The organism is Salinifilum aidingensis, assembly GCF_054782015.1.
The window spans coordinates 1-226,199 of record NZ_BAAGTH010000009.1; the positions used below are offsets into that span (position 1 = coordinate 1).

General features: G+C 72.5%; 206 protein-coding genes, 7 pseudogenes and 2 riboswitches. Of the genes and pseudogenes, 98 read left to right on the forward strand and 115 right to left on the reverse strand.

Translation table 11 applies throughout. The features are described from left to right. Positions 1 to 141: 141 nt before the first annotated feature. Entirely contained in the window at positions 142 to 1,275 is a 1,134-nt protein-coding gene (locus ACYVJE_RS13205) for an FAD-dependent oxidoreductase (RefSeq protein WP_461144668.1), read from the reverse strand. Positions 1,276 to 1,281: 6 nt separating this feature from the next. On the opposite strand from ACYVJE_RS13205, the gene ACYVJE_RS13210 reads away from it, so the two are divergent. Together ACYVJE_RS13210 and ACYVJE_RS13215 are read left to right on the forward strand one after the other, a co-directional pair. Then, a complete protein-coding gene (locus tag ACYVJE_RS13210) occupies positions 1,282 to 1,416 on the forward strand; it encodes a helix-turn-helix domain-containing protein (RefSeq protein ID WP_461144669.1) in 135 nt (44 codons plus the stop codon). Positions 1,417 to 2,024: 608 nt separating this feature from the next. Next, positions 2,025 to 3,449 carry an NCS1 family nucleobase:cation symporter-1 gene (locus tag ACYVJE_RS13215; RefSeq protein WP_461144670.1) on the forward strand — a complete coding sequence of 475 codons (1,425 nt, stop codon included), beginning with the start codon at positions 2,025 to 2,027 and terminating at the stop codon, positions 3,447 to 3,449. A 146-nt stretch (positions 3,450 to 3,595) separates the two neighbouring features. On the opposite strand, the gene ACYVJE_RS13220 is transcribed toward ACYVJE_RS13215, so the two are convergent. The 6 genes from ACYVJE_RS13220 to ACYVJE_RS13245 all read right to left on the reverse strand — a co-directional run bounded on the left by ACYVJE_RS13220 (position 3,596) and on the right by ACYVJE_RS13245 (position 10,094). Next, a complete protein-coding gene (locus tag ACYVJE_RS13220) occupies positions 3,596 to 4,291 on the reverse strand; it encodes a GntR family transcriptional regulator (protein WP_461144671.1) in 696 nt (231 codons plus the stop codon). 202 nt (positions 4,292 to 4,493) lie between these two features. Further along, positions 4,494 to 5,423, reverse strand: coding sequence for a hypothetical protein (locus ACYVJE_RS13225; RefSeq protein ID WP_461144672.1), 930 nt, complete (start codon positions 5,421 to 5,423; stop codon positions 4,494 to 4,496). A 97-nt stretch (positions 5,424 to 5,520) separates the two neighbouring features. After that, the gene (locus ACYVJE_RS13230) at positions 5,521 to 6,687 is read right to left on the reverse strand and encodes an NAD(P)/FAD-dependent oxidoreductase (RefSeq protein WP_461144673.1); all 1,167 of its coding nucleotides are present in this window, start codon (positions 6,685 to 6,687) and stop codon (positions 5,521 to 5,523) included. Beyond that, entirely contained in the window at positions 6,684 to 8,123 is a 1,440-nt protein-coding gene (locus tag ACYVJE_RS13235; RefSeq protein WP_461144674.1) for a sodium:solute symporter family protein, read from the reverse strand. Before ACYVJE_RS13235 ends, ACYVJE_RS13230 begins: the two co-directional genes overlap by 4 nt. A gap of 15 nt (positions 8,124 to 8,138) precedes the next feature. Further along, a complete protein-coding gene (solA, locus tag ACYVJE_RS13240) occupies positions 8,139 to 9,272 on the reverse strand; it encodes an N-methyl-L-tryptophan oxidase (protein ID WP_461144675.1) in 1,134 nt (377 codons plus the stop codon). Between the two features lie 99 nt (positions 9,273 to 9,371). Beyond that, on the reverse strand, positions 9,372 to 10,094 hold the full coding sequence (locus tag ACYVJE_RS13245) for a GntR family transcriptional regulator (RefSeq protein ID WP_461144676.1): 723 nt from the start codon (positions 10,092 to 10,094) through the stop codon (positions 9,372 to 9,374). A gap of 235 nt (positions 10,095 to 10,329) precedes the next feature. Here ACYVJE_RS13245 and ACYVJE_RS13250 point away from each other — a divergent pair, with 235 nt between their 5' ends. Both ACYVJE_RS13250 and lacZ read left to right on the forward strand, forming a co-directional pair. Then, positions 10,330 to 11,781 (forward strand): Nramp family divalent metal transporter, encoded by a 1,452-nt coding sequence (locus tag ACYVJE_RS13250; RefSeq protein WP_461144677.1) that lies wholly within the window; start codon positions 10,330 to 10,332, stop codon positions 11,779 to 11,781. A gap of 227 nt (positions 11,782 to 12,008) precedes the next feature. Continuing rightward, a complete protein-coding gene (lacZ, locus tag ACYVJE_RS13255) occupies positions 12,009 to 15,134 on the forward strand; it encodes a beta-galactosidase, LacZ type (RefSeq protein ID WP_461144678.1) in 3,126 nt (1,041 codons plus the stop codon). 164 nt (positions 15,135 to 15,298) lie between these two features. Here the strand turns inward: lacZ and ACYVJE_RS13260 are convergent, their stop codons facing one another. Together ACYVJE_RS13260 and lysX are read right to left on the reverse strand one after the other, a co-directional pair. Beyond that, positions 15,299 to 15,481 carry a hypothetical protein gene (locus ACYVJE_RS13260; protein ID WP_461144679.1) on the reverse strand — a complete coding sequence of 61 codons (183 nt, stop codon included), beginning with the start codon at positions 15,479 to 15,481 and terminating at the stop codon, positions 15,299 to 15,301. A gap of 298 nt (positions 15,482 to 15,779) precedes the next feature. Then, a complete protein-coding gene (gene lysX, locus ACYVJE_RS13265; protein WP_461144680.1) occupies positions 15,780 to 19,103 on the reverse strand; it encodes a bifunctional lysylphosphatidylglycerol synthetase/lysine--tRNA ligase LysX in 3,324 nt (1,107 codons plus the stop codon). An 89-nt stretch (positions 19,104 to 19,192) separates the two neighbouring features. Here lysX and ACYVJE_RS13270 point away from each other — a divergent pair, with 89 nt between their 5' ends. From ACYVJE_RS13270 to ACYVJE_RS13280, 3 genes are read left to right on the forward strand one after another with little or no spacing between them, the layout of a single operon-like run. After that, positions 19,193 to 19,903: a DUF998 domain-containing protein gene (locus ACYVJE_RS13270; RefSeq protein WP_461144681.1), complete on the forward strand. Its 711-nt coding sequence runs from the start codon at positions 19,193 to 19,195 to the stop codon at positions 19,901 to 19,903. Continuing rightward, positions 19,888 to 20,718 (forward strand): alpha/beta fold hydrolase, encoded by an 831-nt coding sequence (locus ACYVJE_RS13275; protein WP_461144682.1) that lies wholly within the window; start codon positions 19,888 to 19,890, stop codon positions 20,716 to 20,718. Before ACYVJE_RS13270 ends, ACYVJE_RS13275 begins: the two co-directional genes overlap by 16 nt. Then, positions 20,715 to 21,080, forward strand: coding sequence for a hypothetical protein (locus ACYVJE_RS13280; protein ID WP_461144683.1), 366 nt, complete (start codon positions 20,715 to 20,717; stop codon positions 21,078 to 21,080). The genes ACYVJE_RS13275 and ACYVJE_RS13280 overlap by 4 nt, the downstream gene beginning before the upstream one ends. 433 nt (positions 21,081 to 21,513) lie before the next feature. Here ACYVJE_RS13280 and ACYVJE_RS13285 read toward each other — a convergent pair whose 3' ends face one another. The 3 genes and pseudogenes from ACYVJE_RS13285 to ACYVJE_RS13295 form a co-directional block, all read right to left on the reverse strand. After that, a complete protein-coding gene (locus ACYVJE_RS13285; RefSeq protein WP_461144829.1) occupies positions 21,514 to 22,014 on the reverse strand; it encodes a recombinase family protein in 501 nt (166 codons plus the stop codon). Beyond that, positions 22,011 to 22,133, reverse strand: a complete 123-nt coding sequence (locus ACYVJE_RS13290) for a recombinase family protein (protein ID WP_461144838.1) — start codon at positions 22,131 to 22,133, stop codon at positions 22,011 to 22,013. The genes ACYVJE_RS13285 and ACYVJE_RS13290 overlap by 4 nt, the downstream gene beginning before the upstream one ends. 242 nt (positions 22,134 to 22,375) lie before the next feature. Beyond that, positions 22,376 to 22,569 (reverse strand): annotated as a pseudogene (locus ACYVJE_RS13295) (helix-turn-helix domain-containing protein); the annotation flags it as partial. A 187-nt stretch (positions 22,570 to 22,756) separates the two neighbouring features. Here ACYVJE_RS13295 and ACYVJE_RS13300 point away from each other — a divergent pair. From ACYVJE_RS13300 to ACYVJE_RS13325, 6 genes are all read left to right on the forward strand, one after another. Beyond that, on the forward strand, positions 22,757 to 23,602 hold the full coding sequence (locus tag ACYVJE_RS13300; RefSeq protein ID WP_461144684.1) for an alpha/beta fold hydrolase: 846 nt from the start codon (positions 22,757 to 22,759) through the stop codon (positions 23,600 to 23,602). Positions 23,603 to 23,671: 69 nt separating this feature from the next. Next, positions 23,672 to 24,274 carry a class I SAM-dependent methyltransferase gene (locus tag ACYVJE_RS13305; protein WP_461144685.1) on the forward strand — a complete coding sequence of 201 codons (603 nt, stop codon included), beginning with the start codon at positions 23,672 to 23,674 and terminating at the stop codon, positions 24,272 to 24,274. 419 nt (positions 24,275 to 24,693) lie between these two features. Beyond that, the gene (rox, locus tag ACYVJE_RS13310) at positions 24,694 to 26,121 is read left to right on the forward strand and encodes a rifampin monooxygenase (protein ID WP_461144686.1); all 1,428 of its coding nucleotides are present in this window, start codon (positions 24,694 to 24,696) and stop codon (positions 26,119 to 26,121) included. A 71-nt stretch (positions 26,122 to 26,192) separates the two neighbouring features. After that, on the forward strand, positions 26,193 to 26,546 hold the full coding sequence (cmtR, locus tag ACYVJE_RS13315) for a Cd(II)/Pb(II)-sensing metalloregulatory transcriptional regulator CmtR (protein WP_459155683.1): 354 nt from the start codon (positions 26,193 to 26,195) through the stop codon (positions 26,544 to 26,546). Then, positions 26,543 to 27,307 carry a cation transporter gene (locus ACYVJE_RS13320; RefSeq protein ID WP_461144687.1) on the forward strand — a complete coding sequence of 255 codons (765 nt, stop codon included), beginning with the start codon at positions 26,543 to 26,545 and terminating at the stop codon, positions 27,305 to 27,307. The genes cmtR and ACYVJE_RS13320 overlap by 4 nt, the downstream gene beginning before the upstream one ends. 252 nt (positions 27,308 to 27,559) lie before the next feature. Then, the gene (locus ACYVJE_RS13325; protein WP_459155685.1) at positions 27,560 to 27,844 is read left to right on the forward strand and encodes a hypothetical protein; all 285 of its coding nucleotides are present in this window, start codon (positions 27,560 to 27,562) and stop codon (positions 27,842 to 27,844) included. 91 nt (positions 27,845 to 27,935) lie between these two features. Here the strand turns inward: ACYVJE_RS13325 and ACYVJE_RS13330 are convergent, their stop codons facing one another. The 6 genes and pseudogenes from ACYVJE_RS13330 to ACYVJE_RS13355 all read right to left on the reverse strand — a co-directional run bounded on the left by ACYVJE_RS13330 (position 27,936) and on the right by ACYVJE_RS13355 (position 33,673). Then, entirely contained in the window at positions 27,936 to 28,448 is a 513-nt protein-coding gene (locus tag ACYVJE_RS13330; RefSeq protein WP_459155686.1) for a GNAT family N-acetyltransferase, read from the reverse strand. A 103-nt stretch (positions 28,449 to 28,551) separates the two neighbouring features. After that, positions 28,552 to 28,812 (reverse strand): annotated as a pseudogene (locus tag ACYVJE_RS13335) (isochorismatase family protein); the annotation flags it as partial. Positions 28,813 to 28,938: 126 nt separating this feature from the next. Further along, complete coding sequence (locus ACYVJE_RS13340) at positions 28,939 to 29,793, reverse strand: sugar phosphate isomerase/epimerase family protein (protein ID WP_461144688.1); 855 nt, start codon at positions 29,791 to 29,793, stop codon at positions 28,939 to 28,941. Next, the gene (locus ACYVJE_RS13345; protein ID WP_461144689.1) at positions 29,790 to 30,965 is read right to left on the reverse strand and encodes a dihydrodipicolinate synthase family protein; all 1,176 of its coding nucleotides are present in this window, start codon (positions 30,963 to 30,965) and stop codon (positions 29,790 to 29,792) included. Before ACYVJE_RS13345 ends, ACYVJE_RS13340 begins: the two co-directional genes overlap by 4 nt. Continuing rightward, positions 30,962 to 32,110: a Gfo/Idh/MocA family protein gene (locus ACYVJE_RS13350; protein ID WP_461144690.1), complete on the reverse strand. Its 1,149-nt coding sequence runs from the start codon at positions 32,108 to 32,110 to the stop codon at positions 30,962 to 30,964. The genes ACYVJE_RS13345 and ACYVJE_RS13350 overlap by 4 nt, the downstream gene beginning before the upstream one ends. A gap of 171 nt (positions 32,111 to 32,281) precedes the next feature. Beyond that, on the reverse strand, positions 32,282 to 33,673 hold the full coding sequence (locus ACYVJE_RS13355) for an MFS transporter (protein WP_461144691.1): 1,392 nt from the start codon (positions 33,671 to 33,673) through the stop codon (positions 32,282 to 32,284). Positions 33,674 to 33,968: 295 nt separating this feature from the next. Between ACYVJE_RS13355 and ACYVJE_RS13360 the strand changes: the two genes are divergently transcribed. After that, positions 33,969 to 35,096: a Gfo/Idh/MocA family protein gene (locus tag ACYVJE_RS13360; RefSeq protein ID WP_461144692.1), complete on the forward strand. Its 1,128-nt coding sequence runs from the start codon at positions 33,969 to 33,971 to the stop codon at positions 35,094 to 35,096. Between the two features lie 60 nt (positions 35,097 to 35,156). Here ACYVJE_RS13360 and ACYVJE_RS13365 read toward each other — a convergent pair whose 3' ends face one another. Then, positions 35,157 to 36,425, reverse strand: a complete 1,269-nt coding sequence (locus ACYVJE_RS13365) for an MFS transporter (RefSeq protein WP_461144693.1) — start codon at positions 36,423 to 36,425, stop codon at positions 35,157 to 35,159. Then, the gene (locus tag ACYVJE_RS13370; protein ID WP_461144694.1) at positions 36,422 to 37,783 is read right to left on the reverse strand and encodes an MBL fold metallo-hydrolase; all 1,362 of its coding nucleotides are present in this window, start codon (positions 37,781 to 37,783) and stop codon (positions 36,422 to 36,424) included. The genes ACYVJE_RS13365 and ACYVJE_RS13370 overlap by 4 nt, the downstream gene beginning before the upstream one ends. 74 nt (positions 37,784 to 37,857) lie before the next feature. Here ACYVJE_RS13370 and ACYVJE_RS13375 point away from each other — a divergent pair, with 74 nt between their 5' ends. The 3 genes from ACYVJE_RS13375 (at position 37,858) to ACYVJE_RS13385 (ending at position 41,394) form a co-directional block, all read left to right on the forward strand. After that, the gene (locus ACYVJE_RS13375; RefSeq protein WP_461144695.1) at positions 37,858 to 38,517 is read left to right on the forward strand and encodes an ArsR/SmtB family transcription factor; all 660 of its coding nucleotides are present in this window, start codon (positions 37,858 to 37,860) and stop codon (positions 38,515 to 38,517) included. A gap of 162 nt (positions 38,518 to 38,679) precedes the next feature. Beyond that, positions 38,680 to 39,960: an MFS transporter gene (locus ACYVJE_RS13380; protein ID WP_461144696.1), complete on the forward strand. Its 1,281-nt coding sequence runs from the start codon at positions 38,680 to 38,682 to the stop codon at positions 39,958 to 39,960. 219 nt (positions 39,961 to 40,179) lie between these two features. Next, entirely contained in the window at positions 40,180 to 41,394 is a 1,215-nt protein-coding gene (locus ACYVJE_RS13385) for an erythromycin esterase family protein (RefSeq protein WP_461144697.1), read from the forward strand. Positions 41,395 to 41,561: 167 nt separating this feature from the next. Here the strand turns inward: ACYVJE_RS13385 and ACYVJE_RS13390 are convergent, their stop codons facing one another. The 6 genes from ACYVJE_RS13390 to ACYVJE_RS13415 all read right to left on the reverse strand — a co-directional run bounded on the left by ACYVJE_RS13390 (position 41,562) and on the right by ACYVJE_RS13415 (position 46,499). Next, the gene (locus ACYVJE_RS13390) at positions 41,562 to 42,572 is read right to left on the reverse strand and encodes an EamA family transporter (RefSeq protein WP_461144698.1); all 1,011 of its coding nucleotides are present in this window, start codon (positions 42,570 to 42,572) and stop codon (positions 41,562 to 41,564) included. Next, complete coding sequence (locus tag ACYVJE_RS13395) at positions 42,569 to 43,159, reverse strand: TetR/AcrR family transcriptional regulator (RefSeq protein ID WP_461144699.1); 591 nt, start codon at positions 43,157 to 43,159, stop codon at positions 42,569 to 42,571. The genes ACYVJE_RS13390 and ACYVJE_RS13395 overlap by 4 nt, the downstream gene beginning before the upstream one ends. Before the next feature lie 262 nt (positions 43,160 to 43,421). Beyond that, a complete protein-coding gene (locus tag ACYVJE_RS13400; RefSeq protein ID WP_461144700.1) occupies positions 43,422 to 44,135 on the reverse strand; it encodes a VOC family protein in 714 nt (237 codons plus the stop codon). An 89-nt stretch (positions 44,136 to 44,224) separates the two neighbouring features. Further along, entirely contained in the window at positions 44,225 to 45,466 is a 1,242-nt protein-coding gene (locus ACYVJE_RS13405) for a hypothetical protein (RefSeq protein ID WP_461144701.1), read from the reverse strand. Positions 45,467 to 45,613: 147 nt separating this feature from the next. Then, a complete protein-coding gene (locus tag ACYVJE_RS13410) occupies positions 45,614 to 45,802 on the reverse strand; it encodes a VOC family protein (protein WP_461144702.1) in 189 nt (62 codons plus the stop codon). 196 nt (positions 45,803 to 45,998) lie between these two features. Further along, positions 45,999 to 46,499 carry an RICIN domain-containing protein gene (locus ACYVJE_RS13415; RefSeq protein WP_461144703.1) on the reverse strand — a complete coding sequence of 167 codons (501 nt, stop codon included), beginning with the start codon at positions 46,497 to 46,499 and terminating at the stop codon, positions 45,999 to 46,001. Positions 46,500 to 46,939: 440 nt separating this feature from the next. On the opposite strand from ACYVJE_RS13415, the gene ACYVJE_RS13420 reads away from it, so the two are divergent. The 4 genes from ACYVJE_RS13420 (at position 46,940) to ACYVJE_RS13435 (ending at position 50,618) form a co-directional block, all read left to right on the forward strand. After that, positions 46,940 to 47,239, forward strand: a complete 300-nt coding sequence (locus ACYVJE_RS13420; RefSeq protein ID WP_459155702.1) for a hypothetical protein — start codon at positions 46,940 to 46,942, stop codon at positions 47,237 to 47,239. Positions 47,240 to 47,475: 236 nt separating this feature from the next. After that, positions 47,476 to 47,922, forward strand: coding sequence for a PPOX class F420-dependent oxidoreductase (locus ACYVJE_RS13425; RefSeq protein ID WP_461144704.1), 447 nt, complete (start codon positions 47,476 to 47,478; stop codon positions 47,920 to 47,922). 280 nt (positions 47,923 to 48,202) lie between these two features. After that, entirely contained in the window at positions 48,203 to 48,511 is a 309-nt protein-coding gene (locus ACYVJE_RS13430) for an alpha/beta fold hydrolase (protein WP_461144830.1), read from the forward strand. Positions 48,512 to 48,635: 124 nt separating this feature from the next. Beyond that, on the forward strand, positions 48,636 to 50,618 hold the full coding sequence (locus ACYVJE_RS13435; RefSeq protein ID WP_461144705.1) for a primary-amine oxidase: 1,983 nt from the start codon (positions 48,636 to 48,638) through the stop codon (positions 50,616 to 50,618). A gap of 279 nt (positions 50,619 to 50,897) precedes the next feature. On the opposite strand, the pseudogene ACYVJE_RS13440 reads toward ACYVJE_RS13435, so the two are convergent. Continuing rightward, positions 50,898 to 51,116, reverse strand: a pseudogene (locus ACYVJE_RS13440) (Tn3 family transposase); the annotation flags it as partial. A gap of 560 nt (positions 51,117 to 51,676) precedes the next feature. Between ACYVJE_RS13440 and ACYVJE_RS13445 the strand changes: the two are divergent. From ACYVJE_RS13445 to ACYVJE_RS13480, 8 genes and pseudogenes are all read left to right on the forward strand, one after another. Next, entirely contained in the window at positions 51,677 to 52,753 is a 1,077-nt protein-coding gene (locus tag ACYVJE_RS13445) for a tyrosine-type recombinase/integrase (protein WP_461144706.1), read from the forward strand. Between the two features lie 155 nt (positions 52,754 to 52,908). Next, entirely contained in the window at positions 52,909 to 53,430 is a 522-nt protein-coding gene (locus ACYVJE_RS13450) for a MarR family winged helix-turn-helix transcriptional regulator (RefSeq protein WP_461144707.1), read from the forward strand. Continuing rightward, positions 53,427 to 53,576 carry a hypothetical protein gene (locus ACYVJE_RS13455; RefSeq protein ID WP_461144708.1) on the forward strand — a complete coding sequence of 50 codons (150 nt, stop codon included), beginning with the start codon at positions 53,427 to 53,429 and terminating at the stop codon, positions 53,574 to 53,576. The genes ACYVJE_RS13450 and ACYVJE_RS13455 overlap by 4 nt, the downstream gene beginning before the upstream one ends. 107 nt (positions 53,577 to 53,683) lie before the next feature. After that, on the forward strand, positions 53,684 to 54,775 hold the full coding sequence (locus ACYVJE_RS13460) for an LLM class flavin-dependent oxidoreductase (RefSeq protein ID WP_461144709.1): 1,092 nt from the start codon (positions 53,684 to 53,686) through the stop codon (positions 54,773 to 54,775). After that, positions 54,772 to 55,371: an FMN reductase gene (locus tag ACYVJE_RS13465; protein WP_461144710.1), complete on the forward strand. Its 600-nt coding sequence runs from the start codon at positions 54,772 to 54,774 to the stop codon at positions 55,369 to 55,371. The genes ACYVJE_RS13460 and ACYVJE_RS13465 overlap by 4 nt, the downstream gene beginning before the upstream one ends. 9 nt (positions 55,372 to 55,380) lie before the next feature. Next, positions 55,381 to 55,719: a GNAT family N-acetyltransferase gene (locus ACYVJE_RS13470; protein WP_461144711.1), complete on the forward strand. Its 339-nt coding sequence runs from the start codon at positions 55,381 to 55,383 to the stop codon at positions 55,717 to 55,719. Between the two features lie 4 nt (positions 55,720 to 55,723). Continuing rightward, a pseudogene (locus ACYVJE_RS13475) lies at positions 55,724 to 55,897 on the forward strand (carboxymuconolactone decarboxylase family protein); the annotation flags it as partial. Positions 55,898 to 55,913: 16 nt separating this feature from the next. Beyond that, complete coding sequence (locus tag ACYVJE_RS13480) at positions 55,914 to 56,276, forward strand: isochorismatase family protein (RefSeq protein ID WP_461144831.1); 363 nt, start codon at positions 55,914 to 55,916, stop codon at positions 56,274 to 56,276. Positions 56,277 to 56,298: 22 nt separating this feature from the next. Here ACYVJE_RS13480 and ACYVJE_RS13485 read toward each other — a convergent pair whose 3' ends face one another. After that, complete coding sequence (locus ACYVJE_RS13485; protein ID WP_461144712.1) at positions 56,299 to 56,697, reverse strand: cupin domain-containing protein; 399 nt, start codon at positions 56,695 to 56,697, stop codon at positions 56,299 to 56,301. 89 nt (positions 56,698 to 56,786) lie between these two features. Here ACYVJE_RS13485 and ACYVJE_RS13490 point away from each other — a divergent pair, with 89 nt between their 5' ends. Next, on the forward strand, positions 56,787 to 57,212 hold the full coding sequence (locus tag ACYVJE_RS13490) for a pyridoxamine 5'-phosphate oxidase family protein (RefSeq protein ID WP_459155720.1): 426 nt from the start codon (positions 56,787 to 56,789) through the stop codon (positions 57,210 to 57,212). Between the two features lie 14 nt (positions 57,213 to 57,226). On the opposite strand, the gene ACYVJE_RS13495 is transcribed toward ACYVJE_RS13490, so the two are convergent. The 3 genes from ACYVJE_RS13495 to ACYVJE_RS13505 all read right to left on the reverse strand — a co-directional run bounded on the left by ACYVJE_RS13495 (position 57,227) and on the right by ACYVJE_RS13505 (position 61,632). Beyond that, positions 57,227 to 58,552 (reverse strand): MFS transporter, encoded by a 1,326-nt coding sequence (locus ACYVJE_RS13495; RefSeq protein WP_461144713.1) that lies wholly within the window; start codon positions 58,550 to 58,552, stop codon positions 57,227 to 57,229. A gap of 341 nt (positions 58,553 to 58,893) precedes the next feature. Next, positions 58,894 to 60,321: an NAD-dependent succinate-semialdehyde dehydrogenase gene (locus tag ACYVJE_RS13500; protein ID WP_461144714.1), complete on the reverse strand. Its 1,428-nt coding sequence runs from the start codon at positions 60,319 to 60,321 to the stop codon at positions 58,894 to 58,896. A 375-nt stretch (positions 60,322 to 60,696) separates the two neighbouring features. Beyond that, positions 60,697 to 61,632, reverse strand: a complete 936-nt coding sequence (locus tag ACYVJE_RS13505; protein WP_461144715.1) for a LysR family transcriptional regulator — start codon at positions 61,630 to 61,632, stop codon at positions 60,697 to 60,699. A 72-nt stretch (positions 61,633 to 61,704) separates the two neighbouring features. On the opposite strand from ACYVJE_RS13505, the gene ACYVJE_RS13510 reads away from it, so the two are divergent. From ACYVJE_RS13510 to ACYVJE_RS13535, 6 genes are all read left to right on the forward strand, one after another. Next, complete coding sequence (locus ACYVJE_RS13510; RefSeq protein ID WP_461144716.1) at positions 61,705 to 62,853, forward strand: M24 family metallopeptidase; 1,149 nt, start codon at positions 61,705 to 61,707, stop codon at positions 62,851 to 62,853. A gap of 90 nt (positions 62,854 to 62,943) precedes the next feature. Beyond that, complete coding sequence (locus ACYVJE_RS13515; protein WP_461144717.1) at positions 62,944 to 64,125, forward strand: mandelate racemase/muconate lactonizing enzyme family protein; 1,182 nt, start codon at positions 62,944 to 62,946, stop codon at positions 64,123 to 64,125. 96 nt (positions 64,126 to 64,221) lie between these two features. Next, positions 64,222 to 67,116, forward strand: coding sequence for an FAD-binding and (Fe-S)-binding domain-containing protein (locus ACYVJE_RS13520; protein ID WP_461144718.1), 2,895 nt, complete (start codon positions 64,222 to 64,224; stop codon positions 67,114 to 67,116). A 180-nt stretch (positions 67,117 to 67,296) separates the two neighbouring features. Continuing rightward, the gene (locus ACYVJE_RS13525; protein ID WP_461144719.1) at positions 67,297 to 67,683 is read left to right on the forward strand and encodes a VOC family protein; all 387 of its coding nucleotides are present in this window, start codon (positions 67,297 to 67,299) and stop codon (positions 67,681 to 67,683) included. A 290-nt stretch (positions 67,684 to 67,973) separates the two neighbouring features. Further along, positions 67,974 to 68,456 carry a cation:proton antiporter regulatory subunit gene (locus ACYVJE_RS13530; protein WP_461144720.1) on the forward strand — a complete coding sequence of 161 codons (483 nt, stop codon included), beginning with the start codon at positions 67,974 to 67,976 and terminating at the stop codon, positions 68,454 to 68,456. Between the two features lie 81 nt (positions 68,457 to 68,537). Beyond that, positions 68,538 to 69,782 carry a cation:proton antiporter gene (locus tag ACYVJE_RS13535; RefSeq protein ID WP_461144721.1) on the forward strand — a complete coding sequence of 415 codons (1,245 nt, stop codon included), beginning with the start codon at positions 68,538 to 68,540 and terminating at the stop codon, positions 69,780 to 69,782. Between the two features lie 82 nt (positions 69,783 to 69,864). Here the strand turns inward: ACYVJE_RS13535 and ACYVJE_RS13540 are convergent, their stop codons facing one another. Then, positions 69,865 to 71,475: a Vgb family protein gene (locus tag ACYVJE_RS13540; protein ID WP_461144722.1), complete on the reverse strand. Its 1,611-nt coding sequence runs from the start codon at positions 71,473 to 71,475 to the stop codon at positions 69,865 to 69,867. Then, positions 71,465 to 73,285 (reverse strand): flavin-containing monooxygenase, encoded by a 1,821-nt coding sequence (locus ACYVJE_RS13545; RefSeq protein WP_461144723.1) that lies wholly within the window; start codon positions 73,283 to 73,285, stop codon positions 71,465 to 71,467. Before ACYVJE_RS13545 ends, ACYVJE_RS13540 begins: the two co-directional genes overlap by 11 nt. Positions 73,286 to 73,504: 219 nt before the next feature. Here ACYVJE_RS13545 and ACYVJE_RS13550 point away from each other — a divergent pair, with 219 nt between their 5' ends. The 3 genes from ACYVJE_RS13550 (at position 73,505) to ACYVJE_RS13560 (ending at position 75,724) form a co-directional block, all read left to right on the forward strand. Further along, positions 73,505 to 73,990, forward strand: coding sequence for a GNAT family N-acetyltransferase (locus ACYVJE_RS13550; RefSeq protein WP_461144724.1), 486 nt, complete (start codon positions 73,505 to 73,507; stop codon positions 73,988 to 73,990). Between the two features lie 149 nt (positions 73,991 to 74,139). Beyond that, complete coding sequence (locus ACYVJE_RS13555) at positions 74,140 to 74,703, forward strand: dihydrofolate reductase family protein (RefSeq protein ID WP_461144725.1); 564 nt, start codon at positions 74,140 to 74,142, stop codon at positions 74,701 to 74,703. A 295-nt stretch (positions 74,704 to 74,998) separates the two neighbouring features. Then, positions 74,999 to 75,724, forward strand: coding sequence for a class I SAM-dependent methyltransferase (locus tag ACYVJE_RS13560; protein ID WP_461144726.1), 726 nt, complete (start codon positions 74,999 to 75,001; stop codon positions 75,722 to 75,724). A gap of 122 nt (positions 75,725 to 75,846) precedes the next feature. Here ACYVJE_RS13560 and ACYVJE_RS13565 read toward each other — a convergent pair whose 3' ends face one another. Further along, a complete protein-coding gene (locus ACYVJE_RS13565; protein ID WP_461144727.1) occupies positions 75,847 to 77,097 on the reverse strand; it encodes an IucA/IucC family C-terminal-domain containing protein in 1,251 nt (416 codons plus the stop codon). 238 nt (positions 77,098 to 77,335) lie between these two features. On the opposite strand from ACYVJE_RS13565, the gene ACYVJE_RS13570 reads away from it, so the two are divergent. Beyond that, complete coding sequence (locus ACYVJE_RS13570) at positions 77,336 to 77,746, forward strand: nitroreductase/quinone reductase family protein (RefSeq protein WP_461144728.1); 411 nt, start codon at positions 77,336 to 77,338, stop codon at positions 77,744 to 77,746. A gap of 73 nt (positions 77,747 to 77,819) precedes the next feature. Here ACYVJE_RS13570 and ACYVJE_RS13575 read toward each other — a convergent pair whose 3' ends face one another. The 5 genes from ACYVJE_RS13575 to ACYVJE_RS13595 form a co-directional block, all read right to left on the reverse strand. Then, positions 77,820 to 78,638: an SAM-dependent methyltransferase gene (locus ACYVJE_RS13575; RefSeq protein WP_461144729.1), complete on the reverse strand. Its 819-nt coding sequence runs from the start codon at positions 78,636 to 78,638 to the stop codon at positions 77,820 to 77,822. 189 nt (positions 78,639 to 78,827) lie between these two features. Continuing rightward, entirely contained in the window at positions 78,828 to 79,433 is a 606-nt protein-coding gene (locus ACYVJE_RS13580) for a DedA family protein (protein WP_461144730.1), read from the reverse strand. Between the two features lie 237 nt (positions 79,434 to 79,670). After that, positions 79,671 to 80,354: an HAD family hydrolase gene (locus tag ACYVJE_RS13585; RefSeq protein WP_461144731.1), complete on the reverse strand. Its 684-nt coding sequence runs from the start codon at positions 80,352 to 80,354 to the stop codon at positions 79,671 to 79,673. A 58-nt stretch (positions 80,355 to 80,412) separates the two neighbouring features. Then, the gene (locus ACYVJE_RS13590) at positions 80,413 to 81,045 is read right to left on the reverse strand and encodes an adenosine deaminase family protein (protein ID WP_461144732.1); all 633 of its coding nucleotides are present in this window, start codon (positions 81,043 to 81,045) and stop codon (positions 80,413 to 80,415) included. A 23-nt stretch (positions 81,046 to 81,068) separates the two neighbouring features. Beyond that, on the reverse strand, positions 81,069 to 82,022 hold the full coding sequence (locus tag ACYVJE_RS13595) for a nucleoside hydrolase (protein ID WP_461144733.1): 954 nt from the start codon (positions 82,020 to 82,022) through the stop codon (positions 81,069 to 81,071). A 114-nt stretch (positions 82,023 to 82,136) separates the two neighbouring features. Between ACYVJE_RS13595 and ACYVJE_RS13600 the strand changes: the two genes are divergently transcribed. Next, entirely contained in the window at positions 82,137 to 83,117 is a 981-nt protein-coding gene (locus tag ACYVJE_RS13600) for a LacI family DNA-binding transcriptional regulator (RefSeq protein WP_461144734.1), read from the forward strand. A gap of 437 nt (positions 83,118 to 83,554) precedes the next feature. Here the strand turns inward: ACYVJE_RS13600 and ACYVJE_RS13605 are convergent, their stop codons facing one another. From ACYVJE_RS13605 to ACYVJE_RS13620, 4 genes are read right to left on the reverse strand one after another with little or no spacing between them, the layout of a single operon-like run. Further along, positions 83,555 to 84,178, reverse strand: a complete 624-nt coding sequence (locus ACYVJE_RS13605) for an alpha/beta hydrolase (protein ID WP_461144735.1) — start codon at positions 84,176 to 84,178, stop codon at positions 83,555 to 83,557. Beyond that, positions 84,175 to 85,158 carry a ring-cleaving dioxygenase gene (locus ACYVJE_RS13610; protein ID WP_461144736.1) on the reverse strand — a complete coding sequence of 328 codons (984 nt, stop codon included), beginning with the start codon at positions 85,156 to 85,158 and terminating at the stop codon, positions 84,175 to 84,177. The genes ACYVJE_RS13605 and ACYVJE_RS13610 overlap by 4 nt, the downstream gene beginning before the upstream one ends. Positions 85,159 to 85,194: 36 nt before the next feature. After that, a complete protein-coding gene (locus ACYVJE_RS13615) occupies positions 85,195 to 86,043 on the reverse strand; it encodes an NmrA/HSCARG family protein (RefSeq protein WP_461144737.1) in 849 nt (282 codons plus the stop codon). 42 nt (positions 86,044 to 86,085) lie between these two features. Beyond that, entirely contained in the window at positions 86,086 to 86,592 is a 507-nt protein-coding gene (locus ACYVJE_RS13620; RefSeq protein WP_461144738.1) for a hotdog fold domain-containing protein, read from the reverse strand. 1,031 nt (positions 86,593 to 87,623) lie between these two features. Here ACYVJE_RS13620 and ACYVJE_RS13625 point away from each other — a divergent pair. The 3 genes from ACYVJE_RS13625 (at position 87,624) to ACYVJE_RS13635 (ending at position 89,346) form a co-directional block, all read left to right on the forward strand. After that, positions 87,624 to 88,064, forward strand: coding sequence for a VOC family protein (locus ACYVJE_RS13625; protein WP_461144739.1), 441 nt, complete (start codon positions 87,624 to 87,626; stop codon positions 88,062 to 88,064). Positions 88,065 to 88,272: 208 nt separating this feature from the next. Further along, the gene (locus ACYVJE_RS13630; RefSeq protein ID WP_461144740.1) at positions 88,273 to 88,422 is read left to right on the forward strand and encodes a hypothetical protein; all 150 of its coding nucleotides are present in this window, start codon (positions 88,273 to 88,275) and stop codon (positions 88,420 to 88,422) included. Positions 88,423 to 88,623: 201 nt separating this feature from the next. Next, positions 88,624 to 89,346, forward strand: a complete 723-nt coding sequence (locus ACYVJE_RS13635; RefSeq protein WP_461144741.1) for an alpha/beta fold hydrolase — start codon at positions 88,624 to 88,626, stop codon at positions 89,344 to 89,346. Between the two features lie 11 nt (positions 89,347 to 89,357). Here ACYVJE_RS13635 and ACYVJE_RS13640 read toward each other — a convergent pair whose 3' ends face one another. Beyond that, positions 89,358 to 90,080 carry a 3-keto-5-aminohexanoate cleavage protein gene (locus ACYVJE_RS13640; RefSeq protein WP_461144742.1) on the reverse strand — a complete coding sequence of 241 codons (723 nt, stop codon included), beginning with the start codon at positions 90,078 to 90,080 and terminating at the stop codon, positions 89,358 to 89,360. A 117-nt stretch (positions 90,081 to 90,197) separates the two neighbouring features. On the opposite strand from ACYVJE_RS13640, the gene ACYVJE_RS13645 reads away from it, so the two are divergent. The 7 genes from ACYVJE_RS13645 (at position 90,198) to ACYVJE_RS13675 (ending at position 95,517) form a co-directional block, all read left to right on the forward strand. Further along, positions 90,198 to 90,500 carry a helix-turn-helix domain-containing protein gene (locus ACYVJE_RS13645; protein WP_459155747.1) on the forward strand — a complete coding sequence of 101 codons (303 nt, stop codon included), beginning with the start codon at positions 90,198 to 90,200 and terminating at the stop codon, positions 90,498 to 90,500. Positions 90,501 to 90,603: 103 nt separating this feature from the next. Further along, on the forward strand, positions 90,604 to 91,254 hold the full coding sequence (locus tag ACYVJE_RS13650) for an acetoacetate decarboxylase family protein (RefSeq protein WP_461144743.1): 651 nt from the start codon (positions 90,604 to 90,606) through the stop codon (positions 91,252 to 91,254). A 161-nt stretch (positions 91,255 to 91,415) separates the two neighbouring features. Continuing rightward, complete coding sequence (locus ACYVJE_RS13655; protein ID WP_459155749.1) at positions 91,416 to 92,402, forward strand: malate dehydrogenase; 987 nt, start codon at positions 91,416 to 91,418, stop codon at positions 92,400 to 92,402. A gap of 201 nt (positions 92,403 to 92,603) precedes the next feature. Beyond that, the gene (locus tag ACYVJE_RS13660) at positions 92,604 to 93,035 is read left to right on the forward strand and encodes a peroxidase-related enzyme (RefSeq protein WP_461144832.1); all 432 of its coding nucleotides are present in this window, start codon (positions 92,604 to 92,606) and stop codon (positions 93,033 to 93,035) included. A 464-nt stretch (positions 93,036 to 93,499) separates the two neighbouring features. Further along, positions 93,500 to 93,685 (forward strand): hypothetical protein, encoded by a 186-nt coding sequence (locus tag ACYVJE_RS13665; RefSeq protein ID WP_461144744.1) that lies wholly within the window; start codon positions 93,500 to 93,502, stop codon positions 93,683 to 93,685. A 226-nt stretch (positions 93,686 to 93,911) separates the two neighbouring features. Beyond that, the gene (locus ACYVJE_RS13670) at positions 93,912 to 94,325 is read left to right on the forward strand and encodes an MmcQ/YjbR family DNA-binding protein (protein WP_461144745.1); all 414 of its coding nucleotides are present in this window, start codon (positions 93,912 to 93,914) and stop codon (positions 94,323 to 94,325) included. Between the two features lie 115 nt (positions 94,326 to 94,440). Further along, positions 94,441 to 95,517, forward strand: a complete 1,077-nt coding sequence (locus tag ACYVJE_RS13675; protein WP_461144746.1) for a cation diffusion facilitator family transporter — start codon at positions 94,441 to 94,443, stop codon at positions 95,515 to 95,517. Positions 95,518 to 95,607: 90 nt separating this feature from the next. Here the strand turns inward: ACYVJE_RS13675 and ACYVJE_RS13680 are convergent, their stop codons facing one another. Together ACYVJE_RS13680 and ACYVJE_RS13685 are read right to left on the reverse strand one after the other, a co-directional pair. Continuing rightward, entirely contained in the window at positions 95,608 to 96,045 is a 438-nt protein-coding gene (locus ACYVJE_RS13680; protein WP_461144747.1) for a PepSY domain-containing protein, read from the reverse strand. A 250-nt stretch (positions 96,046 to 96,295) separates the two neighbouring features. Further along, a complete protein-coding gene (locus tag ACYVJE_RS13685) occupies positions 96,296 to 97,444 on the reverse strand; it encodes a hypothetical protein (protein ID WP_461144748.1) in 1,149 nt (382 codons plus the stop codon). A gap of 69 nt (positions 97,445 to 97,513) precedes the next feature. Between ACYVJE_RS13685 and ACYVJE_RS13690 the strand changes: the two genes are divergently transcribed. From ACYVJE_RS13690 to ACYVJE_RS13705, 4 genes are all read left to right on the forward strand, one after another. Next, complete coding sequence (locus ACYVJE_RS13690; protein ID WP_461144749.1) at positions 97,514 to 100,726, forward strand: UvrD-helicase domain-containing protein; 3,213 nt, start codon at positions 97,514 to 97,516, stop codon at positions 100,724 to 100,726. 156 nt (positions 100,727 to 100,882) lie between these two features. After that, positions 100,883 to 101,092, forward strand: a riboswitch (cobalamin riboswitch). A gap of 63 nt (positions 101,093 to 101,155) precedes the next feature. Then, positions 101,156 to 102,193 (forward strand): ABC transporter substrate-binding protein, encoded by a 1,038-nt coding sequence (locus ACYVJE_RS13695; RefSeq protein ID WP_461144750.1) that lies wholly within the window; start codon positions 101,156 to 101,158, stop codon positions 102,191 to 102,193. Beyond that, positions 102,190 to 103,233 carry a FecCD family ABC transporter permease gene (locus ACYVJE_RS13700; RefSeq protein ID WP_459155757.1) on the forward strand — a complete coding sequence of 348 codons (1,044 nt, stop codon included), beginning with the start codon at positions 102,190 to 102,192 and terminating at the stop codon, positions 103,231 to 103,233. Before ACYVJE_RS13695 ends, ACYVJE_RS13700 begins: the two co-directional genes overlap by 4 nt. Next, positions 103,230 to 104,033: an ABC transporter ATP-binding protein gene (locus ACYVJE_RS13705; RefSeq protein ID WP_461144751.1), complete on the forward strand. Its 804-nt coding sequence runs from the start codon at positions 103,230 to 103,232 to the stop codon at positions 104,031 to 104,033. Before ACYVJE_RS13700 ends, ACYVJE_RS13705 begins: the two co-directional genes overlap by 4 nt. A 123-nt stretch (positions 104,034 to 104,156) precedes the next feature. Here ACYVJE_RS13705 and ACYVJE_RS13710 read toward each other — a convergent pair whose 3' ends face one another. The 5 genes and pseudogenes from ACYVJE_RS13710 to ACYVJE_RS13730 form a co-directional block, all read right to left on the reverse strand. Next, entirely contained in the window at positions 104,157 to 104,471 is a 315-nt protein-coding gene (locus ACYVJE_RS13710; RefSeq protein WP_461144833.1) for a recombinase family protein, read from the reverse strand. A gap of 89 nt (positions 104,472 to 104,560) precedes the next feature. Next, a pseudogene (locus tag ACYVJE_RS13715) lies at positions 104,561 to 104,746 on the reverse strand (recombinase family protein); the annotation flags it as partial. A 173-nt stretch (positions 104,747 to 104,919) separates the two neighbouring features. Then, a complete protein-coding gene (locus ACYVJE_RS13720; RefSeq protein WP_461144752.1) occupies positions 104,920 to 105,432 on the reverse strand; it encodes a GNAT family N-acetyltransferase in 513 nt (170 codons plus the stop codon). 89 nt (positions 105,433 to 105,521) lie between these two features. Next, positions 105,522 to 105,965 (reverse strand): ACT domain-containing protein, encoded by a 444-nt coding sequence (locus ACYVJE_RS13725; protein WP_461144753.1) that lies wholly within the window; start codon positions 105,963 to 105,965, stop codon positions 105,522 to 105,524. Positions 105,966 to 106,038: 73 nt separating this feature from the next. Next, positions 106,039 to 106,698 (reverse strand): TetR/AcrR family transcriptional regulator, encoded by a 660-nt coding sequence (locus ACYVJE_RS13730; protein WP_461144754.1) that lies wholly within the window; start codon positions 106,696 to 106,698, stop codon positions 106,039 to 106,041. Positions 106,699 to 106,752: 54 nt separating this feature from the next. Between ACYVJE_RS13730 and ACYVJE_RS13735 the strand changes: the two genes are divergently transcribed. Continuing rightward, positions 106,753 to 107,286, forward strand: a complete 534-nt coding sequence (locus ACYVJE_RS13735; RefSeq protein WP_461144755.1) for a GNAT family N-acetyltransferase — start codon at positions 106,753 to 106,755, stop codon at positions 107,284 to 107,286. Positions 107,287 to 107,348: 62 nt separating this feature from the next. On the opposite strand, the pseudogene ACYVJE_RS13740 reads toward ACYVJE_RS13735, so the two are convergent. The 4 genes and pseudogenes from ACYVJE_RS13740 to ACYVJE_RS13755 all read right to left on the reverse strand — a co-directional run. Beyond that, positions 107,349 to 108,385 (reverse strand): annotated as a pseudogene (locus tag ACYVJE_RS13740) (transposase); the annotation flags it as partial. 730 nt (positions 108,386 to 109,115) lie between these two features. After that, positions 109,116 to 110,726, reverse strand: coding sequence for a PEP-utilizing enzyme (locus ACYVJE_RS13745; protein ID WP_461144756.1), 1,611 nt, complete (start codon positions 110,724 to 110,726; stop codon positions 109,116 to 109,118). Next, positions 110,726 to 110,938 (reverse strand): PEP/pyruvate-binding domain-containing protein, encoded by a 213-nt coding sequence (locus tag ACYVJE_RS13750; RefSeq protein ID WP_461144757.1) that lies wholly within the window; start codon positions 110,936 to 110,938, stop codon positions 110,726 to 110,728. The genes ACYVJE_RS13745 and ACYVJE_RS13750 overlap by 1 nt, the downstream gene beginning before the upstream one ends. Before the next feature lie 107 nt (positions 110,939 to 111,045). Further along, positions 111,046 to 111,744: pseudogene (locus ACYVJE_RS13755) on the reverse strand (PEP/pyruvate-binding domain-containing protein); the annotation flags it as partial. Between ACYVJE_RS13755 and ACYVJE_RS13760 the strand changes: the two are divergent. Then, complete coding sequence (locus ACYVJE_RS13760; protein WP_459155761.1) at positions 111,743 to 112,900, forward strand: alpha-hydroxy-acid oxidizing protein; 1,158 nt, start codon at positions 111,743 to 111,745, stop codon at positions 112,898 to 112,900. The pseudogene ACYVJE_RS13755 and the gene ACYVJE_RS13760 overlap by 2 nt on opposite strands. A 34-nt stretch (positions 112,901 to 112,934) precedes the next feature. Here ACYVJE_RS13760 and ACYVJE_RS13765 read toward each other — a convergent pair whose 3' ends face one another. Next, complete coding sequence (locus tag ACYVJE_RS13765; protein WP_461144758.1) at positions 112,935 to 113,480, reverse strand: AAA family ATPase; 546 nt, start codon at positions 113,478 to 113,480, stop codon at positions 112,935 to 112,937. Between the two features lie 72 nt (positions 113,481 to 113,552). Continuing rightward, positions 113,553 to 114,368 (reverse strand): YoaK family protein, encoded by an 816-nt coding sequence (locus tag ACYVJE_RS13770; RefSeq protein ID WP_461144759.1) that lies wholly within the window; start codon positions 114,366 to 114,368, stop codon positions 113,553 to 113,555. A gap of 444 nt (positions 114,369 to 114,812) precedes the next feature. Here ACYVJE_RS13770 and ACYVJE_RS13775 point away from each other — a divergent pair, with 444 nt between their 5' ends. From ACYVJE_RS13775 to ACYVJE_RS13785, 3 genes are all read left to right on the forward strand, one after another. Beyond that, entirely contained in the window at positions 114,813 to 115,085 is a 273-nt protein-coding gene (locus tag ACYVJE_RS13775; protein ID WP_459155764.1) for a DUF3040 domain-containing protein, read from the forward strand. Between the two features lie 12 nt (positions 115,086 to 115,097). Next, complete coding sequence (locus ACYVJE_RS13780) at positions 115,098 to 115,358, forward strand: Prokaryotic metallothionein (RefSeq protein ID WP_459155765.1); 261 nt, start codon at positions 115,098 to 115,100, stop codon at positions 115,356 to 115,358. Positions 115,359 to 115,840: 482 nt separating this feature from the next. Beyond that, the gene (locus ACYVJE_RS13785; RefSeq protein ID WP_459155766.1) at positions 115,841 to 116,251 is read left to right on the forward strand and encodes a PPOX class F420-dependent oxidoreductase; all 411 of its coding nucleotides are present in this window, start codon (positions 115,841 to 115,843) and stop codon (positions 116,249 to 116,251) included. Positions 116,252 to 116,328: 77 nt separating this feature from the next. Here the strand turns inward: ACYVJE_RS13785 and ACYVJE_RS13790 are convergent, their stop codons facing one another. The 6 genes from ACYVJE_RS13790 to ACYVJE_RS13815 all read right to left on the reverse strand — a co-directional run bounded on the left by ACYVJE_RS13790 (position 116,329) and on the right by ACYVJE_RS13815 (position 123,381). After that, positions 116,329 to 116,844: a gamma carbonic anhydrase family protein gene (locus tag ACYVJE_RS13790; protein ID WP_459155767.1), complete on the reverse strand. Its 516-nt coding sequence runs from the start codon at positions 116,842 to 116,844 to the stop codon at positions 116,329 to 116,331. A gap of 140 nt (positions 116,845 to 116,984) precedes the next feature. Continuing rightward, positions 116,985 to 117,449 (reverse strand): STAS domain-containing protein, encoded by a 465-nt coding sequence (locus ACYVJE_RS13795; protein WP_459155768.1) that lies wholly within the window; start codon positions 117,447 to 117,449, stop codon positions 116,985 to 116,987. Between the two features lie 181 nt (positions 117,450 to 117,630). Continuing rightward, the gene (locus ACYVJE_RS13800) at positions 117,631 to 119,988 is read right to left on the reverse strand and encodes an ATP-dependent Clp protease ATP-binding subunit (RefSeq protein ID WP_461144760.1); all 2,358 of its coding nucleotides are present in this window, start codon (positions 119,986 to 119,988) and stop codon (positions 117,631 to 117,633) included. A 193-nt stretch (positions 119,989 to 120,181) separates the two neighbouring features. Further along, positions 120,182 to 120,592, reverse strand: coding sequence for a hypothetical protein (locus ACYVJE_RS13805; RefSeq protein WP_461144761.1), 411 nt, complete (start codon positions 120,590 to 120,592; stop codon positions 120,182 to 120,184). A gap of 258 nt (positions 120,593 to 120,850) precedes the next feature. Next, entirely contained in the window at positions 120,851 to 121,513 is a 663-nt protein-coding gene (locus ACYVJE_RS13810) for a phosphoribosyltransferase (protein WP_461144762.1), read from the reverse strand. Between the two features lie 80 nt (positions 121,514 to 121,593). After that, entirely contained in the window at positions 121,594 to 123,381 is a 1,788-nt protein-coding gene (locus ACYVJE_RS13815; RefSeq protein WP_459155772.1) for an ABC-ATPase domain-containing protein, read from the reverse strand. A gap of 184 nt (positions 123,382 to 123,565) precedes the next feature. On the opposite strand from ACYVJE_RS13815, the gene ACYVJE_RS13820 reads away from it, so the two are divergent. After that, complete coding sequence (locus ACYVJE_RS13820) at positions 123,566 to 124,375, forward strand: lysozyme (protein WP_461144763.1); 810 nt, start codon at positions 123,566 to 123,568, stop codon at positions 124,373 to 124,375. 54 nt (positions 124,376 to 124,429) lie between these two features. Here ACYVJE_RS13820 and ACYVJE_RS13825 read toward each other — a convergent pair whose 3' ends face one another. Beyond that, complete coding sequence (locus ACYVJE_RS13825; RefSeq protein ID WP_461144764.1) at positions 124,430 to 125,542, reverse strand: LCP family protein; 1,113 nt, start codon at positions 125,540 to 125,542, stop codon at positions 124,430 to 124,432. A 289-nt stretch (positions 125,543 to 125,831) separates the two neighbouring features. Between ACYVJE_RS13825 and ACYVJE_RS13830 the strand changes: the two genes are divergently transcribed. Next, a complete protein-coding gene (locus tag ACYVJE_RS13830) occupies positions 125,832 to 127,316 on the forward strand; it encodes an NAD-dependent succinate-semialdehyde dehydrogenase (RefSeq protein WP_461144765.1) in 1,485 nt (494 codons plus the stop codon). A gap of 51 nt (positions 127,317 to 127,367) precedes the next feature. Here the strand turns inward: ACYVJE_RS13830 and ACYVJE_RS13835 are convergent, their stop codons facing one another. The 3 genes from ACYVJE_RS13835 to ACYVJE_RS13845 form a co-directional block, all read right to left on the reverse strand. Next, positions 127,368 to 128,087, reverse strand: coding sequence for a GntR family transcriptional regulator (locus ACYVJE_RS13835; RefSeq protein WP_461144766.1), 720 nt, complete (start codon positions 128,085 to 128,087; stop codon positions 127,368 to 127,370). A 607-nt stretch (positions 128,088 to 128,694) separates the two neighbouring features. Then, positions 128,695 to 129,000 carry a hypothetical protein gene (locus ACYVJE_RS13840; protein ID WP_461144767.1) on the reverse strand — a complete coding sequence of 102 codons (306 nt, stop codon included), beginning with the start codon at positions 128,998 to 129,000 and terminating at the stop codon, positions 128,695 to 128,697. Between the two features lie 33 nt (positions 129,001 to 129,033). Next, entirely contained in the window at positions 129,034 to 130,326 is a 1,293-nt protein-coding gene (locus tag ACYVJE_RS13845; RefSeq protein ID WP_461144768.1) for an MFS transporter, read from the reverse strand. Between the two features lie 63 nt (positions 130,327 to 130,389). Here ACYVJE_RS13845 and ACYVJE_RS13850 point away from each other — a divergent pair, with 63 nt between their 5' ends. After that, entirely contained in the window at positions 130,390 to 131,127 is a 738-nt protein-coding gene (locus ACYVJE_RS13850) for a GntR family transcriptional regulator (RefSeq protein ID WP_461144769.1), read from the forward strand. A gap of 188 nt (positions 131,128 to 131,315) precedes the next feature. On the opposite strand, the gene ACYVJE_RS13855 is transcribed toward ACYVJE_RS13850, so the two are convergent. After that, a complete protein-coding gene (locus tag ACYVJE_RS13855; RefSeq protein ID WP_461144770.1) occupies positions 131,316 to 132,563 on the reverse strand; it encodes an SPFH domain-containing protein in 1,248 nt (415 codons plus the stop codon). A 10-nt stretch (positions 132,564 to 132,573) separates the two neighbouring features. Then, positions 132,574 to 133,005 carry an NfeD family protein gene (locus ACYVJE_RS13860; protein WP_459155780.1) on the reverse strand — a complete coding sequence of 144 codons (432 nt, stop codon included), beginning with the start codon at positions 133,003 to 133,005 and terminating at the stop codon, positions 132,574 to 132,576. Positions 133,006 to 133,158: 153 nt separating this feature from the next. Between ACYVJE_RS13860 and ACYVJE_RS13865 the strand changes: the two genes are divergently transcribed. After that, the gene (locus ACYVJE_RS13865) at positions 133,159 to 133,314 is read left to right on the forward strand and encodes a peptidase dimerization domain-containing protein (RefSeq protein WP_461144771.1); all 156 of its coding nucleotides are present in this window, start codon (positions 133,159 to 133,161) and stop codon (positions 133,312 to 133,314) included. An 18-nt stretch (positions 133,315 to 133,332) separates the two neighbouring features. Here the strand turns inward: ACYVJE_RS13865 and ACYVJE_RS13870 are convergent, their stop codons facing one another. Both ACYVJE_RS13870 and ACYVJE_RS13875 read right to left on the reverse strand, forming a co-directional pair. Further along, a complete protein-coding gene (locus tag ACYVJE_RS13870; protein WP_461144772.1) occupies positions 133,333 to 134,010 on the reverse strand; it encodes a trimeric intracellular cation channel family protein in 678 nt (225 codons plus the stop codon). 152 nt (positions 134,011 to 134,162) lie between these two features. Next, the gene (locus ACYVJE_RS13875; protein WP_461144773.1) at positions 134,163 to 134,978 is read right to left on the reverse strand and encodes a DUF3097 domain-containing protein; all 816 of its coding nucleotides are present in this window, start codon (positions 134,976 to 134,978) and stop codon (positions 134,163 to 134,165) included. A gap of 84 nt (positions 134,979 to 135,062) precedes the next feature. Between ACYVJE_RS13875 and ACYVJE_RS13880 the strand changes: the two genes are divergently transcribed. After that, positions 135,063 to 135,857 carry a hypothetical protein gene (locus tag ACYVJE_RS13880; RefSeq protein ID WP_461144774.1) on the forward strand — a complete coding sequence of 265 codons (795 nt, stop codon included), beginning with the start codon at positions 135,063 to 135,065 and terminating at the stop codon, positions 135,855 to 135,857. Positions 135,858 to 135,986: 129 nt separating this feature from the next. Beyond that, positions 135,987 to 137,159 carry a macrolide family glycosyltransferase gene (locus ACYVJE_RS13885; RefSeq protein ID WP_461144775.1) on the forward strand — a complete coding sequence of 391 codons (1,173 nt, stop codon included), beginning with the start codon at positions 135,987 to 135,989 and terminating at the stop codon, positions 137,157 to 137,159. Positions 137,160 to 137,273: 114 nt separating this feature from the next. On the opposite strand, the gene ACYVJE_RS13890 is transcribed toward ACYVJE_RS13885, so the two are convergent. The 8 genes from ACYVJE_RS13890 to mobA form a co-directional block, all read right to left on the reverse strand. Further along, positions 137,274 to 138,296 (reverse strand): ferrochelatase, encoded by a 1,023-nt coding sequence (locus tag ACYVJE_RS13890; RefSeq protein ID WP_461144776.1) that lies wholly within the window; start codon positions 138,294 to 138,296, stop codon positions 137,274 to 137,276. A 118-nt stretch (positions 138,297 to 138,414) separates the two neighbouring features. Next, positions 138,415 to 139,182 (reverse strand): enoyl-ACP reductase FabI, encoded by a 768-nt coding sequence (fabI, locus tag ACYVJE_RS13895; RefSeq protein WP_459155786.1) that lies wholly within the window; start codon positions 139,180 to 139,182, stop codon positions 138,415 to 138,417. A gap of 67 nt (positions 139,183 to 139,249) precedes the next feature. Next, the gene (gene fabG, locus ACYVJE_RS13900) at positions 139,250 to 139,954 is read right to left on the reverse strand and encodes a 3-oxoacyl-ACP reductase FabG (RefSeq protein WP_459155787.1); all 705 of its coding nucleotides are present in this window, start codon (positions 139,952 to 139,954) and stop codon (positions 139,250 to 139,252) included. A gap of 423 nt (positions 139,955 to 140,377) precedes the next feature. Continuing rightward, a complete protein-coding gene (locus tag ACYVJE_RS13905) occupies positions 140,378 to 141,100 on the reverse strand; it encodes an MgtC/SapB family protein (protein ID WP_461144777.1) in 723 nt (240 codons plus the stop codon). A 130-nt stretch (positions 141,101 to 141,230) separates the two neighbouring features. Continuing rightward, complete coding sequence (locus ACYVJE_RS13910) at positions 141,231 to 142,211, reverse strand: VWA domain-containing protein (RefSeq protein ID WP_461144778.1); 981 nt, start codon at positions 142,209 to 142,211, stop codon at positions 141,231 to 141,233. Further along, on the reverse strand, positions 142,208 to 143,155 hold the full coding sequence (locus ACYVJE_RS13915; protein ID WP_459155790.1) for a DUF58 domain-containing protein: 948 nt from the start codon (positions 143,153 to 143,155) through the stop codon (positions 142,208 to 142,210). The genes ACYVJE_RS13910 and ACYVJE_RS13915 overlap by 4 nt, the downstream gene beginning before the upstream one ends. A 21-nt stretch (positions 143,156 to 143,176) precedes the next feature. Next, on the reverse strand, positions 143,177 to 144,241 hold the full coding sequence (locus ACYVJE_RS13920; RefSeq protein ID WP_461144834.1) for an AAA family ATPase: 1,065 nt from the start codon (positions 144,239 to 144,241) through the stop codon (positions 143,177 to 143,179). 269 nt (positions 144,242 to 144,510) lie between these two features. Then, on the reverse strand, positions 144,511 to 145,083 hold the full coding sequence (gene mobA, locus ACYVJE_RS13925; protein WP_461144779.1) for a molybdenum cofactor guanylyltransferase: 573 nt from the start codon (positions 145,081 to 145,083) through the stop codon (positions 144,511 to 144,513). A 183-nt stretch (positions 145,084 to 145,266) separates the two neighbouring features. On the opposite strand from mobA, the gene fmdA reads away from it, so the two are divergent. Continuing rightward, on the forward strand, positions 145,267 to 146,517 hold the full coding sequence (gene fmdA / locus ACYVJE_RS13930; RefSeq protein WP_461144780.1) for a formamidase: 1,251 nt from the start codon (positions 145,267 to 145,269) through the stop codon (positions 146,515 to 146,517). A 50-nt stretch (positions 146,518 to 146,567) separates the two neighbouring features. Here the strand turns inward: fmdA and ACYVJE_RS13935 are convergent, their stop codons facing one another. Further along, positions 146,568 to 147,374 carry an SIR2 family NAD-dependent protein deacylase gene (locus ACYVJE_RS13935; RefSeq protein WP_461144781.1) on the reverse strand — a complete coding sequence of 269 codons (807 nt, stop codon included), beginning with the start codon at positions 147,372 to 147,374 and terminating at the stop codon, positions 146,568 to 146,570. A 249-nt stretch (positions 147,375 to 147,623) separates the two neighbouring features. On the opposite strand from ACYVJE_RS13935, the gene ACYVJE_RS13940 reads away from it, so the two are divergent. Together ACYVJE_RS13940 and ACYVJE_RS13945 are read left to right on the forward strand one after the other, a co-directional pair. Then, a complete protein-coding gene (locus tag ACYVJE_RS13940; RefSeq protein WP_461144782.1) occupies positions 147,624 to 148,022 on the forward strand; it encodes a hypothetical protein in 399 nt (132 codons plus the stop codon). A 131-nt stretch (positions 148,023 to 148,153) separates the two neighbouring features. Next, positions 148,154 to 152,602, forward strand: coding sequence for a cation-translocating P-type ATPase (locus ACYVJE_RS13945; protein ID WP_461144783.1), 4,449 nt, complete (start codon positions 148,154 to 148,156; stop codon positions 152,600 to 152,602). Between the two features lie 365 nt (positions 152,603 to 152,967). On the opposite strand, the gene ACYVJE_RS13950 is transcribed toward ACYVJE_RS13945, so the two are convergent. Both ACYVJE_RS13950 and ACYVJE_RS13955 read right to left on the reverse strand, forming a co-directional pair. Continuing rightward, positions 152,968 to 155,466, reverse strand: a complete 2,499-nt coding sequence (locus ACYVJE_RS13950; RefSeq protein WP_461144784.1) for a PEP/pyruvate-binding domain-containing protein — start codon at positions 155,464 to 155,466, stop codon at positions 152,968 to 152,970. A 96-nt stretch (positions 155,467 to 155,562) separates the two neighbouring features. Further along, positions 155,563 to 156,273 (reverse strand): TetR/AcrR family transcriptional regulator, encoded by a 711-nt coding sequence (locus ACYVJE_RS13955; RefSeq protein ID WP_461144785.1) that lies wholly within the window; start codon positions 156,271 to 156,273, stop codon positions 155,563 to 155,565. Positions 156,274 to 156,596: 323 nt separating this feature from the next. Here ACYVJE_RS13955 and acnA point away from each other — a divergent pair, with 323 nt between their 5' ends. Next, a complete protein-coding gene (gene acnA / locus ACYVJE_RS13960) occupies positions 156,597 to 159,410 on the forward strand; it encodes an aconitate hydratase AcnA (protein ID WP_461144786.1) in 2,814 nt (937 codons plus the stop codon). An 88-nt stretch (positions 159,411 to 159,498) separates the two neighbouring features. Here the strand turns inward: acnA and ACYVJE_RS13965 are convergent, their stop codons facing one another. The 5 genes from ACYVJE_RS13965 to ACYVJE_RS13985 all read right to left on the reverse strand — a co-directional run bounded on the left by ACYVJE_RS13965 (position 159,499) and on the right by ACYVJE_RS13985 (position 165,055). Then, positions 159,499 to 160,071, reverse strand: a complete 573-nt coding sequence (locus tag ACYVJE_RS13965) for a class I SAM-dependent methyltransferase (protein ID WP_459159997.1) — start codon at positions 160,069 to 160,071, stop codon at positions 159,499 to 159,501. A 398-nt stretch (positions 160,072 to 160,469) separates the two neighbouring features. Beyond that, the gene (locus ACYVJE_RS13970; RefSeq protein WP_461144787.1) at positions 160,470 to 161,480 is read right to left on the reverse strand and encodes a TIGR03842 family LLM class F420-dependent oxidoreductase; all 1,011 of its coding nucleotides are present in this window, start codon (positions 161,478 to 161,480) and stop codon (positions 160,470 to 160,472) included. A gap of 109 nt (positions 161,481 to 161,589) precedes the next feature. Further along, complete coding sequence (hydA, locus tag ACYVJE_RS13975) at positions 161,590 to 162,996, reverse strand: dihydropyrimidinase (protein WP_461144788.1); 1,407 nt, start codon at positions 162,994 to 162,996, stop codon at positions 161,590 to 161,592. A gap of 67 nt (positions 162,997 to 163,063) precedes the next feature. Then, entirely contained in the window at positions 163,064 to 163,906 is an 843-nt protein-coding gene (locus ACYVJE_RS13980) for a nitrilase-related carbon-nitrogen hydrolase (RefSeq protein WP_461144789.1), read from the reverse strand. A gap of 153 nt (positions 163,907 to 164,059) precedes the next feature. Continuing rightward, positions 164,060 to 165,055: an ABC transporter substrate-binding protein gene (locus ACYVJE_RS13985; protein ID WP_461144790.1), complete on the reverse strand. Its 996-nt coding sequence runs from the start codon at positions 165,053 to 165,055 to the stop codon at positions 164,060 to 164,062. Between the two features lie 67 nt (positions 165,056 to 165,122). Here ACYVJE_RS13985 and ACYVJE_RS13990 point away from each other — a divergent pair, with 67 nt between their 5' ends. The 4 genes from ACYVJE_RS13990 (at position 165,123) to ACYVJE_RS14005 (ending at position 169,542) form a co-directional block, all read left to right on the forward strand. Continuing rightward, complete coding sequence (locus ACYVJE_RS13990) at positions 165,123 to 166,088, forward strand: siderophore-interacting protein (protein ID WP_459155803.1); 966 nt, start codon at positions 165,123 to 165,125, stop codon at positions 166,086 to 166,088. A gap of 90 nt (positions 166,089 to 166,178) precedes the next feature. Continuing rightward, positions 166,179 to 167,492, forward strand: coding sequence for a nickel pincer cofactor-dependent isomerase, group 22 (locus ACYVJE_RS13995; RefSeq protein ID WP_461144791.1), 1,314 nt, complete (start codon positions 166,179 to 166,181; stop codon positions 167,490 to 167,492). A gap of 154 nt (positions 167,493 to 167,646) precedes the next feature. After that, a complete protein-coding gene (locus tag ACYVJE_RS14000) occupies positions 167,647 to 168,213 on the forward strand; it encodes a GNAT family N-acetyltransferase (RefSeq protein ID WP_459155805.1) in 567 nt (188 codons plus the stop codon). Positions 168,214 to 168,324: 111 nt separating this feature from the next. Then, entirely contained in the window at positions 168,325 to 169,542 is a 1,218-nt protein-coding gene (locus ACYVJE_RS14005) for an LCP family protein (protein WP_461144792.1), read from the forward strand. A 54-nt stretch (positions 169,543 to 169,596) separates the two neighbouring features. Here ACYVJE_RS14005 and ACYVJE_RS14010 read toward each other — a convergent pair whose 3' ends face one another. Further along, on the reverse strand, positions 169,597 to 170,658 hold the full coding sequence (locus ACYVJE_RS14010) for an adenosine deaminase (RefSeq protein WP_461144793.1): 1,062 nt from the start codon (positions 170,656 to 170,658) through the stop codon (positions 169,597 to 169,599). A gap of 164 nt (positions 170,659 to 170,822) precedes the next feature. Here ACYVJE_RS14010 and ACYVJE_RS14015 point away from each other — a divergent pair, with 164 nt between their 5' ends. The 3 genes from ACYVJE_RS14015 to ACYVJE_RS14025 are packed head-to-tail and all read left to right on the forward strand — an operon-like array spanning position 170,823 to position 174,933. Beyond that, on the forward strand, positions 170,823 to 173,225 hold the full coding sequence (locus ACYVJE_RS14015; protein ID WP_461144794.1) for an MGDG synthase family glycosyltransferase: 2,403 nt from the start codon (positions 170,823 to 170,825) through the stop codon (positions 173,223 to 173,225). Next, positions 173,222 to 174,139: a DMT family transporter gene (locus ACYVJE_RS14020; RefSeq protein ID WP_461144795.1), complete on the forward strand. Its 918-nt coding sequence runs from the start codon at positions 173,222 to 173,224 to the stop codon at positions 174,137 to 174,139. The genes ACYVJE_RS14015 and ACYVJE_RS14020 overlap by 4 nt, the downstream gene beginning before the upstream one ends. A gap of 47 nt (positions 174,140 to 174,186) precedes the next feature. Continuing rightward, positions 174,187 to 174,933 (forward strand): SDR family NAD(P)-dependent oxidoreductase, encoded by a 747-nt coding sequence (locus ACYVJE_RS14025; protein WP_459155810.1) that lies wholly within the window; start codon positions 174,187 to 174,189, stop codon positions 174,931 to 174,933. 10 nt (positions 174,934 to 174,943) lie between these two features. Here the strand turns inward: ACYVJE_RS14025 and ACYVJE_RS14030 are convergent, their stop codons facing one another. The 13 genes from ACYVJE_RS14030 to ACYVJE_RS14090 all read right to left on the reverse strand — a co-directional run bounded on the left by ACYVJE_RS14030 (position 174,944) and on the right by ACYVJE_RS14090 (position 189,439). Continuing rightward, positions 174,944 to 175,609: a VC0807 family protein gene (locus tag ACYVJE_RS14030; RefSeq protein ID WP_461144796.1), complete on the reverse strand. Its 666-nt coding sequence runs from the start codon at positions 175,607 to 175,609 to the stop codon at positions 174,944 to 174,946. 125 nt (positions 175,610 to 175,734) lie between these two features. Next, positions 175,735 to 176,736 carry an adenosyl-hopene transferase HpnH gene (hpnH, locus tag ACYVJE_RS14035; protein ID WP_459155812.1) on the reverse strand — a complete coding sequence of 334 codons (1,002 nt, stop codon included), beginning with the start codon at positions 176,734 to 176,736 and terminating at the stop codon, positions 175,735 to 175,737. After that, entirely contained in the window at positions 176,736 to 177,647 is a 912-nt protein-coding gene (locus ACYVJE_RS14040) for a hypothetical protein (RefSeq protein WP_461144797.1), read from the reverse strand. The genes hpnH and ACYVJE_RS14040 overlap by 1 nt, the downstream gene beginning before the upstream one ends. A gap of 5 nt (positions 177,648 to 177,652) precedes the next feature. Beyond that, entirely contained in the window at positions 177,653 to 179,560 is a 1,908-nt protein-coding gene (gene shc / locus ACYVJE_RS14045) for a squalene--hopene cyclase (protein ID WP_461144835.1), read from the reverse strand. Positions 179,561 to 179,568: 8 nt separating this feature from the next. Then, positions 179,569 to 180,594 (reverse strand): polyprenyl synthetase family protein, encoded by a 1,026-nt coding sequence (locus ACYVJE_RS14050; protein WP_461144798.1) that lies wholly within the window; start codon positions 180,592 to 180,594, stop codon positions 179,569 to 179,571. Then, positions 180,591 to 181,952, reverse strand: a complete 1,362-nt coding sequence (gene hpnE / locus ACYVJE_RS14055; protein ID WP_461144799.1) for a hydroxysqualene dehydroxylase HpnE — start codon at positions 181,950 to 181,952, stop codon at positions 180,591 to 180,593. The genes ACYVJE_RS14050 and hpnE overlap by 4 nt, the downstream gene beginning before the upstream one ends. After that, complete coding sequence (locus ACYVJE_RS14060) at positions 181,949 to 182,878, reverse strand: phytoene/squalene synthase family protein (RefSeq protein WP_461144800.1); 930 nt, start codon at positions 182,876 to 182,878, stop codon at positions 181,949 to 181,951. The genes hpnE and ACYVJE_RS14060 overlap by 4 nt, the downstream gene beginning before the upstream one ends. Next, positions 182,875 to 183,783 (reverse strand): squalene synthase HpnC, encoded by a 909-nt coding sequence (gene hpnC, locus ACYVJE_RS14065; RefSeq protein WP_461144801.1) that lies wholly within the window; start codon positions 183,781 to 183,783, stop codon positions 182,875 to 182,877. The genes ACYVJE_RS14060 and hpnC overlap by 4 nt, the downstream gene beginning before the upstream one ends. A gap of 189 nt (positions 183,784 to 183,972) precedes the next feature. Further along, entirely contained in the window at positions 183,973 to 185,184 is a 1,212-nt protein-coding gene (locus tag ACYVJE_RS14070) for a dipeptidase (RefSeq protein WP_461144802.1), read from the reverse strand. An 80-nt stretch (positions 185,185 to 185,264) separates the two neighbouring features. Further along, positions 185,265 to 186,080: a carbohydrate ABC transporter permease gene (locus ACYVJE_RS14075; protein WP_459155819.1), complete on the reverse strand. Its 816-nt coding sequence runs from the start codon at positions 186,078 to 186,080 to the stop codon at positions 185,265 to 185,267. Between the two features lie 17 nt (positions 186,081 to 186,097). Then, complete coding sequence (locus ACYVJE_RS14080; protein WP_459159999.1) at positions 186,098 to 186,949, reverse strand: carbohydrate ABC transporter permease; 852 nt, start codon at positions 186,947 to 186,949, stop codon at positions 186,098 to 186,100. Positions 186,950 to 187,038: 89 nt separating this feature from the next. Further along, positions 187,039 to 188,445 (reverse strand): ABC transporter substrate-binding protein, encoded by a 1,407-nt coding sequence (locus tag ACYVJE_RS14085; RefSeq protein WP_461144803.1) that lies wholly within the window; start codon positions 188,443 to 188,445, stop codon positions 187,039 to 187,041. Beyond that, the gene (locus ACYVJE_RS14090) at positions 188,435 to 189,439 is read right to left on the reverse strand and encodes a zinc-dependent alcohol dehydrogenase family protein (protein WP_461144836.1); all 1,005 of its coding nucleotides are present in this window, start codon (positions 189,437 to 189,439) and stop codon (positions 188,435 to 188,437) included. Before ACYVJE_RS14090 ends, ACYVJE_RS14085 begins: the two co-directional genes overlap by 11 nt. 123 nt (positions 189,440 to 189,562) lie before the next feature. On the opposite strand from ACYVJE_RS14090, the gene ACYVJE_RS14095 reads away from it, so the two are divergent. Both ACYVJE_RS14095 and ACYVJE_RS14100 read left to right on the forward strand, forming a co-directional pair. Further along, positions 189,563 to 190,519, forward strand: coding sequence for a sugar-binding transcriptional regulator (locus ACYVJE_RS14095; protein WP_461144804.1), 957 nt, complete (start codon positions 189,563 to 189,565; stop codon positions 190,517 to 190,519). Between the two features lie 9 nt (positions 190,520 to 190,528). After that, positions 190,529 to 191,449, forward strand: coding sequence for a ribonuclease Z (locus ACYVJE_RS14100; RefSeq protein WP_461144805.1), 921 nt, complete (start codon positions 190,529 to 190,531; stop codon positions 191,447 to 191,449). 193 nt (positions 191,450 to 191,642) lie between these two features. On the opposite strand, the gene ACYVJE_RS14105 is transcribed toward ACYVJE_RS14100, so the two are convergent. The 8 genes from ACYVJE_RS14105 to ACYVJE_RS14140 all read right to left on the reverse strand — a co-directional run bounded on the left by ACYVJE_RS14105 (position 191,643) and on the right by ACYVJE_RS14140 (position 199,782). Continuing rightward, on the reverse strand, positions 191,643 to 191,993 hold the full coding sequence (locus ACYVJE_RS14105; protein WP_461144806.1) for a LapA family protein: 351 nt from the start codon (positions 191,991 to 191,993) through the stop codon (positions 191,643 to 191,645). 76 nt (positions 191,994 to 192,069) lie between these two features. Next, entirely contained in the window at positions 192,070 to 193,482 is a 1,413-nt protein-coding gene (gene xylB / locus ACYVJE_RS14110) for a xylulokinase (protein WP_461144807.1), read from the reverse strand. 97 nt (positions 193,483 to 193,579) lie between these two features. Continuing rightward, the gene (locus tag ACYVJE_RS14115) at positions 193,580 to 194,437 is read right to left on the reverse strand and encodes an SMP-30/gluconolactonase/LRE family protein (protein WP_459155825.1); all 858 of its coding nucleotides are present in this window, start codon (positions 194,435 to 194,437) and stop codon (positions 193,580 to 193,582) included. A gap of 20 nt (positions 194,438 to 194,457) precedes the next feature. Beyond that, positions 194,458 to 195,471, reverse strand: coding sequence for a zinc-dependent alcohol dehydrogenase (locus ACYVJE_RS14120; RefSeq protein ID WP_461144808.1), 1,014 nt, complete (start codon positions 195,469 to 195,471; stop codon positions 194,458 to 194,460). A gap of 28 nt (positions 195,472 to 195,499) precedes the next feature. Then, positions 195,500 to 196,429, reverse strand: a complete 930-nt coding sequence (locus ACYVJE_RS14125) for a U32 family peptidase (RefSeq protein ID WP_459155827.1) — start codon at positions 196,427 to 196,429, stop codon at positions 195,500 to 195,502. Positions 196,430 to 196,616: 187 nt separating this feature from the next. Continuing rightward, positions 196,617 to 197,648 (reverse strand): Gfo/Idh/MocA family protein, encoded by a 1,032-nt coding sequence (locus tag ACYVJE_RS14130; protein WP_461144809.1) that lies wholly within the window; start codon positions 197,646 to 197,648, stop codon positions 196,617 to 196,619. Between the two features lie 160 nt (positions 197,649 to 197,808). Further along, positions 197,809 to 198,732, reverse strand: coding sequence for a sugar phosphate isomerase/epimerase family protein (locus tag ACYVJE_RS14135; protein WP_461144810.1), 924 nt, complete (start codon positions 198,730 to 198,732; stop codon positions 197,809 to 197,811). Between the two features lie 249 nt (positions 198,733 to 198,981). Beyond that, positions 198,982 to 199,782: a GntR family transcriptional regulator gene (locus tag ACYVJE_RS14140; protein ID WP_459155830.1), complete on the reverse strand. Its 801-nt coding sequence runs from the start codon at positions 199,780 to 199,782 to the stop codon at positions 198,982 to 198,984. A 331-nt stretch (positions 199,783 to 200,113) separates the two neighbouring features. Between ACYVJE_RS14140 and ACYVJE_RS14145 the strand changes: the two genes are divergently transcribed. From ACYVJE_RS14145 to ACYVJE_RS14185, 9 genes are read left to right on the forward strand one after another with little or no spacing between them, the layout of a single operon-like run. Further along, positions 200,114 to 200,941 carry a CoA transferase subunit A gene (locus ACYVJE_RS14145; RefSeq protein WP_461144811.1) on the forward strand — a complete coding sequence of 276 codons (828 nt, stop codon included), beginning with the start codon at positions 200,114 to 200,116 and terminating at the stop codon, positions 200,939 to 200,941. 50 nt (positions 200,942 to 200,991) lie between these two features. Further along, positions 200,992 to 201,738, forward strand: a complete 747-nt coding sequence (locus ACYVJE_RS14150; protein WP_459160001.1) for a CoA-transferase subunit beta — start codon at positions 200,992 to 200,994, stop codon at positions 201,736 to 201,738. Beyond that, positions 201,735 to 202,943 (forward strand): thiolase family protein, encoded by a 1,209-nt coding sequence (locus tag ACYVJE_RS14155; protein WP_461144812.1) that lies wholly within the window; start codon positions 201,735 to 201,737, stop codon positions 202,941 to 202,943. The genes ACYVJE_RS14150 and ACYVJE_RS14155 overlap by 4 nt, the downstream gene beginning before the upstream one ends. Then, positions 202,940 to 203,689: a protocatechuate 3,4-dioxygenase subunit beta gene (pcaH, locus tag ACYVJE_RS14160; protein WP_459155833.1), complete on the forward strand. Its 750-nt coding sequence runs from the start codon at positions 202,940 to 202,942 to the stop codon at positions 203,687 to 203,689. Before ACYVJE_RS14155 ends, pcaH begins: the two co-directional genes overlap by 4 nt. After that, entirely contained in the window at positions 203,689 to 204,255 is a 567-nt protein-coding gene (gene pcaG, locus ACYVJE_RS14165; protein WP_461144813.1) for a protocatechuate 3,4-dioxygenase subunit alpha, read from the forward strand. The genes pcaH and pcaG overlap by 1 nt, the downstream gene beginning before the upstream one ends. Positions 204,256 to 204,298: 43 nt before the next feature. Continuing rightward, positions 204,299 to 205,633 (forward strand): 3-carboxy-cis,cis-muconate cycloisomerase, encoded by a 1,335-nt coding sequence (gene pcaB, locus ACYVJE_RS14170; RefSeq protein ID WP_461144814.1) that lies wholly within the window; start codon positions 204,299 to 204,301, stop codon positions 205,631 to 205,633. Next, a complete protein-coding gene (pcaD, locus tag ACYVJE_RS14175) occupies positions 205,630 to 206,391 on the forward strand; it encodes a 3-oxoadipate enol-lactonase (RefSeq protein WP_461144815.1) in 762 nt (253 codons plus the stop codon). The genes pcaB and pcaD overlap by 4 nt, the downstream gene beginning before the upstream one ends. Before the next feature lie 58 nt (positions 206,392 to 206,449). Further along, positions 206,450 to 206,866 carry a 4-carboxymuconolactone decarboxylase gene (gene pcaC / locus ACYVJE_RS14180; RefSeq protein ID WP_459155837.1) on the forward strand — a complete coding sequence of 139 codons (417 nt, stop codon included), beginning with the start codon at positions 206,450 to 206,452 and terminating at the stop codon, positions 206,864 to 206,866. A 56-nt stretch (positions 206,867 to 206,922) separates the two neighbouring features. Further along, positions 206,923 to 207,762, forward strand: a complete 840-nt coding sequence (locus ACYVJE_RS14185; RefSeq protein WP_461144816.1) for an IclR family transcriptional regulator — start codon at positions 206,923 to 206,925, stop codon at positions 207,760 to 207,762. Positions 207,763 to 207,781: 19 nt separating this feature from the next. Here the strand turns inward: ACYVJE_RS14185 and ACYVJE_RS14190 are convergent, their stop codons facing one another. Continuing rightward, on the reverse strand, positions 207,782 to 208,567 hold the full coding sequence (locus ACYVJE_RS14190) for a FadR/GntR family transcriptional regulator (RefSeq protein ID WP_461144817.1): 786 nt from the start codon (positions 208,565 to 208,567) through the stop codon (positions 207,782 to 207,784). Positions 208,568 to 208,762: 195 nt separating this feature from the next. Here ACYVJE_RS14190 and ACYVJE_RS14195 point away from each other — a divergent pair, with 195 nt between their 5' ends. The 5 genes from ACYVJE_RS14195 to ACYVJE_RS14215 all read left to right on the forward strand — a co-directional run bounded on the left by ACYVJE_RS14195 (position 208,763) and on the right by ACYVJE_RS14215 (position 213,951). Continuing rightward, on the forward strand, positions 208,763 to 209,512 hold the full coding sequence (locus ACYVJE_RS14195; RefSeq protein ID WP_459155840.1) for a (Fe-S)-binding protein: 750 nt from the start codon (positions 208,763 to 208,765) through the stop codon (positions 209,510 to 209,512). 17 nt (positions 209,513 to 209,529) lie between these two features. After that, positions 209,530 to 210,960 (forward strand): LutB/LldF family L-lactate oxidation iron-sulfur protein, encoded by a 1,431-nt coding sequence (locus ACYVJE_RS14200; RefSeq protein ID WP_461144837.1) that lies wholly within the window; start codon positions 209,530 to 209,532, stop codon positions 210,958 to 210,960. Beyond that, complete coding sequence (locus tag ACYVJE_RS14205) at positions 210,957 to 211,637, forward strand: LutC/YkgG family protein (RefSeq protein ID WP_461144818.1); 681 nt, start codon at positions 210,957 to 210,959, stop codon at positions 211,635 to 211,637. Before ACYVJE_RS14200 ends, ACYVJE_RS14205 begins: the two co-directional genes overlap by 4 nt. A 108-nt stretch (positions 211,638 to 211,745) precedes the next feature. Further along, positions 211,746 to 211,958, forward strand: a complete 213-nt coding sequence (locus ACYVJE_RS14210) for a hypothetical protein (protein WP_461144819.1) — start codon at positions 211,746 to 211,748, stop codon at positions 211,956 to 211,958. A gap of 115 nt (positions 211,959 to 212,073) precedes the next feature. Next, positions 212,074 to 213,951, forward strand: coding sequence for an ABC transporter ATP-binding protein (locus ACYVJE_RS14215; protein WP_461144820.1), 1,878 nt, complete (start codon positions 212,074 to 212,076; stop codon positions 213,949 to 213,951). A gap of 11 nt (positions 213,952 to 213,962) precedes the next feature. Here ACYVJE_RS14215 and ACYVJE_RS14220 read toward each other — a convergent pair whose 3' ends face one another. Then, positions 213,963 to 214,958 (reverse strand): PHP domain-containing protein, encoded by a 996-nt coding sequence (locus tag ACYVJE_RS14220; protein ID WP_461144821.1) that lies wholly within the window; start codon positions 214,956 to 214,958, stop codon positions 213,963 to 213,965. A gap of 208 nt (positions 214,959 to 215,166) precedes the next feature. On the opposite strand from ACYVJE_RS14220, the gene ACYVJE_RS14225 reads away from it, so the two are divergent. Beyond that, the gene (locus tag ACYVJE_RS14225) at positions 215,167 to 215,601 is read left to right on the forward strand and encodes a universal stress protein (RefSeq protein WP_459155845.1); all 435 of its coding nucleotides are present in this window, start codon (positions 215,167 to 215,169) and stop codon (positions 215,599 to 215,601) included. 13 nt (positions 215,602 to 215,614) lie between these two features. On the opposite strand, the gene ACYVJE_RS14230 is transcribed toward ACYVJE_RS14225, so the two are convergent. Together ACYVJE_RS14230 and ACYVJE_RS14235 are read right to left on the reverse strand one after the other, a co-directional pair. Continuing rightward, positions 215,615 to 216,445: an SAM-dependent methyltransferase gene (locus tag ACYVJE_RS14230; protein ID WP_461144822.1), complete on the reverse strand. Its 831-nt coding sequence runs from the start codon at positions 216,443 to 216,445 to the stop codon at positions 215,615 to 215,617. 247 nt (positions 216,446 to 216,692) lie between these two features. Continuing rightward, a complete protein-coding gene (locus ACYVJE_RS14235; RefSeq protein ID WP_461144823.1) occupies positions 216,693 to 217,511 on the reverse strand; it encodes an SAM-dependent methyltransferase in 819 nt (272 codons plus the stop codon). 251 nt (positions 217,512 to 217,762) lie between these two features. Here ACYVJE_RS14235 and ACYVJE_RS14240 point away from each other — a divergent pair, with 251 nt between their 5' ends. Together ACYVJE_RS14240 and ACYVJE_RS14245 are read left to right on the forward strand one after the other, a co-directional pair. Continuing rightward, a complete protein-coding gene (locus ACYVJE_RS14240; protein WP_461144824.1) occupies positions 217,763 to 218,293 on the forward strand; it encodes an inorganic diphosphatase in 531 nt (176 codons plus the stop codon). Between the two features lie 43 nt (positions 218,294 to 218,336). Next, positions 218,337 to 219,149, forward strand: a complete 813-nt coding sequence (locus ACYVJE_RS14245) for an HAD-IIA family hydrolase (RefSeq protein ID WP_461144825.1) — start codon at positions 218,337 to 218,339, stop codon at positions 219,147 to 219,149. Between the two features lie 86 nt (positions 219,150 to 219,235). Here ACYVJE_RS14245 and ACYVJE_RS14250 read toward each other — a convergent pair whose 3' ends face one another. Next, positions 219,236 to 219,652 carry a CBS domain-containing protein gene (locus ACYVJE_RS14250; RefSeq protein ID WP_459155850.1) on the reverse strand — a complete coding sequence of 139 codons (417 nt, stop codon included), beginning with the start codon at positions 219,650 to 219,652 and terminating at the stop codon, positions 219,236 to 219,238. Positions 219,653 to 219,982: 330 nt separating this feature from the next. After that, a riboswitch (cobalamin riboswitch) is annotated at positions 219,983 to 220,232 on the forward strand. A gap of 152 nt (positions 220,233 to 220,384) precedes the next feature. Between ACYVJE_RS14250 and metE the strand changes: the two genes are divergently transcribed. Continuing rightward, on the forward strand, positions 220,385 to 222,676 hold the full coding sequence (gene metE / locus ACYVJE_RS14255) for a 5-methyltetrahydropteroyltriglutamate--homocysteine S-methyltransferase (protein ID WP_461144826.1): 2,292 nt from the start codon (positions 220,385 to 220,387) through the stop codon (positions 222,674 to 222,676). A gap of 218 nt (positions 222,677 to 222,894) precedes the next feature. Here metE and ACYVJE_RS14260 read toward each other — a convergent pair whose 3' ends face one another. After that, positions 222,895 to 223,866, reverse strand: coding sequence for a mechanosensitive ion channel family protein (locus ACYVJE_RS14260; RefSeq protein ID WP_461144827.1), 972 nt, complete (start codon positions 223,864 to 223,866; stop codon positions 222,895 to 222,897). Positions 223,867 to 224,747: 881 nt separating this feature from the next. Between ACYVJE_RS14260 and ACYVJE_RS14265 the strand changes: the two genes are divergently transcribed. Continuing rightward, the coding region (locus ACYVJE_RS14265; RefSeq protein WP_461144828.1) for a Clp protease N-terminal domain-containing protein at positions 224,748 to 226,199 on the forward strand (1,452 nt) is incomplete at its 3' end.

Consider the following 226,199-nt stretch of genomic DNA (forward strand, 5'->3'; position numbering starts at 1 on the left):
CAAGGTCTGACGAGTCGGCGCGCTGGCGCTTCATCTGGGGAGCTTCGTCCTGGCTGGTCACGTCAATCGAAACACCCGAACCAACCGGGCCATTCCCAACGAGCAGCTCTTATCTCGAGCATCGATCCCGCCGCGGACGTGCTAGCTAGGACGTCGCTCGGTTCTACGTACTGACGCCAGGACCGGCCAAAGCCGGAACGGGATGTTGCGGACGGTGGTTCCTGCACGGGTCGCCGGGACGAGTAGACGGGACGCGATCGCGACGCCACGCTGGCGTCGCACAACTCGTTTCCGATGCGTGTGTTCGTAGCGGCGCAATGCTGCAGCGGGCTCGTCCGCGTAGGTGCCGAGCTCGTGCGCGAGGGTGGCTGCGCCCGCGATGGCCATGCTGGATCCCTCGCCGAGCAACGAGACGCAGCTCGCTGCGTCGCCGACAAGGACGATACGACCCTGTGCCCAGGAGTCGAGGCGTACTCGGCTGACGGAGTCGAAGTAGAGGTCCTCGCTGTCCCGGACTCGGTTGAGGAGTTCGGGCACCCGCCATCCCATACCGCTGTAGGCGTCGACCACCATTTGCTTGTTCTGATCTATGCCCTGGTCGCGAAAGTTCGACTGCTGAGGACCGCGGAAGATGAAGGCCGCGATCTCGCGACCGGCGGTGGGATGGACCGCGACCGCCCGGCCAGGTGCGTTGTGCATGAGCACCGTCCGGTTGGCCGAAGCCTGCTGCAAGGGCGTCGTGGCGATGTAGAGGCCAAGGTGGGTGAGAAACTGCGACTCGGGCCCAAAGGTGAGTCGGCGCACCCGCGAGTGCAGCCCGTCGGCGCCGACCACGAGATCGAACCGGCGCGACGCGGACCGTTCGAAGGTCACATCCACGCCCTGCCCGTCGTCGTGCAAGGTCAGCACGCTGTCGTCGTAGATGACCTCGGCATGCGCACTTGCCGCACGGTTCAGAATCCCGGCGAGGGTGCTCCGCGGGATCTCCACCGCGTCAGCGCTGGCTTGGGAGGGGATCCAGCCGACCCGACCACCGCTGCTGTCCACGACGGTGAGCGAGCGCGCGAGCGTGGCCGCCTCGCGCAACGGACCCAGCAAGTTCATCCGCTCGACCACCGGCAGGGCGGGACCACGAACGTCCACCGGGCTCCCGCTCGAACGCTGACCTGCTGCTCGCTCGACAACGGTTGTTTCGACCCCATAACGCGCCAACCAGTAGGCCAGAGTCGAACCCGCGATACCCGCGCCGACCACAAGGACGTTCCGAACACTCATCAGGACATGATCGCGGAGCGACTGCGGCGCATGCACGCCAGCGGCGGCTACACCATCACCGACCTCACTGAGCTGTTCTCCGTATCCCGGCCGACCGTCTACCGCACCCTCCAACGCGGCCCAGACGGGCAACCACGCTGACCTGCGATCAAGGGCTTAGCGTTCAATCAATCTGTCCCGGTTCTTCCCCAGACCCCTTAACAAAGCCCTACTAGAACCCCAGGTCGGATGCGGACACGTCCACCTGCCGCGCCACGTACTGCACCGCAGCGTCAGGAAGTTCATGCCGGCCACGGGGAACCTGCCCCGCTCGGTATAGAACCGCAGCATCAGAGCGAACCCGAGCTGGGTAGGGCCGCACTCCCCGTTTGCGGCTGGTCACACGGTCCTTACAGACACCCCTCGTTGGTGGAGCCCGGTCCGATCCCTTCGGGAGCAGTCTTGACGTGGAGTGAGAGCACGGTTAACGTGCCTTGCATCACACGAAAGTATACTTCCGCAATACGGAATTAAGTGGCAACCGGGCGCGTCCTGACGGCGATGGCCCCCTCGGCCGCGGAGGCGGCCGAGATCTGGCTCGACCTCGGATCCGCCCGGGCCGGGCGGTGCGTCTCCCTCCCGCGGTGCGTCCGTCGAGCTGTGCCGGAGACGAGAAAACCGAACACTGCCCAGTGGAACTTGGAGGCGGGGAGATGACAACCACGGACGAGCAGTCGGCTGTGGAAACCAGAGGAGCTACCAGCTCCCATTTGTACAGCTACGATCTCGCTCCGACGAAGCGGGAAGGGCGCCGCTGGGGCGCCTACAACGTCTTCACGCTCTGGGCCAACGATGCGCACAGCCTCGGGAACTACACCTTCGCGATCGGCCTGTTCGCGCTCGGCCTCAACGTGTGGGGCATCCTCGCAGCCTTCGCGCTCGCCTCGGTCTTCCTGTTCCTGCTTCTGAACCTGTCCGGCTACATGGGGCACAAGACCGGCGTGCCGTTCCCCGTCATGAGTCGTATCGCCTTCGGGATCAAGGGCGCGCAGATACCGGCAGGCGTCCGAGGTTTGGTCGCCATCGCGTGGTTCGGGATCCAGACGTACCTCGCGTCGGCTGTGCTGAGCACGCTGCTGGTGGCCATGTTCCCCTCCGCGCGAGTGCTGGAGGACCAGGCGGTGCTGGGATTGTCGCTGCTCGGCTGGATCACCTTCCTCGCTCTCTGGGTCGTTCAAGTCGTCATCGTCAGTTACGGCATGCACGTGATCCGCCAGTACATGGCGATAGCGGCGCCGACCACGCTCATCACGATGTGCGGCTTGGCGGTCTGGCTGTTCATCAAAGCGGGCGGATCCCTCTCCCTGTCCACGGCGGACCCGCTGACCGGTGGCGCGATGTGGCTGCAGATCCTGCAGGGCGCCGCTCTCTGGGTCGTGATCTACGGGACGTTCGTGCTGAACTTCTGCGACTTCACGCGCTCGGCCAAGAGCCGCCAGTCGATCGTCCGCGGGAACCTGGTCGGGATCCCGGTGAACATGCTCTTCTTCGCGGTCATCGTGGTCGTCCTCAGCGGGGCGCAGTTCAAGCTGAACGGACGCGTGATCACCAGCCCCACCGACATCGTCCAGACGATTCCCAACATGTTCCTGCTGATCGCGGCCTCGGTCGCCCTGATCGTCCTCACGATCGCCGTGAACTTGCTGGCCAACTTCGTGGCGCCCATCTACGTTCTCGTGAACCTCTTCCCGCGGTACCTGAACTTCCGCCGAGCGGGAGTCGTGAGCGCGCTCATCGGTCTGGTCATCCTGCCCTGGAACCTCTACAACAACCCCGTGGTGGTGAACTACTTCCTCGGCGGGCTCGGTGCGCTGCTCGGTCCCCTCTTCGGCGTCATCATGGCCGACTACTGGTTGCTGCGCAGGACCCGCGTGAACGTCCCGGACCTCTACACCGAGGACGCGCAGGGCGAGTACCACTACCGGCGCGGCCACAACCCCAAGGCGGTGTGGGCGTTCATCCCCTCGGCCGCGATCGCCGTCGTGCTGGCGCTGGTGCCCGCCTTCAGCGCTGTCTCCGGTTTCTCCTGGTTCATCGGGGCGCTGCTCGGGGCGGTCTTCTACGTCGTCATCGGCGACCGCAAACCCGACGCGCGCGATGTGGACGGCGAGTCCATCGCCGTGGCCTCCGAGTAGGGACGAACGGCTCCTCGGGTTCCCGGCCCCGAACGCGAGCGGAGGACGCGGCTCGCTCCCGCGGAGACGAACGGGGGAAGAGCGGGAAGGTCCGCTGCGCGCATTCTCGTCGTCACCGTCAGCACCACGACCGCGCCGGGCGGGATTCACCTCGCCCGGCGCGCGGATTCCGGTGCGCCCGGAGCTGCGTTCATGATGTGGTCGAGCACCATGTGCCGGCTGGAGCGCACGTGCCGCAGGGCGACCTCGGCAGCGGCCTCGGCGTCCCCGAGCGCGATGGCGGCGTGCAGCTCCGCGTGTTCCCGGCACACCCGCTCGGGTTCGAGGTTCAACCGGAACAACCAGGCCAAACGGCCGTGGAGCGGTTCCAGCATCGACATCAGCAACTCGTTGCCGGAGAGCGCGACGAGCTCGTCGTGGAAGGACGCGTTGGCTTGGAACATCCCCTCGAGGTCGCCCGCGCGCAACGCCTCGCGGGCCTCGGCGACGAGCTCGCCCATGCGATCCGCCTGGCCCGGGGCCGTTCGCTCGACCGCCCGCCGCGCCGCGAGCACCTCGAGTGCTTCCCGCACGTCGAAGAGCTCCTCCATCTCGCGCCGATTCAGGCTCCGCACGAACACACCGCCCCTGCGGGGGAGCACCTCGAGCAGGCCCTCGCTCTGCAACATCCGGATGGCCTCGCGCACCGGCACCCGCGAGATCCCGAGCTCGGCGGCGAGCTCGTGCTCCAGCAGGCGGTCACCGGGGCGGATCTCGCCCTCCGCGATGCGCGCGTGCAGGGTGTTGCGCACCCGTTCGCGCAACGGGGCGCGCGAGTCCGTGCTGAACCTCCCGGCAGACACGCATTCCTCCTCGTCGCTCACCTCGGTGCAGGGCGCTCGCGCCGGGGCGCGCAGCCGGATCGCGCCGCGCGGGCACGGGGACCACGCTCGCAGTGATTCCATGATATGTGATTTCATGATATGGAATTATTTTTCTGCATTTCAAAACATAGGAGTATTCACGTCTCGCGTCAAGTCGCGCCGCGTTCGCTGGTGCGGCGGCTCAGCCACCGCGGGGACGGGCGGTGTGCCGGTCGAGCAGCACCAGCAGCGCCTCCAGCGGCACGTTCTCGTCGCCGGCGTGGTCGAGGTAGCCGAGGATGCGCCGGGCGCTGTCGCTGAGCTCCTCGCCGGCCTCGGCGGCGCAGCTGGCTTCCAGCGTGCCCAGGGCCGCTTGGGCCTTCGCCTCGGACAGGGCGTTGCGCAGCACCTGCCGCTCCGAGTCGCCGGGGCGGCGGTCCTCGTCGACGAGGCGCTGCACGATCCGCCGGATCGTGGGGTGCTGCGAGATCGTCGACCGCCGTCCCGCGTAGGCCGCGGCCATGCGGGACCGGGACCGCGGTGCGGCCGCGGGCTCTGCCGCACCGCCGGTCGGCACGCGTCCGCCCGGGGTGGAGCTGAGCAGGTCGTCGAGGGAGGCGAACGCGCCGGCGATGCGCGCGTCCTTCTCGGCACCGCGGGTGAGCGCGTCCTTGCGCGCGGTGCTCGCCTGCCGCCGGGCCTGCTCGCGGGCGCGCCGGCCGCGCCGGCCCAACCGCTGCCGGCGGCGGACGCCGCTGCGTTCCCGATCGGCCTGGGCGATCCGCCACCACTGCTGGTAGTCCATCCCCTGACGGGGCGGGGCCCGGCGGGATCCGCGCTCCGAGTCGGCCTCGTCGGCGTACCAGGGCCGCAGGCGGTCCTTGAGGAAGTGCTCGACGTCCTCGCCCGGACCCCGCGGCCGCTGGTGCGCACCGTCCGGAGTGGACTGCAGCGCGACCTTCACCGCCTGCGGGCTCCACCCGGCGTCGTACCAGCGCTGCAGGTAGTCGAGCACGCTGCTGCGCCGCGGCTCGTTCCACTGGAACTCGCGGAACAACGCCTCGGTGGCACGGCGGCCCTGCTCGCCGTCGGCGGGCACGACCTTGTCCGGCCACGGTGTTTCGCGGACCACGCCAGCACCCCCTGTCAGCAGCCGCACCTCGGACCTGGACCGGCCAGCCTATCGCGCGCGGTGGGCGATCACCGCTGCGGACACCCCGGCCGGCGGGTCACTGCTGGCCCGGGCGGCGGGCCGGGGCGGGCCCCGGCAGGTCGCTGCGGTCGGCCAGGCGGTCCGGCCGGAAGGGCGCCAGCTCTTCCGCGGGCGCGCCGGTGACCAGCTCGTCCGCGGCGAGCCGGCCCAGCAGCGGACCGAGGGTGATGCCGCTGTGCGTGGTCAGCACGTAGGTCCGCGCGCTGGCGCCGAGGAACCCGGCGACGGTCAGCCCGTCGGCGGGCAGAGCCCGCTGACCCACGCGCAGCGATTCCCACCGCGCACCACCGCAGCCGGCGAGCAGGCCGGCCAGCCGGTGGCGCAGCTGCTGCGCGTGCGGGCCGTCCCCCTGCGGCGGGTCGGCCGGGTCGGCCGCGGCGTCGAGGTCGAGCGCCTGCACGACGAGGCGACCGCCACCGTCCGGGCGCACGTTCAGCCGCGGCGTGGTCAGCACGCGGTCCAGCCGGCTCGGCACCGGAGCGGTGTAGCCGAGGAATCCGACCGCGGCCGAACCCGGCCGCTCGGGTGCGGACATGGGGATGCGGCACCCGGCCGCGGCGGTCAGTTCCTCGGTCCAGCGGCCGGTGGTGAGCACCGCCGCGTCGAACTCGGCCGTGCCCTCGGGGCAGGTGACCTGCACTCCGCTGCTCCGCTCGGACAGCGCCGAGACCGCTGCGGGGCAGCGCAGTTCGGCGCCGTGGTCGGCCGCCTCGCCCCACAGGCGGGCGACGAGCAGCGCGGGCAGGACGTGCCCTTCGGTGGGGTAGTGGGCGATCCGGTCGACTCCGGCGGGCACGCGCAGGTCCGGGACGAGCGCGCGGGCGCGGTCGGGGCCGATCCACGCCACGGGGTAGTCGCGGTCGGCCAGGGCCGCGACCGTGGAGCTCAAGCGCTCGGCCCCGGCCTCGTCCTCGGCCCACTCGAGGTTGCCGGTGCGGGCGAACCACGGTGGCACCGGACCGGGTTCGGCGGCGAGGGCGTCGTGCTCGCGCATGCCGGCGACGTTGAGGTCGTGGTAGGCGCGCGGGTTCTTGCCGTGCGAGTTGGTCCAGGCGAACGAGGTGCCGGAAGTGCCCGCGAGCGGGGCACTGCGTTCGAACACCGTCACCTGCGCCCCCTGCAGGGCCAGCGAGCGCGCCGCGCTCGCACCGAGCACACCGAGTCCGATCACCGCGATCTTCAAGGTTTCCTCGCAATCTCGTCGCGGGGCTGCCCGCTTCGCCCGCCGGAGGTTGCCAGTGCGAACACCACCAGCACGGCGGTCGAGGCGGCGATGCCGTACACCGCGTACGGCACGGTCGTACCGGCCAGCTGCGCCGCGGCGCAGCCGAACACTCCGGCGAGCATGCCGGCGATGGCCGGAGCCGGGGTCAGCCGACGGCGCCGGTGCAGCAGGTAGCCGAGGAACACGGGCGCGGCCAACGCGGCGGCGGAGTAGGCGTAGCTGGCCTCCAGCCAGGTCAGCGCATGCGGCAGCAGGATCGCCAGGGCCGCGGCGAGCACGGCCACGGCCACGGTGATCGTGCGGGACAGCGCGAGCGTCTGCCGTTCGCCGCGGGCGGAGCCGGTGATGTTCTGGTACACGTCGCGGGTCAGGTTGGCCACGACGGACTGCAGCGCCGAACCGGTGGTGGACACGATCGTGGAGACCAAGAACGCGCCGAACAGCACCATCAGCCAGCTCGGCAGCTGCGCGAGCAGCCACCCGGCGGCGTGCTCCTCGTTGGCCAGACCCGGCTGCATCGACCGCACCGACAGGCCGAGGCACCCGGCGTAGATCCCGCCGATGAGCATCGCCGCGCCGGACAGCGCGAGCCCGCGCCGCGCGTCGCGGAGGTGTTTGGTGGCGAACACGCGCTGGTAGTACAGTTGGTTGGTCAGCGTGCCGGGCAGGATCGCGGCGATCCACAACCAGATCTGCTCGCCGCCGACCGCGGTGACGCCCTGCCAGCCCCACAGCCGCTGCGGCACCGTGGCGGTGATGTGCGCCCAGCCGCCGGCCAGGTGGATGCTGTAGATCGCGACGCCCAGCGACATGATGATCATGAACAGGCCGAAGACGAAATCCGTCCACGCCACCGAGGTCATCCCGCCGGGCAGCACGAACAGCAGCGAGGCCACCGTCATCACCGCGATCAGCACTGCTGGTGGTAGCCCGGTCAGCCGGGTGAACAGCTGGGCGAAGGCGACGAACTGCGTCGCCAGCCAGCCGAACGGCACGACCAGCGCCGCCAGCGCCGCGATCGCGGTCATCAGCCGGCTGCGCCCGAAGAGGCGGGCGATGATGTCGGGCACGGTGGTGAACCGCTGCTGCCGCAGCCACCGGGCGATGAGCATCAGCACGAGGAATCCGGCGATCACGCAGCCCTCGTAGACGAACACCGACCAGCCGCCGCGGTAGCCGATGCCGACGTGGGCGATGAGCACCCCGCCGCCGGTGGCGGTGGCGAACTGGGTGACGACGACCACGGGCAGCGGCAGCGACTCGCCGGCGGAGAGCCAGTCCCGCGCGCTCGTGGCTTTGCGTCCGAAGTGGACCGAGATGGCGGTTCCGGCGGCGAGCACGAGCAGGCTCGCCGCGACGATGCCGGCGATGTCGCCGGTGGATCCAGCGGGCATGGGCGCCTCTTTCGGTCACCGCGGCGTGCGCGCGGGGTCCAGCGGGGTGATGTCGTGCGCGGTGCCGCCGTGCAGGGCGAGGTCGGCGCCGATCTCGCCGAAGACGGGGGCGAGCTTGAAGCCGTGGCCGGAGAACCCGGCCATGACCGTGGCGTTGCGGTGGCCGGGCAGCGGCCCCACCAGCGCGTGCTCGTCGCGCGTGAACCCCTCGGCGTAGGGGGTGATGCGCACCGGGTGCGGCGTGAGCCCGGGCAGCAGGCGCTCCGCGGCGGCCGAGGCCGCGCGGGCGAACTCCACCGGCGCGCTGCGCCCGAGGGCTTCCGGGTTTTCCAGCACCGGCCGGTCGAGGTGGTGCGGGATGATCTTGACGGCGACGCCGTCCAGCGCGGGAAAGCAGGAGAACCCGGCCTCGCGGTGGCGGCGCACCGCGATCGGCAGGTGCTCGGGTCCGTGCGTGCCCGGGTCGTGGGCGGCGAACCAGCAGGCGGTGATCTGGCGGACGTGCACCGGCAGGTCCCGCAGCGGTGCCAGCCCCGGTGCCCACGGTCCGGGGGCGAACACGACGTGGTCGACGTCGAAGCGCCTGCCGCCGCTGGTCAGCCGCCAGCCGCCGCTGGTTTCGGCGAGGTCGTCGACGCGGTGGTAAGGCAGGACGCGCGCGCCGGCCCGTTCGGCGGTGCGCAGCGCGGCCTGCACGGCCGGTTCGGGCCGCAGCACACCGCTGTTCGGGTCGAGCACCGCCACCTCGTCGTCGTCGAGGTGGTGCTGCGGGAACCGCGCGCGGGCGGTGCCGGCGTCGAGCACCTCGCAGGCGAGGCCGTGCTGCTCGGCGCAGCGGCGCACCGCGCGCACGTCGGGGTGCGCGGCCGGACCGATGGTCAGTCCTCCGCACCTCGTCAGCAGATCAGCACCGCTGTCCCGCTCCAGCTCGCGCCAGAGGGCGGCGGACCGCTGCAGCAGGGGGACGTAGTGCGCGCCCTCCTTGTAGGCGGTGCGGAAGATGCGCGACTCCCCGGCGGAGGCGCCGCGGTCGTGGCCGGGTGCGTAGGTGTCGAAGGCGCGGACTTCGGCGCCGCGCCGGGCCAGCTGCCAGGTGGTGAGGGCGCCGATGGCCCCGGTGCCGATCACCGCGATGCGTTGTCGGGACATCATCACTCCCGTCCTGCGTGGAATGGCGTCCTGCGTGGAATGGGTGGACTCGTCCGCGGGAATGGTGGGCTGCTGATCGTGGTTCCGGGTGGAAAGGGGTCAGGAATCCGGTGTGGACAGAGCGGTGCTTTCGAGGAAGAACTCGACGAGTTCGGGCCGCATGATGTGCCACATCGCCTCGGCGAGCTGCCCGTCGGTCAACCAGGTCAACCGGCGCAGGCGCAGCACGGCCTGGCCGGGGGCGATGCGCAGCCGGCCCGCCGTGGCCCCGTCGAGCAGGACCGGGTCGACGTACACGCGCGACTTCGCCGCCGGGATGCGGTGGCGGGCGAAGTAGTCGTGCACCGTCAGGTGCGCCAGGTCCTCGTCGAGCAACCGCGGGGCGTGCGCGAACGGCACCGCGGCGAGCTCGACGGCGATGGGGTGCTCCTCGGTGTCGAACTTCAGCCGCCGCAGCTGGTTCACCGGCGCGTCCTCGGCGATGCCGGGCAGTTCGACGTCGGCGTCACCGGCGGGCACCACCGCCGCCGACTCCACCGCGTGCCTGCCGGGGATCTCGGGTCCGTGCAACGCGGGGGAGACCGTCCGCAGCAGGTTCTCCTGCCGCGGCCCTTCGGCGACGAACGTGCCGCGCCGCCGGCGGCGGTGCACCAGGCCCGCGTGGGCGAGTTCGGTCAGCACCCGTTGCGCGGTGGCCCGGCCGACGGCGTAGCGCCGCTGCAGCTCGGCCTCGGTGGGAACCTTGGCGCCCGGCGGCAGCGCACCGGACCGGATCTGCTGCTCCAGTTCGGTGCGGATGCGCAAGTACACCGGGGTGGACACGCGGCGAACGTAGCCCGCGCCGCATTTTCCGGTCAATAATCTTTTCGACCGTTCAATTCCGGAAGAATTGAATGGTCCTGCCGTGTTCGCGCGGTCCTTTCCGCGGGGCGAACTGCTCCGCCGCGGCATGCCGGACCGCCGGTGCGCGGGATTCTGCTCACCGAAACGCGAGCTGACGTGATCTGCGTCGCGCAGTAATCTGCTGCGCATTCGCGTCACGATCGGAGGCGAAGCGTTGAGCGAGCGCGCCGCACCGCGGGGCAGCACCCTGCCGGCCAAGCACCTCCCGGGCGTTTCCCCGCACGACCTGCCCGAACCCGTGCGGTTGCGACGCATCACCGGCGCGAGCGTCATCATCCTCGCCACCGCGCTCGGCTCCGGCGAGTACGTGCTGTGGCCCTACATCACCTCGCAGATCGGTTTCGTCTTCCTCTGGGCGGCGATCGCGGGATTCGCCCTGCAGTACTTCCTCAACATGGAGGTGGAGCGCTACACGCTGGCCACCGGTGAGACCGCGCTCACCGGGTTCGCCCGGCTGTGGTCGCACTGGTGGTGGCTGTTCGTGCTCTTCGCGCTGGCGCAGAACTTCTGGCCCGGCTGGGCCACCAGCGCCGCGACGGTGCTGACGTTCGTGTTCGGCTGGGACGGCAGCGTGGTGGTGCCGCTGACCGTCGGCATGCTCGTGGCCATCGGACTGGTGCTGACGCTGGCGCCGGTGGTCTACCAGGCCGTGGAGCGCATCCAGATGGTGATGGTCGCGCTCATCATGGTCATCGTGATCACCGCGGTCGTGGTCGCCACCAGCGGCTCCGACTGGGTCGACGCCGCGCGCACCACGGTCACCGAACCGGGCTTCCCCGTCGGCCAGGCCGGTCTGGGCACGGCGCTGCTGCTGGGCGCGCTGGCCTTCGCCGGCGCCGGCGGTGCCAACAACCTGGTGCAGAGCAACTACATCCGGGACAAGGGCATGGGCATGGGACATTTCCTGCCCCGGGTCGTCTCCCCGGTCACCGGGCAGGAAACGAGCGTGCCGTCGCTGGGCTACTACCCGCGCACCGACGCGGAGAACCTGCGCCGCTGGCGCGGGTGGTGGCGCGTGGCCAACCAGGAACAGCTGCTGACGTTCCTGCTCGTCGGCGTGGTCACGCTGGTGATGCTGTCGGTGCTGGCCTACGCCAACCTGCCCGTCGGCCAGGTGGACTCCGAAGAGGTCGCCTTCGTCTTCGAGGAAGGCCAGGCGCTGCAGCGCAACGTCGCCCCCTGGTTCGGCGTGGCGTTCTGGCTGGCCGGCGCGGTCGCGCTGCTGTCGACGAACCTGGGCATCATCGACTACACCGCGCGGCTGATCGCCGACCAGGTCAAGATCCACGCCCTGGCGCGCAGCCGGGTCTGGAGCGAGAGCAAGATCTACGCCGCGGTCGTGTGGCTGCTGATCGCCTCCGGCAGCGCGATCCTCCTGCTCGGCCTCGAAGAACCGTTCCTGCTGGTGGTGATCTCCTCCTCGATCGCCGGGGTGCAGATGTTCGTCTACTCCGGACTGCTGGTCGCGCTCAACCGCAGGGCCCTGCCCGGGCCGCTGCGGATCGGCCGGGCACGCGCGGCGATCCTGCTCGCGGCGTTCGTGTTCTTCGGCCTGCTGGCGGTGCTGACCGTGCTCGCCGTGCTGCGCGGAGAGCCGGTCGCCTGAGGCCGGCGCGGCCGGACGCAGTGCCGAACCGCCGGCCCGCGGGCATCGCGGACAGCGGGGCAGTGGCCGCGGCACCGGCGCCCGCGGCCCAATCCGACACGCACGTCCGACTCGTCGAACATCGTCCACACCTCCGGCGGTATTCTGGGGCAGTGCCCGATCGATTGACTGCACGGCGGGTTCGGGCCGAACCCGCCGCTGCTGTCGATGGATCCCGGGAGGTCCCCATGCGCGCCGGTCGGCTCACTCGTCGGTCCTTCGTCGCCGGAACCGCACTCGCCGGCTGGACGGCCTTCGCCGCGCAGCGCGCCGCGTTCGCCGCGGACGCCGCAGCCGAGTCCGGCCTCGAGTGGGACGGCACGCCGAAGATCTTCCAGGTCAACCGGCAACCGGCACGCACCCGCCTGGTGCCGTACGCCGACGCGGCCGGCGCCCTGGCCGGAGACCTCGAGAGCTCACCGCACTTCCGCAGCCTCAACGGCACCTGGCGGTTCCGCTGGTCGCCCACCCCCGACGAGCGACCCGCAGGCTTCCACCGCACCGACTTCGACGACGGCGCGTGGAACACCATCCCGGTACCGGCGAACTGGGAGATCGAAGGCCACGCCGAGCCGACCTACCTCAACGAGCGCTACCCGTGGATCGGCCACGACGATCCCGCACCGCCGCGCGCACCGCGCGCGTTCAACCCCGTCGGCTCCTACCGGCGGCGTTTCACCGTGCCCGAGCAGTGGTCCGGGCGGCGCACCGTGCTGTCGCTGCAGGGCGTGAAATCCGCCCTGTTCGTGTGGGTCAACGGGAGGCGCATCGGCTACAGCGAGGACAGCTACACCCCGGCCGAGTTCGACATCACCGACGCGCTCACCGCGGGGGAGAACCTCCTCGCCGTCGAGGTCTACCGCTGGTGCGACGGCAGCTGGCTCGAGGACCAGGACATGATCGACCTGTCCGGCATCGTCCGCGACGTGTACCTGTACTCGGTGCCGCAGGTCGGGCTGCACGACGTGTTCGCCGAAGCCGACCAGCACGGACAGCTGACCGTGCGCGCCGCGGTGCGCAATCGCAGCGGCGCCCTCGCCGGCGAGCACCGGCTCGACGTGGCCGTGCACGACCCCGCCGACGAGCTGGTGGCCGCACTGTCCAGCCCGATCCGGTTCGACGGCGACGAGACCGCGGTGGAACCGAGCACCACCGTGCCGAACCCGGCGCTGTGGTCGGCCGAAACCCCGAACCTGTACACGCTCGTGCTCACGTTGCACGGTCCCGGCGGCAGCCACGAGGTGCACCGCGTGCGCACCGGCTTCCGCACGATCACCTGCCAGACCGGCGAGTTCACGCTCAACGGCGCGCCGCTGGTCTTCCGCGGCACCAACCGGCACGAAACCGACCCGCACACGGGCCAGGTGATGGACGAGCAGCGGATGCTCGAGGACATCCGCCTGATGAAGCAGCACAACATCAACGCGGTGCGCACCTCGCACTACCCGCCGCACCCGCGGTGGTTGGAACTGTGCGACGAGCACGGCCTGTACGTGGTGGACGAGGCGAACGTGGAATCGCACGGGGTGCGCGACGTGCTGCCCGGCAGCCTTCCCGAGTGGACCGAGGCGTGCCTCGACCGGGTGCGTTCGCTGGTGGAACGCGACAAGAACCACCCGTGCGTCGTCCTGTGGTCGCTGGGCAACGAAGCCGGCAGCGGCAGCAACTTCGCCGCCATGGCCGACTGGACCCGCCGGCGCGACCCGTCCCGACCGGTGCACTACGAAGGCATGAACAGCGTCGCCGACGTGGAAAGCCGCATGTACGCCAAACCGGCCGAGGTCGAGGCCTACGGCCGGTCCGGCAACCCGAAACCGTTCCTGCTGTGCGAGTACGCCCACGCGATGGGCAACAGCGTCGGCAACCTGCAGGAGTACTGGGATGTCTTCGAGAGGTACCCGAACCTGCACGGCGGGTTCGTCTGGGACTTCGTCGACCAGGCGGTGGCGCTGCCGCTGCCCGGCGGCGGCACGTACTTCTCCTACGGCGGCGACTGGGAACCCGGCCACCCCACCGACGGCAACTTCTGCTGCAACGGGCTGTTCGCACCCGATCGGCGGGCCGAACCGGAAGCGCGGGAAGTCGCCAAGGTCTACCAGCCGGTGCGGATGACCGCGACCCGCCCGGACACGGTGCGCCTGTTCAACCGGCAGGCGTTCACCGGGCTCGAGGGCTACGAGCTGCGCTGGGAGGTCACCGAGGACGGCCGGTCGATCCAGCGCGGCGCGCTCGCCCCGCCGGACGTGCCACCGGGCGGGGAGGGGACGGTGCGACTCCCGCTGACCGAACCCCCGCCGCGCCCCGGGGCGGAATACCTGCTGACCATGACCGCGGTGCTGTCCGAGGACACCACCTGGGCCGCGGCGGGCCACCCCGTCGCCGCCGAGCAGTTCCCCCTGCCCTGGCGCGCCGAACCCGCCGCACCGGTCCGCTCCGAACGTCCGGTGCAGGTCACCGACAGCGGAGGGCGGGTGCGAGCCCGGGCCGGGGCGGTCGAGCTGGTGCTGGACAAGACCAGCGGCGTGCTGGCGGACCTGCGCCACCGCGGCCGGAGACTGCTGATCAGCGGGCCCGTGCCGAACTTCTGGCGCGCCCCGTTGGACAACGACAGGGGACGGGACGCGCACATCACCTCCCGCACCTGGCGCGAGGCCGGCCGCGAGCGCACCGTCACCGACGTGCGCGTGTCGCAACCGCACCCCGGCGAGCTCACCATCGAGGTCGCCGCCGCGCTGCCGACCGAACCGTCGCGGTCCCGCTGGGAGAGCACCTACACGCTGCGCGGTGACGGGGAGCTGCACGTGCGGCACACGCTGCGGCCCGGACCCGGTTTGCCGGACCTGCCGCTGGTGGGCACGCTGTGGACGCTGCCGGCCGGGCTGGAGACGTTCTCCTGGTACGGCCGCGGGCCGCACGAGAACTACATCGATCGCCGCACCGGCGCGTTCCGCGGCGCCCACCGCAGCACCGTCGACGAGCAGTTCACCCCGTACGTGCGGCCGCAGCAGACCGGCAACGTCACCGACGTGCGCTCGGCCTCCCTCACCGACGAGTCCGGTGCCGGGCTGGCGCTGCGCACCGACCCCGGCGCGGACCCGCTGGAGCTCAGCGCGCTGCACCACACCCCGTTCGACCTGGACGGGCCGAAGCACCCGCACGAACTGCGCCGCCGCGAGGAGGTGGTCCTCGGCATCAACCACCGCCAGACGGGCGTGGGCGGCAACGACTCGTGGGGTGCGGCACCGCTGGAGCAGTACCTGCTGCACGCCGACCGGCCCTACAGCTACTCCTACCGGATCCGCCCCGCCGGATGAGGAAAGCGGTGCGCACCACCGTGACGCCGTTGCGCGCGCTACCCTGCCCGCGTGCTGCGCCACAACGGGCGGGCACGGCAGGCAGACGGTTGCCCGGAACGCTTCTCACCCGGGTTCTTCCGCTACGTCTGGACGTATCCGCGGCCGGGCAGCCGGGGCGCGGGTCAGGTGGTGGGCAGCTGCTGCAGCTGCGCCTCCACCTCCGCGAGCACGGTGAGGTCGCGGCACGGTTCGGCACGCGGGGTCATCCGTTCCTCCTCGGACCAGGCCGCATCCAGCACGGCCCCTTCGGAGCGCTGGGGACGCCGGGTGGGCAGGCCGGCGGCGGTGTATTCGTGCTCGGACATCACGCCTCGCTGCAGGCTTCGGGACACGCTCGGGGGCTGATCGACCATTGTTCCCGCCCGAACCGAGCTCCACGAGGTGTGGTGAGCGCACGTGTAGGACAGGACACACGAGGTGCTTCGCGAACCCGGCATTTCGAGCTCCGGTGGGGCGGCCCGTCCCACCGGAGCTCGTCGCGGGCGGGTGAGCGGTGAAACCCCGGTGGCCGCAGAACGAAGCGGGCGCACTGGTCGGCGCGGTTTCCGCACCCGACACGTGCAGCGGGCAGCGGTGAACCCGGTAGGCGGCCGCTCCCGCGGATCACCGTCCCCGCGGTCGCACGAACGGGAACGGCAGCGTCTCCCGGATCGACTTGCCCAGCAGCAGCATCACCAGCCGGTCGACGCCCATGCCGAGACCACCGGTGGGGGGCATGGCGTATTCGAGGGCGTCGAGGAAGTCCTCGTCGAGCTGCATCGCCTCCGGATCGCCCCCGGCGGCCAACCGCGACTGCTCCACCAGCCGCCGCCGCTGCTCGACCGGGTCGATCAGCTCCGAGTAGGCCGTGGCCAGCTCGGTCCCGAAGGCCACCAGGTCCCACCGCTCGGCCAGCCGCTCGTCCGCGCGGTGCTGGCGGGTCAGCGGCGAGACCTCGATGGGGAAGTCGGTGTAGAACACCGGGGCGGTGGTGTGCCGCTCGACCAGCTGCTCGTACAGCTCCAGCACGAGCTCGCCCGCCGCGTCGGCGGTGCAGCGCACCCCGGACCGCTCGGCGATCCCACGCAGCCTCCGCACCGGGGTGTCCGGCGTGACCGGCTCGCCCACGGCCCGCGAGACGGCCTCGTGGACGGGCACGACGGGCCAGTCCGCGGCCAGGTCGACCTTCGCCAGCTGCCCGTCCGGACCCGGCTGCTGCAGCACGGTGGTGCCGAGGGCGGCGCTGGCCGCGGCCAGCACGAGCTGCCGGCACACCTGGCGCATCACCGCGTAGTCGGCGTGGGCCTGGTAGGCCTCCAGCATCGTGAACTCGGGGTTGTGCTTCGGCGAGATGCCCTCGTTGCGGAACGTGCGGCCGAGTTCGAAGACCCTCTCCACCCCGCCGACGCACAGCCGCTTGAGGTACAGCTCGGGCGCGATCCGCAGGTACATCGGCATGTTGTGCGCGTTGAGGTGGGTGCAGAACGGCCGCGCGGTCGCCCCGCCGTGCACCGGCTGCAGGATCGGGGTGTCGGCCTCCAGGTAGTCCTGCTCGAGCAGGGTCGCGCGCAGCGCCTGCATCGTGGCGCTGCGCGCGGACAGCACCTGCCGCCCCGCGGAACCGGACAGCAGGTCCACCGACCGCTTCCGCGCGCGGGTTTCGGGATCGGACAGTCCCGTGTGCTTCTCCGGCAGCGGGTGCAGGCACTTCGCCGCCAGCGTCCACGACGCGGCCAGCACCGACAGCTCGCCGTGGCGGGTGGTGATCACTTCACCGCGCACCGAGACGTGATCGCCGAGGTCGACCTGCCGGCGCCACGACCGCAGCGACTCCGCACCGGTGTCCTGGGTGGACAGCATCACCTGCAGGGTGCCGGTGAAATCGCGCACGGTGGCGAAGCACAGCCCGCCGTGGTCGCGCAGCAGCATGACCCGCCCGGCGATCGCGGTGCGCACGCCGGTGCGCGTGTCCGCGGCGAGCCCCTCGTGATGCGCGCGCAGCTCGCCGAGGCTCGTCTCCCGCGGCACCGCCACCGGGTACGGCTCGACGCCGCCGGCGCGCAGCTCGTCGAGCTTCTGCCGCCGGACCCGCACCTGCTCGGGCAGCCGCTGGTGCTCCTCCTCGGCGACGGGCTCGGGCCGCTGCGGCACCCGCTGCTCCGGCGCGTCGGCCACCGCGGCGCGCTGGCGGGTGCGGCCCAGGTCCGGCACGAACCCCTCGGCCAACCCCGCTGCCAGGCCGACCCGGCCCAGGTCGCGCCGGTCGGTGAAGCCGACGAAACGCGGCACCCAGTGCGGGTGGTACTTCGCGTTCGACCGGTACAGCGACTCCAGCTGCCACCAGCGGGAGAAGAACTGCAGCAGCCCGCGCCAGATCTTGAGCACCGGCCCGGCGCCGAGGCGGGCGCCCTCCTCGAAGGCGGAGCGGAACACCGCGAAGTTCAGCGAGATCCGCCGCACCCCGAACCGGGAGGCCTCGCCGATCAGCGTGCACACCATCAGCTCGACCAGGCCGTTGTCGGCCTCGCGGTCGCGCCGCATGAGGTCCAGCGACAACCCGCGCCGCCCCCACGGGGCCAGCGACAGCAGCGCGCGGACCTGACCGCGCGGGTCGAGCGCTTCGACGAGCACGCAGTCCGCGTCGGCGGGATCGCCCAACCGGCCCAGCGCCATGGAGAAGCCGCGTTCGGCGTCGGTGCTGCGCCAGGCCGAGGCCAGCCGCACGGCCTCGGCCATGTCCGCGGCCGGCACGTCGCCGTGGCGGCGGCAGCGCACCGCGTACCCGTCGCGCTGCAACCGCTGCACCGCCTGCCGCACCGGCCGCATCTCCCGCCCGGCGAGGGTGAACGCCGCGGTGTCCACGACCGCCTCGTCACCGAGCTGCAGGATCTTCACACCCGCCCGCGAGTAGGCCCGCGCGCCCTGCTCACCCGCGCCCAGAACCGCCGGTCGCCAGGTGTACTCCCGGCACAGGGCCAGCCACCGGTCGATCACCGGCGGCCAGGCCTCCGGATCCCCGATCGGGTCACCGCTGGCCAGGCACACCCCGGCCACCACCCGGTAGCTGATGGCGGCCTTGCCGCTGGGCGAGAACAGCACCGCCTTGTCCCGGCGGGTGGCGAAGTAGCCCAGCGAGTCCCGCTCGCCGTACTCGTCGAGCAGCGCCCGCACCCGCCGCTCGTCCGCGGCGTGCAGCTCCGAGGCCGTGCGCTGCGCCCGGAACATCACCGCCAGGGTCGCCAGCATCGTGGTCATGCCGAGCAGCCCCAGCACCAGGTTCACCCAGCCCGGCGCGTGGCCGAAGCGGGTGAGGTCGAAGGTGACCGCGCCGCCGAGAGCCCGCTCGACCGTCCAGCTCAACCGGTCGGCCGGGCTCTCCAACGAGCCCGGGAAGAGGCTCACCAGCGCGTACCCGAGACCCACGGAGGTGGCGACCAGCAGCGCGAACACGCTCAACGCCTGCGGCACGCTGCCCCGCTGCACCCGGCCGTAGAACTGGCGGCTCGCCGCGGCCAGCACCCCCAGCACCGCGGCGGTGAACAGCACCGTGCCCGCCAGCGCCCACGGCACCCACGGCGGCAGGCGCGCTCCCAGCTGCTGCGCCGGCGCCAGCACCAGCACCAGCCCGGCCAGGGCCGCCAGCACCAGCTGCAGCCCGAGCACGAGCAGCAGGATCCAGTAGGCCACGCGTTTGCGCCGGGCCAGCGCCGCGGCCAGCACCAGCACGAACGCGGCGTAGCCGAGGTTGGCCGGGGCGGGGAAGACGTACTCGTCCACGAACTCGCGCACCGGCTGGCTACCGTGGAACACCGAACCGACCGCGGACAGGCCGGAGAGCACGGAGATCACCACCAGCGCGGCGACCACGACGCGCGGCACGCGGGCGGTCCAGCTCGACTGGGCGGCCTGGAGCACTTCGGTCGGCGTGCCGACGGGCCTCCGGTTCATCGACTCCTCCGCGTTCGTGCGCCCCTGCGAGCGCGGGTCGGCGACCACAGATCGAACCAGCAATGCCAACCGGGAGCTTAGGACGGCGCATGGTCGACGAGTCCGGTGCCCGCACCTGCCGGGGCACCGCCACCGGTGGTAGTCCACCGGCCGGGCGCGGCCGCTGCGGCCTGCTGCTGGCCGCCGGCCTGCTCTACGCCGCGTGGCTGGCCGGCCCGTGGGTCAACCCCGGGATGGACGTGGTCGACGGTTACGTCAGCGAGCTCGCCGCGCGCGACCAACCGGGCAGCGCGTTCTTCCGCACCGGCGACGTGCTCGCCGGGCTGTGCGCCACCGCCGCCGCGGTGGGCGGGTTGCGGCGGCGACCGGGTCGCCGGGCGGTGACCGGGTGGGCCGGTGTCGCGGTGTTCGGCCTGGCCACCACCACCGACGCGGCGTTCACGCCGATGGACTGCGCCCCCTTCGTCGACGCGGCCTGCGCGGTGCGCGAGCTCGCCGGGACGTTGTCGCTGTCGCACGAGCTGCACGCCCTGACCAGCTCGCTGGCCGGCGCGGCGGCCCTGGCCGGCATGGCGGCGTTCGCCCTCGCCGCGGCCCGCGAGGGCGGCCCGGGCCCGCCGCCGCGGTGGGCGTGGACGTGGCTGGCCGTCACCGCGGCGGCGACGGTGCTCACGCTGGCGGCGCTGGTGCTCGGCACCGGCGCCGGAGTGCTCCAGCGCGTGCAGCTCGCCGGGATCTCGACCTGGCTGGTGGCCCTGGCCGTCTGCGAGGGGGGAGGGGAGACGTGCTCAACGTCGTGACCGGCGGGTCCGGCGATCCGCCGCTGCTGCTGACACCGGGGATGGCAGGCACCGCCCACGACTGGCTGCCGGTGGTCGAGGACCTGGCCCGGCGGCACCGCCTGCTCCGCGTCGAGCGGCCCGGCCTGGGCAGCGCCCCGCCGCGTGCCGGAGTGCCGAGCCTGCGCGAGGAGGCCGGTGCGCTCGCGGCCGTCGCCGCCGACGTGCCCGGCGGGGTGGTGCTCGTGGCGCACTCGGTGGCCGGCCTGCACGCCGAGGCGATGACCCGGTGCCACCCCGAGCTGGTGCGCGGCCTGGTCCTGCTCGACCCGAGCTGCGGACCCGGCCGTCCGGGGCGGCCGCAGCGGTGGCGGGGCGCGGCCGAGCGCTGCGGGCGCGCGTTCGCGGACGGCGCGCAGCACCTCGGCGTGACCGCGCGGCTCGGTCCGGCCGCGTGGTCGCTCCTCGCGCGCGGGCAGACCAGCAGGCCCGTTCCCGAGGAGGTGCGCAGGCGGGGGCGTGCCGCGTTCCGCTCGGCCACCGCCTGGACCGCCGCCTGGCAGGAGTACCTCGCCTACCCGGGCATGTTGGGTGATCTCGCCGCGCTGCGGCAGCGCACGCGGTTTCCCGCGGTGGCCGTGCGGATCCTCACCGCCACCGCCGGCACGCCGTCACCGGCGGCGCGGCGCTGGCGGCGGTGCCACCGCCGACTCGCCGGGGTGCTGCGCGCCGAGCACGAGCTCCTGCCCGCGGCGCGCCACCACCTCGCGTGGGAGCGCCCGGACCGGGTGGTGGCGGCCGTGGCCGCCGTCGCCGGCAGCGGGGCAGCGCGATGAGCGGGCGGGGGCTGCTGGTCGTCGCGCTGGTGCTGGCGACCCTGGCCGGGTGCGCCGATCCGGGCAAGGTCGTCTCGGTGACCGCCTACCACAACGCCGTGCAGCGGGACCTGCGCACCGCGTTCGACCGCCACGGCATCGCCGCGGTCCGCGGACCGGAGTGCCGCAGCCCGGGCGCTGCGCGGATCCGCCCCGCTCAGGCGTTCAGCACGCGCTGCACCGCCGTCACCGCCCGCGGACGACCGGTCGTGGCGTTCGGTCGGGTCACCGCGGCCGGCACCGAGCACCAGCAGGTGAGCTTCCGCGTGCTGCTCGCCGGCACCGAGGTGTTCCGCACCGAGCACCTCGGGCAGCACCGGTGACGGATTCCACGGCAACGGCGGCGCACCCGGTGGTGGTCGGCATTGTTCCTCCCCTTCTCCCCCCAGCGCAGCAGGGGTCAGGGGGTCAGCAGCGCCTTGATGGCGCGGCGCTGGTCCATGGCCCGGTACGCCTCGGGGGCCTGTTCCAGTGGAAGGGTGAGGTCGAAGACCTTGCCGGGGTCGAGCGCGCTGCCAGATCAGGTCGACCAGTTCGGGCAGGAAGCGGCGCACCGGGGCGGGCCCGCCGTGCAGGTGCACCTGGGAGAAGAAGAGTTCCTCGCCGCGCGAACGGGCTTGGACCACGATCAGCAACGTCAGGACTTCGAGTCCCGAGGCACGAAAGACGTCTACCAGCAAGCCAAGGCCACCATGAACGGCCGCTACCGAGCAGCGAAGCCAGCCTTACCGGAGGTCTTGGCAGACCGAGAACGTGTCAGGCATCCGCGGGCGACAACGGCCGTTCAGATGTCATGAGGAACGTGTCATGAGCCGCCATTCCGCTGCAGGGTGCGGTATACGGTGGCCCTGCCGATCGAGAACAGCTCGGCGAGATCGTTGATGTGTCGTTCCCGGTGCTGTACATGCGCACGAGCTCGCGCTGCTGCTTGGTCGAGAGCTTGGGCTGTTTGCCGCGGAGCTTGCCCGTGGCCACGGCCATGCCTTCCTTGGTCCTGGCCCGCAGGAGGTCGACTTCGAATTCGGCGAAGGTGGTCAGGATGGTGAAGAACATCTTTTCCATGGGGTCGGCCGGGTCGTAGACCTGTCCGCCGAGGGAGAGCTTGATGCCTCGTTCGGCCAGTGAGTCGCCGATGGCGCGAGCGTCCGGGACGGAGCGGGCGAGCCGGTCGAGTTTCGGAACCGCGAGCGTGTCGCCGTCGCGGACGGCGGCGAGTGCCTGATCCAGCCCGGGGCGGGCTCGGGTGGTGCCGGTCAGCCGTGGTCGAGGTAGATCCGCTCGTCGGCGACGCCGAGCTCGCCCAGCCGCTGGCGTTGGGCGGTGACGTCTTGTTCGTCGGTGGAGCAGCGCGCGTAGCCGATGATCGTGGCGCTCATGGGTGCGGACCGTACGGTCAGCACCCGACAAGTGAGATTTTCACCGGACCCGGTATGTGAGACGCCGCAGGTCCAGGCCCCGGGCCGTGAAACACCGCCGCAGTGGCTGTCCGGTGGGGGTTCGGCTAGCGGGACGAGGGGCGGTCGGCTAGATGGCCAGGTAGCGTGCCGGCCACGAGGATCTTCGCGGCCGCGCGAGTGGCAGTCACAGCTGACGTGTCGTTCGTGATGGCGTAGCTGACGACGTAGGCGGCGACGAGGTTGTCCTTCGACCCGAATCGGTCGTAGAGGGTCCCTTGGTCGCGCCGGATTCGGCGGCGATGGTGTCGACGCCGACGGCGTGGATGCCGCGCCAGCAGAACAGCTCCGAGGCAACGTCGAGGATCCGCTGGGCGCCTGGCGTCAGCGGTTGCTCCGGTCGGGTGTCGGTGCTCATCATCACCCCAGTTGACTTCACAGGTCTGTGTACCTACAGTCGAGCAGGTAACTTCACAGATCAGTATAGGAAGCGTTTCTCGCGCGTCCAGGGCGGCGACATTGTCGAAGCCATCGCCGGTGTCGGGACGAGGTCGACCCTGCGCTGTACGAGCACGCCGAGAATGCACCACAACGGGAGAACCACGATGACCTGGTCACTGGACGACGAGTTCGAAACACCGGGCGGGACGATCCGGTGGACGGCCCTGGGAAGCGGGGAGCCGCTCGTGCTCGTGCACGGCACGCCGTACTCATCCTTCCTCTGGCGTGACCTCGCGCCGGCACTCGCTCGAACGCGGCGGGTCTACGTATTCGACCTGCTCGGCTTCGGCCAGTCCGAGCAACGCGAGGGTCAAGACCTCAGCCTCGCCGCGCACGCCCGGAACTTCGCCCAGCTCCTCGAGCACTGGGAACTGTCCCACCCCAGCGTCGTGGCCCACGACATCGGTGGGGCGGTCACGCTGCGGAGCATGCTGCTGGAAGGGGCGAGCTTCCGAGATCTCACCCTGTTCGACGCCGTGAGCGGCGGCGAGTGGGAACGCGGCCTCTTCCAGCTCATCCTGGAGCACCCCGAGGTGTTCCACCAGCTTCCCGACTACGTCCACCGAGAACTCGTCGCCGGGCACATGCGCCACGCCACCAACCTCGGCTACCGGCCGGCGGTCCTCGACGCGTTCCTCGCCCCCTGGCGCGGTGACACCGGACAGGCCGCCTTCTACCGCCAGTACAGCCAGATCAAGCAGGAGCACACGGCGGAGTACGAGCACCTGCTCGGCGGGATCACCATCCCGACGCGCCTGATCTGGGGCTCCGAGGACCGCATCCTCCCACCCCGTTACGCGCGCTGGCTGCACGACCGGATCCCGCACGCCGAGCTGCACTGGATCGACGGCGCCGGCCACGTCCTGCAGGAGGACGCACCGGCACAGCTTCTGGCCCACCTCACGTCGACCTTCGAGCAGCCCGCCTGTGCCCCGCAGGAGGATCCCTGAGCGGGATCGTTTCCGATCCTCGGGGCCATCCCGGATGTTCGGGGATCGGCTGTGTGCTGAAATGCTTCTGTGGCGACTCTCAGCGCGCGGCTGGCGGAGAAAGGCTTCGGGCGCCCGAGCGGCCTGTTCGGTCGGCTGGGCGGCTGGTTGATGGCCCATGGCAACGCCGCCACCGAACGGCGCGTGGTCACCCTCGCCGCACCCCGTGAACAGGAGATCGTGCTGGTGCTGGGGCCGGGCCCCGGCATCGGACTGCAAGCGGCAGCACAGCGCTCGGCCCAGGCGATTGGTCTCGACCCGTCAGGGGCGATGCTCGACGCGTGCCGACGACGATGCGCTGAGCTCATCCAACGGGGGCGGGTGCGGCTGGTGCAGGCGACCGCAGAGCACACCGAGCAACCAGACCGCTCGGTAGATGTCGTGATCTCCGTCAACAACGTGCAGATCTGGTCGGATCGGCAGGCCGGATGCCGCGAGCTGCACCGGGTGCTGCGCCCTGGCGGCCGGCTCCTGCTCTCGGCGCACCAGAAGTGGCTCCCCGGTGGGCTGACCGCTCTGGCCGAGACGGTGTCCGCGGCGGGATTTGCTGACGTTCGCACCTGGACGTGGGAACCACCTGGCCGCATGGCCAGCACCGCTGGGCAACTGCACGCACGACGCGCACCCGACTGATACCGCTACGCTGCGCACGGAAGCGGATCCCCCTCGCGCACCCCGCTCGACCGCCCTGCTGGTGATCGTCAGCGGTGCGGAACCGCTGCGCGGGAGCGCGTCCGTCCACGACGGACGAGGACGGCGAATCCGGCGACGGAGAGAGGAGGGCAGAGGCGGGACGAGGGGGAGCGCTCCGTCCCGTTCTCACTTTATAGCGCACCGGGGTACTTGCGGCAAGACCCGGGTCGTACCGCAGAATTCGCCGGTCGTTGCCGGAATCTGCGGAAATGGGGTCGTGAGATGCGTGTGCCGCTGTCACCGCGAAACCGCGCTCGCCGGAGAGCAGCACAAGTTCCTCCGAAAGCGTTCTGTCCGGACTCCGAGCACGCGCAACGCGTTCGCGGTGTTGGATTCGACCTCGCCGCACGGGGGGTTTCGTGATCGACGTGATCGTGGTCGGGGGCGGGCCGACGGGCATGATGCTGGCCGGCGAGTTGCGGCTGCACGGTGTGCGCACCCTCGTGCTGGAGAGGGAGCCGGCGCCGACCGGGCACGTCCGCGCGCTCGGGCTGCACGCGCGCAGCATCGAGGTGCTGGACCAGCGCGGCCTGCTGGAGCGGTTCCTCGCGCGCGGCGAGCAGGTCGTGGCGGGTGGCTTCTTCGCCGGCATCGACAAACCGTGGCCGGACCAGCTGGACACCGCGCACTCGTACGTCCTCGCCATCCCGCAGAGCACCACCGAGGAGTTGCTGGCCGAGCACGCCACCGAGCTCGGCGCCGAGATACGCCGCGGTTGCGAACTGGTGGCGCTGCGCCAGGACGAACGCGCGGTGACCGCCGAGCTGGCCGACGGCACGCAGCTGCGCTCGCGCTACCTCGTCGGCTGCGACGGCGGCCGCAGCGCGGTGCGCGAACTGCTCGGCATCGGCTTCCCGGGCGAGCCCACCAGGGTCGAGACGCTGCTGGGCGAGGTGGAGGTGGCCGTGCCGGCGGAGACGCTGGCCGCCGTGGTGGCCGACGTCCGCAGGAGCCAGAAGCGGTTCGGCACCGTTCCCCTCGGAGGAGGGGTGTACCGCGTCATCGTGCCCGCCGAGGGGGTGGCCGCGGACCGCTCGGTCCCGCCGAGCCTCGAGGAGCTCAAACAACAGCTGCGGGCGACCGCCGGGACCGACTTCGGCGTGCACGCACCGCGTTGGCTCTCCCGCTTCGGCGACGCCACCCGGCAGGCCGAGCGCTACCGGAGCGGCCGGGCGCTGCTGGCCGGCGACGCGGCGCACGTTCACCCGCCGACCGGCGGGCAGGGGCTCAACCTCGGCATCCAGGACGCGTTCAACCTCGGGTGGAAACTGGCCGCCGAGGTCGGCGGGTGGGCCCCGGAGGGGTTGCTGGACAGCTACCACACCGAACGGCACCCCGTGGCCGCCGACGTGCTGGAGAACACCCGCGCGCAGACCGAGCTGCTGTCCTCCGAGCCGGGGCCGCGGTCGGTGCGGCGGCTGGTGGCGGAGCTGATGGACGTCGAGGAGGTGAACCGGTACCTGATCGAGAAGATCACCGCGCTCGGGGTCCGCTACGACTTCGGTGACGGCCACGAGCTGCTCGGCAAGCGGATGCGCGACATCGCCCTGCAGCGGGGCCGCCTCTACGAGTTGCTGCGCGGCGGTCGCGGGCTGCTGCTGGACAGCACCGGTCGGCTCTCGGTCGCCGGGTGGTCCGACCGGGTCGACCACGTCGTGGACGGCAGCGAGGAGCTGGACGTGCCCGCGGTGCTGCTGCGGCCGGACGGTCACGTGGCCTGGGCCGGTGAGGACCAGGCGGAGCTGCTCGGCCAGCTGCCGAGGTGGTTCGGCGCGTCCTCCGGGTGAACGCGCCGGTGTCCCGGGCCCGAACAGTTCAGCCTGTACTGTAATTCAGCTTCTGCTGTACTGTTGGACGCATGTTGACAGGTGAGACCCGCCAGGACGCGCTCGTCCGGGTCGGCCGGGCCCTGGCCGACCCGACGCGGTGCCGCATCCTCACCGCGCTGCTGGACGGCACGCACTACCCGGGACAACTGGCCGAGGCCCTCGGCCTGAGCCGGTCGAAGGTGTCCAACCACCTGGCCTGCCTGCGCGGCTGCGGACTCGTCGCGGCCACCTACCAAGGACGGCAGGTGCGCTACGACCTCGCCGACGCGCACCTGGCCGAGGCGCTGCGCGAACTCGTCCAGGTGGTCCTGGCCGTCGACACGTCCGAGGCCTGCCTCGACGAGCCACCCGCCACCGCGGCCGGGGAGGTGGCCACGGCATGAGCACGCACCCCCGCGACGAGACCTCCGCAGCGGCCGCGAGCGACGAGGCCTGCGCCGACGGCTGCTGCCCCGCACCCGCCACCGCGACGAGCGGCCCCACCCCGCAGCGCCAGGCGGTGCTGTCCCGGCGGATCCGGCTGCTCGTCGCGGCCACGATCAGCTACAACGTCGTCGAGGCGGTCGTGGCCATCACCGCCGGTGTGCTGGCCTCGTCGACCGCGCTGATCGGCTTCGGCCTCGACTCGGTCATCGAGGTCGCCTCGGCCGCCGCCGTGGGCTGGCAGTTCTCCGCCCGCGACGCCGCGGCGCGCCAGTCCCGCGAGCGCACCGCGCTGCGCGTGATCGCCGTGTCGTTCTTCGTGCTGGCCGCCTACGTCACCGTCGAGGCGATCCGCTCGCTGGCCGGCGGGGCCGGTGCGGAGCCCTCCACGGTCGGCATCGTGCTGGCCGCCCTGTCGGTGGCGATCATGCCGGCCCTGTCGTTGGCCCAGCGCCACGCGGGGCGGCAGCTCGGCTCGGCCAGCGCCGTGGCCGACTCCAAGCAGACGCTGCTGTGCACCTACCTCTCCGGCGTGCTGCTGGTCGGACTGCTGCTCAACAGCCTGTTGGGCTGGTCGTGGGCCGATCCGGCGGTGGCGCTGGTCCTCGCCGTGGTCGCGGTCAAGGAAGGCCGCGAAGCCTGGCGGGGCGACAACTGCTGCGCCCCCACCGGGCTGGCCCTGGCCACACCGCGCACCGACGACGGCGACCAGTGCTGCTGACGAGCCCGCCGCGCGGAACCCCGGTGCGAGGGGACAGCTGCTCCACCGCCTCCGCGCGGACGCCGCCACCCACGCCGTTCGCGCGGCGGGGACTGCGCCCACCGCCGCGGCCGGAGCGGCGGGCGCCCGCGGACCCGTCACCACGCGTGGCCACCGCGACACGCAGGCGGTCGGCCGAGGTCGGCGTCATGCCTCGCCGTCGTGCCCGTCGCACCCCAGACGGACGCAACTCCGAAAGGGGGACACACGACGGTGCCGGAGACAACGCTGCTCAACGCGCTCGCCGCGCACGTGGACGAGATGGACGGCGACTGGACACCGCTGCGGTGGATCGCCGGCTGGTTGGAGTGGGGCACCTGCGAGCAGGTCGCCTACCTGGACGTGCTGCAGACGATGCTGGAATGCGCGCCCTGGTACGTCACGTGCGCCTCGGCGCACGGCGGCCCGGTGGCCGACAGCGGCGAACTGCGCACCCGCACGCTGCAGCTGTGGCGCCGCGCCCCCGAACTGCCCGCGGCCTCGGGAGGCGTCCAGTAGGAGCCGGTCCGGCCGACGTCGGCGGGGCGAGCCACGACCAGGGCAAGCCTGGCCGAGCCCCGCCCCGCGCGGCGCCGAGGGCCTGGAGGGATCAGATCCCGAACGCGGCGGCGTAGTGCACGGTTCCGCTCGGCAGCGGGTGCTCGGCGTCGAGGCTCAGGGCCATCAACGACTCGTCCGGGACGTCGACGCTCAGCCCGATGCCGTGCGCCGAGGCGCGGGTGAAGCCGAACCTGGGGTAGTACGTCGCATGCCCCAGCACGACGACGTGGTGCTCACCCATGGTCGCGGCCGCGGCGAGGGCCGCGCGGATGGCCGCGGACCCCGCCCCGCTGCGCTGCCGCTCGGGCAGCACGGCGCACGGGGCCAGGCACAGCGCCGGGACCTCGCCGATGTGGCAGCGGGTCAGCAGCGCGTGGCCGACGAGTTCGCCGTTCTCGTCCGCAGCGACGAGCGACAACCCCTCGATCCACGCGGCCGGGTCGGCGCGCAGCGCGTCGACGAGGTCGGCCTCCTCAGCGGTGGGAAAGGCCGCCAGGTTGATCTCGCGGATGACGGGGACGTCGGCGCCGGTCTCGGCGCGCGTGCTCCACGTGGTGCGCATGGCGGGTGGAAATCCGTTTCTGCAGCGAGGTTCGTGCGGGCATCGAGAAGTGTCCAGCAGGTGGGCACCCGCGGGCGCGCCGGAGCGCGCTCGCGGGGACGTCCTACCGCAGCAGCTGGTGGGTGTTGACGACGGTCGCGAACTCCCCGTGGAGGTTGGCGGCGGTGATACGGGTGAGCTCCTCCGCGGTGACCGGTGTCCCGTCGGGGCCGCGCCGGTCGAAGGTGTGCGTGGCGTCCAGGGCCAGCAGGACGCGGTGGCCCAGGTTGCCGCCGACGCGGGCCGTGGTCTCGCAACAGTGGTTGGTGGTGATCCCGGCCAGCACGAAGCCGTCCAGGCCTCGGGAACCCAGCCAGGCGTCGAGGCTCCGCGTCGTCGAACGCCCGCTGCACGTCGACGAGGACCAGCGCCAGCGCGTCCAGCTCGGGCGCGATCGGTTCCGGTAGCTCCACGTCCGCGAGTATTCCCCACCCCGCCGCGCGACCGGCGCTCACCCCTCCAGGTGCGGCAGCACCAGTTCGCGGTAGCGGTCGACCATCGTGGCGATGACCGCGTCCCCGGGAGTGGCCCAGACGTCGGCGTTGAAGATCTCCACCTCCACGTCACCGGTGTAGCCGGCGGCCGCGACCGCGCGGGTCAGCGCGGCGAAATCGATGACGCCGTCCCCCATCATGCCTCGCGACAGCAGCGGATCGGCCGCGATCGGGAGGTTGAAGTCGCACACCTGGTAGGCGGCGATGCGCCCCGCGCGACCGGCCCGCGCGATGCTCTGCTGCACCTTCGGGTCCCAGAAGACGTGGAAGGAGTCCACGACCACGGCCACGGCCTCCGCCGGGTGCGGCTCGGCGAGGTCGAGCGCCTGCTCCAGCGTGGAGAGCACCGCGCGGTCCGCGGCGTACATCGGGTGCAGCGGCTCGAGCACCAAGCGCACCCCGTGCTCGCGGGCGAACGGCACCAGTTCGGCCAGCCGGTCGGCGACCCGCGACCGCGCTCCCGCCAGATCGCGCTCGCCCGGGGGAAGACCGCCGACCACGAGGATCAGCGCGTCGGAGCCCAGGGTGGCGGCCTCGACCACCGCGGCGCGGTTGTCCGCGAGCGCGGCCTGCACGCCCCGCGGATCGGAGGCTGTGAGGAAACCTCCCCGGCACAGGCTGGAGACCCGCACCCCCGCATCGCGGACGACCTTCGCCGCGGTGTCCAACCCGGCCGTGGCCACCCGGTCGCGCCACAGCCCGACGGCGGGCAGCCCGGCCCGCGCCGCGCCGTCGACCGCCTCGCGCACCGTCCACGCCTTCGTCGTCGCCGTGTTCAGCGAGAGCCTGGCCAGTCCGTCCTGTTCGGTCACTGCTGCACTCCGTTCACCGCGAGGAACTGCCGCATCCGACCCGCCGCCAGGTCCGGGTCGCGCAGCAGCCCCGCCTGGTCGGCGAGGCGGAACACCTCGGCCAGGTGGGGCACCGAACGGCCCGCGTGCAGACCGCCCGCCAGCGCGAACCCGGGCTGGTGCCCGTTGAGCCAGGACAGGAACGCGATCCCCGTCTTGTAGTGGTAGGTGGGTGCTGCGAACAGCACCCGGCCCAACGGCCCGGTCTCGTCCAGGATGGACCGCGCTGAGGCCGGCTCGCCCCGGTCGAGGGCCTGGATCGCCGCGGACGCGGCGGGGTAGATCGCGGCGAACACCCCCAGCAGCGCGTCCGAGTGCTCCGCGCCGTCGCCGACGACGAGCTCCGGGTAGTTGAAGTCGTCGCCGGTGTACAGCCGCACGCCCCCCGGAAGCCGGCGCCGCAGCGCGACCTCGTGCTCGGCGTCGAGCAGCGAGACCTTCACCCCGTCGACCTTGTCCGGGCGGGCGCGGATGATCTCCAGGAACGTCTCCGTGGCAGCCGCGATGTCCTCGCTGCCCCAGTAGCCGGCCAGCGCCGGGTCGAACATCGGCCCCAGCCAGTGCAGGATCACCGGTTCGTCGGACTCCTCCAGCAGCGTGCCGTACACCGCGGCGTAGTCCTCCGCCGACCGCGCCACCGCGGCCAGCGCGCGGGAGGCCATCAGGATGACCCGGGCCCCGCTGCCGCTGACGACCTCCACCTGCTCGCGATAGGCCGCCAGCACCGCGGCCAGGCCCGCCCGCCCGGGCGGCACGTCCGCGGGATCCAGGTGGTCCGTGCCCGCCCCAGCGGCGATCGCGCCACCGGCGGAGCGCGCCTCGGCCGCCGAACGCCGCACGAGCTCGGCGGCCTGCTGCCAGCCCACGCCCATGCCGCGCTGCGCGGTGTCCATCGCCTCGGCCACGCCGAGGCCGTAGGACCACAACCGGTGCCGGTAGGCCAGGGTCGCGTCCCAGTCGATGTCCGCCGGCGCGCCCGGCACGTTCTCACCGAGCACCCGCGGCACCACGTGCGCGGCCGCGTAGGCCGCGCGCGTCCGGAGCGGACTTCCGGGGAGCGGCCACTCGCGCGGGCCGCGCAGCACGTGCTCGGCGAGGCTCCCGTCGGGGCGGGGCAGTGGCAGCGCGGTCACAGTTCCACCTCCCCGAGCTCCACGCGGCGGCCCTCGCGCGAGGACGTCAGCGCGGCCTCCGCCAGGCGGACGCCGCGCACCCCGGCCAGGAAGTCGTACGGGTGGTGGCCGTCATCGGACAGGAAGCGGATGAACTCCTCCCACTGCGCCTTGAAACCGTTGTCGAACTCCGCGTTGTCCGGCACGGGGGACCACTGCTGCCGGAACGGGGTCGTCTCCACCAGGTCGGGGTTCCACACGGGCTTGGGGGTGTGGTTGCGGTGCTGCGCGGTGCAGTGGTGCAGCCCGGCGACCGCGCTGCCGTGCGTGCCGTCCACGTGGAACTCCACCAGCTCGTCGCGGTGCACCCGGGTCGCCCACGAGGAGTTGATCTGCGCGATGGCGCCGCCGGCGAGCTCGAAGATGCCGTAGGCCGCGTCGTCGGCGGTCGCGGTGAAGCGCTGCCCGCGCTCGTCCCACCGCTCGGGGATGTGCGTGGCGGTCTTCGCCATGACCGCCTCCACCCGGCCGAAGAGGTTCTCCAACACGTAGTTCCAGTGCGGGAACATGTCGGCGGTCATGCCGCCGCCGTCCTCGGCGCGGTAGTTCCAGCTCGGGCGCTGCGCCGGCTGCAGGTCCCCCTCGAAGACCCAGTAGCCGAACTCGCCGCGCACCGACAGGACCCGGCCGAAGAAACCGCTGTCGACCAGCCGCCGCAGTTTGCGCAGCCCGGGCAGGTACAGCTTGTCGTGCACCACACCGGTTTTCACGCCGGCGTCGCGCGCGAGCCGGGCCAGCCGCAGTGCGCCGTCGCAGTCCTCGGCGATCGGCTTCTCGGTGTAGACGTGCTTGCCCGCGGCGATCGCCTCGGCGATGGCGGGCTCGCGCACCGTGGTCAGCTGGGCGTCGAAGTACAGCTCGTCCGAGTCGGACAGGGCGGTGTCCAGGTCGGTGGTCCAGCGCTGCAGGCCGTGCTGCTCGGCGAGCTCCCGCAGCTTCTCCGCGTTGCGGCCGACCAGGAGCGGGTCGAGCTGCACGCGCGTGCCGTCGGAGAGCTCGACCCCGCCCCGCTCCCGCAGGGCGAGCACCGATCGGAGCAGGTGCTGCCGGTACCCCATCCTGCCGGTCACGCCGTTCAGGACGACGCCCAGCCTTCGCTCGGCCATGCCGTACCACCTTTCTGGAAAGCGCTTACCAAGCGTAAGTCGCGTCGGGGAACCGGTGCAAGCATCGCGGGAAAGCGATTTCCGAATGGCGCGGTGCGCACCTGCGCCGGGAGTTGCCCGCGCTGCGCCCGGTGGGTGCCGGGATGATCGGGACCCACCGGTGCAGCGGGATCAGGTGCGCAGACGCTCGAACTCCTCCCGGGGAAGGGGAGCGGCCTCGGGGTTGCCGAGATCCTCGACCGGGAGGCGGTGCGTCTCCCGCGCCGAGTACGCGGCCACCGCGCCGATCGCGGTGATGCCGAAGGCCAGCGTGCCGATGACCAGCGGTACGTGCGCCGAGCCCGGAGGGGCGGCCAGCGTGAAGAGGCTCGGCAGGAACGCGGAGATGGCCAGGCCGATGTTCTGCGCGACGGCGAAACCGGTGACCCGCACCCGGGCCGGGAACAACTCCTGGAAGAAGCTGGCGAACGTCGCGTTCCACACCTGGTACAGCACGCCCCAGGTGAGGATGGCCAGCAGCAGGGTCAGCGGTACGTTGTTCTGGCTGACCGCCCACAGGTAGGCGTAGGACAGCAGTCCCGAACCCAGCGAGCCGACGATCATCAGCGGCCGCCTGCCGAAGCGGTCGGAGAGGATGGCGAACCACGGGATGAACGCCAGCGCGACGAGGTTGGCCACCACCGGGATCCACAGGTAGATGCTCCTGCTCATCTCGATGCCGTAGCCCGCCTGCGTCGCGTACGCCGCGCCGAAGACCGACACGACCACGCCGATGACGTTGACCAGCGTCATGCACACCGCCCGGAGAACGTCCAGCCCGCACTCCCGGAAGACCTGCACGAACGGGGTCTTCGGCCTCGTGGCCGCCTGCTGCTCGCCCTGCTCGTCCAGGAACACCTCGGTTTCCTCGACGCGGCGCCGGATCAGGTAGCCCGCGAAGACGACCAGCGCGCTGAGCAGGAACGGCACCCGCCAGCCCCACGCGTTGAAGGCCTCGTCGGACAGCACCGCGGACAGCGGCAGGAACACCGCGGCGGCGATGACCTGGCCGGCCTGCGTGCCGTGCAGGCTGAAGCTCGCGTAGTAGCCCCGCCTGCCGAACGGCGCGTGCTCGACGATCATCGCGCTGGCGCCGCTGAGCTCGCCGGCCACCGCGAAGCCCTGCACGAACCGCAGCAGCACCAGCAGCACGGGCGCCAGCAGGCCGACCTGGCCGTAGGTGGGCAGCAGCGCGACCGCGAAGGTCGACAGGCCCATCATCAGCATCGCCAGGACCAGCACGTTCTTGCGCCCCCGGCGATCACCCCAGTGCCCGAGGGCGAGCGCGCCGAGGGGGCGCGCGACGTAGCCGACGGCGTAGGTGCCGAGCGACGAGACCAGCGCGACGGTGGGGCTACCGGCGGGGAAGAAGATGCTGGGGAAGACCAGCGCGGCGGCCTGCGCGTAGACGAACCAGTCGTAGTACTCGAGCGCGCTGCCGACCCACCCGCTCGCGGCGGCCTTCTTCGACGTTCTCCGGGAATCCTTCGGCGGGGCGCCGGATTCCCCGACTTCGCTTGTCACTGTTTCTCCTCCGCGTGGTGCGGGCACGTCGTCGTCCCGATCAGCGGGGTGCGGGCCGCTGCGCGGTCGGTGCGGATTCGCACGCGGCTTTTCGGGAAGCGCTTTCCATAGGACAGGCCGTCTTCCTCGCTGTCAATGCCCGAGCGCGGCCGCAGCTGCCCGAGAGCGCACTGCTGAGAGGTGGAAGCACGCAGTTGTCGCAGGCCGGTCTGCTATTTTGTGGAATGCGCTTTCCAGAGAGGAGGTGCCTCGTTACGATGCCAGCGACCGAGCCGAAACCCCCTGCGAGGAATCGATGACCGAGCCGAGCACCGTCGTCCTGGCGGGAGTGCACGGGCACGGCCAGTGGCACCTGGCCAACCTCGAGCGGCTGCGGGGGGCGGGGGTGCGGTTGGTCGGGGTCTGCGATCCGCGGCCACCGCAGGAGGAGCAGCGCGGCCTCCTCGGGGGCGTTCCCGTCGCCGCCGGCCTCGACGAGCTGCTCGCGCAGGTGCGCCCGGACGTGACGATCATCTGCACACCGATCCACACCCACGCCCACCTGGCGGTCGCGGCCGCCGAGGCCGGCTCGCACGTGCTGCTGGAGAAACCGCCGACGCCCACGTTGGCCGAGTTCGACCGGCTCGCCTCGGGAATCGCGACGACCGGCCGCGCGTGCCAGGTCGGGTTCCAGAGCCTGGGGTCGCGCGCCCTCGGCCACGTGCGCGCGTTGCTGGCCGACGGCGCGATCGGGGAGGTCGTCGGCATCGGCGCGGCCGGGGCGTGGCAGCGCGACGCGGCGTACTACGCGCGTGCCCGGTGGGCCGGCCGCCGCACGTTGGACGGGCACCCGGTCGTCGACGGCGCGCTGACCAACGCGTTCGCGCACGCCACCGCCACCGCGCTGGCCCTCGACGGTGCTCGCGGGGACGAACGGCTGCGGGAACTCGACGTGGAGCTGTACCGGGCGAACGCCGTCGAAGCCGACGACACCTCGTGCCTGCGCCTGGTCACGGGGCGCGGCACCCCGGTCGCGGTGGCGGTCACGCTGTGCGCCGAGGACGAGGTCGCCCCGCACGTCGTGGTGCACGGCACCCGCGGCCGCATCGTCCTGACCTACCGCACCGGCCGGGTCCGCCTGGAAGCCGGCGGACGGGTGGAGACCACCGAGCACGGTTCCACCGACCTGCTGGAGAACCTGGCGGCGCACGCGCGCGATCCCGCTGTTCCGCTGCTCGTGCCGCTGCCGTCCACGCGCCCGTTCATGCAGGTGCTGGAGGCGGTGCGCCTCGCGCCCGATCCGCGGGAGATCCCGGCGGAGCGGGTCGACGTCGACCGCTCCGGGACGCATCCGCGGTGCGTCGTGCGGGGCGTCGACGCGGCGGTCGTGCGTGCGGCCCGCGAGCTCGTCCCGCTGTCCGCGCTGGGCTTTCCCGGCGGTTGAGGGCTTGAGGAATATCGGAACGGCAGGCGGCGCTGAGCGGCCGATGTTCTCGGGGCGTTGTCAGGTTGTGCTTTCGGCGGTGCGCTGGGTGCGGGGGTGGGTTTCGTACATGCGCAGGGCGAGGCTGCAGGCGGAGGTGAGGCTGAGGGCGGCGGCGGCCCAGACGGCGGCGCGCAGGTCGGTGAGGTCGGCGACGATGCCGCCGAGGACGGCGCCGGCGGCGTATCCGCTGTCGCGCCAGAGGCGGTAGACGCCGACGGAGCGAGCGCGCCAGCTGGGGCGGGCGACGTCGCCGATGGCGGCCAGCAGCGTGGGGTAGACCATCGCTGTACCGGCACCGAGCAGCACGGTGGCGAGCGCCCACGTGGGGAAGGTGCCGGTGACGGCGATGAGCGCCAGGGCCGCGGCTTGGGTGAGCATGCCGACGGTGATGAGGTGTTTGCGGCCCCACCGGTCGGACAGCGCTCCGGTGGCGAGTTGTCCGGCTCCCCAGACGGCGGGGTAGAGCGCGACCAGCAGGCCGACCTGGCCGACGGGCAGTCCGGCGCTGGCGAACAGCAGTGGGAACAGGCCCCAGGACAGGCCGAAGTTGAGGTTGTTGACCAGGCCGGCCTGGCTGGCCGAGGACAAGGCCGGTTCGGTGAGGGTGGTGCGGGTGAAGACTTGCCGGTTGGTCAGCTCGGTGTGCCCCTCGTCGGAGCTGCCGGTGGGGTGGGCGGCTTCGAGGCGGGCGTGCTCGCGGGTTTCGCGGACCGCCAGCGTCGACAGGGCGAGGCCGAGCACGACGTAGGCCGCGCCGAGCAGGAACGGTACGGGGCGCAGCCCGAAGTGCTCGGCGAGGTGGCCGGCCAGGGCCGAGGTGATCGCGACCGCGCCGTAGCCGGCGGCTTCGTTGAAGCCCATCGCCAGGCCGCGCTGGCGGGGGCCGACGAGGTCGACTTTCATGATCACGGTGGTCGACCAGGTCAGTCCCTGGTTGATGCCGAGCAGGAGGTTGGCCGCCACGATCCAGCCCCAGTTGGGCGCGAAGATGAGCATCGCCGGCACGGGGAGGGCGATCAGCCAGCCGGCGATCAGCACGGGTTTGCGGCCGAAGCGATCCGACCAGGTGCCGGCGAAGTAGTTGGTGGCGGCCTTGCTGAGCCCGAACACGAGCACGTAGCTCAGCAGGAACGTGTAGCCGGTCAGGTGGAACTCCTGCTCGGCCAGCAGCGGCAGCACGGTCTGCTCCTGGCCGACCATGCCGCCGACCAGGGCGTTGACGAGCACGAGCAGGCTGAACTGGGCCAGGTTGGCGCGCAGGCCCAATCGCAGGCCGGTGGTGGTCATGCTCCCTCCTCCAGGGAACGCCCAGTGGTCGCGGCCCAGTCCTGCGGGCCGCCTTCGAGGACGGCGAGGTCGCGGTGCCCGGCCTGTTCGAGCAGGCTGGCCGCGCCCATCGCGCGCTCGCCGTGTCCGCACATCACCACCGTCGGCGAGGCGGGCGGGGCTTCGACGTGCTCGGCGAGCGCGCCGAGTTCGACGTGGGCGGCCCCGGGCACGTGCCCCTCGGCGAACTCGGCGTCCTGGCGCACGTCCAGGACGCGCTGGTGGGTGATCTCGCCGGCGCCGATCACTCGGGTGCTGGCCGTGGGCTGCCCGTCGGAGGTCCAGGCGGGCATGCCGCCGGACAGTTCGCCGGTGAGGTCGGTGCGGCCGATCTTGGCGGCGTGCCAGGCGATCTCGGCCGGGTCCTGCTCCTCCGAGCGGACGATCACCAGTGGGTGCTCGGGCGAGGTCAGCCAGCCCAGCCAGGAGGCGAACGCCGGTCGCAGCGGGATGGACAGCGCCCCGGGGACGTGGCCGGTGGCGAACTGGCGCACCGGGCGCACGTCGACCACCTGCGCGCCCTCGGCTTGCAGCGACCGCACCCGTGCCACGTCCAGCGCCGGCAGGGCGGGGTCGGCGTCGAGCACGGCGGGCCCGCGCCGGTTGTGCTCGGCGAGCCGCAGGAAGTACGGCGGGAAGCTGCCCAGCGAGTCGAGCAGGGCCGTCACGAACGCGTCCTCGTCCCGGGCCTGCAGCAGCGGGTTGCCGGCCTTCTCCGCACCGATGGTGCTGGTGCGCTGCGCCCCGGGCGGGGCCGAGCAGAACGATCCGGCGCCGTGGGTGGGCCAGACCGCGACGTCGTCGGGCAGGCCGGTCAGGCGTTGCAGCGAGGCGTACTGCTGTCGCGCCAGCGATTCGGTTTCCTCCGGCGAGACCAGGTCGGTGCGCGCGGCCGCCCCGACGATCAACGAGCCACCGGTGAACACGCCGAGCGGTCGGTCGCCGTCGAGCAGCAGGAAGGCCAGGTGCTCGCGCGTGTGCCCGGGCGTGGCCAGCGCCCGCAGCCGCAATCCGCCGAGGTCGACTTCGTCGCCGTCGTGCAGTCCGGTGTGGGCGAACTCGCGGTGCCCGGCGGCCGAGGCGAGCACCTGGGTTCCTTCGGTCGTGGCCAGCTGGCGCACGCCGGAGACGAAGTCGGCGTGCAGGTGCGTGTCCGCGGCGAACGCCAACCTCACGTCGCGTCGCCGGGCTGCCTCCCAGGCGCCGCGCAGGTCCAGGCTCACGTCCACCGCCAAGGCCCGCCCGTCGCCGAGGTCGACCAGGTAGGCGGAGTTGCCCAGGCCCTCGTCGAGCAGCGGGACCAGATCCACCGTGCTCATCGCAGCACCTCCTGCCTGGGTGGCTTTTTCCGCAGCACCAGTTATACACTATTCCAAGGAAGATTGGAGAAAGGATGGCTGATCAACAAGCCAAGACGGCGCTGTTCGACCAGTTCGCCCGCGTCGGCAAGGCACTGGGCAGTGGCAAGAGGCTCGAACTGCTCGACCTGCTCGCCCAGGGCGAGCGCACCGTCGAATCGCTGGCCCGCACGGCCCAGCTGGGCACCACCACCGCCTCGGCGCACCTGCAGACCCTCAAGCAAGCGAACCTGGTCACCACCCGCCGGGAAGGCACCAAGAGCTACTACCGGCTGGCCGGCACCGACGTCGCCGCCCTCTACGCGCTGGTGCGCAGCGTGGCCAGCGCCCACCTGCCCGACGTGGAGGCGGCCAGCGCCGCCTACCTCGGCCCGGACGATGCCGAGCACGTCAGCCGTGAGGAACTGCTCCGGCGAGTCCAGGACGAGGACGTGGTCGTGCTCGACGTGCGCCCGCGCGAGGAATACGAGGCCGGGCACATCCCCGGCGCGGTGTCGCTCCCGGTGGAGGAACTGGCGGGCAAGCTCGACACCATCCCGGCCGACCAGGACGTCGTCGCCTACTGCCGCGGCCGCTACTGCGTGCTCGCCCACGACGCGGTGCGGCTGCTGACCGACCACGGGCGCACCGCCCGCCGGCTCGACGACGGGATGCTCGAATGGCGACTCGCCGACCTGCCCGTGGCCACCACCTGACGAGCACCGCGCACCTCGCGGATGCAGCCGCGCCCGCTGACGACTCGCCTCCCGACGGGAACACCGTCGAGCGCGGCTTCCCGGGCCGACTGGACGCGGGATCGCGACGAGGGCCTGCCCAGCACCGCTGCTTGCTCCCCCCACTGCCCCGAAGGGACCGTGATGACCACCGCGACCGCGGCCGCACTGCACCCCGCCCAACGACGGATCCTCGCCGTCCTCGTCACCGCCCAGGTCTTCAGCGGTGCGGGGCTGGCCGCCGGCGTCACCACCGGCGCCCTGCTGGCCGAGGACATGCTCCGCACGACGGGCCTGTCCGGCCTGCCCAGCGCCCTGTTCACCGGCGGTTCGGCCGCTGCGGCCGCCCTGATCGGACGCACCTCGCAACGCCTGGGCCGGCGCACCGGGCTCGCGGCCGGCTACGCCGCCGGGGCGCTGGGCGCTGCCGGTGTCGTGGTCGCCGCCGCCGCCGACAACGTCGGGCTGCTGTTCCTCGCCCTGGTCGTCTACGGATCCGGGACCGCCACCAACCTGCAGGCCCGCTACTCCGGAGCCGACCTGGCCACCCCCGGTCACCGCGCTCGCGCCCTCAGCACCGTGCTGGTGGCCACCACCCTCGGCGCCGTCGTCGGCCCCAACCTGGTCACCCCGCTGGGCGCACTGGCCCTGGCCTGGGGCATCCCCCCGCTGGCCGGCCCGTTCCTGCTGGCCGCTGCCGCCTACGCCGCCGCCGGGCTCGTGCTGTGGCTGCTGCTGCGCCCCGACCCGCTGCTCACGGCGCGCACGCTGGCCGATTCCGGCGCCGAGTCCCACACGGCTCGGTCGAGCACGACAACCGGCAACCGGCGCCCGGTGCTGCTCGGGGCGGCGGTGATGGTCATTTCCCAGCTGGTCATGGTCGCGATCATGACCATGACGCCGGTGCACATGCAGCACCACGGCCACTCCGTGGGCGTGGCCGGACTCGTCATCGCCGTGCACATCGCGGCGATGTACCTCCCGTCGCCGCTGAGCGGTTTCCTGGTCGACCGCTTCGGCCGGATGCCCATTGCCGCCGCTTCCGGGGCCACCCTGCTGGTCGCGGGACTGGTGGCCGCCTTCGCCCCGCCCTCCTCGGTCGCGCTGCTGACCGTCGCACTCGGCCTGCTGGGCCTGGGGTGGAGCCTCGGGCTGGTCAGCGGCACCGCGATCATCACCGACAACACCCCGCTGGCCACGCGCGCCAAAACCCAGGGCCTGGTCGACGTCGCCATCGCCGTGTCGGGAGCCGGCGGAGGGCTGGCCTCCGGCGTGGTCGTGGCAGCCGGGAGCTATGCCCTGCTCGCCCTCACCGGAGGTTTCATCGCAGCAGCCCTGCTGCCGGTCCTCGTGCACGTCGCACGAGCCGACGGCGCACCGCGCTCCCGCACCCGCCGAACCGCCTCCACATCGACCAGCCGGTGAGCCTGAAACGTCGCCGTCGTCGGGGAATCCGGTGGACCGGAACGGCAGGCCGGGGCGAGCACCGCCCCGGCGACGTCCTCCGGAAAGGCGTTGCGTTGCAGCACGGACCGCCTCCGCGCACCCCCCGGAGCGCCGCACCCCACCACTGGGAACCTCGGGTGGTGAGGTGCGGCGCCCCGACCGCGCCACGACGCCGACCGATCGGAAGACGGGTTGCTGATGTCCCCGACGTTGCTCGCCGGTGCTGCGACACCGCTGCGCGGCCCGGATCCCGACTCCGGAGACGACTCCGACCTCGAGGTGCTGCGCGAGGTCGTGGGTGGTGCGCGCGTGGTGTTCCTGGGTGAGAGCGCGCACTTCGTCTCGGAGTTCACCCGGCTGCGCGATCGCCTGACGCGGTTTCTGGTGCGGGAGCTGGGGTTCTCCGCGTTCGTGCTGGAGTCCGGCCTGCCCGAAGGGCTGCTCGTCGACCGCTGGGTGCGCGGTGGACCGGGCGAGGTCTCCGCCGTCGCGCGCAGCGGGATCACCTACGCGATGGGGCGCTGCGCGGAGATGCACGCCCAGCTGCGGTGGCTGCGCGAGCACAACTCCGCGGCCGCGCGTCCGGTGGGCTTCTACGGGATGGACGTCCCGGGCTGGTGCACCAACCCCGGGCCCGGCGTGCAGGCCTGCCTCGCTCGCCTGGATCCGCGTCCCGGGGACCGGGAGCTGCTCGCGGCCGCGGACCTCGGTTCCCCTGCCGGGGCACCCGCCGCCGACGCGGCCGGCGCACCGGGCGCACCGCCCGGGCTGGCTGCGCGGATCGCCGAGCTGGTCGAGCGGGCCGAGGCCGCCGGTGACGACACGGCCCGGCAGTGCGCCCGCAGCGCCCTGGGCGTGGTGGAGTTCCTCGAGGGCGGTCTCTACCCCGCGCCGGGGCGCAATCTGCGCAACGAGGTCATGGCTGAGAACCTGCGCGCGCTGCTCGGCCGCGAGCAGCGGGTCGTGGTCGGCGCGCACAACATGCACCTTCAGCGCAGTCCCTCGTTCGACGGGACCGCCACCATCGGCATGGTGCTGGCCGAGGAGCTCGGCGACGATCTCGTGGTGATCGGCGGGACCCACACCGCGGGCGCGATCCCCGACCTCGACCTCGACGCCGGCCCCGAGGGGCGCTACCCGATCACCGGCCCCGCACCGCCGCCTCCGGAGCCGCGCACCCTCGAAGCAGCCCTGGACACCACCGGACATCCGTTGCAGCTGGTGGACTTGCGCCGCACCCCGCCGGAGGCCCTCGGCGGGATCACCGCGACGCGGGCGCAGACCCCGCACCGGACCCTGCTCGTGGACCTCGACCCGCACCAGGCGTTCGACGCCGTCGTCCACGTGCAGCACATCACCCCGGCACGCGGCGCCACCGATGAGCGGTCGGTGGACACCCCGGAGGAGTGGTAGACCTCGGCGCCCACCGCGCGGGCGAGCAGGTCGGGGGATCGCCGCCGGCGGCGATGCGGTCGAGGACGTGGCGGAAGTCGTAGCGGGGCCGATTCCCCGCCCGGTGCGGGCGCGTTCGTTGACGTGGGCGCGGTCGGGCCGCGGGAACAGCTCGGCGAAGACCGCCCCTACCCCCGCTCGTGGTGCCGGGCGAGCTCGCTCGCTCCCCCCTCGCGCTCCCGGGGCACCGCAGCACTTCCACCGCGTTCGGGGAACCCCGGTCCGCTCCGATGCGATCCCGTCGAGGGGGCAGCGTTGGTGGGGGCGACGGCGAGGAGGACCAGCACCAGGCCGATGACGGCCAATCCGAGCCACCCGGCCGGGGCCAACCGCTCGCCGACGACCACGACGGCCAGCAGCGCCGCCATCGCGGGCTCGCTGAGCGTCACGGTGGTGGCCGTGCTGGCCGACACGCGGGTCAGGCCGTAGCCGAAGAGGAGGTAACCGAGGAACATCGGCACCAGCGCCATGTAGGCGGCCACGAGGAACGCCTCGGGTGCGGCGATCAAGGGGGCACCGGTCGCCGCGAGTACGGGCAGCAGCAGCGTCCCGCCGGCCCCGAAGACGGCTCCCATGGCAGCTGCCCGGCCGAGGCCCCGGGTCATGAGGCGGTGCGCCGCCCACGAATACGCCGCGTAGGTCGTTCCGGCCACGAGGCCGAGCGCGATGCCCGCCAGCGTCGCCGGGGTCGAGGAAGCAGTGCCGTGCATCGTGGACAGGCACAGCAGCGCGCTGCCGAGGATTCCCAGACCGGCGGCGAGCACCCACCAGCGGCTCAACCTGCGGTGGTCGACGAGTCGTTCCAGCACACCGGAGGCCAGCGGGGCCGAGGCCAGTGAGACGACCGAGCCGACCGCTACCCCGGCCAGGTGCATGGAACTGTAGAAGGCCAGCGGGTAGACCGCGACGGCCACCGCCCCCACGGCCACGAGAGGCAGGTTCAGGCGCAGTGCCGGCCGCGCGGAACGCAGCGCCGGCACCGCGATCAGCGCTTGCAGGATCCCGCCGATGCCCAGTGCCGCCGCGCCGATGGCCAGCGGCCCCGCCGCGGGGGCGAACGTGGCGGCCGTTCCGGTCGTGCCCCACAGGATCGAGGTGACCGTGATCGCGCCGAGGCCGGCGCGGTGGCCGCCGCTCACAGGGCGTCCACCAGTGCGGAGGCGACGCCGCGGGCACGGGTCAGCCGATCGGGCCGACCTTCCAGCCCGGCGCGGGACATCGCGCCTTCCAGCAGGAAGGAGCAGTGCTCAGCCGCCTGCGCTGCCTGCTCCGCCGACGTGATCGCCGCCAGGTGCTCGACCAGGACCGCCTCGACCTGCTCCTTGTGCCGGCGCACCACCTCCCGGGCGGGGGAGGCGGCGGGGAACTCTGCGGCCGCGTTGAGCAACGCGCACCCCCGGAACCCGCGCGCGTACTCCGCCGAGGCGTGATCGACGTAGGCGTCGAACACCGCCAGCACCCCCTCGCGCGGTGTCGCGGCCGCTTCCGCGCGCGCACGGTAGAGCTCCAGCCATTCCGCGTGCCGGTCTTCGAGGTAGGCCGACACCAGCTCCTCCTTGGAGGAGAAGTTGTTGTACAGGCTCATCTTCGCCACGCCGGCCTCGGCGGTGATCGCATCGATGCCCGTGGCGGCCACCCCGTCGGCGTAGAACAACCGCGAGGCCGCATCGAGCAGGCGAGCACGCGCCGAGCCCGCTCGACCGGCTCCCGTTGCCGCGCGCACCATCCGTTCCCTCCCATTACTAGGTAGACTGGTCTACCTTAACACAGGAGGTCGGGGAGCACCGCAACAGTGACGGCTGGCACGACTTCGGCCCCCAGGATCCCGAGCGGCGCACCGACCATCGCCGGAACGGAGGACCGGTCGCGCTACCCAACCGCGGATCGGACTCCGAGTCAGCAGCACGGCCGGTTCCGCCGCGGGCATGAGCAACCACCCCGACGACCCCGCCGCACCGGGGGCAACCGGACGCGGGCGGAGAACGCGGTCAAGAACGCTCGCGCGGGGCGAGGATGCAGAACTCGTTGCCCGAGGGGTCGCTGAACACTTCCCAGGGCAGGCCCGCGGCCTCGTCGATACGGCGCGCGCCCAGATCGAGCACCCGGGAGACGATGTTCGTCTCGCCGGGGTCGGGGCGCACGTCCAGGTGCAGTCGATTCTTCCCCTGCTTGGGTTCGGGTTCATGGTGGAACTCCAGGGCAGGGCCGCGGCCGGACCGGTGCCGCAGCGACGCCGGAGCCGTTCCGCTGCAGGGGACCCACTCGGTGATCTGTGCCCAGAACTCCGCATCACGGGCCGGGTCGGCGCTGTCCACGGGAAGCGCGGCGAGCGGCCCGGTCGCGCGGTGGGCCTCCCGGTGCTCCCTGACGCAGAAGGCGTTCCCCTCCGGGTCGGCCAGCACCACCCGTGACGTCTGGCCCTGGCCTGTGCCGGTGTGCTCGGCGCCGAGGTCGAGCAGCCGTTCCACGCGCTCAGCCCGCTCGTCGCCGCCGGCCAGGTCGAGATGCAACCGCGTCGGTGACGTCGACACGTCCCCGACGCGTTGGAAGCCCAGATCGAGGAAGACATCGGCGCCCAAGCTCATCCGCGCCTCGTACCCGTCGGGTTCGTCGGTGATCGGAACAGCATCGAGCGCAGCGCTCCAAAACGCACCGAGTCGATGCGGGTCACGGGCATCCCAGACGATGTTCTCCAAGTGCATGGACTCTTACTAGTCGGGCGACCGGTGGTCGGCAAGGGATTTTCCGCGCCCGCGCGGCAGCCGCGAACCGCACCGCGGGGGCGGCGGCGTCACCGCGGGTGGCCGATGTCGGTGGAGGGTTCGTCGCTGCCGAAGTGGTTGCCGTCCGCGTACATGTTGGTCCAGCTGTCGACACCGTTCTGCCGGTACGCCTGCGCCGGTTCCCCGTCGGGGTCCGTCGGCTTGTACGTGTGGTGGAACCAGTTCTTGTTGATGTCGCAGCGACCGTCGGGCACACCGCGGATCTTGATCGCCTCCTGGCTGCGTTCGGCGGGGTAGGCGTCGTCGGTTTTCTCGCTGAACTGGAACGTGTTGTGGTGGATGAGGATGGTGCCGCCCGCGACGCCGCTCTTGCCGTGCATGTCGAAGGCATGGCTGATGGGGTTCGGCCCGACGAGGTTGTTGCGGGCGGTGTAGTGGTTGTCCGCCCCGCCGTACCCGGCGATGGAGTGGCGGTTGTAGTCGAAGTAGTTCCACTCGATGATCGCGGCGCTGCCGACGCCCCACACGTTGACGCCGTAGCCGTAGTGCTCCATCGGATTGTTGTGGATGCTGCAGTACTCGACCCGGCCGGACGCCCCGGAGGACTTCGCGTAACCGAACGACACCGCCGCGTGCGTGAACCCGTACATCTGGCAGTTGTCCACGCGGCCGTCGTCCCCCAGGAATTTCAGACCGCCGATGATCCGGGTCTTGTACTCGGTGTGCTCGCCCGGCGTGTCGTAGCCTTCCGGGTCCCAGTAGTCGGCCAGCCGCGGTCCCTGGATGCGCAACCCGGTGAACCGCACCCCGCTGCCCTCGACGGCGAACAGCGGGAGGTCCTCGTCCGGCGTGCCGGTCGTGTTCCGCTGCGTCAGGAGCACACCGCCGCTGCTCCCGTTGTTCCCGCGCCCACCAGCGATGATCACTCCGGAGGGAACGGACAGGCCCTCGTCACCGGTCAGGTCGATCACCGCGTCGTCCTCGACCCGGATGATCTCGCCGCTGCTCGCCTTCGACAGGGCCCGTTTGAGCCCCTTCGCGTCGTCGACCCGGTACGCGGGTTGGCCGCCCGGGCCGCCGTTGTAGGTCTTCCCGCCTCCCTGCTCGAGGTCCTCCGGTGCGGGATCCGGCAAGTGGCGGACGGCCTCGAGCGGAGCGCGCCGCCCCGCTCGCTCCGCCGCAGTTCCCGAAGCGCCGGTGAGGGCCAGTCCGGCCACTCCGGCGGCTCCGACCGCGCCGCCTTTGATGAAGTTCCTGCGCTCGAAACCACTGCCCCCGGGTGCGCGTTCGTTCGGCGCCTCAGCGGTCATGCCCGCTCCTGTTCCTGATGCCCGATTCTTTTCTCGCGGTGATGTGGAGATCACTCTCCGCATCACCGGTGACGGATGGTGACAACGACACCAGGGCGAGATCAAGACGAAAACACCAAAGCGCCAGCAGGGAGCACCGCGTGGAGCTCAGCGTGGTTCGAGGAGGCGGAACTCGGTGCCCTCGGGTGCACGCAGCACCACCCATTCGGCGCCCGCGGGCTGCCCCGCGGCGGCACGAGCGGCTCCGCGAGCGATGCCGTCCTCCACGGCTGCCGCCTGCTCCTCGGCGTGCAAGTCGAGATGCAGGCGGTTCTTGGTCAGCTTCGCGTCGTCCACGCGGACTCAGCACGGGTCACGACCGCAAACGTGAGGAGGCCCCAGTTGCCGGTGTCTCCGCGGCAACTGGGGCCTCGTACTGCACTGCTTCTCCCGACGCGGTGGCGGGCCGGCGCCATGGTCCTCGAAGGCCCTCCCAGGTGGAGCCGTGCCCAGCGGGAATACGCCCGTTCTGCGTGCGGGACCTGGCTGACGGCTAGTTCGGGATGATGTCCGAGTAGTCGTTGTGGTTCCAGTACCACAGCTGGTTCGTGGACGAGAAGTTCCTGACCAGCACGGCCTCGTCGTAGGAGTGGTGCCCGAAGTCGTCCCTCAGGCCCAGCCCGGCTCCCCGGTTCTGGTACGGAGCGAAGTTGAGCAGGTTGGAGCCGCGCCAATCCTCGCGAACGCACCACTTCTGCCGGTCCGAGCCGTCGGGTTCGGCAATCCTCATCTGGCTGGCCGGGCTGACCTCGGGTTCATCGCTGCCGGCGTCGAGGCAGAAGGTGTTGTCCCCATCGGAGATCTCGATGCGGAGGACGGTCCACCCGCCGTCTTCCCCGAGTTTGTGCGTGGTCCAGCGTTGTGGATTCTTGTCATTGCTGGTGTAGCGCACGCTGATGACGTACGCCCCGTCGCTGAGGCCGCTTCCGTACACGGCCAGACGACTACCGTTCAGGCGGTTCACGAGCAGCGCGTTCTCGGCTTCGTAGGTCAATGTTCGTCCTTCATCGCTGCGTGCAGGGCGTTTTCGAACGCTACCGGCAGCGCAGGACGTGGCCACATCGCCCGCAAGAATGATCTTGAACGACTCCGACCGTTCTTCACCTCCCGAAAGCCGTTGTGATCAGCAGAAATCGCCTCACGAACGGTCACGGCTCTCCGCCAGCCGGAGTAGCGCGCGTCGAGCGCGGCCATTGCTCGCGAATGCGAACTTTCCCGTGCATGCCCGGAATTGGCCGGTGATCCCCGCTCCGCGCCCGCCCCGGTCGGTTCGGCGGGTTCGGGTGGGGGCGAACCTCCGTTGAAGGTGTCACGATCGAAGTCCCTTCGAGTGAACATGCATCGCATCTCACCGATGAGACTCCAAGATCAACTACGCTCCGGCGCCGCGTCAGCATGCTCCGGCTGCCGCACGAACTGTCGAAAGGATTGAACGTGTCGATTTTCGATGACATCGGTAACGGCTTCAAAAAGGCGGGACAGGCCATCTTGGACGGCACCGGAAAAGTCAACGGCGCCATCCTCAACGGTTTGGGCAAGGTCGTGCACGTCGAGGGCTTCTCCAACGAGGAGCTGGCCGAGCTTCCGGACGGCGTGACGCCGAGCGAGAGCTGGGCCAAGCTGTCGGCAGCCCTGGCGGAGGCGGAACAGCATGCACAGGTGCTGGCCGACGACTGGGACAACCAGAAGCACGTCGCCGCTCTCCTGGAGAAGGAAACGGCGCAGACTGGATAACGTGCTGGGCGGGTGGCCCGTTGCGGGCCGCCCGCCCAGCCGCACCGGGGATGCGGTCCAGCCCGCGGATCCGGATCGTCGAAGCTGGCCGCACCAGAACCTTCTGCAGCTGGATCCAGCTCGGCTACCAGGGCGGGCACGGGGGCAGGCGCACGGGATGATCCACCGACATCAGCTCTCCCTCAGTCCCACGGCTCCCGTGCCGCTCCGCCGATCAAGATTGGTAGCTTGCCGGGATGACCGCGAACTTCGACGAAGCCGTCCGAGCCCGGCTGGAAGCCCCCAACATCTGGTACGTCGGCACCGTCTTCGCCGACGGAGCGCCGCAGGTCAGTCCGATGTGGGTGGCGCTGGAAGGCGAGGGGGAGCTGGCGTTCAACACCTCGGTGGGACGGGTGAAGGAGGAGAACCTGCGCCGCGACCCCCGTGTCTACCTCTCGCACGCGGATGCCGCCGACCCCTTCGACCGGGTGCAGATCAGCGGCGAGGTGGCCCGCTTCATCGAAGGCGAGGAGGCGCACGACCGGATGGACCGGCTGGCCCAGAAGTACCTGGGCAGCGAGCGTTTCGAGTGGATCATGCCGGGGGAGGAGCGGGTCGCGGTGATCGTGCGGCCGGTCAAGGTGCGGCACATCATCGGAGTGGAGCGGTTCCGACCCGGCGGTCCCGTCCCCGCTTCCTGACCGACCACCGGGATATCCCGCCTCGCTCCGTTCGGAAGGTGTCGCAGCGCGCACTTCCTGATCTGCGCATCGCTCGATTCTTCCCCGATCCCGGCTAGCGGGAGGACGGGCGGTCGGCCAGATCCTCGGCTACCGGCCGGCGGTCCTCGACGCGTTCCTCGCCCCCTGGCGCGGTGACACCGGACAGGCCGCCTTCTACCGCCAGTACAGCCAGATCAAGCAGGAGCACACGGCGGAGTACGAGCACCTGCTCGGCGGGATCACCATCCCGACGCGCCTGATCTGGGGCTCCGAGGACCGCATCCTCCCACCCCGTTACGCGCGCTGGCTGCACGACCGGATCCCGCACGCCGAGCTGCACTGGATCGACGGCGCCGGCCACGTCCTGCAGGAGGACGCACCGGCACAGCTTCTGGCCCACCTCACGTCGACCTTCGAGCAGCCCGCCCCAGAGGATGGTTCCCCCAGCGGCACCTCCGCGGGTGCTGGCGACGAGGACTCGCGTGGGAACTCGACGACCGCGGCCAGCATCCGCGGCCGCTCCGCGTTGCTTTCTGCGCGCCTGCTCCCGGAATGTCATCTACGCTGACGCCAACCAGACCGCTACGAAAGCATCGATCCTGTCGTGCTGGAGAGCACCGAGGAACGCGCTCACCCGGGGAGCGGGAATCCGAAGCACCGCAAGCGCGATCAGCAACAGCCGAGGAGAAATCATGACAGCGACACGATCGAGGGAACCCTCCGGTGAGACCCCCGTAGCAGCGGCCCACCCGCTGACCCCGCTCCGTGCGGAAGAAATCGAACGCGCCACGACCGCCGTGAAAACCACCGGGGAGCTCAGCGACCGAGTCGCGTTCGTCTCGGTCACGCTCGTGGAGCCGGCCAAGGCCGACATCGATCACTGGGAGGCCGGGGACCCGGTTCCGGCACCGCGTCGGGCTCGAGTCGTCCTGCGGGACCGGGGACGACGCAAGACCGTCGAGGCGACGGTCGCGGTGGAGTCGGGAGCGGTCGAGCACCTGCGCGTCCTGCCCGGAGTGCAGCCCGCCGTGACGGCCGAGGAGTTCGACGAGTGCGAACAGGCGGTCAAACGAGACCCCCGCTGGCAAGAAGCCCTCCGCAAGAGGGGGATCACCAACCCCGAGGACGCGCTGGTGGACCCGTGGTCAGCCGGTCACTACCAGGTCGACGACGAGCCCGACACCCGACGGCTGTTGGCGCTGACGTGGGTGCGGTCCGCACCCGGGGACAACGCCTACGCGCACCCGGTCGAGGGTCTGATCACGGTCTTCGACCTCGACGAGCTCCAGGTCCTCGACGTCGAAGACCACGGGGTCGTCCCCGTCCCGCCGAAGGGGGGCAACTACGAAGCCGACAAGATCAGCCGCGAGGACAACTTCCCGCGATTCGACTCCGTCGCACCGCAACTCGAACCGCTGGACATCGTGCAGCCCGAAGGGCCGAGCTTCGGCATCACCGACCGGGAGCTGACCTGGGCGAACTGGAGCTTCGTGCTCGGCTGGACCGCCCGCGAAGGCTTGGTGCTGCACCGCATCCGGTGGCGCGACGGCGACGACTGGCGTCCGGTGGTGCACCGCGCCTCGATCACCGACCTGTTCGTGCCCTACGGCGACCCGGCCCCCACGCACTGGCGCAAGAACGCCTTCGACTCGGGCGAGTACGGGCTCGGAGTGCTCGCGAACTCGCTGGAGCTGGGCTGCGACTGCCTCGGCGAGATCCGCTACCTCGACGCGGTCAACGTGCACAACGACGGGACGCCCGCCACCGTCACCAACGCCATCTGCATCCACGAGGAAGACTTCGGGATCCTGTGGAAGCATCTCGACCTGCGCACGGGGCGCAGCGAGGTGCGCAGATCGCGTCGGCTCGTCGTGTCCTTCATCGCCACAGTGGCCAACTACGAGTACGCCTTCTACTGGTACTTCTACCTCGACGGCACTCTCGAATGCCAAGTCAAACTGACCGGCATCATCTCCACCGGAGCCGTCGCCGACGGACAGCGCCCGCGGTTCGGCACACTGGTCGCCCCCGGGCTCTACGGTCCGAATCACCAGCACTTCGTCTCCGCCCGGCTGGACATGGAGGTCGACGGGCGGCAGAACACGGTCCACGAGGTCGACCCCGCCCCCCAGCCGGTGGGGGTGGACAACCCCCGCGGCAACGCCTGGATCGGGCAGCAACATGAGCTCGCCCGCGAGAGCCAGGCCCAGCGCCTCGCCGATCCCCTGGCCGGGCGGTACTGGGAGATCGAGAATTCGACGCGGAGCAACGCCCTGGGCACGCCGGTGAGCTACAAGCTCACGCCCACCAGCTGTGTGCGGCCCCTGACCCGGGAGGACAATCCCGCTCGCCGGCGCGCCACCTTCATCTCCCGCCACCTGTGGGTCTCGCGCTATCACCCTGACGAGAACTTCGCTGCCGGCGACTACCCCAATCAGCGGGAAGGCTCCGACGGCATCGCCGACTACGTGCAGGCCGATCGCGGCCTCGTCGACACCGACGTCGTGCTCTGGCACACCTTCGGGACCAACCACATCGTGCGCCCCGAGGACTGGCCCGTGATGCCCGTCGAACACATCGGGTTCACCCTCAGCCCGGTCGGCTTCCACGCCGGCAATCCCGCCCTCAACCTGCCTGCCTCCTCCCAGGGCAGCCACACCTGCCACCAGGAGTAATCCGGCGACCGCCCCACCAGGCACCACGGTCCGGTCCGCCGCCCCGCAGCGGCGGACCGGACCCACCCCGCCCCGGAGGGGCGCAGGCGGCACGTCCCGGACAGCTGCCACTCCTGGATCCGGCCTGCCGGCAGGGGAGCTGCCGCCGGCCGCGAGCGAGGCGACAGTCGCTGCTCCGGTGGCCATGCCCCAGAGGCCGTACCGCTCACTCAGCGACCTGCGCGTAGCTCGGAGGGTGTTCACGCAGACCACGGCGGCTTGCGGGGTGTGCAGGCACAGCACGCTCATTTCCTGCTCGTCGCGGCGGTGGGAGGCGATGTCGCGGGCGTTGCCACAGAAGATTTCGGCGTTGGCGCGGTTCCAGCTCTCGGCGACGTTGAGCCCGGCGTTGATTTCCCGCTGCAGCAAAGCGGCCCGCACCTGATCCGCCCGGCGCTCAGCCGCGTCACGTTCGCGACCAGCCAGTCGGTGAGCTTGTCGGCATCGGCGACCGACCACTCGCGGAAACCCAACGCTTCACGGAGTTCCGCACGGTGGCGCTCGATGCTGCGCCACGACCACTCGTAAAACCCAGATCAGCAGCCGGAACCTGCAGCTGCTTGGCCACGAACTCCACCGCCGCCGGCGGCAGCTCACTGCGCCCCCGGGGCGGGGAAGCCGACCACGGGCGGCGAAGAACTTCAGCAACAGGGCAAAGCCCAGCTTCGCCGCACCACGCTTGCCCGCCCCCCGGTCCAGATCGTCACCGATCAGCGTCCAGTGCTCGACCAGCTCGTCCTGAGCCAACTGCCCGCGCCATGCGCGAACGCTACCGATCACCTCGGCAGAGCCCGATGGCGGCTGGTGACGCGTTCCTGACCGGCACCACGACACCCCGATGCGTTGCGCTCGCACCCGCGCGGCGTCGCGCCCGCCGTTGCGGCGGAGGTGCCCCTCCGCGCCCGGGTCCCAGTCGCACGCACCCTTTTTCATAACCGTTTATATAACGTAACCAACGATACGAAACAGAACGGTGCCGAGGGGAGGCGGCGGGATGAGTACCGCGCATAATCCGGCTTATGTACGATAAGATGATCGTGATGGCGATCGAAGGGCAGCGGCCGCGCCCCGCCGCGAGCACGGGGCCAACGGAATTGCTCGGCACGGAAACCCGCACGGGTCACCGCATCGGCGCGCTCGTGGCCGCCTGGCTCGGCTCGTTCAGCGAGTCCGCGGCCACGCGCGATGCCTACGGCCGCGATGTGCACGAGTATTTGAGCTGGTGCCTGCGCCGCGAGCTGGACCCGCTGTCGGTGCGACTGCCGGAGGTGCAGATGTACGCCACCGAACTGGCCAGCGCGGAACATCCCCGCACCGGCCGCGTTCTCGCCGCCAACACTCGCGCGCGCAAGCTCGCCGCGGTGTCCAGCTGGTACACCTTCCTCGTCCGCGCCGGCACGCTCGAGGCCAACCCGGCCCGCGACGTCGCCCGCCCCCGCTACGACCGGGGGCACTCGCCGACGGCGAGCGTCTCCCAACAGCAGGCCCGCGGCATGCTCGCCGCCAGCACCCGGTACGCGCACCGCACCCTCGACGAGCACGCGACGGCCGTGATCATGCGGCTGCTGGTCGACCTCGGCGTGCGCGTGTCCGAACTGTGCCAGGCCGCCGTCGGCGACCTCGGCTCGCGCGAGGGGATGCGCGTGCTCACCGTGCGGATGAAGGGCGGCACCACCCGCACGCGGCCCCTGCCGCCGGCGGCGGCCGCCGCGATCGACCGGCACCTGGCCACCCGCTCCGGGGTCGGGGACCGGGATCCGCTGGTGACCACGCGCGCGGCCACCCGGCTGACGCGGCACCAGGTCTACCGCCTCGTGCAGCGCATGGCCCAGCAGGCCGGCGTGCCCGCACCGGAGCGCATCACCCCGCACGCGATGCGGCACACGTTCAACACGCTCGCCCGGGAGGGCGGGGCCGCGCTGGAAGACCGCCGCGATGCGCTCGGCCACTCCTCGGCGGCAATCACGCAGCTCTACGACCACGTGGCCCTGTCGCTGCACCAGGATCCCGCGCACCTGGTCGCCGCGGCCACCGGAACCGACGAATCGGACCACGATTCATCGGAGCAGCGGCCCGAGGGATCTTCGTCACGGTGACGAAAAATGTGGAGCTGTGGCGCGACCGGTCTTCAAGCCCCGGGGGACTCCCGAGCGGCGGGGGCGGCGCGGACTGCCGCTCGTCGGCGTGCGCCCTCCGGCGTGGCGGACCGGAACTATTTCGATATTTGAAGTAAAACGGTATGCTTACCGGTATGTCGACCTGGCAGGATTCGCCGCAGCGGCGGGCGTGGCGCCCGTACATCGAGGCGAGCGTGCTGCTGCAGACCCAGCTCGACGAGGACTTGCGGGCGGCCGCCGGGATGAGCTTGATGGACTACCACGTGTTGCTGGTGCTCTCGGAGAGCCCGGCGCACCGGCTGCGGATGGGGGAGCTGGCAGCGCGCATGGTGTTCTCCCCGAGCCGGCTGACGTACCAGGTCAAGGTGATGGAGCGGCGCGGGTGGGTGCTGCGGCAACCCGCACCGGAGGACAAGCGGGTCAATTACGCGGTGCTGACCGCGACCGGGCTCGAGGCGTTCCGCGCGGCGGACTGCCACCACATCGCGACGGTGCAGCGGCTGTTCACCGATGATCTCGACGAGCACGAACTGCACGTGCTCGCAGGGGTGTTCACCCGGCTGCGGTCTCGCCTGCACGGATCCGGCGAGCAGGCGGGCGGGGGAGTCGCGCCCGGTACTGACGGTCCGGGGGAGCGGAGCAGGAGCTCCGCATGAGCGATGTCGGGCACGATCCCGCCGAGCAGGCGGTGCGCTCGGCCGAGGTGGCCCTCGTGGCCGAGCCGGACGCGGAGCTGTTGCCGGCGCCCGCACTGCCGAACGCGCGCTTGACGGCCGAGGAGCGCTACCCGCCGCATCGCTGATCCAGCGCCGGTGTGGTGTGCAGCACTGCGCCCGGCCGGCGGGGAATAGCGCTCCCGCCACACCCGTTCCCCAATTACTTAAAATCTTAAGGAATTGGGAGATCGCGATGCAGTTCGGAGTGTTCACGGTCGGGGACGTCACCCCGGACCCGACCACCGGACGGGCGCCGACCGAGCACGAGCGGATCCAGGCGATGGTGGCCATCGCCAAGAAGGCCGAGGAGGTCGGCCTGGACGTGTTCGCCACCGGTGAGCACCACAACCCGCCGTTCGTGCCGTCCTCGCCGACGACGATGCTCGGCTACGTCGCCGCCCGGACCGAGCGGCTGATCCTGTCCACCTCGACGACGTTGATCACCACCAACGACCCGGTGAAGATCGCCGAGGACTTCGCGATGCTGCAGCACCTGGCCGGCGGGCGCGTGGACCTCATGCTGGGCCGCGGCAACCAGGGCCCGGTGTATCCGTGGTTCGGCCAGGACATCCGCCAGGGCCTCCCGCTGGCGATCGAGAACTACCACCTGCTGCACCGGCTGTGGCACGAGGACGTGGTCGACTGGCAGGGAACGTTCCGCACCCCGCTGCAGGGCTTCACCTCCACCCCGCGGCCGCTGGACGGGGCCGCGCCGTTCGTCTGGCACGGCTCGATCCGCAGCCCCGAGATCGCCGAGCAGGCCGCCTACTACGGCGACGGCTTCTTCCACAACCACATCTTCTGGCCGAAAGAACACACCCAACGCATGGTGCAGCTCTACCGGCAGCGCTACGAGCACCACGGCCACGGCCGCGCCGACCAGGCCATCGTCGGCCTGGGCGGGCAGGTCTTCATGCGAGCCAACTCGCAGGACGCGGTGGAGGAGTTCCGCCCGTACTTCAACGACGCCCCGGTCTACGGCGGAGGACCCTCGCTGGAGCAGTTCATGGAAGAGACCCCGCTGACGGTCGGCAGCCCGCAGCAAGTCATCGACCGCACCTTGGGCTTTCGCGACTACGTCGGCGACTACCAGCGCCAGCTGTTCCTCATCGACCACGCCGGACTGCCGCTGAAGACCGTGCTGGAACAGCTCGACCTGCTCGGCGAGGAGGTCGTCCCGGTGCTGCGCAAGGAATTCGCCGACCGCACACCCGCCCACGTGCCCGAAGCGCCCACCCACGAGTCCCTGGTCCAAGCACAGCACGCAGAAGGGAGCGCGGCATGACGCACGTCCTCGCGGTCTCCGCGGGCCTGTCGCAGCCCTCCTCGACCCGGCTGCTCGCCGACCGACTGGTCACGGCCACGCGCGGCGAGCTGGGCGCAGAAGCCACCGCCGAGGTGGTCGAGCTGCGCGACTACGCCCACGACATCACCGATCACCTGCTCACCGGCTTCGCCAACCAGCGCTTGCGGCCCGTGCTGGAGCAAGTCGACGCCGCCGACGGGCTCATCCTGGTCAGCCCGACGTTCACCGCCTCCTACAGCGGTCTGTTCAAGTCCTTCATGGACATCGTCGAACCGGAGTCGGTGCAGGGAACACCGGTGCTGCTGGCCGCGACCGGCGGCACCGAGCGGCATTCGCTCGTCCTCGAGCACGCGCTGCGACCGCTGCTGTCCTACCTGCGCGCACCGGCCGTGCCCACCGCCGTCTACGCCGCCAGCGCCGACTGGGGCAACGACACCGACCTCACCCGGCGCATCACCCGCGCGGCGGGCGAATTCGCCGCGGCCGTGCGGGCCCGGCCGGACCAGACGAAGACCGACCCGTTCACCGATCCCGTACCGTTCGAACAACTCCTGCACGAGAACACGACGCGCTGAAGGAGCACCATGTCCGAGGAATCCCCCGAGGTCGCTGTCGCCCGCTCGGCCGACCGGGAGCGCTACGAGATCACCGCCGACGGCCAGCAAGCGGGTCACACCACCTACGTCGACCGGGGCGAGCAGCGCATCTTCTACCACACCGAAATCGGCGCGGACTTCGGTGGACGCGGGCTGGGCAGCACCTTGATCAGCCGCGCGCTGGCCGATAGCCGGGCGGCCGGCCTGCGCCTCGTGCCGGTGTGCCCGTTCGTGCAGAAGTACCTGGAAAACCACCACGAGGTCGACGACGTCGTCGACAAGGTCACCCCGGAGGCGCTCGCCGCGGTGCGGGAACGGACCGGATGAGCCGATGTCGGACCGGGTCTTCCTCGACGGGCAGACACCGGCAGTGTTCAAGGCGCTGGCCGCGACCGCAGCCGAGATCCGCGCGCGGGCCAACGAGCTCGACCTGGAGCACGTGCTGCTCGAACTGGTCAACATCCGCGCGTCGCAGATCAACGCGTGCGCGTACTGCCTGGACCTGCACACCCACCGGGGAGATCGACCGGACCACGCTGAACTCCTGGGAAGATCCCGATTTCCGGGCCGCCGTGGAGGCGACGGGCCGCACGAAGATCATCATGACCGGTTTGTGGACCGAGGTCTGCGTCGCCTTCCCGACCCTGGACATGCTGCGCGAGGGCTACGAAGTCTACCCCGTGGCCGACGCCGTCGGCGGCATCAGCCGCGACGCCCACGACAACGCGATGCAGCGCGTGCTGCAGGCCGGGGCGCAACCGGTCACTGCGATCTCGCTGGTGGCCGAACTGCAACGCGACTGGGGCCGGGCCAACGCGGACAGCCTCCGCAGCATCCTGCGCTGGTACTTCCCCCGGCTGCAGGAGATCAGCGCCAACGGGTGACGCCGACGACGCGGGACCGCGGTCAACCGGCCGGGTCCGTGCGGCTCCGGATCTGCAGTCCGGGGCGGCGCTGGTGGGCGGTCGCGTACGACATCCCGCGCGGACCTGCGGCGAGACTGCGCCGGGTGCCGCGGGGGAGCCACACCACCGCGCCGGTGGCCAGCGGAGCTCCCCCCGCATCGGTGCGCACGGTGCCCGCACCGGCCAGGACCACCACGAGCACGTCCCGCTGGTGCTCGACGTGCCAATCGACGTGCTCCTGCGGGGGGAGGTGCACCACGTTGGCGTCCAGCTGGCGATCGGAGCGCTGCAGCCGCCACAGCACACCGCCGCTGCCGCTGGTGCTGTCCGGCTGCACGACCTCGACGTCCCCGAGCGCGGTGAGGTGCGGCGCGTCGGGCTCGGACTGCTCGCTGGTCATCGGGCGCAACCTAGCAGGGCGGGCCCGCGGGCCCAGTTCGGGCGCAGTTGAACGGGCGGTTGTCGGGGCTCGTCAGTACGGTCTGCCCCATGGCGTTGTCGAAGCTCGAGCGCGAGCAGTTCCTGGCCGAACCGCACATCGGTGCGCTGTCCGTCGTCGAACGGTCCGAGCGCGCCCCGCTGACGGTTCCGATCTGGTACCACTACGCCCCGGGCGGGCCGTTGTGGGTGTACACCGGCTCCGATTCCCGGAAGGCGCGGGCGATCTCCTCGGCAGGGCGTTTCAGCCTCATGGTGCAGCGGACCGAACCGACGGTGCGCTACGCGTCCGTGGAGGGCCCGGTGACGGGGACGGAACCGGGAAGCCGCGAGCGGTCCTGGGAGATGGCCGCGCGGTACCTCCCTCCGGACAAGGCCGCCGAGTTCGTCGAGTACGAACGGGCCCACCTCGGTGAGCACGTCGTCATCTCCATGCGTCCGGAGCACTGGCTCTCCGGGGACTTGGGCGCTCTGTAGCGCTCCGGTGGCCGTCACCGGCCGATGCTGTCGAGGGGAACCCGCGCGGTTTCCGGAATTTTCAGGATGGGGATGATCCCGATGACGCCGGCGAGGATCAGGTAGTAGGCGGGAATGTCGTTGTCCCCGGTCATCTGGATCAAGAACTCGACGAGCGCACCGCACGTCCCGCCGAACAGCGACACCGAGATGTTGTAGCCGATCGCGAACGCGCCGTAGCGCACCCGGGTGGGGAACATCGCGGGGAACGTGGAACCGATGACCGCGAGCATCAGAACCAGCAGGAAGGCCATGGTCAGGAAGCCGGCCAGCAGGAAGGCGATGTTGCCGGTCTGCATCGCTTGCAGCGAGGGGTAGCTCAGGAAGATGAAACCGAGGGCGGAGGTGATCAGCAGGGGTTTGCGCCCGATCCGGTCGGACAGCGCTCCCAGCGGCACGATGACCAGGATCTGGACGATCTCCACGAAGACGATGATCCCCCCGGCGGCGGTGTCGTCGAGGTCGAGGTGCTCCTGCAGGTAGGAGGGCATGGTCGTCAGCAGCATGTAGTCGGCGACGCTGAGCAGGAACACGATGCCGAACAAGTTCAGGATCATGCGCCAGTGCTGGACGAGCGTCTCCCGCAGCGGGGCCTTCTGCGGGTTCCCGTCGCGTTCGAGGAGCTTGTGGAACTCGGGGGTGTCCTCCAGCTTGGTCCGCAGGTACAGCCCGATGAGGCCGAGCGGCAGCGCCAGCAGGAACGGGAGGCGCCATCCCCAGGAGGCCATCGACTCCGCGTCGAGGGAGAAGACCGTGGCGAGCACGACGGCGTTGCCGAGGACGTAGCCCGACAACGTGCCGAACTCCAGGAAGCTGCCGAAGAACCCGCGGCGCGCGGTGGGGGCGTACTCGGCGATGAAGGTCGCCGCTCCGCCGTACTCGCCGCCGGTCGAGAACCCTTGGACGATCCGCAGCACGAGGACCATCAGCGATGCGCCGATCCCGAACGAGTAGGGCCCGGCGTAGGTGGGCAGAACACCGACGAGGAACGTGCAGCCCGACATCAGCAGGATGGTCGCCGCCAGCACGCGCTGGCGTCCCAGCTTGTCGCCGAGCGGGCCGAAAACGACGCCTCCCAGGGGGCGCACGATGAACCCGGCGGCGACCAGCGCGAGCGACTTGAGCACGCTGTTCTCGTCGCCGGGAAAGAACTGGGATCCGACGGCAACGGTGAGCGCCCCGGACGTGAAAACGCCGTAGTCGTACCATTCGACGGCATTTCCCATGGCCGAGGCCATAACCGCCCTGCGCACGGTCGATTGGTCGACTTCCGACCCTCTCTCGGTTTCCGCGGTGGTCATAGCGCTCTCCTCGAGCACGCGCACGCCGGGGCGCACGTGCTGCAGCAGCTTTCAGGTGTATTGCGGATCACATATCGTGGTGCTCTGGCCACACAGGCTGCGTCAGAATTCTCGCCGCTACAAGCAAAAGATCTTAATGTGCGGCCTCAGGTCGGCTGAATGATCGTTCCGGCGTCGTTCCGCGGAATCCCGCACTTCCGCGGAACGACCCCGCCAGAAAGGAACCGGACAGAAAGGAACCGGATTCGGTGGATCGCGGATCCGGGCGCACCCGCGCCGAACGATCCGCACGTTCCCCTCGTGCGGCGTGGGGCCGGCTGCGGGGGCGCGGATTCCGCGGGTTACAGCCCCACGGCGACGTACTTGGTCTCCAGGAACTCGTCGATGCCGACCTTGCCGCCTTCGCGGCCGAGGCCGGAGTGCTTGACCCCGCCGAAGGGGGCGGCCGGATTGGACACGACGCCCTGGTTGAGGCCGACCATGCCGCTGTCCAGCGCCTCGGAGATCCGCAGCGCCCGCTGGAGGTCGGTGGTGTAGACGTAGCTGAGCAGGCCGTACTCGGTGTCGTTGGCCGCGGCGAGCGCCTCGCCTTCGGTGGTGAAGGTGGTGATCGGGGCGACGGGGCCGAAGATCTCCTCGTGGTGCATCCGCGCGGCGGCGGGCACGTCGGTGAGCACCGTCGGCGGGTAGAAGTAGCCCCGCCCTTCGCAGCGGTTGCCGCCGGTGCTCACCCGCGCGCCGCGCCGGACCGCATCGTCGACCAGTTCGGCGACCTTGTCGAGTTGCGCGGTGTCGACCAGCGGGCCGACCTCGGAGTCCTCGGAGACGCCGCGTTCGACGTGCAGCGCGCCCATCCGTTCGGCCAATCGGTCGGAGAACTCCTCGGCGACGGCGGTGTGCACGTAGAACCGGTTGGCCGCGGTGCAGGCCTGGCCGATGTTGCGCATCTTCGCCTGCATCGCTCCGTCGACGGCGGCGTCGAGGTCGGCGTCGTCGAAGACGAGGAACGGGGCGTTGCCGCCCAGCTCCAGCGACACGTTGAGCACCTGCTCGGCGGACTGCTCGATGAGGGTGCGACCCACCGCCGTGGAACCGGTGAACGACAGCTTGCGCGCCCGGCCGTCACGGATGAGGGGTTCGGTGAGCTCTCCGGCGTGGCGGGTGGGCACGAGGTTGAGCACGCCGTCGGGCAGGCCGGCCTCGCCGAGGATCTCGGCCAGCGCGAGCATGGACAGCGGGGTCTGGTGGGCCGGTTTGACCACCATGGTGCAGCCGGCCGCCACGGCCGGACCGATCTTGCGGGTGCCCATCGCGGCGGGGAAGTTCCACGGGGTGATCAACAGGGCCGGGCCGACCGGCTGGTGCATCACCAGGAAGCGGCTCGTGCCGTGGGGGGCCACCGCGTAGTCGCCGGAAATGCGCACGGCCTCCTCGGCGAACCAGCGGAAGAACTCCGCGGCGTAGGTGATCTCCCCGCGCGATTCGGCCAGCGGCTTGCCCATCTCCAACGTCATCAACAGCGCGAGGTCCTCACGACGCTGCATCATCAGCTCGTAGGCGCGACGCAGGATCTCGCCGCGTTCCCGCGGCGGGTGAGCCGACCAGCTCTGCTGCGCCTCGGCCGCGGCGGCCAACGCGGCCACCCCGTCAGCAGGGGAGGCATCAGCGACGGAACAGAGCACCGACGCCGTCGACGGGTCCTCGACCTCGTAGGTCCGCTCGCCGGTGGCCGCGCGCCACGAACCGCCGATGAGCAACTGCTTGGGCACGGCATCCACAACAGACCGTTCCTCGTCGGTGCGTTCGCAGGCTGACGGGGACGGCGCGGACGGGGCCGCGAGTGCGTCGGGGGGAGTCATGGTGGGAAACCTCCGTTGTGCGTGCTGCTGCGGGAGCTGTTCGCTCTGCTTCTCCGCTCGCGGACGGGGCGTGCTGGACGGGGGAGGGGCACGCCGACGGGGCGTCATGGTTCCATCTCAGCGGAGATTGTCAACAATCTTACGTCGGGAGGCGGGGCAGGATCCGCTGTGGCGGCGGGGACGCTGCGGTGGTGGGCGCGGACTTCGCGGCGGAACTGGCAGGCCGCGTCGAAATCGGCGCAGCTCAGCTGAACTGCTGCTTCAGCATTGATTAGCGCGGCTGAACTACCCCTCCGGGTGGGTCGGCCGCGCGGTGTCGAGGCTCAGCTGCGTCGCGGCTTCGCGCAACGCGCTGATGAGCACGGCCAGGCTCGGCACGCCGCTGGTGCCGGCCCGCACCGCCACCGACACCTTGCGGGACAGCAGCGGCTCGATGACCGACAGCAGCCGCACTGCGGAGGACAGGCGCTCGGTGGCCAGCTGCGGCACGAGGCTGACGCCGAGTCCGGCGCTGACCAGCGAGAGCACCACCGTGTAGTCGTCGCTGGTGTGCTCCAGCTCGGGGGCGAACCCGACGAGTCCGCAGGCGCGTTCCAGGGTCGTCCGCAGGGCGGTGTCGCTGCGGGGCGCGATCCAGTGCTCGTCGCGGAGCGCCTCGAGCCGCAGTTGACCGGGCGGGATGTCGAACGCGGGCGGAACGGTGGCCAGCAGCGATTCGGTGAGCAGCGGCGTGAGCTCGACGCCGGGATCATCGATGGCGGGCAGGAGGTTGTACTCGTAGGTCAGCAGCACGTCGATGCTGCCTGCCTTGAGGGCGTCGATGCCGTCCGGGGTCTCCCACTCCTCCAGCACGACCCTGAGATCGGGGTGGTCCCGGTGGCAGGAGGTCAGGGCGGGCGGGACGAGCGCGCTGGCCGCGGTGGCGAAGGCCCCGAGCCGCACGCTGCCGGCCACGCTGCCCGACAGCGCGGCCACGCTGGCCCGGGCCGCTTCCAGCTCGGCCAGCACCCGCTCGGTGTGGGAGACCAGCACCTGCGCGGCCTCGGTGAGCAGCACCCGTCGCCCGTCTCGGAGCAGCAGCGGAGCGCCGACCTCCCGCTGCAGCTGCGACAACTGCTGCGAGACCGCGGACGGCGTCAGCGAGCAAGCCTCCGCGACGGCGGCGATGGTGCCGCGGGAGGCGAGCTCCCGGAGCAGCCGAAGGCGGCGCACATCCAGCATGCAGCTAGGCTAATGGAGCTCGTCAAAAATATTTGATTGTTCTAACGGTAGTGCTGCTTCAGCCTGGGCGGCGTGAGAGTCGATTCGCTTGCTGGCGGTGCCGCTGAGCACAGGCAGCGCCTCGTCGCGCTGCGCGAGCGCATGCGGTCCGAGGACATCAACGCCGCCGCCCTGACCAGCCCGGAGAACATCTACTACCTGACCGGCCTGGACCACCTCGGCTACTTCGCCTTCACCCTGCTCGTGGTGCCCGCGGAGGGGCAGCCGGTCCTGGTGACCCGGGCGATGGAGCGGCCGACGATCCGCGCGCAGGTGCCGTGGTGCCGGCACGTGACCTTCCAGGACGGTGACACGCCGGCCGGCGCGGTGGTGGCGGCGCTCGGGGAGCTCCTCGGCGACGGCGGCACCGTCGCCCTGGACGAGGACTCGATGTTCTTCCCCCCGGCGATCGCCGCCGCGATCCGGGACGGGCTTTCCGGGGTGCGGTGGCGCTCCGGCACGGATCTGCTCACCGCGCAGCGCGCGGTGAAATCCCCCGCCGAGCTCGAGTGCGTGCGCCGCGCGGCCTCGCTGTCCGACGCCGCGATGCAGGCCGGCCTCGACGCCGCCGGGGCCGGCGCCTCCGAACGCACGGTCGCGGCGGAGGTCTACCGCACCATGATCGACGCGGGCGGGGACCCTCCTGGCTTCCCCCCGCTGATCCGCCCGACCTCCCTGCTCCACCAGGAACACGTCTCGTGGGGGGACCGCACCCTGCAACCGGGCCAGGGGCTGTTCCTGGAACTGGGGGCGAGCGTGCACCGGTACCACGCCCCGATGAGCCGGACCACCTACATCGGACACCCGGTTGAGGGGGCCGCGGAAGCGGCCGCGACCGCGCACGCGGGCCTCGAAGCGGCCCAGCAGGCGCTGCGTCCCGGCGCCCGCACCGGCGACGTCTACCGCGCGTGGCAGCACGCGGTCTCCGACGAGGCGGGCCCGCTGCGCCACCACTGCGGATACCTCATCGGCATCGGCTTCCCGCCCAGCTGGACGGGCGGCGGGGAAGTGCTGGGCATCCGCGCCGGCGGCCGGACCGAGATCACCCCGGGGATGACCTTCCACCTCATGTCCTGGATCACGCAGCCGGTCGGGCACGTGCTCTCCGACACCGCGCTCGTCACGGCCACGGGCAGCGAACTGCTCACCACCCTGCCGCGCACGCTCGCAGCACCGTCCTGACCCCGCGGCGTCCGCGCGCACCCTGAAAACCCCACGCCGCCCTGCACGCACCCGCCAACCATCCGTCACACCACGCGGGAGGAACCCACCGTGCGCATCACCGGACTCAAGACCACCCCCGTCGCCGTCCCCTACCGCACCGAGGAGGTCTGGGCGTTCGGCAAGCGCTCCGGCCACATCAGCGTGCTGCTGGAGGTGGAAACCGACGAAGGGCTGATCGGGCTCGGCGAAGCCGCCGCCTACCCCAGCGCCGACATCGTGCTCGCCGTCTTCCGCAGCATCGAACCCCTCGTCGTGGGCGAGGACCCCCTCGCCATCGAGCGGCTCATCCACCGCATCGACCTCATCGGCACCTGGCACCACGTCAAGGCCAGCAGCCCCGCGATCGCCGCCGTGGAGATGGCCTGCTGGGACATCCTCGGCAAGGTCTGCCAGCAGCCCCTGGTCACCCTGCTCGGCGGTCGGTTCCGCGACACCGTCGAGTACTTCTACTACGTCGCGCGCACCCGCCCCGACGAGGTCGCCGAGGAAGGCCGCCGCGCCCAGGCCGGCGGATTCGGCACCTGCTACCTCAAGGCGGTCCACGACGACCCGCGCACCGACGTCGAGCGGGTCACCGCCCTGCGGGAGGGCGTCGGCCCGGGGATGCGGATCCGGGTGGACGCCAACGAGGCCTGGTCCCCGGGAACCGCGGTCCGCACCATCCGGGCCATGGAGGAAGCCGAGCTCGAACTCATCGAACAACCCGTCTCCGGCCGCAACCTCGCGGAGATGGCCTACGTGCGCCACCGCACCAACACCCCGTTGCTGGCCAACGAGGCCTGCTGGACCCGCCACGACCAACTGGCGGTGATCCGCGCCGGCGCCGCCGACGTGCTCTCCGCGGACAACCAGGCCGACGGCGGGCTGCTCAACCTCAAGCGCTCAGCCGGCATCTGCGAGGCCGCAGGCCTGCCGGTGGTCAAGCACAGCCTCGGCGAACTCGGGGTCGCCCTCGCAGCCGCCACCCACGTGGTGGCCGCCACCCCCAACTTCCGCCACGCCAACCAGGCCTACGGCGCGCTGCTGTCCGACGACGTCACCACGGCATTCGGCGGCCCGGACAGCAACTACCGCGACGGCTGCCTCGCGGTTCCCGCAGCACCCGGCCTCGGCGTCGAGCTGGACACCGACAAGGTCGCCGGCTACGCCGAGCTGTACCAGGAGAAGAGCCAGGACTTCTCCTTCAGCGACGGGGAGCACACCGCGGCTCCGGCACTTCCCAAAGCCTGAGCCCACCACCCGCCCGCCCCGCCGCACCGGCCGCCGCCCGCTACCGGCGCGGCGGGGCACCGGCACGCACACCACCAACGAGGGGACGGCAGCACCATGAGCACTGCAGCGAACCCGGGAGCGCCGGGCACGGCGGCGCGGGACCGCGCGCTCGCAACCGCTCTGCGCGCCGACGTCAGCGGCGACGTCCTGTTCGACGCGGGATCGCAGGCGCTGTACGCCACCGACGCCTCGAACTACCGCCAGGTGCCGGTCGGCGTGGTGCGCCCCCGCAGCGAAGACGACGTGCTCGCCACCGTCGCCCACGCCCGCCACCACGAGGTGCCGATCACCAGCCGCGGCGCGGGCACGAGCATCGCCGGCAACGCCTGCGGACCCGGGCTGGTCCTGGACTGCGCCCGCTACCTCGACCGGATCCTCGACGTCGACCCGAGCCGGCGCCGCGCGCGGGTCCAGCCGGGCGTGGTGCTGGACTCGTTGCGGACGGCCGCCGGAAGCCACGGCCTCACCTTCGGCCCGGACCCCTCCACGCACAGCCGGTGCACCCTCGGCGGGATGATCGGCAACAACTCCTGCGGCACGCACTCGGTGGCCTGGGGCAAGACCGTCGACAACGTGCACGCCCTGCGCGTGCTGCTCTCCGACGGCACCAGGCTGGAGCTCGGCCCCGCCGACCCCGCCGAGCTCGACCGGCTGTGCGCGCGGCAGGACCGCACCGGCGCGCTGCACCGCGACCTGCGCGCGCTGAGCACCGCGACCGCCGACGACGTGCGCCGGGAGTACCCCGACCTGCCCCGCCGCGTCTCCGGCTACAACCTCGACCAGCTCCTGCCGGAGAACGGGTTCCACGTGGCTCGGGCGCTGGTGGGCAGCGAGGGCAGCTGCGCGATCGTGCTCGACGCCGACGTGCGGCTCGTCGACGCGCCCCGCGCCCGGGCGGTGGTCGTCCTCGGCTTCGACGACACCTACGCCGCCGCCGACGAGGTGCCCCGCCTGACCGGGCAGGGCGCACTGGCCGTCGAAGGCATCAGCACCGACCTCGTCGACGTCGTCCGCGACCGCAACCCCCGGTCACCCGCCCTGCGGCTGCTGCCGGGCGGACGCAGCTGGCTGCTGGTGGAAACCGGTGGCAGCGAGGTGGGCGAGGCCCGCGCCGCCGCGGAGCGCATCGCCCGCGCCCTCGACGGCCGCGCCGAGGTCGCCGTGCACACGGACCCGGCGAAGATGGCAGCGCTGTGGAAGATCCGCGAGGAGGGCTCGGGCTACTCCACGCGGATGGCTGACGGCTCCGAGCGGTGGTCCGGCTGGGAGGACGCCGCCGTTCCCCCCGAACGGCTCGGCACCTACCTGCGCCAGTTCGACGAGCTGCTGCAGCGCTTCGGCCGCCGCGGCGTCACCTACGGGCACTACGGCGACGGGTGCATCCACGTCCGCATCGACTTCGACCTGCTGTCGCAGGCCGGCGCCGGCGACTACCGGGCGTTCCTGGAGGCCGCCGCCGACCTCACCGTCGCCCACGGCGGCTCGCTGTCCGGGGAGCACGGCGACGGCCAGGCCCGTTCGGAACTGCTGCAGCGGATGTACTCTCCGCGGCTGATCACGGCGTTCGAGACGTTCAAGGACGCCTTCGACCCCGACGGGCTGTTCAACCCCGGACAGATCGCCCGCCCCCGGCCCGTGGACGCCGACCTGCGCCCGCTCGTGGCACCGGCCCGCCTGCCCACCCGCACCGAACTGGCGCTGCACGCCGACGACGGCGACCTCGCCTCGGCCACGCGCCGCTGCGTCGGCGTCGGCAAGTGCCTGAACTCCTCCGGTGGTGTGATGTGCCCGAGCTACCGGGCCACCGGTGCCGAGCAGCACTCCACGCGCGGGCGGGCGCACCTGCTCTACGAGATGCTCGCCGGCGACGTGATCACCAGCGGGTGGCGTTCGCCGGAAGTCCGCGAGGCGCTGGACCTGTGCCTGTCCTGCAAGGGCTGCAAGACCGACTGTCCGGTGGGTGTGGACATGGCCACCTACAAGGCCGAGTTCCTGCACCACCACTACCGGCGTCGCCTGCGCCCGGCTTCGCACTACTCGATGGGATTCCTGCCCGCGTGGCTGGCCCTGGGCCAGCACGCCCCCGGGCTGGTCAACCGGGTGATGGCCGGTCCCGCCGCCGGAGCGCTCAAACGCCTCGGGGGGATCGCCCCCGAACGCGACCTGCCGCGGCTGGCCCACCGGACGCTGCGCGCCTGGTGGGCGCGGCACGGCAGGCCCCGGAGCCGCGGCGATCACCCGGTGCTGCTGTTCCCGGACACCTTCACCAACCACTTCGACCCGCACGTCGGCCGGGACGCGATCGCCGCGCTCCAGCGGCTGGGCTTCGCCGTGCACCTGCCCCGCGAGCAGGTCTGCTGCGGGTTGACGTGGGCCTCCACCGGCCAGCTCGGCATCGCGCGGGCCGGGGTGCGCCGCACCGCCCGGGCGCTGCGGCCCGCCGTGCGAGCGGGCGCGCCGGTGGTCGGCCTGGAGCCGAGCTGCACCGCGTTCCTGCGCAACGACGCGCTCGAACTCGCCCCGCACGACGAGGACGTCCAGGCCCTCGCGGGGGCGACCCGCTCGTTCGCCGAGCAGGTCGCCCCCACCCGCGAGCGCTGGCAGGTCGAGACCGGGGGCGAACGGGCACTGGTGCAGATGCACTGCCACCAGTACGCCGAACTCGGCTTCGACGCCGACCGGTCCGCGCTGGAGGCGACGGGGATCCGGGCGGAGGTCCTCGATTCCGGTTGCTGCGGCCTCGCCGGCAACTTCGGGTTCGAACGCGGCCACTACGACGTCTCCGTGGCCTGCGCCGAGCAGGCCCTGCTGCCGGCCGTGCGCGCGGCCGAACCGGGCACGCGCGTCATCGCCGACGGATTCAGCTGCCGCACCCAGCTTCGCCAGAGCGCCGGCGTCGAACCGGACCACCTGGCCAGCCTCGTCGCCCGCGCCGTCGAGGAGTTGTAACCTACCGGGCACGTCGCCGAATGCGGAGCTGCGGGATCAGGCGGCCCGCGCGGAGGTCCACCAACCGGACACCGCGGCGGTGCCGGGTGCGCGGTGCTCCGCATTCCACGACCTCAACGCAGAACCGCTCGAGCGCGTCCTCGCCGGTGGCTCGAGCTCGACCGCCCGGAGGAAGCCGCTGTGCGGATCCACTTGTCGAGCGTCTTCGTCGACGACCAGGACGAGGCCCTGCGCTTCTACACCCAGAAGCTGGGCTTCGTGAAGAAGACCGAGGTCCCGCTCGGCGAGGCCCGCTGGCTGACCGTGGTCTCGCCCGAGGACCCGGACGGCACGGAACTCCTCCTCGAACCGGACACCCACCCCGCCGTCAAGCCCTACAAGGAGGCGCTGGTCCGGGACGGCATCCCCGCCACCTCCTTCGTCGTGGACGACGTACCCGCGGAGTTCGAGCGCCTGCGCGGCCTCGGCGTGCGGTTCACCCAGCAACCGGTCGCCATGGGACCGGTCACCACAGCGGTTCTGGACGACACCTGCGGCAACCTGATCCAGATCGCCCAGCACCACTAGGCCCGGAACACGCTCCGTTCCGGGCCGGAGGACGAGCACGCCGCATCGTCCGGACGAGCTCCGAGCGGTGCCCGGACGGTCACCCCTGCGGTGGGGCGTTCCGCACCCGAGCGCGGCGCCTCGCGCAGCGGGGTGATCGCCAGGACCCGCGGCGCGGCCTCGTCACGGGGGAGGCGGGAACCGCGCCGCGCACGTGCGCTTCGCATCCCGACGCGACCACGGTGACGTTCCCGTCCCGCGGTGCCGCGCCGGCTTGGGGAGCCGGGGCGCGTGCTCGTAGGCTCCCCGGCGTGGATGTGACGGTGACTCCGCTTCCGGGGCTTGGCACGCAGCAGGACTTCATCACCCGGTCCGGGCGCAGGGTCGGGGTGATCACCTATCGGGACGGTCGGCTGGAGCTGATCGTCTCCGACGGGCAGGACCGGGACGCGGTGGCCGCGTCCGTCGAGCTGACCACCGAGGAGACCAGCGCGCTGGCCAACCTCCTGGGCGCTCCCCAGCTGGTCGCCCAGCTCACCGAGCAGCAGCGCGAAGTCACGGGGGTCACCACCTGGCAGCTGCCCGTCGTCGCCGGATCCCCGTACGTCGACCGCCCCCTCGGCGCCACCGAGATGCGCACCCGCACGTCCGTGTCGATCGTGGCGGTGGTCCGCGACGGCGACGTGCACCCCTCGCCGCGGCCGGACTTCCACTTCGCCGCCGGCGACCTCGTCGTGGCCGTGGGCACCGTCGAAGGGCTGCGGGCCGCCAACGACATCCTGGAACGCGGCTGAGCGCTGAGCACCCGCCTGCACGCCCGCAGCGGGCGTGCCGCGCGACAACTCCATAGGCAGGACCATGCGAGAGGAAACACGGTGCACGACACGGCGATCTCCCTGATCGAGTTGGGAGCGGTGTTCTTCGGCCTCGGCCTGCTGGGCAGACTCGCCTGGAAGATCGGGATCTCCCCGATCCCGCTGTACCTGCTGGGCGGGCTGGCCTTCGGCTCCGGCGGGCTCCTCCCGCTGCACGGCATCGCACCGTTCACCCACCTGGCCTCCGAGATCGGCGTGGTGCTGCTGCTGTTCCTGCTGGGCCTGGAGTACTCCGCGAGCGAACTGGTCACCGGGCTGCGCCGGTCCTGGCTGGCCGGGCTGACCGACATCGCGCTGAACGCGGCGCCGGGCGCGCTCGTGGCCTGGCTGCTGGGCTGGGGGCCGATCGGGGCGCTGACCATGGCCGGGGTCACCTACATCTCCTCCTCCGGGATCGTCGCCAAGGTGCTCGGTGACCTGGGCCGGCTGGGGAACCGGGAAACCCCGGTGGTGCTGTCGGTGCTGGTGTTCGAGGACCTGGCGATGGCGATCTACCTGCCGATCCTGACCGCCCTGCTGGCCGGGGTCGGCTTCCTCGGCGGGCTCACCGCGGTGGGGGTGTCGATGGTGGTGATCACCCTGGTGCTGGTGGTCGCGCTGCGCTTCGGCAAGTACGTCTCGGCGTTGGTGCACAGCCCCGATTCGGAGGTGTTCCTGCTGCGGCTCCTGGGCGCGGCGCTGCTGGTCGCCGGGGTCGCCTCGGAGCTGCAGGTCTCGGCCGCGGTCGGGGCGTTCCTGCTGGGGATCGCGATCTCCGGTTCCACCGCGGCCAACGCCACCCGCATGCTGGAGCCGCTGCGCGACCTGTTCGCGGCGGTGTTCTTCGTGGTCTTCGGACTCAACACCGACCCGGCGGAGATCCCGCCCGTGCTGGCGGTCGCGCTGCTGCTCGCGCTGGCCACGACCGCGACGAAGATCCTCACCGGGTGGCTGGCCGCCCGCCTGCAGGGTCTGGGCCGGATGGGGCGCCTGCGGGCCGGGGCGGCGCTGGTCGCCCGCGGGGAGTTCTCCATCGTCATCGCCGGACTGGCGGTGTCCTCCGGCGCGGTGTCGGGGCAGCTGGCCGCCCTGGCCACCACCTACGTCCTGCTCATGGCGATCCTCGGGCCGGTGGCAGCCCGCTTCGTGGAACCGCTGGCGCGCCGCCTCCTCCCGCACCGATCGACTTCTGCCACGGGGACGCAGCCGCGCGTGGCGAGCACGACCTCCTCCGCACCCGGTCCGGTGGACGGATCAGGGCAGTAGCGGTACCTCCTCGACCCCGCCGAACGGCGGTGCGGACCCCCTCCCGATCGATCAGCGCAGCGTCGCGCGCAGCGGGCCGGCATCACCCCGGACGGGTCGATCCCGAGGACGTGTCCCGGTCGCTGCGCTGCAGGCGCAGCACGGTGCCGGCACCGCTGGCCGACACGTACAGCGCACCGTCCCCGCCGACCGCGACCCCGGCGAACGGGGCCGGCACCCCGGGCAGGCCGTGGTTGAACAGCGCCGGTTGGGCCCGCGACGTCCCGGCGGGCGGCCCGACGCCGAGCTCCTCGGCCTCGACGGTGCTCGCACCGCTGCCCAGGTCGATCGCCAGCAGCCGACGCCGTCCCACCTCCACGACGAACAGCTCACCGCCGTGCACGGCGATGCCCTGCGGGCGATCCAGCCCCTCGGCCAGCGGGACGAGCGCGCCGCCGTCGACGCGCGCCACCGCGCCGCGCCGCTCGTCGCAGACGTGGCAGCGATCCTCCGCGTCGACGGCGACGTCCACCGGCGCGTCCAACCCGCCGACGAGCACGTCGAGCACGTCGTCCTCGTCGATGGTCACGACACGCCCCGCGCCGGCCTCGGCGACGACGAGCGCGCCGTCGGACCGCGCGGCCAGGCCCATGGGCTGGTCGAGCTCCGCAGCGCGCCTGGTCAGCTCCCGCCGGTCCGGCTCGTAACTGCTGACCGCGCCGTACTGCGAGGTGAGGTGCACCCGGCCGCGGTCGTCGGCGACGACCCCGTGGCTGAGCACGAGCAGTTCCCGCGTCCGCGCCGCTGCGCCCTCGACCTCGGCCAACCGGTAGTTGTCCCCGGCGAACACCGCCCCGGAGGAGTCGACGGCCACCCCGTACGGGCCGCAGAAACCGGTCGGCACGATCCGGCGCGCGCGCCCGTCGGGTGCCAGTTCGGCGATGCCGCCCTCGGCGAAGCTGGAGACGAACATGCGGTTGTCCGCGTCGAACGCGGCGTTGTCCATGCCGGACAGCTCGGTGGCGCCGACCGCGCGGGCACCGGACCCGAACAGGTCGATCCGGGTGACGATGCCCTCCTGCCCGCGGGAGAGCACGGTCAGCACCCCGCTGCGGTCGAACCGCACGGCCACGGGCGCGTGCACGCCCTCGGCGACCAGTTCCGCCCCGCCGCCGTCCGGTGCCACGCGGTGGACCTCGCCGGTGAGCATGTGCGGGTAGTACACGTACCCGTCGGGTCCGAACTGCATCGCGTTGCCCATCGCGAGCCCCTCGGTGAGCACCACCGGATCCCCTCCGCCGGGGAACAGCTCCAGCACCCGGCCGCCCATCCGCATCTCGTTGACGAACAACCGGTCGCCGAGGCACGTGATGCCGTTGGGCACCGGCACCTCGGCGACGAGCGCGAACTCGCCGTCGGGGCTGCGCCGCCACACCCGGCCCGGTGTGAGGTCGGCGATGTACATGGAGCCGTCGGTGCCGAACGCGAGGTCGTCGGGCGACTGCACGGGCCCGTCGACGACGACCTCGACCTCGCCCGAGGGGAGGTCGACGGCGCTGATCCGCCCGGCGAGGTACTCGGCGACGTGCAGCCGACCGTCCGGTCCGAACGCGACACCGTTGGACCCCTGCAGCGGGCTGGTCCCGGTCAGGCGCGCGGCCCGCCACCGCTCGTCGCGCGGGTGCGCGCTGCCGCGGGTCGGGTCAACGCGCATCGCCGAGCACCTCGTTGATCCCGTCGCTGGAGCGCCACTCCCGCAGCAGCTGGTGGAACGCCGCGGGACCGCGGCCGTAGATCTGCCGGGTGCGCGGATCGCCCTCGTTGTTGTAGTAGCCGGGTGTGCACTCGGCGTCGAACCACTCCTGCCGCGGCGCCGTCCGCCGGATCGTCTCCACCCAGGCGGTCTCCGCCTCGACGGTCGGTTCGACGCACTTCACCCCGCGGCGGCGGGCTTCGGCGATGACGGCGGCGACGTGCACGGCCTGCTCGTCGAGCACGTGCGTGAAGTTCACCGACGGGGCGTTCTGCAGCGGACCGAGGTGGAACAGGTTCGGAAACCCGTTGCTGCAGAATCCGTGCAGCGTGCGCGTCCCGGTGGCGCGCCACGACTCGAGCAGGCTGACGCCGTCCCTGCCGCGCACCGGCAGTCGCCCGGTCAGCACGTCCGACCGCCCCACTTCGAAACCGGTCGCGAAGATGACGCAGTCCACCTCGCAGGTCTGCTCGCCGACCACGAGGGCGTTGCTGGTGATCCGCTCGACCCCGCCGCGGTCCGCGGTGTCGACCAGCGTGACGTTGGGCCGGTTGAACGCCTGCAGGTACTCGTCGCTGAAGGTGGGGCGTTTGCAGCCGTAGCGGTACCAGGGTTTGAGCAGCTCGGCCGTCGTCGGGTCGTCGACGACGTCGTCGACGCGGGCGCGCAGCCGGTTCATCTTCTCGAAGTCGAGGAGCTCCTCGGTGCGCTCCCACTCGTCGCGGTCGAGGTGCGCGCGGGCGTCGGTCGGGGTGATCTTGCCGAGCAGGTGTCCGCTCGCGGTCCACGCGTCGTCCACGAGGTCCTCGTCCACGAGGTCCTCGTCCACCTCGTGGCCGGTGACCAGCGCCTGGAAGTTCTCCCGGCGCCGGGCGTGCCAGCCGGGCTGCACCGACTCGGCCCACTCCGGGTCGGTGCGGCGGTTGGCGCGCACGTCCACCGCCGAGGGCGTGCGCTGGAACACGTACAAGTGCTGGCAGTCGCGTGCCAGGTGCGGCACCGCCTGGATCGCCGTGGCGCCGGTGCCGATGATCGCGACGCGCTTGTCGGCCAACCCCGCGAGGCCGCCGTTCGCGTCGCCGCCGGTGTAGTCGTAGTCCCAGCGGCTCGTGTGGAACATGTGCCCCGCGAACTCCTCGATGCCCGGGATGCCCGGCAGTTTCGGGTGGTCGAGCGTTCCGTTCGAGACCACCACGTAGTGCGCGCGCATTTCGTCGTCGCGGTCGGTGCGCACGACCCACTCGGAGTCGTCCCAGCGCAGCTCGGTGACACCGGTGTGGAAGCACGCTTGGCGGTAGAGGTCGAACGTGCGGCCGATCGCCATGGCGTGCTGGCGGATCTCCTCGCCGGGGGAGTACTTCCACTCGGGGATGTGGCCGACCTCTTCCAGCAGCGGCAGGTAGACGTAGGACTCGATGTCGCAGTGGATGCCGGGGTAGCGGTTCCAGTACCACGTGCCGCCGAAGTCACCGCCCTTCTCGACCACGCGGATCCGCGCCAGCCCCTGCTGCCGCAGGCGCGCGCCCGCGAGCAGTCCGCCGAAGCCCCCGCCGATGACCACCGCGTCCACGCGGTCGACCAGGGGATCCCGAGCTTGGGGCTGCGCGTGCGGGTCCTCGGCGTAGTCGCTGAACTCGCCGGCCGCGCGCCGGTACTGCGCACTGCCGTCGGGGCGGACGCGGCGCGCGCGCTCGGCCCGGTAGCGGGCGCGGAGCTCCTCGGGGTCGAAGTCGAGCTCCTCGGGGGTTCGCGGGGACCGCGATGGCACCATGCCGACCTTCCTCCCACACCATCTAAATCAGTCAACTGACTTACAACGGTAGCAGCCCCGCAGCACCACCGCCGAGACCGCGCGTGCGGCTTCCGTGTATCTGCAACGCCGCAGGTCCAGGCCATGGCCCCGCTGAGCGCCGCGTCCGCGGGTGCACGCAAGGGGGTCCGCAACTGAATTCCGCGGCCCGGATGATCGCTGCCGATGCAGGCTGGTGGCATGGCACACGTGCTGGAGGAGATCGTGTTGCGGCCCGCGGCCGCTGCTGAGGCGGGCGTCTTGACGGAGCTGGCCTTGCGGTCGAAAAGCTACTGGGGATACGACCGGACGTTCCTCGAGGCGTGCCGTGACGAGCTGACGTTGCACCCGGCGGAGCTGGAGGCGCGCCGGGTGATCGTCGCGGACAGCGGAGGCAGACCCATGGGCTTTTACAGCTTGGAAGGGCAGACCCCGGAGGGGGAGCTGGGCTACTCGTTCGTGGAGCCGTCCGCCATCGGCCACGGCATCGGCGGACAGCTCTGGAACCACATGTGCGACACCGCCCGCAGGCTGGGCTTCCGTCAGGTCCGCATCGCGTCCGACCCCGACGCCACGTCCTTCTACCAGTCGCGCGGAGCCGACCTGGTCGGCGCTGTCGCGTCTGGCTCGATACCCGGCCGTGAACTACCGCTGCTCAGGTACTTCCCGCCCGAAGACCTGCTGTAATGAGGTTCGCAGCTCACTGACCGATCCCTGCTGCACGCAGCATCCACTCAGCGCGGCAACCAACCGGCTCTCGGTGTGTCCTGAGCGATGATTTTTCCGCACTGTGCTGGTCTGCACGCCGAAATACCGACTAACGGGGGGCTGGCGCTATGCGGAAACTGACCTTTGGCATGAACCTCAGCCTGGACGGCTACGTCGCCGCGCCCGGCGACGACCTCGGCTGGAGCGTCCCGAGCGACGAGCTGTTCCAGTGGTGGTCCGACCGGGTGGGCGCGACGGGCCTGGCGCTGTACGGGCGCAAACTGTGGGAGACGATGAGCTCCCACTGGCCGACCGCCGACCAGCAGCCTGGCGCCACACCGGCGGAGATTGAGTTCGCCCGCCGCTGGCGGGACATGCCAAAGGTGGTGTTCTCCTCGACGACCAGCACGGTCGACTGGAACACCCGCCTGGTCACCGGCGACGCGGTCACCGAGATCACCCGGCTCAAGGCCGAGGATGGCGGCCCCATGGACATCGGCGGCGCCACACTCGCCGCGGCGGCCATGCGGGCCGGGTTGATCGACGAGTACGTGTTGGCCACCGCACCGGTCTTGGTGGGCGGCGGCACGCCGTTCTTTGCGGCCCTGGACAACTGGGTGAACCTGACCCTGGTGGAGACGCGGACGTTTCCCGACGACGTGGTCCTGACCAGGTACGAGACCAGGCGTTGAGTGCCCGACCTCGGATCGGCGCGGGCTTCGGGCCGCCTTCGACCGGGAGCGCATCGTGCTCAGGGGAACCTGCGGCAGCCCTGCTCGAGCACACACGTTCCGGTGACAATCGCAGCGCCCGCGTGGTGATCGACCCCAACGACAGGGACGCGCTGCTACGGTTCGCTCGAACTTCGTGGACATCAAGGGCATTTCGGACTGCTCCGGAGCGGTTCCGGCTTTCGCTGACGTATCGCGCCCGGGCCTGCTCCGGACACGTGACCAACGACCAGGCGAGCGGCGACCGGAGCAGGGGATGTGCGAGGACGGCGGACACGGTGAGGGCGCGTTCACCGCGGCGACCGGGCGTGCGTTGGAGAACGACCGCGGAAAGCCGAACTACCTGCAGTACCAGCGCGATCTGATCGGCCAGTACTGCGGTCGGACGGTACTGGAGGTCGGCGCCGGCCTCGGCGAGTTCGCCGAGGGGTTCACCGGCCGGGACCGCTACGTCGTCACCGACGTCGATCCGGCAGCGGTGGAGCGGATGCGGCAGCGCTTCGCCGACCGGCCCGAGGTCGAAGTCGGCACGTTCGACGTGGACGGGTCCACGCCGCTGTCCGAGCCGGTGGCCTCCCTGGTCTCGATCAACGTGCTCGAACACATCGACGACGACGTCGCCGCCCTGCAGGGGCTGGCGAAGTCGGTGGTGCAGGACGGCACGATCGTGCTGTGGGTGCCCGGTTACCAGCGCCTCTACGGCGAGTTCGACCGCAAGGTCGGGCACGTCCGCCGCTACACGCCCGCCACCCTCAGCGCGGCGGTGCGCGCTGCGGGGCTGCACGTCGACCTGGCGCGGCCGGTGAACTTCCTCGGCGGATTCGCCTGGTGGGCCGCGGTCCGCAAGGGCGGTGTCGCTGCGCCGAACCCGAAGCTGGTCGCGCTCTACGACCGCTGCGCGGTGCCGGTGACCCGGGGCATCGAGCGGTTCGTCAGGGTGCCGTTCGGCCAGTCGGTCCTGTGCGTGGCACGCGTCGTGTAGGACCGCGGGGCTCGCGCCACGACGCGGCCGGCTCGCCGCGCACCGCACCGGCCGAACTGGTCGCGGATCTGCGCAGCACCAGCCGGTTCCACACCGGACAGTCCTGACCGGCACCGGCCGGCTCACGCACCACGCACCGACCGCCACCGCGGCAGTTCCCCCGTGTCCACCAGCCGCCACCCGCCATCGGGGTGCAGCTGATCGTCGTAGTAGTGCACCGAACCCGGCAGCGGCAGCGCCGCCCCCGCCTGCTCGACGAAGACCTCCCGCGCCACCCGCTGCAACCGCCGCGGCGGCACCCCGTACACCTCCTCGACGCACCGGGCGAGCCGATCGAGCGTGTGATGCCCCATGAAGCTGTCGTAGGTGAGGCTGAAGACGTGCTCCCGCGGGCGGTGCAGATCGCGGGAGATCACGTTCACCGGCGGCAGCGAGCCGGTCAACCCCCGCCCGCGGCGGATGACCGGGTCCACGTACACATCGGAGTCCCGGTAGAGCACCCGCGTATCCCGCCCGTCGGCGGTGGTGGCCAGCAACGTGTTCTGCCCGTGCGGTTCCATCACGCACCCGGTGCGCCGCAGGGTCTCGACCCACAACCGCACCACCGGGGCGACCACCCGGTGGGCCAGCCACTCACCAGGATCCTCACCGCTGCGGTCGACCAGCTGCCGCAGCAACGGCGGATCACCCGGACTCCGCACGTCCCGGCCGTACAGCGCGAGCAGCGGCAGCACGTACTCCGGCGCGCAACCCACCCCACCGCCGGGCAGGCGAGGACGGGCTTCGCGCACGAGGAAACCCCACGCGTCCCGCTCGTCGTGCCCGAACACCCCACCGGCCACTTCGGCCACCAAGGGCACGTCGACCGCCACCAGTTCCGCGGCGGCCCACAGCTGCAACCGGATGATCGGCCGCCGCAGCCTGCGGGTGAACCGCGACAGGCGCTTCGGGTAGTGCAGCTTGACGAAGTGCGGCTCCACCGGCTCACCACCGATGCTCTCGACGAACACGGTGCGCGCGTTCGCCGAGGGCACCACCTCCAGGTCCAGTCCACGCGGGCACGCCAGCAACTCCTCCCGCCCGAGCAGGTCGGGCACGGTCAGCGTCTCCGGATGCACCGGCAGCACGAACCCGTCGCCGCAGCGGTAGTGCTCCACCACCGGCGAGGCCAACGCGCCCCGCAGGAACCGCCCGCGCTCCGGGGCGATGCGGAAGGTGGGCACGGTGAAGGACTCCGCACCGCGCTGCGGGTGGTAGGCCGCCGCGATGTCCATGTCCGCGGCGAAACGGCTGTAGTCGCGCGTGCCGCCGCCGGCGTAGCGCTCGGACTCCTGCCACGTGCGCAGCCAGCCTCCCGTCCCGTCGAGCAACATGGATGTCGATGCCCCTTTCCGGAACGTCGCGGCGCGTGGCGCGCCGATCCTACGGCCCCCGCGCAGGCCGCTGCGTGGTTCGAAACGGCGAAGGCCATCTCACCCCGCACACCGCCCGGGCGGCGGTATGCGGCGATCTCACGGTGGCACGTCCATCGCGGCGCGGCATCTCCACGACACCGGTCCCCCCGCGCACACTGACCCGGGACACCACACCCCAGCGGAAGGAGACCGCGTCGTGGCCGATGCCGCCCTGCGCCGCCGACGCGTGCGGCTGCTGCAGAAGTACCTGCTCAACCCGCCGATCAAACTCGCCGCGTGGGCGGGTCTCACCCCCGGCTACACGCTGCTGGAAACCACCGGACGCCACACCGGCCGGACCCGCCGCACAGCGGTCGGCCTGCACCTGGCCGGCGGCAGCGGATGGATCGTCGCCGAACAGGGCCGCCACGCGGGCTACGTGGCCAACCTGCGCGCCGACCCGCAGGTGCGACTGCGCCTCGACCGCACCTGGTTCCCCGCCACCGCCCACGTGCTGGGCCAGGACGACCCGCAGGCCCGGTTGGACAGCTTCGACCGCCCCGCCCACGCCGCGGCCGTGCGGCGATTCGGCACCGAACTGCTGACCATCCGCCTCGACCCGCGGTGACGCAGCCGCCGGGGGAGGCGAAGCCGACCAGCGACGACGCGCACGCACCCCCGGCACGCGCCGGGACACCCCGCTACGCACGGCGGCCGATCCCGCCGATGCAGTTGCTGCGCTGGACCTCGTCCTCGCTGGGCGAGGACTCCGGATGCCAGGTGGGCACGGGCACGATGCCGGGCTCGACGAGTGCGTAAGCAGCCAGGACCGCGCGCACCTCGTCGACGGTGCGGGGCTCCTCGGGGGTGGGGGTGCGGCGCATGACCTCCAACCCGGCGGCGAGCTGCTCGTCGGTCATGCCCAGCTGCGCCAGGTGGCTGACCGCGGCGTAACTGCCGGGCGCCAGCCGACGGTGGTACTCGGTCATCAGCGCGCGCGCCTCCCCACCGAGCACGAACGGCAGCACCCCGACGGCCAGCAACCCCACCGGACGGGTGAGATCCAGCAACCCGGTCACACCGGGCGCGTTCCACACCGCATCGGGATCCCGCAGATCGGCCTGGGTGACGCTGACGCGCTCCTCGCCCGCACCGAGCAACCGCCGGGCGTGGTGCACCGCGACCGGTTCGTGGTCGACGTAGGCCACCCGCGCGGCCGGGTTCTCGGCGAGAGCGATCTCGTGGACGTTGCCGACAGTGGGTACCCCCGAACCGAGGTCGAGGAACTGGTCGATGCCGATCCGGCACAGGTACCGCACCACGCGGCCGAGGAAAGCGCGGTTGCAACCCGCGTAGTGGGCCGCGTCGGGGAAGACGCGCTGCATGTCGGCGACGGCCTCCCGGTCGACGGCGAAGTTCGCCGACCCGCCGAGCAGGAAGTCGTACATCCGCGCCGAGTTCGGCTGCGCATCGTTGACCTCGGGCGGGGGCTGCATGCTCATCGGCGACTCGGCACTCATCTGCACTCCCGGATCTCGACGCAAGGGGCGATCACCCCGTTTCTACACCACCCGTCCCCGGCGAACGCCGCGCACACCCGGCACCGCCCGCGGCGGAGGACCCCTCCGCACGCGAAACGACCTCCGCCCGCCGGTGCGGACCGCCCGCATCAGCACGCCCACGTGAAACGCCTGCTGCCCGGCACCGCGCTACCGCTGCGCACGCGCAGTGCGACGCCCACGGATGCGCACGCCGCAGAGGAGGCGGAGCAGCCCGGCGACGGTCAGCGTGAGCGCGATGCCCAGCAGAACGCCGCCCCAGGAGCTGCCGGGCAGGACAGCACGGCCCAGGGAGGCCAACGTCAGCCCGTAGCCCGTCCAGAGCACCGCCCCGACGGCGGTGGCCGCGAGGAAACGCGGAAACGGATACGCCAGAACACCGGCCGAGACACCGACGGCGGTGGTGCCGCCGGGGACGAAACGTCCGGCGACCACCATCCCCGCCCCCCAGGTGGTCTCGCGCTCCTCCAGCCAGCGCAGCACGCGCCGGCCGCGCATCGGGCGAGCAGCGACGCCGCGTGCGCGACGGCTGAGCACGCGCCCGAGCGCGTACGCCGCCACATCCCCCAGCAGGGCCCCGGTCGTGGTCGCCAGCAGCACCGGCGTGACGGGCAGACCACCGGCCAGGACCGCACCGGTGGCGGCGACGAGCACCGTTTCGCTCGGCAGCGGCGGGAACACGGCTGACCCCAGGATCACCAGGGCGATGAGCAACGGAGCCCACCCCGAGGCGAGGACCGCCTCCACAGGAACCATCGCGCTCTCTTCCCGACACCGCGTCACCGTCCCCGCAACCATCCCGCAGTTTCGCGCACCGCATCCGGTGGGGCTCCTCAGCGAGTGAGGGCTGGCGAGTCGAGGCCGGCGGTCGGGACGTGCTCGGCCCCACCGATCCGGTCGCGGGCCGGTCGTAGCGGCCAGCGCGAGCTCCCGGTCTGAGTAGCAGCCCCGCTCATCGGTGAGGAAGTCCTCGGGCCTACCGATTCGCTCCGTTCAGAAGTGGTGTGTCAGCTGGGCGAACGGGGTGGTGGTGCGGAACCTCGGGTGCCTGTCGGGTAGGTCGCGGTGTTCCAGTGACCAGGTCATCGGGTGGGGCACCAGGACTGCGCCGAGGCCGGCTTCGAGCGCGGGCCAGATGTCGGAGCGTGGCGAGTTCCCGATCATCCAGGTGTGTTCGGCGAGCAGCGCGCGGTGGGCGACGAAATCCCGGTACACCGCCGTCTCCTTCTCGGGCACGATGGCGATGTCGGTGAAGAACTCTGCCAGCCCGGAGGCTTCGATCTTTCCGGTCTGTTCGGCGCGATCACCCTTGGTCAGCAGGAACAGTCGGTGTCGCTGCGACAGCGCGCGCACCGTTTCGCCTACCCCGTCGATCAGCTCCACCTGGTGGGCGCGGATCGGTGCGCACGCGTCCCGCAGGAGCTGACGGTCGGTTTCTGCGAGCGGGCCGCGGCACGCGGTCAGGCACTCGGCCAGACTGCGCTCGAAGACGGCGAGACCGTAACCGTACCGCTGGCTGTTGACCTTCTCGATCTCGTCGAGCCGGGTCCGGATGTGCTCGCGCGGCAGACCCGTGCTCGCGAGGTGCTCGAGGAACAGTTCGATGGCCCGCTCGAACAGGACGTTGTTTTCCCACAAGGTGTCGTCGGCATCGAAGATGAGGTTGTGCGGCAACACTGGTCCTTTCCTGGTGGACGAGGTGATCCGGTGCGAACACGCCTGGTCTGTCCGGAGGTCACGCGTGTCGGGAGGGTGGTGGGCGGAAGGTCGCCGCGGCGGCGTGCACGGTGCACGCGAGTCCTGCGGCGTGGGCGAGTGCGAAGGCTTCGCGGTGGCCGCTGGCGGGGTAGTGCTGTTCATCGCCGGCGAGGTCGAGTCCGACCACCTCCTCGGTGTGGCGCAGCGCGGTCTCGGCCACCGCCAGGCTTTCCTGCGGTGTCTGGTGGGGCAGGCAGCACAGCAGCAGCCCGGTGGCCACGCCCGTGGCGGCGCGACCGCGGGCCAGGCCTTCGGCTACTGCGGACACTGCCTCGTCGGGGGTCATGCCCTGCTGACCGTGCAGTTGTGGGGCGAAGCGCACCTCGCCGTAGACCACGCCGTCGGCGCTCCAGTCCTCGACCAGTTCGGCCGCGGTCCGGCGCAGCGCCGGCGGGGTCTGCAGCACTCGTAGCGGCAGGTCGAGGTAGGGGAGGAACCGGGTCAGGCTGCCGCAGCTTGCCGGGGCGGTGACCAGCTGCTCGGCGGGTGCGGTCAGGGCGATGCCCTGGTGGTGGGCCAGATCGGCGATCGTGGCCGGGCGCACGGATCCGTCGAGGTGGCAGTGCAGTTCGTAGCGCGGTACGGGCGCAGGTGCGGTGTTCGGCGTCATCGATGCCTTTCCAGGAAGTCGTCTCAGGCCGGCTGCGGGTATGTGGCGCAAACCGCGAAGAGCAGATCCTTGAAGCCGGCCTCGTGCACGCGACGCACCACGGTGAGGTTCGGCGCGGGTGCCGAGCGGCGGTGGTCGATGAGCATTTGACCGCGTGCCTGCTCAGCGAGGGCGATGTCGACAGGGACCTGCTCCTGCTCGAGGATCAGATCGGGTCGCAGGGCCACCGCCATGGTCACGGGATCGGGCAGGTCGTAGCCGGTCAGGCCGGTGACCTCGTGCGTCCACTCGGCGACGGTGCGGTTGATGCGGTGGGCGAAGGTGGCCAAGGGGGTACCGAGCCCGGCCATCCGGGCCTGCTCGTCGCCGGTCATGACGGCGTCCTGCCGGGAGACGTCCCAACCGACCCAAGTCACCGTCTCCGGCGCGGCGGCCCGGAGCACGATCGCGGCGGCCTCCGGGTCGGCCCAGACGTTGAACTCGGCGGTGGCGGAGATGTTGCCGCGGGCGTCGGCGGCCCCAGCCATGCAGTAGACGTGCCGGTACCGGGACAGCAGATCGCGGTCGCGCAGCAGCGCAGCGGCGAGGTTGGTCAGCGGTCCGAGCATGACCAGGGTGAGTTCACCCGGGTGCTGCCGGGGCTGCGACAGCAGCACCTCGACCGCATGGCCGGGCTCGACGGAACGCGCGGGGTCGGGCAGACCGATATCGCCCATCCCGTCCTGACCGTGCACGTGCTGGGCACTGGAGGGGGAGCGCAGCACCGGGCGGTCGCACCCGGAATAGACGGGGACATCAGCCCGCCCCGCCATCTCCAGGGAGATCAGCGCGTTGCGGGTGCCGACCGCCAGGGGCACGTTACCGGCCACCGTCGTCACGGCCCGTACATCTCCGAGGCCGCCGGCGGCGGCCAACAGCAGCGCCACCGCGTCGTCGGAAGCGGTGTCGGTATCGATGACCAACGGAAGCGCAGGCATGGCGTCTCGTCTCCCCGTTTGCAGAGCTGGGTGGCCCACGACCGGCGCAACAAGCGTTCGCGGTCGTGGCGCGAGTCCATTTCTAATCGTTTAGATGACACAATGCAACGGACCATGACGAAGAGAACGGACCAAGCGGTGACCCTGGCGGACGTGGCCCGACGGGCGGGCACCTCGACCGCGGTGGTCAGCTACGTGATCAACGACGGGCCCCGACCGGTCGCCGCCGCGACCCGCGCCCGCGTGCTTGCCGCCGCGACGGAGCTCGGCTACCGGCGCAATCGCGCCGCCGCCGCGCTGCGCTCCGGCTCGTCGGAGTTGGTCGGTCTGATCGTGCCGGACACCATCAACCCCTACTTCGCCGCGCTGAGCCGCAGCATCGAGAACGCGTTGACGCACGCGGGCAAGCTCACCGTTGCGGTCAACTCCGGATACGTGGCCCAGCGCCAGGCTGAGGCGGCCGAGCGGCTGCTGTCGGCGCAGGTGGACGGCCTGGTCGTCGTGTCCGCCGCAGGCGCCACCGACTTGGCCACCGGCCACAGCACTCCTACGGTCTACGTGCACCATCGCCCGGCCGGCTCACCGGCGGAACTCGTCGCGGCGGACAACACCGCCGCCGTCCAGCACGCCGTGGACCACCTGCGTTCCCATGGCCACGACCAGGTCGCCTTCCTGTCCGGCCCGGACGACGACGGCCCGGTCGGGCAACGCCTCGCCGCCTGGCGCTCGGCCGACGCCGGGAAGACGCTGCTGCGCAGCGACTTCTCACGAGCCGACGCGGCCGAACTGATCGCACACCACGCCACACGCGCAACCCTGCCGCGAGCACTCGTGACCGCGACCGACGAACAGGCCATCGGTGTGCTGGCCGCCGCCAGCCGGCACGGGGCAGCGATCCCGGACGACCTCGCGGTGATCAGCTGCGACGGGACCCCGGAGTCCGCCTACACCGCCCCCGCGTTGACCGTCACCGAGCAGTCGCTGCACCAGATGGCGCTGCGCGCCGCGAGCATCATCCTCGGCGACAGCGATGCGGACACCCCCGCAGGCGCGCGCCTGGTCCCTCGGCGCAGCTGCGGATGCCGGACCGGTTGACGACCTCGCTGACCGCAGTTGCTCGATGTCCGGCGCTGGTGCGGGAATTCTCGCACGTGACCGACGAGAGACCGCTCAGCGAGCGCGACCCGTTTCCCGGCTCGATCCCCGAACGCTTGCGAGCGCAGCGGACCTTCCTGATCGAGATATACGCCGGCGACACCACGCTCGACGACGCTGAATCCCGCCGGGGCAGGACGAGCGGGAGCGCGCCACCGCAGACCAGCTGTTCCCCCTACTGCCCGCGGACCAGGCGGCTTACTTCCGGGCCCTGTGGGACGAGTTCGAGCAGCGACGGACCCCTGAGGCGCGGCTCGCCAATGCGCAAGCGCTCGGCGACGCCTCGGCATCGCTGTGGCAGGCAACCGAGAAGATGCTCGACAAAGCCGAGTGCCAAATCCTGTACAGCTGCAACTCAGCGCGAGCTCCCACCGGTCTCACGGCGCGGAACCCACCCCGAGCGCCACGCGCAGCGCCGCCAACCACGACACCGCCTCGGCCACACCACCGTCCCAGCACGTCCGCACCGGCGCGCCCCGCTTGCGCAACTGCTCGACCAACCGCACCGCCTGCCGCGGCGGCACGCCGGGACCCGCGCGCTCGGCCGCGACGAACACCGACACCGCCGACAGATCCACCGCCGGCGGCGCGTCGAACGGCACACCCGGCGAGAACACCACCGCCGCCCGCACCAGCTGCGGCTGCTGCAGCACCACCGCGGCGACCGCGGTCGCCGCATCACCGCAGCCGACCAGCACCAGCCGCGCCGCATCCACCCCGCAGCGCACGCACGCGGCCGGCAGGAACGCGCCCAGCAACGCCCCGCAGGACACGAGATCACCGGCGACCACAGCGCCCGCGTCGTCACGGCGGAACCAGCCGAACCCACCGCCGCCGAGCCCCACGGGACCGCGCGGGCACAGCAGCGCCGCCCCCGGATCCAACCGCGCACCGCATCCGACCGGGGAGTGCTCGTCACCACCGGTGCCGTGCAGCAGCACCAGCGTCAGCGCCTCGCCGTGCCCCGCCGGCACGAACCGGTGCACCAGCTCACCGATCACGACCCACCGCTGCCGCCCGCGAGCAGCTCCTCGTCCGGCCCGGGCGAGCGCAACGCCGGCAGGTTCCGCTCGATCTCCGCCCGCGACGGCTCCAACCACGGCGGCAACCGCAACGCCCGCCCCAACGCCATCAACGGCTCGTCCGCGGTGAACCCCGGCGGATCCGTGGCGATCTCGAGCAACACCCCACCCGGCTCGCGGAAGTAGATCGAGTGGAAGTACTGCCTGTCCAGCACCGGCGTCACGTTCAACCCCTCGTCGACCAGCGTCTCCCGCCACGCCACCTGCTCCTCGTCCGAGGGGGTGCGCCAGGCGATGTGGTGCACCGTGCCCGCGGCCACCAGACCCTGCGGCGCCTCCGGACTGCACAGCACGTCCACCCGCGCACCCGGACCGCCGGCCCCCGCGCCGAACCGGAACCGCGCCCGCTGCTCGCGCTCCAGCCGGAAACCCAACGTCTCCGACAGCAACGCCGCGGTGTGCTCGTGACTCGCCTCGGTCACCGTCACCGCGTGCAACCCGCGGATCGCGTGCTCGACCGGGACCGGACCCTCCGGCCACGGCGGACGCTCGTCCCCGCCGGAGTGCGCGACGAGCTCGAGCGCCAACCCGTCCGGATCGCGCAGCCCCAGCACCTCCTCGTCCTCCCGCGCGTGCGGGGCGGAGGCCGCCGCACCGGCCTGCTGCAGGTGCCGCTGCCACCAGCCCAGCGACCCGCTCGGCACGGAGAACGCCACCGTCGTCGCCTGCCCCGTGCCCGGACGGCCCCGCGGAGCCTGCGGCCACGGGAAGAACGTGATCAACGTGCCCGGTGCGCCCTCCTCGGTGCCGAAGTACAGGTGATACGTCTCGGGCGCGTCGAAGTTCACCGTCGTCTTCACCAGCCGCAGCCCCAGCACGCTGTGGTAGAAATCCGCGTTGCGCTGGGGATCCGTGGCGATCGCGGTGACGTGGTGCAGCCCTGCGGGCACGCTCGGCATGATCCTCGCCTCCCGGAACCGGTCAGCCTCGGCTCGCTACGGCCAGGCTTGCCGCCAGGCCCACGACGCGAAACCCGTCCAGGGCACTTCCGGGAAAGCGCGCCGCAGCGCGGGCACGTCCACCTGGTAGCCCGTCTCGGCCAGGAAGGCGAACATCGCGCCCAGATCAGCGCTGTCGGCCCGCACCGCCTCCACCGGCACGTGGTCGTGGTGCACCGGGTGCCCGGAGGCCGCGGTGATCACCGCGGCCATCCGCCGCGGGGTGGGATCGTCCCCGGCCACCTCGATGCGCATGCCCACCGGCGGGTCCTGGCGGGTGAGCAGGTGCGCCACCAGCGCCCCCACGTCGTCGCGGGCGGTCTGCTGCAGCGGCAGGTCACCCGGCAGCGCCAGCGGCAGCCGCCCTTCACCGATGGCCGGATCGCCGAGCACGTTGTCGTAGAAGAACGTCGGTGCCACGACCGCGTGCCGCACCGACGTGTCCGCCAGCCGCCGCTCCACGGCGGCCTTGCTGTCGAAGTGCGGCACCCCGGTGTGGCGGTCGGCGCTGGCCACCGACGCCAGCACCAGGTACGGCAACCCGGCGCGTTCGGCGGCGGTGGCGATCGCCTCGCCCTGGGCGACCTCGGCCTGCGCGCCGGATTCGAACGGGGTGGTCACGGCGAACGCCGCGGAGGCGTTGGTGAACACGCGGGTGAGGCCGTCCGCGTCGAACAGGTCCGCCGCAGCGACCTCCACCCCCTCGCCGGCGAGCCGCTGCGCCGACGGGGAGGTGGTCTCGCGCACGACCGCCCGCACCGGGTGCCGCCCGGCGCGCAGCGCCCGCAGCACCGCACCGCCCTGCCCTCCGGTCGCGCCGAGCACGGTCGTGGTGGGCTCGTCCATGCTCCTCAGGGTGCGAGCGGGGCGCACGCGGCGCCCGGTGGCTCACCGCTTCTTCGGCGTCACCCAGATCGTGATGGTCACCTCGACCACGGCGGTGCCGGCGGTGTCGTAGATGCCGACGGGGACGTCGATCTCCTGGCCCTGCTCGCCGAACGCGGGCAGCGGGTCGAGCGCGGCCACGGCGCGCAGGCCCGTGGTGGCCTTGGCGACGTAGGAGGTGCGCATGCCCTTGGGGATCCACCGGTGCGTGGTGGGCACGGTGGCTTCGGCGAGCATGCCCATGGCCATCTCCGCGAGGTTGCAGGCCGCGATGGCGTGGAACGTGCCGATGTGGTTGTGCACGCCCCACCACTTCGGCGCGGTCACCACGGACCGGTCGGGGCGCATCTCGCGCACCTTCGGCAGCACGGTGCCGAAGTACGGCGCGCGCAGCGCCGTGGCCAGGGAGAACAGCATGCGTCCGCCCGGGCGGGCCGACAGCCGCTGCCACGTCTTCAGCGTCCCGGTGGGGTGGGAGGCGGGGTTCGTCCCGGGGTCGACATCAGCCATGCCCAGGATGCTACTCGGAAGTAACAAAACGGGGGAACCGGCCTCGGCGCGACCGGGGAGGGGGACTCGGTGCACACCGGCGGAGCGAGGGGAGCGCGTGGCCGCGGGGAAGCGGCAGGCGACGAGTCCGGACGGGGGAGCGAAGTGGTCCGCGCGGGGCTCGCGGACGGCCGACGAGAGGTTCGGCGACGAGGGGCCGCCGCGCACGTGCGGATCGGAACCTCATATTTCATGCATAACGTACATTATGCATGAAAAAGATCAGCGCGGGAGAGCGGTCGCGGGGCAGGCGAGACCGCACGTCCGCCGCGCGAGAGGTCGCGCACCCACCGTTCCGCGCGTTCGCCACCCGCACCCGGATGCACAACGGCCCGGCGGGGCAACCGATCGGCGGGCACGAACTCGGCGCAGCCGGGGTCGAGCGCCGACACGTCGTGCCCGCGCCAGGTCGCCGCACGGACCGGCTGCGGCGGAGCGACTGCTCGCCGGCAGCCGCTCAACCTCGAGCCCCCGCCCCTCGTTATTCGTCACAGTGACGAAAGTGCGGTGAACAAACCCGGGCGGAAACAGCAGGACCGGCGAGGGGTCTCGTAGCGACAACGAGTGAACGGGCCCGCGCAGCCACCGAGTCCGTCGAGCTCCTCCGCAGGGCCGCGGAGGCGGCGCAGGAGCGCCCGACCGCGAGGGCGCACGACCCGGTCACCGATGATCGGTCCGGCCATCGGTGATCAACAGCGACCGCGCGGCCGTTGCGACGCGCTCGGGATCGCGCGTGCGACCGCGTCGCGGCTGATCCGGACCGGCGCACGCGGCAGCAGGCGCCGGCAGCCGACCGGCCGGCACGAGACCGGTGGCGCGCCGCGCGTTCGCGACGTCGCAACGGGCGGCGCGAACCGCTCTCGCGAATGATCACCACGGGCACCTCGCAGTCCGATAATGCACATTATGTTAAGTACGAGTCGGCGGCCCCTCCTCCGGCGGCGCATCGTCGAACGGTGCCAGCCCTCAGCGGGCGGGTTACGCTGCCGGGCATGGCGCTGCAGCGGATGGACAACGTGCTCGTCGTCGTCGCCGACCTGGAGGCCGCCATCGCGTTCTTCACCGAGCTCGGCATGGAGCTCGAAGGCCGCACGACGATCGAAGGACGTTGGGCGGACCGCGTGATCGGCATCGACGACGCGCGTTCCGAGATCGCGATGCTGCGCACCCCCGATGGGCACGGCCGGGTGGAGCTGTCCGAGTTCCACCAGCCCGAGGCGATCCGGGCCGAGCCGGCGGATGCGCCGGTGAACGCCCTGGGGATCCGGCGGATCATGTTCGCCGTGGACGATCTCGACGAGGTCCTCCCCCGGCTTCGCGCCCACGGTGCCGAGCTCGTCGGCGAGGTGGCGCAGTTCGAGGACAGCTACCTGCTGTGCTTCGTGCGCGGCCCGGAGGGAATCATCGTCGGGCTGGCTCAGGAACTCGGGTGAACCAGCAGTCGGATCAGAGGGCGCCGAACGCCCCGCCCTCGGGATCGGGCTCCCTGCGGTGACCTCTCCCCTCGCCCAGCCTGGGAGGTCGTGCTCGGCCACGTGGTTTCGGTCGCTGACGTGGTGGCCGAATGACAGCTGCGGCTGTTGTTCCGTCCTCGTCATCGACGGATCCCTTCCCGATCCACCCCGGACGGCCCTGATCCACGTGGAACTGCCCGAGCCTTCCAGGAACCGCAGCGGCACCTCCTCCGCCGATGCCATGGCCCTGCTCGCCAGTTGGGCCGCCACCCACCTCGACGAGGCCACTACCGCTGCGGCAACCCAGAACCACGACCAGCGCAACACCGCCCGGTAGGCGATCGCGCCGCTCCGCCGAGCGGCGGACCGACCTCGACCGCGGACTGGCCGGCCCCCGGCACGGGTAGCACGGTGCGGCGCGAGCAGCCGGTGGGTCGATGTCCCCGATCGATATCGGTCGCGTGTGGACGGCTGTTCCGCGGCGGGTCCGGCGTGCCGCGGAGTGTTGCTCCCGGCGGTGACGCGCTAGCGTTTCGATATGGCGACGACGGTGGTGCTGGTGCACGGCAGTTTTCTGGGCCCGTGGTCGTGGCAGGACGTGGTGGCGGATCTCGACGCGCGGCAGGTTCCCAGCGTCACGGTGGACCTGCCGAGCGCGGCGGGCGGGCTGTTCCAGGCGCCGGGAGATCTCCACGACGACGTCGCGCACGTGCGGGCGGTGCTGGATCAGTTGTCCGGGCCGGTGGTGCTGTGCGGGCACTCGTACGGCGGTGTGGTGATCACGGAGGCGGCTGCGGGGCCGCATCCGGCGGTGCGGCACCTGGTGTACGTGGCCGCGGCGATGCCTGACGTGGGTGAGAGCATGGCGGACCTCTCGCCCACCCCTGCCCCGTCGGCGGCCGGTGAGGAGGTGCGGTGGCGCACCGACGGGTTGGTGGAGTTGACCGACGAGTCGGCGCGGAACGCGTTGCTGCACGACTGCTCGGCGCGTCGGGTGCGGGACGCGTGCGCGCTGCTGCGGCCGAGCAATCCGGAGGTGGGCACGCAGCGAGTGCGTGCGGCGGCGTGGCGGTCGGTGCCGACGACGGTGCTGCGGTGCGCGCAGGACCGGCTGCCCGAGCTGGTGTCGGCGCAGGTGCCGTGGCAGTCGGTGTCGACGGTGGTGCTGCCGACCGGGCACTGTCCGAACTGGAGCCGTCCGGACCTGGTGGCCGGTGCGGTGGCGGACGTGGTCACCGCCAGTGGTGACACCTCGGCCTGAGCCCGGCCGGGTCAGCCGACGCGGCTCTCCCACCGGTGCAGCGCGGCGGTGACCAGGGCCGCGTTGTCAGTGGCGACGTCGCCGTCCGGCAGGTGGAGGGTGTCTTCCAGGCCGATGCGGGCGTCCAGGCCGCGGCGGGCGGCGACGTCGAGGACGGTCCAGGCGCCGGGGCCTTCGCCGTGCAGCAGGATCGGCACGGTCACCGGGCGGAGTCGTTCGAGCAGGGAGGCGGCGGTGCGCTCGGCGCCGCGGGCGGTGGTGTCGGTGATTTCGGCGAGCACGCGCAGCACGTGGTGCCGCAGGGGTGAGCGCAGGAAGTGCTGGTCGCCGTCGGTGCCGGAGTGCACGCCCGCTTCGACGCCGATGCCGCGGTCGAGCAGGGCGCGGGCGATGTCGTCGGCGGCGGGATCGTGCCAGTTGACCGCGGCGTGGTCGGGCAGCACGGTCCACGAGCTGATGGTGCGGAGGCGGGCGCGGGGTTCGGGCATGGTCCACGAGCCGGTGGCGATGCCGACGCGGACGCCGGGGGTGGCGGCGCGCACGGCGCGGAGGGTGGCGGCCACGGCGGGAGCGGAGAGGTCGTCGGTGCCGTCGGGGCCTTTGGGGTGCAGGTGGATGTCGGTGGCGCCGGCCGCGACCGCGTCGGCGGCGGCCCGGGCGAGTTGTTCGGCCCGCACGGGCAGGTCGAAGTGTTCCTGCGCGGAGCGCGCACCGTTGAGGCAGACCTGCAACATGGTCCCCATTGTCACCGCTGTGGCCCTCGTGCGGTAGTCGAGGCGCTGCGCTGCGTTTTTGCCGGTGGTGATCGCGGTGTCGGCGGTGGGCGGTTGGCGCGGTTATCGTGGGGCGCTGTGAGTGGCGGGGTCTACGCCCGCGGCGGGCGGTTGTCGCAGCGGCAGCAGGACGCGATCGAGCGCGGGCTGGCGCGATTGGACACGTCGAGTCATCGGGGTCCGTGGACGCGGTGGTTGCTGGGGCGTCTGTGCGGCGGTCCGGTGCGGGCGGCGGAGGTGGCCGCCGAGGTGCACCGGCCGGTGTCGCGGGTGAAGTCGGACGTGTGGCGGTTGCGCGAGCTGGGGCTGGTGGAGTCGGCGCCGGAGGGGTTTCACCTGTCCGAGGTGGGGCGGGCTTTCTGGTCCGGTTCGGGTGCGTGACCAGCCGGACCTCTCCCCTCGCCCGCGGCGGGTGGCGCGGGCTGTCGGTGGGAAGGCGGTGAGCGGCGTGCAGCGATCGGGGTGGTGGCGCGGTGCCGCGGGGGTGGACTATCCGCCGGAGCCGTGGTTGCTGGGCGGGGCGCTGCGGATGTCGGTGTTCCGCGTGCCGGTGGCGGCGGTGCCCGGTGACGTGTTCGCGCACGTGCCGCCGGGGCACCGGTTGAGCACGTTCGGCGGGCGGGTGACGCTCGGGGTGGCGTTCGTGCACTACGCGCCCGGCGGGGTGCTGCAGTACGAGGAGCTGCTGCTGGCCGTGGCCGTGCGGCGGGGTGTGCGGGTGCACTGCTCGATTCCGCGAATCTGGGTGGACGACGAGCGCGCGCAGCACGGGGGCCGCGAGCTGTGGGGCATTCCCAAGCAGCTCGGTTCCTTCGAGCGCCGCGTGGAGGGTGCGGCGACGGAGGCGGTGCTGCGGGTCGGTGATCGTCCGGTGGTCCGGTTGCGGGCGCGTGACGGGCGGGCGGTGCTGCCGGGGCGGCGTCGGGTGCCGTTGTCGACGGCGCAGCTGTGGCAGGGCCGCAGCATCGTGGCGCACAACCTGCTGCTGGGGCGGGTGCGCGGGATGCGGGCCGCGTGGGAGTTCGACCCCTCGGGGCCGTTGGGGTTCCTGCACGGCGTGCGGCCGGTGGCCGCTGCGGTGGTGGCGGACGCGGCGGTGCTGTTCGGCGTGGCGGTCGACCGCTGCCGGCCGTGACCGGCCCGCCGCAGGCGCTGGGCCCGAGGCCGCGCAGCGGGCGGTGTGGCACACCTCTCGAACGCGCCGGATGTGATCCGCAGCGGGGTGCATTGGCTGGCTGCGCTGGCCGGATAGCATCCCGCTAGGTAATCGACCCGGCTAGCAGGAGATCAACGCTGATGACCCCCACGCCCGTTACCGTGACCGTCACCGGTGCCGCCGGTCAGATCGGCTACGCGCTGTTGTTCCGCATCGCCTCCGGCCAGCTCATCGGCCCGGACACGCCGGTGCGGTTGAAGCTGCTGGAGATCCCGCAGGCGGTCAAGGCCGCCGAGGGCACGGCCATGGAGCTGGACGACTGCGCGTTCCCGCTGCTGAGCGGCATCGACATCACCGATGACGCGCGGCAGGCTTTCGACGGCACCAACGTCGCGCTGCTGGTGGGTGCGCGGCCGCGCGGCAAGGGCATGGAGCGGGGTGACCTGCTCGAGGCCAACGGCGGCATCTTCGGCCCGCAGGGCGAGGCGCTCAACGCCGGTGCGGCCTCGGACGTGCGGGTGCTCGCGGTGGGCAACCCGGCGAACACGAACGCGCTCATCGCGCAGGCGCACGCGCCGGACATCCCGGCCGACCGGTTCACGGCGATGACGCGGTTGGACCACAACCGGGCGCTGACCCAGTTGGCGAAGAAGCTGGACGTGTCGGTGGCCGACATCCGCCGTCTGTTCATCTGGGGCAACCACTCGGCCACGCAGTACCCGGACGTGTTCCACGCGGAGGCCCGCGGCAAGCCGGTGGCCGAGCAGGTGGACCAGGCGTGGCTGTCCGAGGAGTTCATCCCCACGGTGTCCCAGCGCGGCGCGGCGATCATCGAGGCGCGCGGCGCGTCCTCGGCGGCGTCGGCGGCGAACGCGGCGATCGACCACGTGCACACGTGGGTCAACGGCACCGACGAGGGCGACTGGACCTCGGCGGCGGTCGTCTCGGACGGCTCCTACGGCGTGCCGGAGGGCTTGATCTCCTCGTTCCCGGTGCGGGCGCGCGACGGAAAGTTCGAGATCGTGCAGGGCCTGGAGGTCAACGAGTTCTCGCGCGAGCGGATCGACGCCACGGTCAACGAGCTCGTCGAGGAGCGCGACACGGTGCGCCGGCTGGGGCTGGTGTGACCGCGGTGCGACTGCGCAGGTGACCGCGGGGCGGTCGGTGTCCGGTGTGGACGCCGGCCGCCCCGTTGCGCAGCGGCGGGTGGTGGCGCTGCTGCCCGCGGGAACGTTGCCGGTGCATGTCGCGGCGGGTGCCGTCCGGTGCGCTCTCGTTGCGTCGTAGGGGTCGCGGGTGCTGGATTTTCCGGTTGCCCGGCCACTTTCCTGCTGTCCGAGCAGACGGGCGAGGTGCTTGAGGGCACCACATCCAACCTGAGCAGGGCCGAGCGCGAACTGGTCGTCGTGGCCACCTCCGGGGCCAACCACTGCACGTACTGCGTCGTCGCCCACGGCGCGATCCTGCGCGTCCGCGCCAAGGACGCCGAGATCGCCGACAGGGTCGCCACCAACCCCTACGGCGTGTCGCTGAACTCCCGCGAGCGCGCCATCGTCGACCTCGCCCTGCTCATCGCCACCCGCTCCGCGACCCTGACCGACGCCGACCTCGACACCGCCCGCACCGCCGGCCTCACCGACGACGAGATCTGGGACATCGGCGCGATCACCGCCCTGTTCGGCCTGTCCGACCGGATGGCCCATCTGACCGCGCTGCAACCCAACCCCGAGTTCTTCCTCATGGGGCGGTTTCCCCGGTGACCGTCCCCCGGTGACCGTCGGGGCGCTCCACCGCCCACATCGGAGCCTGGTCGAGCCCGACGGGTTCGACGGCCGTCGCGCGGTGTTGTCGTGCGTGGCCCCCGTGCGCGCCGTGCGTGGACGCGCGCGTCGAACGGGTGTATGGTGGGTGTTGACGAGCCACGGGGAATCGATCGCCGAGCACGGTGGCGGCTGATCGAGGTGGCGGTTGCGCGACCTGTCGTGACAGTCGGGTGGAGCCGGTTCAGGTGCTCCTGGTCACGACGCTGCGGTCTGCGTGTGAACGCGCGGCGCTGATGCCGCGTCGGTGCTGCATCCGCGCGATGGCTGTCGCGGCGGGGCACGGGGTGCCCCGCGCGGTGCCGGTGCGCGTCGAGTGCGGCCGTGCGTGCAGACCTCTCCCCGGTGTGGCTCGTGTTCGGGCGGTGGGTCCGCCCGTTGGACACGAAGGAGGAGGGTTCCTCATGAGGATCACGCACCGTCGACGTGTCAGCCCGGGACTGCTGCGCGGTTGGATCATCACCGATGGTGAAGGTCAGCACACCGCGCACATCAGCGGGTCCCGCACGCAGGCGCTCGCCCGCGCCCGTCGTCAGCTGGACGACGTGGGCGGCGGTGAGCTCCTCGTGGACGAGGACGAGGACATGTGACACGCCGCGCAGGAAGCGCGGCCCGCGACGCCGGTGGTCTCGGTTCGCCGAGGCCGCCGGCGTCGTTGCTTCTCGGGGTTCGCGGCGGGACGCTCGTCCACTGTGGCAGGCTGCCGAGGCCTCGCAGCCCTGACCCGACGGAGGCCGGTGCTGGGCACCGTGGACGGTGATCAGTCCACTGTGCGCCGGTGGTGCGGCTGTGCTCGTGGTGATGAGGAGAGTGTTGATGAAGGGGAGAACCCTGCAGGAGACGGCGCACGAGCGGGCGGAGAACCTGCCCTCGGTGGCGCTCGAACACCCCTTCGGGCCGGACTGGGAGGTGTACAAGGTCGGTGGCAAGGTGTTCATGCTCATGACCGACGTCCCGCGGCACTCCCGCGTGCGGGACGGCAGGGTCGTGGCCGGCCAGCCGGTCGTGATCGTCAAGGCCGATCCGAGCGACGCCGCGGCTCTCCGGCAGGCGCATGCGGACATCACTCCCGGCTACCACTTGAACAAGCGGCACTGGATCACGTTGGGGCCCGGTGGTTCGCTCACCAAGAAGCGGGTCGAGGAGCTGGTGACCGATTCCTACCGGATCGTGCTCGAGGCGCTTCCCCGCACTCGCCGGCCCGTGCCGCCGGAGGCGGTCGGTTCCTGACCGCTCCCGCCCAGCCCAGCTGCCCGGTTCTCCCCCCAGCCCCTGCAGGATTGTCGCCTGCGCACAGGGGCGCATACGCTCGGCTGGTCACCATCCTCCGTCCACCCGGGAGTGGATGACCGTGACCGAACAGCACCACGGCCAGCACGAGCACGGACAGCACCGGCACGACCACCGCGGTGCCCGCGGCGGGTCCCGGGCGCTGCGCCTGTGGTCGCGGGTCAAACACGCGGTGGTGCCGCACAGCCACGGCAGCACCGAGAACGTCGACGAGGCGCTGCAGACCAGCCGCACCGGCATGCGGGCGCTGTGGGTCTCCTTCGCCGGGCTCGCGGCCACCGCACTGCTGCAGGCGGTGCTGCTGTCGATGACCGGTTCGGTGGCGCTGCTGAGCGACACGCTGCACAACCTCGCCGACGCGTTGACCGCCGTCCCGCTGGCGATCGCGTTCCTGCTCGGCCGGCGCGCGGCCACGCGGCGGTTCACCTACGGGCTCGGCCGCAGCGAGGACCTCGCCGGGCTGGTGGTCCTGCTGGTCATGGCCGCCTCGGCCGGGTTGGCCGCCTGGACGGCCCTCGACCGGCTCGTGCACCCGCAACCCCTGCCCCACCTCGGCTGGGTCGCCGCGGCCGGAGTGGTCGGCTTCGCCGGCAACGAGCTGGTGGCCCGCTACCGCATCGTCGTCGGGCGCCGGATCGGCTCGGCCGCGCTGGTCGCCGACGGGCTGCACGCCCGCACCGACGGGTTCACCTCGCTGGGCGTGCTGCTCTCCGCCGGCGGTGCCGCCCTGGGCTGGCAGTGGGCCGACCCGGTGGCCGGGCTGGTGATCACCGCGGCGATCGTGGCCGTGCTCGCCGGGGCGGCCAAGCAGGTCTTCGCCCGGATGCTCGACGCGGTCGACCCCGCCCTGGTCGAGCAGGCCCGTGCCGCGCTCCGCACCACCCCGGGGGTGCGCGGTGTGGGGGCGCTGCGCATGCGCTGGGTCGGGCACCAGCTGCACGCCGAAACCGACCTGGTCGTCGACGCGGAGCTGTCGGTGCTCGAGGCGCACGCCATCGCCGCCGACGCCGAACACCGCCTGCTGCACGCCGTCACCCGCCTGGCCCGGGCCACCGTGCACACCGACCCCGCCCCCACCGCCGGGCACGATCCGCACGCGGCGCTCGCCCACCACCGGCAGCGCCCGACCTGACAGCCGCACCGCCACCGGACTCGGGGCCCTGCGGGGTACTCGGCGTTGTTCGTCGACACGCGTTGTCGAGACCTGCGAGTTCGCGTGCGCTCAGTCGTCCTCGCGTTCGGTTTCGAACTCGACGATCTTGCCGCTGTTCGCATCGACGTCCACGTCGTATTCGAGATTGCCCTCGCGCAGTTCGAGCTCCCACTCGGGGCCGTAGCAGCGGTCGAGCTTGATCTCCGTGACCTCCGCTCCGGAAGCCCGGGTCTTCGCGAGCTGCTCCGCGTTTTTCCCGCTGATGGTGGGCTCGCCGGTGCTGCAGTGCTCGGGCCAGGGGTTGCCGCGGTGCGGCCGGCCTTCCTCGGCGTCGTCCCAGTCGTCACGGTCGTCGTCACGGTCAGCGCGGTGATCGGCCTGCGCAGCCGCCGGCTGGACCTGGTCCTGCGGGTCCGGCTCGTTGGCGCCGCCGACGGCGACGGCCGTGCCGCCCAGGCCGAGCAGGCCGCCCGTCACCGCGATCGCGCCGATCAGCTTCTTGCGCATGTGCTCCGCCCTTTCGTCGCGGTCGGCGGCCCTCGCCGCCGTTGATCACCACAGTCGCAACGCGGCAGCTAAGAGCGCACTACTCGCACACTAAGAAAATGCTAAAAAGCATCACTGCAGGTCACACGAGTGCGCCGAAGGCGGTGGCAGCTCGTGCCCCGCCGTGCGGTGCCCCGTCAGCGCTCACGCCGAGCACTACCCGCGGTTCGGCTCCGCGCCCCCGCCTCGCGCCGGGGCATCCGCCCACCGTTCAGCCGGCGGCCTCGCCGGAGGCGTTCGCGGCTGCGGCGTCGGTCTCCTCCGAGTCGTTCCGCCCGGCCGCGGCGGCTTGCCAGCGCCGCAGGTCGGCCTGGGCCTGGTCCAGCTGGGTCTCGGCGCGCTGCGCCCGGGTCAGCGTTTCCCGCCGGGCGGCTTCGACGGCGGCGACGCGCTGCTCGGCGGCCTCGCGTTCCTGCTGCACGAGGTGCTGGGCCTGCTGCCGCTCGCGGCCCAGCGCCTCGTCGTGCTCGCGGCGCAGCCGGCCCGTTTCGGCCTGGGCCTCGCGCAGCTGCTGGCGGGCGGTGTCGCGTTCGGCGCGCAGCTCGTCGCGTTGCTGTTCGACGGTGTCGCGGGCCTGTTCGGCCCGCACCGCGCGGTCGTGGGCGGTGTCGCGGTCGGCTGCTGCGGCGGCGATGTCGTCGCGGGCCTGCTGCTGGGCGGCCTCGGCGGTCTCGCGTGCCTCGGTGCGGGCCTGTTCGGCGGCGGCTTCCGCGTCGGCGGCGCGCTGGTCGGCCTCGCGGGCCGCGGCGTCGATGGCCACGTCGGCCTCGTTGCGGGCGGTTTCGACCTGCTCGGCCGCGTCGGCCTCGGCGCGGCTCGCGCGCTGCTCGGCGGCCTGCTGGTCGGCTTGGGCCTGTTCGGCCTGCTGCCGCGCGGTTTCGGCGTCGGCGCGCGCCGCGTCGCGGTCGGTCTCGGCCTGCTGCTGGGCCGTCTCGGCCTGCTCGGCGCGGTGCAGCGCGGTGGCCAGTTCCTGCTCGGCCCGGGCGATGCGGCCGGCCGCGTCGGCGTGGGCGGCGCGCACCTGGGCGTCGGCCGTGCTGGGGTCGGTGAGGCCGTCGAGGTGTTCCAGCGCACCGTGCAGGGTGCGGGAGAGCTGCTCGGAGAGGCTGCGGTACTGGCGCAGCAGTTCGGCGGTGTGCAGCCGGGTGGCCTCCCGGTCGGAGGTGGCGCCGTCCGCGCCGGCCTCGCCGCCGGTGGTCTCGCCCGCGCGGCGTTGCCGCTCCTTCCACGCGCGCCAGCGGGTGTGCTCGGGCAGGTCGCAGTACTCCGGGGGGCGTCCGGGCCCGGAGGCGGCGGCCACGGGACGGTCGCAGCCGGGGAACTTGCACACGCCCGCGGTGTCGACCTCGGCCTCGCTCACGGTGGCCGACGCTAGCAGGGTGATCGCCCCGGCAGGGGCGGTGGGCACGCCGGCTGGCAGGATCTCCGCGTGCGCTTCTACGCCGATTTGCACATCCACGCGAAGTACGCGCGGGCCTGCAGCAAGGACGGGACGCTGCCGAACCTGGCCTGGTGGGCGCGGCGCAAGGGAGTTGCGCTGCTCGGCACCGGCGACATCACCCATCCGGCCTGGTTCGCGCACGCGCAGGAGATGCTGACGCCGGCCGAGGAGCCGGGGCTGTACCGGCTGCGGGACGACGTCGACGCCGAGGTGCTGGCCACCCTGCCGGAGTCGTGCCGCGGGCCGGTGCGGTTCGCGCTGTCGGTGGAGATCTCCACGATCTACAAGGCCGGCGGGCACACCCGCAAGGTGCACCACCTGTGCTACCTGCCGGACTTCGCCGCGGCGGAGCGGTTCATCGCGCGGCTGTCGACGATCGGCAACCTCGCCTCGGACGGGCGGCCGATCCTCGGGCTGGATTCCCGCGACTTGCTGGAGATCACCCTCGAATCCGGCGACGGGGCGTACCTGGTGCCGGCGCACATCTGGACGCCGTGGTTCGCCGCGCTCGGCTCCAAGGCCGGGTTCGATTCGCTCGACGAGTGCTACCGGGACCTGGCCGGGCACGTCTTCGCCGTGGAGACGGGGTTGTCGTCGGATCCGGAGATGAACTGGCGCGTGTCCGGGTTGGACCGCTACACGCTGGTGAGCTATTCGGATGCGCACTCGCCGCCGATGGTGGCGCGCGAGGCGACCGCGTTCGACGTGGAGCTGGACTACTTCGCGGTGAAGTCCGCGCTGGAAACCGGCCGCGGCTACGCCGGCACGGTGGAGTTCTTCCCCGAGGAGGGCAAGTACCACCTCGACGGGCACCGCGGCTGCGGGCTGCGCTGCGCCCCGGAGGACACCGCCGCGCACGGCGGGGTGTGCCCCGACTGCGGCAAGGCGCTGACGGTCGGGGTGCTCAACCGGGTCGCGGCGGTGGCCGACCGGCCCGCCGGGGCGCGCCCGCAGGGCGCGGTGGACTACCGCAACCGCATCCCGCTACCGGAGATCATCGGCGAGCTGCGCGGCGTGGGGCCCAAGAGCAAGACGGTGTTCGCGGAAACCTCCCGGGTGACCGCCGCGTTCGGGCCGGAGCTGCACGTGCTCGACGAGGTGCCGGTCGAGCAGTTGGCCGGGCACGATCCCGCGTTGGGTGAGGCGATCCGTCGGCTGCGTGCCGGGCGGGTGCGCCGCGAGGCCGGCTTCGACGGGCAGTACGGGGTGATCCGCCTGTTCGACCCGGGCGAGGCGGCCGAGTGGGGCGGGTCCGCGTTAGCCCTGTTCGACGCGCCGACTCCCACCGTGCCGGCCCGGCGCGCTGCGGACGCGCCGGGCGGGGCCGCGGCGCCAGCCGGGGCGGGCGAGCACGCGGATGCGGCCACCGGCGGCAGGGAGGGTGCCGAGGAGACCCCCGGTCAGGCCGCGCCCGCCCGCCCGGGCGTCGCGGTCGGCGCTGAGCAGACCGGTGACGGCACGGAACCACCGGAGCCGGACGCGGTCGCGGCGACGGGACTGCTGGCCGGGTTGGACGGTGCGCAGGCCGCGGCCGCGGCCTGCGCCGGCGGGCCGCTGCTGATCGTGGCCGGACCGGGCACGGGCAAGACCCGCACGGTCACCCACCGGCTGGCGCACCTGGTCGCCGAGCGCGGCGCGGACCCGCGGACGTGCCTGGCGGTCACGTTCACCCGCCGCGCCGCGGCGGAGATGCGGCAGCGCTTGGAGGGGCTGCTCGGTGCTCCGGCCGCGGAGATGACGGTGACCACGTTCCACGGCCTGGCGCTGCGGATCCTGCGCGAGCACGCCGACGCGGCGGGGCTCACCGCCGGGTTCGGCATCGCCGACGCGGCCGTGCAGCACGACCTGCGGCTGGCGCTGGCCGGCGACCAGGGCGGGGCGCGGCGGCTGGCGGACGCGGCCGGCCGCGTCCGGCTGGGCGAGCCGGTCGAGGAGGACGTGGCCGCGCTGGTGCGGCGCTACCACCAAGCGCTGGCCGAGCGCGACCTGGTCGACTTCGACGGGCTGCTGGACGCGGCGGTGGCCGTGCTCGCCGAGCACCCGCAGGCCGCCGCGGCGTGGCGGGACCGGTTCGCGTGGATCACCGTCGACGAGTACCAGGACGTCGACGCGGTGCAGTACCGGCTGCTGCGGCAGCTGGCCCCGCCGGAGGGCAACGTGACCGCCATCGGCGACCCGGACCAGGCGATCTACGCCTTCCGCGGCGCCGACGTGGGCTACTTCCTGCGGTTCACCGCGGACTTCCCCACCGCGCGGGTGTGCCACCTGCAGCGCAACTACCGCAGCGGGGCGCACATCCTCACCGCAGCGCAGCGGGCGGTGGCGGCGTCGACGTTCGTGCCGGACCGGGTGCTGGCCGCGGCCGGGGACCGGCCGGCGCACCGGATCGTGCGGCACACCGCCGCCGACGAGCACGCCGAGGCGGCCTACATCGCCGGCACGGTCGAGCAGCTGCTCGGCGGGGCGTCGTTCCACGCGTTGGACTCGGGCCGGGCCAGCGGGCACGAGCGCGGCGGGTTCGGTTTCGGCGACGTCGCCGTGCTCTACCGCACCGAGGCGCAGGCGCACGCCCTGGCCGAGGCGTTGGACCGGCAGGGCCTGCCGGTGCAGCGCCGTTCGCACGAGCGGCTGGCCCAGCGCACCGGGGTGCGGCTGGTCACCGACGAACTCGCCCGCGCCGGCGGGGGCGCCGCGGACGACGTGGTCACCGGGATGCGGCGGGCGGCCGAGGTGGTGGCCGGGCGGGTGCCGGACGAGACGGCCGGGCAGGTGCACCACGCGGTGGATCTGCTGCTGCCGCTGGCCCGCCGCTGCCGCGACGTGACCGAGCTGGTCCGCGAGGTCGCGCTCGGCGCGGAGGTCGACGCGCTGGACCCGCGGGCCGAGGCGGTGTTCCTGCTGACGCTGCACGCGGCCAAGGGCCTGGAGTTCCCGGTGGTGTTCCTGGCCGGCTGCGAGGACGGGCTGCTGCCGCTGTCGTGGCCGCAGTCCCCGCCGGACGAGCAGGCGCTCGCCGAGGAGCGGCGGCTGGTGTTCGTGGGCATGACCCGCGCGCACGAGCGGTTGTACCTCACCGGTGCGGCGCGCCGCGGCGGTCGCGACCGGCGCCGCAGCCCGTTGCTGGACGGGTTGGGCGATGCGGTCGTCGATGAGCAGCCGGTGCGGCGCCAGCCGCGGCCGCGGCAGCTGAGCCTGCTGTGACTCCTCGACGGCCTGGGGGTGCCGCCGCGGCTGCCTGACCTGACCGCCCGGGTCGTCCGGGCGGGGCCGCGGGGGTGCCCCAACTCACCCCTCACCCGCCGGATCGCGGCGTGACCAGGGGTTTCGCCGGGGCGGATGGGCCGGGTCGGCGCGGGTGGTACGTTGTCGTTCGCCAGTCGAACTCACGCGCGACGTGAGTCAGGGAATCCGGTGCGAATCCGGAACTGACGCGCAGCGGTGTGGGCGACGGGCGGAACACGGAGCCGTGGAACGACCCCTGGCTCAGCCACTGGAGCACGCCCTCCGGGAAGGCGTTCCGCCCGGAAGACCCCGAGTCCGAAGACCTGCTGGCTCCCGGCCCGCGCGGCCGGGTCTTGTCATGCACCCGCGGGGCCCGCGTCACGGCCCCTTCGACACCGAGGAGCGTTCGTGCGCTTGCTGTCGGCACTGCACCGCCTCGCTCTGCCGTTGTCCCTGCTGTCCGCGCTCGCGCTGCTGGCCGGCTGCGGTACCGCAGCGGCGCCGCAGCAGCAACCGCCCGCCCCCGGCTACCCCCGCGCCGTGGACAACTGCGGCACGCGCACCGAACTGGACCGGCCGCCGCAGCGGGTCGTGTCGCTGAACCAGGGCACCACGGAGATCCTGCTGGCGCTCGGGCTGGGCGACCGCATCGTGGGCACGTCCATGTGGACCGACCCGCTGCCGCAGGAACTGGCCGCGGCGAACGCGTCGGTGCCGCGCCTGGCCGACGACATGCCGTCGTTCGAGTCGGTGCTGGCCGCCGAACCCGACTTCGTCACCGCCTCGTTCGTGTCCACCCTCGGCCCCGGCGGGGTCGCCAGGCGGGGACAGTTCGCCGAGCTCGGCGTGAACAGCTACCTCTCCCCCGCCGACTGCGCCAAGGACAACAGCGGCTCCGGCGACGGGCGGCGGCAGCACCCGCTGTCGATGCAGACCCTCTACCGCGAGGTCCGCGAGCTGGCGAAGCTGTTCGACGTGCCCCGGCGCGGCGAACGACTCGTCGCCGACCTGCAGGCACGCATGGACCGCGCCACCCGCGGCCTCGACGCCTCCGACACGTCGCTGATGTTCTGGTTCGCCAACTCCGAGTCGCCCTACCTGGCGGGCTGCTGCGGCGCGCCGGGCATCATCACCGACCAGGTCGGCGCGCGCAACGCCTTCGCCGACACGCACGCGGAGTGGCCGCAGATCAACTGGGAGACCGTGGCCGAGCGCAACCCGGACGTGCTCGTGCTCGGCGACCTCTCGCGCCGGTCGGAGACGGCCGAGACCGCGCGCGCCAAGATCGCCTTCCTCGAGTCGCACCCGGCCACGGCCCACATGGACGCGGTCGAGAACCACCGGTACGTGCGGCTGAGCGGGCAGGCGATGAACCCGTCGATCCGCACCGTGGCCGGAGTGGAGAAGGTCGCCGCCAAGCTGCGCGAGTTCGGGCGCGACCGGTGAGCGCGGCCGGGACGACCCGCGCGGCCCGGCGCGCGTGGCTGCCGCTGCTGTTGGTGGTGGGGCTGGCCGCGCTGGCGGGATCGGTGGCCGTGGCCATCACCATCGGCCCGGCCGAGATCCGCGTCGGCGACGTGTACGCCACCGTGGCCGCCCGCCTCGGGCTCGGCGAGTCCTCGCTGTCGCTGATCCGCGAGGGCATCGTGTGGAACCTGCGGCTGCCGCGCACGCTGCTGGCCGCGGTGTGCGGCGCGGGCCTGGCCACCTGCGGGGCGATCATGCAGTCGCTGCTGCGCAACCCGCTGGCCGACCCGTTCGTGCTGGGCGTGTCCTCCGGCGCGTCGACCGGGGCGGTGCTGGTGCTCGTGCTCGGCTTCGGCGGCGGGGCGGTGTCGATGTCGGCCGGCGCGTTCGCCGGCGCGATCGTCTCGTTCACCCTCGTGCTGGTGCTGGCGCACCTGCTCGGCGGCACCACCGACCGGGTGGTGCTGGCCGGGGTGGCGGCGATGCAGCTGTTCTCGGCGCTGACCTCGTTCATCGTGCTCACCTCGGCCGACGCGCAGACCACGCGCGGGGTGATGTTCTGGCTGCTGGGGTCGCTGGGCAACGCCGCCTGGACCGAGGTGGCCACGTGCACCGCGGCGCTGGCGGTGGCGCTGGTGCTCTGCGGCGGCCACGCCCGGTCGCTGGACGCGTTCGCCTTCGGCGAGGACGCCGCGGCCGCGCTCGGCGTGGCGGTGGCCCGCACGCGGCTGGTGCTGCTGTGCACCACGGCGCTGCTCACGGCGGTGGTCGTCAGCGCCGTCGGCGCGATCGGGTTCGTCGGCCTGGTGCTGCCGCACGCCGCGCGCGCCGTGGCGGGGGCGAACCACGCGCGGCTGCTGCCGGTGACGGCGCTGGCCGGGGCGGTGTTCCTGGTGTGGGTGGACACCCTCGGCCGCACGCTGCTCGACCCGCAGGAGATCCCCGTGGGCGTGATGACCGCGCTGATCGGCGTGCCCGCGTTCGTGCTCATCCTCTACCGCGCCCGGGAGACGCGATGACCGGTGACGGACTGGCCGCGGACCGCGTGACCCGCACGCTCGGCGGCGCGCTCGTCCTCGACGGGGTGAGCCTCACCCCGCAGGAGGGTTCCACCGTCGGCGTGCTCGGACCGAACGGGTCCGGCAAGTCGACGCTGCTGCGGCTGCTGGCCGGGGTGCTCTCCCCGACCGCGGGAGTGGTCACGCTGGACGGCCGCGCGCTCGCGGACCTCGGCCGCCGCGCCGTGGCCCGGCGAGTGGCGGTGGTCGAGCAGCACAGCGACACGCAGGTGCCGCTGTCCGTGGTCGAGGTGGTGCGGCTGGGCCGCATCCCGCACCGCCGGCCGTGGCAGCCCGCCTCGGCCGCCGACGAGGCCGCGGTGCAGGACGCGCTGGAGCGCACCGGCTTGGCCGGCAAGGCCGACCGGCGGTGGCAGACGCTGTCCGGCGGGGAGCGCCAACGGGTGCAGATCGCCCGCGCGCTGGCGCAGCAGCCGCGGGAGCTGCTGCTGGACGAGCCGACGAACCACCTGGACATCCAGCACCAGTTCGACCTGCTGAACCTGTTCGTCGACCTGCCGACGACGACCGTGGTGGCGCTGCACGACCTCAACGTCGCCGCGATGTACTGCGACCACGTCGTCGTGCTCGACCAGGGCCGCGTCGTCACCGCCGGGGAGCCGCACGCGGTGCTCACCGCCGAGCGCATCGCCGAGGTGTGGGGCGTGACCGCGGTGGTCACGCACGAACCCGAGGGATACCCGCACGTGCGGTTCGTGCCCGCGCGCCGCGACGCGCGGGCCGCCGCGCCCTCCGGGTAGGCCCTGTACTCCTGAAGCTGTCCTGAGGGGCAGAGTAGGGTCGGGTTATTCGTCGGTGAGGAGCGCGCGTCGAGGGCGTGGGTGCGAGGGGATCAGTGTCCTCCCGGTCGGCCCGCTCGGTGGTCATCGAGTCTTGGCTGAGGTCTGGTCTCGGTGCAGGGTGCGGTAGACGGTGGTCCGGGAGATGGTGAAGACCTCGGCGAGGTCGGCGATGGTGTACTCGCCGGTGCCGTACATGCGCACGAGCTCGCGCTGTTGCTTGGCCGAGAGCTTGGGTTGCTTGCCGCGCAGCTTGCCCTTGGCCTTGGCCACGGCCATGCCTTCCTTCGTCCTGGCCCGCAGGATGTCGACTTCGAATTCGGCGAAGGTGGCCAGGATGTTGAAGAACATTTTGCCCATCGGATCGGCCGGGTCGTAGACCTGCCCACCGAGCGACAGCGCGACGCCGCGCTCGGCAAGCGTGCGCCAATGGCGCGAGCATCCGGCACCGAGCGGGCCAGCCGGTCGAGTTTCGGCACCACGAGGGTGTCGCCAGTTCGGACGGCGGCCAGGGCCTGGTCCAAGCCGGAGCGTGCCCGTTTGGTGCCGGTCAACCCGTGGTCGAGATACATCCGCTCGGTGTCCACGCCGAGCTCGGCCAGGCGCTGTTGTTGGGCGGTGAGGTCTTGTTCGTCGGTGGAGCAGCGGGCGTAGCCGATGATCGTGGCGCTCATGGCGCGCGACCGTACGTTTAGCCCCCGACGATCGGAATTTCACCGTACGGGATATCTGCAACGTCGCAGGTCCAGGCCATGGCCTGCCGGCCACTGCGTCGGCGGGTGTACGCAAGGGGTTCGCCTTACGGACGTCGCGCGTCCACTGCTGCACGAAGATCCGCGAGTGAGGGTCAGTTGATGGGCTGCAGTGGAAGTTGTAGGAGATCGACGTCGGTGACGCGTCCGTGTTTGTTCCCCACTCGCTGGAGCCGCCCTGCCGGTTGAAAGCCTGCTCTGAGGTGCAGTGCTCGTGACGGGCGGCCTTCGTGGTCGCCATCGGCCACGAGGGCTATGACCTCCTGGATACCGCAGCCCTGTGCGTCATCGAGAAGGCGCGCGAGGAGTTGGCGGCCGAGACCTGCACCGGCGGCGTGCGGGGCGAGGTAGATCGAGTTCTCGGCGGTGTGGGCGAAGGCGGGCTTGGCCAGCCAGGGCGTGAGCAGCGCGTAGCCCACGACGGTCCGGCCATCGACGGCGACCAGGGTCGGGTAGCCCGACGCGGTCAGGTGCTCCAGGCGCTGCTCCCAGTCCTGCGCGGTCGGCGGGTTGTCGACATCGACTGCGAGCACGGAATGGCGGACGTAGTGTCTGTAGATCGACTCGATGTTCGCTGCGTCGGTCACGTGTGCCGATCTGATGTCCACTCTCGCTTCCGCGGTCCCTTGCGGGCTATGCGCTCACCGACGAGCGCCGGGTGTTCGTACCTCCAGCTCGCCAAACTGGCACGTTAGCGTTAGCCGGAGCCCTGTGTCGCAGTGGGATCGGTTGCTGGCCTCGGGTGCGTCTCGGTGGCCAAGCTATGAAGAATGGTCAGCGCGTCCTGTGCGCGGTCGAGTGGGACGAGCAGGTGATCGTGGTGATAGCCCGCGATGACGTTGCAGCTGACCCCGGCGTCGGCCAGCGCAGTGCTGACTGCTGCTGTCAAACCGACAGCGTGTAGCGCTGAGTGCACCCGGAGCGTGATCCACCCCGCGACGAAGTCGTACGCCAGCTCGGCACGCTCCGCTTCCTCTCGGGTGGTTACCAGCGACAGCCCCTCTTGCTCAGCGACGGTGGCCAGGACCTTGATGTCGTCGATGGCTGCAGGGTCCTGGACGGTGCTGAAGACATAGCTTCCGGGACGAAGCTCAGCTTCCATGCTGGTCAGCAGCACTCTCAGGTCAACCTCTGCGCTCATAGTTGTAGTTTGCCGTATCGGAACACCGATCGTCCGTAAGAGGATCCGCTTGCGTACGCACGGCAAGGGTTCCTCAGTGAAAGGGCGTGTCGTAAGGGGTGTAGGGCGGCGATGAGTAGTTCCCTGCAAGGCGTTCGAGTCCGCGTCGGATGACTGCTTGCCAGCTTGGCTGGTGTGCGGACACGGCACGGTGCAGGTGGGGGTGGTTGTTGTTGACCATTGATGCTGGCCACTGCTGGCTCGCCGTTTCCGCGTGGCGTTGCGCTAGGACGCACCCGAGCACGAAATCGCTCATTGCATACGAGGTGCTCAGCAACTCCTCGTCGGGCACGCCGCGCTCGGACAGCAGCGCGCACAATCGGTCGGACAGGGCGAGGTAGCCAGGTCCGAGCGGGGGACGTCGCATCACGTGGGTGGTTGCCCAGGGGCATCGGAGCAGATGGGATCGCCAGGCCAGCAACAGCCCGACGAGATCTCCACTGGTGACCCCCTCCGCGACCTCCTGGTCGGAGACGAGTGCGGCATCCAGCGCCAGATCCAGGATGTCGTCGCGGTTGCGGACATGGCGATACAGGCTCGAGGGCACAACCCCCAGCCGTTGCGCGAGCGTGCGCACGCTCAAATGGTCTTCGCCTTCGGAATTCAAGACCACCAGCGCGGCCTCCGCGATCGTCTGCGGGGACAGCGCGCGGTTGCGCTGCGGCATCTGCCGCTGCTGCAGCCAGTACGACATCACTACCTCACCTGCTAGCCTACTAAGTGAACAGTAATCACTTTAGGAGGTTGGGTGGACATCCGGGTTCTGCTGCCCGTCACTCAGGCAGGCGTGAGGATCAGACCGTTAACTCACAGCGACGCCGCCGCGTATGCCGCTGGTACGCGGGACACAGACGTGCGTCGGTTCGCCCATCTTCCCGAACCGCACTACACCCCGGACCTGGTCAGCGAGCAGATCGACTCGATCATCACGCCCGGGCTCATCGCGGGCAACCTGGCTGTACTGGCCATCGCCGACAGCACCTCGGACGAGTTCCTCGGCAGCGTCGTGCTCTTCGACATCACCGACGACCGCGCCGAGATCGGGTTCTGGCTCGCCGCAGCGGCACGTGGCCGCGGAGTTGCGCACCAGGCTGTGGAGGGCGCGGGCGAACTCGGAACCCGCATGGGACTTCGCGAGCTGCATGCCCGCACCGTCAACGACAACACGACCTCTGTGCGCACGCTGACCAGTGCAGGCTTCACTCCTCACGGGAACGCGGAAATGGGAACCGCACCTTCAGGCGAGCAAGCCCTCCTGCAGCGCTACACCCGCAACCTCTGAGCACACCGACCAGCCAGACTGGCTGATCGTCCCTGCCGTCGGCCATGTCGCTCGACGATCCCTCAGCGGGACGGGAGCGGAAGGTCGAGGCGTGTGGTCATGTCCAGGTGGAAGCGCCCGTAGGGGTTGATGTTGGACCAGAACAGCGGGCTCAGCGCCCGGCGTTCGTGAGGGCCGAGGAGCTCGTTCCAGCCGGGGCTGTCGAGGACGTTTTGCAGCAGCAGGGTGTTGACGTGCACCAGCGCTGATTGCAGCAGGTGCAGCGCGAGCATGGAGACTTCAGCGGACTCGCGGTCGGGTCCGGTGAGCTCACTGTTTTGCCGTAGAAGATCACGCCGTTGCCGGAGTTCCAGTTCTCCACGACCTGCAGCCCGCCGTGGATCTCACGGCGCAGAGTCTCGTCGGCAGGTAGTCGCAGGCGAAGATGGTGCGCACCGCGCGGCTGAGTTCCTCCAGGGCTTGGTAGGTGGGGTGTTTGGGTCCGCCGCGGGTGAACCGGCGCAGGATCGACTCCGACTCGGCAGTGCCCAACCGTAGCGCGGTGGCGTATTTGACCATTTGGTCGTACTGCTGGGCGATGAGATCCCACTTGATCGGTCGCGTGGTCACGGGCCCGAGGATGTCCAGGTGCCGGTGTCGTCGGGCCGGTACAGCCGGACTTGGCCGATATTTTCAACCGGGGCAGCAGGCGGAAGCCGAGCAGTTCGGTGAAGGCGAAGCCGACCACCGACGCGCCGTGGGTGTCGACGTAGTTGGCGTCGATCTCGGCGGTGGTGCAGTGCCGTAACAAGCCTTCGATCATCGCCGCGACCTCCGAGGAGGAGCAGGACTTGAGTTGGGAGTAGATGCAGGTGTGCTGGCGTTCGACGTGCCAGTAGATCATCACGCCGGGTCCGCCGTAGCGCTGGTGCCACTCGGTCATCAGGTTCGACTCCCACGAGCCGAACTTCTTCGAATCACTGGCGCAGGCGATCCCTTCGCCCCACCACTGGGGATCACGAGCGTCGAAGGTGGCGTTGACCAGCTTCGTCAGGGCCGCGCGCAGGTTGTCGCGGGTGAGGAAGTGCCGCCGCACGTGCAGGAACCCGTCGAGCGCGTCGCGCACCGACGGGCCGGTGACGTGGTGGTCCGCATCGGCGGCAGGGTCGTAGTGCGGGCCGACGAGCCGGGTCCGCCAGGGTCCGTCGAGCCAGTCCTGCACCGCCGGCGGGGTCTCGACGTCCCGGAGTGGGAGCCAGCCGGCGTCGATCACCGACAGCGGCGCCTCGGTGAACTGGGCAGGGGTCGGCGGGACCGATCCGTCGTCGACTTCCCCGACGGTGGCCGCGACCGCGACGCAGCCGTCGCCGAGCTCGGCGCGGGGGTGCCCGCCGGAACTGCGGTGCGTGCCGCCGCCGGGGCGAGTCCGCGGTGGCAGCCCCTCGCGACGCTGAGCTGGCGAATCCCGCCGCCCCGCCCATCCGTCCGGGTGAGCTGGCTGGCCGACTCCAGTGTGGAGTGCCACCGTAACTCCGCCGGTGCGGGCGCGGCGGTGCGCCGACCGGCGACATGTCAGTGCACATCACACGAGTTGGAGAACGACGTGCGCACACTACTGCGATCCGCCGGCATCCTCGCCCTGTCCGGAGTGCTGATCAGCCTCGCGGCCCTGGCCTTCCGCAAACAGCCCCGAAAGTCTTGACGGTCCGCCCCTGCGAAGGTGACGGCTCTCCCGCTGAAAGCCCCGGACGGACCCCACCGTCCGGGGTGGCGAGCACACCGGAAGACCGCGTCGTCCCCCACCCCGGACGCGGCACCGAGCGGGGCGGCGCTGCCGGCACCGCAGGGCCTCACCCGCCGCGCGCCGCAGCAGCGCCGGCGTCGGTGACGGTGCTGGCGGTGCCGGCGGTGCCGTCGACGAGGCGGCGGGTCGCGCCGAAAACACCGATGACGGCGGGGATGCCGTACTCGCGGGCCACGGTCGGCCCGTGCGCGTTGGGCCCGCCGCTTTCGGTGACCACCCCGCCGGCGGTCAGGAACAGATGCGTCCACCCCGGGTCGGTGGTCGCGGCGACGAGGACGTCGCCCGGATCGAGCCGCGCCGTGCTCGGGTCGGACAGCACCCGAGCGGTGCCGGTGACGCGTCCCGGCGCGCCGGAGGTGCCCCGCAACGCGCCGTCGCCGCCGTCCTCGGGGGCGAGCAGCTCCGGTTCGGTGCCGTCGGACAGCAGCAGTTCGGGCACGCGGGGCCGACGCTGTTCCCGCGCGTGCTCGGCGCGGCGCTGCGCGACCAGCGCGCGGTGGTCGACGCCGCCGTCGACGGCGGCGCGGACTTCGAGCACCTCGAGGAACAGCACGTCCTCGGCGGTGTCGAGCCGCCCGGCGGCGGCGAGTTCGGCGCCGACGGCCAGCAGCTGCTCGCGGACCTCGCCGATGAGGTGGGACCAGGCGGACTTCGGCAGCTCCCGCAGCCCGGACAGGGCGCGGGCGCGGCGCATGCAGAACCCGGCCAGCCGGGCCCGCAGCGGCCGCTCGCCCCGGGCGCGCTCCACCAGGTCGTCCAGGGTGGCCTCGGCCTCGGCCGCCGCGGTGGCGTAGCGGCGGTCGGGCGCCTCGGACGGATCGGTCACGCGCAGGTAGTTGGCCAGCGCGGTGAACACGGGCGTGGGGTCCTCGCGCCAGCGGGGCGTGCCCACGTCCACTTCGGCCGCGGCGCGGTGCCCGTAGCGGGCCAGGAACGCCGCCAGCCCGAGGTCGGGCAGCCGGCCCCGCTGGTAGTCGGCGGCCAGCTGCTGCGGCGGGGTGTTCGTCAGCAGTTCGCGGTGCGCGGCGGCGTCGCGGGCCAGCCGCCACAGGGCCAGGTCCATGTCCGTGGTCGGGTTGTGCGGCATGCCCCGCAGCACCGCGTCGACCTCGCCGTCGGCGGCGATGCCGGACAGCAGCCCGTGCGGGGCCTTGCCCGCGGCGAGCCCGGCGTACAGCGGCCACAGCATGCGCTCGAACACCCGCGTGGTGAACAGGCGCTGGTGGGCGGTGTCGACGAACTGCAGTCGCTCGTGCGCGCTCGCCCCGTCGCCGGGCCCGCGCACGCGCATCACCACCTCGGCCGCGGCGAACGCGCGGGCGCGGGCCGCGGCAGGGCGGGCCAGGGCGCGGGCCGTGCCGCTGATCAGGGACGGTCCGAGTCGCCGCAGGAACGGGGCCACGCCGCGCAGCCGCACCGGCAGCCGCCGCGTCGGGGCGAACCGCGGGTCCTCGAGCACGGCGGCCAGCCCCGCCGCGGCGGTGGAGCCCTGCTGGGTGCGCATTCCCCCGACCAGGCCGGCGCGTCCCGCGCGGGCGCGCGCGAACGCGGTCATGTCGACGAACAGGCGCCCGCCGATCACCGGCATGCTCTCGCCGACGCGGTCGGCCTCGGCCAGGCCGAACGCGTCGTAGGCGACGGCGGCGGCCTGCGTCATCAGCGCCCGCCCATCGGGGTGAACGGGCAGCGCATGCCCTGCACGTGGCTGGCGTTGAGGTGCACCCGCGGTCCGGGGCGACTCGTCCCCGGCGGCAACGGGTACAGGGTGGTGACCGGGCGGGCCTGCAGCAGCCACAGCGCGCCGTCGCCGTCGATCGTCCACTCCACGTCCTGCGGTGCGGCCCACTGCCGCGCCAGTCGGCGTCCCACCCGCCGCAGCTGCGGCGGGCGAGGCAGCCGTGCGGGGCGGGCGCGGAGGTGTCGGCGTGGGCGAGCACGTAGTGGTCGCCGGTGACGGTGCCGTCGACGACGCGGCTGCCGGGCCCGGGCGCGGCGTCGACGGTCATCTCGCCGCGGCTGCCGGTCAGCGGGTTGGCGGTGAACAGCACCCCGGACACGGCCGCCGGGATCATGCGCTGCACCACCACGGCCATGCGCGGCACCGGCAGGTCGTGGTGGGCGCGGTAGGTGGTGGCGCGGTCGGTGCGCAGCGACTCCCAGCACTGCTGCACCGCGGTGTGCAGCTGCCCCGCCCCGGTGACGTCGCAGACGGTGGTGTGCTGGCCGGCGACGCTGGCCTGCGGCAGGTCTTCGGTGGTGGCGCTGGAGCGCACGGCCACGGGCCCGCCGCCGAGGCGGTCGTAGGCGGCGGCGATCTGCTCGCGCAGGTCCTCGTCGAGGCCGGTGGCCTCGGTGGTGATGCAGAACCCGTCGGGCACGCGTTCCCCGGCGGCGCGCAGCCGGGCCAGCCCGGCGGCCTTGCCGCCGACGAGCGGCTGCGCGGCGGGGTCGACGACGAGCACGGGCGGTCCTCTCCCCGGCAGCGCTGCGCGGTGCTGTCCTCTGTGACCACCGCTGCGCGGAAGAGCGGTGGTGTTTCCGAACCGGACACTGCTCCCGCCGCGGGCAGCCGTCAACCACCGGCTGCGGCGAGTGCTCGCCGCCGCACTGCCGCGGCGGCTAGGGTCGGCGGCGATCATCCGCGGTCCGAACTCCGGCGCAGGAGGCGCAGCCATGGCCCAGTACGGCGACTTCCAGCACGAGATCTACCTCGGCGGTCTGTCCGGTCAGATGCCGACCTACCCTGTGGACGTGCCCTCCCTGGAGCGCAAGGCCGCCGAAGTCCTGCCGTGGTGGGTGCACTCCTACGTCGCCGGCGGGGCGGGCGACGAGAACACCCAGCAGCGCAACACCACCGAGTTCCACCGGTGGGGCCTGGTGCCGCGCATGCTCAACGGCGCCTACGAACGCGACCTGTCGGTGACGCTGTTCGGCCACACCTGGCCGCACCCGCTGTTCCTCGCCCCGATCGGCGTGCTCGGACTGTGCTCGCAGGACTTCCACGGCGACCTGGCCACCGCACGCGCCTGCGCCCGCACCGGCGTGCCGTTGAGCACCTCCACCCTCACCCAGGACCCGCTGGAGGACGTGGCCGCGGCCCTCGACGGCACGCCGGGGATGTTCCAGCTGTACCCGCCGAAGGACGAGGAGCTGATGCTCAGCCTCGTCCACCGCGCCGAACGCGCCGGCTACCAGGCGCTGGTGGTCACTGTGGACACGTGGGTGCCCGGGTGGCGCCCGCGGGACCTCAACCGGGCGAACTTCCCCCAGCTGCGCGGCTACTGCCTGAGCAACTACACCAGCGATCCCGCGTTCGCCCGCCTGTGCGGCGACGTCGAGGATCCGCGCGCGGTGGTGCAGGCGTGGGCGTCGGTGTTCGGCAAGTCCCTCGGCTGGGCCGATGTGGACCTGCTGCGCCGCAGCACGAACCTGCCCATCGTGCTCAAGGGGCTGCAGCACCCCGAGGACGTGCGCCGCGCCCGCGACCACGGGGTGGACGGCATCTACTGCTCCAACCACGGCGGGCGGCAGGCCAACGGCGGCGTTCCCGCGCTGCAGCTGCTGCCGGACGTCGTCGACGCCGCCGGAGACCTGCCCGTGCTGTTCGACTCGGGCGTGCGCAGCGGCACCGACGCGGTCAAGGCGCTGGCCCTGGGCGCCTCCGCGGTCGGCCTCGGCCGCCCCTACGCCTACGCCCTCGCCGTCGGCGGGGCCGACGCGGTGGCGCACCTGCTGCGGTCGGTGCTGGCCGAGGCGGACCTGCTGCTGGCCATCGACGGCTACCCCGACCTGCAGGCGCTGCGGCAGGCCGGACTGCGCCGCGTCGACTGACCCGTCGCGGCGCGGCCCCGCCCCGAAAACCGGGTCAACCGTGCTCGTCCAGGTGGGCGAGCACGAACCGGGCGCGGTCGTCGACGGGGGCCTGCGGCAGCCTCCGCACCGTGTAGCCGTGCTCGGTGTAAGCCGCGTGCAGGGCGTGTTCGGTCGCCGCGGCTTCCTCGGCCGACTGGGTGCGCTGCGCGTCGCGCGCGTAGATCTGCGGCCAGAACGGTGCGAGGAACACCTCCCGGTGGTAGCGCAGCTGTGCGGCCGCGGCGGTGATGTGGGCGGGCACGGCGCTCCCGCGCAGCCGCAGGAACCCGGCGATGTCGACCACGCCGCGGTCGAAGAACACCCGCCCGGCCTGCTGCTCGGCCAGCCGGTAGGAGCGCAGTTCCCAGCACAGCATGTGCTCGGCGAACAGCACCGCATCCCGCCACGGCAGCGCGGGACCGCCCAGGTCCTGCTGTTCGGCGATGACCGCGCGGCCGGCTTCGTGCGAGCGGGCGTGGCCCCAGGTCTGCAGCCGTTCGACCAGGCTGGTCTTGCCGCTTCCCGGCCCGCCGGTGATGACGACGAAACGCTCGGACATGCTCCTCCTCTCCTCGCTGGGTCCTCGCCGAGCCCGTGACGGGCCGGCGGCGCCGCGCCACGGGCTCGGTGGTCACAGCGGGTCGTGCGTGGGCTGCTCCGCGCCGCGGCGGGACCGCCACCGGTTGCGGGCGCGGCAGGTGACCACGACGGGATAGGCGGCGGCCAGCCCGCCGGCCAGGGACGCCGAGATCACCAGCGGCAGCACGAGGCCGTGGTGGAACACCAGCGCGCCGCCGAGGGCAGCGCCGCCGAAGATCGACAGCACCACGCCGACGCGGCGGCCCAGCCGCGGATTGCGCTTGCCGGCCAGGAACGAGTCGGCGGCCAGGTCCGCCAGGGTGAGCGTGATCAGCGTCGTGGTCATGTCCGCCACGCCGAGCTTGCGCACCGTGGCGTTGCGAAAGCCCATCGCCAGCGCCAGCAGCGCCACCAGCCCCGCCGCCGTGGACGGGGAGAGGTGCGGGGAGGAGGCGCTGCTCACGGCGGCGACCGCGGCCGCGCCGGTCAGCGCGGCCGCTTCCACGACGAGCGCGGTGCTCACCCATCGGAAGCGCTCGTGCCCCAGCGCGGTGTGCAACCTCCCGCCGCCGGCCGCGCCGAGCAGGAAACCGGTCAGGGCGAGTGCGCCGAAGCAGAGGGAGAAGCCGGGCACCTGGGCGGTCGACAGCCCCAGCACCACCACGTTCCCGGTCATCTTCCCCAGGAACAGCCGACCGAGCCCGAGGTAGCTGACCGCGTCGATGATACCGCTGATCACCGTCAGCCCCATCAACGCGGGGGGCAGTCCCTGCCGGCCGGCGGATTCCCGCTCGGCCCGCACCTCCGGGGGAGGTGCGGACTTCCGCCGCGTGCCGCCATCTTCCGTTCGCGTCGACGCAGTGCGCACCGTGCCCAACATCCTTCGCAGGAACAACGCGGGGACCGTGCTCGACGCCATTGGGGAGCACCGGGAACGCGCGGACGGGTCCGCGTCCGCGGTTCGCCCTTCGTGATCGAGACAGTCGCAGACTACGGCCGCGCTGCACGGCGATCAACGCAACTGCGGCAGCACCACCCGACGGAACGAAGAATCGAAACCGCAGGGAACGGCGGTGCGATCAACGCGGGAACACCGCGTGGCCACGCCGCGGGCGCGGCGGTGGCCGAAAGCGCGGTCCGCTCCGCGGCACCCCCGCGCATTTCACCCGATCCGGGAACGGCGAGTGAGATCGGTGAGGTGTGCCCCGTCCACCGGGCGGGTATTCCGCAGGTGATGCGGTGCCGCCGCGGTGCACCCCCGCGGCGGCGTCCGTACGGTGAGGGATTGCCGGGTGGCCGTGGAGGAACTGCCATGTTGTCACGGCACGAACGTCAGTGTCTCGAACAGATCGAGCAACAGCTCACCGGCGAGGATCCGGAGTTCGCGCGGCGCATGCAGCGACGCCGGTGGTGGTGGCCGTGGCAACGCCCGTCGGCCCCCACCGCGTGGGCGATCGTGTCGCTGGCAGCGGCGGTGCTGTGCGTGCTGCTGGGCGAGGCCTCGGGGTTCGTGACGGCGGCCATGCTCGGTGCTGTGTTGTTGATGGTGCGGCACTGGCGCCTCGGCGGCGGTGCCGCCGAGTAGGAAGGGGTCGGCATGGCTGTGTGCGAGGTTTGCGGAAACGACTACTGGCTGAGCTTCGAGGTGCGCACCGCCGGCGGGTTCGAGCACACCTTCGACTCGTTCGAGTGCGCGGCGCACCAGCTGGCACCGCGGTGCGAGCACTGCGCCTGCCGCGTGCTGGGGCACGGCGTGGAGGTGGACGGGCACTTCTTCTGCTGCGCGCACTGCGCCCGGAACTCCGGGCTGGATCAGGGCACCCAGACCCGCGACGCGGTCGGGGCCCACCCGGGGTGAGCCGGTGCGCCGACCCGCCCCTGCTTGCCCCGGTGCGGCGTGTATGCTAACGGGAGGCGATGTGACGAACACCCCCGAGGTTGTTATCGCGTCGTTATCAATCCGGTGAAACACCTGGGAAGCCGGATGCGATGAGCAGAGTGAGACAGCATTTTCCGCCCGCCCAGCATCACCGTTGATCAGCCGGTCCTTGACAGCGGGCCGGAGCGCTGTCGAGCCGTTTCAGTATCGATCTACAAGGAGGTTGTCGATGGCTGGTGTGGTTCGGTGGCTCGGTGACATGGCCCGGGAGATCCAGCGGGGTCAAGCGGTCATGCGCAACGGCGAGCAGCGGCCCGCGCGGCGGCGGTAACGCCGCCGCCTCCACGACTTCCGCCGCCGTGCCCGCGAGGAGCGGGCACGGCGGCTTTCTGCATATCGACGGCCCGCGCTCGGCCGACACCGGCTGCGCCGCACGCCCCGACCCCGGGAAAGTGGTGGCCATGAGCGAACACTCGTCAGTGCCCGACCTGCTGAGGCCGTTCGTGCGGCAGGGCACGATTCTGCTCAAAACCAGAAAGCGCGACGGCAGCTGGGTGGACACACCGGTCAGCATCGTCGTGCGCGGCGACCACGCCTACATCCGCACCTACGACAAGGCCGGCAAGAGCAAGCGCCTGCGCAACTTCAGCGAGGTGCGGTTCTGCCCGTCGACGTTCCGCGGCACCCCCACGGGCGCCATGGTCGCCGCCCGTGCGCGGCTGCTGGACGGCGACGAAGCACGACAGGCCGCCAAGCTCCTCACACGCAAGTACCGCCTGCTGCACGGCGTCGTCGTCCCGGTGGGACACCGCATCATGCGCACGCGCACTCTGCACTACGAACTCAGCGACTTCAGCGCCGCACCGGGCTGAGGCGAACCTCGCCCGCCCCCCGGCATCCCCAGCCCGACACCGCCGACGCCGCGCCGCCGAACTCCTACCGCGGCGGGTTAGCTGCGGTGCTTGGCCGCCAGCGCCACGTACTGCTCGGCCGAGGCGGCCAGCACGGCGCGCTCCTGCTCGGACAGCTCGCGGCGCACCTTGCCCGGCGAGCCCACCACGAGCGAACCGGGCGGCACCTCGGTGCCCTCGAGCACGACGGTGCCCGCCGCCACCAGCGAACCGGCGCCGATGTGGCAGCCGTTGAGCAGCACCGCGCCCATGCCGATCAAACACCCGTCCTCGACGGTGCAGCCGTGCACCACGGCCCGGTGCCCCACGGTCACGTCCGCGCCGAGCGCGGCCGGCAGCCCCGGGTCGGCGTGCAGCACGCAGCCGTCCTGGACGTTGGTGCGCGCTCCGACGGTGATGTGCTCCTGGTCGCCGCGCAGCACCGCCGTGTACCACACGCTGGCGTCCTCGCCGAGCCGCACGCGTCCCAGCAGGTGCGCCCCTGCGGCGACGAACGCCTGCTGCGGGACCTGCGGGTGGTGGTCGTCGACGGGTTCGATCACTGGCGCCTGCACACGTCCTCCTGTTCCCTCGCCACGGGCGCACCGCAGCCCCACCGGCGGCGCCGGCGGGTGATCGTCTGCGCGCATCCTGCCAGCCGCGTCCGTCCCCGCGGCGGTGACCTCGATCACCCACCGGGGTGGGCGGTGAGGGGTCAGGCCTGGGGCGCGTCGAGGTGCAGTTCGGTGAACACGTCCGCGGTCGACTCGCGGCAGGCGAACCGGTCGGTCAGCTCGACCAGCTGCAGCAGCCGCGCCACCGGACCGCGACCGGGCACGACGTAGCAGACCACGTTGCGCCGGTCGGCGCGTTGCTGCACCCGCACGAGCAGTTCCGCGGCGGCGCTGGTGCAGTAGGACACCCCGGTGAGGTCGATGACGACGGTGTGCAGGTGGGCGGCGCTGAGCCGCTGCCGCAGCATTTCCAGGGTGCGGGGCAGCGCGGCGAGGTCGACTTCACCGGCGATGCGCACGACCACCAGCCCGGTGTGGGGCCATTCGACGTGCAACCGCAACCGGTCGGTGCGGGTCATGGGTTCGCTGGGGGCGCGGGGGGCGACGAGGGCGTGCTCGTCCAGCCACGGCGGGTCGCCGCGCATCCCGGATCGTGCCGCGATCACAGAAGTCCCTCCCGGTTGCCACGTGCCTCGGCCGCGGGTGTCCCCCGGCGGCGTACTCCGGCAGCGGAGAACGGGCCCCGCGCTGCAGCCGCACTTCCTACCGTAGGAGCACCGCGACACGCGCGACAAAACCTAATCCGGTCGTGTGAACCGGGGTGGGGTGCGGTGGCCGCGCCGCGGGTCACTCCCCCGCGGAGGCCGCACCACCGGCCGCGTGCCGCCCCGCCGCGACCGGCTCCCACGCCCGCGAGACCACGCAGGTCAACTCCTCACCGTCAGCCCGCAGCGTGACCCGGTGCCCGGCGGCGACCTCCCCGGACAGCACCAGCCCGGCCAACCGGTTGTCCACCTCCTGCTGCAGCACCCGCCGCAGCGGCCGCGCCCCGAACTCCGGGTGCCACCCGCGCCGCACCAGCCACGTCACGGCCTCGTCCTCGGCGGCGAACTCCACCCCGCGGTCCTGCAGCCGCTCCGCGGTGCGCTGCAGCAGCGACTCGGTGATGCGCAGCAGCGCCTGCAACCCCAGCGGGCGGAAGGTCACCACGTCGTCCACGCGGTTGAGGAACTCCGGCCGGAAGAACGCCCGCAGCTGCTGCCACACCGCCGCGTCCACCGCGGCGTCCTCACCGCCGTGGCCGTCGTCGCCGCGCGCCGAGGCCGCCACGGCGTCCGCACCGAGGTTGGAGGTCATGATGATCACCGCGTCGCGGAAGTCGACCGTGCGGCCCTGCGCGTCGGTCAACCGGCCCGCGTCCAGCACCTGCAGCAGCATGTGGAACACGTCCGGGTGGGCCTTCTCCACCTCGTCGAGCAGCACCACCGCGTGCCGCTGCCGCCGCACCCGGTCGGTGAGCTCACCGGCCTCCCCGTGCCCCACGTAACCCGGCGGCGCCCCCACCAGCCGCGAGACCGCGTGCTTCTCCTGGTACTCGCTCATGTCCAACCGGATCAACTGCTGCGTGTCGCCGAACAGGGCCTCGGCCAGCGCACGCGCCAGCTCGGTCTTGCCCACCCCGGTGGGGCCGAGGAACACGAACCCGCCGATCGGCCGGTCCGGATCCCCCAGCCCGGCCCGCGCCCGGCGCACCGCCTCGGACACCACGCGCACCGCCCGGTCCTGACCGAGCACGCGGCGCTGCAACCGCTGCTCCAGGTCCAGCAGCGCCCGCGGATCGTCCGGCTCCACCTCACCCACCGGCACCCCGCAGCGGCGGGCGACCACCTCACCGACGTCGTCGGACCCCACCGTCGGCACGAACGGCACGTCCGCGGCGAACCCGCCGCGGCGCAGCCGCACCCGCGAACACGTCTGGTCCAACACGTCCACCGCCTTGTCCGGCAGGAACCGTTCCGGCAGGTACCGCTGCGACAACTGCACCGCCGCCGACAGCGCCGCCGCGTCCACCTGCACCTGGTGGTGCTGCTGGAACCGCTCCCGCAGCCCCTCCAGCACCGACACGGCATCCTGCGTGGACGGTTCCTCGACCATGATCGGGGCGAACCGCCGCTCCAACGCCGCGTCCCGCGCGATGTGCCGGCGGTACTCCTCCACCGTCGTCGCCCCCAGCAGGCGCACCTCACCTCGCGCCAAGGCCGGTTTGAGCATCGTGCCCGCGTCCAACGAGCCCTCGCCCGCACCCGCGCCGACGATGCTGTGCACCTCGTCGACGAACACCATCACCCGGTCGCGGTGCTGCCGCAGCTCCTCCAGCAGATCCCGGAACCGCTGCTCGAACTCCCCGCGGTACCGCGCCCCGGCGACCATGCCGGCCATGTCCACCGCGACGATGCGCGTGCGCGCCAACGACGGCGGCACCGCACCAGCCACCACGCGCTGCGCCAACCCCTCCACCACGGCGGTCTTGCCCACCCCCGGGTCCCCGAGGAACAGCGGGTTGTTCTTGCCCCGCCGACCGAGGATCTCCACCGCCTGCTCGATCTCCTCGTCCCGACCGACCACCGGATCCAACCCACCGGCCCGCGCCTGCGCGGTCACGTCCCAACCGAACTCGTCCAACCGCGGCGTCGGCGACAGCACCCCACCGGCCTCGCCCGAACCCGCGGCCCGCGCCAACGCGCGCCCCGCGGCCGAGTCGGCATCGGTGGCCAACCCGAGCAGCAGGTGCCGCGGCCCCACCACGGACGCCCCCTCCCGGCGGGCCTGCTGATGCGCTCCGGCCAGCGCGCGCCGCGCCGACGGCGCCAACGCGGGCACCTGCTCACCGCGCTGCGCGGCCTCGTCGACGGCACGGCGGGTCGCCGCGGCCAGATCGTCAACGTCCACACCGGACTCGGACAGGAGCGCCGCGGTCTCCTCCTCCTGCGTGGCCGCCCACAACAGGTGCGCGGTGTCCAACTGCGGCGCGGCGACCTCGACCGCGGAGCGCAACGCGACGGTGAGCACCCGCCGCGCCGGCGCGTCCAACAGCGCCGACCAGTCGGCATCCGCCGCACCGACCTCGGCGGCGGCGCTGTCCCACCAGCGACGCACCGCCGAGTCGAACGCGGCCGAGGACTCGCCGACACCGCCGCGATCCACGCGCACCTCCGATCCGCACCACGCGCACACCGCACCCGCGCGCCACCGGCGCGCCGGACACGCCACCCCGCACGAGCAGCAGCCTACCAATCCCCGCGCTGTCCACTGCGGACCGCGGGCGCCCACGCGGCCCGGAACCACCCCGCCGGTGCCGCGGGAAACGCACCCCGCACCCGGCCGGCGCGGCGGGTGCTCAGGCGGACTCGCCGCGCTGGGCCCGCTGCACCGCCTCGGCCAGCCGCGTCAACTCCCGCCCGAGGTGCACCATCCGCTCGGACACCACCGAGGCGTGCCCGGACAACGCCCCCGCGTGCCCGGCCGCGCGCAGCCACTCGGTCAACCCGTCCACCCCCTCGGCCATGCCCTCCACCGTCGTGGAGAACCCCCGCACGACCTGCTCGATCTCCTCGACCGAATGCGCCACCGACGGGTCGGCCAACCGCCGCGCCAACGCCGTCACCGCCTCGGCGACCTGCTGCGACACCTCGGCCGAATAGCCCTTCTCCGCCGCAGCGGCCTCCTCGGCGCTGCGGCGGCTGCTCGACCGCCGCGCCGAGGACGACCGTCCCTGCGGTCCCTCCGCGGATGCATCAGCGTTCGTCATCACTGCCCCGTTTACCCGATCCTCGTCTCCACTGCGACCGAACCGCACCACACCGGGCGGGAACACACCGCACCGGTGCCGCGGTGCGGTCGACAGTAGCGCTCGCGGACCAGGAGTCGCCCAGGCAGGTGACGGGGAAAACGCACCGCACCGCGCACGGGCCGGACGCATGCGACAAAGCAGCCCGAACCGCGCGTTCCCGGACGAGAGCCCCCACGCCCGTCACCGCACACCGCAGCGGGCCCGCCTGCGGTGCCGTCACTGGGGCGCGGCCAGAAGCCGGTGGATCTCCTCGTCCGAGGTCGCCGGAAACGACTGGTACCACTGGCCCACCGCGGTGAACGACGTCGGCTGCAGCACGCACACCACCTCATCGGCCTCCCGCTGCAGCTGACGCACCGCCTCCGGCGACCCCACCGGCACGGCCAGCACCACCCGCGCCGGATCGGCCTGCCGCACCATGCGCACCGCCGCCCGCGCCGTGGCACCGGTGGCCAACCCGTCGTCGACGAGCACCACCTCGTGCCCGGACCACCGCTCGGCCGGATCCTGCCCGAACACGCGCTCCCGCCGCGCGGCCTCGGCCTGCTCCCGCTCGCACGCCTGCCGCCACCACTGCTCGCCCACGTCGAACGCCGCTACCATGCGCTCGTCGTAGGTCGCCGGACCGTGCGCGGTCACCGCCCCCAGCGCCAACTCCGGCTGACCGGGGGCACCGACCTTGCGGGACACGCACACCCGCAACGGCGCCCCCAGGGCACGCGCCACCTCGGCCGCCACGGGAACACCACCCCGCACCAGCCCCAGCACCAACGGGTCCGACAGCCCCAGGTGCTGCACGCGTTCGGCCAGCACGCCACCCGCGTGCCGCCGATCGGCATAGCCCTGCACCCCGTGGCGGGCCGTCGACCACCGCGTCATCGACGTCTCCGTTCACCACGCTGCTGCCTCGTTCCCCCGCGAGATGCCCGCAGCGGCCGCCGCGGCAAACCTCACCGGACTCAGCGGAAACCGGACACCCGCAGCGCACGCAACCGGTTCAACGCCGCGGCCAGCTCGAACCGGCGCGGCACGGCGAAATCCCCCACGTACTGCTCGTCGACCGCGGCGATGCCCCGCTGCTGCACCTGCTCGCGGTAGGCCTGCAGCACCTCGGCCACCGTGCGGCGCCCGTCGACGACACCGCGCCGCGCCAACGTCACCAGCGCCAACCCGATGCCCGTGACCTGACTCGGGTCGACCAGCTGCTCCACCGCGCGCAACTCGATCGTCGAATCGGACAACGTCAACGCGTCCACACCGCGCGAACGCACCTTCGGCCGGTCGGTGGCGATCGACTTCGGATCCACCACCCGGTCGCGCACCGCGGGGAACTCCTCGGCCTCCGAGGCCCGCCCGGTGGGACTGGCCGCCAGCTCACGCGCCCGGTCGGTGACGTCGAACGCCTGGTAGGCATCCATCATCACCACCTGGTCGGCCACGTCCATGTAGTCACCCGAACCGCCCATGACCAGCATCGTCGACACGCCCCGCTGCTCGTACAGCGGGCGGATGACGTCCACGAACGGCGTCAGCGGCTCCGAGTCCTTGGCCACCAGCGTCTGCATCCGCGCATCGCGGATCATCAGGTTCGTCGCCGCGGTGTCCTCATCGACCAGCAGCAGCCGCGCCCCCGCCTCGACCGACTCCACGATCGTCGCCGCCTGCGACGTCGACCCGGAGGCGTTGTCGGTGGAGAAGTCACTCGTGTCCGCCCCCGTCGGCAAGTGGTCCACGAACGGCGAGACGTCCACCCGGTGCACCCGCCGACCGTCCTCAGCGCGGACCTTGACCGTCTCGTCGCGGCAGACCACCAGCTCGCGCCCGTCCCCGGGCACGTGGTCGTACACGCCGAACTCCAGCGCCCGCAGCAGCGTCGACTTGCCGTGGAACCCGCCACCGACGATGAGCGTGATCCCCTCGGGCACCCCCATGCCCGACACCACACCCCGGTTCGGCAGGGTCACCGACACGCGCATCGACTCCGGCGAGGAGAACGGCACCGCACCCGTCAACGGCCGGTCGTCCACCCCGGACCGCCGCGGCAGCACCGCCCCGTCGGCGACGAACGCCACCAGCCCCCGTTCCGGCAGCTGCTGCCGCAACGCGTCGGTGTCCTCCACCGACTCCACGAACGCGCGCGCCGCGTCCTGATCAGCGGTGTCCCACCGCAGCGCGTGCTCCACCATCGCCGGCACGTCATCGCACAACGCCCGCTCGGCAGCACGCCCGTCGATGGTGCGACCCCGGCCCGGCATGTCGATGCCCAACCGCAGCACCACCGTGCCCTCGACGATCTGGCAAGCACTGCGATCCAGCACCTGCTGATACCCCGCGTCCACGCGCAGGCGACTGTCCTTCAACCGCCGGTGCGCCCCGCGCACCAGGAAGTTCGCCAACGCCCGCGCCCGCACCGGCGTGGCCCACAACTCCTCGGGAAAACCCGCCGTGGCCGGATCCACCCGCACCTCGCACCGGCTGGCCGGCGCGTACGGGTCGGGCTGCACCTTCTGCACGTCCAACGTGAACCCGTCGAAGGCCCACTGCCCCATCAACGACTTGTAGCGGCCGTAGCTGGAGCCGTGCATCGACTTCAGCTCCCGCCGCAGCCCCTGGTCGGTGCGCTCGTTGCGCGGACCGCCGGAAGATTTCGGACCACCGCGCGCATCCTCGCGGCGCCGATCTCCACCGCGGCCGCGCCCGTTTCCGGGGCGCCCCGACCGGGCGCCCCCGTCATATCCCTGTGCCATATCCCCGAGACGTACCGGACGCAAGCGCGAAACTCCAATCGGGAGAGACACATCACCACACGTCCCGCGCGCCACGCCCGGCGACAACGGGCACAGATCATCACACGTGGTTATTCTCCGATCACGCAACGGCCGGACTGCTGCGGACGCGCCCCGCACAGCCGGCACCACCAGGTCCGACCGCATGGAGGCAACGCTCGTGACACCGTCGACCGCCCCCTCTCCCGAGCCGGCCCGACAACCCCGACGCCCCCGCCCGAGCACCCGCCTGCTGCCCGCGCTGGCGCTGGCCGCACTCGCCGCCCTGGCCACCACCCCCGCCCAGGCCGAACCCACCGCACCCCCCGGCCCGGCCGAACAGCGCGCCGGAACCGTGGCCGGCCTCGACGTCTCCGGACACCAGCCGCAGATCAACTGGAACCAGGTCAAGGCCGACGGAGCACGGTTCGCCTTCGTCAAGGCCACCGAGGGCACCGGCTTCCGCAGCGGCTCCTACACCGCCCAGTGGAACGGGGCCCGCGCGGTCGGACTGCTCACCGGCGCCTACCACTTCGCCCTGCCCGACCGCTCCTCCGGCGCGTCCCAGGCGAACTACTTCGCCGACCACGGCGGCACGTGGACCCCCGACGGGCGCACCCTGCCCGGGGTGCTCGACATCGAGAACAACCCCTACGGCGCGGACTGCTACGGACTCGCCCCGCACGAGATGTCCCAGTGGTTGCAGGACTTCAGCAACACCTACAACGCGCGCACCGGCCGGCACCCGATGATCTACACCAACGCCGCGTGGTGGAACAAGTGCACCGGCGCCAACCCGGGATTCGCCGGCAACAGCCCCCTGTGGATCGCCCGCTACGGCCCGGAGGTGGGCGAGCTGCCCGCCGGATGGACCAACCACACCGTGTGGCAGCACGGCACCCGCGGCGCCTTCCCCGGCGGGCAGGACGTGTTCAACGGCAGCCCCGCCCAGCTCACCGCCCTCGCCCGGGGTTGACCCGCCCGCACCCGGTGGGCCACCCGAGCCGCCCGCGGTGGCCCACCGGCGCGCTCACTGCCCCAGCAGATCCCGCGGGATCGGCTCGTCGTTGGCCACGGCCTCGAACATCCGCGCGGCGTTCTCGCTGTCCCAACGCACCACCGACTGCCCGTCCGGGGTGGTTTCGAACTCGCCGAACGGCACGCTCGTGGTCACCCCCTCGCCACCGCTGATCCGGCCCATCGAGCGGGCCAAGAACATCAGGTGCCACACGTGCGCGCCGTTGTCCACCAAGAACGTCCGCGGTCCGTCCGAAGCCAACCGCCACGCGCGGTACGGGTTGAGCAGCACCGTCGGACTCGTGGCCTTGTCCACCAACGCCCCCAGCAGCTTGCGCTGGTTCTCGGCCCGCTCCAGGTCCCCGCCTTCCAGGCCGTAGCGGGCGCGGACGAAGCCCAACGCCGTCGGCCCGTCCAGATGCGCCTTCCCGGCCGGCAGGTGCACGTTCGCCTTCTCGTCGTTCAACGGCTCGTCCAGGTGCACGTTCACCCCGCCGACCGCGTCGACCAGATCGGCGAAGCCGCCGAACCCGATCTCGGCGTACCGATCGATGTGCACCCCGGTCGACTTCTCCACCGTCTGCGACAGCAGCTGCGGCCCGCCGTAGGAGAACGACGAGTTCAACTTCCCCCACCCGTGCCCCGGGATGGGCACGTACGAATCCCGCGGCAGGCTGATCAACGCCGGCTGCCCCCCGCCCGCCGGCACGTGCAGCAGCATCATCGTGTCCGTGCGGCGCCCCCCGGCGTCACCGGCCGACAACTCCTCGCGCCGCGACTCGTCCAACCCCGCGCGGCTGTCCGAACCGACCAGCAGCCAGTTCGTGCCCGCGCTGTCGGCAGCACCCCCGGAGAAGTCCAACGCCTCGGTGCGCTGCAACCGGCTGTCCACGTAGAACAACAGTCCGCCCAGCGCCAGCAGCAGCACCAGCACCACGACCCCCAGCCGCCGCGGCCACCGCCGCTTGCGCTCCCCACGCTGCTGCGGCGGCGGTGCGGACGGACGCCGCTGCCCCTGCGACGGCGGCTGCGGACGCCGCTGCTGACGCCCGGCGTAGTAGTCGTACTTGCCCCCGCCGCGCGGCCCGCGGCCCCTCGACGGCGGTGTCGCCGACCAGTCACTCATGTGCACCACACCCGGCTTGTCGGTTCCGTGCCCGCGGGCAGTCCATCGCGCAGAAGCATCCCAGACACCGCCACCAGCGACGCCATCCACCGCCGCACCACCCCAGATCATCACCATCACCGCAGGGCACCACGACACGCCGGGACGGGGGACACGTCACACCGACTCACCCGGTCGGCGCGCGCGGTCGAAGGACCCCGCGCAGCCGCCCTACGATCGACCCGCGTCCCTCGGGCGGCAGCACGCACCGAGGACCACGCCCACCGCACGCTGCGACAGGAGGACCAGCATGTCCCAGGTCACCGCGCACGAGCACCCGCGGGAAGCGACCGTGCTCGACACCGCGCCGAAACAGCTGCTCATCGGCGGTTCGTGGCGCGCGGCCACCGGCGAGCGGACCTACGAGGTCGAGGACCCGTCGACGGCGTCGGTGCTCTGTTCCGTCGCTGATGCCTCCCCTGCTGACGGGGTGGCGGCGTTGGCCGCCGCGGCCGAGGCGCAAGTCGCCTGGGCGCACCACTCCCCCCGCGAACGGGGTGAGATCCTGCGTCGCGCCTACGAGCTGATGATGCAGCGTCGTGAGGACCTCGCGTTGCTGATGACGTTGGAGATGGGCAAGCCGCTGGCCGAATCGCGCGGGGAGATCACCTACGCCGCGGAGTTCTTCCGCTGGTTCGCCGAGGAGGCCGTGCGCATTTCCGGCGACTACGCGGTGGCGCCCAGTGGCAGCGGCCGCATCCTCACCCACCGGCAGCCGGTCGGCCCGTGCGTGCTGGTCACCCCGTGGAACTTCCCCGCCGCGATGGGCACCCGCAAGATCGGTCCGGCCGTGGCGGCCGGCTGCACCATGGTGGTCAAACCGGCCCACCAGACCCCGCTGTCCATGCTCGCGCTGGCCGAGATCCTCGGCGAGGCCGGCCTGCCCGACGGCGTGCTCAACCTCGTGCCCACCCGCCACGCCGGACGGCTCGTCGAACCGCTGCTGTCCGACCAGCGCACCCGCAAGGTCTCCTTCACCGGATCCACCGAGGTCGGCCGCACCCTGCTGCGCCAGTCCGCCGACCAGGTGCTCAACACGAGCATGGAACTCGGCGGCAACGCCCCGTTCCTCGTCTTCGACGACGCCGACCTCGACGCCGCCGTCGACGGAGCGATGCAGGCGAAAATGCGCAACATCGGCGAAGCCTGCACCGCGGCCAACCGGTTCTACGTGCACACCGCCGTCGCCGAGGACTTCGCCGACCGCATGGCCGACCGCATGAGCCGGCTGCGACTCGGCCGCGGCGTCTCCGACGCGGTCGAGGTCGGCCCGCTCATCGACGCCGACCAGCGCGACAAGGTCACCGAACTGGTCGGCGACGCCCTCGCCCGCGGCGCCCGCGTGCGCACCGGCGGCAGCACCACCGGCGACACCGGCTACTTCTACAGCCCCACCGTGCTCACCGACGTGCCCGCCGCCGCGCGGATGCACCACGAGGAGATCTTCGGCCCCGTCGCCCCGATCACCACCTTCACCACCGAAGGCGAGGCGCTGCAGCTGGCCAACAGCACCGAGTTCGGACTGGTCAGCTACCTCTACACCACCGACCTCACCCGCGGGCTGCGCGTGTCCGAACACCTCGAATCCGGCATGGTCGGCCTCAACCAGGGCGTCGTGTCCAACGCGGCCGCCCCCTTCGGCGGGATCAAGCACTCCGGCCTCGGCCGCGAAGGCGGCGAGCTCGGCATCGACGAGTACCTCGAGACGAAGTACGTCAACATCGGCGGGATGTGACCGCGCCGGTGGCGCCGGCCGCGGCCCTCCGCCGCCGGCGCCACCGGCGAGCTACAGCTCGCTCTCGTCGGCCCACGAGGCGTTCAACCGGCGCAACGCGTCCCGCATGTGCGCCCGCAGCCGCGAGAGCACCAGACCCTCGTCGCCCCCTTCGATCGCGTCGATCAACCCCTGGTGCTCGTCCACCAGAGCGTGCTCGTCGGCCTGGTACTTGTCCTGCAGCGCGGTCAGGCACATCCGCTTCTCCACCAGCAGCGTGGCCGCCATCCGCTGCAGCCGCGCACTGCCCGAGGCCCGCACCAACGCCTCGTGGAACTCCTGGTCCGCGTCCGAGATGGCCACCGGATCGGCCTGCTCGGCCGCGGAGACCATCCGGGCGTGCACCTCGCTCAACTCCGCCACCGCCGCCTCGCGCCGCGTGCGCACGATCTGCTCGCAGGCCGCCCGCTCCACCGCGAACCGGCCCAGGTAGATGTCGCGCACGTCCTCGGTGTCCAGCGTCATCACGAACAACCCGCGATGCGGCTCGCTGTGCAGCAGCCCCTCGGCGACCAACCGCTGCATCGCCTCCCGCAGCGGGCCGCGGCTGACACCCAGCCGCTGCGCCAGCTCGGCCTCGCCCAGCTGGCTGCCCGGCGCCAACGATCCGTACATGATGGCCGAGCGCAACTGCTCGGCCACGATCGCCGCCGTGGACCGCCGCTGGACCGGCTCTAACTCGCCCGGCGCAGGATCCTCAGCGCCCCACCGACCACTGTCGAACACGCACATCATCTCCTCGCATCAGGCGGTGGCCACCCACTGCTCGCCCGCGCCGGGCGCGCTCCGCAGCGCACCAACGCGGGCGGTCACGAACACGCCGCCGCCTCTCCCCTCCACCGGCGTCGGTCAATTGTCGACAATGCTACCTCACCGGTCGGTGCGGCGATCTCCACGACAGGCCACGGCACCGACGCCCGCGACGACCACGCACAACCCTGGCACACCGCACACCACCCCGGGGCCCACCGACCCGGGCAACGTTGCGTGCACGACCAGAACAGCAGGGAAGAGCAGCTGAGCACGACGGGGAACTCCCGAGGCCCGCATCCACCGGCCTCCGCGGCGGCGATCCCCGGGCAAGCACCGCGGGAACACCCGAGCAGCGGCACCGACGGCGACTCCGCCCAAGCGGACGGACCCGCAGGCGGTCCGAACCGCTGCGCCACGCCCGCGACCTCCGCGCCGCACCTCGGCGCGGAGACGACGCCCCTACCCCCAGAGGAAGGGCGTCACCACCGCACGGACGAACGCACCGAGCGCCCGCCGCGTGCGGACTCATGCAAACAAACACCGGGCAGACCGTCAACAAACAGACACATGTGCTACACCTGACGCGTCAGGTGTTGACAACACGCGAGCGGTGACCCCCACGACCACCGAACAGCCCCGGCCGCACCGACACCCGCTGCCACCGTTCGCCACCCTGCTCCGCCACCTCATCGACACCGTCCACCCGCCGGACCGCGAGCCCGACACCTACCGCGAGATCGCCACCGGCATCGACACCCTCACCGCCCACGAACACCGCCACGACCGCGACACCGCCCCCCGACGGACCTGCCTGACCCGGCCCCGATGCCGCGGGGAGCGAGCCACCGCCGACCGCGCACTCCGCGGCCACCGAGGCGATCAGCGATTCCAACCGGCGCACCCCGCACGACCTGCCCGGCAGCGCTCACACCCGGCGCCGCCGCAACGACGAGGACGCGACCTGCGCCACCGCCCCCGCGACCAGCAGCACCAGCACCGGCGCGAACGCCCACCGGTAGGCCGCCGCAGCCGGCACCTCCGACACCAGCTGCAGCACCAGCCCCACCAGCAACTGCACGAGCACCGCGGCGGTGAACCCGCCCATGTTCACCACGCCCGAGGCCGTGCCCGAGCGCTCGGCGGTGTTGGCCGCACGCGCGCCGTCGAAGGCCAGCATCGCCGCCCCGCCGGCGAAACCGATCGCCAGCAGCACCACGAGCAGCACCGCGGACGGCAGCACCCCCGGCCAGAGCACGAGCACGGACCAGCACAGCACCACGAGCAGCGACATGCCCAGGGTGAACCCCTCGCGCCGCCGGTGCCGCCCGGCGACGAACTGACCACTGAACCACGTGCCCACCAGGAAACCGGCCACGCACAGCAGCAGCAGCGAGCCCACTTCCGCCGGGCCGCGCCCCTGCGCCTCGGTCAGCCACGGCCCGCCCCACAGCGTCGTGATCGCCACGAACTGCGCCATGAGCACGAAGTGCACCCAGAACGAGTACCGCGTGCCGCGCTGCCGCACGACCGCGCCCAGCGAATCCACCACGCGCTCCGCCGGGCCGCTCCCCGCGCGCGGCACCTCGGGAGCGCTCTCCGGCGGCCGGTTGCGGAGGAACGCCGCAGCCACCGCGGCCAGGGCGGCCGTGGCCACCGCCGCGATGAGGAACGTGGCCACCCACCCGGCGGTGTCCAGCGCCAGGCTCAGCGGCAACGTCGCCACCACCTGGCCCAGACCGCCGGCCAGACCGGTCAGCGCCGCGATCTTCCCGAAGCGGCGCGGTGTGAACCAGTGCGCCGCCAGCCGCAGCACGTTGGTGAACATGAACGCGTCACCGAAGCCGATGAGCATGCGGCCGACGATGCCGCCCGCGGCCGATGCGCCGAGGCCGAACACGGCCGAGCCGACGGCCAGGCACAGCATCCCGGCGGAGATCACCCGCCGCGGCCCGAGGCGGTCGGCCAGCACACCTGCGGGGATCTGCAGCGCCAGGTACACGCCCAGCTGCAGCGCGGAGAACACCGACAGCAGCGCCGGGCCCGCCGAGAAGCGCTCCAGGGCCTGCGGCGCGGCCACGCCGAGGCTGGCGCGGTGGAACAGCGCCACCATGTAGCACACGGCCCCGATGCCCCAGACGATCCAGGCGCCCGCCCCGTCGAGGGCGAAACGCGACGCCGGACGCGCACTCCTGTCCACGCTGCTCGCGGGTGCTGACACGACTGACCTCCCCAAGACTTGTATCCATCATAGATACAAGAAGCGGGGCAGTACGATGGCACCGTGTCGAGCGCAACATCGGAAACGAACAGCGCGGAAGCGGGCAACGGGACCGCGCCGAACAGCGACGTGCCGGCAGCCGACCGCGCCTACCAGCACGTCAAAGCAGGACTGCTGGACGGCAGCCTGCCCGACGGCCACCTGCTGTCCGAAGGCGAGATCGCCAACGCCCTGACCATGTCCCGCACCCCCGTGCGGGAAGCGTTCCTGCGCCTGCAGACCGAAGGATTCCTGCGCCTGTACCCCAAGCGCGGCGCCTTCGTCGTGCCCGTCTCCCCCGCCGAGGCGCGCTCGGTGCTCGAGGCGCGCCTGTCGCTGGAAACCTTCGCCATCGACAAGCTCGCCGCCGAAGGCACCGAGACCATGACCACCGTCGGCGCCGAACTCGCCGCGCACCCGGCCTGCACCGCCGAAGACCCCAGCGACGCCGCGCTGCACAGCACCGACCGCGACTTCCACGCCCACCTCGTCGCAGCGGCCGGCAACCCCGTCGTCACCGAGCTCTACACCACCCTGCGCGACAAGCAGATGCGCATCACCGCCACGGCCCGGACGCACACCGACCGCGCCCGGTTGACCCGCCAGCACACCGCGCTCGCCACCGCCGTGCGCGACAACGACCCCGACCGCGCCAAGAGCGTCCTGCGCGAACACCTCCTCGGCACGCTCCGGGCCCTCGGCATCACCGGCGGCGCCTACCTCGAACCCCCGGAAGCCGAACCGTCGGGCACCGGCGCCTGATCAGCTCCTTCCGTCCGTGCTGTGTTGCTGCAGCGCGGCTGAAGTGATGAATTTTGGTGAACACTGAAAGCATCCAAGCGATAAACAGCAGTGCACTGCGCTTCCGGGCCACCGCATGACCGCGGGGCCGCCACCGACGGATCGGTGACGGCCCCGCGGACCAGCTGGACGGGCGGCTCAGCCCAGGATCAGCTCTGCTCCCCCTGCTGCTCCGGCTGCTGCGTGGCGGGCGGATTCGCCGCCTCGGTGCCCGACGGCGGCGCGGTCAACGCGCCCGGCCCGCCCGCAGCACCGGCCGGGGAACCACCCCCACCGCTGCTCGGCTCGTTCGGCTTGGGCACCTCCTTGCGCGCCACCGCTTCCGCCGCGGCCACCGCCTCGGCCACCTGCGGATTGGTGGAGACGTCGAACCACGGCTGGACCGACTCCTCCTCCTCTTCGGGAGCCATGCTCGGCGCCTCCCCCTCCGGAGGCTCGTACCGGAACACGCCGTCGACGCCCTGCTCGCCGAACTGCTTGGCGAAGCCCTCCAGCGCCTTGTTGAAGTCGCTCGGCACGACCCACACCTTGTTGGCATCGCCCTGCGCCATCTGCGGCAGCGTCTGCAGGTACTGGTAGGCCAGCAACTCCGGCGTCGGCTTGCCCTGCTTGACCGCGGCGAAGACCTTCTCGATCGCCTTGGCCTGCCCCTGCGCCTGCAGGTACTGGTTCGCCCGCTCGCCCTGACCGCGCAGGATGCTGGACTGCCGCTCCGCCTCGGCGTTGAGGATCGCCGCCTGCTTGGACCCCTCGGCGGAGAGGATCTGCGACTGCTTCTGCCCCTCGGCGGTCTTGATCGCCGACTCGCGCTCGCCCTCGGCGTTGAGGATCATCGCGCGCTTCTCCCGGTCGGCGCGCATCTGCTTCTCCATCGAGTCCTGCACCGACGGCGGCGGGTCGATCGCCTTGAGCTCCACGCGCGCGACCCGGATGCCCCACCGGCCGGTCTCCGTGTCGAGCACGCCCCGCAGCGTCGAGTTGATCTGGTCCCGGGAGGTGAGCGTCTGCTCCAGGCTCATCCCGCCGACGACGTTGCGCAGCGTCGTCGTGGTCAGCTGCTCCACGCCGACGATGTAGTTGTCGATCTCGTAGACCGCCGACTTCGGCTCGGTGACCTGGAAGTACACCACCGTGTCGATCGACACCGTCAGGTTGTCCTGGGTGATCACCGACTGCGGCGGGAACGACACCACCTGCTCGCGCAGGTCGATGCGCGCCCGCACCTTGTCCAGGAACGGAACGAGGAAGTTCAGCCCCGGTCGCGCCACGCTCTTGAACCGCCCCAACCGCTCGATCACCGCGGCCTTCGCCTGCGGCACCACGAGCACCGATTTGACCACCACCACGATCACCAGCAACGCGATGACCGCGGCGACAATGACCCCGGTCGGGCCCATGCCAGCCTCCTTAAGGTCCGTCCCACACCACGGCGGTCGCGCCGGAGATCTCCATCACCGTCACGGTCTGCCCCGCCTCGTACACCTGGGTTTCGTCGAGGGCCCGCGCCGACCACACGTCACCGTTGATGCTGACCTGCCCACCGTGCGCGTCCACCCGCGTGCGCACCAGGGCGCGCCGGCCGACGAGCGCGTCGACATTGGTCGGCAGCTCCCGGGAGACCTGGAACCGGCGCTTCAACGCGGGGCGGGCGGCCAGCAGCAGGCCGACCGACAACCCGGCGAAGACCACGGCGTCGACGATCAGCGGCGCTCCGAGCGCCGCCGCACCGGCCGCCCCCAGCGCGGCCACCCCCAGCATCACCAGGACGAACTCGCCGGAGAGCACCTCCGCTCCGATCAGGAGCACCCCGGCGATCAGCCACAGCAGCGCGGCACCCATGTCCTCATGGTGGCAGACACCACCACGCACCTGGTCCCCAAGGCACCGCTGTGATCAAGACGTGACGTGCGACGAGGCCCCGGAACAGCTGCACCACCGCGCTGCAGGCCTCCCGCACCGGCCGGGCAGCTGGGCACCCGCTCCGGGCCCGTGATGTCCGCCGCCGACAGCATGCGCATCACGGTGCACGGGCGCGGCGGGCACGGCTCGATGCCGCAGGCGGCGGTGGATCCCGTGGTGCTGGCCGCGGCGATCGTGCTCCGGTTGCAGGCGCTGGTCGTCGCCGTCCTGGCGTGGCTCGCCCGCTGACGCGCGCCGCCGGTGCGCTCACCGCTGCTGCGCCGACCCCGGCTCCGGAGGGCGGGAATCACCCGAACCGCGGCCGGTGCGCGGCGGACGCGGCGCGTTGAGACCGAAGTGGACCCCGAGCATCCGGATGGTGAAGCAGGCCACCACGGCACCCAGCGCGGCCGGCAGGCCGTAGACGCCGGTCTCCACGGTGACGACGGTGATCGCAGCCCCCACCAGAGCGGGGATCGCGTACAGGTCGCTGCGCAGCACCGTCGGAACCCGCCGCACGAGGGTGTCCCGGATCGTGCCCCCACCCACGCCGGTGACCACCCCCAGCAGCAGCGCGGGGCCGACCTCGAGGCCGAAGTCCAGCGCCTTGCTCGCCCCGATCACCGCGAACGCGCTCAACCCGACCGCGTCGAGCACCGTGATCGGCCCCTCCAGCCGAACCAGCCACTTGCTGAGGGCGAACGCGAGCAGCCCTCCCCCCGCGGCGAGCGCGAAGTAGTACCAGTCGCGGAACGTGGCCGGCGGGATCGCACCGATGAGCACGTCGCGGATGACCCCGCCGCCCAACGCCGTGATCATCCCGAGGGCGACCACGCCGACCACGTCCAGCCGCGCTGCGCGCACCGCTGTCAACGCCCCGTTCAGCCCGAAGGCGAAGGTGCCGGTCAGATCAAGCGCAAGCAGCAGCGGCGGCTCGGTGGACACCCCACGTGCCTACCACGGGAGCGGCACCGCCACTCCCCCGCGGCACGGCGCCGCACCCGCGCACCACCTCCCGCCGGCGGAGACCCAGCGGAGGCGCCTCGGCAGCCGTGCGCGCAGACCGCCTGCGCACCGCCCGCGGCGAACTCCCCGGTTCAGGCCTCACCGGGATCGGCGACGAAGTCGACGAGCTGCTCCACCGCGGAGATGAGCGGGGTGGCCAGGTCGCGGTGGGAGGAGACGGAGGCGAGCACGCGGCGCCAACCGTCCTCGACGCCGCCCCACCCGAGCGCGTCGCACACGCCCTGCTTCCACTCCAACCCCCGCGGCACCTCGGGCCAGGCGGTGATGCCCACCGCTTCGGGGCGCACCGCGGCCCACACGTCCACGAACGGGTGGCCGGTGACGGTCACGTGCGGACTGCCGATCCGCTCGACCAGCCGGGACTCCTTGCTGCCCTCCACCAGGTGGTCCACGAGCACCCCGAGGCGCCGCGCCGGCCCGGGCCCGAAGTCGGCGACCGCCTCGGCCACGTGGTCCAGACCGTGCAGCGGTTCCACCACGATCCCCTCCACCCGCAGGTCGTGCCCCCAGACCCGCTCGAGCAGCTCGGCGTCGTGCACGCCTTCCACCCAGATCCGACTCGCCCGCGCCTGCCGGGCCCGCAGCCCCTCCACGCGCACCGAACCGGAGGCCGAGCGCGCCGCGCGCTCCGGCTCCGCGGGCCGCGGCGGCACGAGCGTCACCGGCCGCCCCTCGTGCAGGAACGCGGCCGGGCGCATCCGGAACACCCGGCGGGCGCCGTGCCGGTCGGCCAGCTCGACCGCGTCGTTGTCCGCGCTGACGACCGCACCGCAGAAACCGTCCTTGGCGGTTTCCACCACCAGCCCGCGCTCAGCGGGCATCTCGGGAACCGGGCGGCGCCGCCGACCGGGGGCCAGCACATCCTCGTCGTAGTCGACCGAACGCATGATCGGACCGTAGCGCGCCGGCACCGCTGCCGTCCTCCCGCCACACCCGCTCCCGCGCGTGCGCGCGAGGTATCCTCGATGCCCGTGGCATGTCCGAGCGCGACGATGGTGGTGTGGACCTCGGCGTGGCTGCACGGCGCGGCCGCGGCCGACGACCTGTTGGACGCGCTCGCCGCGTGGGGCGAGCTGCAGGAGGTCCGCGCCGGTGACGACGAGCTGGCCGGTGAGCTCGACCTGCCCGGGCCGGAGGAGACACCGGCGGGTCCTGCGTTGCTGCTGGCCGCGCTGCGCCGCGCCGGCGGCGGCCGAGCCGACCTCGTCCTGCCGGTGCCGGGCGATGCGCGCGGCCTCGACGGCGTCAGCGCGTTCTCCCGCGCGGCGATGCAGGCCCGGGAAGGCGTGGTGCTGCGGGACAGCGCTCTCGGGCTCGTGCCGCACCCGATCGCCGAAGGCATCCTGCGCTGGACCGTGCACCGCGTCGGCGACCTGCCGCCGCCGGCCGACCTGCCGCTGGGCGAGGCCGAGCACGGGATGACCGCGGCGATGCGCGAGGCCGCCTCCGCGCTCTCCGAACTCGACGTGGCCCGGCACCGCCCCGGAGTGCGCGAGGAGATCGCGCGCGAGGTCGACGAGCGGCCCGAGCCGTCGTGGCCGGAGGGGGTGCCGGCCCGTCCGCTGCGCGTGCTGCAGCGCGCCGCCGAGCTGGCGGCGATCCTGCGCGCGGCCGGCGAGGACACCCCGGGCGGGGCCCTGTCCTCCTCCGCGAGGCACGCGCGGGCCGAAGCGCTGCGGCCGCTGTCCGAACGGGTGCGGGAAGCGCGCTGCGCGGCCGTGGCGGCGATGGTGCGCGCCCTCGCCCAGCGCACCTCGCAGACCTGATCCCGCCGCCCGGCGGGCGGGGCGTGCGGCGGCGGGGTTCCGGCTCGAGCTGCGCTTGCCGCCCCGGCGCGGAGGAGCGCGGCCGCGCTCCGCACGATCACCGGGGCGGGGCCCGGTACGATCAGCGGCGTGGGCAAGCACCTGCTGTTCGTCGCACTGGCCGGCCACGGGCACGTGAACCCGACGCTGCCGCTGGTGGAGGAACTCGTCCGCCGCGGGCACCGCGTCGACTACGCGACCGAGAGCACGCACGCCGAGACCGTCGCGGACTCCGACGCGCACTGGGTCCCCCTGCCGCCGCTGGAACCGTTCGTCCCACCACCCGAAGCGGGTCCGGAGGTGGTGGACCTGTGGCTGCGGCACCTCTTCGCCGCGATGCGCGCGGCCTACCCGGTGCTGCTCGACCACTGCGGCGCGCACCGCCCGGACGGGATCTGCTACGACACCGCGAACTGGCCGGCCCGGCTCGTCGCCGCGAAGCTCGCCGTGCCGGCGGTGCGGCTGGTGCCGAACCTCGCGTCGAACGAGCGGTTCTCCCTCGACGAGCGGATCACGGCCGGGCTCGGCGACGACGACCCGACCGTGGCCGCGCTGGCCGCGGACTGCGCCGCCTTCTCCGCCGAGCACGGTGCGCAGCTCGACGTCTCCGGTACCGCGGACGTTCCGGAAGCGCTGAACCTGGTGTGCGTCCCCCGGCAGTTCCAGCCGGCCGGGGACAGCTTCGACGAGCGGTTCCACTTCCTCGGGCCGCTGGCGGGAGCGCGGGAGCGCGCCGAGTCGTGGGAACCGCCGACGCCCGGAGCACCGGTGCTCTACGTCGCGCTGGGAACGATCTTCACCGAGCGCCCGGAGTTCTACCGCACCTGCCTGGAGGCGTTCGGCGGCACTTCCTGGCAGGTGGCGATGAGCCTCGGCGACGTGCCCGCGGAGGCCCTGGGACCGCTCCCGCCGCAGGTCGAGGTCCGCTCGCGTTTTCCCCAGCTGGCCGTGCTGCACCGCGCCTCGGCGTTCCTCTCGCACGCGGGGATGAACTCGGTGATGGAGGCGCTGCAGCGCGGGGTTCCGCTGGTGACCGTGCCGCAGATGCCCGAGCAGGACGCCAACGCCGACCGGGTGCAGGAGCTCGGGCTGGGCGAACGGCTCGACGCGGACACGGCCTCACCGGAGGAGCTGCGCGCCGCGGTCGCACGGGTTTCCTCCGATCCGCATGTGCGGGCCAACCTGGCCCGGATGCAGCGGGCCATCCACGAAGCCGGCGGGACCGGTCGGGGTGCGGACCTGATCGAAGAGCACATCGGCTGACGGTGCCCGCCCCCGCAACCAGCGGGGGCGCCGCGGCCGGGGCGGGACCCGTCCAGGTGTGCCGGTTGCCCACCCAGCACCAGCCGACCCGTCGGGGGTTGCGGAACGGTGGTGTCAGCAGCACTCGGGCGAGCAGGGCTCGCCGTTGCGGGTGGATCCGGCGGCGAGCAGTGTGGACAGCTTCCGCACCGGGGCGGCGTCGACCTGCTCGGCGACGAGCTCGGCGATCATCTGCGGGAAGCGGCTGTCGGTGCCGGCCGTGTCGGCGCGGACGTGGTCCACGCCGAGTTCTGCGGCCTTCTCCGCGGCCTCGTTGTCCAGGTCCCAGACCACTTCGAGGTGGTCGGAGACGAACCCGACGGGGCTGGTGACCACGGCGGCCACGCCCTGCTGGTGCAGCTGCTCGAGGTGCTCGCAGACGTCCGGTTCCAGCCACGGCACGTGCGCCGGGCCCGACCGGGACTGCCAGACCACGTCGTAGTCGGTGACGCCGGCGGCCTCGGCCACCAGGCGCGCGGACTCGGCGACCTGCCGCGAGTACCAGTGCGGTTGGCCGTCCGGGCCGGTCTTCTCGTCGGCCGCGATCGGGATGGAGTGCGCGGTGAACACCAGCCGCGCCTCCGCGCGCCGGCCGCTGCCCAGCTGCGCGCAGGCGCGGCGCACGGCGTCGGCGTTGGCCTCCACGAACAGCGGGTGGTCGTAGAACTGGCGCAGTTTCACCAGCTCGGGCGCCCGGTCGCCGACCGCGGCGCGCGCCCGGGCGATGTCCTCGTGGTACTGGCGGCATCCCGAGTAGCCGCCCCAGGCGGAGGTGGCGAACACCAGCGCGCTGCCGATGCCGTCGTCGGCCATACGCGCGACCGCGTCCTCGACCATCGGGTGCCAGTTGCGGTTGCCGAAGTAGATCGGCAGCTCGCGGCCCTGCTCGTCGAACTCCGCGCGGAGCCGCTCGATGAGGTCGCGGTTGAGCCGGTTGATCGGCGAGACGCCGCCGAAGTGGTGGTAGTGCTCCGCCACCTCGTCCAGCCGCTCCGGCGGCACGCCCCGTCCGCGGGTGACGTTCTCCAGGAACGGGCGGACATCCTCCGGGCCCTCCGGCCCGCCGAACGACAGGAACAGCAGCGCGTCGAAGCTCACGCCACCATGATGCCCGGCGCGCCCCTCACCGCGTGCGAGGGGTGCAGGGCGGATGATCCCGACCACGCCGCGGCGGTGCGCTCCAGCGCACCGCCGCGGAGGCGGGTGCGGCGGCGGTTCAGCTACCCAGGGCGTGCACCCCGCCGTCGGCCATGATCATCGAACCGGTGGTCTTCGGCAGCCAGTCCGACAGCGCGGCGCACACGGTGCGGGCCACCGGTGTGGGGTCGTCGACGTCCCAGCCGAGCGGGGCGCGGTCGCCCCAGTTCTCCTCGAGCTCGCTGAAGCCGGGGATGGACTTGGCGGCCATGGTGCGCACCGGGCCGGCCGAGACGAGGTTGACCCGCACCTGCCGCGACCCCATCTCGCGGGCCAGGTACCGCGAGGTGGCCTCCAACGCGGCCTTGGACACGCCCATCCAGTCGTAGGCGGGCCAGGCCACGCGCGCGTCGAAGTCCATGCCGACGATCGAGCCGCCCTCGTTGAGCATCGGCATGACCGCCGTGGTCAGCGACTTCAGCGAGTACGCCGAGACCTGCAGCGCCTGGGAGACGTCCTCCCACGGCGCGGTGAGGAAGTCCCCGCCCAGGCAGGACTGCGGCGCGAACGCGATCGAGTGCAGCACGCCGTCGACGGAGTCCCAGTGCTCGCCGAGCCGGTCGGCGAGCGTGTCGAGGTGCTCGTTGTCGGTGACGTCCAGTTCCACCACGGGTGCGGGCTTCGGGAGCCGGCCGGCGATGCGTTCCACCAGCCGCATCCGCCCGAACCCGGTGAGCACCACGTCGGCGCCCTGCTCCTGGGCGACCTTCGCGGTGTGGAAGGCGATCGATGTCTCGGTGATCACCCCGGTGATCAGGATGCGCTTGCCTTCGAGCAGTCCGCTCACGTCTGTCCTTCCGCTGTCGTGCCGCGGGCGTCAGCGCCCGCCTTCCGGTGCTCTCGGTCGCCCGACCTCAGTGGCCCATGCCCAGTCCGCCGTCGACCGGGATGACCGCGCCGGTGATGTAGCTGGCCTCCGCGGAGGCCAGCCACCGCACGGTGCCGGCGACCTCCTCGGCATCGGCGAACCGGCCGAGCGGGATCTCCCCCAGGATCTGCTGCTTGCGCTCCTCGGACAGCGCGTCGGTCATGTCGGTGGAGACGAACCCGGGCGCCACGACGTTCGCCGTGATCGAGCGCGACCCCAGCTCGCGCGCGACCGAGCGGGCGACGCCGACGAGCCCGGCCTTACTCGCGGCGTAGTTGACCTGGCCCGCCCCGCCGGAGAGCCCGACCACGGAGGAGATGAAGATCATGCGCCCGCTGCGGTTGCGCAGCATGCTGCTCGCCGCGCGCTTGGCCACCCGGTAGGCACCGCCGAGGTTGGTGTCGAGCACGCTGTTGAACTGGTCCTCACCCATGCGCAGCAGCAACCCGTCGTCGGTGATGCCGGCGTTGGCCACGAGCACCTCGACCCGCCCCTGGTGGGCCTCGACCTCGTCGAAGGCGGCGGTCACCTGGTCGGGGTCGCCGACATCGCACTGCACCCCGAACAGGCCCTCGGGGGCCCCCGAGCCGCGGTGGGTCACCGCGACCTGGTCCCCCGCGGCCTGGAACGCCCGCGCGATGGCCAATCCGATCCCGCGATTCCCACCGGTCACCAAGACGGACCGTGCCACGTCGCTCTCCCTTCGCGCTGTCATCACTGCCGGGCCTCGAAGCCCGCGGGAACACTATCGACCCGTCCGCAGTGGACCGTGGTCGCCTCCGCACAGAAATTCGCCCGCGCGATCGTGGTGTCCCCACATCGCGTCCCGGGGCCGCACCGCGGTGCGGCACTGGGATCCGACGCCGGGGTCCGGCGCTGGGCGCGGCCGACTGGGGCTCCCAGCCCGCCACGCCACCACATCTGTGGTGGATTCGGCGCCGCCTCGACCACAACAGGTGTGGTGGCACGCGGGAGGACCGCGCGGGGTCGAGCAGAGCAGCGTGCGCTGCCCGGAGCTGGAGGCGCGCCTGCGCACCGGGAGCTCCGCCCGGCGCGCAGGCGCGGCGCACTGGTCACCACACCTGTGGTGGATCGGGTGCGACCCCGCGCCGCGTCAGAACCCGGACTCGACCGACTCCCCCGCGGCGGCGTGCAGCACGCCGGGCAGCACCGCCACCTCGTCGACGAGCGAGCGCACCGGCCACTTGCCCCGCACCCGCACCGCCACCACGGCGGTGCGCTGCTCGTCCTCCTCGGTGTCCTCGCGCTCGACCTGCACGTCGGTGATGGTCCACCCGCGACTCGTGCACAACGTCAGCACGCTGCGCAGCACCCCGTGGCCGTCGAGATAACCGACGCGCAGCACCTGGGGCTCGCGCAGCGAGCGCCGGAACAGCCGCAGCAGCGACGGGAACCCCATGACCACGAGGTAGTGCACCCCCGTGGTCGCCGCCGCCAGCACGACGAGCCCACCGCCGCAGGCCATTCCCACCGCGGCCACGACCCACACGGTCGCGGCCGTGGTCAGTCCCCGCACCGCGTCGCGCCGCACGAAGATCAGCCCACCGCCGATGAAGCCGATCCCGGAGACGATCTGGGCCGCCACGCGCGAGGGGTCGAACGACACGCGCTCGAACGCGAGCAGGTCGCCGAAGGCGTACTTGGACACGAGCACGAACAGCGCCGCCCCGACACCGACGAGCGTGTGCGTGCGCAGGCCGGCGCTCTTGGCGCGCACTTCCCGCTCGACACCGATGAGGCTGGAGAACAGCAGGGCCGTGCCCAACTCGACGAGCAGCGGCAGCTCGTCGAAACCGGACACGACGGGATCGCGCATGCGGGCGAACGTAACGCAGCGAGGACCACCGCGACACTCGCAGCCACCGCCCCACCGGGCACGCGCCGCGACCGCACTCCGCGGCCCGCACCGCACCAGCGAGCCCGGCGCTCCGAACGCGCCCGCGCCCCTACGGCACGCGGCGTCCGAGCCGGAGCGCGGCCCCAGCCGAGACGATCAGCGCCAGCGTGCCGAGCACCAGCCACGGTCTGCTGGCATCGGTGTGCTTCGTCTCGTAACCGATCTGCTCGCCCAGCGTCTCGTAGACCTGCCGCAGTTCCTGCGCGCTGGCGGCCTTGTGGAACTCGCCCCCGGACAGCCGGGCGATCTCGGCCATGGCGGCGTCGTCGACCTCGACCCACTCGCGCTGGCCCTCGATCTCGACGCTGCCGTGGTGCGTGCCGAACGAGATCGACGAGATCGGCACGCCCTTCTCCTTCGCCTCGCGGGCCTTGGAGTACGCCCCGCGCGGGGCGTTGAGATCGCGGGGGATCGTCTGCCCGCCATCGGCCATGAGCACGATGCGCGCGGGCGGCGGCCCGGCGGGGCCGCTGACCATCTTGCCGAAGGACTCGATCGCCGACATGGACGCGTTGATCCCGTCTCCGGTGGCCGTGGCCTCGGACAGCTGCATCGAGTCGATCGCCTGCTTCACCGCCGCGCGGTCGGTGGTCGGCATGGTCATCACCGTGGCGGTACCGGCGAAGGACACCAACCCGAGGTTCACCCCCGGGGTGAGTTCCTCGGCGAACTCCTTGGCCGCCTGCTTCGCCGCTTGCAGCCGGTTCGGCGCCACGTCCTCGGACTTCATCGACAGCGACACGTCCACCGCCAGCATCACGGTGGCCCGGTTCCGCGGGATGCGCTGCTCCGCGGTCGGTCCGGCCAGCGCCACCGTCAGCAGGATCAGCGCCACCCCCACCAGCGCGGGCGGCACGTGCTTCAGCCACGCGCGCCGCCCCGAACCGGCGCGCTCGAGCGCGGCGAAGTTGGCGAACCGCAGGCTGTCGGCGCGGCGGCGCCGCTGCGCCCACACGTAGCCGGCGACGAGCGCGGCCACGACGAGCAGCAGCAGGAACCACCACGGAGTGGCGAAGCCGGACAGACTCAACCCGCTCCCCCTCCGGACCATCCGCGCTTGCGCGCCACGACGAACCGCACGAGATCGGCGATCCAGTCGGAGTCGGTGCGCAGGGTCAGGTGCGCGCAGCCCGCTCGCCGCAACGCCGCGGCCACCTCGTCGCGGTGCGCCGCGGCGGCGGCCGCGTACTCGCGGCGCAGCACCGGCGTGGTCTCCACTTCGCGCTGCTTGCCGGTCTCCGGGTCGGACAGCACGACGGTGCCCGCATCGGGCAGTTCCACGTCCCGCGGGTCCAGCACCTCGACCGCCAGCAGCGAGTGCCGCTGCCCGAGGGCGCGCAGCGCCCGCTGCCAGTCGGTCGGCCCGAGGAAGTCGGAGACGAGCGCGATCAGCCCGCGGCGCCGCGGCGGCCTGCGCAGGGACTCGACGAGCGCGTTCAGGTCCCCGCGGGTGCCTTCCGGCGCGCGCGGCAGCGCGGCGACGCGCTTGAGCAGGGCCCGCGCGTACTGCGTGCCGGAGCGGGCGGGAACGCGCACCTCGCCGGTGCCGGTGTCGGCGACCGCACCGATGCGGTTGCCCCCGCCGGCGGTGAGGTGCGTGACCGCCGCGAGCGCCGCCACGGCGAGCTCCCGCTTGTCGCAGGCCGCCGAGCCGAAGTCGAGGCTGGCCGACAGGTCCACGGCCGTCCACGTCTCGAGCTCCCGGTCGGCCACGCTCTGCCGGATGTGCGGTTCGCCGGTGCGCGCAGTGACCGCCCAGTCCATGCGGCGGACGTCGTCACCGGGTTCGTAGGGGCGGGCCTCCCCCGGCTCGGTGCCCGGGCCGGGGAGGATCCCGAGGTGATTGCCCTGGAGCAACCCGTCGAGCCGGACGCGCACGGTCCACTCGAGCTGCCGCAGCGACTCGGCCAGACGGCTCTCGTCCAGCGGGGGCGGCGCCCAGGACGGGCGGGCTGCGCTGCTGGGTGTTGACACCACCGCTCCTCCGGTCCGGTGCTACTGGGCGGGGCCGACGAACGGCGCCTGCCCCGCTGCGGGCGGTGGGCCGGGCTGCGCCGCCGGGGCCTGCGGTCGGGCGGCGACCTGCGGCAGCGGCACGGTCTGCAGCACCCGGTTGACGACGTGCTCCGGGGAGATGCCGTCGGCCAGCGCATCGTAGGAGAGCACGAGCCGGTGCCGGAAGACGTCCCCGACGACGTCGACGACGTCCTGCGGCAGCACGTAGTCGCGCCCCCGCACCAGCGCCAGGGCGCGCGCCGCGGCGACGGTGCCGAGGCTCGCCCGCGGCGAGGCGCCGTAGGAGACCCAGCCGGCGATGTCGGACAGGCCGTGCTCGTTCGGCGTGCGCGTGGCCGCGACGAGCCGCACGACGTAGTCGACGAGGGCGTGGTGGACGAACACGCGGGAGGCGGTCTGCTGCAGCCGGACGAGCTCCTCCGGGGTCAGCAGCGCCGCCGGTTCCGGCGGCTGCACGCCCATGCGGTAGATGATCTCCCGCTCCTCCTCCGCGGTCGGGTACTCCACGGGGAGCTTGAACAGGAACCGGTCGCGCTGGGCTTCCGGGAGCGGGTACACGCCCTCGTTCTCGATGGGGTTCTGCGTGGCCAGCACGAGGAACGGAGTGGGCATGGAGAAGCTCTCGCCGCCGATGGAGACGTGGTGCTCGGCCATGACCTCCAGCAGCGCCGACTGCACCTTGGCGGGTGCGCGGTTGATCTCGTCGGCGAGGACGAAGTTGGCCACCACCGGGCCGAGCTCCACGTCGAAGCGCTCGCTGCCCTGCCGGTAGATCCGCGTGCCGAGGATGTCCGAGGGCACGAGGTCCGGGGTGAACTGCAAGCGGGCGAACGAGCCGCCGACCACGCGGGCGAAGGTCTCCACCGCGAGGGTCTTGGCCACACCCGGCACGCCTTCCAGCAGGATGTGCCCCTGCGCGAGCAGCCCCACCAGCACGCGTTCGACGAGCCGGTCCTGGCCGACGATCACCCTCTTGACCTCGAAGACGGCGCGTTCCAGCGCCCGCGCGTCCGCGGCGGGCGGCGCGGGCGCCTCCTCCTGCAGCGCCTCCCCTTCCCGGTGGGCGGCGTCGTCACGACCTCCCGTGTCCTCCTGCGTCACCTTCCGCACGCCTCCCTGCTGTCCGATGAGCGGGCCTCGGTCGTGTGACCGCTGCTGTGATCGTGGCACGGCTGCCGCGGCCTTTCACGCGGGGTTTGATTTCATCCAACACTGAAATAACAAAACTAATTAATCTCACAGGCGCCCACCCGCTCCCCGACACGCCGCAGCAGCGGAACGGCAGCAGCCCCCGCTCCGCCGAAGCACCGCCCTCACCGCCGGGACCGCCGCAGGTCCTCCGGCGTGTCCACGTCGGAGGCCTCGCGGCCCGCGGCCGGCACGAGCAGCGGATCCAGCTCCCCCAGCACCGACCGCACCGACCGTCCGGCCCCCTCCTCCGGCACGGCCGCGCGCAGCCGCCGGCCGCGCCACACCCCCAGCAACCACTGCGCCCGCCCGTCCGGGTCGGCCAGCACCGCGCCGGCCGCGTCCGGCCGCCGCTCCACCGCCGCGCGCAGGCGCGCGAGAGTGCGCGGACGCAGGTGCGCGTGGTCCCCGGCGAGCACCGCGACCAGCACCGCCGAACCGGGAACGAGCCGCAGCCCCGCGCCGATCGCCGCCACCGGTCCCCCGCCGGGCGGTTCCTCGCGGGTCCAGCGCACCGGCAGCCGGGTCGCGCGGGGCGGCCCGACGACCACGCGCGGCTCCGCCTCGGCCGCGGCCGCGAGCACGCGGTCCAGCAGGGCCCGGCCGGACACGGACTGCCCGAGCTTGTCGGCACCGCCGAACCGGCGCGCCTGCCCACCCGCCAGCACGATCGCGGTCATCCCCGACTGCCCGTCCATGCCCGCCATGTTCCCAGCTCACCACCGCCGGAGACAGGTCGGGAGCGATGATCGGCGCGCCGGTCCGCCGGCGACGCCGTCGTGCGCGGGCCCTCACCGCGGGGTAACACGAAGACCGGTCCACGAAGAACCCCGCCGCCGAAGTTCTCGGCAGATCAACGACGAACTCGAGGAGAAGCGAGCATGCCGAAGACCGTCTTCCACGTCGACCAGGACACCTCGATGCACGAGCACGAGGTTCCGGGGCACAACCGCTGGCACCCGGACATCCCGCCCGTGGCGGAGGTGCGCCCGGGCGAGGAGTTCCGCATCGAGTGCAAGGACTGGACCGACGGCCAGATCCGCAACACCGACTCGGCCGACGACGTGCGCGACGTGGTGCTCGACCACAACCACATGCTCAGCGGCCCGATCGCCGTGACCGGAGCCGAGCCGGGCGACCTGCTCGTGGTCGACTACCTCGACGTCGGCCCGGCGCACACCATCGACCGCGGCCCGGGCTCCGAGCCCGGTCAGGGCTGGGGCTACACCGGCATCTTCGACCGGTCCAACGGCGGCGGGTTCCTCACCGAGCACTTCCCCCGCGCGGGCAAGGCGGTGTGGGACTTCCACGGCCGCTTCGCCACCTCGCGGCACCTGCCCGGGGTGCGCATCGACTCGAACGTGCACCCGGGGCTGGCCGGTTGCGCCCCGTCGCACGAGCTGCTGGCCACGTGGAACCGGCGGGAGCGGACGCTCATCGACACCGCCCCGGACCGGGTGCCGCCGCTGGCCCTGCCGCCGCACGAACCGCACGCCCTGCTCGGCTCGCTCACCGGCGCGGCGCGCGACCGGGCCGCGCAGGAGGGCGCGCGGACCGTGCCGCCGCGCGAGCACGGCGGCAACGTGGACATCAAGAACCTGGGCATCGGCTCGCGGGTGTACTACCCGGTCTACGTGCCCGGCGCGCTGTTCTCCATCGGGGACCTGCACTTCGCCCAGGGCGACGGGGAGATCAGCTTCTGCGGCGCGGTGGAGATGGGCGGCTACGTCGACCTCGGCGTGGACCTCGTCAAGGGCGGGATGGAGCGGTACCGGGCCTCGACACCGATCTTCCAGCCGGGCCGGCAGCAGCCGCAGTACAGCGAGTTCGTCTCGTTCGTCGGCATCTCCGTCGACGAGTCCGGGGACCAGCACTACATGGACGCCACGATCGCCTACCGGCGGGCGTGCCTGCAGGCGATCGAGTACCTCGAGCAGTTCGGCTACACCGGCGAGCAGGCGTACCTGATCCTGTGCGCCGCGCCGATCGAGGGCCGCGTCAGCGGGATCGTGGACATCCCCAACGCCTGCTGCTCGCTGTACCTGCCGACGGAGATCTTCGACTTCGACATCCGGCCGGGCGGTGACGGGCCGGTGCCGGTCGACCGCGGGCAGTGCGCCGTGGCCGGCTGAGCTGCCCGCCACGGGGAGCGCTGAGCTGTCCGAGGCACCCGGACCGCAGATCAGCGCTCCCCGGACCCGGGGGTCGGGGCGGCCGCGGCCAGCGCCGGCAGGACCTCGACGAGCGGTTCGCTCAGCACTGCCGCGGCGAGGTGGTCGTACGGCGTCGGTTCGGCGTTGCAGATGACCAGCTCGGCCCCGGCGCAGGAGGCCAGCTGCGCGAACCCCGCCGCCGGGTGCACCGTCAGCGAGGTGCCCGCGGCGAGGAACACGTCGCAGTCGACCGCGGCCTGCTCGGCGCGCCGGATGACCTCCTGGTCCAGCGCCTGGCCGAAGGAGATCGTCGCGGACTTGAGGATGCCGCCGCAGTCGAGGCAGGCCGGGTCCTCCTCGCCGTCCTCGACGCGGCGCAGCGCGTCCCGCATGCGCCCGGTGCCGCCGCAGTCGAGGCAGGTCACGCGGAACATGGTGCCGTGCAGCTCCAGCACGCGGTCGCGGGAGAGCCCGGCGCGCTGGTGCAGCTCGTCGATGTTCTGCGTCAGCACCGCCTGCAGCCGCCCCGCGCGGTCGAGGTCGACGAACGCGCGGTGCGCGGCGTTCGGTTCGGCCTGCCACGCGGGGTTCTCCGCGCGGGCGAGCCACGCCTGCTTGCGCACTTCCGGGTCGGCGACGTAGCTGTCGATGTCGGTGAGCCGCTGCGCCGCCGGGTTCTTCGTCCACACCCCGTTGGGGCCGCGGAAGTCGGGGATGCCGGAGGCGGTGGACAGGCCCGCTCCGGTCAGCGCGGTCACGCGCCGCGCCCCGGCGAACACCTCGCGGGCCCGCTGCCACTGCGGGTCGCCCCCCTCCGGGGTCGGTTCGCTGCGCACGGTAGCCCTCCGCGGATCGATGGGTGCACCGCGCCTGTGGCGCGGTGCGCTCGCACGGCCACCATGCCACGGACCCGCTCCTCGACGGTCACCCGCTGACGATCAGCGGCGCACACCGCCGCTGCTGCGCGATTGACCGAATCCGGGGAAAATAGCGACATCTGCGACCGGCGAACTTTCCGTTCACCAGGAATTCGTCCTACATTTGAACAGCGTTCCGGTTACGGAAGCTCCGTTCGGGAGGACCTCATGGCCAAGGAAAGCAGTTCCGGAGGACGTTCCACGTCCCGTGGCGGCAGCTCCCGCGCGAGCACGCAGGGACAGCGCTCCGGTTCCACCACCCGGAGCGCGGGAGCGCAGACGACCGCCGTCGCCGACGCGCCGGACGACAGCACCGCGCACGGTGCGACGGTGCATCTGCCGTTCGTCACCGCCGAGTTCCACCGGCCCGACATGCGCCTGCCCGGTCGGCAGGACGTCACGTCCGCGGCCGAAACGGTCCGTGCACAGCTGCCGTCGACCAAACACGCCTTGTTCTACGGCGGCCTCGCCGCCGGCACCGCGCTGAGCCTCATCGAATGGCCGGTGGCGCTCGCCATCGGACTCGGCACGGCTGTCGTGAGCAGCGACCGCGGCCAGCAGACCTGACAGACCGCTGAATCCTCCACCGGCGCGGTCGGCGCGCTTCGGCCGCGCCCGTGCTCCGGGGCGTCGAAACCACCCGGGCTTCTCGTCGCGTCGATCGCGCGCCTCGCCCAACGCCGCACGCGGAAGGATCCATGTCGTTGGACACGCTGCTGTCGCGCGTGGCGAACGTCGCCAGCGACGTCGTCGACGCCGTGCGCGCGCTCGGCGGCGCACCCGTCACCCGGCGCAGCCACGAGGACGCCGATCGGACCCATCTCGAGGTGCGCGGTCTGCACCAGCCCGGTGCCGAGCAAGCCGGTGGGGACCTGCGCGCACGCCTGTCCGACATCGACGGCGTGCGCGAGGTCGAGGTGAACGCGGTGCTCGGACGCGTGGTGACGCGGCACGCACCGAATGGCGCGGACCGCCGTGCCCTGGCCGAGGTGGTCGCGCGGGTCGAAGCCGATCACGGCTTGGCCGAGCGCGGGCAAGCCCCCGGAACCGCCGCGCACCCCGGCAACGCCGACGCGCTGCTGCGCGAAGTCGGGGCACTGGGCGTGAGCGCGCTGGGGCTTGGCTATTCCGCGGCGGCACCGCTGCTACCGGTACGTCCGCTGACCCCGCTGGTGGCCGCCGCGGTGTCGCTGACCGATGCGGTGCCGTGGGTGCGTTCCCGCGCTGAACGTGCGCTCGGCCGCCCGCGCACCGAGTTCGCGCTCGGCCTCGGCGGCGCAGTCGCCCAAGGACTGTCGCAGAATCCGCTGTCCTCGTTCACCGACATCCTCGGCCGGTTCACCGCCACCCGGGAAACGGCCGCCCGCCACCGCGCGTGGCGCCGCTGGGAACAGGCCCGCGCAGGAGTCCCCGGTGTGCACGAGGCGCCAGCGCTGGCGACCCGGCCTCGCCCGGTGGCCGTGCCCGACGGGGTCGTGGAGCATGTCGCGAACGTCTCCGGCACCTGCGCGCTCGCCGGCTACGGCACCGTGCTCACGGCGAGCCGGGACCCTCGGCGGGCGTTGGCAACGCTGCACGCCGGGACGCCGCGCCCGGCCAAGAGCGGCCGCGAGGCGTTCGTCAGCCAGCTCACCTCGTCGATGTGCGCCCGCGGCGGGGTCGTGCTCGAACCGCGAGCGATGCGACGTCTCGACCGGGTCGACACCGTGGTGCTCGACGGGGCCGCGCTGCTGACCGGCAGCCACACCGTCGACGAGGTGCTCGCCCTGGACACCGGCTTCGACCCGGGACGGCTGTTCGCGCACGCCGGCAAGCTGGTCGATCCGGACGCGCCGCGGGAGCGGCGCGCGCAGGGACGGTGGTCGGTCGCCCCGCATGAGCACGACCGGGAGCTGCCGGCCGACGTCCGCGACGCGGCGCGCGCCCACCGGGAACGCGGTGCGGAGCTGCTCCTGCTCTACCGCGACGCCGAACCCGTCGGGCTCGTCGTGGTCGTGCGGGAGCTCGACCCGCTCGCCGAGGCACTCGTGCAGGCCGCGGACGAGACCGGTTCGGTCGTGCTCGCCGACGCCGGCAGCGGGCTCGGCCAGCGGCTGCCGGTCGGTGAAGTCGTGCCCGGCGGTGACCGGCTGGCGGAGTCGGTGCACCGGTTGCAGCAGGACGGCCGGGTGGTGGGAGTCGTGTCGCACCGCGCGTGCGCGGCACTGGCCGCAGCCGACGTCGGGCTCGGCGTCACCGACCTCGAGTGCGCGGTGCCGTGGGGTGCCGACGTGCTGTGCCCGAACCGCGCGGAGGCCCACACGCTGCTGTCGGCGGTGTCCCGGGCTCGCACGGCCAGTCGGCAGGCCGCCGCGCTGTCAGTTGGCGGAGCGTGCCTCGGCACCCTGTTCAGCGCCCTCGGCCCGTCGTTCGGCGCGCCGGCGCGTGCCGCGATGCCGGTGCAGGCGGCCACGTTGTTCGCGCTGACCACCGGCACCCTCGCCGGGCTCCAGGCCGGCAACCGGCCCCCGCCCGCTCCCCGGGAGCACACCCCGTGGCACGCGCTGCCGCGCAAGGCCGTGCTGGGGATGCTGTCCAGTTCGGTGGACGGCCTCGATCAGGCAGCGGTGCGACGTCTGCAGCGCACCCGCCCGGCCGAATCCCGGAAGGACGGTTCCGGGGCGTTGGCGACGACGTTGGAAGGGCTGGTCAACCCGATGACCCCCGTGCTGGCCACGGGGGCGGTGGTCTCGGCCGGGCTCGGCTCGGTGGTCGACGCTCTGCTGATCGTGGGAGTGCTCGGCATCAGTGCCGCGATCGACGGGGTGCAGCGGGCGGCCACCGACCGGGAGCTCGCGCAGCTGCTGGACACCGAGCGACTACCGGTGCGCGTGCGCCGCGCGGGCGAGGTCACGACGGTCTCCGCCGACGAACTCGTCCGCGGCGACGTGGTCGAACTGCGTTCCGGCGACGGTGTGCCCGCCGACTGCCGGGTGCTGACCGCCGATTTCCTGGAGGTCGACGAATCCAGCCTGACTGGCGAATCCGATCTGGTGGTCAAAACGCCGGGCCCCACCACCGCCAGCGCCCTCGGGGATCGCACCAGCATGGTGTACCAGGGCACGACGGTCGCCACCGGCACGGCCGCGGCAGTGGTCGTCGCGACAGGCACCGCCACCGAGCTCGGACGCACCACCAGCGGCAACGGCGGCAGCAGCGGAGACGGCAGCGCCTCGGGCGGGGTGGAAGCGCGGTTGGACGAGCTGACCCGGCAGATCCTGCCGGTGTCGGTCGGGGCGGGCGGGGTGCTGTTCCTGGTGGACCTGCTGCGGGGCATCCCGCTCGGGCAGACCGTGGGGCGCGCGGTCGGGTTGGCCGTGGCCGCCGTGCCGGAGGGGCTGCCGTTCGTGGCGACGCTGGCGGAACTCGCCTCGGCGCGGCGGTTGTCGCAGCGCGGGGTGCTCGTGCGGAGCCCCGCGACGATCGAGGCGCTGGGCCGGGTGGATGTGCTGTGCTTCGACAAAACGGGCACGCTCACGCAGGGACGTCTGCAGCTCGGCCAGGTCTCCGACGGCCGGCGCAGCGCCGATCCGGATGCACTCGATGCGGCTCAGCGGCGGGTGATCGAAACAGCCTCCCGCGCCAACCCGCAGCCCGCTGACGACGAGCCGTTGCCGCACCCCACCGACCGCGCGGTGCTGGACGGCGCGCTGCGGGCGGGTGTCGACCCGAACTACCACGACGTGCTCGCCGACTTGCCCTTCGAGCCGTCCCGCAGCTTCCACGCCACGCGCAGCCGCGGCCCGGAAGGGGTTTCGTTGCACGTCAAGGGTTCTCCCGAAGTCGTGTTGGACCGTTGCGTGCTGTGGCGGCGCTCCGACGGGGACCGGCCGTTCGACGGGGAAGCCCGGGCCGAGATCGAGGATGAAGTCAAACGCTTGGCACTGCGCGGGTTCCGGCTGCTCGCGGTGGCCGAGAAGTCCACTCCGGACGAGGCGGAATCCGACCTCGCGGATTCCGATGTGGATGGACTGGCGCTGCTCGGTCTGATCGGTCTGAGCGATCCGGTCCAACCGACGGCGGCCGATGCGGTCGGCCGGCTGCAACGCTCCGGGGTGGACGTGGTCATGATCACCGGGGACCACCCCAGCACCGCGGAGGCCATCGCCGCCGATCTCGGCATGCTCGGCAGCCGCGAGGTGCTGCACGGCGGAACCCTCGACGAGCTCGACGACGAACAGCTCGCCGCGGAGCTGCCGAAGATCTCGGTGTTCGCCCGGGTGAGCCCCACGCAGAAGGCCCGCATCGTGCGGTTGCTGCGCGCCGCGGGCCGCACCGTGGCGATGACCGGCGACGGGGCCAACGACGTGCCGGCGATCACGCTCGCCCACGTCGGCATCGCGCTCGGCTCGCGCGCCACCCCGGCAGCGCGCGAATCGGCCGATCTCGTCGTCTCCGACGACCGCATCGAGACGATCACGCAGGGCATCGTGGAGGGTCGCGGCATGTGGGCCTCGGTGCACGATGCGCTGTCGATACTGCTCGGCGGCAACCTGGGCGAGATCGGCTACACCGTCGGCTCCGGGTTCTTCGGCGGTGGAGCCGCCCTCAACGCGCGGCAGCTGCTGGTGGTCAACATGCTGACCGACGTCCTGCCGGCGATTGCGATCGCGGTGCGCCCGCCGCCCCGGGCGACGCCGGAGAAGCTGTTGGCGGAGGGGCCGGACGCTTCGCTCGGGACGGCGTTGACCCGCAGCGTGTACGTGCGCGCCGCGGCGACGGCGAGCGCTGCCGGGTTGGCGTGTGCGCTGGCACGTCCGGTGTCGCTTCCGGGGCAGGCGCGGACCACCGGGTTGGCCGCCCTGGTCTCGGCCCAGCTCGTGCAGACCCTCGCGGTGCGCGGGCGCACGCCGCTCGTGCTGGCTTCCGGAGCCGTGTCGTTCGCGGTGCTGTACGGCGTCGTGCAGATCCCCGGCCTGAGCCAGTTCTTCGGCAGCAGCCCGCTGCTGCCGCACCAGTGGTTGATCGCGTTGGCAGCGGCGATGCTGAGCACGGCCGCGGTGCTGGTGTTCCAGCGCGGTGATGCAGCCGGGCGCCGAGACCTGCCGGATTCGTCAGGAACGCCCACCTTCGCGACGGAGGCGATCGAGCCCGCGCCGGCGGGCTGAGCGATGCCGGCTACGGCGCTGACCTGGGACATGTTCCTGCGTCCGTTACCTGCTGACAACCCGGGACACACCTCGCACTCACCTCGCAACGCCATGCTCGAGGCGAAACGCTCCCGAGGAAGCCGCGGAGAAGAAAACGCTCACCATGCCGAACTTCCTGACGACGGTACTGGCCGGTGTCGCCACGGCCCTGCTGGAAGGACTCATCGTCCACTTGGTCAAAACCGCCTACTCGCGGGCGACCCGCGCCGCGGCCTGAACGACCGAGCGGACCCGGTTCTCCGGTCGCTACGACCAGGAGGCGTGTCGTTCCCTGACAGCTCGCCCCGATGAGACGCGCTCGCCCCGGCGCGCAGCGCGAGGGTTCAGGCCCCGGCGTCGCGCGGGGTGTCGAGTTGGGCGTCGGGACCGTGGACGAATGCGACGGTTCCGGCTGCGCCGTCGACGCGCAGGAGATCACCGGTGCGGATAGCGGTGGTCGCGTCGCGGACGCAGATCACCGCGGGAATTCCGTACTCGCGGGCGACCGTGGGGCCGTGCGCGATCGGCGAGCCGGTGTCGCTGACCAGTCCGGCCGCCGTCATGAACAACGGCGTCCAGCCGGGGTCGGTGGTGGGAGCGACGAGGATCTCGCCTGGTTCCACGTGGGCTCCGACCGGGTCGACGACGACCCGGGCCCGACCTTCGGCTCGCCCCGGAGCGGCCGGCATGCCGCCGAACCCGTCCTCGGGCGCGGCGGTGGGTATGGTCGCCTCGACGTCGGTGCCGTCGGTCAGCAGCGCTCCCGGGACGCTGCGGCGGCGTACTTCGCGGTCGTGGACGCGGCGCCGCTCGGCCACCAGCTCCCGGCGTTCCGCGCGGTCGCGGACGGCCGCACGAGCCTCGTCCAGCTCGAGGAACATGATGTCCTCGGCAGCGTCCAGCACGCCAGCAGCGGCGAGCTCCTCCCCGGCGAGCACGAGCTGGCGGCGCATCTCCGCGTAGGGGATCAGCCAGGTGAACTTCGCGTACTCCCGCATCCCGGTCAGCGACCGCGACCGGCGCATGAGGAACGCCGCGATCCGGCCCCGGATCGGGCGGACGCGCACGGCTCGCGCGCTGAGCTCCGCGAGCTTGGCCTCCGCTGCCGCGGCGGCTTGTTCGAACCGGCGCTCCGGTGCCTGCTGGGGGTCCTGCAGGCGCAGGTAGTTGGCGACGGCGCCGAACACCGGCGCCGGGTCCTCCCGCCAGCGCGGGACGCCGATGTCGACTTCGGCGGCGGTGCGGTGCCCGTAGTCGTCGAGGAAGGCGTCGATGCCGACGTCGGGCAGTTCCCCGCGTCGGTAGCGCTCGGTCAGCTCGTCCGGGGAGGTGTCGGTGAACAGCGTGCCGTGCGGCCGGGCGCGTTCGGCGATCCGCCACAGGGCCAGGTCCATCTCCGTGGTGACGTTGTGCGGCATTCCCCCCAGCACGATGTCGGTCTCCTGCTTCGACGCGATGCCCCTGAGCAGGGACTCCGGGGCGGTGCCGGTGAGGATTCCGGCGAAGACCGGACCGATCACCTCCACGAGCGCCTTGCTGAGCATGGTGTCGAAAGCGCTGCCGGTGACCCAGTCCAACCGCTCGCGGGCCGTCGCGCCGTCTCCGGGCCCCTTCAGGTGGCGCAGGCTCTCCGCGGCCCGAAGGGCCTTGGCGCGGCCCGCGGCGGGCCGGGCCAGGGACAGCCCGATGCCGGCCAGGGCACCGGGGAGCTGGGAGACCGCGAGGGAGAGCGCGGTGCGGAGGGAGAACGGCAGGCCGGGGCGTGGTGCGAAGCGCGGGTCGCGCAGCATCCGCGTCACGGCCTCTTGGACGCGCGGCCCGTACACCCCCAGCCCATCGGCGAGTTTCCGGCGCATCGGCTTGCTGCGAACGAAGGAGCTGATGTCGACGTAGAGGTGGCGTCCGATGTCGACCATGAGGCTGTCGGGGTCGTGCGGGTCGACGGTGATTCCGACCGCCCCGCACCAGCGGCTCCACACCTGCTGCATCATCGTCATGCCCATGGGGGTGAACGGCCGCAGCATGCCCTGCAAGTGACCCACTTCCAGGTACAGGCGCGGCTGGTTCGGCAGGTTTTGCGGGGGCAGCGGGAAGAGCGTGGTGATGGGGCGGGATTGCAGGAGCCAGAGGCCGTCGGCATCGTGGGCCCACTCGACGTCCTGGGGCGCGTCGAAGAGGCCCTGGAGCCGGTGCCCTGCGGCACGTAGCTCGGTGAGTTGCGCGGCGGTGAGGCAGCCCGCGGTGTCGTCCGGCTCGGCGCCCTCGTCGAGGGCGTAGTGGTCGGGATCCGCGGAGCCGTCCACGACGGCGGTGCCCAGCCCGCGGACGGCGTCCACCACGGTGCGGGTGCGCGTACCGGTGACCGGATCAGCGGTGAAGAGGACGCCGGCGGTGTCGGCGTCGACCATGCGCTGGACGACGACGGCCATGCCCACGTCGGCGCGGTCGAGGGCGTTGGCGCTCCGGTAGGCGACCGCGCGTTCGTTGTCGAGCGAGTCCCAGCAACGGCGGACCGCATCGACGAGATCCGCGATCCCCTCGACGTTCAGGTACGTGTCCTGCTGCCCCGCGAAGCTGGCGCCGGGCAGGTCCTCCGCGGTGGCGCTGGAGCGCACGGCCACCGGCCCACCGCCCATCCGCTCGTACGCGGAGGTGATGGCCTCTGCCGGTATCTCCCCGGCGGCGTACGCGGCGGTGGTGACGCAGAATCCGGGCGGCACCCGCTCGCCCGCCGCGGCCATCTCTCCCAGGTTCGCGGCCTTGCCCCCGACGAGGCCGCCCATGTCGCGGCGCACCTCGTGCAGATCGACAACGGCGTCGTCGCCGGTCTCCGCGCTCGTCATTCGTCGCCTCCCATTTCGCTCTTCCCCCGGAACGGCGAGCACTCGTCGTCGAGGTCCGAGGCAGGCCTTCGAAGGTGGTGGGCGTGGTCACGCCGGTCACGTCTCCCCGTCCGTCGTCGCGCGGTAGACGTGCTCGCGGTAGGTGTCGCGCAGTTGCGCGACGATGCCGATGATCTTCGGTGCCACTTCGGCGAACGTGCGCCCGGTCGGATTGCCGGGCGGTTCGAAGGAACTGCGGATCACCTCCGCGAGCAGGTCGGCCTTCGTCTCGACGGGCAGGGCCAATTCCGGTGGCAGCATGGGCTCGATGCTCAGGTGGCCCAGCACGGCGGACCCGATGCCGTAGGCGATCCGCTCCACCGGCAGGTCCGCGCGCAGCAGGCCGTGCTCGGCGAGCAGGGCGAGGTACTCCGTGGACAGCGCGATCTTGCTGTGCACGACCTCGCGGGAGCCCTCGGTGGCGACCAGCCGGCCCAGCACCTCGGCATCGCGGGTGTAGATCGCGGCGAGCAGTGGCCGGCGCATCGCGTGCAGGAAGATGGTGCGCACGTAGCGGTGCAGCGCCACCTCGGCCGGGTCGGCGCGCATGCCCCGCACCAGCTCGTCGAACGTCGCTGCGCCCTCGCGGAGCAGCACCGCGAACAGCAGGTCGTCCCGACTGCGCCAGTGCAGGTACACGGTGCCCTTGCCCACACCGGCGCGGCGGGCGACCTCGTCGACAGTCACCTTGCGATAACCCCACCTGGCCAGCAGTTCCGCGGCTGCGTCCAGGATGCGGTCCGCCCGTTCGGTGACCCGTTCCGCCATCCGAGCCTCCACATCCCTGACCGCATGACCAAAAGAGCGATTTTGGTCATGCGGTCACAGTACGAGTCCCCCGCCCGGCAGGCAAGACGTTCCCGAGCAACTGCGCAGCACGGCGGCCGAGGGCGCAGCCGACCGAAATTCTCCGGGTTTTTCCGGTGGCGGAAGGGGGCGCGCGGCTTCGCGGACCCTGCCTTGAGGCCGAATACAGGACACGCGTACTGTTACGGGCGAGACAGAACCGGCACGGGCAGACGGGTCCTCGCGCGCCGCCGACCCTCGTGCGCGAGACTCAGCATCGTTCCCGAACGTGCTCCCGTCGCGAGATGGAGTTCAACGTGACAGCACCAGTGAGCAAGAACAGCTTCGGCGCCCGCGACACGATGCGGGTCGGCAACGACTCCTACGAGGTGTTCCGGCTCAACGCGGTCGACGGCGCGCAGCGCCTTCCCTACAGCCTGAAGATCCTCCTGGAGAACCTCCTGCGCACCGAGGACGGTGAGAACATCACCGCCGAGCACGTGCGCGCGCTGGCCAACTGGGACCCGAAGGCCGCCCCCTCCACCGAGATCCAGTTCACGCCCGGCCGCGTGATCATGCAGGACTTCACCGGTGTGCCGTGCGTGGTCGACCTGGCCACCATGCGCGAAGCCGTCGCCGAGCTCGGCGGCGACGCGTCCAAGGTCAACCCGCTCGCCCCGGCGGAACTGGTCATCGACCACTCGGTGGTCATCGACGTGTTCGGCAAGCCGGACGCGTTCGAGCGCAACGTCGAGTTCGAGTACGGCCGCAACAAGGAGCGCTACCAGTTCCTGCGCTGGGGCCAGAACGCCTTCGACGAGTTCAAGGTCGTCCCGCCCGGTACCGGCATCGTCCACCAGGTCAACCTCGAGTACCTGGCGCGCAGCATCATGGCGCGCAACGGCCAGGCCTACCCGGACACGTGCGTGGGCACCGACTCGCACACCACGATGGTCAACGGCCTCGGCGTGCTCGGCTGGGGCGTCGGCGGCATCGAGGCCGAGGCGGCCATGCTCGGCCAGCCCGTGTCGATGCTCATCCCGAACGTCGTCGGCTTCAAGCTCACCGGCGAGATCCCGCCGGGGGCCACCGCCACCGACGTGGTGCTGACCATCACCGAGATGCTCCGCAAGCACGGCGCCGTCGGCAAGTTCGTCGAGTTCTACGGGTCCGGTGTGGCCTCGGTGCCGCTGGCCAACCGGGCCACGATCGGCAACATGAGCCCCGAGTTCGGCTCCACCTGCGCGATCTTCCCGATCGACGAGGAAACGATCCGCTACCTCAAGCTCACCGGCCGCTCCGAGGAGCAGGTGCAGCTGGTCGAGACCTACGCCAAGGAGCAGGGCCTGTGGCACGACCCGGACAACGAGCCGGTGTACTCCGAGTACCTCGAGCTCGACCTGTCCGAGGTCGTGCCCTCGATCGCCGGTCCGAAGCGGCCGCAGGACCGCATCGCGCTGTCCGAGGCCAAGCCCTCGTTCCGCGGCTCGCTGACCGACTACGTCAAGCCGACCACCACCGACGAGGCCGCCCTGGACGAGGCCGGTGAGGAGTCCTTCCCCGCCAGCGACGCCCCCTCCGTGAGCACGCACGCGGTGCCGGACGTCGCCTCCGCCGCCAACGGCGCCAAGGGCCGCACCTCCAACCCGGTGCCGGTGCGGTCGGACGAGCTCGGCGACTTCGAGCTCGACCACGGTGCCGTGGTGATCGCCTCGATCACCTCCTGCACCAACACCTCCAACCCCTCGGTGATGCTCGGCGCCGCCCTGCTGGCCCGCAACGCCGTGGACAAGGGCCTGACCCGCAAGCCGTGGGTGAAGACCTCGATGGCCCCCGGTTCGCAGGTGGTCACCAACTACTACGAGCGCGCCGGGCTGTGGCCGTACCTGGAGAAGCTGGGCTTCCACCTCGTCGGCTACGGGTGCACCACCTGCATCGGCAACTCCGGCCCGCTGCCTCCGGAGATCTCCAAGGCCGTGCAGGACAAGGACCTGGCGGTCACCTCGGTGCTGTCCGGCAACCGCAACTTCGAGGGCCGGATCAACCCGGACGTGAAGATGAACTACCTGGCCTCGCCGCCGCTGGTGATCGCCTACGCGCTGGCCGGGACCATGGACTTCGACTTCGCCAACGACCCGCTGGGCACCGACACCGAGGGCAACCCGGTGCACCTGGCCGACATCTGGCCGTCGCCGCAGGAGATCCAGGAGGTCATGGACTCGGCGATCACGCAGGAGATGTTCACCCGCGACTACTCCGACGTGTTCACCGGTGACGACCGCTGGCGCTCCCTGCCCACCCCGGAGGGCGAGACCTTCGAGTGGGACCCGGACTCCACCTACGTGCGCAAGCCCCCGTACTTCGAGGGCATGGGCCAGGAGCCGGAGCCGGTCGGCGACATCGGCGGTGCGCGCGTGCTGGCGCTGCTGGGCGACTCGGTCACCACCGACCACATCTCCCCGGCCGGTGCCATCAAGCCGGACTCGCCGGCGGGCAAGTACCTCACCGAGAACGGCATCGAGCGCAAGGACTTCAACTCCTACGGCTCCCGCCGCGGCAACCACGAGGTCATGATCCGCGGCACGTTCGCCAACATCCGGCTGCGCAACCTGCTGCTCGAGGACGTGCAGGGCGGTTACACCCGCGACTTCACGCAGGAGGGCGGCCCGCAGTCGACGATCTACGACGCGGCGCAGAACTACGCGGCGCAGGGCACGCCGCTGGTGGTGCTGGCGGGCAAGGAGTACGGCTCCGGCTCCTCGCGCGACTGGGCGGCCAAGGGCACCAAGCTGCTCGGTGTGCAGGCGGTCATCGCCGAGTCGTTCGAGCGCATCCACCGCTCCAACCTCATCGGCATGGGCGTGGCGCCGCTGCAGTTCCCGGCCGGCGAGTCCGCGCACTCGCTGGGGCTGGACGGCACCGAGACCTACGACATCGCCGGGATCACCGAGCTGAACGCCGGCTCCACGCCGGGCACCGTCCACGTGACGGCGCGCAAGGCGGACGGCAGCACCGTCGAGTTCGACGCGGACGTCCGCATCGACACCCCCGGTGAGGCCGACTACTACCGCAACGGCGGCATCCTGCAGTACGTGCTGCGGAACATGGTCCGTTCCTGAGGGGACGATCTCTCCCTCGGAACCTCGGGGCGCCCTCCCCACCCGGGAGGGCGCCCTCTCATGTCCGGGCCGGGGAGCCCGCGGCCCCCTACGCCAGCGGGCGCCGGCAGAAGTAGATGCGCGCCGGCGGCAGGTTGCGCCACACGGTGCGGCTGGTGACGACCTCGTCGAAGAACCCGTCGAGCTGCGACCGGAACCGCCGCGCGGGGGCCAGCCCCAGGGCGTGCACGTAGCCGAAGGTCGTGAACCCGCCCGCCGGCGCGAGCACCTCGGTGACCTGGCCGAGGACGGCGCGCTGCAGCTGCGCGGAGAAGATCGACCACGGCAGCCCGCTGACGACGGCGTCGACGGTGCCGATGCCGAGGCCGGCCAGCAGGGACCGCAGCTCGGCCGCGTCCCCGTGCACCACTTCCAGCTCGGGGCGCCGGGAGCGCAGGTGCTGCACCATGCCCGCGTCGACCTCGACGGCGACGTGCCGCGCGCCGTCGGGCAGGCGTTCGGCGACGGCCGAGCTCAGCGCACCCGTGCCGGGGCCGATCTCGACCACGACCGGTGCGCGGTCCTCGCCGGGCAACGGCGCGCGCGGAACGACGGCGGCCATGTGCCGGGCGAGCTCGGGCGAGCTGGGCGCGACCGCGCCGACCAGGCCCGGTTCCCGCAGGGCGCGGCGCGCGAAGGTGCCGTACTCGGCCAGCACAGGGCGGGGGCGTTCGGAGCGCGTCGGCACGAAGCACTTCCTCCGTCGGGGGCAGTCGGCGCCAGCCTACCCCGCAGCGGAACCGGCCGAGGGCGGTGCCGCCGGGAGCACCCGCCCGCGCCGCCGGGAGCACCCGGGACTTTTTCCTCTGTGCGGCCGGGCGGGGCGCGGGCACCGTGGCCCGCGGTGGTGCCGCCCGGTGCCGGTGGTCCCCCGTCGGGAGAGAGGACGAGGGCCCTGCGGTGTGCCCCTCCCGGGCGGCACCACCTGCGCGCCCGCGCTGCCGCGGCGCGAGGCGGCGGCCGTCCGCGTGCGCGGGGCGTGCGCACCGGGGGGCGTGCGCCCCGGTGCGCCGCGGGGACTCATGGGGAGGCGGAGCCCACCTCCGGGATGACCTCCTCCCCGTAGGCGCGGGCGGTGTCGTCGACGGCGTCGTGCATGGCGTAGATCGCCACGTGGTCGACGCCGAGCTCGCGCAGCTCGGCGATCTTGTCCCGGTGGGCCCCGGCCGGTCCGAGCAGGCAGAACCGGTCGACGACGTCGTCGGGCACGAAGTCCGCGCTGCGGTTGCCGGCCCGCCCGTGGTGGGCGTAGTCGTAGCCCTGCCGGTCGCGGACGTAGTCGGTGAGCTCGCGCGGCACCGCCTGCGACTCCTGGCCGTAGCGCGCCACCAGGTCGGCCACGTGGTTGCCGACCATGCCGCCGAACCAGCGGCACTGCTCCCGCGCGTGGGCGAGGTCGTCCCCGACGTAGGCCGGGGCCACCACGCACACCGTCACCGCGTCCGGGTCGCGACCCGCCTCCTGGGCGGCGCTGCGGACGTGCCGCACCATCCACTCCACCAGGTACGGGTCGGCCAGCTGCAGGATCAGCCCGTCGGCGCGGCGGCCGACCAGCTCGAGGGCCTTCGGCCCGTAGGCGCCCATCCACACCGGCAGCTCCCCCGCCGCCACCCACGGCAGCCGGGTCGGTGCGCCGTTGAGCACGACCTCGCGCCCCTCGGCGAGGTCCTTGATCACCTGCATGGCGTGCTCGAGCGAGCCCAGGGTCGTCGGCTGCCCGCCGGTGACGCGCACGGCCGAGTCGCCGCGGCCGATGCCGCAGACCGCGCGGGGTCCGAACATCTCGTTGAGCGTGGCGAACGTCGAGGCGGTGACGGTCCAGTCGCGGGTGACGGGATTGGTCACCATCGTGCCCACGCGCAGGTCCCGGGTGGCGGCCAGGACCTGGCTGTGGATGACGAACGGTTCCTGCCAGAGGACGCACGAGTCGAACGTCCACCCGTGGCTGAAGCCCTGCTGCTCGGCGCGGCGCATCCGGTCGACCACCGTCCAGGCGGGCGGGTCGGTCTGCAGCACGATCCCGAAATCCACGAGAAACTCCCCTCTGCGACGTGCTCCTCGCTCCCCGCCCCGGTGCACCGGCCGGTTCGGCGGTCGGTGCTGCGCGCGGCCCGCTGCCGCGGCGGGTTGGTCCGGCGGTTCAGCCGAGGTACTGGCACAGCGAGCGCGGCAGGAAGCGCCCGCGGCCGGGTTTCCCGCGGTAGTCGCCGTGGCGGTAGACGACCTCGCCGCGGGAGAGCACCGCGTCCACGGCCCCGGTGACGGTGGTGCCCTCGTAGGCGTTGTAGTCGACGTTCATCCACTGGTCGCGCACCGACAGGGTGTGCTCGGCCGCGGGGTCGTAGACCACGAGGTCGGCATCGCTGCCGGGGGCGATGGTGCCCTTCCGCGGGTACAGCCCGAACATCCGCGCGGGGCTCGTGCTGGCCAGCTCGACCCAGCGGCGCCGCCCGATCCGCTGCTGCACCACGGCGTGGTGCAGCAGGTCGATCCGGTTCTCCACGCCGGGGATGCCGTTGGGGATCCTGGTGAAGTCGCCGCGGCCGAGCTCCTTCTGCTCGCGGAAGCAGAACGGGCAGTGGTCGGTGGAGACCACCGACAGGTCGTCGCTGCGCAGGGCCTGCCACAGGGACTGCTGGTGCTCTTCCGGGCGCAGCGGCGTGGAGCAGACGTACTTGGCGCCCTCGAAGTCGGGCCGGTCCAGCTCGTCGACGGTCAGGAACAGGTACTGCGGGCAGGTCTCGGCGAAGACCGGTGTGCCGTCCCGGTGCGCGCGGCTGATCTCCGCGACCGCCTCGGTCGCGGAGACGTGCACGACGTACAGCGGCGCGCCCGCCACTCTGGACAGCTGGATGGCGCGGTGCGTGGCCTCGGACTCCAGCAGCGGGTGCCGCACCTGCCCGTGGTGCTTGGGGTCGGTGCGCCCGTCGGCGAGCGCCTGCTGGGCGAGCACGTCGATGGCGATGCCGTTCTCGGCGTGCATCATGGTCAGCGCCCCGTTGTCGGCGGCGCGCTGCAGGGTGCGCAGGACCTGCCCGTCGTCGCTGTAGAACACGCCCGGGTAGGCCATGAACAGCTTGAAGCTCGTCACGCCCTCGGCGACGAGCGCGTCCATCTCGCGCAGCGCGGCGTCGTCCACATCGGACAGGATCATGTGGAACCCGTAGTCGACCGCGCACTCGTCGTCGGCCTTGGCGTGCCAGGCCTCCAGGCCGGCGCGCGGGCTGCTGCCGCGCGGTTGGATGGCGAAGTCGACGATCGTCGTGGTCCCTCCGCAGGCCGCGGCGCGCGTGCCCGTTGCGAACGTGTCGGAGGCCTGCGTCCCGCCGAACGGCATCTCCATGTGCGTGTGCGCGTCCACCCCGCCGGGGATCACGTAGCGGTCGGTCGCGTCGATCACCTCGTCGGCGCTCTCCGCCCACGCGGCGGCCGGCTCCGAGTCCGGCGCGACCAGGGCGACGACGCGCTCGTCCTCGACGAGGACGTCGGCGGCGACCTCCTCGGCGGCCGTGATGACCAGTCCGGAGCGGATGAGTGTCCGCGGCATCGGTGCGCTCCTCGACGTCTCGCCCGCGGGCCCGGACGGTCCCGTTGCCCGCGGGATGCGTGCCGGTTCAGGGGGTCGTCAGCGGTCCGTAGGCATCGGGCCGGCGGTCCCGGTAGAACGCCCAGGTCCGCCGCACCTCGTCGATGAGGCCGAAGTCGAGGTCGCGGACGAGCAGCTCCTCCTCGGTGCCGCTGGCGGTTTCGCCGACGAACCGCCCGTGCGGGTCGGCGAAGTAGCTCGAGCCGTAGAAGTCGTTGTCGCCGTACTCCTCCACCCCGACCCGGTTGATCGCGGCGACGAAGTACTCGTTGGCGACCGCGGCGGCCGGCTGCTCGAGCTCCCACAGGTGGGAGGACAGCCCGCGGCTCGTGGCCGAGGGGTTGTAGACGAGGTGCGCGCCGGCGAGGCCGAGGGCGCGCCAGCCCTCCGGGAAGTGCCGGTCGTAGCAGATGTACACGCCGATGCGTCCCGCTGCGGTGTCGAACACGGGCCAGCCGAGGTTGCCGGGGCGGAAGTAGTACTTCTCCCAGAACCCGGGCAGCTGCGGCAGGTGGTGCTTGCGGTACTTGCCGAGGTAGCTGCCGTCGGCGTCGATCACGGCGGCGGTGTTGTAGAAGAACCCGGGCCCGTCGGTCTCGAAGACGGGCAGCACCATCACCAGCCCGAGCTCCGCGGCCAGCGCCGACATGCGGCGCACGGTCGGCCCGTCGGGGACGGCTTCGGCCCACCGGTAGTGCTCTGGTTCCTCCACCTGGCAGAAGTACGGCGCGTTGAACATCTCCTGGAAGCCGATGACGCGCGCCCCGCCGGCGGCGGCGCGCCGCGCGTGCTGCTCGTGCTGGTCGAGCGCGGCGGCGGCATCGCCGGTCCACTTCGCTTGGACGAGCGCGGCACGGACGACCGGGGACATCGGCAACACCCTCTCGGCGGCGAAAAGCGGGGCTCCGCGGCGGATTCCTTCGAAGGTATCCGCCGCGGAGCCCGCGCGCCACGGATCCGCCCCGCGCGTGCCGCGATCTTCCCCGCGGGAACGCCCGAATTCAGGCGATCGGAGCAGTCCGGGTCAGGTCAGCTGCGCTTCGAGCTGGTCGGCGAGCTCGTTCATGATCCCCGCGTAGCTGGCGTAGCTCATCGGTGCGACCGCGTCCCACTCCACGAGGCTGCCGGCCCGGACCTCCTCCCGCTGGGCGAACACGGGCTTGCGCCGCATCTCCTCCGGGGTGAGCGACTCCGACCGCGTGTCCCACATGAGGATGTCGGCGGGGTACCGCCCGGCGTTCTCCCACGACATCGATTCGAAGTAGCCGTCGGGACCGTCCGGCGAGTCCGGAACCCGCAGCGGCAGGCCGAGCTGCTCGGCGTAGTAGGCCAGGTCCGGGTGCGCGGGCGGGTTGACGGCGTAGAAGTTCTCCCGGTTGCCGCCGATGGCGAGGATCGTCCGCCCCTGCTCCCGCAGGCGCTGGCCGATGCCGCGCAGCCGTTCGGCGGCGCGGTGGAACGCGGCTTCGTCCCGTTGCACCCGCGGGGACTCCACGTCGGCGCCGAGCGCCTCCGCGGTGCGCTCGTAGTTGGCGATGCCCTCGGGCAGCTGCAGTCCGGCCTGCTGCACGCCGATGGTGGGCGCGAAGCGGTTGATCTGGCGCTCCTGGTCCTCGTTGAGGTGCCACAGGCCGGGATAGCCCGGGTACTTGCCGCTGACGACGACGTCCGGGTCGAGCGCGGCGAGCCGTTCGGTGTTGACCTCGCCGTAGCCGGCGCCGGTGACGTCGGTGACCTCGTCGGGGTCGATGCTGCCGGCTTCCGGTTCGGTGCTGCCGTCGTCGCGCACGAGCGGCCCGAACGTGCCGACCACCGGCACGCCGAAGTCCTTCAACGCACCCGCTGCCGCCGTCTGCGCCACGACGCGCTCGGGCTCGTCCTCCGCGGTGACCACGACGCCCCGGTCGTCCCGGAACGACCACCCCTGCCCGCGGTCCTCCCGCGCGGTGCTCCCGCAGGCGGTGACGCCCAGCGCCACCGCCGCGGACAGCGCCGCGCCGATTGCTGTAATGCGACGCACATGAACCTCCCCTATGCTGTTAGGTTAGGCTAACTTGGCGGCTGAACAGGTGAGAGGGAGGTCCTGCATGACGACGACGTCCACGTTGACACCGGTGGATCGCACTCCGCCCTCGACGGAGAAACCGAGCTACCGGGTCTTCGAGGTCGTCGTCGCGCGCGTGCACCGCCTCAGCCCCGGATTCGTGCGCATCACCTTCCGCGGACCGGACCTGGAGACCTTCGGTCCGGCCGGCTGCGACCAGCGGATCAAGGTGGTCCTGCCGCGCGCGGGGCGCGACGTGCGGGACATGGACACCGGTGCGGACTGGTACAGCACGTGGTCGGCCATGCCCGAGGAGACCCGACCGGTCCTGCGCACCTACACCGTGCGGGCCCACCGGCGAACCGAGCTCGGCACCGAGGTCGATGTGGACTTCGTGCTGCACGGCGATGCGAGCGCCGGCAGCGGCCCGGCCGCCGCGTGGGCGGCGCGGGCCCGGCCGGGCGAGCGCATCGGCCTGGTCGGCCCGGACCGGCCCGGACGGGGGCAAGCCTGGGGCTGCGCCTGGTCCCCCGGCACCGAGGGCGGGCCGTTCCTGCTCGCCGGCGACGAGACCGCCGTGCCCGCGATCTCCGCGATCCTCGAGTCGCTGCCCGCCGGGGCCACCGGCATCGCCTGCCTGGAGGTGCCGCACGGCGAGGACCGGCTCGCGCTGGCAGCACCGCCCGGCGTCGAGCTGCGGTGGTTCTGCCGCGAGCACGCCGCCGCGCCGCACGGCTCCCTGCTCGAGAGCGGGGTGGCGGCGGCGCTGGAGGAGCTCCTCCCCCACGGCTGCCGCGAGAGCGGGGTGCCCGCCGAGCCCCCGGAGGTCGACGTCGACGGGTCGCTGCTCTGGGAGGCCCCGGAGCGGGGGCAGGGCGTGTTCTACGGCTGGCTCGCCGGCGAGGCCGGTGTGATCAAGCGCCTGCGCCGGATGCTCGTGCGCGACTGCGCCGTGCCCAAGTCAGCCGTGGCGTTCATGGGCTACTGGCGCGCCGGTCGTTCGCTTTGACGCGGGGACCCGCCGCGCCGAGGACTTCCGCGGGGCGGCGGCGCGTGCCACGATCTCCTCGCCGAGGGGCCGCGCGAGGAGGAGGGCCGCATGTTCGACGTCGACCACGTGCGTCTGGCCGGAGTTCCCGAGGAGCTGCCCCGCATGGTGCCGGTGGAGCAGCGGTTCGCCGGCGAGGCGGTCACCGATCTCGACGGGCGGGTGCACCGGCAGGTGCGCGAGCACGCCGCGCGGCACGACCTGTCCGGCAAGCGCATCGCCGTCGGCGGCGGCAGCCGGGGCATCGCGCAGATCGACCGGGTCGTCGCCGCCGTGGTCGCAGCGCTGGCCGAGCAGGGGGCGAAACCGTTCGTCGTTCCTGCGATGGGCAGCCACGGCGGGGCCACCGCGGAGGGGCAGCGCGCCGTGCTCGCCGAGTACGGCATCACCGAGGAGGCGATCGGTGCACCGGTGGTGGCCGCGATGGACACCCGCGTGGTGGCCGAGCTGGACGACGGCACCCCGGTGCACTTCGACGCGCACGCCGCCGAGGCCGACGGGATCGTCCCCGTCAACCGCGTCAAACCGCACACCGACTTCAAGGGCGAGGTGGAGAGCGGACTGGGCAAGATGCTCGCGATCGGGTTCGGCAAGCACCTCGGGGCGAGCACGCTGCACCGGCACGGCTTCGGCGCGTTCCACGAGCTCGTCCCCCGCACCGCCCGCGCCGTCCTCGACGCGCTGCCGGTGTCGTTCGGCATCGCGCTGGTCGAGAACGCCTACGAGCAACCGGCCCGGGTGGAACTCGTCGAGGCCGCGGGCATGCTCGAGCGGGAGGCGGAACTGCTCGCCGAGGCCAAGCGCCTGCTGCCGCGCCTGCTGCTGTCGGAGATCGACGTGCTCGTCGTCGACGAGATCGGCAAGGACATCAGCGGGGCGGGCATGGATCCGAACATCACCGGGCGCGTTCCCGTTCCCTCCCCGGGGTTCGCGGCACCACCGATCACCCGGATCGCGGTTCTGGGGCTGACCGAGCACACCAGCGGCAACGCGTGCGGGCTGGGCATGGCGGATGTGACCACGCAGCGCTGCGTCGACCAGATCGACTTCGGCGCGTTCTACACGAACTCGCTGACCTCGGGCGTGCTCGCCCCGGCGCGGATCCCGATGGCGCTGCGGGACGACCGCACCGCGATCACCGCCGCGCTGCACAGCTGCGGCGACACCGGTCGCGCGCCGAAGATCGCGCGCATCCGCAACACGTTGGCGCTGCCGCGGATCGAGGTCTCCGAGGGGCTGGCCGAGGAGGTGGCCGCGCACCCCGACCTCCTCGCGCGCGGCGAACCGCGCCCGTGGGAGTTCGACCGTTCGGGGCACCTGCCACCCCTCCCCCACCCGGGTTGCGCTCCCCGCCCTGAGGCGTGACGGCCGCACCGCGCCAGCGCGGCCGGGAACGACCTCGTGTTCGCGGGGTGCCCTGCACCGACGCGTCTGCCGTAGAGTGGACGTTCCCCGGTTTTCCGGCGACCGCCCGCGATCCAGCAGCGTCCCGCGACCGCGTTGAAGGAGGCATCCGCCGATGTGGCCTCCACTGGAGACCGACCGCCTGAGCATCCGCGACTGGACGACCGACGACAGCGACGCCCAGGCCGTGCTCGCGCTCTACGAGCGGCCCGAGGTCACCGAGTGGCTCACCCCGCCGGCGCCCAGCGTGGCCGACCTCGCCGCGGCGCGCGCCATGCTGCAGGCCTGGACCGAGGCGCAGCCCAACCACATCCCGCCGACGGGCCGTTGGGCGATGCAGCGCCGCGACGACGGCACCGTCGTCGGCGGGCTCGTGCTGCGGATGCTGCCGCCGCACGACCACGAGGTCGAACTGGTGTGGAAGCTGCGGCCGGAGTCGTGGGGGCACGGCTACGCCACCGAGGCCGCCCGCGCGCTGCTCGCCTGGGCGTTCACCTTCGACATCGACGAGGTGTTCGCGCTGAGCCTGCCGGAGAACACCCGCGCGATCGCCACCGCGCGGCGCATCGGGATGGACTGGGTCGGGGAGACGACGAAGTACTACGGCACGACGCTGCAGGTCTACCGCATCCGCGCCAGCGACCTGCCCGAGCAGCGCTCCGGCACCGGCGACGAGGACTGACCCGGTCGGGGACACCCACGCGTGCCCCACGCGTTCTCCGACTCCTGCCGAGCCCGCGCGCGGCTGCCATGCTCGCCGCGGTGGACGGCTCCGAGCGCTGGGGGCGATCACGTGGCCACGGACACTGCCCGACCGCCCGGCTCGCGGTGGCGGGTCGGGCTGCGCCGGTTCGCCCGCACCGCCGCGGCCGCGGTCTCCGCGGTGGTCCTGCTGGCCACCGGGTTCGGCTGGGCCCAGTACGGGCGGTTGACAGGGGGCGTGACCACCAGCGATGTCACCACCCGGGCCACCGCCGACGGGGCGACCGACATCCTGCTGGTGGGCATGGACAGCCGCACCGATGCGCGGGGGCGCCCGCTGCCGGAGGACATGCTCGCCGAGCTGCACGCGGGAGAGGACACGGCCAACGAGCTCACCGACACGCTGATCCTCGTGCACATCCCCGAGGACGGGTCGGGGGCGGTGGCGTTCTCCTTCCCGCGGGACAGCTACGTGCGGATTCCCGGGCACGGCAAGCACAAGATCAACTCGGCCTACGTGCGCGGCAAGACGGCCGAGGAGCAGGACCTGCGCACCGCCGAACCCGGGTCGTCCCCGCAGGAGGTGAACACGCGCACGGCCCACGCGGGGCGGCAGCTGCTCGTGGACACGGTCCAGGGGCTGACCGGTGTGTCGGTCGACCACTACGCCGAGGTGAACCTGCTCGGGTTCGCCAGGATCACCGAGGCGCTGGGCGGCGTTCCGGTGTGCCTGAACGAAGCCGTGCACGACCCCATGTCGGGGGCGCGGTTCGAGGCGGGGCGGCAGCGCCTCGACGGCGCGGAGGCCCTGGCGTTCGTGCGCCAGCGCCACGACCTCCCGCGCGGGGACCTCGACCGCGTGGTGCGCCAGCAGGCGTTCCTGGCCGGGCTCGCCCGCACCGGGCTGTCCACGGGCCTGTTGACCGATCCGGAACAGCTGCGCACCGTGATCGACACGGTCAAGCGCTACGTCGTGCTCGACCAGGACTGGGACCTGATGCGGTTCGCGCGCCGCCTGCAGAACCTCAACAGCGAGGAGATCCGGTTCTCCACGATCCCCGTGCGCGACGCTGCCTACAGCACCCCGGACGGCACCGCGGTGCGGGTCGACCCGCAGCAGGTGCGGCGCGCGGTGCGCGAGGGCATCTCCCCGGAGGAGGGCGAGGCCCCGCGCCTGGGCGCGCCCGGACCGGTGCTGCTGGACGGTGCGCGCTCGGAGCGGGCGGCGCGCTCGGACGGCGCTGACGACGCCGGGGGCTCCGCGGCCCGGCCCGGCGTCACCGCGAGCGAGCTGCCCTGCGTGAACTGAGCGAGCGGCGCCGCGTCCGCCCGAGCGGACCGCGAGCGGCCGGCGCCGTCGCGGTCACCCGATCCCGAGCCGGCGGGCGGCGGTGCCGAGCTCGCCGAGGAGCTCCGCGCGCCGCTGCTCGTCGAGGAAGGCCGCGTGGAAGGAGTTCTCCGCCAGCCGGTGCAGCTGCGCGTCGGTGATGCCGAGCTCCTGCTGGATCGCGGTGCAGTTGTCCGCGACCCCGCCGCCGAAGTAGGCCGGGTCGTCGGAGTTGACGGTCACCAGCAGGCCCTCGTCGAGCATCCGGGGCAGCGGGTGCTGGGCCAGCTGCGCCACCGCGCCGAGGCGCACGTTCGACAGTGGACACACGGTCAGCGGAACACCGCGCTGGCGCAGGTCCTCGACCAGTTGCGGGTCCTCGAGCGCGCGGATGCCGTGGTCGACGCGTTCCACGCCGAGCACGTCGAGCGCCTGCCGCACGTAGTCCGCGGGGCCCTCCTCGCCGGCGTGCGCCACCAGGCGCAGTCCCAGTTCGCGGGCGCGGCGGAACACCGCGGTGAACTTCTCCGGCGGATGACCCGCTTCCGCGGAATCGAGCCCCACGCCGACGATGCGGTCCAGGTGCGGTTCGGCCTCGCGCAGCGTCTCCTCCGCGGAGGCGGCGGACTGGTCGCGCAGGAAGCACAGGATCAGCTCGGCCGAGACACCGCTGCTCCGCGCGGACTCGACCGCGGCCGACAACCCGTCCACGATCGTGGCCATGTCCACGCCGCGCGCCCGGTGCGCCTGCGGGTCGAAGAAGATCTCCGCGTGCCGCACCCCGTTCGCGGCGCAACCATCCAAATAGGACCGCGCGAGGTCGTGGAAGTCCTGCTCGGTGCGCAGCACGGCCATGTTGGCGTAGTAGATCTCCAGGAACGACGCGAGGTCCCGGAAGCGGTACCGCTCGCGCAGGTCGGCCACCGAGGCGTAGGGCAGCTCGACGCCGTTGCGGCGCGCGAGGTCGAAGACGAGCTCGGGCTCCATCGTGCCCTCGATGTGGACGTGCAGCTCGGCTTTCGGCAGCCGGGCGACCGCGGCCGGCTCGTCGTCCCGACCGGTGTTCGTGGCTGCGCTGGGCGCGGTTCCGGACTCCATGGACGCAGCAACCTACCAGTCGATCGGGCGAGTCCGGGCGATCGCGCCGCGGTGACGAGAGCCAGTTCACCACCGCGCGCGGCCCCGCCCGCGTTTCACCGGGCCGGTGGCGGCAGATCACGTTAGTCTTTGCCCACAGTGCCGTCCCGAAAGGAACACCCGTCGTGACTGGCCGACCACGCCGCCTCCTGCTGCTCAGCGCCACGATCGGTGAGGGGCACAACGCCACGGCACGCGCGGTGGAGGAGGCCGCCCGGCACGCCTGGCCGGACTGCGCGGTCTCCCGGGTGGACACGCTCGACACCATGGGGCCGGGGGTGCGCCGCGCGTTCAACTGGATCTACGCCACCAACGTCGAATCCACGCCCTGGCTGTACGACTTCTTCTACTGGGCGCTGTGGCGCTACCGCTGGTTCGCCAACGGCTGCCGCCGCTTCGTCGGCGCCTGGTGCGGGCGCCGCCTGCGCCGCGTGCTGCGCGAACACGCCCCGGACCTGGTCGTGACGACCTACCCGCTGGGCACGGCGGGGATGAACTGGTTGCGGCGCCGCGGGGAGAGCACCGCCGGCGTGGTGGCCGTGGTCTCCGACTTCGCCCCGCACCCCTTCTGGGTGTACCCGCACGTGGACATGCACCACGTGATGAGCGAGGCGAGCCTGGCCGCGCTGCGCCGCGCCGAGCCGGAAGCCGTCGGCGCCGCGTGCGCACCCCCGGTGGTCTCGGCGTTCCACCCGGTGCAGCCGGCCGCGGCGCGCCGGTCGTTCGGTTTCGACGAGGACGGGTTCACCGTGCTCGTCTCCTGCGGCGCGCTCGGGTTCGGCTCCGTGCCCCGCGCGGTCGACGCCGTGCTGCGTTCCGAGCGGGTGGGCCGCGTCGTGGTGGTGTGCGGGCGCAACGAGCGGTTGCGGGCCGAGCTGTCCACCCGGACGGATCCGCGGCTGGTACCGCTCGGCTGGGTCGACGACATGCCGAGCCTGACCGCGGCGGCCGACGTCGTGCTCACCAACGCCGGCGGAGCCACCGCGCTGGAGGCGCTGGCCTGCTCCCGCCCGGTGCTCATGTTCGAACCGATCGCGGGCCACGGGCGGGCCAACGCCGAGCTCATGGCCGCGGCCGGGCTGGCCGTGCTCTGCCGCGACCGGAGGCAGCTGACCGCCACGGTCGACCGGTGGGCCGGCGGGGACGCGGAACTGGCCGCCTGCGCCGAACGCGCGGCCCGGCACCGCTCCGGGGACTTCCCCGAGCAGGTCGCCGCGCTGGCCGCGCTGCCCCGGCACGCCGGACCGCGGCCGCTGCGCCCGGAGGACGCGTTCTTCGTGCACGCGAGCACCGAGCAGGTCGAGCAGAGCGCCGCGGCGATCCTCCGGCTGGGCGGCGAACCGCGCTCGGTCGAGGCGTGGTACGCGCTGGTGGCCGAACGCATCGCGCAGTGCGCGCACCACCTGCCGACGTTGCGCCGACGGCTGGAGCACCGGCGGTGGCTCCGGCCCCGGTGGGTCGACGTGACGGCGCTGGACCCGGCCGAGCACCTGGACAGCCGCGTGGTCGCCGACGGCGGGCAGTTGCCCGCGGCGGTCTCGGAGTTCCTCCGCTGCCCGCTGCCGGCCGAACGGCCGCCGTGGCGGCTGCGGCTGCTGCTGCGCCACGACACCGGGGAGGCGTTGCTGGTGGCGAAGCTGCACCACGCCCTGGGCGACGGAGTGGCCGTGACCAGCGCGCTCGTGCGGCTGCTGGCCGAGGGGCCGCCGGGCTCCGCCGGCCCCGCCCGCAGCGGCGGGCGCGGCCGGTCGTCCGTGGCCGCGGTGGCGCGGGGGCTGGCCAGCCTCGCCCGCTCCGGCACCGCCGGGGACTGCCCGTTCACCGGGTGCAGCGGCGGACAGCGGTCCGCCGCCTGGTTCGACCTGCCGTCGGCGCAGGTGCGCGCCCGCGCCCGCGAGCGCGGGGTGAGCACCACGGCCCTCGTGCTCGGCCTCGTCGCCGAGGCGCTGCACCGGCAGCTGGCCGCGCGGGGCGCGGGCGGTGCGGGGGCGACGTTCCGCGTGATGGTGCCGCACACCGCGCGCAACGGGCGCGCGGAGGTCACCGCGGACACACCCGGCAACCACACGGTGTCGGTGGCGCTGGACCTGCCCGTGGGCCCGGGGACTCCGGCGGGGCGGGCCCGGGTGGTCGACCAGCTGCTGCGCCGGCGCGCCGAGAGCGGTGAGACCGAGGCCTCCGGGGTGGTGCTGGCCGCGCTGGGTCGGCTGCCGAACGTCCTGCACCGGTGGGTGGTGCGCCGCATCTACCAGCGCCGCTTCTTCCACGCCGTCGTGTCGGTCATGCCGGGGCGCCGGCGACCGGTGGCGCTCGACGGAGCGCCCATCACCGACGTGTACCCCCTGCTGTCGCTGGCCGAGGGCGTGGGTGTGGCCGTCGGGGCGCTCAACTGGAGCGAGCGAGTCGGGTTCGGCATCACCACCGACCCGGCGCTGGCCCCCGCCGCCGGGGAGCTCGCCTCCGGGATGCGGGAGGCGTTCGCCGAGCAGGCCGAACCCTCCGCGGAGCGCGAGGGGACCGCCGGTTGAACGGCGGGCAGGCGGTGCTGAGCGTGGCCGTGCCGACCGCCGTGCTCGGCGCGGCGAGCTTCGGCCTGGCCAGCGCCGTCCAGCACCGTGTGACCAAGCAGGTGCCCGCCGAGCGCACGCTCAACCCGAAGCTGCTGGTCGACCTCATCCGCAAACCCATCTGGGTGATCAGCGTGCTCACCGTGATCGTCGGGCTGTCGCTGCAGGTGGTGTCGCTGGCCTACGGTCCGCTGGTGCTGGTGCAGCCGCTGCTGGTGACCTCGGTGCTGTTCGGGGCCGCGTTCGCCGCGTGGATGGCCCACCGGCGGCTCGACGCGGTGCTCGTGGTGGGTGCGCTGGCCTGCTCCGGCGGGCTGGCCGCGTTCCTGCTGCTGTCCCGGCCGAGCGGTGCCGGGCACGCGCTGACCGCCGATTCGCTGCTGCCGCTGGCGCTGCTGCTCGGCGCGGTGGTCGTGGCGGCGCTGGTGTTCGCGCAGATGGTGCGGGGCGAGCTGGGGGCGGTGGCGCTGGCGCTGGCCACGGGGGTGTTCTACGGCGTCACGGCCGCGCTGATGAAGGTCGTGGCCGGTCAGGTGCGCAGCACCGGGCTGGCCGAGCCGTTCCTGCACCCGATGTTGTACGTGGTGTGCGTGATCGGGCCGATGGGGTTCCTGCTCAGCCAGCAGACCTTCCAGCGCAGCCGGGTGATCTCACCGGCGCTGGCGGTGATCACGACGGTGGATCCGCTGGTCTCGGCGGCGATCGGGGTGCGGTGGCTCGGCGAGCACGTGCACTTCTCCACCGGCATCCTCGCCGGAGAGGTGGTGGCGATCCTCGCGATCGTCGTCGGGGTGGTCGTGCTGGCCCACCGCGGGGAGCAGTTGCGGGCGGTGGACGAGAACCGCGGGCAGGGGTCGACGGCGACCTGGGGGTGAGCCCGCGGCTGGCGGCGGAAACGCCCGCCGAGGTGAGGAGGTGAGCGGTGCTGCCCACGCTGCGCGGGACGCGCGCGCTCGTCACCGGTGCTTCCTCCGGCATCGGCGCGGCCACCGCGCGGGCGCTGGCCGCGCGGGGCTGCCGGTTGCACCTGGTCGGCCGGGACCCCGACCGGCTGGAGGCGGTCGCCGGTGAGGTCGGCGCGACGTGCACGACGGCCGACCTCACCGGTGCGGAAGGCCTGCGGGAGGTGGAACCGCTCTGCGACGAGGCCGAGGTGCTGGTGCTCAACGCGGGGCGGGGCTGGGCCGGCGAGACGGCCGCCATGCCGCCTGCGGAGATCGACGCGCTCGCGGCGCTGAACCTGGTGGCCCCGCTGCGGCTGGCGCGGGCGGCGCTGCCCGGCATGCTGCGGCGCGGGCGCGGGCAGCTGGTGTTCGTCTCCTCCATCGCCGCGGTCGGGGTGGCCGAGGAGGACGTGTACGCGGCCACGAAGGCGGGGGTGCGCACGTTCGCCGCGAGCCTGCGGCAGACCGCGCGCCCGCGCGGTGTGGGGGTGACAGCGGTGCTTCCCGGGGCGGTGCGCACGCCGTTCTTCGACGCGCGCGGGCGGGCCTACGCGCGGTCGGTGCCGCGGATGGTCGACCCGCACCGCGTGGCCGACGCGCTCGTGCGCGGGGTGCGCCGTGATGCCGCGGAGGTGTTCGTGCCCCGGTGGCTGGGGCTGGCCGCGCGGGTGCAGGGCGCCCTGCCCGGCACGTTCGGGCGGCTGGCGCGCGGGGCGCGCTCGTGAACCGCGCCCGTCAGGCGGCCGCGGCGGCCGGCGAGCCGAAGCGCACCTGGATGCCTTCACCGCGCAGCGCGCGGCGGAACCACACCAGGGACACGGCGATGCCGAGCACGACGAGCGCGGTCGAACCGGCGGTGCTGAACAGGACGAACCCGTCGACCGTGGTGCCCACCAGGGTCCACAGCGCGCCGATGCCGTTGGCGACGAACACGAGCGCCCACAGCAGCGACACCCGCCGGAAGAACCGCTGCACCCGGGCGTTGCCGGTGAGCTCCCGCGGCAGGATGCAGAAGTCGTCGGCGAGCTTGGCCAGGAACGTCCGCTCGAACGGCAGGGTGGCCAGCAGTGCCAGGGCGATGAGGAAGTTCTGCACGCTCGGCTGGATGAAGTACAGGAACGTGCTGCCGGTGGCCAGTCCCACCGCGGTGCGCGCGGCGAGGATGCCGGCCATGAGCCAGAGCACCACCGGGATGCGGATGCGGAAGGCGATCCGCACCCCGAGCGCCGCCAGCGTCCACCCGAACGCGGCGAGCAACCCGCCGGTCAGTCCGCTGGCGTGGAACAGCGCGTAGAACAGCAGCAACGGCGCGAAGACCGTCTCCACCAGGTTCTTCGTCGCGTGCCAGAGGTGCTGGGACACGCTGTGCAGGTGGACGACCGAGGGGCAGGGGGTGTGCATGGGACCTCGCGGGCGGCTCGGGGTCACGGGCAGGGAGGATCACCCGTCCGGCCGCGCCGCCCGTCGGGGACTCACCAGGGGCGATCCCACCGCGTCGGGGGAAGGAACCGGCGCAGTGGGCGCGTTCAGCTCCGCATGGCGCGGATTCCTTCGCGGAGCGAACCCATGGTCGCCAGCACCGCGGACGGTTCGTAGCCACAGTGTGCCATGCAATTGGCGCAGCGGTCATCCCTTCCGCGGCCGTACTGCTCCCAATCGGTGTCCTCCAACAACTCGGCGTAACTGGACGCGTACCCGTCGGCCATCAAGTAACACGGTTTCTGCCAGCCGTAGAGCGAGTACGACGGGATCGCCCAGGCGGTGCAGGAGAAGTCGATCTTCCCCTCCAGGAAGTCGAGGAACAGCGGTGAGTGGTTGAACCGCCACTTCCTGCGCCGTTCGTCGCCGAAGACCTTCCGGAACAGTTCGCGGGTCTCGGTCACGCCGAGGAAGTGGTCCTGGTCCGGGGCCTTCTCGTAGGCGTAGGCCGGTGACAGCATCATCTTGTCGACGCCGAGGTCGTCGTTGAGGTAGTCGAGCACGTCGATGACCGACTGCGGCGTGTCCGTGGTGAAGAACGTGCTGTTCGTCGTCACCTGGAACCCGCGCCGCTTGGCCTCCCGGACGTTCTCGACCGCCTGGTCGAACACGCCCTCCTTGCACACCGAGGCGTCGTGCGCCTCCCGCAGCCCGTCGATGTGCACCGCCCACGAGAAGTACGGCGAGGGCTCGATCTCGTCGATCTTGCGCGGGAGGAGCAGCGCGTTGGTGCACAGGTACACGAACTTCTTGCGCTTGACGAGTTCGCGCACCATCTCGCCGATCTGCGGGTGCATGAGCGGTTCGCCGCCGGCGATGGAGACCACGGGCGCTTCGCACTCCTCCGCCGCGGCGACGGCCTCCTCCACCGGCATCCGCTGCTTGAGCACGTCCGCCGGGTGCTGGATCTTGCCGCAGCCCGCGCAGGCCAGGTTGCAGGCGAACAGCGGCTCCAGTTCCAGCGTCAGCGCGAACTTGTCCCGGCGTGCCAACTTCTGCTTGAGCAGATGGGCACCGACGCGGACCGCCTGGCGCAACGGGATTCCCATCAGCGCACCTCCTTCGCGGAGCGAATCGTTCGGTTGTGCCCGGGCGGCGCGAACGTCGCTGACGAACCCGCGTCCTCGGGCGAGGCGCAGACCACCCGCCCCAGCCCGCCGAGCGCGCGGACGAGGGCGCGCAGCTGCGCCGCCGCCTCCGCCGCTCCGGAGGGCACGACTGCGATCCTGCGCGCTCGCCACAGCCACGCCAGTCGGACGTCGTCGATCCGGGTGACGCAGCGGGCGCCGGGCGGGGCTGTGGCCGGTTCGGCGAACCACAGCACGAGATCGGCCCCGGCCCGCGCGGCCTCGGCCGCGCCGCCGCAGACGAGCACCCGCCGGGCAGCCGCGGCCCGGGACCACACCGGCAGCTGCGCCGCCGCGGCGCGCAGCCGGGCGAGCGCGCGCAACGCCCGCGCGGGCGTGCCCGGACGCACGAGCGGGTGCTCGGCGGTGTCCACGACGAGCCGCACCACGGCCAGCGGGCGGTCTCCGGCGGCGCGGACCAGCGGCGCCGACTCGAGGTCGACCGCGCACGCACCGGCCGCGGCGAACCGGGCCCGGTCGTGCTGCCCGGCCAGTCGCCGCGCGGTGACCACCGGTCCGCAGTGCACCGCGAATCCCGCCCGGCGCAGGTGCGCGGCCAGCAGCGGGGCCGAGGCGCACGGCACCCCCGTTCCGCCGTCGTCGAGCACGTCGCTGGCCACCACCACGTCTCCCCCGGCGACCTCGCCCCCCACCCCGCCGGCGAGCCCGACCACGGCCACCGCGCGGTGGGCACCGGTGCCCACCGCCGCGGCAGCGCGCTCGCTCGCGCGGTGGCCGTAGCCGGTGCGCCGCACGGACTGTCCGGGCAGGCGGCCGCGGACCGCGGCGGCCTCGCACCGCAGCGGTGCGCACACCAGCAGCGGAGCGGACATTCCGCTCACTCCTCCCCCGCGCCCGCGGCGCGCCGGAACCGCCCGAGCGCGGCGAGCGGGAAGATCACCCGGTACAGGTGGTAGTTGATGTAGAAGTCACCGGGGAAACCGGTACCGGTGAACTGCGGCTCGTCCCAACCGCCGTCGGGGCGCTGGGCGCGCACCAGGTAGTCGGCCCCGCGCTGCGCCGCCGGCGTGTCGTGCCGGCCGACCGCCAACAGCGCGAACAGCGCCCACGCCGTCTGCGAGGCAGTGGAGTCGCCGCGGCCGATCCAGGCGGGGTCGGTGTAGGAGCGCAGGTCCTCGCCCCACCCGCCGTCGGCGTTCTGGTGCTCCTCGAGCCAGCGCACGGCCCGGCGCAGCGCCGTGTGGTCGCGCGGCACCCCGGCGGCGACCAGGCCCGGCACCGCCGCACCGGTGCCGTAGACGTGGTTGGCTCCCCACCTGCCGAACCACGACCCGTCCGTTTCCTGGTTGCGCAGCAGCCACGACACTCCCCGGCGCACCGGGCCGTCGGCGTGCCCGAGGGTGGCCAGCGCCTCCACCACGTGCGCGGTCACATCGGCCGAGGGCGGGTCGATGACCTCGCCGAAGTCGCAGAACGGGAGCTTGCGCACGAGCTGGCGGGTGTTGTCGGCGTCGAAGGCGCCCCACCCGCCGTCGCGGGACTGCATGCCGACGAGCCACCGGGTACCGCGCTCGATGGCCGCCCGCACCGCGGCGGGCTTGGTGTGCTCGACGCGGTTGAGCGCCATGAGCACCTCGGCGGTGTCGTCGATGTCGGGATAGTGGTCGTTGTCGAACTCGAACGCCCACCCCCCACCGGCGGACAACCGCGGACGGCGCACCGCCCAGTCGCCCTTGAGCCCGATCTCCTCGGCGAGCACGAAGTTGCTCGCCCGCCGCAGGGACGGGTCGTCGGCGGGCACGTCCGCGTCGCGCAGCGCCTGCATGCCGAGCACCGTGTCCCACACCGGGGACTGGCAGGCCTCCAGGCGGCGCACGGGCCCCTCCGGGCCGTCCTCGTGCACGAGGAACCGCTCGAACCCGTCCAGCCCGTGCTTCATCACCGGGTGGTTCAGCGGGTATCCGAGCAGGTGCAGCGCCAGCAGCGAGTACACCCACGGCGGTTGGATGCCGCCCCAGCCGCCGTCGGCCTCCTGCCTGGCCACGATCCACTCGGCCGCGCGCCGCATCGCCTGCCTGCGCAGCGCGCGCACCGGCCGGCGCCCGTAAGCGCTCAGCGCCCCGTCCAACGCTGCGAACCCGTACTCCCAGGACAGGCCGGGTTTCGCGCGCGGCGCCGGAGTGCCGGTGCGCAGCTCGGCGGTGCTGACGCCGAGCTCGCGCTGCGGCCGCAGGGTGCACACGATCGTCAGCGGCACGACGGTCTGCCGCGCCCAGCAGGCCCAGTCGGACACGTTCAGCGGGAACCACGGGGGCAGGAAGATCATCTCGGGCGGCATGGCCGGCAGGTCGTCCCAGGACCACTCCCCGAACAGGGCCAGCCAGATGCGGGTGAACACGCGGGTGCGCTCGACGCCGCCGTGGTCGAGGATCCAGCGGCGCGCGGTGGTCATGTGCTCGGCACCGGTGTCGTCACCGGCGAGCTTCAGCGCCACGTAGGCCTCGACCGTGGTGGACAGGTCGACGGGCCCGCCGGCGAAGTTCGCCCACGTGCCGTCGGAGCGCTGCTGCCCGCGGATCCAGCGGGCGGCCTGCTCGGTCTCGGCCTTGGTGCGGATGCCGAGGAACTGGCGCAGCAGCAGGTCCTCGACGTCCATGGTCACGTTCGTCTCGAGCTCGCCCTTCCACCACCCCTGCTGGTGCTGCAACGACAGGAAGTACCGCCGGGCGGCGTGCACGGCTTCGTCCACTCCGGACGCGTTCGCGGTGGCGGCGCCGTGCTGCATCTGTTCGGTCAACGTTGCCTCCGTACGATGAATTCGGCGAGCTCGGTCAACGAGGTGCCGGCCCCGGAGGGCACGGGGGGCAGGTACGCGCGGGCGGCGGTCAGCCTGCGGTCGCACTCGGCGCGGGCCCAGCCCTCGGATCCGGCCCGCTGCACCATTTCCGCGGCCTCGTGCAGCTGGTCCTCGGTCAGCGGGTCCTCCTGGGCGTACAGCGCGCGGAGCCGCTGGCCGCACCGCGTTGCCGAGGACAGCGCGTGCACCACCGGCAGGGTCTTCTTGCGCGCGCGCAGGTCGGACAGCACCGGTTTGCCCGTGAGCTCGGGGTCGCCCCACAGGCCGAGCAGGTCGTCCACGAGCTGGAAGGCCATGCCGAGCTCCCGCCCGAAACCGCGCAGTCGCGCGACGAACGCCTCACCGGCCCCCTGGTGCAGCGCGCCGATCGAGGCCGCGCACCCGAGCAGGGCGGCGGTCTTGTCGTGCGCCATCTGCAGGCACTCGTCGAGGGTGACGCCGGCGCGCCGCTCGAAGTCGAGATCGGCCGACTGCCCGGCGATGAGGGTGCGCGTGGTCGCCGCGAGGGTGCGCGCGCTGTCGGCCGCCCGCTGCGAGGAGGACTCCAGCAGCACCTCGGTGGAGAGGTTCAGCAGCGCGTCCCCGGCCAGCAGCGCGGCGGAGCGGCCGAAGACGGTCCACGCCGTGGGGCGGTGCCGGCGGGAGGTGTCGGCGTCCATGACGTCGTCGTGCAGCAGCGAGAAGTTGTGCACCAGCTCCACCGCGACCGCCGCGGGAGCGGCCCGTTCCGCGGCGTCCTCCGCACCACCGGCTTCCGCGGCGGCCTGCGCGGACAGCAGCACGAGCGCGGGGCGCAACGCCTTGCCGCCCTCGTCGGTGGCGCTTCCGTCCACATCGGTCCACCCGAAGTGGTAGGTGCACACGCGGCGCATCTCCGGGTCGAGCCGGTCGACGCGGGCGCGCAGCATCGGCTCGATCGATTCGCGCGCGGTGGTGAGGGCCGCGGGAAGCACTGAAGTCATGCCGTCTCCTCCACACCGTGTCGGGATCCCTGCTCGGCTTCGACCACCTCGGCGGCGCGGAGCCCGCTGAGCACCGCACCTTCGAGCGTGTCCGGCAGTCCGGTCGCGGTCCACGCCCCGGCCAGCACGAGCCCGGGCACGGCGGTGCGCGCGGCGGGCCGGTGCGCGGCGGTTCCCGGCGTCTGGTGGAAGGTCGCGTTCGGTTCGCGGGTGACGAAGAAGTCGCGCACCCCGGCCGCGGCGGCGCGCGGGAACACCTCGGACAGCGCGGACAGGTACCGCGCGCGGAGCTCCTCGGTGCGCCGGTGCGCGTCCTCCCACGCCGCCGAGACCGACACCGCCAGGTACTGCCCGGTCGTCGCCGCAGACGCAGCGGTGCGGTCGAAGATCCACTGCAGCGGCGAATCCACGACCGAGCACAGCTCATGTCCGGTCACCGCGCGGTCGTAGTGCACGTGGACGTTGATGATCGGTGCGGCCGACAGGGCCGACCACCGGGACGCGCCGCGCACCGGCAGGTCAGCCACGAGCGCGGCCGCCTGCTGGTGCGGCACGGCCAGCACGACGTGGTCGGCGGTCAGCGGGGCGTGCCGGTCGCGGTCGCGGGTGGTGGCGCGCAGGCCGTCACCGCTGCGGAAAACCCCGCGCACCTTGGTGTTCGTGTGCACCGCGACGCCCGCCGCGGTCAGGGCGCGCGCGGCCGGGTCGCCGTGCAGCTCGCGCAGCGGCAGCCGGGGCACGCCGATGTCGGCGCTGGCGGTGTCGTCCAGCACGCCGGTGCGGAACACGCGCGCTGCCAGCGCCAGCGACGCCTCGTCCGGGCGGGCGTTCAGCGCCGCGGTGGTGAGCATGCCCCACAGCACGTCGGTGGCGCGCTGCGACTCCCCCTGCTCGCGCAGCCAGTCGCCGAAACTCGCGGCGTCCAGTCGCGGGTCGTCCGGGTCGAGGCGGCGCAGGGCGAGCGCCGTGCGCACCGCGCGCAGGCGCTCGCCCGCGCTCAACCACCGGTTGGCGCACAGCGCCGGGGCGAGGTGCGCCGGGGCGGGCAGGTTCCACCGGCGCAGCACGACGGGGCTGCGGTGCGGCGACAGCACGGGCACGTGCAGCCGCGGCTGCACCCGCACCCCGTCGGCCACGCCGAGCCGGTGCAGCAGGGCGCGGTAGTGCTCGTAGCAGCGCAGCAGCACGTGCTGTCCCGTGTCGACGGTCAGCGGGCCGCGCGAGAACGAGTAGGTCGCACCACCGAGCAGGGACCGCCCCTCCACCAGGCGGACCGCGAAACCGCGGTCGGCGCAGCGCAGCGCGGCGGTGATGCCGGCGAGACCGCCGCCGACGACGAGGACGCTGGCGCGGTTCATGGCCGCATCCCCACCAGCGAGCGAGCGGCCACTTCGGCCTTGCGCCAGGTGGGCAGCGTGGTGCGCCGGGTGAGCACGGTGCGCGGGCGCTCGGCGATGCGCCGCAGCACGTGGTGGTAGATGCCGGCCATGGCCGCGCAGCAGGCGCGGCTGCCGCGGTCGAGCGCGGGCAGCAGCTGCAGCCCTTCGTCGTACCAGGATTCGGTGCGCGCGATCTCGTAGCGCATCAGCGCGTCCCAGCCGGCGTTCTCCACGCCGCTGAGCGGGGCTCCGTCCCGCCCGGCGGCGCCGCCGGGCCGCGGGCCGCCCGGCGGGGCGGAGTCCTCGGCCGCCGCCGGGTGCAGGACGACGCCGAAAGCGGCGAGGTCCTCGTCCGGCAGGTACACGCGCCCGGCGGCGCAGTCCTCCCGCACGTCGCGGAGGATGTTCGTCAGTTGCAGCGCGATGCCGAGGGCGTCGGCGCGGGGCGCGTCGCGGGCGACGTCGTCGGTGCCGAACACGCCCAGCGACAGCCTCCCGATGGATCCCGCCACGCTGCGGCAGTAGTCCAGCAGCTCGTCGTAGGTGGTGTACGGCCTGCCGCGCACGTCGGCTTCGCAGCCGTCGAGGAGTTCGTGGAAGGCCTCCAGCGGCACGGGCATCCGCTCGCCGGTGTCCGCCAGCGCGGCCAGCACCGGATCGTCGGCACCGGTGGTCAGCTCGCGCAGCTGCGCGCGGGTCTGCTTGAGCTGCCGCAGCTTCTCCTCGACGGAGAGGGCGCCGTCACCGATGTCGTCGATGCGGCGCGCGAAGGCGTAGACCGCGGACAGCGCGCGGCGTTTCGGCCCCGGCAGCAGGCGGATGCCGTAGGAGAAGTTGCGCGCCTGCTGCCTGGTGATGCGTTCGCACTCGTCGTAGGCCGCGCGGAGCGGGTCCGTGGGAGTCACCGGGAGCCCCCCATCGTGTACAGCCGCCCCCACTCGGCGAAGGTGCGCGTCCTGCTCGGACGCACGTCCCCGCCCAGCGGGTCGTACCCGGCGCGGGCGAAGGCGGCCGCGGTGGCCCGCCCGCCGGCGACGTAACCGGCCACGGCGATGCGCGCCATGCCCGAGAGCCGGTTGACCAGCGCTGCTCCGACGTCGAGCACCCGGTGGGCGCGGTCGACTTCGAACCGCACGAGCCCGCGCAGGCGGGTCGAGGCGGTGGCGCGGGTGAGTTCGTGCTCCTCGCAGTGGAACCGCTTCAGGTCGCTCGCCGGGAGGTAGACGCGGTCCTGCCGCAGGTCCTCGGCGAGGTCCTGGCAGTGCTCGAGGATCTGCAGCGCGGTGCAGATGCGGTCGGACAGGCGGATGAGCTCCGGCTCGGCGCGGTCGAACACGTGCAGCACGGCCTCCCCGACCGGGTTGGCCGACAGGCGGCAGTAGTCCACGAGGTCGGCGAACGTGTCGTACCGGCGGACGTGCTGGTCCTGCCGGTTGGCCTCGATCAGCTTGACCAGGGTGTCGTACGGGATGCCACACTCGTGCACGGTCGGCTGCAGCGTGCGCATCACCGGGATCCGCGCGGTTGCCTGGTAGGCGCGTTTGAGGTCGACCTCGAGCAGGTCGAGCAGGGCGCCGCGGTCCCCGGGAGCGTCGTCGCCGGCGTAGTCGACGAGGCGGAAGTAGCCGTAGAGCGCGTGCAGGTGGCGTTGCATCGTGCGCGGCAGGATCCGCGAGGCGACCGGGAAGTTCTCCGAACGCATCTGCCCCATGACGGCAGCTGTGCGCGGGAAGTCCCCCGAGCGCGGTAGCTCTTTCGAGGGCTCGGCTTCCGCGTTCGGAGTTGTGGGGTCGGGCAGCGATACGACCATGGCCCTCCTCCTATCCGACGGCCAGGAGGCGTAGTCGGCATCCTAAGATCCCGCCGGGCACAACGCAGGACGAAGCGCCGCGGCGCGTCGGGGCCTTCGAACACCTGGTACACGCGCCTCCGCGGGAGGCGGCGGAGCGGGACGACCCGGGGAGGCGGAACGGGCCGTCGCGACGAGCGGCGGGGGCGTTCAGCCGTCGCGCTCGCCGAGGACGGGCGGCGCCGGTCGCTCGTGCGCCTGCAGCCGCGCGGCCACCTCTTCGGCCTCGTGCAGCACGCGAACGGCGTTGTGCCAGGTCAGTTTCGCGATGTCGGGTTCGGACCAGCCGCGCCGCAGCAGTTCGGCGATCAGTCGCGGGTAGCCGGCGACGTTGTCGAGCCCGCGCGGCATGTCCCCGGTCCCGTCGTAGTCGCCGCCGAGTCCGATGTGCTCGATGCCGGCGCGCTCCCGCACGTGCTCGAGGTGATCGGCCACACTGGACACGGTGACCTGCGGCGGCGGGTGCCTCTCGGCGAAGCGCCGCCGCTCCGCGACCGCAGCGGCCTCCGGCGACATCGGGTCGAGGCCGAGCGATCCGAGGTGGGCGTCCATCTCGCGGTCCCACGCGACCGCCTCGGCGGAGACGAACTTGGGCACGAACGTCACCATGACGACCCCGCCGTTGTCCGGCATCGCCTCGAGCACGTCGTCGGGGACGTTGCGCGGGTGGTCGCACACCCCGCGCGCCGAGGAGTGGGAGAACAGCACCGGCGCCCGGCTCGCGCGCAGCGCCGCGCGCATGGTGTCGGCGGAGACGTGGGAGAGGTCGACGAGCATGCCGAGCCGGTTCATCTCGTGCACCACGGCGGTGCCGAACGGGGTCAGGCCACCGGCAGCCGGCGTGTCGGTGGCCGAGTCCGCCCAGGGCACGTTCTCGTTGTGCGTCAGCGTCAGGTAGCGCACGCCGAGCTCGCGGAACACGCGCAGCGTGCCCAGCGAGCCGGCGATGCAGTGCCCGCCCTCGGCCCCGAGCAGCGAGGCGATCCGCCCGTGCGCCCGGGCGCGCTCCACGTCCGCGGCCGAGTCCGCCGCCACCAGCGTCCCCGGGTGGCGGCGCAGGAGGGTGCGCACGCAGTCGATCTGCTCGAGGGTGGCGCTGACCGCGCGGTCGCCGGCGAGGTCGGTGGAGACGTACACCGACCAGAACTGCGCGCCCACGCCACCGGCGCGCAGCCGCGGCAGGTCGGTGTGCAGCCGGCCCGTCTGGTCCGCCCCGACGTCGCACCGGCCGAGGTCGTAGCCGACCTGCGTGCGCAACGCCCAGGCCAGGTCGTTGTGCCCGTCGACGACGGGGTACTCGGCCAGCAGCGCGCGGGCGCGGGGCAACAGGTGTTCGGCCGTGGACTCCTCCGCACCGGTCATGCCCACCTCCGGTCGTCTCCGCGGGCGCGCCGCGCCGTGTGCACCGCCGCCAGGTTACCGCCTCCCGGAGGTCATGCGGATCACTTCACCGCACCCATGGACAGCCCGCGGACGAGGTGGTTCTGCGCGAACCACCCCACGACCACCACCGGCAGCGAGGCCAGCAGCGCCGCCGCCGACAGCTGCGCCCAGTACAGCCCCTCGCTGGTGATGAACCCGACGAGGTACACCGGGACGGTGCCGGCGCGCGCGGCGGCGAGGTTGACGGCGAAGAAGAACTCGGTCCACGAGAAGATCACGCAGACCAGCGCCGTGGCAGCGATGCCGGGCGCCACCACGGGCAGCAGCACGCGCGCCAGCAGGGTCGGCAACCCGGCCCCGTCGATCCGTCCGGCCTCCAGCAGTTCGCGCGGCACCTCCAGCAGGAACGACCGCAGCATCCACACCGCCAGCGGCAGGTTCATCGCCGCGTACAGCAGCACCAGCACCCAGACGTTGTCGAGCAGCCCCAGGTTCTGCGAGACCACGTACAGCGGGATGATCGCGGCGACGATCGGCAGCATCTTCGTGGACAGGAAGAAGCCGAGCGCGTCGCTGCTGCGCGGGATCGGCGCGATGGACAGCGCGTACGCCGCCGGCAGGGCCAGCGCGAGCACCAGCAGCGTGGAGGTGGCGGTGACGAACGCGGAATTGCCCAGGTACGGCAGGAATCCTCGTTCGAGCACGCCCTGGACCTGCTCCCAGGTGGGGGTGAACAGCAGCCGCGGCGGGTCGGTGTAGGCGTCGACCTCCCGCTTGAACGCGGTGAGCACCATCCACAGCAGCGGGAGGACGAACACCACGGCGATCGCCCAGGTGGCCGCGGTCAGCGCCCAACGGCCCGCATGCCTTCTCATCTCGTCCCCGTGCCCCCTCATCTCGTGCTCCCGTGGACGCCGAACGAGCGGAACATCAGCCGCAGGGCGAAGGTCGCCACGATCAGCGTGCCGACCACGACGACCACGCCCATCGCCGCCGACTGCCCGACGTCGAACCCCTCGAACGCTCGCTGGTAGATGTAGTACGGCAGGTTCGTGCTCGCCGTGCCCGGACCGCCCTGCGTCATCAGGTAGATGGCGTCGAAGCTGTTGACGATGTAGATCGCGCCCAGCAGCACGGCGAGCTGGATGTAACGGCTCAGCTGCGGCAGCGTGATCGACACGAAGGTGCGCCAGCGCCCCGCGCCGTCGACCTGGGCCGCTTCGAGCACTTCCCGGGACTGGGCCTGCAGCCCGGCCAGCAGCAGCAGCATCATGAACGGCGTCCACTGCCAGATGATCTGGGTCATCACCGAGGCCAGCGGGAACGTCGAGAGCCAGTCCACCTCGGTGCCGAGCGCGAAGTTCAGCAGCCCGTAGGAGGGGTCGAACATCGTCGTCTTCCACAGCAGCGCGCCGGCCGCCGGCAGGACGAGGAACGGCGTGATCAGCAGGGTGCGCACCGCGCCGCGGCCGGGGAACTCGCGGTCGAGCAGCAGCGCCAGCCCCAGACCGAGCAGCAGGGACACGACCACGCAGACCACGGTCAGCGCGACCGTGTTCAGCGCCGCGGTGCGGAACTGGCTGTCGGCGAACACGTCCGCGTAGTTGCGCAGCCCGACGAACTGCTGCGAACCGGGGCGGACGAGGTTCCAGGACTGCAGCGAGTAGTACACGGTCAGCAGGAACGGGACCTGCGTGACCACGACGGTGAACAGCAACGCCGGCAGCAGCGGCAGGCGCCGCAGCCAGCGCTCGCGCCGTCCCGCGCGCCCGCGCCCGCCCTCGCGGGGCGCGGCGGGCGCTGCCGGGCGCGCGGACTCCTCGGTGACTGCGCTCACTGCTCCTCCCGGTAGGAACGTGCCACGGACTCGGCGTACTGCTGGGACTGCCGCAGCGCCTCGTCGACGCTCTTGCGCCCGGCGATGGCGGCCGACAGCTGCTGGCTCACCCGTGTGCCCAGGTCCTGGAACTCCGGGATGCCGACGAACTGCAGCCCCTCGTAGGGCACCGGCCCGCGGATCGCCGTGCGCTGGTCGGCCCTCTCGATCGCGTCCAGCGTCGGCCCGGCGTAGGCGGCGGCCGCGCGGCGGTACTCCGGGATCTCGTAGGTGGACTCGCGGTGGCCCGGTGGCACCCGGTTCCAGCCGAGCCGGGTGCCGACCTCGCGCACGAACTCCTTGTTGGTCATCCACCGCATGAGCTTCCACGCCGCACCGGGGTTCTCGGTGGACTTCGGGATGGCCAGCGCCCAGGTGTACAGCCAGCCGGTGCGCGGCGTCTCGGCCACGGGCGCGGTGACGTAGCCGGACTTGCCGACGACGTTGCTGCTGCCCGGGTCCTCGTTGGTGCCGGCCATGGCGGTGGCGTCGTACCATATGGCCGCGTTGCCCTGGGTGTAGCGGTTGCCGCACTCGGAGAACCCGGCGCTGGAGGCGCCGACTTCGCCGTGCGCGCGCACCAGGTCGACGTAGAAGTGGGCCGCGCGGCGGAAGTTCGACGAGGTCAGGCGCGCGTTCCAGTCCTCGTCGAACCAGCGCGCCCCGAAGGCGTGGGCGATCGAGGTGAACGGCGCGAGGTTCTCGCCCCACCCCGGTTTGCCGCGCAGGCAGATGCCGGCGATCCCGCGTTCGGGGTCGTCGAGCTGCGCGGCCATCCGGGCGACCTGCCCCCAGGTGGGGTTCTCCGGCATGCGCAGCCCCGCCTCGCGGAAGAGGTCCTTGCGGTAGCTGAGCAGGGACGACTCGCCGTAGAACGGGACCGCGTACATCGATCCCTCGTAGGACAGGGACTCGCGGATGCTGGGGATGAAGTCACCGGGGTCGTAGCCGGGGCTGCTGCGGATGTGCGGCTGCAGGTTGCGCAGCCAGCCGTTGGCGGCCCACTGCTCGGCCTCGTAGTTGCTGATCATCACGATGTCGAACTCGCCGCCCTGGGTGGCGGTGGAGGCGGTGATCTTCGCCCGCGCTTGGTTCTCCGGCAGTTCGACGAACTTCAGCGAGATGCCGGGGTTCTCGCGCTCGAACTGGTCGGACAGCGCGATCGCGTCCTTCATCTGCGGGTTGGACACGATGGCCACCGTGAGCGTGCGCCGGTCGGTGCCCAGCTCCCCGGCGCCGGCGCAGCCGCTGACCAGCAGCACGCCGACGGCCAGCAGCGCGACGAGGCCGCGCGCGCTCGCCCCGCCGCGCCTCCTCCCGCTGCCGCGCCCTCTCGCGCTGCCGTCCCCTCCGCTACCGCGCATCGGTTCCTCCCGGGGTGACCTGGATCTTCAGCCCGGTACCGGCGCGCATCCGGGCGAGCGCGTCGTCGAAGCGCTCGAGCGGGAGCGTGTCGGTGACCAGCGCGTCGGTGTCCACCGCACCGCTGCCGACGAGTTCGAGCGCACGGCCGTAGCTGTGCAGCACGGCCATGGAGCCGACGATGGTGAGTTCGTCGTTGTAGATGCGGAACGGCGACAGCTGCACGCGCGCCTGTTCGGCGGCCACGCCGAACACGAGCAGGCGCCCGCCGCGGTCGAGGGCGTCGAAGGCCCCTTCGATCGCGGGCGCCGCGCCGGTGCAGTCGATCGCGGCCTCGAAGCGCTCGTCGAGCTCGGCGATGTCGCCCGCGACGGTCCGCGCCCCGAGCTCGCGGGCCCGGCCGAGGCGTTCGGCGTTGCGGTCGACGACGGTGACCGCGGCTCCGGAGCGCTGCAGCAGCTGCTGCATGATCAGCCCCATCGTGCCCGCGCCGGTGACGAGGAACCGCTCCCCCGCTTCGACGCCGATGCGGCGGACGCCGTGCACGGCGCACGAGACGGGTTCGACCGCGGCGCCCTGCTGGAAGGTCATCGACTCGGGCATGCGGTGGCAGGTCGCGGCGGGCACGGCCACGTACTCGGCGAAGGCACCGTCGACCGTGTCGCCGGTGGCGCCCCACGCGGCGCAGAGGTTGCCGCGACCAGACCGGCACGGCGCGCAGCGGCCGCAGAACCGGGAGGGATCGACGGCGACGCGGTCGCCGGTGCGCCACTCCCCGCGCACGGCCGCACCGACGGCGACGACTTCGCCGGCGAACTCGTGCCCGGGAACGATGGGGTACGGCGTGGGCGGGAACTCGCCGTCGGCGATGTGCACGTCCGTGCCGCAGATGCCGCAGGCCCCCACCCGGACCACGAGCTCGTCCGGCTGCGGTTCCGGATCGGCGACGGTGCCGACCCGGAGTTGGCCGGGCTTGTCGATGATCGCCGCGCGCATGCTTCCCCTTTCGCTCATATGAGCACTTCCGCGTCCCGTTGCTTCGCGCTTGATCCGAAATTGAAGAGGGTGCGCCGTCAATTCGTCAACTCATTCCGGCAGATCGATGAGTAGAATGCTCATATGAGCAATGAGTGGGACACCGATACCGCACTGCTGGCCGCGACCGCGGCGCACCGCCACTTCGTGCTCGGCGAGTCCAAGATCGACATCGCCGCGGACCTCGGGCTGAGCCGCTTCAAGGTCGCGCGGCTGATCACCGCGGCCCAGCAACGCGGGCTCGTGCGCGTGGAGTTCGACCTGCCGCTGCCCGTGGACCCGGGTCTCGGCGACGCGATCGCGCGCACCTACGGGCTGCGCCGCGCGCTCGTCCTCGACCGCGCGCACACCCCGGACGCGCGGCCCGTGCTGCGCGAGCGCATCGGCGCGCTCGCCGCCGCCCTGCTCGGCGACCTGCTCTCCGCCGACGACGTCCTCGGACTGGCCTGGGCCCGCACGGTCAACGCGATGGCCGCCGCGGTCGGCGAGTTGCCGCCCTGCCCCGTGGTGCAGCTGTGCGGGGTGCACGCCGGCATGGACATGCGCGACCGCACGGTCGAAACCGTGCGCCACGTCGCCGCTTCCAGCGGCGGCCCGCCCTACCCGATCTACGGCCCGCTCGTGCTGCCCGACCGGCGCACCACCGACGTGCTGCGCAGCCAGCCGGGCATCGCCGAAACCTTCGAGCAGTTCCGCCGCATCACCACCGCCGTGGTGAGCATCGGCGCGTGGCAGCACGGGGAGTCCACGGTGTACGACACGATCGGTGAGTCCGAACGGGACGGGCTCGCCCGCGCGGGCGCCGTCGCCGAGATCGCCGGGCGCGTCTTCGACGGCACCGGCGCACCCGTGGCCACCGAGCTGGCCCACCGCATCCTCGCCATCGGCGGCGACCAGCTGCGCGGCATCGACGAGGTCGTCGGCCTCGGCTACGGCACCGCGAAGGCCCCGGCCATCGCCGCGATGCTGCGCTCGGGCATCATCACCAGCCTGATCATCGACACCGACGCCGCGGAACGGCTCCTGCCCGAGGTGTCCTAGCCTGGGGTGATGTCGCAGCGCGAACTCGTCGTGCTCGGCACCGCCAGCCAGGTGCCGACCAAGCACCGCAACCACAACGGCTACCTGCTGCGGTGGGACGGCACCGGCTTCCTGTTCGACCCGGGCGAGGGGACCCAGCGGCAGATGACCCTCGCCGGCGCCCGGGCGCACGAGATCCACCACCTCTGCCTGACGCACTTCCACGGTGATCACTGCCTGGGGGTGCCCGGCGTGCTGCAGCGGATGTCCCTGGACGGCGTGGCCCGGCCGGTGCACGCGCACTACCCCGCCCGCGGGGAGGAGCACTTCCACCACCTGCGGCGCGCGTCGGTGTCCTCCGACGGGCTGGACCTGCACCAGCACCCGATCCGCCAGGACGGGGTGGTCGCCTCGGGCCCGTTCGGCACGTTGCACGCGCGGCGGCTGGACCACCGGATCGAGACCTTCGGCTACCGCCTGGTCGAACCGGACGGGCGGCGGATCCTGCCCGAGGAGCTGGCGCGGCACGGCATCAGCGGCCCGCAGGTGGGCCAGCTGCAGCGCGCGGGGAGGCTGCAGCTGCCCCGCGGGGTGGTCGAGCTGGCCGAGGTCAGCGCGCACCGCCCGGGGCAGAAGGCCGCGTTCATCATGGACACTCGGCTGTGCGAGGGGGTGTTCGCGCTCGCCGAGGGGGTGGACCTGCTCGTGGTCGAGTCCACGTTCCTCGACCAGGACGCGCACCTGGCCGAGGAGTACCGCCACCTGACCGCGGCGCAGGCCGCGCGCGTCGCCGCCGAGTGCCGCGTGGGCGCGCTGGTGCTGACGCACTTCTCCCAGCGTTACGAGGACCCGGCGCGGTTCGCCGCCGAGGCCGCGGCCGTGTTCGACGGCCCGGTGCACGTGGCCGAGGACCTCGCCCGCGTACCCCTGCCACCGCGGCGCCGCCCCTGACTCCCCGGCGGCGCCGCTCCCCCGGTGCAGCAGGCGCCTCGGTGGTCCTCATCGATGCAGTCGGAGCTACCACGATCGCGTGGGGACAGTTCGCCCTGCAAACGTGCGGGGACGGCTCCCGGTTTCATGGAAATCGCGCTCTCTGGAGGAGTCCCGGAAAGCCGGTGCGTGCCGCAGCGCCGACGAGTCGCCCCTACGAAGGAGCAGCGCGGCGGAAGAGCCCCGGGCGACCCCGGCGCCGGCGGCGCCGGGCGGCGTGCCGCAGCTGCAGGATCCGGGCCGTGCCGATCAGCGCCACGAACAGCGCGCCGGCCAGAGCGCCGAACAGCAGCGCCACCCCGGTGGGCAGCTGGCCCTGCATCCACAGGAACCGGACCGTGACCGCCTCGGAGTTCTGCAGGATGAACACCAGCAGGAAGGCGAGCACGACCGCCGCGACGACGACGGCCACCCAGATCCCCCCGGTGCGCGTGCGCCCGGCCTGGTGCTGCCCGGAAGCGGGGGCGGCCTCACCGGAGTTCCCGGACTCGTCCCGTTTGCTCATGGGGGCATCTTCGCGTTCCCCCTGCCGGCCCCGATCCGGCACACGGCCGATTCTCACCCGAACGAGCGATGGTGGGTCACACCCCGGCGATCGCGGCCCGCGCCTGCGCGTACTCCGCCCGCACCGCTGCCCCGGCGTCCGGGTCCCGCGGCTGCGCGCTCCGGCCGCGCAGCGGCCACTCCGGGGGCCCGCTTCCGCCACCGGCCACCCACGCCGCCTGCTTCGCCGCGCCGAGCGCGACGTACTCGGCCGGGTCCGGGATCTCCACGCCGACGCCGAACAGGTCGGCCGCGACCGCCTCGACCGCGGCCGACTTGGCCGCACCGCCGATGAGCAGCACGCGGCGCACCTCGACTCCGGTCCCGCGCAGCGCGTCCACCCCGTCGGCCAGACCGCAGAGCATCCCCTCGACCGCGGCCCTGGCCAGGTTCTGCGGCGTCATGTTCGTGCGCCGCAGCCCGGCGAGCGTGCCGCTCGCCTCCGGCAGGTCCGGCGTGCGCTCCCCCTCGAGGTACGGCAGCAGCGTCAGCCCACCGGCGCCCGGAGCGGCTTCGAGGGCGAGCTCGTCCAGCCCTGCCAGGTCGGTACCGAGCACCTCCGCGGTCGCGCTGAGCACGCGCGCGGCGTTGAGCGTGCACACCAGCGGCAGGTAGCGCCCCGTGGCGTCGCAGAAACCGGCGACCGTGCCGCTCGGATCGGCGGTCGGACCGTCGGTGACGGCGAACGCGGTGCCCGAGGTGCCCAGGGAGACGACGACATCCCCGGGCTGCGCGCCGAGCCCCAGCGCCCCGGCCATGTTGTCGCCGGTGCCGGGGGCCAGCAGCGCACCGGACACACCGGACAGAGCTGCGGTCCCGCCGGGCTCGGCGGGCCCGAGCACGCGCGGCAGCCGCGGCCGCCGCCCGCCCATCGCGTCGGCGAGCAGGTCGGGCAACCACGTGCCGGTGGTCGGGTCGAAGTAGCCCGTGCCGGAGGCGTCTCCGCGATCGGTGCACGCCTCGGTGCGCGCCCCGGCGAACTGCCAGGTGACCCAGTCGTGCGGGAGCAGCACCTGCTCGACGCGGTCGGCGTTGTCCGGTTCCTGCTCGGCCAGCCACGCCAGCTTGGTCACGGTGAAGCTGGGCACCGGCACCAGCCCGGTGCGCCGGGCCCAGGTCTCGGCCCCGTAGCGGGCGGTGAGACCGCGCGCCTGCTCGGCCGAGCGCGTGTCGTTCCACAGCAGGGCGTCGCGCACCGGCCGCCCCGCCGCGTCCACGGCGACCATGCCGTGCTGCTGGCCGGCGACGGACACGGCCGCCACGGGGTGGTCGGGCGCCTCGGCCAGCGCTCGGCGCACCGCGTCCTGCGCGGCGTCCCACCAGGCCTGCGGCGGCGCTTCGGTCCCCTCGGGGTGCGCCGCCTGCCCCTGCGCGGTGATCGCGCCGTTGTCGGCGTCGACCAGCACCGCCTTGGTGGACTGCGTCGAGGAGTCGAGACCGAGCACGTGCACGTGGCATCTTCCTTCCAGCCGGGAAACCGGCAAGATCCTGCCACGGTGCGCACGCGTGCGGTCAACCGGAGCACCGGTGGGCACCGGTCCGCGCACGTCAGCCGCCGTAGGGCAGGACCGGTGCTCCCGGGCCGACGTCGGCGATCCGGAACAGCGCCCCGGCCCGCGGGTACCGCTCCAGGTCGGTGTCCACTCGGGACGTGGTGATGAACAGCTCGTCGTAGTCCGCACCGCCGAAGGCGCACGCCGTCACGCGCGGCGCGGGGACCTCGTAGGTGGCGACGAGCCTGCCCTCGGGCGTGTAGTGGCGCACCGCTCCCCCGCCCCACAGCGCGACCCAGATGTCGCCCTGCGCGTCCACGGCCAGCCCGTCCGGCGCGCCGTCGGCGGGATCGATGCGCACCACGGTGCGGCGCCGCTGCAGCTGGTAGTCGACGTAGTCGAACGCGTCGACGCACTGGGTGGGCGTGTCCACGTAGTAGGCGGTCCCGCCGTCCGGGCTGAAGGCGAACCCGTTCGACACGGTCACCTCGGGGATGGCGATGGTCACCTCCCCCAGCGGGTCGAGGCGGAACAGCGAGCCCTCCTCCGGGGCCTCGGACACCGCCATCGATCCGCAGAACAGGCTCCCGTCGGGCGCGCACCCCCCGTCGTTCATGCGCACCGAGTGATCGGTCCACAGTGGTTCGAACGGGAACAGGTTGCCGAGGTCGTCGTCGGCGAGGGCGAAGCCGCGCTCCAGCGCCAGCACGACCCCGCCGGCCGAGCGGGGCCGCAGCATCGCGGCGACCTCACCGACGTGGGTGCGGCTGACCTCGCCCGTGGTGCGGTCCAGGGTCAGCACGTCGCCGGCGTGCATGTCGACCCACCGCGGCCCCGGCCACGCGGGGTGCCAGACGGGGCCTTCGCCGTGGTGGGCGCAGGCTTCGGTGATGGGCTCGGCGCGCTGGCTCATGCGCCCTCCGTTCACGTCGCTCAGGGGTGCAGCACCATCTTTACCGTATCGCTCCGGCGCTGCCCCAGGGTCTGCAACGCGTGTCCCGCTTCGTCGATGCCGAATTCGGCGGTGATGATCCGCCCCGGGTCGACCGCGCCGGCGGTGAAGGCCCGCACCGCGTGCGTCCACGCGGTGGCCGAGGCGCCGAACACGCTGTGCACCGCGAGCTCGGCGCTGACCAGTTCGACCGGGGTGGGCGGGTCCGGGTCCGCGGCGGCGAGCCCGGTCAGCGCGACGCGACCGCCGCGCCGGGCCAGGCGGATCGCCTGCCGTGCCGTCCCGGGGGCTCCGGCCGCCTCGAGGACGGCGTCGAAGCAACCGTGCCACTGCTCGGCCTCGGCGGTGCCGACGAGGCGGTCGGCACCGCAGTGCTCGGCCAGCGCGGTCCGATCGCGGTCGGGGTGGACGACGACGAGCTCGCGCGGCCCGGCCGCGGCGAGCAGCTGGGTGGCCAGCAGCCCGAGGCTGCCCGCGCCCACGACGGCGGCCCGCTCGCCGGGGACGGTCGCCAGCCGCAGGCACGCCGCCGCGGCGCAGGCGGTCGGTTCGAGGGCCGCGGCGGCGCGCAGGTCCGCGTGCGCGGGCAACTCGTGCAGCAGCCGGGCGGGCAGGACGAGGTGGTCGGCCCAAGCTCCGGGGCGGGTGAAGCCGGTCTCGTCGTAGTCGGTGGCGCAGAGGTTGTCGGATCCCCTGCGGCATGCCGGGCACGTGCCGCAGTTGCGGATCCCCTGCCCGACGACCGGCTTGCCGACCCAGTCGGGGTCGACGCCGCTTCCGACCTCCTGCACCGTGCCCGACCACTCGTGCCCGGGCACGACGGGGTACCGGACGAGCTCGGCGGGCCGGGTTCCGCGGTAGACCTCCAGGTCCGAGCCGCAGATGCCCGACCACGCCACGCGGACGAGCGCTTCCCCCGCCTCCGGTCGCCGGGGCTCGGCCGGTGCGGTGCGCAGGTGCTCGGGTTCGTCGATGACGACGGCGCGCGCGTCCATGCCGCGTCCTCCGTGGATGGTGTGCGGGTCACTTCCCGGTGCTGGGCACGGCCGCTCCCCCGGCCGGCAGCGGCGATTGCGTGCTGTCCGGGGCGTAGCGGTGCAGCAGGTCCAGCCCGATGCGGGCGCGGCGCACGCGTTCGCGGGACAGCGCCACGGCGGTGCCTTCCAGGTGCGTGCCGCTGGGGTAGATGTTCGGCGCGTTGCGCAGGCCGAACTTGACGTGGACGGGCGCGGCGACGCGGACGATCTCGGCGATCTCGTAGTGGCGCACGAAACCGCCGAGGTCGTCGGGGGATTCGACGTAGACGTCGAGCGGCAGGCTCGTCGCCGCCCGCAGCGCGGCCAGCTGCGGGACGCTCAGGTCGGTGGGCACGTTGTAGGTGTCGGCGCCGAGGTCCTCGACCAGGCGCACCGACGCGGGGTTGGCCAGTCCCATCTGGACGCTGACCTTGAACTGCATGTCGGCGGGCAGATCGCCGGCTTCGCGCATGGCCGCGGCGACGCGGAGCACACCGAGGTCGGTGATGAGCACGCTGCGCACACCGGCCTCGGCGCTGCGCCGGACGTCCTCGAGCACGTGCACCAGCTGCTCGGTGCCGCGCGCCTGGGCCGCGACCGGCCCGCCGCCGGCGGCGGCGCAGAGCCCGCCGGTGTCCCAGCCGGCCAGCGGACGTGCGAACAGGCTGAGCTCGACCCCCCGGGCTGCGGCCGTGGTGCTCATCCGGTCGAGCTCGCCGTCGGTGAGCAGCATGCTCCCGCTGCCCTGGGAGATGCGGTGGACCGCGACCTCGCGCCGGTCGGCCTCGTCGAGCACGGCCGCGAGCACCTCGGGACCTTCGGTGCTGGGGATCTCCACGCGGTACTGCGCCCCGTCCGGGAAGCGCTGCTCGCTGGTCTCGGGGCTGTCAGCGGCCGGATACCCCCGTTGCCGCAGGAACTCGCGAGTCGCACGCACCCTTGCTCCATTCGGTATTCCGAACAACGTCCTGGAAATCGTACGACTGCCCCCGAGGTGTGGTCAACGCGAGCCCGCGCTCCCCGGCTGCGGGATCCGGTGGCGCGGTCCCGGAAACAGCTCAGGCCCGCGGGCGCCGGGGTGCGATCCGGCGCCCGCGGGCCTGCGGGCACGCGCGGGGCGGGGCTCAGCCGGAGGCCGCAGCCACGTGCTCGGGCTCCTCGCGCACCTCCGCCACGTGCACGGGACGCCCCTGCTGCAGGGACAGCTGCGCGGCCTCGGCGACGCGGAGCGCCTCCAGCGCCTCGCGCGGCGCGCACGGATTGACGGCCTCCCCCGCCACGAGCGCGGTGAACGCCTCGAGCTCGACGCGGTAGGCGGGGCCGAAGCGCTCGGCGAACGTGCGGTACGGCCGCCCGGACGGCCAGGCGACGCCCTGCTCGACCGACGGCAGCGGCGCTCGCTCGTCGTGGCCGACGAATCCGGCCCCGCGCGAACCGCACACCTCCATGCGCACGTCGTGCCCGGCTCCGTTGTACCGGCTCGCCGAGACGGTGGCCAGGGTTCCGCTCTCCAGAGCGGCCACCACGGCAGCGGTGTCGACGTCGCCGCCCTCGGCGATGTAGTCCGCGCCCCGGTTCCCTCCCTGGGCGTGCACTGTGGACACCTCGGATCCGGTGATCCACCGCAGCATGTCGAAGTCGTGGATGCCGCAGTCGCGCAGCAGTCCGCCCGAAGCGGGGATGAACTCCGGCGGCGGTGGTTGCTCGTCGGCGGTGACCGCCCGCACGCTGTGGACCCAACCGAGCTCGCCGGAGCGGACCTGCTCGCGCACCGCCCGGTAACCGGCGTCGAAACGTCGCTGCAAGCCGACCTGCACCGCCAGCCCGGCCTGTTCGATGCGCTCCACCAGCGCGCGGGTGACGGCCAGGTCGGCGGCGATCGGTTTCTCGCACAGCGCCGGGACCCCGTGCCGCAGCGCGAGCTCGAGCATCACCGGGTGCGCATCGGTGGCCGTGGCGATGACGACGCCGTCGACGCCGGCGGAGAACACCTCCTCCGGCGTGTCCGCGGCGCTGGCTCCCAGCTCCGCGGCGAGGCCGCGGGCGCGCTCGGGCGCCGCATCGGCCACGAGCAGTTCGTCGACGCGGGAGGCGGTGCGCAGGTTGTGTCCGTGCATCTGTCCGATTCGGCCGGCGCCGAGCAGTCCGATGCGCATGGAACTCCTCTTCCTCTCAGGCTCGTGCGGGCGGCCGCGGCGCCCGGGCCTCGTCCTCGACCCCCGGCCCGCGGCACGAGGCCGTGCGTCCGGCCCCTCGGGGCGCCCGCGGGACCGGCGCGTCCGATCCCGCGGGCCGGGGGTCGTCGCTGGGCCCGGCTCAGCGGAAGCCGGCGCCGCAGCGGCTCAGGTACTGGCGCGTGCGCCGCGCGATCGGCAGCGGCTGCTCCGGCGGGCAGGGGAACATGTCCTGCTCCACGATGGCGAACATGTCCGCGTCGACTCCCGCGGCCGCGTCGAGGACGGAGCCGAGGTCGGGTTCGCCCTCCGGCGGCTCGCACATCACGCCCCGGCGCACCGCTTCGGCGAAGGAGGTGTCCGCGCTCCAGACCTCGCGGGCCAGCTCCGGCCGCACCTGCTTGAGGTGCAGGTAGCCCATGCGCTCGGGGTACTTCTGCAGCAGGGCGAGGTTGTCGCCGCCGCAGTAGGAGATGTGGCCGGTGTCCAGGCACAGGCTGACGTGCTCGGGATCGGTGGCCTCCAGGAAGCGCTCCACGTTCTCCTGCGTGTCGACGTGGGTGTCGGCGTGCGGGTGGAACCGCAGGTGGATGCCGTACTCCTCGTGCAGCGCGCGGCCGAGCCGGTCGATGCCGGCGCTGAGGGACTTCCACTGCTCGTCGGTGAGGTGGCGGTCCTCGACCCGCTGGCCGGTGTCCTGGTCGCGCCACATCGCGGGAATGACCACGAGGTTGCGCGCGCCCATCGCGGTGGTCAGCGCGGCGACCTGCTGCACGTGCTCCCACGTCTCCGCCCAGACGGCGTCGCCGCGGTGGGTGGCGGTGAAGCACGTGCCCGCCGAGACCGCCAGGCCGCGGCTGTCCAGCTCGTCGGACAGGCGCTGCGGGTCGGTGGGCAGGTAGCCGTGGGGACCGAGCTCGATCCAGTGGTACCCGGCCTCGGCGACCTCGTCGAGGAAGCGCCACCACGGGGTCTGGCGCTCGTCCTCCGGCATCCACACGCCCCAGGAGTCGGGCGCGGACCCGACGCGCAGGCGGGTGTCCTGGTGCGGTGCGTCGCTGGACATGGCAGCACTCCTTTTCGAAGATCCCCGGTTCGGGGACGGACGCGGGCGGTCGTCACTGCGGCGGGCCGGCCCGCCGGAGGCCGGCCGTTGTGACCTCGCTCTCCGGGCGAACGTCCGTAGTGTTGCCGCGGCGGCACACCACTGTCAATACTTAGTCTTTACATATTTACCTTTAGGGGGCGGGTGGGCCGCACGAGCAGGGGCCCGGCGGTGAATCGACCGCCGGGCCCCTGCTCGCGGATGCGCGCCTCAGCCGTCGCCGCGCAACGTCAGGTCGAACGAGTACCGCGAGGCGCGGTAGACGTGCGAACCGAACTCCACCACCGCCCCGGTCTGGTCGTGAGTGGTGCGCTTCATCGTCAGCAGCGGCGCGCCTTCGGGCTCGTCGAGCAGTTCGGCGTCCTGGGCGCCGGCCAGCCGCGCGCCGATGTTCTGCTGCGCCACGTGCATGCGCACGCCCGCGGAGCGCAGCAGCTGGTAGAGGCCGTAGCGCTCGAGGTCCGCATCGGCGGGCCGGATGAGCCCCCGCGGGAGGTAGTTCTCCATGCGCGCGATCGGCTCACCGCGCGAGTAGCGCACCCGCTCCAGGTGCAGCACCTGGTCCTGCCTGCCCGCCCCCAGCACCGAGGCGATCTCCGAGGGCGCGCCGATGAGCTCGTTGACGATCACGCGCGTCTCCGGCTCGGCGTCCATGTCGGAGAGGTCGTCGAACAGGCTGCTCAGCTGCAGCGAGCGCGTCACCCGGCTGAAGGCGACCTGCGTGCCCGCTCCGCGCTTGCGCACGACCAGCCCCTTGTCCACGAGCGAACCGATCGCCTGCCGGACGGTCGGCCGGGACAGCCCCAGTCGCGCGGCGAGGTCCACCTCGTTGTCCAGCTTCGCCCCGACGGGGAGTGCTCCCGCGTCGATCGCGCTCTCGATCTGGCTGGCGACCTGGTGGTACAGCGGCACGGGGCTGGAGCTGTCCACCTCGATGTCGCGCGCGGGGTCCCACGGGGCGGCCGCGCCCTCGGGCCGCACGGCTTCGGAGTTGTGCGCGGAGGACTTCACGAACGTACGGTAACAGGAATCCGACGCGCTGCGCATAATGTCTCGACGACGTAATGAGCTGACATGCACCCCCGCGTCCGCTCCCGCCGCGCCCCCGCGCCTCGCGCTCCACCCCCGCCGCGTCTCGTCCCGCCCTCGCCGGACTCGACTCAGCGGTCGCCTGACCAGCGAAAGGGAGATTCCTCGCGAAAGGAACGAACCCTCGTTCGGATGAGGCGCTCGACGCGCCGCAGGCGAGCGGTTCCGCATCCACGTCTTGACCGGCGAAACGCACCCCACTATCGTTCGCATAAAGCACACACGTTCACTATGCGTACAGGAGTTGGTCAGGATGGCACGCATCCTGCGGCTCGACGAGGCGGTCGCCGAACTCGTCCACGACGGGGACACGGTGGCGTTGGAAGGGTTCACACACCTCATCCCCGTCGCAGCCGGGCACGAGATCATCCGGCAGCGCCGCACGGACCTGACGCTGGTGCGCATGACGCCGGACATCGTCTACGACCAGATGATCGGCGCCGGCTGCGCGCGCAAGCTCGTGTTCTCCTGGGGCGGCAACCCGGGCGTCGGTTCGCTGCACCGGTTCCGCGAGGCGGTGCAGCAGCAGTGGCCCCGCCCGCTGGAGATCGAGGAGCACAGCCACGCCGGGATGGCCAACCGCTACCAGGCGGGGGCCTCGGGGCTGCCGTTCGCGGTGCTGCGCGGCTACATCGGCACCGACCTGCCCGAGCACACCTCCAACATCAGCACCGTGGAGTGCCCGTTCACCGGGCAGCGGCTCGCCGCGGTCCCGGCGATCAACCCGGACGTCGGCATCGTGCACGCCCAGCAGGCCGACCGGCACGGCAACGTGCAGATGTGGGGCATCACCGGCGTGCAGAAGGAGACCGTGCTCGCCTCGGCCCGCTCGCTGGTCACCGTCGAGGAGGTCGTCGACGAGCTCACCCCGCGCCCGGACGCGCTCGTGCTGCCCAAGTGGGTCGTCTCGGCCGTGGCGGAGGTCCCCGGCGGTGCCCACCCCTCCTACGCTCAGGGGTACTACGAGCGGGACAACGACTACTACCAGCACTGGGATCCGATCGGCCGGGACCGGGAAGCGTTCCAGCACTGGCTCGACACGGAGATCTTCGCAGCGAGCGCGGAAGGGAGCCCGCGTTGACCGCCACCGCATCCAGCACCGCCACCACCGAGCGGTTCAGCGCCGACGAGATGATGACCGTCGCGGCGTCGCGCAGCCTGCGCGACGGCACCGCCTGCTTCGTCGGCATCGGCCTGCCCAGCACCGCGGCCAACCTCGCCCGGCGCACCCACGCGCCCGACCTGGTGCTCATCTACGAGTCCGGCACGATCGGCACCAAACCGGACCGGCTGCCGCTGTCCATCGGCGACGGCGTGCTGGCCGACACGGCCGACTCGGTGGTCAGCGTGCCGGAGATCTTCAACTACTGGCTGCAGCCCGGCCGGGTGAACACCGGTTTCCTCGGCGGCGCGCAGGTCGACCGCTACGGCAACATCAACAGCACCGTCATCGGCGGCGACTACGACGACCCGAAGGTCCGCCTGCCCGGCGCCGGCGGTGCCCCGGAGATCGCCGCGTCCTGCCAGGAGGTGCTCATCGTCATGCGCATGAGCCCGCGCACCTTCGTCGAGCAGGTCGACTTCCGCACCTCGGTCGGCTACGGCTCCGGCCCCGGCGATCGGGAGAGGTTCGGCATGCGCGGCCGCGGACCGGCGAAGGTCATCACCGACCTCGGCGTGCTCGAACCGGACCCGGACACCGCCGAGCTCGTGCTGACCCGGCTCAGCCCGGGAGCCACCGCCGAGCAGGCCCGCGAAGCCGCCGGCTGGGACCTCCGCGTCGCCGACGAGCTGGGCGTGCAAGACGAACCCACCGACACCGAGCTCGGTGTCCTGCGCGAACTCAAAGCCACGTTGAGCAGTGGAGGATCCCGGTGAGCGAGGTCTACGTACTCGACGCGCTGCGCACCCCCTTCGGCCGCTACGGCAAGGGCCTGGCCGGGGTCCGCCCGGACGACCTGGGCGCGCACGTGCTGCGCGCGCTGCTGCAGCGCAGCCCCGGACTGGACCCGGCGGCGATCGACGACGTCCAGTTCGGCGACGCCAACGGTGCCGGCGAGGACAACCGCAACGTCGCGCGCATGGCCGCCCTGCTGGCCGGTCTGCCCACGAGCGTGCCCGGGGCGACCACCAACCGCCTGTGCGGCTCCGGCATGGAGGCGGCCATCAACGCCAGTCGCACCGTCCAGGTCGGCGACGCCGAGCTCGGCGTCGCCGGCGGCGTGGAATCGATGAGCCGCGCGCCGTGGGTGCTGCCCAAACCGGAGTCCGGCTACCCCCGCGGGCACGAGACCTTGCATTCGACCACGCTCGGCTGGCGCATGGTCAACCCGGACATGCCGGAGCAGTGGACGATCTCGCTCGGCTCCAGCGCCGAGCTGCTCGCCGACCGCTACGGCATCAGCCGCCAGCGGCAGGACGAGTTCGCCGCGCGCAGCCACCAGCTGGCCGCCCGCGCCTGGGACGAGGGCCTGTTCGACGACGAGGTCGTACCGGTTCCGGGCACCGAGCTCACCCGCGACGAGGGCGTCCGGCCGGACAGCACGGCGGAGAAGCTCGGTGGGCTCAAACCGGTCTTCCGCGTCGACGGCACGATCACCGCGGGCAACTCCTCCCCGCTCAACGACGGTGCCGCCGCGCTGCTGCTCGGCGGGCAGCGGGCCGCCGAGCAGCTCGGCACCCGGCCGCTGGCCCGCGTGGTCAGCCGCGGTGCCGCCGCGGTCGACCCCGACGTGTTCGGCATCGGGCCGGTGCGGGCGGCCGAGACCGCGCTGGAGCGCGCCGGCATCGGCTGGGGCGAGCTGACCGCCGTGGAGCTCAACGAGGCGTTCGCCTCCCAGTCGCTGGCGTGCCTGGCCGACTGGCCGAAGCTGGACCCGGAGATCGTCAACCAGCAGGGCGGGGCCATCGCGATCGGCCACCCGCTCGGCGCCTCCGGCGCGCGCGTGCTGGGCACCCTGGCCCACCAGCTGCGCCGGGCCGGCGGCGGCTGGGGGCTGGCCGCGATCTGCATCGGTGTCGGCCAGGGGCTCGCCGTCGTGCTGCACGCGGAGCAACCGGGCCATCCGAGGGAGGACTCATGACCGTCGACGACACCCGCTCCGCGGCGGGGTTGATCCTGCCGTCCTACGCCTCCGACGAGGACTCGCACCCGGCGCTGGACACACCGGAGTACCGCTCCTCGGCGCTGCGGCACCCGAAGCAGCCGCTGCAGGTGCTGCCGCAGCACCTCACCGAGGTGACGGGGCCGCTGCTGGGGCACGACCGCGTCGGGGACCTCGACCACGACCTGACCGCGCAGCACGAGGCCGAGCCGCTCGGCGAGCGCATCGTCGTCAGCGGCCGGGTGCTGGACTCGGACGGCAAACCCGTCCCGAACACCCTGGTCGAGATCTGGCAGGCCAACGCGGCGGGGCGGTACCTGCACGCCGGGGACCGCCACCCCGCCCCGCTGGACCCGAACTTCTCGGGAACCGGCCGGTGCATGACCGACGAGCAGGGCAACTACCGGTTCGTCACGATCAAGCCGGGCGCCTACCCGTGGCGCAACCACGACAACGCCTGGCGGCCGGCGCACATCCACTTCTCCCTGTTCGGCCGCGCCTTCACGCAGCGGTTGATCACGCAGATGTACTTCCCGGGGGATCCGCTGTTCTCCCAGGACCCGATCTTCAACTCGGTGCGCGACCCCGCGGCCCGCGAGCGGATGATCTCCCGCTTCGACCTGGACACCACCGTTCCCGAGTGGGCGCTGAGCTACAAGTTCGACATCGTCCTGCGCGGTTCCGCGGCCACACCGTTCGAGGACGACGAGGAGGACGACGACTGATGCGCTCGCAGCCGGCGACGACACCGTCGCAGACGGTCGGTCCGTTCTACGCGCTGCCCGGCGGGATCCTGTGGGACGACGGGCCGGAGGTGGTCCCCGAGGGCACGGCCGGTGCGTTCGTGCTGCGCGGGCGCGTCCTCGACGGCAACGGGGACCCGGTGCCCGACGCCGTGGTGGAGACGTGGCAGGCCGACTCCCTGGGGCGCTTCGACCACGAGAACGACCCGCGCGGCGAGTCCTCGCACTGGCAGGGCTTCGGCCGCTGCCCCACCGACCCCGAGGGGCGGTTCTGGGTGCGCACGGTCAAACCGGGCCCGCTGCCCACCCCGGAGGGGGGCACCGAGGCGCCGCACCTGGCGGTGACGGTCCTCGCCCGCGGCATGCTCGCCCGCCTGGTCACCCGGGTGTACTTCCCCGACGAGGAGGGGGCCAACGCCGCCGACCCGGTGCTCGCGGCGGTTCCGCGGCAACGGCGGCACACGCTCGTCGCCGAGGCCGACGGCGCGGACTACCGGTTCGACGTGCGCCTGCAGGGCGGTGACGAGACCGTGTTCTTCCGCGTGTAGCACCACCCGCACCCGAGTTCCGCACGAGACGGGGGAATCCGCTGTGGACAGCCTGTTCGGAGCGATGTTCAGCACACCGCGGGCCACCGAGCAGACGGGGGCGCGGGCGTGGCTCGCGGCGATGCTGGAGTTCGAGAGCGCCCTGGCGGGCGCGGAGGCCGACGCCGGTCTCGTCCCCGCCGATGCCGCCGCCGAGATCGACCGGTGCTGCCGGGTCGACGCGTTCGACCCGGAGTCGATCGCCGAACGCGCGGTCTCCTCGGCGACCCCGGTGATCGCGCTGGTGCGCGACCTGACCGAGCAGGTCGGCACCTCGACCGCCCGGTACGTGCACAAGGGCGCGACGAGCCAGGACGTGGTCGACACGGCGGCGATGCTCGTCGCCGCCCGCACGACCGACCTCGTCCTGGCGGACCTGCGCGGGGCCGCGGCGGCCTGCGCGCAGCTGGCCGAGCGGCACCGCGACACGCCGATGGTCGGGCGGTCCCTGCTGCAGCAAGCCCTGCCGACCACGTTCGGCGCCCGCTGCGCCACGTGGCTGACCTCCCTGGAGGAGGCCGCCGCGGCACTGCGGCGGGTGCGCCGGGAGCGGCTGGCGGTGCAGCTCGGCGGTGCCGCCGGCACCCTGGCCTCGCTCGACGGGCAGGGGCCGGCGGTCGTGGCCGGGCTCGCCGAGCGCCTCGGCCTCACCGCTCCGGCCGTGCCCTGGCACACCGACCGCACCCGCATCGCCGAGCTCGCCGGCGCGCTGGGCACGGTCACCGGGGTGTGCGGCAAGATCGCCCGCGACGTCTCGCTGCACGCGCAGACCGAGGTCGGCGAGCTCACCGAGGGGCGTTCCGGCGGTTCCTCGGCGATGCCGCACAAGCAGAACCCGGTCGGGTCCGTGCTCGTCGGCGCGATCGCGCGGCGCGTTCCCGACCTCGTGTCCACTGTGCTCGGGGCGATGCCGCAGGAGTACGAGCGGGCCGCGGGCGCGTGGCAGGCCGAGTGGGAGCCGGTGACGCAGCTGCTGCGGCTGACCGCGGCGGCCGCGGCGCACACCCGCGCCGTGCTCGCCGAGCTGCGGGTGCACCCGCAGCGGATGGCCGCGAACCTCGGGGCCACCGGCGGTGCGATCATGGCCGAGGCCGCCGCGGCGGCCCTGTCCGAGCACCTGGACCGCACCGAGGCCCACGAGCTCGTCGGCGAGGCCTCCCGGCGTGCCGCTGAGCACGGCGGCACGCTGGCCGCGCAGCTGCGCGCCGACGAGCGGGTGCGGGCGGTGCTGTCCGAGTCCGCCATCGACGCGGCCACCGATCCGGCCGGGCACCTCGGCCACGCCCCGGAATTCGTCGACACCGCGCTGCACCGGCACGCGCATCTGGAGGAGCAGTGACTGTCCACTACGAACTCGCCGGGCCGGAGGACGCCCCGGTGGTCGTGCTGTCCAACTCGATCGGCATGGACCTGCGCCTGTGGGACGAGCAGGTGCCTGCGCTGGCCGAGCGGTTCCGCGTGGTCCGCTACGACCAGCGGGGCCACGGACGCACCCCCGCGAGCACTCCCGGCCCCTACTCGCTGGCCGACCTGGGCGGGGACGTGCTGTCCCTGCTCGACGAGCTCGGCGTCCACCGCGCCCACTTCGCCGGTGTCTCGCTCGGCGGCATGACGGGCATGTGGTTGGCCGAGAGCGCACCGGAGCGCATCGACCGGTTGGCGCTGCTGTGCACAGCGGCGGGGATGCCTCCGCAGTCCTGGCACGACCGGGCCGCGCTGGTGCGCGAGAAGACCACCGAAGCGCTCGTCGAGCCCTCGCTGCCCAAGTGGTTCACTCCCACCGCGGCCGCGGACCCGCAGGTGCGCGAACGGTTCGCCGAGCAGCTGCGCGGCGCCGACGACGAGGGTTACGCCGGCTGCTGCGAGGCGATCGCGACGATGGACATCCGCGAGCACCTCGGCGCGATCACCGCGCCGACCCTGGTGATCGCCGGCGCCGAGGACCCGGCCACCCCGCCGGCGCGCTCCGCGGAGATCGCCGCGGCGATCGGCGGATCCCGCCTCGAGGTCATCGACTCGGGCGCGCACCTGGCCAACGCGGAACAGCCCGCGGCGGTCAACCGCCTGCTGCTGGAGCACTTCTCCGCGCAGCCCTGACCGCGCAGTCCCCCGGCCGGGCAGCTTCCCGGCCGGACAGCTCCCCGGAAGGATTCCCGTGTCCGACGAACACTCCCCCGACCACTCGGCCGCCGACCGCGGCGACACCGCGCGCCGCGCCGACGGGATGCGGGTGCGCCGCTCCGTGCTCGGCGACGCCCACGTGGACCGCGCGATCGAGCGCACGACCGAGTTCACCGCCGCGTTCCAGGACTTCATCACCCGCTACGCCTGGGGCGAGGTGTGGCACTCCGACGCGGTGGAGCAGCGCACCCGCAGCATGCTCACGCTCGCGCTGCTGGCGGGGCTGGGCAACGAGGACGAGTTCGCCATGCACGTGCGCGCCGCGCGGCGCATCGGCGTCACGGCCGAGGAGATCCGCGAGGTGCTCATGCACGTCGCGATCTACGCGGGCGTGCCCCGCGCCAACAGCGCCTTCGGCACAGCCAATACCATTCTCGACGAGACCGGGTGAGCCTCCGCCGCGCGCCCGGATCCGTCCACCCGCCCGAGTCGTGCCGAGGAGACGTGATGGAGCCCGAAACCGAGCCCGGCGGCGGCTACGTGCAGTCGCTGGCCCGCGGACTCCTGGTGATCCGGGCGTTCGACGAGAACCACCCGGAGATGACGCTGGCGGAGGTGGCCCGGGAGACCGGGCTGTCCCGCGCGGCCGCCCGGCGGTTCCTGCACACGCTCGTCCAGCTGGGCTACGTCTGGACCGACGGGCGCGCGTTCGCGCTCACCCCGCGCGTGCTGGAGCTGGGCTTCGCCTACCTGTCCAGCCGCTCGCTGCCGGAGATCGCGCAGCCGCACCTGGAGCGGCTGGTCTCGGCCGTGCAGGAGTCGGCCTCGGTGTCGGTGCTGGACGCCACCGACATCGTCTACGTGGCGCGCGTGCCCACCTCGCGGATCATGACGGTGTCGATCAACATCGGCACCCGCTTCCCCGCGTTCGCCACGTCGATGGGGCGGGTGCTGCTGGCGCACCTGCCGGAGCACGAGTTCGAGGCCTACCTCGACCGCGTCGAGCTCACCCGGCTGAGCTCGCACACGATCACCGCGGCCGAACAGCTGCGCGAGGAGCTGCGGCAGGTGCGGCAGCAGGGCTGGGCGCTGGTCGACCAGGAGCTGGAGCAGGGGCTGCGCTCGGTGGCCGCACCGATCCGCGATCGCGCGGGCCGGGTCGTGGCGGCGGTGAACATCTCCTCGCACGCCAGCCGCACCAGCCGGCAGGACGCGCAGCAGCGGCTGCTGCCGTCGCTGTTGGAGACCGCGGGCCGGATCGAGGCGGACCTGCGGGCCGCGCCGAGCGCCCAGGCCGCGCAGTCCGCTCCGGACGCTCCCCCGCCCGGCGGTGCCGACGCGTCGTGACCGCCGCGCCGAGCGGGCGTCACCGCACGAGGTCGGTGCTGGTGGGCAGCTGCCGGTAGAACCAGCGGATGTGGGACTCGACGCGCTGCTGGGCGAGCTCGCCGTCATCGGCGCGCACCGCGTCGACGAGGCCGTGGTGGTCGGCGCACAGCTGCACGCGCACGCGGTCCCAGTCGTCGCCGAGGCGGTGGAACGCCGCGCGCAGCGGCTGCCGCAGCGATTCCCGGACGGCGCTGGTCATCTCGGCGACGAGCCGGTTGCCGCCGGCCTCGGCGAGCGCGACGTGGAACTCGGTGTCGAGCTCGTTGAACCGGTCGCGGCCGACGGCGGGGTCGTCCATGGCGCCGGCGATCCGCTCGAGCGCGTCCGCGTGGGGCGCGGTGGCGTGTTCGGCGGCGAGCCGGGCGCTGTGCCGTTCGAGCATCACGCGCGCTTCGACCACGTCGGCCGGGGGGAAGTTCGCCAGGGCCACGTGCAGCCGCAGGAACCGCTGCAGCGCGTGCCGGGGCAGGGCGGCGACGGTCGTGCCGGAGTCGGGGCCGGTGCCCACGGCCATGCGCAGCACGCCCTGGGCCTGCAGCGCCCGGGAGGCCTCGCGCACGGCCGCGCGGCTGACGCCGAGCATGCCGGCGAGCTCGCGTTCCGGCGGCAGGCGGTCGCCGACGCGCAGTTCGCCGGCGAGGATGCGCTCCTCGATGCGCTCGACGACGAGTTCGTAGGTGGCCGCGCGCGTGACCGGTCGCCACGCGGCCTCGCCCGCGGCGCCGTCCGCCTCCGTCCCGGCCGCCGGGTCCGTTCCGGGCACTGGCTCCCCTCCCCTTCTTCGCGGTCCGGCCTTCAGAGTACGGTGCGCCTGTGGTCTGACCAAACTCTGGTCAGCAGCGGCAAGCATGTGCGGAAACAGGCGCGTGCGGTGCACCGCGGGCAGGATGCGGCGTGCCGCGGGCGTTGCGTGCGCGCGGCCCCGCCCGGCGGGGCGCGGCAGTGAGGAGGTGGGCGCATGGCCGGGACACCCCCGCGGGTGGCCCTGTTCGCGACATGCCTGGGCGACACGATGTTCCCGGAGGCGCCGAAGGCGACGGTGCGGCTGCTGGAGCGGCTCGGCTGCAGGGTGGAGTTCCCGCTGGCCCAGACGTGCTGCGGCCAGATGCACACCAACACCGGCTACCGCGCCCGCGCGCGCTCCTCGGTGCGCACGTTCGTCGACGCCTTTGCCGGTTACGAGGCCGTCGTCGCCCCCTCCGGGTCGTGCGTGGCCTCGGTGCGGCACCAGCACGCCATGGTCGCCGCCGACGACCCGGCGCTGGCGCAGGAGGTCGAGCAGCTGATCCCGCGCGTGCACGAGCTGTCCGAGTTCCTCGTGTCGGTGCTCGGGGTCACCGACGTCGGCGCGTACTTCCCGCACCGCGTGACCTACCACCCCACGTGCCACTCGCTGCGGCTGCTGCGCGTCGGCGACCGGCCCGCCCGGCTGCTGCGCGCGGTGCGCTCGCTGGACCTGGTGGAGCTGCCGGACTGGGACCAGTGCTGCGGGTTCGGCGGCACGTTCGCGTTGAAGAACCCGGACGTGTCGGTGGCGATGGGCACCGACAAGGCCCGGCACGTGCAGGACACCGGCGCCGAGGTGCTCTGCGCCGGCGACGCCTCGTGCCTGATGCACATCGGCGGGCTGCTGAACCGGCAGCGCTCCGGTGTGCGGGTGCTGCACCTGGCGGAAGTCCTCGCGAGCACGGAGGGAGACAGCCGTTGAGCAGCGCGTACCTGGGCATGCCGGCCTTCCCCGAGGCGGCGCGCCGCGAGCTGGACAACGCCCAGCTGCGGCACAACCTCGGCGAGGCCACCTCCACGATCCGCCGCAAGCGCGACGAGGTCGTCGGCGAACTCGACGACTGGGAGCAGCTGCGGCAGTCCGGTGCCGCCATCAAGGCGCACACCCTGTCGCACCTGGACGACTACCTGCAGCGCTTCGAGTCGGCGGTGACCGCGGCCGGCGGTACGGTCCACTGGGCGCGCGACGCCGCGGAGGCCAACCGCATCATCACCGGCCTGGTCGAGGCCACCGGCCAACGCGAAGCGGTCAAGGTCAAGTCCATGGCCACGCAGGAGATCGAGCTCAACGAGGCGCTCGCGCAGGCCGGCATCGACGCGTGGGAGACGGACCTCGCCGAGCTGATCGTCCAGCTCGGCGACGACGCGCCGAGCCACATCCTCGTGCCCGCCATCCACCGCAACCGCGCGGAGATCCGGGAGATCTTCCTGCGCGAGATGGGCGAGGTCGGCGCCCCCGCGCCCGCGGACCTCACCGACGATCCGGAGCAGCTCGCCGCGGCCGCGCGGGAGCACCTGCGGGAGAAGTTCCTCCGGGCCGAGGTCGCCATCTCCGGGGCGAACTTCGCCGTCGCCGACAGCGGTTCGCTCGTCGTCGTCGAGTCCGAGGGCAACGGCCGCATGTGCCTGACGATGCCGGAGACGCTCATCAGCGTCGTCGGCATCGAGAAGCTCGTGCCCACCTGGCAGGACCTGGAGGTGTTCCTGCAGCTGCTGCCGCGGTCCAGCACGGGCGAGCGGATGAACCCCTACACCTCCACGTGGACCGGCGTCACCGACGGCGACGGGCCGTCCGAGTTCCACGTGGTGCTGCTGGACAACGGCCGCACGAACGCGCTCGCCGACGAGCTCGGCCGCGAAGCGCTGCGCTGCATCCGCTGCTCGGCCTGCCTGAACGTCTGCCCGGTGTACGAGCGCACCGGCGGGCACGCCTACGACTCGGTCTACCCGGGACCGATCGGCGCGGTGCTCACCCCGCAGCTGCGGGGCACGAGCACGGAGCAGGACAAGGCCCTGCCGTACGCCTCCTCGTTGTGCGGGGCCTGCTACGACGTGTGCCCGGTGGCCATCAACATCCCCGACATGCTGGTGCACCTGCGCACCCGCGTGGTCGAGCAGGAGCACACCGCGCGGGACGCCCCGCTGGACGCGGCGATGCACGCCGCGAGCTGGGTGCTCGGCGACCACCGGCGGCTGGCAGCGGCGCAGCGGCTGGCCTCGCTGAGCCGGCACGTGCTGGGCCGGTCCGGCACGATCGGGCGCCTGCCCGGACCCCTCGCCCGCTGGACCGACGCGCGCGACGCCCCGGCCCCGCCCGCGGAATCCTTCCGCGCCTGGTGGCAACGGACCCGAGGAGGCGAGCAGACGTGACCGACCCCGCCACGACCAACTCCGCCACGAACGAGCACGGCAGCGCCCGCGAGGAGGTGCTCGGCCGCGTCCGCTCCGCGCTGCGCGGCACCGCGCGGGTCGACGCCGGGGAGATCCCCCGCGACTACCGCCAGGCGCGCCCGGCCGAGGATCTCGTGGCCCTGTTCCACGAGCACGTGGCCGAGTACCGGGCGGTGGTGCGGCAGGTGGGTCCCGCCGACCTGCCCGGTGCGATCAGCGGGATCCTCGCCGAGTCCGGAGCGCGCCGCGCGCTCGTGCCGGACGGGGTTCCCGCGGCGTGGCGCAGCACCGCAGCCGAGCAGCTGGGGACCGAGCCGGACGGGGGCGGTGCGCTCGGCGCGACCGAGCTGACCGCCGTGGACGCGGTGGTGACCACCGCCGCGGTCGGCATCGCCAGCACCGGCACGATCGTGCTCGACCACGGACCCGGCCAGGGGCGCCGCGCGGCCACGCTCGTGCCCGACCTGCACGTGTGCGTGCTGCGGCACGAGCAGATCGTCGACGACGTGCCCGCGGCGATGCGGCGGCTCGACCCGAGCGGGCCGCTGACGTTCATCAGCGGTCCGTCCGCGACCAGCGACATCGAGCTGAACCGGGTCGAGGGGGTGCACGGCCCCCGCACCCTGCACGTGCTCATCGCGCCGGAGTTCGCCTGAGGGAGTCCGCGGACACCGCACCGTTACCCGATCCAGTGAGGTGTGGAACGGGGCGGGGCCCCGCCGAGTCCCAGGAGCGCCATCCCGACCCGGCGAAAGGAACCAGCGTTGGACACGACCGCTGTCCGATTGCTCGGCGGCCCCGCGGACGGACGTGAGGTGAGCGTGGCCACCGACTCCGCGGGCAAGCCCGTCCCGCGCATCACCCTGCCCGCACCGGCGCGCGACTCCCGCGCGTTCGCACCACGCCTGGCCTACGAGCGGCGCACCTGCCGACCGGACGGGACCTGGGAGTTCCACTACGTCGGCACCGAGACCTGAGGGAGCCCGCTCCTCGACCACCTGCGTTCCCGTTGACTTCGAGCGCACTCCACGTTCGAGGATGTTCGTCGACGGCAGCGGCGCACCGCGCCGCAGATGAGGTGAGGAGCACCGGATGTCCACGAGCTGGGAGGCGATGCGGTCGTTCGCCAACGACCGATCGGTGACGCGGCAGCGGCTGTCGAGCGGGCTGGTGCGGCGCATCGCCGGCTACGCGCGCCCGTACGTGCGCGAGATCGCACCGTTCCTCGTCCTGGTGGTGCTCTCCGCGATCGTGGGCGTGGTCAACCCGCTGCTGTTCAAGGCGATCATCGACAACGGGATCGTGCCCGGCGACCTCGGCGTGGTGATCTGGCTGGCGGTCGCCGTCGCGCTCGTGGCGCTGCTCGAAGCGGCCCTGCAGCTGGGGCAGCGCTGGTTCTCCGCGCGGCTCGGCGAAGGCCTGATCTACGACCTGCGCGCCGAGGTGTTCGGCCACGTGCAGCGGATGCCGATCGCGTTCTTCCTGCGGGCGCAGACGGGCGCGCTGGTCAGCCGGCTCAACAACGACGTGATCGGCGCGCAGCGGGCGTTGACCAGCACGCTGTCGGCCGTGGTGTCCAACGTGGTCACCGTGGTGCTCGTGCTGGCCACGATGTTCACGCTGTCGTGGCAGATCACGCTGCTCGCGCTGTTGCTGCTGCCGCTGTTCCTGCCCCCGGTGCGGTGGGTCGGACGCCGGCTGCAGCGCGTCACCCGCGAGCAGATGCAGGTCGATGCCGAGATGAGCTCGCTGATGACCGAGCGGTTCACCATCGGCGGTGCGATGCTGACGAAGCTCTACGGCGATCACGAGCAGGAGTCGGCCCGCTTCGCGGAACGGGCCGCCCGGGTCCGCGACCTCGGCGTGGTCTCGGCGATGTACTCGCGGGTGCTGTTCATCGTGCTCACGCTGCTGACCGCGCTGGCCACCGCCGTGGCCTACGGACTCGGCGGGGGGCTCGTGCTGGCGGGGGCGTTCCAGCTGGGCACGCTGGTGGCCTTGGCGACGCTGCTGACCCGGCTGTACGGACCGCTGACCGCGCTGTCCAACGTGCACGTCGACGTGATGACCGCGCTGGTCAGCTTCGACCGGGTCTTCGAGGTGCTCGACCTGGAACCGATGATCGCCGACCGGCCCGACGCCGCTCCCCTGCCGGAGGGCGCGGCCGATCTGCAGTTCGACCGGGTGTCCTTCCGCTACCCCGCCTCGCACGAGGTCTCACTGGCCTCGCTGGAATCGGTGGCCCGCCCGGACGACTCCCCGGAGCACCCGGTGCTGCACGAGATCAGCTTCCACGCCCGCCCCGGTGAGACCATCGCGCTGGTGGGTCACTCCGGTGCGGGCAAGACCACGGTGACGCACCTGGCCGGCCGGCTGTACGACGTGACCTCGGGGGCGGTGCGCATCGGCGGTGCGGACGTCCGCGAGGTACCGCTGTCCTCGCTGTACGCCACGATCGGCGTGGTCACCCAGGAGGCGCACCTGTTCCACGACACGATCCGGGCGAACCTGCTGCTGGCACGTCCCGCTGCCACCGACGCCGAGCTGCACGAGGTGCTGCGCACCGCGCGGTTGGCCGAGCTCGTGGCCGCCCTGCCGGACGGACTGGACACGGTCGTCGGCGACCGCGGCTACCGCCTCTCCGGCGGGGAGAAGCAACGGCTGGCCATCGCGCGGCTGCTGCTGAAGGCCCCGCCGATCGTCGTGCTCGACGAGGCGACAGCGCACCTGGACGCCGCCTCCGAAGCCGCGGTGCAGCAGGCGCTGCGCACCGCCCTGAGCGGGCGCACCGCGCTGGTCATCGCCCACCGGCTGGCCACCATCCGCGAGGCGGACCGGATCCTCGTGCTCGACGAGGGCCGCATCGCCGAGCACGGCACGCACACCGAACTGCTCGCCCGCGGCGGCCGTTACGCCGAGCTGTACCGCACGCAGTTCGCCGCTGCCGAGGCCGAGCGGCCGGCCGGGTGAGTCCCCCGCCGCTACCGCTTGGCCCAGGAGAGGACGTCCTCGGCGGTGCGCGCGTTGACGACGCGTTCGACGGGGATCCCGGACCGCTCGGCGCGGGCGCACCCGTAGGCCTGCCAGTCGAGCTGCCCCGGGGCGTGCGCGTCGGAGTCGACGGTGAACTCGCAGTCCAGGTCGCGGGCCAGGTGCAGCAGTTCGTCCGGCGGGTCCACGCGGTCGGGGCGCGAGTTGATCTCCACGGCCACCCCGTGGTCGCGGCAGGCGGTGAACACGGTGTGCGCGTCGAAGGTGGACGGTTCCCGCGGGCTCGAACCCACGCGGCGACCCGTGCAGTGCCCCAGCACGTTCACCACCGGGTTCGCCACCGCCGCGCACATCCGCTCGGTCATCTCGCGGCACGGCATCCGCAGCTGCGCGTGCACGCTGGCCACCACCACGTCGAGCTCGGCGAGCAGGTCGGCGTCCTGGTCCAGCCCGCCGTCGGGGTGGATGTTCACCTCGATTCCGGTGAGCACGCGGAACGGGACGAGGCGCTCGTTGAGCTCGGCCACCGCGCGCAGCTGCTCGCGCAGCCGCTCCGCGGACAGGCCGCGGGCCACGGCCAAGCTCGGCGAGTGGTCGGTCAGCACCAGCCACTCCAGGCCGAGCCCGCGGGCCTGCCGGGCCATCTCCTCCAGCGGGCTGCCGCCGTCCGACCAGTCGGAGTGCGCGTGGCAGTCCCCGCGCAGCGCCTGCCGCAGCTCCCGCCCCTCGGCGGGAACGTCCACCTCGGACCGCAACCGCTGCAGGTACTCGGGGACCTCGCCGCGCACCGCCTGCTCGAGCACCTGGGCCGTGGTCGTGCCGATCCCGTCCACGCGGGTCAACGTCCCCCGCCGGGCGCGGTCGGCCACGTCGCCGCGCTCGGCCGCGATCGCGGCGGCGCGCCGGAACGCGCGCACGCGGAACGAGGGGGCCTGTGCCCGTTCGAGCCAGAACGCGATCTCGCGCAGCGCCTGTTCCGGTTCCACGGTTCCTTGGTAGTCGATGCCGGCGAGGTCCGCACGTCCGGTTCGTGCCCGCGCACCGACCGCCACCAGCACCGATCGCGAGTCCGGCGTCCGTCCCCGAGCCCGGTCCTCGTCGGGTGCTCCCGCCTCCCGCTGCGCGGTCCGCTCTGCGCGCCCGGGGAGGAGGCGGCACAGTGCTGCGACGAGGGCCGCGTCGCGGGGAGGCACGATGACCGAGGGCAAGATCGTAGTCGGTGTGGACGGTTCCGCGGAGTCGAAGGCGGCGCTGTCCTGGGCCATCGACCAGGCGTGCTTGACCCGCTCGCGGTTGGTCGCGCTGACCGCCTGGGACAGCCCGCCGATCTACGGCTGGGAGGCGGCACCGACGCGGCAGAACCTGAACACCGACGCGGCGCGCGGGCTGGCCGAGGTGATCGAGGAGGTCACCGGAGGGCGCCAGCCGGTGGAGATCGAACGCGAAGTGGTCAACGGGCACCCGGCGAAAGCGCTGCTGTCCGAGGCCGCGGAGGGGGAACTGCTCGTGCTGGGCAACCGCGGACGCGGGGCGTTCACAGCGGCGCTGCTCGGCTCGGTGACGCAGTACTGCACGCACCACGCCCGCTGCCCGGTGGTCGTCGTGCGGGCTCCCCGCAACGCGGAATGACCGGCCGGAGCGCTCAGTCGTCCTTGCGCCCGACTCCGCACCAGGCGAGGCGGCGCGCCTCGGTGGGATGGTCCAGGGCGGCGTCCGGGCGCCAGTCGGGGATGAACGTCACCCCGGGGTCGAGAACGGTGAAACCGTCGAACCACGGGAGGATCTCGGCGCGGTCGCGCACGAACAGCGGGTTGCTCGTGTCCTGGTAGGCCGCGGCGAACCGGTCGACGGCGCGGGCCTGCTCGTCGGGGGCCTCGTCGTTGGCGATGTGGGTGAGGGCCAACCACGAACCGGGCGGCAGGCGGACCGAGTAGCGGTCGATGATGCCGGCGGGGTCGTCGGCCGGGGAGACGAAGTGCAGCACGGCGACCATGAGCACGCAGATCGGCTGCTCGAAGTCGAGCGCGCGCAGCGTGCGCGGGTCGCTGAGCACCGCCTCGGCATCGCGCAGGTCCCGGTCGACCACGGCGACCTCGTCGCGGGGGTACCCGTGCTCGTCGAGCAGCAGGGTGCTGTAGTTGAAGGCGACGGACTCGTGGTCGTCGTAGACGACCCGGGCGTGCGGGACCTGCGCCCGCGCGATCTCGTGCACGTTGCCGACCGTGGGCACGCCGGAGCCGAGGTCGAGGAACTGGGTGATCCCGGCGCGTAACGCGTGCTGCACGACGCGGCGGACGAAGTCCCGGTTGAACCGGGCGACCGGGACCACGTTCGGCCACAGCTCCATGAGCTCGTGCGCCTTGCTGCGGTCGGCTTCGAAGTTGTGCGCCCCGCCGAGGTAGTAGTCGTACAGCCGCGCGGCGTTCGGCGTGTTCTCGTCGCCGATCAGCGGCTCTCTCCCGGTGGGCTGCATCGCGTCCTCCATCCGGCACGAGATGACGCACGGGCGGTCTGCTCGATCACGGTAACGATCTTGAGCGCTGCCCGGCCAGTCCCGCCGGCCACGGAAGCGCGCACGGCGCTCCGATCACCTCCTCCTGGCTGTTCGGGGGTGCTGCCCGGAGGATTGATTTCATTCAACACTGAAACAATCGATGCAATTGACACACCGGTTCCGAGCGCCCGGAACTCCGCCGAACCCCGAGCGGGGCCGGAAGCAGTCAGGGTTTCACGCCCACCCCGCACCAGGTCTCGCTCCACTCCGGGGCGTCGTCGGCCACCCGCATCCGGTCGGGCTGCCACCGCGGCGTCCACACCACCCCCGGGGCGGTGACGTCGTAGCCGGCGAAGAGATCGCGCACCTGGTCCAGACTGCGCGGGGTGATGCGCACGGTCGTCGCCTCGAACACGGCCCGCGCCACCGCCGAGGCCCCCCGCTGGTGATCGGCCGTGGTGTGCGCGAGCACCAGCATGCTCCCCGACGGCAGCGCATCCCGGTAGGCGGCCACGACCTCCCCGGCGCGCGGCAGGTAGTGCAGCACGGCCACGAGCAGCACGGCCACCGGCCGCGACAGGTCGAGCAGGCCGCGCACGCGCGGATCCTGCAGGACGGTCCGCACCTGCCCCAGATCCGCGTACAGCACGTCGACGGATTCCAGCCCCACGAGCAGGTTCCGCGCGTGCGCCACCGCGACCGGATCGCTGTCCACGTAGACCACGCGCGCCCGCGGCGAGGCGTGCTGCGCGATCTGGTGGGTGCTGCCCACCGTCGGCAGCCCCGACCCCAGGTCGAGGAACTGGTCGACACCGCACCGCAAGCAGTGCTGCACCGCGCGGTTGAGGAACGAGCGATTGGCGATGGCGACCTCGGCCACCGAGGGGGCTGCCGCGAGCACGTGCTCGGCCGCCACGCGGTCCACCGCGAAATGATGACCCCCACCCAGGAAGTAGTCGTACATCCGCCCCGCGTTCGGCCGATCGAGATCGATCCCGGCGACGTCCGGTCGATCCGGCAACCCCCGCGTCGATTCGCTCGTCATGCCGAGAGGATTCTCCGCCCCGCGCGCACCCGGCAACTCGCTCGCGCGCACCGCTCCCCTGGACCGATGCAGGACCGAGCGCTCCCCTCCCGTCTACAGTGGATCACCTGCCGGACCGCGCCCCGCCTCCGCTCCGGCACCACCGGCCACGGTCGCCACACGCGTCGCGCGCACCGCGGCCGCGCGCCGGTCGCGTGGCACGCTGCGGGGCAGCGGTGCATCGCAGCGACGACCGGAGCGCGGAGGAGGCCATGGATCTCGACATGGTCGTGGAAATCCCCGAAGGATCGCGGAACAAGTACGAAATGGACCACACCCTCGGGCGCATCCGCCTGGACAGGACCCTGTTCACGGCGACGCGGTACCCGGCCGACTACGGCTACTTCCCGGGGACCGTGGCCGAGGACGGGGATCCGCTCGACGCGATGGTCCTGCTCGACAGCCCGACCTTCCCGGGGTGCGCGGTCCGCGTGCGCCCGATCGCGGTGTTCTGGATGCACGACGAGGGCGGCCCCGACGCCAAGGTCCTCTGCGTCCCGGCGGACGATCCGCGCATGGAGCCGGTGCGGAACCTGCAGGACGTCCCGCAGCACCAGCTGGGCGCGATGAGCCACTTCTTCCACGTGTACAAGGCGATCGAACCCCGCAAGAGCGGCGAGGCCCGCGGCTGGGAGGGACGCGTGGCCGCCGAAGCGGTCATCGTGGACGCGCAGCACCGCGCGGAGCGGGGCGAGCGCATCGCCGGGGTGCCGGCACCCCGGTTCGGCGTCGGTGCCGACTGAGCGCGCCCGCTGCGGGGCCGGGTTCGCCCCGCTCCGGGATGCGATGGATCATGCAGTGGTGACCGATACCGCCCGCTGGACCTACCTGATGGACCTCAACGGCGTGCTCATGCGCGACGAGCAGCGCGTCGCGCCCGGGGCGCGCGAGTTCCTCGACGCGCTGCAGCAGCACGGGCTGCCGTACCTGGTGTTCACCAACGACTCGGCCTACACCCCGCGCGACCTGCGCGCCCGCTTGCTGACCTGCGGTTTGGACATCCCCGAGCACGCCATCTGGACCTCGGCGCTGGCCACGGCCTCCTTCGTCGCCCGGCAGCGGCCCGGCGGATCGGCCTACGTCGTCGGCGAACCGGGGCTGACCTCGGCGCTGACCGAGGCCGGCTACGTGCTCACCGAGCACGACCCGGACTACGTCATCCTCGGCGAGACCCGCACGTACAGCTTCAGCTCGATCACCAAGGCCATCCGGCTCATCGAGAGCGGGGCGCGGTTCCTCGCCACGAACCCGGACGAGCTGGGGCGCGGCCGGGAGGGCTCGCTGCCCGCGACGGGCGCGGTCGCCGCGCTCATCGAACGCGTGACCGAGCAGCCGCCGTACTACGTCGGCAAGCCCAACCCGCTCATGCTGCGCTTCGCCCTGCGCACGCTCGGTGTCAGCGCTGACAGCACCCTGCTGCTCGGCGACCGCATGGACACCGACATCCGCTCGGGCATGGAGGCGGGCATGCGCACGATCCTCGTGCTCTCCGGCCTCTCCGGCCAGGACACCGCGCGCCAGTACCCCTTCCAGCCGGACAGGACGATCACCTCGGTGGCCGACATCGTCGACCACGTGCACGATCCGTTCGGCGGTTGACGGGGCGGGGCACCCCGTCCCGGGGCGACTGCCGCCCGGGACGGCCGGGAACCCCGGGACGACCGGGGCGCTCCGGAGCTGCCGGGTCACTCCGCGGTGAGCGTCGCGATGAGCTCACCGCTGCGCTGCTCCGGCAGCGAACGCGCGAGGTCGGCCAGCGCCAGCATCCCGACGAGGCGGTCGCCGTCGATCACCGGCAGCCGGCGCACCCGGTGCTGCCGCATCGTCTCCAGCGCCTCCTCGGCCGAGTCGTCCGCGCCGATGGTCACCGCCTCCTCCTGGTTGAGGTCACCGGCGGGGAAACTGCTCGCATCGCGGCCCTGACCGACGACCTTGACGATCACGTCCCGATCGGTGATCACGCCCTTCACCCTGTCGTCGGGTCCGCAGATCGGCATCGACCCCACCCCGAGATCGGCCATCATCCGGGCCGCTTCGCGCACCGGTTGGTCGCTGCGCACGCAGTGCGTCCCCGGAGTCATCAACTCGCGAGCCGTGGTCATCGCTCCTCCTCTCAGCTTTCGCCGCCTCCCGGCGGCACCGCGCGAGGGATGCCGCCGCACGCCCTGCCCCTACCCCGCCGGGCGGAGCGCCACACCCGCCCCCGTTCTCCCCGGCCCCGCGCGGGCGGGGCGGGGCCGATTGCCGCCGCGGTGTCCACCGTGGTCACCGCGGCGGGGCGAGCACCCGCGCACGGGTGCGGGTGCGACCGCTGTGGCGCGGATCTCCTCCGCGCCGGTCCCGCCGCGGAACTCCACGGCAACCGGGGCGCCCCCGCCGCCCGGGAGCCGCTGCGCGGCCGCGGCGGTCTTGTCACACGCCGCCGAGCGGGTAGTCTCATGCGTGCTGGTGGTTCGTGCGGCCGCGCCGGGTTTCCCGGCGGAGGGCGGCACGAGGCAAGAGGGAACCCGGTGCGATTCCGGGACTGCCCCGCAGCGGTGTGCGGGAACGAACGCCGTCCCCGACCGACGGGTCGGGTGGGCACTGGGCCGAGCGCCTGGGAAGCCGACGGCGCGTAGGAACCTCGGACGAGCTCCGAGAACGCCCGCGAGTCCGAAGACCTGCCACCGGTGCGCGCGTCACCGCGACGTGCGCGTGTCCGAGGTCTCGAGGGAGGACCCTGCGGACGATCGGCACCGGTGCGGCCCGCAGTTGCGCGCACCGCACGTGCCGGTGGTCAGGCACATCCCCCATCGGACTTCGGCGTCCCCGTGTCGTCGAACCGAGGAGAAGCGTTGACCAGCACCATCGGATCGACCGTCCTGGGCTACCCCCGGATCGGTCCGAACCGAGAACTCAAACGTGCCCTGGAGCGGTACTGGAACTCCCGCATCAGCGAGGCCGACCTGCGCAGCACCGCGCGGGACATCCGCGCCGGCACGTGGCGCACGTTGGCCGATGCCGGGCTGCGCTCCGTGCCGAGCAACACGTTCTCGTACTACGACCAGGTGCTCGATGCGGCGGTGACGTTCGGCGCGGTACCGCGCCGCTACACCGAGCTGGGCCTGGACCCGCTCGGCACGTACTTCGCCATGGCGCGCGGTGCGGAGTCCACGCCGCCGCTGGAGATGACCAAGTGGTTCGACACGAACTACCACTACCTGGTCCCGGAGATCGGTCCGGACACGCGGTTCGCGCTGTCCGACACGACCGTGGTGGACCAGTACCGCGAGGCGGTCGGCGAGGGCGTGAGCACCCGGCCGGTGCTCGTCGGGCCGGCGACGTTCCTGCTGCTGTCGAAGCCGGCCGAGGACGCGCCGGAGGGCTTCGCCCCACTGGACACAGTGGATGACCTCGTCAGCGCCTACGCCGACCTGCTGGCCGAGCTGCACCGGGCCGGCGTGCCGTGGGTGCAGCTGGACGAGCCCGCCTTCGCCGCGGATCGCACCGCGGAGCAGCTGCAGGCCCTGCGCTCGGCCTACGCCCGTCTCGGCCAGCTGCAAGAGCGACCGAAACTGCTCGTGGCCGGGTACTTCGGCGATCTCGGCGAGGCGCTGCCGATCCTGGCCGACAGCCCGGTGGAGGGACTCGCGCTCGATCTCGTCTCCAGCCCCTCCACAGTGGAGGAGATTCCGAAACTGACCGGCTTGCGCGACAAGTCGGTGGTGGCGGGCCTGGTCGACGGGCGCAACATCTGGCGCACCGATCTCGACCGGGCGCTGGCGACCGCGGAGCGGCTGCGCGGATCCGCGGGCGAACTGGCGGTCGGGACCTCGTGCTCGCTGCTGCACGTGCCCTACGACGTCGAAGCCGAGACCGAGCTGGACCCCCAGGTGCGCTCGTGGCTGGCCTTCGCCGAGCAGAAGCTCGAGGAGGTCGTCACGCTGCACCGGGCGCTGCACGAGGGCCGCGACAGCGTCTCCGGGGAACTGGCAGCTGCGCGGGCCCGCGTGGACCACCGCGCGCACGCCGCCCGGGTGCACGACGAGCGCGTGCGCGCCCGGGTCGCCGCGCTGCGCCCCGGGGACGCCCGCCGGGAGGAGTACGCGCGGCGTCGGCGGGCCCAGCAGGAGGCGTTGCGGCTGCCGCCGCTGCCGACCACGACGATCGGTTCGTTCCCGCAGACCGGTGACGTGCGCAAGGCGCGGGCCGCGCTGACCGCGGGCACCATCGACCGGGAGAACTACCGGCAGCGGATGCGCGACGAGATCACCGGCGTCATCCGGCTGCAGGAGCGGCTCGGGCTGGACGTCGTGGTGCACGGTGAGCCGGAGCGCAACGACATGGTCCAGTACTTCTCCGAGTACATGGAGGGCTTCGTCAGCACCCGCCACGGGTGGGTGCAGTCCTACGGGTCCCGCTGCGTGCGTCCACCGATCCTGTTCGGCGACGTCTCGCGGCCGGCTCCGATCACCGTCGAGTGGAGCACCTTCGCCCAGCAGCAGACGGACAAGCCCGTCAAGGGCATGCTCACCGGGCCGGTGACGATGCTGTCCTGGTCGTTCGTCCGCGACGACCAGCCGTTGGCGGACACGGCACGGCAGGTGGCGCTGGCGATCCGCGACGAGGTCGCCGATCTCGAAGCGGCCGGCATCCGCGTGGTGCAGGTCGACGAACCCGCCCTGCGCGAGCTGCTGCCGCTGCGGACCGCCGACCAGCCCGCCTACCTGGACTGGGCGGTGCACGCCTTCCGGCTGGCCACGTCGGGCGTCGTCGCGGGCACCCAGATCCACACGCACCTGTGCTACTCGGAGTTCGGCGACGTCATCAACGCGATCGTCGACCTGGACGCCGACGTCACCAGCATCGAGGCGGCCCGGTCGCGGATGGAGGTGCTGACCGATCTCAACGCGGTCGGCTACGGCCGCGGCATCGGTCCCGGCGTGTACGACATCCACTCCCCGCGGGTGCCGGACACCGCGGAGATCGCCGCGCTCGCCGACGAGGCGCTGCGCGCCGTTCCCGCCGACCGCCTCTGGATCAACCCGGACTGCGGGCTGAAGACCCGCGGTTACGAGGAGGTCGAGGCCGCGCTGCGGAACATGGCCGACGCGGCGGCGAAGGTCCGCTCGACCCTGCCGCGGTGACGGCTCCTATCGGCCCTGCCGCGGTGACGGCTCCGGTCGACCCCGCGGTGGCGGTCCTGCCGCGGTGACCGCGCGTCGCGGGCGGGCGCGCCTCCCCCACCACTCGCCGTCCGCCCGCGGCCGACCGCAGCCGTGCTGCCCGCCGCACGCGAACGCGGCGCCGCCCCGGTCCTGCCGGGGCGGCGCCGCGCGTGTTCGGACGGGCGTGTTCGGACGGGTCAGCCCTGCTGGGCCGCACCGGCACCGCTGACCGGCAGCACCGGCTGCGCGATGGAGATGTTGTGGCGATCGAGGTCGGTCTTGAGCTGGGCGCGGAGCCGGCGGCCGAGTTCCCACTGCTGGCCCGGCTGGGTCTTGACGAGCACGCGGACGGTCACCGCTCCGTTGCCGATGCCGACGATGCCGCTGATGTCGGGGCGCTCCAGGACCTTCGGCTGCACCTCCGGGTCGGCGGCGAAGGTGTCGATGCTGCCCTGGATGACCTGCTTGGCGAAGTCGGTGTCGACGGAGTAGTCGAGCGGCAGCTCGACGACCGCGTTGGCCCAGTCCTGGTTCATGTTGCACACGCGCTGGATCTCGCCGTTGCGCACGTACCAGAGGCCGCCGTTGAGGTCGCGGATCTTGGTCACGCGCAGGCTGACGACTTCGACGGTGCCGACGGCGTCGCCGGCGTCGATGACGTCGCCGACGCCGTACTGGTCCTCGACCATCATGAACATCCCGGCGAGGAAGTCCTGCACCAGGCTCTGCGCACCGAAACCGATCGCGAGGCCGAGCACGCCGGCGCTGGCGAGGATCGGTCCGATGCTGATGCCGAGCTGGCCGAGGATCGTCACGAACGCGATGCCGAAGATGAGGAACGAGGCGACGCTGCGCAGCACCGATGCCATCGTGGCGGCCCGCTGGCGCTGCCGCTCCGCGCGGGAGGACTCGCCCCCGTTCTGCACCACCGGACCGTTCTTCAGCTTCGCCTTCGCCGCGGACAGGCGCTCCTGCGAACTGATCATCCGCTTGGTGGCCTGGTCGATCACGCGGCCGGCGACCGCGCGCAGCACGAGCGCGAGCACCACGATGATGACGATGTTGATCAGTCCGCTGACCAGCGCGCCGGCGTTGTCGCTGAACCAGTTCGTGACCGCGTCGGCTTGCGCCGCGGCGCGCTCATCCGGTTGGGCACTCGGCGTGAACAATGTGTGCTCCCGTGTCGATGACAGACATTGGATCCGTGATCACCCCCAGGTCGGCCGGGAAGCCTCGCCGCGCCCGTCCCCGCGGTACCGATCCGGCGAAGTTCTGCACGGGTAGTGACCAGGCGGACGACGTCGGTGTCCGCTGGAAGGGGGGCAACTCACCGCTCGGGTATTGTGTCAGAGCGCAGACCTCTCCTCGCCGCAGCATCCCCGCCGGAGTGTCGCCCCTGCGCAGCGGAGGTCCACGCGTTGCGCGCCGGCCGGAGGGCGCGCAGCCGGCGGTGAGCACCCGGGCAGCCGCGCACCGCGGGAACGAGGACTCCTCACCCGCCGAGCATTTTCATTCGTGCGAGTGATGAGATGAGAAATCCATTCGGGCTTCTGCATTCGCAGCGTGTTCAGATCGACACGTCCGGGGTGCACCCGACACGGGGGCGCACGGGTGATCGCCACGACCCCGGAGCTTGAGATGCTTGGAGCCCGAGACGACCCCGAGCGGGACAGGAGGTGTTGGCGATCCGGAACGTCGTCCCCGGCCGGCGCGCGGCCTGGGCGCACCGGGTCCTCGGCGCACCGGCAGGCGCCGGCAGCCGCCCGCGGTGTGTAGGCCACACCACATTCGGCGGGAAAAACCGCCGCCTGTGTTCGCTCTACACGAAACCCGGGGAATTCGAGTGGGCGTGACGGTGTTTTTCGGCCGGTGTTGACGCCAATACTGGGGGTACGCAGCCGAAGACAGGAGCGCCGTGGGCCACCGGCTGACGGCAACGCCAACAACCCGCTACGTCCGCGAGTCGGCCGGAATGGCAGGTCGGCCGCCGTTGTTGACCGAGAAAGACCCCAGCAATACGGACTGCCGGCGCAGCAGTCAGGGAGTGCGAATGTTCGAAAGGTTCACCGACCGCGCGAGGCGGGTGGTCGTCCTGGCCCAGGAGGAGGCCAGGGCGCTCAACCACAACTACATCGGCACCGAGCACATCCTCCTGGGCTTGATCCACGAGGGTGAGGGTGTCGCCGCCAAGGCGCTGGAGTCGCTGGGAATCGCGCAGGAGGGCGTGCGCCAGCAGGTCGAGGAGATCATCGGCCAGGGCCAGCAGGCACCGAGCGGGCACATCCCGTTCACCCCGCGGGCGAAGAAGGTCCTCGAGCTGTCGCTGCGGGAGGCGTTGCAGCTCGGCCACAACTACATCGGCACCGAGCACATCCTGCTCGGCCTGATCCGCGAGGGCGAGGGCGTGGCCGCGCAGGTGCTGGTCAAGCTCGGCGCCGACCTCAACCGGGTGCGCGAGCAGGTGCTGCAGCTGGTGTCCGGCTACGGCGCGGAGTCGCAGTCCGGGGAGTCCGCGGCCGGTGCGGGCGTGGGCTCCGGCGGGGAGAGCGGCCAGCGCGCCGCCTCGCTGACGCTGGACCAGTACGGCCAGAACATGACCCAGCAGGCCCGGGACGGCCGCCTCGACCCGGTCATCGGCCGGGAGACCGAGATCGAGCGCATCATGCAGGTGCTCTCGCGGCGCACGAAGAACAACCCGGTGCTCATCGGCGAGGCCGGCGTCGGCAAGACCGCCGTCGTGGAGGGCCTGGCCCACCGGATCGCCAAGGACGACGTTCCCGAACCGCTGCGGAACAAGCACCTCTACACCCTCGACCTGAGCTCGCTGGTGGCCGGGTCGCGCTACCGCGGCGACTTCGAGGAGCGCCTGAAGAAGGTGATCAAGGAGGTGCGCACTCGCGGCGACATCATCCTGTTCATCGACGAGATCCACACCATGGTCGGCGCGGGTGCCACCGAGGGCGCGATCGACGCGGCCAACATCCTCAAGCCGGTGCTCGCGCGCGGTGAACTGCAGGTCATCGGCGCCACCACGCTCGAGGAGTACCGCAAGCACATCGAGAAGGACGCGGCCCTGGAGCGCCGCTTCCAGCCGATCCAGGTCGCCGAGCCCTCGGTCACCGACACGGTCGAGATCGTCAAGGGGCTGCGCGACCGCTACGAGGCGCACCACCGCGTGTCGTTCACCGACGGGGCGCTGGCCTCGGCGGCGAGCCTGGCCGACCGCTACATCAACGACCGGTACCTGCCGGACAAGGCGATCGACCTCATCGACGAGGCCGGTGCGCGGCTGCGGATCCACCGCGCCACCAGCGGCGAGGACCTGGACACCGCCGCCGAGGTCGACGAGGAGCAGATCGCGGAGGTGCTGGCCCACTGGACCGGCATCCCGGTGTTCAAGTTGACCGAGGAGGAGACCTCCCGGCTGCTGCGGATGGAGGACGAGCTGCACAAGCGGGTCATCGGCCAGGACGACGCGGTCAAGGCCGTGTCGCAGGCGATC

Excerpts from the sequence above, each read along its gene's own strand:
- ACYVJE_RS13205 (WP_461144668.1), bottom strand. The coding sequence starts at position 1,275 with ATGAGTGTTCGGAACGTCCTTGTGGTCGGCGCGGGTATCGCGGGTTCG.
- ACYVJE_RS13210 (WP_461144669.1), top strand. The coding sequence starts at position 1,282 with ATGATCGCGGAGCGACTGCGGCGCATGCACGCCAGCGGCGGCTACACC.
- ACYVJE_RS13235 (WP_461144674.1), bottom strand. The coding sequence starts at position 8,123 with ATGCCCGCTGGATCCACCGGCGACATCGCCGGCATCGTCGCGGCGAGC.
- solA (WP_461144675.1), bottom strand. The coding sequence starts at position 9,272 with ATGTCCCGACAACGCATCGCGGTGATCGGCACCGGGGCCATCGGCGCC.
- lacZ (WP_461144678.1), top strand. The coding sequence starts at position 12,009 with ATGCGCGCCGGTCGGCTCACTCGTCGGTCCTTCGTCGCCGGAACCGCA.
- ACYVJE_RS13260 (WP_461144679.1), bottom strand. The coding sequence starts at position 15,481 with ATGTCCGAGCACGAATACACCGCCGCCGGCCTGCCCACCCGGCGTCCC.
- lysX (WP_461144680.1), bottom strand. The coding sequence starts at position 19,103 with ATGAACCGGAGGCCCGTCGGCACGCCGACCGAAGTGCTCCAGGCCGCC.
- ACYVJE_RS13270 (WP_461144681.1), top strand. The coding sequence starts at position 19,193 with ATGGTCGACGAGTCCGGTGCCCGCACCTGCCGGGGCACCGCCACCGGT.
- ACYVJE_RS13280 (WP_461144683.1), top strand. The coding sequence starts at position 20,715 with ATGAGCGGGCGGGGGCTGCTGGTCGTCGCGCTGGTGCTGGCGACCCTG.
- ACYVJE_RS13290 (WP_461144838.1), bottom strand. The coding sequence starts at position 22,133 with ATGAGCGCCACGATCATCGGCTACGCGCGCTGCTCCACCGACGAACAA.
- ACYVJE_RS13300 (WP_461144684.1), top strand. The coding sequence starts at position 22,757 with ATGACCTGGTCACTGGACGACGAGTTCGAAACACCGGGCGGGACGATC.
- cmtR (WP_459155683.1), top strand. The coding sequence starts at position 26,193 with ATGTTGACAGGTGAGACCCGCCAGGACGCGCTCGTCCGGGTCGGCCGG.
- ACYVJE_RS13320 (WP_461144687.1), top strand. The coding sequence starts at position 26,543 with ATGAGCACGCACCCCCGCGACGAGACCTCCGCAGCGGCCGCGAGCGAC.
- ACYVJE_RS13330 (WP_459155686.1), bottom strand. The coding sequence starts at position 28,448 with ATGCGCACCACGTGGAGCACGCGCGCCGAGACCGGCGCCGACGTCCCC.
- ACYVJE_RS13350 (WP_461144690.1), bottom strand. The coding sequence starts at position 32,110 with ATGGCCGAGCGAAGGCTGGGCGTCGTCCTGAACGGCGTGACCGGCAGG.
- ACYVJE_RS13360 (WP_461144692.1), top strand. The coding sequence starts at position 33,969 with ATGACCGAGCCGAGCACCGTCGTCCTGGCGGGAGTGCACGGGCACGGC.
- ACYVJE_RS13365 (WP_461144693.1), bottom strand. The coding sequence starts at position 36,425 with ATGACCACCACCGGCCTGCGATTGGGCCTGCGCGCCAACCTGGCCCAG.
- ACYVJE_RS13370 (WP_461144694.1), bottom strand. The coding sequence starts at position 37,783 with ATGAGCACGGTGGATCTGGTCCCGCTGCTCGACGAGGGCCTGGGCAAC.
- ACYVJE_RS13375 (WP_461144695.1), top strand. The coding sequence starts at position 37,858 with ATGGCTGATCAACAAGCCAAGACGGCGCTGTTCGACCAGTTCGCCCGC.
- ACYVJE_RS13380 (WP_461144696.1), top strand. The coding sequence starts at position 38,680 with ATGACCACCGCGACCGCGGCCGCACTGCACCCCGCCCAACGACGGATC.
- ACYVJE_RS13385 (WP_461144697.1), top strand. The coding sequence starts at position 40,180 with ATGTCCCCGACGTTGCTCGCCGGTGCTGCGACACCGCTGCGCGGCCCG.
- ACYVJE_RS13395 (WP_461144699.1), bottom strand. The coding sequence starts at position 43,159 with ATGGTGCGCGCGGCAACGGGAGCCGGTCGAGCGGGCTCGGCGCGTGCT.
- ACYVJE_RS13400 (WP_461144700.1), bottom strand. The coding sequence starts at position 44,135 with ATGCACTTGGAGAACATCGTCTGGGATGCCCGTGACCCGCATCGACTC.
- ACYVJE_RS13405 (WP_461144701.1), bottom strand. The coding sequence starts at position 45,466 with ATGACCGCTGAGGCGCCGAACGAACGCGCACCCGGGGGCAGTGGTTTC.
- ACYVJE_RS13425 (WP_461144704.1), top strand. The coding sequence starts at position 47,476 with ATGACCGCGAACTTCGACGAAGCCGTCCGAGCCCGGCTGGAAGCCCCC.
- ACYVJE_RS13435 (WP_461144705.1), top strand. The coding sequence starts at position 48,636 with ATGACAGCGACACGATCGAGGGAACCCTCCGGTGAGACCCCCGTAGCA.
- ACYVJE_RS13445 (WP_461144706.1), top strand. The coding sequence starts at position 51,677 with ATGTACGATAAGATGATCGTGATGGCGATCGAAGGGCAGCGGCCGCGC.
- ACYVJE_RS13450 (WP_461144707.1), top strand. The coding sequence starts at position 52,909 with ATGTCGACCTGGCAGGATTCGCCGCAGCGGCGGGCGTGGCGCCCGTAC.
- ACYVJE_RS13455 (WP_461144708.1), top strand. The coding sequence starts at position 53,427 with ATGAGCGATGTCGGGCACGATCCCGCCGAGCAGGCGGTGCGCTCGGCC.
- ACYVJE_RS13460 (WP_461144709.1), top strand. The coding sequence starts at position 53,684 with ATGCAGTTCGGAGTGTTCACGGTCGGGGACGTCACCCCGGACCCGACC.
- ACYVJE_RS13465 (WP_461144710.1), top strand. The coding sequence starts at position 54,772 with ATGACGCACGTCCTCGCGGTCTCCGCGGGCCTGTCGCAGCCCTCCTCG.
- ACYVJE_RS13470 (WP_461144711.1), top strand. The coding sequence starts at position 55,381 with ATGTCCGAGGAATCCCCCGAGGTCGCTGTCGCCCGCTCGGCCGACCGG.
- ACYVJE_RS13485 (WP_461144712.1), bottom strand. The coding sequence starts at position 56,697 with ATGACCAGCGAGCAGTCCGAGCCCGACGCGCCGCACCTCACCGCGCTC.
- ACYVJE_RS13490 (WP_459155720.1), top strand. The coding sequence starts at position 56,787 with ATGGCGTTGTCGAAGCTCGAGCGCGAGCAGTTCCTGGCCGAACCGCAC.
- ACYVJE_RS13495 (WP_461144713.1), bottom strand. The coding sequence starts at position 58,552 with ATGACCACCGCGGAAACCGAGAGAGGGTCGGAAGTCGACCAATCGACC.
- ACYVJE_RS13505 (WP_461144715.1), bottom strand. The coding sequence starts at position 61,632 with ATGCTGGATGTGCGCCGCCTTCGGCTGCTCCGGGAGCTCGCCTCCCGC.
- ACYVJE_RS13520 (WP_461144718.1), top strand. The coding sequence starts at position 64,222 with ATGAGCACTGCAGCGAACCCGGGAGCGCCGGGCACGGCGGCGCGGGAC.
- ACYVJE_RS13540 (WP_461144722.1), bottom strand. The coding sequence starts at position 71,475 with ATGCGCGTTGACCCGACCCGCGGCAGCGCGCACCCGCGCGACGAGCGG.
- ACYVJE_RS13545 (WP_461144723.1), bottom strand. The coding sequence starts at position 73,285 with ATGGTGCCATCGCGGTCCCCGCGAACCCCCGAGGAGCTCGACTTCGAC.
- ACYVJE_RS13550 (WP_461144724.1), top strand. The coding sequence starts at position 73,505 with ATGGCACACGTGCTGGAGGAGATCGTGTTGCGGCCCGCGGCCGCTGCT.
- ACYVJE_RS13555 (WP_461144725.1), top strand. The coding sequence starts at position 74,140 with ATGCGGAAACTGACCTTTGGCATGAACCTCAGCCTGGACGGCTACGTC.
- ACYVJE_RS13560 (WP_461144726.1), top strand. The coding sequence starts at position 74,999 with ATGTGCGAGGACGGCGGACACGGTGAGGGCGCGTTCACCGCGGCGACC.
- ACYVJE_RS13565 (WP_461144727.1), bottom strand. The coding sequence starts at position 77,097 with ATGTTGCTCGACGGGACGGGAGGCTGGCTGCGCACGTGGCAGGAGTCC.
- ACYVJE_RS13575 (WP_461144729.1), bottom strand. The coding sequence starts at position 78,638 with ATGAGTGCCGAGTCGCCGATGAGCATGCAGCCCCCGCCCGAGGTCAAC.
- ACYVJE_RS13580 (WP_461144730.1), bottom strand. The coding sequence starts at position 79,433 with ATGGTTCCTGTGGAGGCGGTCCTCGCCTCGGGGTGGGCTCCGTTGCTC.
- ACYVJE_RS13590 (WP_461144732.1), bottom strand. The coding sequence starts at position 81,045 with ATGACGCCGAACACCGCACCTGCGCCCGTACCGCGCTACGAACTGCAC.
- ACYVJE_RS13595 (WP_461144733.1), bottom strand. The coding sequence starts at position 82,022 with ATGCCTGCGCTTCCGTTGGTCATCGATACCGACACCGCTTCCGACGAC.
- ACYVJE_RS13600 (WP_461144734.1), top strand. The coding sequence starts at position 82,137 with ATGACGAAGAGAACGGACCAAGCGGTGACCCTGGCGGACGTGGCCCGA.
- ACYVJE_RS13610 (WP_461144736.1), bottom strand. The coding sequence starts at position 85,158 with ATGCCGAGCGTGCCCGCAGGGCTGCACCACGTCACCGCGATCGCCACG.
- ACYVJE_RS13615 (WP_461144737.1), bottom strand. The coding sequence starts at position 86,043 with ATGGACGAGCCCACCACGACCGTGCTCGGCGCGACCGGAGGGCAGGGC.
- ACYVJE_RS13620 (WP_461144738.1), bottom strand. The coding sequence starts at position 86,592 with ATGGCTGATGTCGACCCCGGGACGAACCCCGCCTCCCACCCCACCGGG.
- ACYVJE_RS13625 (WP_461144739.1), top strand. The coding sequence starts at position 87,624 with ATGGCGCTGCAGCGGATGGACAACGTGCTCGTCGTCGTCGCCGACCTG.
- ACYVJE_RS13635 (WP_461144741.1), top strand. The coding sequence starts at position 88,624 with ATGGCGACGACGGTGGTGCTGGTGCACGGCAGTTTTCTGGGCCCGTGG.
- ACYVJE_RS13640 (WP_461144742.1), bottom strand. The coding sequence starts at position 90,080 with ATGTTGCAGGTCTGCCTCAACGGTGCGCGCTCCGCGCAGGAACACTTC.
- ACYVJE_RS13655 (WP_459155749.1), top strand. The coding sequence starts at position 91,416 with ATGACCCCCACGCCCGTTACCGTGACCGTCACCGGTGCCGCCGGTCAG.
- ACYVJE_RS13665 (WP_461144744.1), top strand. The coding sequence starts at position 93,500 with ATGAGGATCACGCACCGTCGACGTGTCAGCCCGGGACTGCTGCGCGGT.
- ACYVJE_RS13670 (WP_461144745.1), top strand. The coding sequence starts at position 93,912 with ATGAAGGGGAGAACCCTGCAGGAGACGGCGCACGAGCGGGCGGAGAAC.
- ACYVJE_RS13675 (WP_461144746.1), top strand. The coding sequence starts at position 94,441 with ATGACCGTGACCGAACAGCACCACGGCCAGCACGAGCACGGACAGCAC.
- ACYVJE_RS13680 (WP_461144747.1), bottom strand. The coding sequence starts at position 96,045 with ATGCGCAAGAAGCTGATCGGCGCGATCGCGGTGACGGGCGGCCTGCTC.
- ACYVJE_RS13705 (WP_461144751.1), top strand. The coding sequence starts at position 103,230 with ATGACCGGTGACGGACTGGCCGCGGACCGCGTGACCCGCACGCTCGGC.
- ACYVJE_RS13725 (WP_461144753.1), bottom strand. The coding sequence starts at position 105,965 with ATGAGCGCAGAGGTTGACCTGAGAGTGCTGCTGACCAGCATGGAAGCT.
- ACYVJE_RS13730 (WP_461144754.1), bottom strand. The coding sequence starts at position 106,698 with ATGTCGTACTGGCTGCAGCAGCGGCAGATGCCGCAGCGCAACCGCGCG.
- ACYVJE_RS13745 (WP_461144756.1), bottom strand. The coding sequence starts at position 110,726 with ATGACGCAGGCCGCCGCCGTCGCCTACGACGCGTTCGGCCTGGCCGAG.
- ACYVJE_RS13760 (WP_459155761.1), top strand. The coding sequence starts at position 111,743 with ATGGCCCAGTACGGCGACTTCCAGCACGAGATCTACCTCGGCGGTCTG.
- ACYVJE_RS13765 (WP_461144758.1), bottom strand. The coding sequence starts at position 113,480 with ATGTCCGAGCGTTTCGTCGTCATCACCGGCGGGCCGGGAAGCGGCAAG.
- ACYVJE_RS13775 (WP_459155764.1), top strand. The coding sequence starts at position 114,813 with ATGTTGTCACGGCACGAACGTCAGTGTCTCGAACAGATCGAGCAACAG.
- ACYVJE_RS13780 (WP_459155765.1), top strand. The coding sequence starts at position 115,098 with ATGGCTGTGTGCGAGGTTTGCGGAAACGACTACTGGCTGAGCTTCGAG.
- ACYVJE_RS13785 (WP_459155766.1), top strand. The coding sequence starts at position 115,841 with ATGAGCGAACACTCGTCAGTGCCCGACCTGCTGAGGCCGTTCGTGCGG.
- ACYVJE_RS13805 (WP_461144761.1), bottom strand. The coding sequence starts at position 120,592 with ATGACGAACGCTGATGCATCCGCGGAGGGACCGCAGGGACGGTCGTCC.
- ACYVJE_RS13810 (WP_461144762.1), bottom strand. The coding sequence starts at position 121,513 with ATGACGCGGTGGTCGACGGCCCGCCACGGGGTGCAGGGCTATGCCGAT.
- ACYVJE_RS13815 (WP_459155772.1), bottom strand. The coding sequence starts at position 123,381 with ATGGCACAGGGATATGACGGGGGCGCCCGGTCGGGGCGCCCCGGAAAC.
- ACYVJE_RS13820 (WP_461144763.1), top strand. The coding sequence starts at position 123,566 with ATGGAGGCAACGCTCGTGACACCGTCGACCGCCCCCTCTCCCGAGCCG.
- ACYVJE_RS13825 (WP_461144764.1), bottom strand. The coding sequence starts at position 125,542 with ATGAGTGACTGGTCGGCGACACCGCCGTCGAGGGGCCGCGGGCCGCGC.
- ACYVJE_RS13830 (WP_461144765.1), top strand. The coding sequence starts at position 125,832 with ATGTCCCAGGTCACCGCGCACGAGCACCCGCGGGAAGCGACCGTGCTC.
- ACYVJE_RS13835 (WP_461144766.1), bottom strand. The coding sequence starts at position 128,087 with ATGTGCGTGTTCGACAGTGGTCGGTGGGGCGCTGAGGATCCTGCGCCG.
- ACYVJE_RS13855 (WP_461144770.1), bottom strand. The coding sequence starts at position 132,563 with ATGGGCCCGACCGGGGTCATTGTCGCCGCGGTCATCGCGTTGCTGGTG.
- ACYVJE_RS13860 (WP_459155780.1), bottom strand. The coding sequence starts at position 133,005 with ATGGGTGCCGCGCTGCTGTGGCTGATCGCCGGGGTGCTCCTGATCGGA.
- ACYVJE_RS13865 (WP_461144771.1), top strand. The coding sequence starts at position 133,159 with ATGTCCGCCGCCGACAGCATGCGCATCACGGTGCACGGGCGCGGCGGG.
- ACYVJE_RS13875 (WP_461144773.1), bottom strand. The coding sequence starts at position 134,978 with ATGCGTTCGGTCGACTACGACGAGGATGTGCTGGCCCCCGGTCGGCGG.
- ACYVJE_RS13905 (WP_461144777.1), bottom strand. The coding sequence starts at position 141,100 with ATGCGCGATCCCGTCGTGTCCGGTTTCGACGAGCTGCCGCTGCTCGTC.
- mobA (WP_461144779.1), bottom strand. The coding sequence starts at position 145,083 with ATGGACGGGCAGTCGGGGATGACCGCGATCGTGCTGGCGGGTGGGCAG.
- fmdA (WP_461144780.1), top strand. The coding sequence starts at position 145,267 with ATGCCGAAGACCGTCTTCCACGTCGACCAGGACACCTCGATGCACGAG.
- ACYVJE_RS13940 (WP_461144782.1), top strand. The coding sequence starts at position 147,624 with ATGGCCAAGGAAAGCAGTTCCGGAGGACGTTCCACGTCCCGTGGCGGC.
- ACYVJE_RS13945 (WP_461144783.1), top strand. The coding sequence starts at position 148,154 with ATGTCGTTGGACACGCTGCTGTCGCGCGTGGCGAACGTCGCCAGCGAC.
- ACYVJE_RS13950 (WP_461144784.1), bottom strand. The coding sequence starts at position 155,466 with ATGACGAGCGCGGAGACCGGCGACGACGCCGTTGTCGATCTGCACGAG.
- ACYVJE_RS13955 (WP_461144785.1), bottom strand. The coding sequence starts at position 156,273 with ATGGCGGAACGGGTCACCGAACGGGCGGACCGCATCCTGGACGCAGCC.
- acnA (WP_461144786.1), top strand. The coding sequence starts at position 156,597 with ATGGAGTTCAACGTGACAGCACCAGTGAGCAAGAACAGCTTCGGCGCC.
- hydA (WP_461144788.1), bottom strand. The coding sequence starts at position 162,996 with ATGCCGCGGACACTCATCCGCTCCGGACTGGTCATCACGGCCGCCGAG.
- ACYVJE_RS13980 (WP_461144789.1), bottom strand. The coding sequence starts at position 163,906 with ATGTCCCCGGTCGTCCGTGCCGCGCTCGTCCAAGCGAAGTGGACCGGC.
- ACYVJE_RS13990 (WP_459155803.1), top strand. The coding sequence starts at position 165,123 with ATGACGACGACGTCCACGTTGACACCGGTGGATCGCACTCCGCCCTCG.
- ACYVJE_RS13995 (WP_461144791.1), top strand. The coding sequence starts at position 166,179 with ATGTTCGACGTCGACCACGTGCGTCTGGCCGGAGTTCCCGAGGAGCTG.
- ACYVJE_RS14000 (WP_459155805.1), top strand. The coding sequence starts at position 167,647 with ATGTGGCCTCCACTGGAGACCGACCGCCTGAGCATCCGCGACTGGACG.
- ACYVJE_RS14010 (WP_461144793.1), bottom strand. The coding sequence starts at position 170,658 with ATGGAGTCCGGAACCGCGCCCAGCGCAGCCACGAACACCGGTCGGGAC.
- ACYVJE_RS14030 (WP_461144796.1), bottom strand. The coding sequence starts at position 175,609 with ATGCACACCCCCTGCCCCTCGGTCGTCCACCTGCACAGCGTGTCCCAG.
- hpnH (WP_459155812.1), bottom strand. The coding sequence starts at position 176,736 with ATGGGAATCCCGTTGCGCCAGGCGGTCCGCGTCGGTGCCCATCTGCTC.
- ACYVJE_RS14040 (WP_461144797.1), bottom strand. The coding sequence starts at position 177,647 with ATGTCCGCTCCGCTGCTGGTGTGCGCACCGCTGCGGTGCGAGGCCGCC.
- shc (WP_461144835.1), bottom strand. The coding sequence starts at position 179,560 with ATGCAGCACGGCGCCGCCACCGCGAACGCGTCCGGAGTGGACGAAGCC.
- ACYVJE_RS14050 (WP_461144798.1), bottom strand. The coding sequence starts at position 180,594 with ATGACTTCAGTGCTTCCCGCGGCCCTCACCACCGCGCGCGAATCGATC.
- hpnE (WP_461144799.1), bottom strand. The coding sequence starts at position 181,952 with ATGAACCGCGCCAGCGTCCTCGTCGTCGGCGGCGGTCTCGCCGGCATC.
- hpnC (WP_461144801.1), bottom strand. The coding sequence starts at position 183,783 with ATGGTCGTATCGCTGCCCGACCCCACAACTCCGAACGCGGAAGCCGAG.
- ACYVJE_RS14070 (WP_461144802.1), bottom strand. The coding sequence starts at position 185,184 with ATGACCGGTGCGGAGGAGTCCACGGCCGAACACCTGTTGCCCCGCGCC.
- ACYVJE_RS14075 (WP_459155819.1), bottom strand. The coding sequence starts at position 186,080 with ATGAGAAGGCATGCGGGCCGTTGGGCGCTGACCGCGGCCACCTGGGCG.
- ACYVJE_RS14085 (WP_461144803.1), bottom strand. The coding sequence starts at position 188,445 with ATGCGCGGTAGCGGAGGGGACGGCAGCGCGAGAGGGCGCGGCAGCGGG.
- ACYVJE_RS14090 (WP_461144836.1), bottom strand. The coding sequence starts at position 189,439 with ATGCGCGCGGCGATCATCGACAAGCCCGGCCAACTCCGGGTCGGCACC.
- ACYVJE_RS14095 (WP_461144804.1), top strand. The coding sequence starts at position 189,563 with ATGAGCAATGAGTGGGACACCGATACCGCACTGCTGGCCGCGACCGCG.
- ACYVJE_RS14100 (WP_461144805.1), top strand. The coding sequence starts at position 190,529 with ATGTCGCAGCGCGAACTCGTCGTGCTCGGCACCGCCAGCCAGGTGCCG.
- ACYVJE_RS14105 (WP_461144806.1), bottom strand. The coding sequence starts at position 191,993 with ATGAGCAAACGGGACGAGTCCGGGAACTCCGGTGAGGCCGCCCCCGCT.
- ACYVJE_RS14115 (WP_459155825.1), bottom strand. The coding sequence starts at position 194,437 with ATGAGCCAGCGCGCCGAGCCCATCACCGAAGCCTGCGCCCACCACGGC.
- ACYVJE_RS14120 (WP_461144808.1), bottom strand. The coding sequence starts at position 195,471 with ATGGACGCGCGCGCCGTCGTCATCGACGAACCCGAGCACCTGCGCACC.
- ACYVJE_RS14130 (WP_461144809.1), bottom strand. The coding sequence starts at position 197,648 with ATGCGCATCGGACTGCTCGGCGCCGGCCGAATCGGACAGATGCACGGA.
- ACYVJE_RS14135 (WP_461144810.1), bottom strand. The coding sequence starts at position 198,732 with ATGTCCAGCGACGCACCGCACCAGGACACCCGCCTGCGCGTCGGGTCC.
- ACYVJE_RS14145 (WP_461144811.1), top strand. The coding sequence starts at position 200,114 with ATGGCACGCATCCTGCGGCTCGACGAGGCGGTCGCCGAACTCGTCCAC.
- ACYVJE_RS14150 (WP_459160001.1), top strand. The coding sequence starts at position 200,992 with ATGATGACCGTCGCGGCGTCGCGCAGCCTGCGCGACGGCACCGCCTGC.
- pcaH (WP_459155833.1), top strand. The coding sequence starts at position 202,940 with ATGACCGTCGACGACACCCGCTCCGCGGCGGGGTTGATCCTGCCGTCC.
- pcaG (WP_461144813.1), top strand. The coding sequence starts at position 203,689 with ATGCGCTCGCAGCCGGCGACGACACCGTCGCAGACGGTCGGTCCGTTC.
- ACYVJE_RS14185 (WP_461144816.1), top strand. The coding sequence starts at position 206,923 with ATGGAGCCCGAAACCGAGCCCGGCGGCGGCTACGTGCAGTCGCTGGCC.
- ACYVJE_RS14195 (WP_459155840.1), top strand. The coding sequence starts at position 208,763 with ATGGCCGGGACACCCCCGCGGGTGGCCCTGTTCGCGACATGCCTGGGC.
- ACYVJE_RS14200 (WP_461144837.1), top strand. The coding sequence starts at position 209,530 with ATGCCGGCCTTCCCCGAGGCGGCGCGCCGCGAGCTGGACAACGCCCAG.
- ACYVJE_RS14215 (WP_461144820.1), top strand. The coding sequence starts at position 212,074 with ATGTCCACGAGCTGGGAGGCGATGCGGTCGTTCGCCAACGACCGATCG.
- ACYVJE_RS14225 (WP_459155845.1), top strand. The coding sequence starts at position 215,167 with ATGACCGAGGGCAAGATCGTAGTCGGTGTGGACGGTTCCGCGGAGTCG.
- ACYVJE_RS14230 (WP_461144822.1), bottom strand. The coding sequence starts at position 216,445 with ATGCAGCCCACCGGGAGAGAGCCGCTGATCGGCGACGAGAACACGCCG.
- ACYVJE_RS14235 (WP_461144823.1), bottom strand. The coding sequence starts at position 217,511 with ATGACGAGCGAATCGACGCGGGGGTTGCCGGATCGACCGGACGTCGCC.
- ACYVJE_RS14240 (WP_461144824.1), top strand. The coding sequence starts at position 217,763 with ATGGATCTCGACATGGTCGTGGAAATCCCCGAAGGATCGCGGAACAAG.
- ACYVJE_RS14245 (WP_461144825.1), top strand. The coding sequence starts at position 218,337 with ATGGATCATGCAGTGGTGACCGATACCGCCCGCTGGACCTACCTGATG.
- ACYVJE_RS14250 (WP_459155850.1), bottom strand. The coding sequence starts at position 219,652 with ATGACCACGGCTCGCGAGTTGATGACTCCGGGGACGCACTGCGTGCGC.